The organism is uncultured Psychrobacter sp., assembly GCF_947488565.1.
In the GTDB taxonomy this organism is placed as follows: domain Bacteria; phylum Pseudomonadota; class Gammaproteobacteria; order Pseudomonadales; family Moraxellaceae; genus Psychrobacter; species Psychrobacter saeujeotis.
Genome location: NZ_CANKZC010000003.1, coordinates 346,030 through 514,700, shown reverse-complemented (window position 1 = coordinate 514,700; position 168,671 = coordinate 346,030). Strand labels below are relative to the sequence as shown.

Annotated in this window: 131 protein-coding genes and 3 pseudogenes (1 of these 134 running past the window's edge); 47 read left to right on the top strand and 87 right to left on the bottom strand. The window is 41.5% G+C overall.

The annotated features are described in order from the left end of the window. The 5 genes from Q0890_RS09275 to zorA all read right to left on the bottom strand — a co-directional run. Nucleotides 1-1,194 (bottom strand): HNH endonuclease (locus tag Q0890_RS09275; RefSeq protein ID WP_299219836.1); only part of this gene is annotated, 1,194 nt, incomplete at its 3' end. A gap of 516 nt (nucleotides 1,195-1,710) precedes the next feature. Beyond that, nucleotides 1,711-4,950: a DEAD/DEAH box helicase gene (locus tag Q0890_RS09270; RefSeq protein WP_299219833.1), complete on the bottom strand. Its 3,240-nt coding sequence runs from the start codon at nucleotides 4,948-4,950 to the stop codon at nucleotides 1,711-1,713. Nucleotides 4,951-4,959: 9 nt separating this feature from the next. Next, nucleotides 4,960-6,381: an EH signature domain-containing protein gene (locus tag Q0890_RS09265; RefSeq protein WP_299219830.1), complete on the bottom strand. Its 1,422-nt coding sequence runs from the start codon at nucleotides 6,379-6,381 to the stop codon at nucleotides 4,960-4,962. 5 nt (nucleotides 6,382-6,386) lie between these two features. Next, nucleotides 6,387-7,121, bottom strand: coding sequence for a type I Zorya anti-phage system protein ZorB1 (gene zorB1, locus Q0890_RS09260; RefSeq protein ID WP_299219827.1), 735 nt, complete (start codon nucleotides 7,119-7,121; stop codon nucleotides 6,387-6,389). An 18-nt stretch (nucleotides 7,122-7,139) separates the two neighbouring features. After that, nucleotides 7,140-9,209 carry an anti-phage ZorAB system protein ZorA gene (gene zorA, locus Q0890_RS09255; RefSeq protein WP_299219824.1) on the bottom strand — a complete coding sequence of 690 codons (2,070 nt, stop codon included), beginning with the start codon at nucleotides 9,207-9,209 and terminating at the stop codon, nucleotides 7,140-7,142. 505 nt (nucleotides 9,210-9,714) lie between these two features. On the opposite strand from zorA, the gene Q0890_RS09250 reads away from it, so the two are divergent. The 7 genes from Q0890_RS09250 (at nucleotide 9,715) to Q0890_RS09220 (ending at nucleotide 22,843) form a co-directional block, all read left to right on the top strand. Further along, nucleotides 9,715-12,135 carry a type I restriction-modification system subunit M gene (locus tag Q0890_RS09250; RefSeq protein ID WP_299219822.1) on the top strand — a complete coding sequence of 807 codons (2,421 nt, stop codon included), beginning with the start codon at nucleotides 9,715-9,717 and terminating at the stop codon, nucleotides 12,133-12,135. Continuing rightward, nucleotides 12,135-13,325 (top strand): restriction endonuclease subunit S, encoded by a 1,191-nt coding sequence (locus Q0890_RS09245; protein ID WP_299219819.1) that lies wholly within the window; start codon nucleotides 12,135-12,137, stop codon nucleotides 13,323-13,325. The genes Q0890_RS09250 and Q0890_RS09245 overlap by 1 nt, the downstream gene beginning before the upstream one ends. Before the next feature lie 69 nt (nucleotides 13,326-13,394). Next, nucleotides 13,395-15,221 carry a DUF262 domain-containing protein gene (locus Q0890_RS09240; RefSeq protein ID WP_299219817.1) on the top strand — a complete coding sequence of 609 codons (1,827 nt, stop codon included), beginning with the start codon at nucleotides 13,395-13,397 and terminating at the stop codon, nucleotides 15,219-15,221. After that, entirely contained in the window at nucleotides 15,214-16,749 is a 1,536-nt protein-coding gene (locus Q0890_RS09235; RefSeq protein WP_299219814.1) for a DUF262 domain-containing protein, read from the top strand. The genes Q0890_RS09240 and Q0890_RS09235 overlap by 8 nt, the downstream gene beginning before the upstream one ends. 1 nt (nucleotide 16,750) lies before the next feature. Next, nucleotides 16,751-18,946, top strand: coding sequence for a DUF262 domain-containing HNH endonuclease family protein (locus tag Q0890_RS09230; RefSeq protein WP_299219812.1), 2,196 nt, complete (start codon nucleotides 16,751-16,753; stop codon nucleotides 18,944-18,946). After that, nucleotides 18,939-22,109, top strand: a complete 3,171-nt coding sequence (locus Q0890_RS09225; RefSeq protein WP_299219809.1) for a type I restriction endonuclease subunit R — start codon at nucleotides 18,939-18,941, stop codon at nucleotides 22,107-22,109. The genes Q0890_RS09230 and Q0890_RS09225 overlap by 8 nt, the downstream gene beginning before the upstream one ends. Then, nucleotides 22,106-22,843, top strand: a complete 738-nt coding sequence (locus tag Q0890_RS09220; protein WP_299219807.1) for a M48 family metallopeptidase — start codon at nucleotides 22,106-22,108, stop codon at nucleotides 22,841-22,843. Before Q0890_RS09225 ends, Q0890_RS09220 begins: the two co-directional genes overlap by 4 nt. A gap of 40 nt (nucleotides 22,844-22,883) precedes the next feature. Here Q0890_RS09220 and Q0890_RS09215 read toward each other — a convergent pair whose 3' ends face one another. From Q0890_RS09215 to Q0890_RS09200, 4 genes are all read right to left on the bottom strand, one after another. Next, on the bottom strand, nucleotides 22,884-23,510 hold the full coding sequence (locus tag Q0890_RS09215) for a hypothetical protein (protein WP_299219804.1): 627 nt from the start codon (nucleotides 23,508-23,510) through the stop codon (nucleotides 22,884-22,886). A 43-nt stretch (nucleotides 23,511-23,553) separates the two neighbouring features. Next, nucleotides 23,554-24,576 carry a PD-(D/E)XK nuclease family protein gene (locus tag Q0890_RS09210; protein ID WP_299219801.1) on the bottom strand — a complete coding sequence of 341 codons (1,023 nt, stop codon included), beginning with the start codon at nucleotides 24,574-24,576 and terminating at the stop codon, nucleotides 23,554-23,556. A 67-nt stretch (nucleotides 24,577-24,643) separates the two neighbouring features. After that, a complete protein-coding gene (locus Q0890_RS09205) occupies nucleotides 24,644-25,732 on the bottom strand; it encodes a WYL domain-containing protein (RefSeq protein WP_299219798.1) in 1,089 nt (362 codons plus the stop codon). A gap of 67 nt (nucleotides 25,733-25,799) precedes the next feature. Next, nucleotides 25,800-26,669 (bottom strand): protein phosphatase 2C domain-containing protein, encoded by an 870-nt coding sequence (locus tag Q0890_RS09200; RefSeq protein WP_299219795.1) that lies wholly within the window; start codon nucleotides 26,667-26,669, stop codon nucleotides 25,800-25,802. Between the two features lie 503 nt (nucleotides 26,670-27,172). Between Q0890_RS09200 and Q0890_RS09195 the strand changes: the two genes are divergently transcribed. The 5 genes from Q0890_RS09195 to Q0890_RS09175 all read left to right on the top strand — a co-directional run bounded on the left by Q0890_RS09195 (nucleotide 27,173) and on the right by Q0890_RS09175 (nucleotide 34,659). After that, nucleotides 27,173-27,511 carry a DUF262 domain-containing protein gene (locus tag Q0890_RS09195; RefSeq protein WP_299219793.1) on the top strand — a complete coding sequence of 113 codons (339 nt, stop codon included), beginning with the start codon at nucleotides 27,173-27,175 and terminating at the stop codon, nucleotides 27,509-27,511. Further along, nucleotides 27,474-27,821 carry a hypothetical protein gene (locus Q0890_RS09190; protein WP_299219789.1) on the top strand — a complete coding sequence of 116 codons (348 nt, stop codon included), beginning with the start codon at nucleotides 27,474-27,476 and terminating at the stop codon, nucleotides 27,819-27,821. The genes Q0890_RS09195 and Q0890_RS09190 overlap by 38 nt, the downstream gene beginning before the upstream one ends. 84 nt (nucleotides 27,822-27,905) lie before the next feature. Beyond that, the gene (locus tag Q0890_RS09185; RefSeq protein WP_299219787.1) at nucleotides 27,906-29,039 is read left to right on the top strand and encodes a hypothetical protein; all 1,134 of its coding nucleotides are present in this window, start codon (nucleotides 27,906-27,908) and stop codon (nucleotides 29,037-29,039) included. A gap of 326 nt (nucleotides 29,040-29,365) precedes the next feature. Further along, nucleotides 29,366-32,299 carry an NERD domain-containing protein gene (locus Q0890_RS09180; RefSeq protein WP_299219784.1) on the top strand — a complete coding sequence of 978 codons (2,934 nt, stop codon included), beginning with the start codon at nucleotides 29,366-29,368 and terminating at the stop codon, nucleotides 32,297-32,299. Between the two features lie 8 nt (nucleotides 32,300-32,307). Then, a complete protein-coding gene (locus Q0890_RS09175; protein WP_299219781.1) occupies nucleotides 32,308-34,659 on the top strand; it encodes a hypothetical protein in 2,352 nt (783 codons plus the stop codon). 290 nt (nucleotides 34,660-34,949) lie between these two features. Here Q0890_RS09175 and Q0890_RS09170 read toward each other — a convergent pair. The 6 genes and pseudogenes from Q0890_RS09170 to Q0890_RS09145 all read right to left on the bottom strand — a co-directional run bounded on the left by Q0890_RS09170 (nucleotide 34,950) and on the right by Q0890_RS09145 (nucleotide 37,794). Further along, a pseudogene (locus Q0890_RS09170) lies at nucleotides 34,950-35,403 on the bottom strand (transposase). A gap of 5 nt (nucleotides 35,404-35,408) precedes the next feature. Further along, a pseudogene (locus tag Q0890_RS09165) lies at nucleotides 35,409-35,651 on the bottom strand (transposase); the annotation flags it as partial. Between the two features lie 60 nt (nucleotides 35,652-35,711). Further along, nucleotides 35,712-35,846, bottom strand: coding sequence for a hypothetical protein (locus tag Q0890_RS09160; protein ID WP_299219778.1), 135 nt, complete (start codon nucleotides 35,844-35,846; stop codon nucleotides 35,712-35,714). 141 nt (nucleotides 35,847-35,987) lie between these two features. After that, on the bottom strand, nucleotides 35,988-36,413 hold the full coding sequence (locus Q0890_RS09155; RefSeq protein ID WP_299219775.1) for a LexA family transcriptional regulator: 426 nt from the start codon (nucleotides 36,411-36,413) through the stop codon (nucleotides 35,988-35,990). 16 nt (nucleotides 36,414-36,429) lie between these two features. After that, on the bottom strand, nucleotides 36,430-37,188 hold the full coding sequence (locus Q0890_RS09150; protein ID WP_299219773.1) for a DUF4113 domain-containing protein: 759 nt from the start codon (nucleotides 37,186-37,188) through the stop codon (nucleotides 36,430-36,432). 3 nt (nucleotides 37,189-37,191) lie between these two features. After that, a complete protein-coding gene (locus Q0890_RS09145; protein WP_299219769.1) occupies nucleotides 37,192-37,794 on the bottom strand; it encodes a hypothetical protein in 603 nt (200 codons plus the stop codon). A gap of 380 nt (nucleotides 37,795-38,174) precedes the next feature. Between Q0890_RS09145 and Q0890_RS09140 the strand changes: the two genes are divergently transcribed. From Q0890_RS09140 to Q0890_RS09130, 3 genes are all read left to right on the top strand, one after another. Continuing rightward, nucleotides 38,175-38,858, top strand: coding sequence for a hypothetical protein (locus Q0890_RS09140; protein ID WP_299219766.1), 684 nt, complete (start codon nucleotides 38,175-38,177; stop codon nucleotides 38,856-38,858). Nucleotides 38,859-39,146: 288 nt separating this feature from the next. Beyond that, the gene (locus tag Q0890_RS09135; RefSeq protein ID WP_299219764.1) at nucleotides 39,147-39,737 is read left to right on the top strand and encodes a GTP-binding protein; all 591 of its coding nucleotides are present in this window, start codon (nucleotides 39,147-39,149) and stop codon (nucleotides 39,735-39,737) included. A gap of 300 nt (nucleotides 39,738-40,037) precedes the next feature. Next, nucleotides 40,038-40,946, top strand: coding sequence for a viperin family antiviral radical SAM protein (locus Q0890_RS09130; protein WP_299219761.1), 909 nt, complete (start codon nucleotides 40,038-40,040; stop codon nucleotides 40,944-40,946). A gap of 395 nt (nucleotides 40,947-41,341) precedes the next feature. On the opposite strand, the pseudogene Q0890_RS09125 reads toward Q0890_RS09130, so the two are convergent. From Q0890_RS09125 to Q0890_RS09115, 3 genes and pseudogenes are all read right to left on the bottom strand, one after another. Then, a pseudogene (locus Q0890_RS09125) lies at nucleotides 41,342-41,586 on the bottom strand (DDE-type integrase/transposase/recombinase); the annotation flags it as partial. Between the two features lie 14 nt (nucleotides 41,587-41,600). Continuing rightward, entirely contained in the window at nucleotides 41,601-42,248 is a 648-nt protein-coding gene (locus tag Q0890_RS09120) for a hypothetical protein (protein WP_299219759.1), read from the bottom strand. A gap of 279 nt (nucleotides 42,249-42,527) precedes the next feature. Continuing rightward, nucleotides 42,528-43,214: a HEPN domain-containing protein gene (locus Q0890_RS09115; protein ID WP_299219757.1), complete on the bottom strand. Its 687-nt coding sequence runs from the start codon at nucleotides 43,212-43,214 to the stop codon at nucleotides 42,528-42,530. 214 nt (nucleotides 43,215-43,428) lie between these two features. Here Q0890_RS09115 and Q0890_RS09110 point away from each other — a divergent pair, with 214 nt between their 5' ends. Continuing rightward, nucleotides 43,429-44,127, top strand: a complete 699-nt coding sequence (locus Q0890_RS09110; RefSeq protein WP_299219754.1) for a hypothetical protein — start codon at nucleotides 43,429-43,431, stop codon at nucleotides 44,125-44,127. A 9-nt stretch (nucleotides 44,128-44,136) separates the two neighbouring features. Here Q0890_RS09110 and Q0890_RS09105 read toward each other — a convergent pair whose 3' ends face one another. The 14 genes from Q0890_RS09105 to Q0890_RS09040 form a co-directional block, all read right to left on the bottom strand. Further along, nucleotides 44,137-44,655: a helix-turn-helix domain-containing protein gene (locus tag Q0890_RS09105; RefSeq protein ID WP_299219751.1), complete on the bottom strand. Its 519-nt coding sequence runs from the start codon at nucleotides 44,653-44,655 to the stop codon at nucleotides 44,137-44,139. A 296-nt stretch (nucleotides 44,656-44,951) separates the two neighbouring features. Next, entirely contained in the window at nucleotides 44,952-45,683 is a 732-nt protein-coding gene (locus Q0890_RS09100) for a YaaW family protein (RefSeq protein ID WP_299219748.1), read from the bottom strand. Nucleotides 45,684-45,772: 89 nt separating this feature from the next. Next, nucleotides 45,773-46,771, bottom strand: coding sequence for a hypothetical protein (locus Q0890_RS09095; RefSeq protein WP_299219745.1), 999 nt, complete (start codon nucleotides 46,769-46,771; stop codon nucleotides 45,773-45,775). Next, complete coding sequence (locus Q0890_RS09090; RefSeq protein WP_299219742.1) at nucleotides 46,755-48,668, bottom strand: dynamin family protein; 1,914 nt, start codon at nucleotides 48,666-48,668, stop codon at nucleotides 46,755-46,757. Before Q0890_RS09090 ends, Q0890_RS09095 begins: the two co-directional genes overlap by 17 nt. Then, a complete protein-coding gene (locus Q0890_RS09085; RefSeq protein WP_299219740.1) occupies nucleotides 48,646-50,742 on the bottom strand; it encodes a hypothetical protein in 2,097 nt (698 codons plus the stop codon). The genes Q0890_RS09090 and Q0890_RS09085 overlap by 23 nt, the downstream gene beginning before the upstream one ends. Nucleotides 50,743-51,039: 297 nt before the next feature. Continuing rightward, a complete protein-coding gene (locus Q0890_RS09080; protein ID WP_299219737.1) occupies nucleotides 51,040-51,660 on the bottom strand; it encodes a WYL domain-containing protein in 621 nt (206 codons plus the stop codon). A 784-nt stretch (nucleotides 51,661-52,444) separates the two neighbouring features. Next, nucleotides 52,445-52,714, bottom strand: a complete 270-nt coding sequence (locus Q0890_RS09075) for a type II toxin-antitoxin system HicB family antitoxin (protein ID WP_299219734.1) — start codon at nucleotides 52,712-52,714, stop codon at nucleotides 52,445-52,447. A gap of 129 nt (nucleotides 52,715-52,843) precedes the next feature. Continuing rightward, nucleotides 52,844-56,038, bottom strand: a complete 3,195-nt coding sequence (locus Q0890_RS09070; RefSeq protein ID WP_299219732.1) for a site-specific integrase — start codon at nucleotides 56,036-56,038, stop codon at nucleotides 52,844-52,846. Then, on the bottom strand, nucleotides 56,035-58,269 hold the full coding sequence (locus Q0890_RS09065; RefSeq protein ID WP_299219729.1) for a hypothetical protein: 2,235 nt from the start codon (nucleotides 58,267-58,269) through the stop codon (nucleotides 56,035-56,037). Before Q0890_RS09065 ends, Q0890_RS09070 begins: the two co-directional genes overlap by 4 nt. After that, nucleotides 58,259-58,810 carry a hypothetical protein gene (locus Q0890_RS09060; RefSeq protein WP_299219726.1) on the bottom strand — a complete coding sequence of 184 codons (552 nt, stop codon included), beginning with the start codon at nucleotides 58,808-58,810 and terminating at the stop codon, nucleotides 58,259-58,261. The genes Q0890_RS09065 and Q0890_RS09060 overlap by 11 nt, the downstream gene beginning before the upstream one ends. 683 nt (nucleotides 58,811-59,493) lie before the next feature. Next, nucleotides 59,494-59,772 carry a peptidylprolyl isomerase PpiC gene (ppiC, locus tag Q0890_RS09055; RefSeq protein ID WP_058369164.1) on the bottom strand — a complete coding sequence of 93 codons (279 nt, stop codon included), beginning with the start codon at nucleotides 59,770-59,772 and terminating at the stop codon, nucleotides 59,494-59,496. A 121-nt stretch (nucleotides 59,773-59,893) separates the two neighbouring features. Further along, nucleotides 59,894-60,886 carry a 23S rRNA pseudouridine(2604) synthase RluF gene (gene rluF, locus Q0890_RS09050; protein WP_299219715.1) on the bottom strand — a complete coding sequence of 331 codons (993 nt, stop codon included), beginning with the start codon at nucleotides 60,884-60,886 and terminating at the stop codon, nucleotides 59,894-59,896. 262 nt (nucleotides 60,887-61,148) lie between these two features. Continuing rightward, nucleotides 61,149-61,862 carry a hypothetical protein gene (locus Q0890_RS09045; RefSeq protein WP_299219712.1) on the bottom strand — a complete coding sequence of 238 codons (714 nt, stop codon included), beginning with the start codon at nucleotides 61,860-61,862 and terminating at the stop codon, nucleotides 61,149-61,151. Between the two features lie 103 nt (nucleotides 61,863-61,965). Continuing rightward, nucleotides 61,966-62,610 (bottom strand): glutathione S-transferase, encoded by a 645-nt coding sequence (locus tag Q0890_RS09040; protein ID WP_299219709.1) that lies wholly within the window; start codon nucleotides 62,608-62,610, stop codon nucleotides 61,966-61,968. A gap of 315 nt (nucleotides 62,611-62,925) precedes the next feature. Between Q0890_RS09040 and otsB the strand changes: the two genes are divergently transcribed. The 6 genes from otsB (at nucleotide 62,926) to Q0890_RS09010 (ending at nucleotide 69,019) form a co-directional block, all read left to right on the top strand. After that, nucleotides 62,926-63,867: a trehalose-phosphatase gene (gene otsB, locus Q0890_RS09035; protein WP_299219706.1), complete on the top strand. Its 942-nt coding sequence runs from the start codon at nucleotides 62,926-62,928 to the stop codon at nucleotides 63,865-63,867. After that, nucleotides 63,864-65,507 carry a trehalose-6-phosphate synthase gene (locus tag Q0890_RS09030; protein ID WP_299219703.1) on the top strand — a complete coding sequence of 548 codons (1,644 nt, stop codon included), beginning with the start codon at nucleotides 63,864-63,866 and terminating at the stop codon, nucleotides 65,505-65,507. The genes otsB and Q0890_RS09030 overlap by 4 nt, the downstream gene beginning before the upstream one ends. Before the next feature lie 98 nt (nucleotides 65,508-65,605). After that, nucleotides 65,606-66,703 carry an acyl-CoA dehydrogenase family protein gene (locus tag Q0890_RS09025; protein ID WP_299219700.1) on the top strand — a complete coding sequence of 366 codons (1,098 nt, stop codon included), beginning with the start codon at nucleotides 65,606-65,608 and terminating at the stop codon, nucleotides 66,701-66,703. After that, nucleotides 66,691-67,509, top strand: coding sequence for a PIG-L deacetylase family protein (locus tag Q0890_RS09020; RefSeq protein WP_299219697.1), 819 nt, complete (start codon nucleotides 66,691-66,693; stop codon nucleotides 67,507-67,509). Before Q0890_RS09025 ends, Q0890_RS09020 begins: the two co-directional genes overlap by 13 nt. Further along, nucleotides 67,493-68,284 (top strand): SAM-dependent methyltransferase, encoded by a 792-nt coding sequence (locus tag Q0890_RS09015; protein ID WP_299219694.1) that lies wholly within the window; start codon nucleotides 67,493-67,495, stop codon nucleotides 68,282-68,284. The genes Q0890_RS09020 and Q0890_RS09015 overlap by 17 nt, the downstream gene beginning before the upstream one ends. A gap of 63 nt (nucleotides 68,285-68,347) precedes the next feature. Beyond that, nucleotides 68,348-69,019 (top strand): glycosyltransferase family 2 protein, encoded by a 672-nt coding sequence (locus Q0890_RS09010; RefSeq protein ID WP_299219874.1) that lies wholly within the window; start codon nucleotides 68,348-68,350, stop codon nucleotides 69,017-69,019. Between the two features lie 109 nt (nucleotides 69,020-69,128). Here Q0890_RS09010 and Q0890_RS09005 read toward each other — a convergent pair whose 3' ends face one another. After that, the gene (locus Q0890_RS09005; RefSeq protein ID WP_299219692.1) at nucleotides 69,129-69,644 is read right to left on the bottom strand and encodes a hypothetical protein; all 516 of its coding nucleotides are present in this window, start codon (nucleotides 69,642-69,644) and stop codon (nucleotides 69,129-69,131) included. Between the two features lie 392 nt (nucleotides 69,645-70,036). Between Q0890_RS09005 and Q0890_RS09000 the strand changes: the two genes are divergently transcribed. The 5 genes from Q0890_RS09000 (at nucleotide 70,037) to Q0890_RS08980 (ending at nucleotide 75,457) form a co-directional block, all read left to right on the top strand. Beyond that, nucleotides 70,037-71,236 carry a sugar transporter gene (locus tag Q0890_RS09000; RefSeq protein WP_299219689.1) on the top strand — a complete coding sequence of 400 codons (1,200 nt, stop codon included), beginning with the start codon at nucleotides 70,037-70,039 and terminating at the stop codon, nucleotides 71,234-71,236. A 494-nt stretch (nucleotides 71,237-71,730) separates the two neighbouring features. After that, nucleotides 71,731-72,990, top strand: coding sequence for an MFS transporter (locus Q0890_RS08995; RefSeq protein WP_299219687.1), 1,260 nt, complete (start codon nucleotides 71,731-71,733; stop codon nucleotides 72,988-72,990). Between the two features lie 139 nt (nucleotides 72,991-73,129). After that, nucleotides 73,130-73,813, top strand: coding sequence for a glutathione S-transferase N-terminal domain-containing protein (locus Q0890_RS08990; protein WP_299219684.1), 684 nt, complete (start codon nucleotides 73,130-73,132; stop codon nucleotides 73,811-73,813). A gap of 181 nt (nucleotides 73,814-73,994) precedes the next feature. Further along, nucleotides 73,995-74,855, top strand: coding sequence for a glutathione-dependent disulfide-bond oxidoreductase (gene yghU, locus Q0890_RS08985; RefSeq protein WP_299219871.1), 861 nt, complete (start codon nucleotides 73,995-73,997; stop codon nucleotides 74,853-74,855). Between the two features lie 17 nt (nucleotides 74,856-74,872). Beyond that, entirely contained in the window at nucleotides 74,873-75,457 is a 585-nt protein-coding gene (locus tag Q0890_RS08980; RefSeq protein ID WP_299219682.1) for a TetR/AcrR family transcriptional regulator, read from the top strand. 32 nt (nucleotides 75,458-75,489) lie between these two features. Here Q0890_RS08980 and Q0890_RS08975 read toward each other — a convergent pair whose 3' ends face one another. From Q0890_RS08975 to maiA, 10 genes are all read right to left on the bottom strand, one after another. Beyond that, nucleotides 75,490-76,230 (bottom strand): ABC transporter ATP-binding protein, encoded by a 741-nt coding sequence (locus Q0890_RS08975; protein ID WP_299219677.1) that lies wholly within the window; start codon nucleotides 76,228-76,230, stop codon nucleotides 75,490-75,492. Between the two features lie 28 nt (nucleotides 76,231-76,258). Continuing rightward, nucleotides 76,259-77,482: an FtsX-like permease family protein gene (locus Q0890_RS08970; protein ID WP_299219674.1), complete on the bottom strand. Its 1,224-nt coding sequence runs from the start codon at nucleotides 77,480-77,482 to the stop codon at nucleotides 76,259-76,261. Further along, nucleotides 77,479-78,741 carry an efflux RND transporter periplasmic adaptor subunit gene (locus Q0890_RS08965; RefSeq protein ID WP_299219672.1) on the bottom strand — a complete coding sequence of 421 codons (1,263 nt, stop codon included), beginning with the start codon at nucleotides 78,739-78,741 and terminating at the stop codon, nucleotides 77,479-77,481. The genes Q0890_RS08970 and Q0890_RS08965 overlap by 4 nt, the downstream gene beginning before the upstream one ends. A 122-nt stretch (nucleotides 78,742-78,863) precedes the next feature. Then, entirely contained in the window at nucleotides 78,864-79,715 is an 852-nt protein-coding gene (locus Q0890_RS08960; protein WP_299219669.1) for a CoA ester lyase, read from the bottom strand. 159 nt (nucleotides 79,716-79,874) lie between these two features. Then, entirely contained in the window at nucleotides 79,875-81,161 is a 1,287-nt protein-coding gene (locus tag Q0890_RS08955; protein ID WP_299219666.1) for an FAD-binding oxidoreductase, read from the bottom strand. A gap of 17 nt (nucleotides 81,162-81,178) precedes the next feature. Beyond that, nucleotides 81,179-82,642 (bottom strand): Na+/H+ antiporter NhaC, encoded by a 1,464-nt coding sequence (gene nhaC / locus Q0890_RS08950; protein WP_299219663.1) that lies wholly within the window; start codon nucleotides 82,640-82,642, stop codon nucleotides 81,179-81,181. A gap of 217 nt (nucleotides 82,643-82,859) precedes the next feature. Then, the gene (locus tag Q0890_RS08945; RefSeq protein WP_299219660.1) at nucleotides 82,860-84,350 is read right to left on the bottom strand and encodes an aldehyde dehydrogenase family protein; all 1,491 of its coding nucleotides are present in this window, start codon (nucleotides 84,348-84,350) and stop codon (nucleotides 82,860-82,862) included. A gap of 192 nt (nucleotides 84,351-84,542) precedes the next feature. Further along, nucleotides 84,543-85,970 carry a VOC family protein gene (locus tag Q0890_RS08940; RefSeq protein ID WP_299219657.1) on the bottom strand — a complete coding sequence of 476 codons (1,428 nt, stop codon included), beginning with the start codon at nucleotides 85,968-85,970 and terminating at the stop codon, nucleotides 84,543-84,545. Between the two features lie 325 nt (nucleotides 85,971-86,295). Beyond that, entirely contained in the window at nucleotides 86,296-87,258 is a 963-nt protein-coding gene (locus tag Q0890_RS08935) for a LysR substrate-binding domain-containing protein (protein WP_299219654.1), read from the bottom strand. Nucleotides 87,259-87,646: 388 nt separating this feature from the next. Beyond that, entirely contained in the window at nucleotides 87,647-88,288 is a 642-nt protein-coding gene (gene maiA / locus Q0890_RS08930) for a maleylacetoacetate isomerase (protein ID WP_299219869.1), read from the bottom strand. A gap of 221 nt (nucleotides 88,289-88,509) precedes the next feature. Here maiA and Q0890_RS08925 point away from each other — a divergent pair, with 221 nt between their 5' ends. Beyond that, the gene (locus Q0890_RS08925) at nucleotides 88,510-89,355 is read left to right on the top strand and encodes a helix-turn-helix domain-containing protein (RefSeq protein WP_299219651.1); all 846 of its coding nucleotides are present in this window, start codon (nucleotides 88,510-88,512) and stop codon (nucleotides 89,353-89,355) included. A 63-nt stretch (nucleotides 89,356-89,418) separates the two neighbouring features. On the opposite strand, the gene Q0890_RS08920 is transcribed toward Q0890_RS08925, so the two are convergent. The 3 genes from Q0890_RS08920 to fahA all read right to left on the bottom strand — a co-directional run bounded on the left by Q0890_RS08920 (nucleotide 89,419) and on the right by fahA (nucleotide 92,585). Continuing rightward, a complete protein-coding gene (locus Q0890_RS08920; protein ID WP_299219648.1) occupies nucleotides 89,419-90,483 on the bottom strand; it encodes a TRAP transporter substrate-binding protein in 1,065 nt (354 codons plus the stop codon). Between the two features lie 69 nt (nucleotides 90,484-90,552). Beyond that, the gene (locus tag Q0890_RS08915; RefSeq protein WP_299219646.1) at nucleotides 90,553-91,128 is read right to left on the bottom strand and encodes a VOC family protein; all 576 of its coding nucleotides are present in this window, start codon (nucleotides 91,126-91,128) and stop codon (nucleotides 90,553-90,555) included. 164 nt (nucleotides 91,129-91,292) lie between these two features. Beyond that, nucleotides 91,293-92,585, bottom strand: a complete 1,293-nt coding sequence (fahA, locus tag Q0890_RS08910) for a fumarylacetoacetase (protein ID WP_299219644.1) — start codon at nucleotides 92,583-92,585, stop codon at nucleotides 91,293-91,295. 488 nt (nucleotides 92,586-93,073) lie between these two features. Here fahA and Q0890_RS08905 point away from each other — a divergent pair, with 488 nt between their 5' ends. Continuing rightward, nucleotides 93,074-93,751, top strand: a complete 678-nt coding sequence (locus Q0890_RS08905; RefSeq protein WP_299219643.1) for a DUF421 domain-containing protein — start codon at nucleotides 93,074-93,076, stop codon at nucleotides 93,749-93,751. Between the two features lie 147 nt (nucleotides 93,752-93,898). On the opposite strand, the gene Q0890_RS08900 is transcribed toward Q0890_RS08905, so the two are convergent. From Q0890_RS08900 to hppD, 4 genes are all read right to left on the bottom strand, one after another. After that, nucleotides 93,899-95,302, bottom strand: a complete 1,404-nt coding sequence (locus tag Q0890_RS08900; protein WP_299219640.1) for a Na+/H+ antiporter NhaC family protein — start codon at nucleotides 95,300-95,302, stop codon at nucleotides 93,899-93,901. A gap of 91 nt (nucleotides 95,303-95,393) precedes the next feature. Further along, the gene (locus Q0890_RS08895; protein WP_299219637.1) at nucleotides 95,394-95,735 is read right to left on the bottom strand and encodes a 4a-hydroxytetrahydrobiopterin dehydratase; all 342 of its coding nucleotides are present in this window, start codon (nucleotides 95,733-95,735) and stop codon (nucleotides 95,394-95,396) included. A gap of 137 nt (nucleotides 95,736-95,872) precedes the next feature. Continuing rightward, entirely contained in the window at nucleotides 95,873-96,718 is an 846-nt protein-coding gene (gene phhA, locus Q0890_RS08890) for a phenylalanine 4-monooxygenase (RefSeq protein ID WP_299219636.1), read from the bottom strand. A 134-nt stretch (nucleotides 96,719-96,852) separates the two neighbouring features. Continuing rightward, nucleotides 96,853-97,959, bottom strand: coding sequence for a 4-hydroxyphenylpyruvate dioxygenase (gene hppD / locus Q0890_RS08885; protein ID WP_299219633.1), 1,107 nt, complete (start codon nucleotides 97,957-97,959; stop codon nucleotides 96,853-96,855). A gap of 146 nt (nucleotides 97,960-98,105) precedes the next feature. Here hppD and Q0890_RS08880 point away from each other — a divergent pair, with 146 nt between their 5' ends. From Q0890_RS08880 to Q0890_RS08840, 9 genes are all read left to right on the top strand, one after another. Beyond that, complete coding sequence (locus Q0890_RS08880; RefSeq protein ID WP_299219630.1) at nucleotides 98,106-99,035, top strand: LysR family transcriptional regulator; 930 nt, start codon at nucleotides 98,106-98,108, stop codon at nucleotides 99,033-99,035. Nucleotides 99,036-99,235: 200 nt separating this feature from the next. Continuing rightward, the gene (locus tag Q0890_RS08875) at nucleotides 99,236-100,432 is read left to right on the top strand and encodes an amino acid aminotransferase (protein ID WP_299219627.1); all 1,197 of its coding nucleotides are present in this window, start codon (nucleotides 99,236-99,238) and stop codon (nucleotides 100,430-100,432) included. Nucleotides 100,433-100,892: 460 nt separating this feature from the next. Further along, a complete protein-coding gene (locus Q0890_RS08870) occupies nucleotides 100,893-101,333 on the top strand; it encodes a hypothetical protein (protein ID WP_299219624.1) in 441 nt (146 codons plus the stop codon). Nucleotides 101,334-101,633: 300 nt separating this feature from the next. Further along, nucleotides 101,634-103,787: an FAD-dependent oxidoreductase gene (locus tag Q0890_RS08865; RefSeq protein WP_299219622.1), complete on the top strand. Its 2,154-nt coding sequence runs from the start codon at nucleotides 101,634-101,636 to the stop codon at nucleotides 103,785-103,787. Between the two features lie 218 nt (nucleotides 103,788-104,005). Beyond that, complete coding sequence (locus Q0890_RS08860; RefSeq protein WP_299219619.1) at nucleotides 104,006-105,325, top strand: ABC transporter substrate-binding protein; 1,320 nt, start codon at nucleotides 104,006-104,008, stop codon at nucleotides 105,323-105,325. Next, nucleotides 105,322-107,094, top strand: coding sequence for an ABC transporter permease (locus Q0890_RS08855; RefSeq protein ID WP_299219616.1), 1,773 nt, complete (start codon nucleotides 105,322-105,324; stop codon nucleotides 107,092-107,094). Before Q0890_RS08860 ends, Q0890_RS08855 begins: the two co-directional genes overlap by 4 nt. Before the next feature lie 51 nt (nucleotides 107,095-107,145). Continuing rightward, nucleotides 107,146-107,790 carry an ATP-binding cassette domain-containing protein gene (locus Q0890_RS08850; protein ID WP_299219613.1) on the top strand — a complete coding sequence of 215 codons (645 nt, stop codon included), beginning with the start codon at nucleotides 107,146-107,148 and terminating at the stop codon, nucleotides 107,788-107,790. Between the two features lie 145 nt (nucleotides 107,791-107,935). Continuing rightward, nucleotides 107,936-108,574 carry a CDP-alcohol phosphatidyltransferase family protein gene (locus Q0890_RS08845; RefSeq protein ID WP_299219610.1) on the top strand — a complete coding sequence of 213 codons (639 nt, stop codon included), beginning with the start codon at nucleotides 107,936-107,938 and terminating at the stop codon, nucleotides 108,572-108,574. A gap of 24 nt (nucleotides 108,575-108,598) precedes the next feature. Continuing rightward, nucleotides 108,599-109,390 (top strand): sterol desaturase family protein, encoded by a 792-nt coding sequence (locus tag Q0890_RS08840; RefSeq protein WP_299219607.1) that lies wholly within the window; start codon nucleotides 108,599-108,601, stop codon nucleotides 109,388-109,390. A 7-nt stretch (nucleotides 109,391-109,397) separates the two neighbouring features. On the opposite strand, the gene Q0890_RS08835 is transcribed toward Q0890_RS08840, so the two are convergent. The 3 genes from Q0890_RS08835 to cobT form a co-directional block, all read right to left on the bottom strand. After that, the gene (locus tag Q0890_RS08835; RefSeq protein WP_299219604.1) at nucleotides 109,398-109,958 is read right to left on the bottom strand and encodes a histidine phosphatase family protein; all 561 of its coding nucleotides are present in this window, start codon (nucleotides 109,956-109,958) and stop codon (nucleotides 109,398-109,400) included. A gap of 206 nt (nucleotides 109,959-110,164) precedes the next feature. Continuing rightward, nucleotides 110,165-111,061 (bottom strand): adenosylcobinamide-GDP ribazoletransferase, encoded by an 897-nt coding sequence (gene cobS / locus Q0890_RS08830; protein WP_299219601.1) that lies wholly within the window; start codon nucleotides 111,059-111,061, stop codon nucleotides 110,165-110,167. Next, nucleotides 111,061-112,128 (bottom strand): nicotinate-nucleotide--dimethylbenzimidazole phosphoribosyltransferase, encoded by a 1,068-nt coding sequence (gene cobT, locus Q0890_RS08825; protein WP_299219599.1) that lies wholly within the window; start codon nucleotides 112,126-112,128, stop codon nucleotides 111,061-111,063. The genes cobS and cobT overlap by 1 nt, the downstream gene beginning before the upstream one ends. 246 nt (nucleotides 112,129-112,374) lie before the next feature. Between cobT and Q0890_RS08820 the strand changes: the two genes are divergently transcribed. Next, nucleotides 112,375-113,733: a GntP family permease gene (locus Q0890_RS08820; RefSeq protein ID WP_299219597.1), complete on the top strand. Its 1,359-nt coding sequence runs from the start codon at nucleotides 112,375-112,377 to the stop codon at nucleotides 113,731-113,733. Nucleotides 113,734-113,793: 60 nt separating this feature from the next. Then, nucleotides 113,794-114,930 carry a glycerate kinase gene (locus Q0890_RS08815; RefSeq protein ID WP_299219594.1) on the top strand — a complete coding sequence of 379 codons (1,137 nt, stop codon included), beginning with the start codon at nucleotides 113,794-113,796 and terminating at the stop codon, nucleotides 114,928-114,930. Between the two features lie 63 nt (nucleotides 114,931-114,993). On the opposite strand, the gene Q0890_RS08810 is transcribed toward Q0890_RS08815, so the two are convergent. Next, entirely contained in the window at nucleotides 114,994-115,863 is an 870-nt protein-coding gene (locus tag Q0890_RS08810) for a LysR family transcriptional regulator (protein WP_299219591.1), read from the bottom strand. A gap of 90 nt (nucleotides 115,864-115,953) precedes the next feature. Here Q0890_RS08810 and Q0890_RS08805 point away from each other — a divergent pair, with 90 nt between their 5' ends. Then, nucleotides 115,954-116,457 (top strand): lactoylglutathione lyase family protein, encoded by a 504-nt coding sequence (locus Q0890_RS08805; RefSeq protein WP_299219588.1) that lies wholly within the window; start codon nucleotides 115,954-115,956, stop codon nucleotides 116,455-116,457. A 254-nt stretch (nucleotides 116,458-116,711) separates the two neighbouring features. Continuing rightward, the gene (locus tag Q0890_RS08800) at nucleotides 116,712-117,536 is read left to right on the top strand and encodes an enoyl-CoA hydratase (RefSeq protein WP_299219586.1); all 825 of its coding nucleotides are present in this window, start codon (nucleotides 116,712-116,714) and stop codon (nucleotides 117,534-117,536) included. A gap of 30 nt (nucleotides 117,537-117,566) precedes the next feature. On the opposite strand, the gene Q0890_RS08795 is transcribed toward Q0890_RS08800, so the two are convergent. The 3 genes from Q0890_RS08795 to Q0890_RS08785 all read right to left on the bottom strand — a co-directional run bounded on the left by Q0890_RS08795 (nucleotide 117,567) and on the right by Q0890_RS08785 (nucleotide 119,151). After that, nucleotides 117,567-118,283: a cupin domain-containing protein gene (locus Q0890_RS08795; protein ID WP_299219584.1), complete on the bottom strand. Its 717-nt coding sequence runs from the start codon at nucleotides 118,281-118,283 to the stop codon at nucleotides 117,567-117,569. 111 nt (nucleotides 118,284-118,394) lie between these two features. Further along, on the bottom strand, nucleotides 118,395-118,808 hold the full coding sequence (gene arfB / locus Q0890_RS08790; protein WP_299219583.1) for an alternative ribosome rescue aminoacyl-tRNA hydrolase ArfB: 414 nt from the start codon (nucleotides 118,806-118,808) through the stop codon (nucleotides 118,395-118,397). 100 nt (nucleotides 118,809-118,908) lie between these two features. Further along, complete coding sequence (locus tag Q0890_RS08785) at nucleotides 118,909-119,151, bottom strand: hypothetical protein (protein WP_299219581.1); 243 nt, start codon at nucleotides 119,149-119,151, stop codon at nucleotides 118,909-118,911. A 241-nt stretch (nucleotides 119,152-119,392) separates the two neighbouring features. On the opposite strand from Q0890_RS08785, the gene Q0890_RS08780 reads away from it, so the two are divergent. Next, nucleotides 119,393-120,334, top strand: a complete 942-nt coding sequence (locus Q0890_RS08780) for an acyltransferase (protein WP_299219579.1) — start codon at nucleotides 119,393-119,395, stop codon at nucleotides 120,332-120,334. Between the two features lie 306 nt (nucleotides 120,335-120,640). On the opposite strand, the gene Q0890_RS08775 is transcribed toward Q0890_RS08780, so the two are convergent. The 9 genes from Q0890_RS08775 to Q0890_RS08735 all read right to left on the bottom strand — a co-directional run bounded on the left by Q0890_RS08775 (nucleotide 120,641) and on the right by Q0890_RS08735 (nucleotide 132,915). Next, nucleotides 120,641-122,185, bottom strand: a complete 1,545-nt coding sequence (locus Q0890_RS08775; RefSeq protein ID WP_299219578.1) for an acetyl-CoA hydrolase/transferase family protein — start codon at nucleotides 122,183-122,185, stop codon at nucleotides 120,641-120,643. Nucleotides 122,186-122,397: 212 nt separating this feature from the next. Then, nucleotides 122,398-122,820, bottom strand: coding sequence for a tetratricopeptide repeat protein (locus Q0890_RS08770; RefSeq protein ID WP_299219576.1), 423 nt, complete (start codon nucleotides 122,818-122,820; stop codon nucleotides 122,398-122,400). Between the two features lie 220 nt (nucleotides 122,821-123,040). Continuing rightward, nucleotides 123,041-123,526 carry a hypothetical protein gene (locus tag Q0890_RS08765; protein WP_299219574.1) on the bottom strand — a complete coding sequence of 162 codons (486 nt, stop codon included), beginning with the start codon at nucleotides 123,524-123,526 and terminating at the stop codon, nucleotides 123,041-123,043. A gap of 192 nt (nucleotides 123,527-123,718) precedes the next feature. Then, nucleotides 123,719-124,765 (bottom strand): histone deacetylase family protein, encoded by a 1,047-nt coding sequence (locus tag Q0890_RS08760; RefSeq protein WP_299219572.1) that lies wholly within the window; start codon nucleotides 124,763-124,765, stop codon nucleotides 123,719-123,721. 210 nt (nucleotides 124,766-124,975) lie between these two features. Continuing rightward, nucleotides 124,976-126,400 carry an aldehyde dehydrogenase family protein gene (locus Q0890_RS08755; protein ID WP_299219570.1) on the bottom strand — a complete coding sequence of 475 codons (1,425 nt, stop codon included), beginning with the start codon at nucleotides 126,398-126,400 and terminating at the stop codon, nucleotides 124,976-124,978. A 63-nt stretch (nucleotides 126,401-126,463) separates the two neighbouring features. Beyond that, nucleotides 126,464-128,806, bottom strand: a complete 2,343-nt coding sequence (gene tynA / locus Q0890_RS08750) for a primary-amine oxidase (RefSeq protein WP_299219569.1) — start codon at nucleotides 128,804-128,806, stop codon at nucleotides 126,464-126,466. 358 nt (nucleotides 128,807-129,164) lie between these two features. Beyond that, a complete protein-coding gene (locus Q0890_RS08745) occupies nucleotides 129,165-129,929 on the bottom strand; it encodes an SDR family oxidoreductase (RefSeq protein ID WP_299219567.1) in 765 nt (254 codons plus the stop codon). A 307-nt stretch (nucleotides 129,930-130,236) separates the two neighbouring features. Continuing rightward, nucleotides 130,237-131,019 (bottom strand): SDR family NAD(P)-dependent oxidoreductase, encoded by a 783-nt coding sequence (locus Q0890_RS08740; RefSeq protein WP_299219565.1) that lies wholly within the window; start codon nucleotides 131,017-131,019, stop codon nucleotides 130,237-130,239. Between the two features lie 75 nt (nucleotides 131,020-131,094). Further along, entirely contained in the window at nucleotides 131,095-132,915 is a 1,821-nt protein-coding gene (locus Q0890_RS08735; protein WP_299219563.1) for an acyl-CoA dehydrogenase, read from the bottom strand. A gap of 176 nt (nucleotides 132,916-133,091) precedes the next feature. Between Q0890_RS08735 and Q0890_RS08730 the strand changes: the two genes are divergently transcribed. Beyond that, nucleotides 133,092-134,126, top strand: a complete 1,035-nt coding sequence (locus tag Q0890_RS08730; RefSeq protein ID WP_299219561.1) for a GlxA family transcriptional regulator — start codon at nucleotides 133,092-133,094, stop codon at nucleotides 134,124-134,126. Between the two features lie 81 nt (nucleotides 134,127-134,207). Here the strand turns inward: Q0890_RS08730 and Q0890_RS08725 are convergent, their stop codons facing one another. The 4 genes from Q0890_RS08725 to speB form a co-directional block, all read right to left on the bottom strand. Next, entirely contained in the window at nucleotides 134,208-135,614 is a 1,407-nt protein-coding gene (locus Q0890_RS08725) for a YjiH family protein (RefSeq protein ID WP_299219559.1), read from the bottom strand. Next, nucleotides 135,604-137,388 carry a D-lactate dehydrogenase gene (gene dld / locus Q0890_RS08720; RefSeq protein ID WP_299219557.1) on the bottom strand — a complete coding sequence of 595 codons (1,785 nt, stop codon included), beginning with the start codon at nucleotides 137,386-137,388 and terminating at the stop codon, nucleotides 135,604-135,606. The genes Q0890_RS08725 and dld overlap by 11 nt, the downstream gene beginning before the upstream one ends. Before the next feature lie 211 nt (nucleotides 137,389-137,599). Beyond that, the gene (locus Q0890_RS08715) at nucleotides 137,600-139,318 is read right to left on the bottom strand and encodes a 5-guanidino-2-oxopentanoate decarboxylase (RefSeq protein WP_299219555.1); all 1,719 of its coding nucleotides are present in this window, start codon (nucleotides 139,316-139,318) and stop codon (nucleotides 137,600-137,602) included. Nucleotides 139,319-139,489: 171 nt separating this feature from the next. Next, entirely contained in the window at nucleotides 139,490-140,461 is a 972-nt protein-coding gene (gene speB / locus Q0890_RS08710; RefSeq protein ID WP_299219554.1) for an agmatinase, read from the bottom strand. Between the two features lie 217 nt (nucleotides 140,462-140,678). Between speB and Q0890_RS08705 the strand changes: the two genes are divergently transcribed. Then, complete coding sequence (locus Q0890_RS08705; protein ID WP_299219552.1) at nucleotides 140,679-141,584, top strand: LysR family transcriptional regulator; 906 nt, start codon at nucleotides 140,679-140,681, stop codon at nucleotides 141,582-141,584. Between the two features lie 143 nt (nucleotides 141,585-141,727). On the opposite strand, the gene Q0890_RS08700 is transcribed toward Q0890_RS08705, so the two are convergent. The 9 genes from Q0890_RS08700 to surE form a co-directional block, all read right to left on the bottom strand. After that, nucleotides 141,728-142,066, bottom strand: coding sequence for a RidA family protein (locus tag Q0890_RS08700; RefSeq protein ID WP_299219550.1), 339 nt, complete (start codon nucleotides 142,064-142,066; stop codon nucleotides 141,728-141,730). 72 nt (nucleotides 142,067-142,138) lie between these two features. Then, nucleotides 142,139-143,386 carry an FAD-binding oxidoreductase gene (locus tag Q0890_RS08695; RefSeq protein ID WP_299219548.1) on the bottom strand — a complete coding sequence of 416 codons (1,248 nt, stop codon included), beginning with the start codon at nucleotides 143,384-143,386 and terminating at the stop codon, nucleotides 142,139-142,141. A 466-nt stretch (nucleotides 143,387-143,852) separates the two neighbouring features. Next, nucleotides 143,853-144,503 (bottom strand): hypothetical protein, encoded by a 651-nt coding sequence (locus tag Q0890_RS08690; RefSeq protein ID WP_299219546.1) that lies wholly within the window; start codon nucleotides 144,501-144,503, stop codon nucleotides 143,853-143,855. After that, nucleotides 144,445-147,036 (bottom strand): hypothetical protein, encoded by a 2,592-nt coding sequence (locus tag Q0890_RS08685; protein WP_299219544.1) that lies wholly within the window; start codon nucleotides 147,034-147,036, stop codon nucleotides 144,445-144,447. The genes Q0890_RS08690 and Q0890_RS08685 overlap by 59 nt, the downstream gene beginning before the upstream one ends. A 1-nt stretch (nucleotide 147,037) precedes the next feature. Next, the gene (locus Q0890_RS08680) at nucleotides 147,038-147,784 is read right to left on the bottom strand and encodes a hypothetical protein (RefSeq protein WP_299219542.1); all 747 of its coding nucleotides are present in this window, start codon (nucleotides 147,782-147,784) and stop codon (nucleotides 147,038-147,040) included. Nucleotides 147,785-147,816: 32 nt separating this feature from the next. Continuing rightward, on the bottom strand, nucleotides 147,817-150,804 hold the full coding sequence (locus tag Q0890_RS08675) for a contractile injection system protein, VgrG/Pvc8 family (protein WP_299219540.1): 2,988 nt from the start codon (nucleotides 150,802-150,804) through the stop codon (nucleotides 147,817-147,819). A 180-nt stretch (nucleotides 150,805-150,984) separates the two neighbouring features. Then, nucleotides 150,985-153,171: an ATP-dependent helicase gene (locus tag Q0890_RS08670; protein ID WP_299219539.1), complete on the bottom strand. Its 2,187-nt coding sequence runs from the start codon at nucleotides 153,169-153,171 to the stop codon at nucleotides 150,985-150,987. Nucleotides 153,172-153,408: 237 nt separating this feature from the next. Next, nucleotides 153,409-154,188, bottom strand: coding sequence for a M23 family metallopeptidase (locus tag Q0890_RS08665; protein WP_299219537.1), 780 nt, complete (start codon nucleotides 154,186-154,188; stop codon nucleotides 153,409-153,411). 201 nt (nucleotides 154,189-154,389) lie between these two features. Then, nucleotides 154,390-155,283: a 5'/3'-nucleotidase SurE gene (gene surE / locus Q0890_RS08660; protein WP_299219535.1), complete on the bottom strand. Its 894-nt coding sequence runs from the start codon at nucleotides 155,281-155,283 to the stop codon at nucleotides 154,390-154,392. Between the two features lie 684 nt (nucleotides 155,284-155,967). On the opposite strand from surE, the gene Q0890_RS08655 reads away from it, so the two are divergent. Both Q0890_RS08655 and Q0890_RS08650 read left to right on the top strand, forming a co-directional pair. Next, complete coding sequence (locus Q0890_RS08655; protein WP_299219533.1) at nucleotides 155,968-156,414, top strand: hypothetical protein; 447 nt, start codon at nucleotides 155,968-155,970, stop codon at nucleotides 156,412-156,414. A gap of 459 nt (nucleotides 156,415-156,873) precedes the next feature. Beyond that, nucleotides 156,874-158,040 (top strand): D-alanyl-D-alanine carboxypeptidase family protein, encoded by a 1,167-nt coding sequence (locus tag Q0890_RS08650; RefSeq protein WP_299219531.1) that lies wholly within the window; start codon nucleotides 156,874-156,876, stop codon nucleotides 158,038-158,040. A gap of 161 nt (nucleotides 158,041-158,201) precedes the next feature. Here the strand turns inward: Q0890_RS08650 and Q0890_RS08645 are convergent, their stop codons facing one another. The 8 genes from Q0890_RS08645 to pilW all read right to left on the bottom strand — a co-directional run. After that, nucleotides 158,202-160,148: a HAMP domain-containing sensor histidine kinase gene (locus Q0890_RS08645; protein ID WP_299219529.1), complete on the bottom strand. Its 1,947-nt coding sequence runs from the start codon at nucleotides 160,146-160,148 to the stop codon at nucleotides 158,202-158,204. A gap of 163 nt (nucleotides 160,149-160,311) precedes the next feature. Beyond that, entirely contained in the window at nucleotides 160,312-161,742 is a 1,431-nt protein-coding gene (gene der / locus Q0890_RS08640; RefSeq protein WP_299219527.1) for a ribosome biogenesis GTPase Der, read from the bottom strand. A gap of 349 nt (nucleotides 161,743-162,091) precedes the next feature. Further along, a complete protein-coding gene (gene bamB / locus Q0890_RS08635) occupies nucleotides 162,092-163,300 on the bottom strand; it encodes an outer membrane protein assembly factor BamB (protein ID WP_299219525.1) in 1,209 nt (402 codons plus the stop codon). Between the two features lie 123 nt (nucleotides 163,301-163,423). Beyond that, complete coding sequence (locus Q0890_RS08630; protein WP_299219524.1) at nucleotides 163,424-164,245, bottom strand: tetratricopeptide repeat protein; 822 nt, start codon at nucleotides 164,243-164,245, stop codon at nucleotides 163,424-163,426. Nucleotides 164,246-164,338: 93 nt separating this feature from the next. Then, entirely contained in the window at nucleotides 164,339-165,628 is a 1,290-nt protein-coding gene (gene hisS, locus Q0890_RS08625) for a histidine--tRNA ligase (RefSeq protein WP_299219522.1), read from the bottom strand. Nucleotides 165,629-165,752: 124 nt separating this feature from the next. Continuing rightward, nucleotides 165,753-166,868, bottom strand: coding sequence for a flavodoxin-dependent (E)-4-hydroxy-3-methylbut-2-enyl-diphosphate synthase (gene ispG / locus Q0890_RS08620; protein ID WP_299219520.1), 1,116 nt, complete (start codon nucleotides 166,866-166,868; stop codon nucleotides 165,753-165,755). Between the two features lie 101 nt (nucleotides 166,869-166,969). Next, entirely contained in the window at nucleotides 166,970-167,806 is an 837-nt protein-coding gene (locus tag Q0890_RS08615; RefSeq protein ID WP_299219518.1) for a helix-turn-helix domain-containing protein, read from the bottom strand. Further along, nucleotides 167,797-168,671 carry the 3' portion of a type IV pilus biogenesis/stability protein PilW gene (gene pilW / locus Q0890_RS08610; protein ID WP_299219516.1) on the bottom strand. 55 nt of this gene lie beyond the right edge of the window, so 875 of the gene's 930 nt are visible here — the last part of the coding sequence; the start codon falls outside the window, past its right edge — the gene reads right to left on this strand; its stop codon occupies nucleotides 167,797-167,799. The genes Q0890_RS08615 and pilW overlap by 10 nt, the downstream gene beginning before the upstream one ends.

The window sequence follows — 168,671 nt, the reverse complement described above, 5'->3', positions numbered from 1 at the left end:
AGCCTGCTTAATCCAGTTCATATCTAAACTATCTACTGCTGTGGTCGCGTCACTGCCTGTATAACCGTCATACTCTAATTGTTCAATCAGACCATCACGCGAAAAACCCGAGCTTTCAAGATAGCTGTGAGCAGTTCTAACCGCATTTTTTTGAGCATTGGTTATGTTTGTAGGGTTACTTGGTGTTGCTTGTGCAGCTTCTGCTGCCACTGAATCAGAAAAGCAAGTCAAGAAAAAATCGTTTGTAGGTGGTGGCGCAGTATTGGCTGACGTGATTATATCAGGTGTAGCTTTTAATGAATGCGAATGAGGAATAGGTGGCAGCGTAGTTGTATTTGGACGAACCATGCTTACTGACGACTTTGGTGTAACTGCCCCAGGTTTTTCATTAAGTGACTCAGCGATAGAGACAGGCATATTTTGTGGCAGTGGTGGTGGCATAACAGGACGTGCCGCAACTTCTGGTTTTGGTATATTATTAACCAATTGGTCATGCTTTAAGCTTGGGACATGATCTGTTATTGATCCTTTAGAGCGATTACAACGCCAACACAGTACTTGCAAGTTATCTTCTGTTGATTTACCACCTTTTGATAAAGGAATAATATGATCAATCTCAAGTAAAAGATTTTTTTTATCCGAAGTGGAAAGAGAGCATATTTTGCAAGTAAAGTTATCTCGTACTTTAATTCTTTCTCTCAACTTGGCTGTCATTAATGCCCGTTGACCTGCTACACTATTCTTAAACTTCACCGATTCAGCTAAGTAACCGATAAATCGTTCTAGCTGGTCTAAGTCTAATCTGAAATCAAACCTTGATGAGCTGTTACCACTAGCTAAAACATACTGAAAGGTATAAACAGGAAAATACAACTGAGATAAGTTGACAAGCATAAAGCCTAATTCTTGCTTTATTCTTTCTTCACTAGAGCGCATTACAAATGGCGGTATGGATTCCATTACACTGGCTATCGTAGCATCTCTTTCCTGTACCAACAAAACCTTACCTTGTTCGGCAGCAGAAAAATCATTTAGTGCATTCTCAAACTTCTCTAAAGTTTCTTCAGTCGGTTTGATGTTAAAGTACTTACATAGATACTTGAATGGCTGATCGTTAGCGTTTTTCACAATAGATAGAGAGCATGGATGCGTCCATCGGTTGTTTGTGCTTTCAGACCAGTTCTTTCTTTTCATGTTATATCTACTGGTGTCAGACAGATTTCCTTTACCGTAGTCGAAGGATTCTATATCAGCATATGAAAGCTTTAGGTCTTGGATATGTTGATTTAAGTCATTACAGTCTTGTACATGCTGAGAGATACTTTCTTTTATGGCAAGAAATTCTTCACTCTTGAAATAACGATCTACAGCATACGGGTAAGCGACATTCTTTATAAAAAGATAAGTAATAACTGCAAAAATGATTGTATAAACGAAAAATAAGATTTTTCTCCATGCATATTTACGAGATAGCTACTAATAACCTTGTTAATCTCAAGGACTATCACATTAAAAAATGTTCCTAAAATAAGCAGATAGAGCAAAGCTAGCTATGCTTAGGCTCATTGTAGTCAACTTATGAAAATTTCTACTGCTATAAAATTTCTGCTAGATTGTTAGGGCATCATACCTTTATTTGTATCACTAATAATTAACGGCAGTAGTAGATAAAGATTAAAGATAACCGCCATCCTTTGTTAAAAGTCTTACTCAATAAACCGACTGAATCAGCTCTTGTGTGATCTCAGTGTTTGGTTCTAACATATCGTCAGCAAGACGACGCTTACTAGATAACAGCTTGTCCAGTTTGATTTCAAAGGTTTCAAAGTCTTGTGCTGAGATAGACGGATAGTACACATAGACCTCTTTATCTTGTCCAATGCGATACGCCCTATCTGTCGCCTGGTCTTCTTTAGCGGGGTTCCAGCTCCTTGTATAGTGAATCACATGATTTGCCTTTTGGATATTCACCCCGAAGCCAACAGCTACCGTAGATAAGATAATCGCATTAAACCCTTCTATTTCTTGAAACTTATCAATAGTCGCCTGCCGAGTTAACCCTTTTTTACTGTCGGTATTTGTGTCGCCGTTTACAGTCGTCACATTTAAACCATATCGCTCAAGTAAAAGACGCTTTATAAATACTTGAATGTCTCTAAACTCAGTAAAAATAATAACCCTCTCATTTTTTTGTTTTATGAGCTCTAAAGTATCTATTAGCCATTTAGCTTTAGGCGAGTCATTGATCGTTGCTTGTTGATGTAGCTTTAAGGGATGAGCACAAATCATCCGCATGTCATGTAACGCCTTTAACATAACGCCTTGAGCGCCTTGTTCAGACAAACTTTGAGTGTCATTAGATACTTGCTTATATAACGTGCGTTGTAACTGTGAAATTGTAATATCCTTACAATCATCAACCTCATGCTTCGCGGGCAACTCAGCGACATCGTGTTTCATACGTCTTAATACTTGCGGCTCAATCAATTGACGAAGATGATTTATTATTGCACCATTCTCATCCTCTTTTCTCTCAATAGGTCGACGGTACTCTTTGTTAAACTCGGTTAAAGAGCCGAGCAAGTTTTCTTGTATGAAGTCAAACAAACACCATAGATCTACTAGTGAGTTTTCTACAGGTGTACCGGTACAAGCAATCTTAAAGTCAGCTTTTTGGGCTTTAGCGGCTTTTGTCACCATAGCGGTGGGCACTTTAATTTTTTGTGCCTCATCGCAGACCATAACGCTCCAGTCCACTCTGCCTAAGGAGAACTCAAGATCTCGCATGGTTTCATAAGTGGTGAGCACAATATCTGCGCCGCCCAACCAATTATCTTCAAGTAGCTTTGTAATGCCATAATCATCTCTCAATTGAGAAGATATTAGGTGCTTAGGTATTTTTCGCTGTTTTAAATTATCCCCATATAGACTCAGCACTTTGCCAAACTTGGCACTAAAAAATCGATTGATTTCAGATTCCCAGTTTTCTAGCAACGACACGGGTGCGACCACTAACGCAGGTTTTTTATCTTCTGCTGTTTCTAGGATCTCTCCGATAAAACAAAGTAACTGCAGCGTTTTTCCTAGTCCCATGTCATCGGCTAACAAGCAGCCACTCACCTGCACTGGCGCATACTGATATAGGTTTTGTAGCCAAGCAACACCATACTCTTGGTGCTTTTTTAAACTGAATTCTTGATCTCTAAAGCTTGATGGTAGTCTCGCGTCTAGGCGATTTTTTTCACAAAGACTTAGAACTTCAGCTCTCTGTTTGGTAAAATCAGCCTCATCAATATTGTTGGCAATCAATAAGGTGGACTTTTTCTTTTTTTCAGCGGCATCTGGTTGCTCTTGTTCGGTATTACTCTCAGCTGTATTCTCATTTTTTGAATCACAAAGCTCATCTAACAAGCGCTTTGCTTCGTCTAATGGAATAGATACATTGCTCTCTGGGTGACGTACAAAGTTTGATCTTTCTAATTCTGCCTGCTCAATCTGCTGCTTAAGTCGTTCAGTAGTAGTCCCGATATCATTATCAGCAGTCAGCTGAGATAAAGTAGCGGACTCTTCAATAAGGTTCTGTGGCAACCATTGTGACTCGCCGCTATCTTTTTGAATGGCTTCAGAACTTAACTTTTCAGCCTCACCAATCCCTATTACTCGAGCGCTGTAATTATTTAAATCCAGTACGCTTTTAGCTTGTAAATCATCTTCATACTGCTGAATATTTTCTAGGTCGTTTTTAAGCGCGGCTACTTGATCATCTAAATAGCTGGTTCTATCGATGTTATAGCCTGCCCATAGAAAAACGGGAGATGGCTTCTCATAAGCAGCTATAAAGTGCTCAGCCTGTACTACATTCGAGAGCGCTAATAAAATAGGGTCTTTTTCTCGACCTGAGTTTTCATGCAGTGTCAGCTGAGCTGAAATAAAATATGATGATTCATCGTAAGCTTTATCTATACTCATACGATAGCTATAGATTTCTGCCTCTTCTTTTGATTGCTCGAAACCCTCTGAAGATATGACTTCAACTGCGTCATCACCTAACTGAGAAAAAGGGTTATGCAAAAAAGTCTGTGCACGCTCGCCAGCGATGCGCCGATTGGGCATTTTTTTGATTTCACTAAGTACGCTTTTGACTTGTGGCTCGATGATGACATGCGCAAGGCCGCCTTCTGGCAAGCTGATTGTATATTCACTTTGAACGTCATTATAGCTATCGAAAGTTTGCAGCCAGTTTGCAGGCGCGTCTTTAAAGTCGGGCTGTACTTCAACTATCGATTCTGTGCTCACTAAGTTTTTACGAAGATTAAGTTGCAGCTCTTCTGGGGCGAGTACGATAGTTTTACGTAAAAACTCATCTAAATTGGCTTCACTTTTATTAGCCAAACTACGTATCTGTGCCCAATATTTTTGATTTAATGCTTTGTCTTTATCCGTAATACGAGAGAATGCTTTAATCTTTTCAACCAGTTTCCAGACCGACTCATTTAATAAATACTCCTCGCCAGCAATACTAACAATAGCGCCTTCTCGTTTGACCGATCCTTTAAACTTAACCTTATTTTTATCACACCAGCCATCAAGAATGATTTGGAAGTCTTTGTCACTTATTCCATTTTCGCTACGGATGACCGGATATAAGTCACTTGATGGTGGCAAGTTAAGCCATTCAATGGCATTACTGTCTATAGTATGTTCAGGGTCTTGCTGTATCTCAAAAAGCGCTTCCCATGGCAGTACATAGCCATCATCTGACTGATAAGCGAGCTCTTCATCTGCCAAACTCTCCCAATAAAAGTCGGCATCTGTTTTAGACTCTGAGCTATAGCTATGCTTTAAACCAATGTCATCATATTGTAGTGGCGCAGGCTCGACACTATTGACTACAGTTTCTGATGTTGCGGTCTGCTTGTTTTTATTTTTTTTCCAAAATGCTAGTTTCATAACTGCTCTCTAATGGCGCCTTTTATATTTTGGACTAGCAGGTTGATTAGAAAAAACTCCCAATTCAGAGAGTTTTTCATCAAATCTTGCCTCCCAATTTCCTGAATGACTCAAACTCATGCCCCGACCAGAATCACTTTTAAAGATTGAATGCTGTTTACTTTTTAATTCATGAACCGTGATGTTTTTCTTACTAAGATTGAAAGGTAAGTCACTATATCCATAGCAGGCATTCCCAGTATCTGAAAAATCAACAATATGGACGTTATCAATTTTTAATAAAAAAGCATTGTTACTAGGGGTAGAGCCTATAAGGTTCTTGAGCCTGCCACGGTTAAGTTCTATAAACTTTTTATGTGCCGGATTCCGAGATTGCAGAGCTGCTGTTCCTAAAAATATCTGAGAAAAAGAGATTTTATCAATAAACTTAATCCAGTAGTCAAAGCGATCCCTATCGGCTGTATGACTAAATAATCTAAAGAACGCTTCTAAATCTGCTCTGACGAACCACTGAATCACCATTTTTTTGGTATCTAAGCTGATATTACGCCAGCCTGCCGATGACTCAAATTGAGGATTACCCCACTGCGTCAAAGAGATGTTCTTTAAGACTTCATGTACTATCGTACGTCTTGAGGTTGTTGCATAACGTTCAAGTAACGCTGTTAAGATATCTTTAGTATAAATTGGGTTTTGTTCTAATAAGCGCAGAAAGCGAGGGATGGCTTCTAGGTAATCGTCCTCTTTCATCGTTTTAACCGACTTGATAGATGAACTTACTAAGCTATCCCAAAACCAACTATTCGGTGCGATACTTAGGCTTTCTAGCTGATTACTTACTCTGTCCTCATCGCTATTATGTAAAAAATTACGAATAAACTTTTTGGAAGGGTCTGCTGATAGTAGTTCAGGATGGTCGGTTAACGTCGTCAGCCATTTCTTTGGGCGTGTGGTAGTTTGAAATAGAGAGGAGCGGTTGTTACTCAAGATGTTTTTGAGCCCAAGCCAATTGTTAGGACGTTTATTGATCTCCTCTTGCTCTACCGCGAAATAACTATAAAGTAGCGGGAAATAAACGGCCTTAAGCAGTTCAGGCTGCATGCTATTAAACTGCTCGATCAGCTTACCACCTATAAAGGTAAATAAAATTTTATCCTCATAATGCGGCAGTTTTTTGCTTAGTGACCATGCAATATTCTTCCAGTCACGTTTGGTCAGATAGTCGGTGCCATGTTTTTCTAACTTCTTAATAGAATTGATAATCTTTTCTTCAACAGGCTGAGCATTTTCCATATCATCAAACTTACGCTCAATGATATCTAAGGTTTTTATTAATTTATGCGGTCTAGCAAATTTGTTTTGTGCTTGAGCAGGCTCAGAGAACTTCTCGACGCTCACGTTTAGTCTTTGCTTTAAATCAGCGATACTCATCACATCTACCTTGGTAACTGACAGCTTTCAACAGAAACGGCATCAAAGGTGGGTTGATCCTCGATATCCTCTTGTTCTTTTAAGCCGTAAAACTGCATCCGTAACTCGACCCGACGTGAAGCTTCTTTACTGTCTTTTGCAGCATTAAATGAAACCCCTCCAGCTAGGAACAACTGTTTAATTTGATTTTTTTGTGCAGCAGTTAGATTAAGCTCTGGGTTGAATTTTGGGTCAAGCAAACTGCACATAACCCATTCTGAGCGTCGCAAGCTTAAGTTTAGATTGTATAAATACGAGCCATCCGTATCGGTAAAGCCTTCAATCACAATTTGCTTGAACCATTTTTTACCATTTTCACTATTGGCAGCATCTAAGACTACAGGTACTAGGGCGCTTAACGCCTTGATACCTTCTGGATTAAGCCTATAATCGTTATGACCAAAGCGGCCTGCTTCACCAAAGTTAATACGGTTTTCTTTACAGTCGACGGTAACCAGTTGATCTTTTAAAGTAGGGTCATCTTTGATACTGGTACAAATATCTAAAATCTCTGAGCTGCGCTCTTTCTCTGCTTGTGTGGCTTCATTAATCTTTTTGGTCACTACCATTAAAGACACTGCCATCACCACCAAAAACAAGGTCATAAGCGCGGTCATCAAGTCAGCAAATGATATCCAAAAAGGTTTCTCACCCTCATCTTTTGAACGGTGCTTTTTTGCGTACCTATTATTACCAAACATTAGCGATACACTCCAAAATTACACTCTGACTTTTTGGGTCAGATCTTCAAGATCTTCTACCACATTCCCTAGACCCTCAACGCCCGTTGCAAGACGTTTGACCGCTTGATCAAGTGTGTTATCAAAGGATACTAGTGACTGGTTTAGGCTACTTTCAACAGAGCTGCCAAAACTATCAAAGCTTTTCACTAACACATTGCTGACCTCTGTTAAGTACTCTTGCATCTCTGCCTTCACTTGATTAAGCGCAGTTGTCATGCCTTGCATATCACTTAGCAGTTGGCTGCTCATCCCGGCCTCAGATTTTGATTGCTGAATGAGGCCCTCGAGCGTTTCGATGGCAAGATTGACGCTGTTTTGAGAGTTTTTATAGTCTCTAACCAATTCAATCAAGTTACTACTTGCGTTTGTCATATTGGTTGAGGTGGTATTAACCTGAGCGATAAGTTCTGAGGATTTTTCAGTCACTGTACTCAGCGAGCTACCTGCTGTCATAAACTGCTCGGACGCTCGGCGCATTTTTTCTGCGCCCTCGTTCATACCAGTGATACTATCGGTGGTGACTTGAGATAGTTTTTGAATGTTCTCTTTATGCGTCTGAACGGCATCTTGGCTGTGCGCTATCAGCTCTTTAATCTCGCCGCCTAAGTTATCAATGAGTGTTGATGACTGCTCATGAAGTTTTTGTTGATTATCTGATATCAGGCGATCTTGCTCGATGCGCTGTTCGGCAACATTTTTTAGCAGACCTGACATGGAGGCGCCCAAATCTGAGACGAGCTCTGACATCTTAGTATTTAGCTGTTCTGCAGCGCGTAGTCCTTGCTCACTCATCTTGGCAGAGCCTGCAGATAGGTTTTCTACCATATCATTCATTTGAGCTGCCATCTCATTTTGCTTTTGATGGATATCTTCCATCATATTTGTCATTTGCGTCTCTAGCGTCTTCGTTGATGTTTCACTATTGACTTGCATGTCTGTGATGAGCTGAGAAAATCCTGACTGCATCTCACGCATAGCGGTGACAGACTGTGTCATCATCTCACTCATACCTGTCATTTGGCTGCCAAATGTCGTTTCAAGCTTGCTCATAAAGGCGGTTAATACATCAGTCATTAGTTCCTGTACTGCTGAGCCTTGATCACCACTCACTTGCTGCACGCTCGAGGCAATCTTATCTAATGGGCCTTGTAAGTTGTCAGTAATAGACTCGCCTATTTGAGTTGCCATCGACTGACTGGTTTGTGCATAAGACTCACTCAAATGAGTCGCAAAAGCTGTCTGATTCTTTTTATTCTCTTCAACCAGATTGGTCATCATGGCTTTTAAATCATTAACGAGACTGTCTTTGAGCTGGCGGGCATTGGCTTCGTTTGCTTGCGAGGATTTTAATAGTTTGGCTAGATATTCTTCACCGCTGTCATCGGGAATAAAGGCATTGTCAATGGTAGTATTTAGCTTTTGCAGTTGTGCATAGCACTGTCTCAGCCACGACTTTTCACGCCATGTGATAACCATAGCGACCAGAATAGCCATTCCAGACGCCATGAATGCTTCAGCAACGCCAGTGAGTAGCAGGTTCAAGCTATCTTGAACCGTGTCAGGACTTCCAGCAGGGTCAAAGGCTAGTAGACCAATGAGCAGACCTGCAAAGGTAACAATAATACCGACGCCCGTAATCATGCCGGGTAAATGTTTATAAAACTCTACTTTTAAGGGTACATCTACGACGATGGACTCTGTAAAAAATGCTTCACTTGGCACGGTTGCATGTGAATGAACAACCCTGCTCTCCCCATCTACAGTCTCATAAGTATCATGAAAGGTTTTTTTGTAATTCAACCACGCTTGTCTTAACGACGTATGACTACTAAACTTCTCATCTAATAAGTCTTTATTGACCCCAGATGTGTCATCAACCGCTTCTAGCTCCTTAGTTAACTGCAACAGCTTGTTATTTAGCGCTTTAGCCGGTTTGGTATAATTTAAACGAAAGATTATGCTGACTATTGCAACAAAAACCGAAATCAATGCTGGGAATACAAAATACTCCTGCGAGACTTGCGCCACTTTTAACCAAAAATCCATCTATATCACCCATCTTATTACGAAAGAACTGAACGCTTGTGTTGACAGTCTGTTATATCTAACTATCGTTAAACTAAAACTGGTTCAATAAAAAGACCACCATCAAAATTTTATGACAGCGACCTATGTTTTTTTAATTACAAGCTGTAACTCATAAAAATACAATGGTAACATAAACAAATAGCTAGAGAACTGTTGACATTAAATATCTATAAAAAAACTAGACGATTTTCGGTACTTATAATGATCTATTATGAGTCAACATAGTTGCTAAAATGCGACTGCCTTTAGAGCACTCTTATATCCTTACGTCATTAGATGACGTATAGCATTCGTTTCTATCTAAACACCCTTCTCATTTAGTCACACTGAATCTACACTAGACTCGATGACTATAAACCCTTTAAGTCAACCTATACAACAGGCAAATAAACGGTTGTGTGTTACTATTCTGCAATGCTTTTTTATTCAATATTAATATACTTTACTAATAAGATTTATAACTATGGCACTTAAGAAAACCGAGATTTATTCTACCCTTTGGGCAAGCTGTGATGAGCTACGTGGCGGCATGGATGCCAGTCAATACAAAGACTACGTATTGACCATGCTATTTATGAAGTACGTCTCTGATAAATATAAAGACGACGTTTTTGGCGATATCGTAGTACCAGAAGGCGGTAGCTTCGAGGATATGGTAGCGCTGAAAGGCGATAAAGAGATCGGCGAAAAGGTCGATAAGATCATCGCTAAGCTGGCTGAAGCAAACGGTCTGCGCGGTGTCATCGATGTGGCAGATTTCAACGACGAAGAAAAACTGGGCAAAGGCAAAGAGCACGTTGACCGCTTGTCTAAGCTCATTGGTATCTTTGAAGGTTTGGACTTGTCAGGCAACCGTGCTGATGGTGATGACCTGCTGGGCGATGCTTACGAGTATCTGATGCGTCATTTCGCCACCGAATCGGGTAAATCAAAGGGTCAGTTTTATACGCCATCAGAAGTGTCACGTATTCTAGCGAAGATTATCGGCGTTGATGACGATACGCCACTAGATGCGACAGTGTACGATCCGGCCTGTGGTTCAGGTTCTCTACTGCTAAAGGTTAGTGATGAAGCACCAAACGGCTTGACGATCTATGGTCAAGAGATGGACTTTGCGACTACCGCACTTGCAAAAATGAACATGATATTGCATGGGGCGACGGGTGCAGATATCTACAAGGGCAATACCCTATCCTCTCCGCACTTTGTAGAAGGCAGTCAGCTCAAGACTTTTGATTTCATCGTGGCAAACCCGCCTTTTAGTAATAAAAACTGGACCAGTGGCTTAAATCCAGAGTCGGATGAGTTTGACCGCTTTACTTGGGGTATCCCGCCTGAGAAGAACGGTGATTATGCGTTCCTGCTGCACATCATCAAAAGCTTAAAAAGCACGGGCGTTGGTGCAGTGATCTTGCCACATGGCGTGCTGTTCCGAGGCAATGCCGAAGCGCATATCCGCCAGAACCTCATCAAGCAAGGCTACATCAAGGGCATCATTGGCTTGCCAGCCAACCTGTTCTACGGTACGGGCATCCCTGCTTGTGTCATCGTGATAGATAAAAATACTGCTGAGAGCCGAGCAAAAGGGGATGCGGGTCTATTTATGATCGATGCCAGCCGCGGCTACATGAAAGACGGTAATAAAAACCGCCTACGTAGCCAAGACATTCACAAAATCGTCGATGTTTTTAATTCTCAAATCGCTCTGACAGGCTATAGCCGAATGGTAGGCTTGGATGAGATCATTGAAAACGATTATAACTTAAACATTCCACGCTATATCGATGCCAGTATCGATGAAGATCAGCATGATCTGACCGCACATTTAAAAGGCGGTATCCCTGTTGCCGATATCGACTCTCTAGAGTCTTATTGGCAAGTACTACCTACCTTACGCCAGACGCTATTTTCTGATTTGCGTGATGGGTATCGTGAGTGTCTTGTGGCATCGACCGAGGTCAAAGCAGCAGTATTGGCTCATCCTGAGTTTATTGCCTTTGCTGAGCAAAGCTTAACGCCATTCAATGACTGGTGGCAAGCTAACCAGCTGAGTGACATCACCAAAGGCGATAGACCTAAAGCGCTTATTCACAAAATTAGTGAAGATCTGCTAGCACGCTATGCTCATGCACCACTACTCGATAAATACGATATCTATCAAATCTTGATGGACTACTGGAGTGAGAGCTTGCAGGACGACATCTATGCTATCAGCCAAGATGGCTGGAGTATCGGCAGTCAGCTACGCAAGCTGGTCGTGGCTAAAGGTGAAAAGCTAAAAGAAGAGCCTGATCTGATTATTAATAAGGTCAAATATAAAGCCGAGCTGATCCCGCCTACGCTTATCATTGCGCGCTACTATAGCGATGAGCAAGCCCATATCGATGACTTGCAAGCTGAGCTAGACACCGCCTCAAGCACCATAGCCGACTATACGGAAGATCATGGCGATGAAGACGGCTTGCTCGCTGACGCGGCTACGGACAAAGGCAGTTTTACTAAGTCGAGTGTCAACGCGCGTCTAAAACTCGCCAGCGATAGTGATGAAAAAGACGTGCTCCATCAGTTGCTTTCTTATTTCGATATTGAGACCAAAGCCAAGAAATCATTAAAAGAAGCGCAAGATGCGTTAGATAAAGCCGTATTTGAGCATTACCCGACTTTGGATGAAGCGGCTATCAAGACGCTACTCATTGAGGATAAATGGCACGCCACGCTACAAGGGGGTATCGAAGATGAGATTGAGCGTATCACTGCTCAGCTTGCCAATCGTATCAAAGAGCTGGATGAGCGCTATGCTGAGCCTTTATCGCAAATCGTCGATGAGGTAGAGACATTAAGCCAAAAGGTGACAGCGCATCTGCAAGCGATGGGAGTGGCGTAATGAGCAACGTTATGATACCTGAGGGTTATAAACAGACTGAGGTTGGTGTTATTCCTGAGAATTGGGAGGTTAAAAAATTAGGTGAACTTTTAGATTATGAGCAACCGACTAAGTATATTATTAATGGTAAAGAGTTTCTTAAAAGTGGCACTACTCCTGTCTTAACAGCTGGTAAGTCTTTTATTTTAGGTTATACAGAGGAAACTCATGGTATTAATACAAAGCTTCCAGTCATAATTTTTGACGACTTTACAACTGCAACTCAGTTCGTAAGCTTTCCATTTAAAGTTAAATCATCAGCTATGAAGATTTTAAGACCAAAGTCTGATGAAGCCCCTATTTCTTTAATACATTCATTATTAGTTAATATTGATTTTGAAGTGGGCGATCATAAGCGACATTGGATTGGTGAGTTTAGTAAATTAAAAGTTGGAATTCCCAATAGCCTGAAAGAACAAACCGCCATCGCCACTGCCCTATCCGATATCGATAACCTTATCCAATCGTTAGAAAAGCTAATTGACAAAAAAGAAGCGATCAAAACGGGCACGATGCAACAGCTCCTCACAGGCAAAACTCGCTTACCTGAGTTTGCCACTCGTGAGGATGGTAATCCAAAAGAATTTAAACAAACTGAGTTGGGGCGGATTCCTGAGGATTGGGATTTAGTAGAGCTTAGGGATTTATTATCTTATGAGCAGCCTACTAAATATATTATTGATGGCAATGAATTTCTTGAAGATGGTACTACACCTGTATTAACAGCTGGAAAGTCTTTCATCCTTGGTTACACTGAAGAAACACATGGAATCTATAGAAATCTTCCTACAATCATATTTGATGATTTTACAACTGCCACACAGTTTGTAAACTTTCCGTTCAAAGTTAAATCCTCTGCAATGAAAATCCTAAAGCCAAAGTCTACTTCTATACCAATTCAGTTAATTTATTTATTATTATCGAATATTGACTATAAAGTAGGTGATCATAAACGACACTGGATCAGTGAATTTAGTTCTTTGAAAGTTAGTTTACCTAATAGCTCAATTGAACAAACCGCCATCGCTACCATCCTTTCGGATATGGATGCAGAAATTCAGACACTGCAGCAGCGCTTGGAGAAAACCCGTGACATCAAGCAAGGCATGATGCAGCAGTTGTTGACTGGCAAGGTGCGGTTGGTGGATTAAATCACGTCGAACCTCATGCCGATTGGATGAATAAAGAAAATACAATGAATAAAAAGGACTTTTAAATTAATGACTACTTTTGACTCCACCAAAATACTCCTTAGCCAACTACTCAACGATATCAAGCTTGGAAAAGTTCAACTCCCAGACTTTCAGCGTGGCTGGGTATGGGATGATGATCATGTAAAAGACTTGCTAGTGAGTATTGCCCGCTCCTTCCCAGTAGGTGCCGTCATGCTCTTAGAGACTGGTGGTGAGGTCAGATTTCAAACTCGTCCTGTCGAAGGTGTCGAAAACTTAATAGATAAAAGCATAGAGCCGCAAAAGCTCATACTCGACGGCCAACAGCGCCTCACCACTCTGACCCAAGCGATAGGGCTAACGACGCCAGTGCAGACCCGCACCAGTAAAGGTAAAAAAATTCAACGCCATTATTACTTTGATATTCGTAAGGCTATCGAGTCCGAGGACTATATCGAGGACGCCATCGTCGCCGTTGATGAAAACAAACAAATCAAAAGCAACTTTGGACGTGATATCGATATAGATTTATCCACTATCGAAAAAGAATGCGAGCACATGATGTTCCCTTGTGATCAGATATTCAACTCCAATGTATGGCAGATTGAGCTAAGTAAATACTTGACTACGAATACTGACAAGCAAAGCGATATGTTTGTATTTATGGAGTTTTTGACCAAGATTATTCACCCATTTACTACCTACCAGTTGCCCGTTATTGAGCTAAAAAAAGAATCCTCAAAAGAAGCGGTATGCTTAGTTTTTGAAAAAGTAAATACAGGCGGCGTTCAGCTGTCGGTGTTTGAGCTGATCACCGCAAGCTATGCCGCTGAGGGTTATAACCTGCGTGATGACTGGCTTGGATCAAAAGATCGCAATGTAGAGTCGCGTAAAGCTCGCATTGGCACGCAGTTATTGCTAAAGGGCACTGAGGCCACTGAAGTACTACAAGCTGTGACTATCTTGCATACCTTTGATTTGCGAAATGCTGACATCGACGCAGGTAAAACGGGCAAGCAACTACGCCCTGTGAGTGCCAAGCGCACCGATATGCTTAAGCTACCATTATCTGCATGGCAGCAGTACGCCGATAGTGTCGAGCAAGGTTTTAAACAAGCAGCGCAGTTTTTACGCAAAGAGTATTTTTATGCCCGTAGTGAGCTACCATATAGCACGCAAGTCGTTCCTCTAGCAGCAGTGATGACCAAGCTAGGTAATCGCTGGCTTGAGCCGAGAATCTATGAAAAGCTAGCCCGCTGGTATTGGTCAGGTGTACTTGGTGAGCTATACGGGGGCGCTGTAGAGACACGTATCGCTAATGACTTTGAAGAACTGCTACAGTGGTTTGAGGATGATAGCAAACTACCACGCACAGTGAGCGATGCTTTTTTTCAACCAGAGCGGTTACTTAGCTTGCGCTCGCGTAATAGCGCAGCCTATAAAGCCATCAACATCCTGATACTACGTGAAGGTGCCAAAGACTGGTTCTGGAATGCCACGATCCAAGAGCTAGATGCCGAGCAAGAACTGGCGCTCGATATTCATCATATTTTCCCGCGAAAATGGTGTGATGAACGAGGGCTAGATTACAAGGTTTACGACAGCATTCTTAATAAAACCAGCATCTCGTACAAAGCCAATCGTAAAATAGGTGGCGATGCGCCCTCTATTTATTTATCTAAGATTCAAAATGAAAAGCAAGTTGGCTTAGCAGATGAAGAGATGGATAAGCTACTTGCCAGCCACTCATTATCACCTGAGCTTCTACGTGCGGATGATTTTGGCGGTTTTATAGCAGATAGACGCAATCAGCTGATTGGACTGATCACCAAAGCGATGGGCAAAGAAGTTGAAGAGCAAGGTGAGTATGAGTAATTCTGACAACAATATGCAAGCACTACAAAGTCAGAATAAGACTAAAAGCACTAAGTCGCACAAGCTACACGAGAAAATTATCACTGTATCTGAGCTACTCAGTGAGACAGAGCTAAGCATTCCTGATTACCAGCGTCCTTATAAGTGGAATCAGCAAAATATTGCCAATCTATTCAACGATATCAAAACCCAAAGTGACAAGTCCGCCTATCGACTGGGTACTATTGTACTTCATCGCCCTAAAGACGATGAAGACAATTTAAAGAATATTTTGAATATAGTAGACGGGCAACAGCGTACTTTAACGCTGATGCTGACGGTCATGGCGATTATCAAATATTATAATCTTGATGACTCAACTCAGCCTGAATCTGAGCAAACGATTCGCGAGGTATTAGGTAATCTTACTCAGAGCGTGCCAAAGCTGGCTGAACGGCAAAATTTTGCTAGTGATATATCTGTCTATAATCTGCATACAAACTTTCAAGAGATACTACGCATTATCAGCCGTGGCGAGCTTAACATCGAACATATCGACTTTTTACTGCATAAATGTGAAGTTGTTATCTTTGTATTAGAAAATGAATCGGAAGCTTTTCAGTTTTTTGACTCACAAAACTCTCGTGGTAAAGACCTTTACCCTCATGATCTATTAAAAGCGTTTCATTTACGCGAGTTTAAGACTGGTGATGAAGCATTAAGAATAAAGACTGTCAATTACTGGGAAAATCTAGATGATGACAGACTGGACAAATTATTCTCAAATCATTTATATCGTATTAGACGCTGGTCGCGGGGTCAGTCAGCGCAGACATTTACTAAAGATGATGTCGTAGAGTTCAAAGGCATTACTTTAGAGTCCAAGACACTTCCACCTTATACCAGACGCTTAGCCATCACTCACCACTATATTGATGACTATAACAACAGCGTTCATTGCAAGATCGCAGGCTCACCCACTGCTTATCCCTTTTCAATTGACCAAACCATCATTAACGGAAGACGGTTTTTTGAAATGGTGGCACATTATGATGCTCTGATAACCAAGTACAAAGCCATTAATAATGGTCAAGCATCAAGTTCTGAGCACATCGTTACCCTGTTTGATCACGCCTTAAACAAGCGCGCCTCCAAAATAATAAATACTTTAGATTCTTATAATAACTATCAACGAAGGCGTAAAGGCGACAAGCTGACCCGTAACGTCTTTGATAATGCATTAATTTATTATATTGACAAATTTGGCGCAGAAGAGCTGCCACAGGCGGTGGAGCTGCTATTTGCGTGGGCTTATATTATTAGATTAACAAGCTATAGTGTCGGCCTAACTACAATCGATAAGCATGCCACAAAGAGTACAGGTATGTTCATGCGTATCAACGAGGCAATATTACCAAAGAACGTGGTTATCACTTCTATACCGTCTCTTAAAATTATTGAATTAGCCACTAATCAGAAGCCTGAAAGTGGTAGCGATATTTATATGTTATTTGATAGTCTCAACTATATAGATACGTCAGGAGCATAATATGACATTGAATAACTCAAGTGTGAAAGTAAGCTCTTTGAATATCAAAGACTTGCTGACAGACGGCGATCAATACGTTATACCGATGTATCAGCGTAACTATGCATGGGGCACTGTTGAGATTGAAACATTAATTAAAGATATTATTGATGCGTATAATCGTGACCAAAGCTTAACTTACTACTTAGGCACCTTGGTTGTCTTTGATAAATCCAATACCAGTCAAGCGTTGTTTGAAGTGATAGATGGTCAGCAACGCTTAACTACTCTAACTCTACTGGCAGTATATTTACATCACCATCATCGTCAGTATTGCGACTCTTATTTAAAAAGCTTTAACCAGCCAAATTTACATTTTGAAAGTCGCCCACATTCGGCTTACACCTTATCTTTGCTTTATAACGATGATTCAGCCCGCTTTACCAAAGACACGTCTATCAATCAGTCTATTATCGATGGTTATGACATTTTAACCAAAACAATGAAGCATATTTTTGATGGAAATAATGAAGTTATATCCATTAATGAGTTTTGTACCTTTTTATTCGATAAGATAGAGATAGCAAGGGTTCCTGTTCCTCAAGAAACAGACCTTAATCACTACTTTGAAGTCATGAACAACCGCGGAGAGCAGTTAGAAAAGCACGAAATCATTAAGGCCAGACTGCTATCAGCGATTAGCAGTGACACTTCTGCCGATACAAAGCAAACACAACACTGCAAAAGCCTATTGAGTCTAATTTGGGATACTTGCAGTCGTATGGATAAATACGTGCAGTATGGCTTTACAACCGATCTGCGTAAAAAGGTTTTTTCATCAGACTGGGCACATTTTGAGCCAAAAGACTTTTCTGATTTGCTTAAACTTTATATTCGTGACTGCAACGAGCAAGCTGCTAAAAAGAGTAAAGATAGCTCTAAAACAACCTCAGAAGTGAAGGCTCAAAATATCATTAGCTTAAATGACATTTTATTTAAGGATGACATCACTATACCCGCTAATCCAGCCAAAAAGAATAAGGGCGAAGAAGATGATGAAACCTATTATAGTTTGATAGATTTTCCCAACTTTCTATTGCAGGTGTTGAGAGTACATGTCACTCAAAATCTAACTGACAACCAGAATGAGAATCAGAATGAAAAACCCCAAAATGACATCGTATCGCTTGATGATAAGCAGTTATTGATCGAATTTGATAATCATTTGATTGGTTCTAAGGTGAGCAACAAGGTAACTAAAATAGAGCATTTCCTTTACACCCTGTTGAAAACAAAGTTTTTATTTGATCAATATATTATCAAGCGTAATACAGAGTCTAAGAAAGGCTATTGGACACTTGAGCAGCTAATCAACGAGGCGTCAGGTCCTTCTTATAAACAAAATATGCCAAAGGGCTCAACTGGACCAGACTTAAATGCCAGTTTGGTTACTCTCCAAAGTGCCTTTCATGTTTCTGCACCTACTCTTAATTCTAAATACTGGTTAAATGCCTGCTTGCAGTATCTCTATTTGATGTTTGTTAAGCGTGAACAAGGTATCGATGGCAAACAATTTCTGAGCTATCTTGATGGGCTGGCTAGAGCATATATGCTTAGAAGGTATATCGCTCAATCTGATCGAACCAAGCCTAATAATATCGTCAATGACTACTTTCAAGAGTTTCGTCAACATATTAATGATAATAGCGAGACGACTTTGTCCAGTCCGTCGCTATCGCCTCGAACGATTGAACTTGAGAAACTATCACAGCAATTAAGATACCCTCACGTCAATATCTTTGTATTCAATTATTTAGATTATTTGATTTGGTTGAAGGGTAATATTAAATCAGATGATAAAAAGAAATTCAGACCCTCTACACAAGGTTCTATTGAACACTTTATTCCTCAGACCCCTATCCACAAAGATGAAAAAGTTGACGATAGAAGATATATTCATCGTTTTGGTAATCTTTGCCTTATAAACAGAGGCTTAAACTCCCGTGTTAGTAATCATAAGCCTTTAGCTAAAAAAGAACATTATGATGAATCATTTAAAAACCATATTGATTCTTTAAAGCTTTATAAGATGATTGAGACGCTGGAACAGCACAATGACGAATGGAATATAGACGCAATTACTGAGCATGAAACTGAAATGTTTAGCCTTCTTGAGGATGCGCTAGATATAAAAATTAGGGATAATAATAATGAGTAACGTCACCGACATAGAAAGACTCACGCAAAACCGTGTCGTACGCTTTTTCACCGACATACTCGGCTACCGCTATCTTGGCGACTTTAAAGACCGACCTAATAACAGAAACATTGAGTCCGAGATTTTAGCGGCGTGGCTAAGCTCACGTAATGTTAGCCGTACATTGCGAAATAGAACCATTAACGCTCTAGAAAAAGCAGCCGCTCTAGGCAGTGGCGTTAAACTATACGATGCCAACAAAGAGGTCTATAGACTACTCCGTTATGGCATCAAAGAAAAAGAAGGCACAGGGGATCATAAAGAGACCGTCTGGTTGATTGATTGGGACAACATAAAGGCCAATGACTTTGCCATTGCCGAAGAAGTCTCCATCAATGGCGAAAATAAAAAACGTCCTGACATCGTTCTTTATGTCAACGGCATTGCACTAGGCGTTATTGAACTTAAACGCTCTAGCATCAACGTCACCGAAGGTATTCATCAAAACTTAGATAATCAAAAGAAAGAATTTATTCGTAGCTTCTTTAGCACCATACAATTGGTTATGGCAGGTAACGATACCCAAGGCATGCGCTATGGCACGATCGAAACGCCTGAGAAGTATTACCTAGAATGGAAAGAAGCCAACCCCAGTCATACACCCCAGTCTGATACTAGCATACCGACGCATCTTACCTTAGCAAACGCTAACTTCACCGATCAGCCCTTAGACTTCCATCTGTATCATATGTGCAATAAGCACCGATTCTTAGACATCATTAATAACTTCATTGTTTTTGATTCGGGTGTCAAAAAGACTTGCCGACACAATCAGTATTTCGGTATACAAGCGGCAAAAAAACACATTGCACAGCGCAAGGATGGGATTGTTTGGCATACCCAAGGCTCAGGCAAAAGCTTGACCATGGTTTGGCTAGCTAAATGGATACGAGAGAATGTTACCAATAGCCGTGTACTCATTATTACTGACCGTACCGAGCTTGATGAACAGATTGAGAAAGTCTTTTTTGGTATCGATGAATCAATATATCGCACCAAGAGCGGCGCTGATCTTATTAGCCAGCTAAGTCAGCCTAACCCTTGGTTGCTCTGCTCCCTAGTTCATAAATTTGGGCGCAGCGGTGATGATGATAGTCATGAAAGTAAAGACACAGACGACTTTATAAAGGACATTCAAGCCAGCTTACCGTCAGACTTTAGCCCTAAGGGCGATTTATTTGTCTTCGTTGATGAGTGCCACCGTACTCAGTCTGGCAAGCTGCACAGCGCTATGAAGGCATTATTGCCAGAAGCGATGTTTGTCGGTTTTACCGGGACGCCACTGCTTAAAAAAGATAAGAAGAAATCTATCGAAGTATTTGGACCCTTTATTCACACCTATAAGTTTGATGAAGCAGTTGCTGACGGTGTGGTATTGGACCTTCTGTATGAAGCACGTGATATCGATCAACAGCTTACTTCCTCTAAGAAAGTCGATGAATGGTTCGATGCTCATACTCGTGGCTTAACCAATATTGCCAAGAGCCAGCTTAAGCAAAAATGGGGAACCATGCAGCGGGTTCTGTCTAGCCAGTCGCGCATAGAGTGCATCGTCAATGACATCTTGCTCGATATGCAGAAAAAGCCAAGACTTATGGATGGTCATGGTAATGCCATGCTGGTCTGTAGCAGTATTTATCAAGCCTGTAAATCTTATGAGGCCTTTGAGAACTCTTTCTTAAAAGGCAAAGTAGCAATTGTGACCAGCTACTTACCAACTGCAGATAGCATCAAAGGGGAAGAAACTGGCGAAGGCATGACAGAGAAGCTTTTTAAATATCGAATCTATCGCAGAATGATTGCTGATTATTATGATATTAGCGAACAAGAAGCAAGCCCTAAGGCCGAGGACTTTGAAAAGTCAGTTAAAAAACGCTTCATCGAAGAACCAGGTCAAATGCGCCTACTAATCGTCGTCGATAAACTGCTAACAGGCTTTGATGCCCCTTCTGCTACCTATTTATATATTGATAAAAAGATGGCTGATCATAATCTGTTTCAGGCCATTTGCCGTGTTAATAGACTCGATGGTGCAGAAAAAGACTATGGCTATATCATTGATTATCAGGATCTATTTCAGTCTTTAAACAGTACTATTTCTGACTATACGCAAGGCGCGTTCTCAAGATACGAAGATGAAGATATTGATGGGCTGTTAAAGAACCGCTTAACTGCGGCAAAACAAAACCTAGATGATGCCCTAGAGATGGTCAGAGGACTGTGTGAGCCTGTTAAATACCCTAGAAATACACAAGATTATGGCGCTTACTTTTGTCCTAGTGATGGCACGACTGAGGCTGAAAAAATAGAAAAGGAACAACTTAGACTGACCCTGTACAAAAGCGTCTCCAAACTGATACGTGCTTATGGCAATATTGCCAATGAAATGGCGGAAGCGGGATATAGCGATCAGGAGATAACACGCATCAAAGACGATGTAAAGCACTTTAAGTCCGTGCGTAATAACATCAAGCTTATGAGTGGCGACCATATCGATATGAAAAGCTATGAGCCGACCATGCGTAGGATGCTAGACACTTATATTCATGCCACACCTAGTGAGACGGTTATCGACTTTGAAGATTTAGGACTCATTGAGCTAATTGTCAATCAAGGGCCAGAAGCTTTAATCAAAGCCATACCTGAGGATATAGCGAGCAACCCTGAAAACGTCGCAGAGACCATCGAAAACAACGTTCGCAAAACGATTGTGGATGAAAACCCTGTCAACCCAAAGTACTACGAGCATATGTCTGCCCTACTCGATGAGCTCATTGAGCTACGCCGACAAAAAGCCATTGCCTACGCTGAATACTTGCAAAAGATACGCCAGCTAGCCTCTAAAGTAATCAATCCAACTGGCACAGCAAGTGGTGACGCATATCCTGAGGCTATTAACACCCCTGCTAAGCGCGCACTATATGATAACTTGGATCAAAATGAGGACTTGGCAGATAAAGTAGACGCTGCTATTAGGCTCAATAAACAAGCTGATTGGCAAGGTCATCTGATCAAAGAGCGAAAAATTCAGCGTGCCGTCCATCAAACTGTTTCTCAGTATCAGGTCGATGTCGATATAGAGGCGTTAATTAATTTGATTAAGGCACAACAGGAATATCAGTGATTGTTAAGTCAGCGCTTATTAAGATTGGCGAGTTAGATATACATTTAACTCGCAAGGATATTAAAAACCTACATATCAGCGTGATGCCACCTGATGGACAGGTCAGAGTATCTGCGCCTGATGCTATGACCGATACGGCCATTCGGATGGCTGTCATTCACCGTATACCTTGGATTCGGCGTCAGCAGGCTGCCTTTGCCAAGCAAGAGCGTCAATCTACAAGGGAGATGGTAAATGGAGAGACGCACTATCTATGGGGCAAGCGTTACCGGCTCGAAGTGATTGAGCTTGATGACCTAAAGTCTCAAACCGTAAAACTAAAAAGCGGTAAGCTTATTCTAACCGTAAATAAAGGACTGTCTGATGAAGTAAAGATAAAGCTATTGTCTGAATACTATCGTGGCCGACTAAAAGCCAGAGCACCTGACCTTATCGATAAATGGTCGAAGAAAACTGGTGTCACTATCAGCGATTGTCAGATCCAAAAAATGAAAACCAAATGGGGCAGCTGTAATATAGAAGAAGGAAACATACGGCTTAACTTAGACTTGGCCAAAAAGCCACTGCCCTGTTTGGAATATATCATCTTGCATGAATTGCTACATTTTAAAGAACGGCAGCACAATGATAGATTCAAGGCTCTACTAGCCACTTATATGCCTGACTGGCGATCTAGACGCGACTTGCTCAACCAGATGCCATTAGGTCAAGAAAACTGGAAACATCAAGAGTAATGCTTTAGTTATAGACTAACACTTAGGTTTGAGTCTTTACCTACTCCTCAGCATATATCGCCTTCAACCCAAAAGTATTTAGCTCATCAGTACTACTTGAACTATAGTATATAGATGCTTTATCACCATACAATAATTCTTCAACAGCTTCTGTTACATAAGTCATGGATTCCAGTGGTAAAGATTGCACACTCTGCATCCCAACAAGCGCCCCTTTAGTATTATGAGCGTTTGTAAGTAGACCGATCAGCTTATATGTAGCTGTTTTTATCATATGGAATTCAGACTCACCTGTAGCACTGGCTTGAACGAACTGGAATGAATTGCCACACTCAAACAGACTTATAACATCTGCTACATCTATACCAATCATAGTACTTGCAGACCTTACATCTAGCAGTTCAATGACGTCATTTACTTCATCAGGCTGACATCTAATAACCCCCTCTACGATATCTAAGCTTTCATACTTATGATCATCTGTCTGTAAGCCTACTAAAATGTCAGCCTCTGCTTTCTCTTTTAGCTCTAGTAGTGCCTGCTTACCCCAATCATCACTGACGATAAAACAGGCGATAACAGAAGGCGAATAATGGTCTTTATTTGGTCGGTATAAGGCGACACATGGAATGTCATCTATTTTCGATTTGTCGAGCTGATATTTCATGAGTAGACCTTCTGTTACTCTAAGTGTTATGACATTACAACTATCACTCGTTTTTATTTTTATACTGACTTACCGTATGATCAATGAATTTTTGCACTTCATCCATCAAGCTATCAACCTGTTGCAGGTCTATTGAATCTTCACTCTCAAAGACATCTGTGTCTAGTATAGCAAAGGTCATATCCTCGCCTGAACCAAAGCGCTTTGGCTTAGTCACGTTTAAATCAAACTTAGATGCTTCTGTCTTAAATAATTTATAAAGCTCATTTCTAATCTTGCTACGCCCTTCGCTACTGGGAACAAAAACTTTAAAGCAAACCTTATCTTGTTCTAGTAGTAAATAGACAGCGACATCACCTACCACTTGCTTGAATGCCCAAAAACCCATAAACCCTCCTGACTTATTGGCTACATACTTCCAACTACCTTCTCCCAGATAAGACTGTAAATATTGAAAGAAGCCAATCCAAGCGCGTTTTTTCCACTCTCTAACGGGTTTCGATTTAAAGCTTTGCACTGCTTCTTCAATAGACTGCAGGTAGTTAAGATAATCGATATATATATCACTCTCTTGCAATGCTGCATCTTGTTCACTATTAAATATGTCTAATAAATCTCTTCTAGTTACTGGATAAAAGCCGTCCTTTAACACAGCTTTATAGTTGCTTTGATCATGCGTTTGCAAATAAATAGGAATGATTTTATCTTCCGTAAAAGTTTGAGCATGTCCATTAAGCATAAACTGCTTGTATCGAACCAATTGATCGGAATGCTGCACACTGCCTACTTTATCTTCGATTAATACACAGTAAGTGTCGTTAATAATACAAAGAGCATCAATATTACTCACCTGACGTTTCACTACTATTTTATCGATACGACTTGGTAGCGAGTTACCCGCTTTTTTAAAGAATAACGCTAACATACTGGTTGCTAATCTATTTAACGCTTTATGTTTATCGCTTCCTGTCTGATAATCTTGGTCTGCCCATGACAGAAGCCAGCAGATAAAAGCGTCTTGTGATAACTCAGAGGTGGCAAATTTAAATAAGTTAGGTGTGGTCATTCTAGCTCCTTGATTACATTAAAAAATTTATTTTTCTTTTAGTGCTTTTGGCAAAATTTTTGATCAATTATTTTGTATATAATTTCATTCCACTTTGCAAACGCTCATAAATTACCGCTTTTAACTCGGCGGGTTCAACCACCACTGCCAACTGCGACATACCTACCAGCCAATCTTGTAGGCGCTGCGTATTAGTAACCGTTGCGCGCACCTCATTCCAAGTCTCATTGATAACCGTAATCGTTTGATTAGACGATAACGGACGCTCATAAAGATGCTGGCAGGCATACTTTTGTACCTTTAAAACCAGCTTAATATTCAAGCATTCATTTATTTCAAGCTTACCCAGTTGACGCAGGTTTTCTAAGCTAAAAACATTGCGCCCTACCCAGTCAGGGATCGACTTGACTATTACTTTAGCTGTTGTAATCCGATTCACCGCAAAGTTTCGATGTGACTCTAGCAAAACCTCATTATCAATGTGATCATCAACGGGATTAAACCCAGTGAGGTAGACCATGTTATCGATAAAGATTAAACCTTTAGGGTAAACCATCCTAACGTCCGCATGTTCATCCCACTTTTTTCTATAAGTGATTTTTAGTTGTTTATTCTCCAACAACGCTTGATGAATGCTAGCCAACACATCACTATCAAGCTTTGGTGCTTGTACGATACTCGGCAGGGTAATGAGATGATCTTGCCACTGCCCTAGCTTGCTTTGATTGAAGTTGGTCTTCTCTTGTCGGTGTAATTGACTAAGCTTATCGGTGATACTTTGCTTAAAAGGTGCTGGCAGATAGTTTGCTGTGTAATTAGCGAGCATCTGCCAAAAAAATACCGTTTGCTCATTAATGACATCGATACTAAAGTTTGACTCAATATAAAACCTTGCCGTTTGTCCGCTGATATTTTGCCCCCACACTGGCAGACGCATTAGAGCATCGCTGTAAAAGACGTCGTTGAATATTTGATTCAGACTCGTTAGGTCGTTCTCTAAATTTTTACGCTCGTTTGTGTAATGGTCAGGATTATCGCCATAAACGTTCATTAGCTCGGTTAAAGAGACGGCTTTATCTTTATGACGTGGTAAGCGCTGATAAAGAATAAATAAACGTGCTGATTTGTTATAGCTTGCAATTGGGTGTGTGGACATATTGGCTGCTCTATAGGCTATCGAATCTATCAAACTGTCATTTTAAAAGTAAGCTCTCACAAGAAGGTTAATCAAACCGCATCACAATGGCTGTGCCGTTATCATATGCATTGCCATCTGCATCGTATACTTGATGCCTAAGCGTCTGTAACCACTCTTGTAAATCGGTTTGGCTATCGATAAGTGACCACTCATTACTCGGCACTAAATCGTGAATACCATCAGTACAAATGACAAGACTGTCACCCGACTGCGCTGTAATTGTCCGCTTGGCGCTCTTTGGTGGCTCGCTGCTCGGATCATCACTATCTACTGCTAGCGCAAAGCACTCGGTAATACTATACAAGCTGCCTGCCATCCCTGTGCGATTGTACTCTTCAAAACTGGCTTGGCGACCTTCATCGTGCGCCTTCTCATCTATCAGCTCGTTGAGTAAACTATGATCACGAGTTAGGCACTGCCACTCTTTCGCCTCTTTGCCTAGCTTGTATACACGGCTATCACCGACATGGGTAATGTCTATGTTGATTGATTTATTGTCGTCTAGTGTCCCGACGATCATAGCGAGGGTTGCTGCAGCGCCATAGCGTTTAGGCGCGTGCTTTGTTTGACTTAATTGCGTATGGATACGATCTGATGTCATATTCTGAACGCTTTCTTGATTGCTGTCCCATAGTTTTTTAATTGCTTTGACCACTGCCTTTGAGCAATACTGTGACTGGTTAGAGCTGGCAACGCCATCTGATACTGCTAAGCAAAAAGGCACTTGCACTGATGTCACGGGCATTACCCCTAAATCTTCTTGATACCAGTGATCTAAAAAGAAAAATGCATCTTGTTGTAGTCCATTACTAGCATTACCTAGAAAGGTAATGGCGCAGGCGTGAGCTATCATTTCAGTAAGAAGTTCATATTCATCACTTAAAGTCGCTGTCATATTCATTCGTTCATTAATTATTATCGTTAAGACAAGTATAGTAGATTACCTAGTAAATTAATTTCTAGGTCGTAAACTCTTATAAAACTCATAGATTCTCTCAAAACAATAATTAGCTCTGACTGGGTTTAGATTTAAGGGTCAATCTCTAGTAAAGATACATGAATTTATATACTATAGTCTAACCTTTCACCTCTACCTATAAGCCATCGACAAGATAGATTTACCATAAGAAAAAATTTTTACTTTTGCTGATTATCATAGATTGATCAAAACCTACTATTTAGGTGAAGATACTAAAGTTCTTCAAAGTCGATTATTTAATACATCCTACTACTAAAAACTGATAATAAACATCGTCTTATGTGGACTAACAAACGTTTTATTGTTCAAAGAAATATTCACTTGTCTAAGGCAGTTTTAGGGTTTGATAGAAAAACGGAGTATGGTAAACCCCCTGAAACCACTACTTTATTTACATTTTTTATTGAGAGAAGTTATTGATGAAGATGCCATCAAGCTCAGCGAAAGATAGGCCAATTTCTGTCTGGTTTCGAAAGATACAAAGTGGCGAGATCAAACTGCCCCGCTTTCAAAGACATCAGGCTTGGGACAAAAACCGAATTTGTAGCCTACTAGATACTGTCACTAAGAACTTACCGTTGGGTGTTACTTTACTGCTAGATGTCGACAAAGAGCAGTTTGTTTCTCGGTACTTGGTAACGGCACCACAAACGGGCGGGCGTGTCACAGAGCACCTATTAGACGGTCAACAGCGTCTGACCTCACTCTGGCGAACATTGCATGATAACTACGGACATGAAATACTTCTTATACCTTAATGCCTATGATGAGAGTGTGCCTGATCATGAAAAAACAGATGACTCAGAAGTTTGGTACAAAAGTCGTTGGACTAATAAAGACGGTAAAACCATGCCTTTGTGGGTAGACGAGCCCAAATCGTGTCTAAAACGCAGGGTTATACCCATGAGTCTATTTAGACCCGGTGACATTGCAATCGAAATCGACACTTGGATTGATGATGCTTTGGGAGCATTGAAACCTACCGCAACTGACACTGATTATGAAACGCGATTAATGGAGTGGATGCATAAAAAAGCCAAATTGAAGGATCAGATAAGAGATTTTTGAGAAACTATCACTCACTTCAATCTACCCTATTTAGCCTTACCGTCACAGACCAGTAAAGAGACCGCCTTACAAGTATTTATCAATATGAATACCAATAGTAAGCCTTTATCTAAGTACGATATCATCCGTGCAGAAATTGAGGGTGTTAGAGGCGTATCGTTAGATGACTATCAACATGAGCTAGACGAAAATCATCCAGCTATCAAACATTATTTTGAATTACCTTTTTTAATACTGGCCACCTCTGCTCTCATGCAAGGCAAACTGCCCAATCAGCGCGGCATGTGGAATATGAGTAAAGAGGACATGGTCGATAACTGGGATAAAATGGCTAAAGGCTTATCTAAAATGGCGACGTTTATGGAAAGCCAAGCTATTTATGATCGCAACCGATTACCGACTAATGCGGTGCTCGCGGTTATAGCTGCCTTGTATATTGATATTCCCGAAAATTTAGATTCAAGAGGTAATTTTGAGATATTACTCAAAAAATACCTTTGGTCGAGCTTTTTTACTGACCGCTACGAAAACTCTGCGGCTACTCATGCCTTCAATGATTTTGTTATATTAAAAAATATTATCACCTCAGCCACTAAAGCAGACGGATCTCACTATACTGAAAACGATGTCCCTATTTTAAATCGTGAGTTATATGCGCTGGCAACTGATGATGAGCTAAAACGTGTAGGTTGGCCTAAACGCGAGAATATTCGCGCTCGTGACATTATGGACGTATTTAGTAAGCTAGGCGCTTATGATTTTGCTGATGGATCACCGCTCACTCGACAACAACTTATCGATGGGCGCAGACACTATCACCATGTTTTCCCTGACGCTCTGTTAAAAGAAATTGAAGCTGATAGTTATTTTGCATTGAACTGTGCTTTGATCACAGACAAAACCAATTTAAATATCAGTAATAAAGATCCGCTTAAGTACCTAAAAGATCGCTACAACTCGACCAGTGAAGACATTGTCAACTCTCGCCTTCAATCTCATCTCATTCCACTAGATGAGTTAAAGTCTGGCGACTACACTGGATTATCGGGCGACGAAAAAACATACAAAGTCAAAAGTGACTTTGCACGATTCATCGCTAAACGAGCCGCCTGTGTGGCGAAGGCTGTAGACATCTTAGCTGATGGACGAGATATTAATGCCTTTGAAATTATTAAAGACGTTGAGGAACACGCCAGCTTGATACAAGATGTAGTGTAATGGCCAACCAAGAATCCAAGCAGAAGACCTTGGTTATATCGATACTATTGTGAGAATTGTGCGCTTTCCTGGCTGGCAAGACACTAGCTCTGGTGAGCGTGAAGTATAATGATCATTATGCAAAGCACTTTTCAAAAATCAGCAATACAAAGACCAAGAATTGTTTGATCGGGCTTATGCGTATATTAAAGACTACTGTTAGATGCATATGTCTGCATGTTTTATGAGGTCAGAAACCTATATTTTAACAGGGACTATAGTATTGATAAGAATTTTAAGATACAAATAACATATAAACGTAACTGATTGTTAAATTAGGAAGTAGTATGCTTGAAGTCAGACGCGGTTCAGCAGTCCGAAGCTATGAAAACACTTTTTTCAGAGAGTTTGCCAAAAACTTATCTGAGCTATTTAATAAGTATAACCTTGAAGGCGTACTTTTAGGCAACTCTCAGTGTATACATTCTGAAAACCTACAAATTGATGCACTCTTAGTCGTAAAAAATACAGTTTGTATCATAGATTTTAAAAACTTTGAAGGTACTATAGAACTTCCGCTATCTGAATCGTTTGCAACAGAAATCTGGACTAACGAATCAAATGATATGATTAAAGGTGGTAGTCATATCAATCCATATAAGCAACTATTTCAACAAAAAAAAGCGCTCACTTGGGTTTATCATAACAGCAAACTAAAGACCGACTTAGGTAAACGCTTCAATCCTTCACATACCAAAAAAATTGTCTGCTTTCATAATCCTATCACTCTTAATGGCAACATCCCTCCTAAAGATGAGATCGATTTTTTCATTGCCCACAAAGAAAACTACCTAGAAATCATTAAAGATGTTATCGACGTAATTGATGAAGAAATAGATCTTAATAAAGAAGCATTTGAAATTTTTAAAGATATATTCGAAGCTGAGCCTTTTTCTCTAACAGAGTCCTATGATAAGCCTACTTCAGAACCTCCTATCACAGAACAAACTGAAAATGATAGCTCTACGCTTTTACCTAGTCAGATCAAAGCTTTAGATATAGCAGAACAGTTTTTAAATAATAAGGAGGAGAATGTACTAATACTTCAAGGGCCTGTATCCAGTGGAAAGTCTTATCTAACCGATTTTATAAAAGAACTAGCATTTAAATTCGGTTTCCTTCAAGTTGAATATCTAGCCCCTACCTATAAGGTTATCAAAAATCTACTTGGGGACTGTGAAGACTTTAATAGCTTATATAGCTACATATACGGCGGAAAATGTAAGAAGGTTACAAATGATTCTGACAATACAGATGACAGTGACACTACAACCCTAGAAATCGTACCTATTAAAGAGTGTCATGATGATGATAATACTCTTTACATAGTAGAAGAGGCACACTTAGTTTCAAATGGCTTTTCTCAATCTTTTAATAAACAGTTTGGTTCGGGTAGATTGTTAGCAGATTTTATAGAGTTTCTTAAACTCAGCGAATCAAATCGTAAAGTAATATTTATTGGTGATACATATCATATTAGCTCAGGTAGTAAAGATGAGTCCTCTCTCAATGTAGATTTCTATGAACCTCACTATGGCTTTAGACCTAAAATATTTAAGATACCATTATCTCAAGATATTTATGCGGAAAATCTTATTATTAAAGACTTAGTATCAAGCATAGACTCACAAAGTTTTAATAACCTGACTATTGATAATTCTTATGGTGTAAGTCTTTTAAATAAAAAAGAGGTTTCATACAAGGATAAGCTTGTTGGACTCATTAAGGAAAACCTCGATAGTAACTTTAAAATATTAAGTTATAGTAATAAAGCTTGCCATCAAGTTAATGGTTGGATCAAAAAATCAATTTTAAACAATGGTTCTGATCTTGCTATTGATGACCTGCTACTTATTAATAATAACTTTAACGCGCCAATATTGGGTGAGACTCCAAATCGCAACAAAAGAGTTTTTAATGGAGATTTTGCTTGGGTTGATTATATAGACAGCGTTAAAACAGAAATTGTACCTATTCAAAATAAGACACCAGTCACGCTAAAATTCAGAGAGCTTCACCTCAGACACTGCGACTCATGGCAAATATTTAGCGTTTATTCTCTTGAAAACTATCGTGAAGATGAGCTGCTCGATGAAGAGAAACTAGCGCTTACTATCTTAGTGAATATCAAATTAAACGAGTATATGAAGCAATACCCATTCAATGGTTCAGAAGCTGAGCTTAAAATGTTTGTTTCAGAAGAATATCGTACGCAGAAAAATAGTGTAGCGAAACTAGAGACAGCTTTAGAAAATAAGGAACGTGTCAAAACCAAACTTGAGAAAGAAAAGACTGAGCTAAGAAAAATAGAAAGGAAATACAAGAATATCCATAAGGAGAATATCTCAAAAGAGTTAGCCTCAAATAGCTCAAGTGATTATTTTAAATATCTGAATTGCGTATTTTTAAGATTTGGCTGGTGTATGACTGTACATAAATCATTACCTTATAAATGGCAACATATCTTATTTGATGCTAATCCAGCTAATCGAGGAATAGTAAATGAAGCATATTTTAGTTGGCTATATTCTGGTCTAACTCGTTCAACTAATAAAATAACCTTAATCAACTTCACTACTATTACGCCTTTTTATAAAGCAGATATAGTAGATAGATCCGACGCACAAACTCATGCTCTGCCCTATCTAATTATTGATAATTCAATTGAGATGGCTGAATCTGATGAGTTACCCCTGAATGATAATGATTTTAAATCAACAATAGTTCAACTATATAGATTTGTCGAAAAACTAGTAAACTCTGAGAACTTAGATATTACTTCAGTAACTCATAACAACTATCAAGAAGTGTTTCAAATTACAGATGGTATTAATAGTTCAAAAATAGTCTTTTGGTACAACAAAAAAGGAATAATTAAATACCAAGATCCTGCTGGCAACTCAGCAGACTTAAATAAAACCATTAGTGATCTTTTATTAAATTACGAAGGTCTGAAGGATTTTGATAGTCTCAATCTAGATTGGAGAGCTGATTGCTATAAACTATTAAATAACAAGCTCAGTAAGTGTGGATACTTCATGCACTGGATAAATTCAACTAACTTTAAAGACATTGTAAAAATTGCTAACACCGAGTCTTTCGTTGGTGTCGAGTTTAATTACGATAGCGATGGTCTCTTTTCCAAAATAAATATAACAACTAGCTCTGATCAATATATTAAAAATACAATTGTCACAGTATTACACTCGTTTAAAATTTAGGATTTAAAATGGCCCGTATGAGAAGATCATCATTCAACCAATCAAGACACCAATCGGACGCAATGGACAGTAAGAAGGTATTTGCTCTGAGAAAAGAAGGTAAGCTACAAGATGCTTACAATCTTGCAGTCTCTTTACTAAACTCTGATAAAGATGATGAGTGGAATAAAAGAGCCATGGCTTGGGTGTTAGTAGATATCATTAAAATAGAAATTAATAACAATCTACAAAATGCGATATCTTGTTTTAATCAATTAATATCTCTAAAAATTAAAGATGACATCCTTGAAAAGCAGATTAAATACTTACAACCTAGACTAGCACCAGTAAATAGTGAGATTGAAAAAGCGAGTACATTAAGTAAAAACGGCAGTTATTTAAATGCCCTAAATCAATTTCGTCAAATATTTAAAAACAATACCAACCTTTTTCAGACGCAGCATGATGCATATGGATGGGCTATCTACCGCTACCTAAAGAATGAATTCGAATCCATCTCATCTATTGAAGTTAAAAGAATACTATTTGAATATAACAACCTTCAGTCTGAAAGACCAAGTATGCTGCACTCTCAGATTCTCAGGTTTGTTATAAACTATGTTAGATACAACCAAAATATTGATATTTATAAATACTTTTTAAATTGGGATCCTTCAAACCTTATGGATGAGGATACTGAGAAAAATAGCTATGATGGTAAGGTTTATGACTCCCTCTTGGAAAATTTAGTCAAAGCCTTTGTTTACTCTCCATCACGTATTGACTTTGACTTATTAGATCAAAAAATTGTGGTTTGGCATAACCTACCCCTTATTGATATCTATCGAGAAAGTATATTTTGGCAAATTTTTAATGCGCATAAAGAGAATCAACTTTCTAGGCTGTGGCAGTTATTTGATAACTATGCAGCAACTTACTCTAAGTATGGAGCAAGTCATTGGCACTCTGAGATACTCAACCTTGCTCAAAGATTCATGACTGAAAATAATTTATGGCGTTTCCCTCAGTTTTTACAAAGCTGGGATGTAACAAACTTTCAAAATGCTGACTGGAGAGGTGAGATCTATAATGATAAGCCTACTAAGTCTTTAGTAGCCAAAGCTCTTTCTCATATCCATGAATACTCTAAAACTGCTAATAATCCAAAGAATTTGGAGTGGATCTTACCCTTCTATAGAGAGGCTACTGAACGTCTAAGTGACGACATATGGTTACTTAGAGGATACTCTAACTTATTGAGTCTAACGGGTAGACAAGAACAGGCTATTGAGGTCTACAACAAAGTTTTATTAAACCTAAACAATCAGGCTTATGCTTGGCATGAGCTATATAAACTTATCAAAAGTCAGGACACTGACTTGGCCCATTCTATGCTGTGTATGGCGATTAGTAAACAGCCTAAAGAGGACTTCCTAGGCGATATTAGACTCGATCTTTCTGAGCTTCTTATTAATAAAAGAATGCTAGCTGAAGCAAAAAGAGAACTTCTAACTTATAAAAGCTTTAGGGAATCAAAGGAGTGGAAACTATCTGACAGATATAGTCAGTTATACCAAGCAGCTGAGAGTGCTAACTCTTTGGACTACGACAAAAGTTATTATAGAAGCCATTCTAATATTGCCGAAGAATATTTATATAAAGATATAGAGTGGCAACCGTTTTTAATTTATCGTTCTTGGATTAGTAAAAAGAATAACGAAGAAATGATTGCAATAACAGACTTAAAAGATACTGAATTAGCTTTCAAAAAAAGCAAGTTCCCTACACTCAAGCAATCTCAAGTAAATGAGGTTATATCATGCAAAGTACATTTTGATAAAGCTAAAGACAGATACAACGTACTACTAGCTAATAAATCTGATATAGCTTATGAAGAATTTATTAACGAAGCCTCTACAGCTCTTGCTGTAGTCGATCATATAAATCAAGAGAAAAAGCTATTCCACTACTACTTTAATGAAGCAGTAGAAGGTATTATTAGGTTCAATGATACCGACTTGAGACCAAATGTAGGTGAATGCCTATCTATAAAATACTTCATGTCATTTAATAGTAAGTCTAACAAGAAAGAAACTCAAATTGTAAAGGTATCAGCCACGTCAGAAACGAACCCCTCTTTGATTAAAACAGTCGAAGGAACAATGAACCTAAAGTATAAACACAGTGGAAGAACCTTAGAGTTTGATGAAGCTTTGGACTCAGGCCTAAATGTAGCTAAACCGGACTTTGCCTTTATTGAAGATTATTATGTACATCGCAAGATACTAAATAAACATAAAATAAACTCTAATAGAGATATAAAAGCTAAAGTAATTAACGAGAGAGGGAAATGGTCTGTAATAGACTTAAGCCCCTTCTAGAAAGTGGGGAATTCCATAAATTAAAGCTTATCGAGACCATCCCGAATTCTGTGTAATTGCCATTCAGATTAGATGCCTGCTGGGTTACTCAATACACTACTTTGAATGCCGCCTGACCAGATGAGAACATCTTACACTTATTTATCGCCATACGAATCACGATTTTTAATGATTCTATAGCATTTGTAATATAATTGACATTCTCTAATGTCTTTAGGATACTCGGAGAACACCGTTAAGCCCTCCCAGTGGTTATGCTAATACTTGACCACATGCGGATACTCATCACCCTACACCTCATCAAAGTGCTCAAGATTAGCCTCTGCTATCTCAAGCGTATCAGCGCCGTAGATGGCCTTTAAATCAGCCGCTACGGCCTTTTTATCCGTCCATGGTATAAACTTCATGGAGTAACGCACCATATGCACGATACACAGCTGAACCTGAGCGTTGGGATAAACGGTGTTGATAGCATCAGGGACTTTTAAACCATCGACACAGGCAATGAGGATATCTTGTACCCCGCGGTTTTGTAGTTCAGTGAGTACGCCAAGCCAGAACTTAGCGCCCTCATTCTCTGATAACCACATACCAAGCAGCTCTTTTTTACCATTAAGACCGACGCCTAGCGCCAGATAGATAGCCTTGTTGATGATCTGCTTGTCTTGACGTATCTTCACGACGATGCAGTCTAAGTAGACGATAGGGTAAACAACTCAGTGGCCGGTTCTGCCATGCGGTGATGTCCTCTAAGATATTATCCGTGACTCTTGAGATAAGAGAGCTTGAGATGTCGACATCTCAAGCTCTTTAATGCTCTCTACAATCTCGGTGGTGGTTTGACCTTTGGCGTAAAGGAATATGATCTTGTCATCAAGGCCACTAATACGGGTTTGATGCTTACGCACGAGTGTAGGCTCAAAGTCACTATCACGGTCTCTTGGGGTGGATATCTCAAGATCGCCTGTGCCACTGCAGACGGTTTTTTTAGTGTGACCATTACGCTTATTGGGCTTATCGGCTTTTTCATGCTTAGGGTAGCCGAGATGGTCTCACATCTCAGCCTCTAAAGCAGTATCGATAAAGGACTGCATGAACTGCTTTTGGAAGTCTTTGATGTCATTAAAGCTGTTCATGCTATTAGCCATTTGCTCGGCCAGTTTTTTAATGTCAGTTTGCTTAGTCATTGCTTATTCTCCTGTTAGGGGATTATAAGCAGTTATACAGTTTTTAGGAAACTCCCCTGCTATTCGTATAAACTCATAGCCAAATTTCTAGATACGGCACTTTTAACTGCCTAACCTATAAATCGTACTAACCTATTACACTCACCTCTTAAACCGCCTAACACTACTCACCACCACCCCAAACAGCTCAAGCGACCCTTTCACCACGATATCTGCATAGTTCTCATTATGGGCTCGTAAGATAATATGCTCACCAAGTATCAGCTGCTTGGCGGTAAAGCCGTCATCGACCAGTGCAATGACAATGTCTTTATTCCTAGCACTTAGTGAGCGATCTACAATCAAGATATCATTAGGATAGATACCAATATCGATCATGCTGTCGCCTTCAACTTCCACTAAGTAGGTTGTCGTTGGGCTATGAATAAGCAGTGTGTTTAGATCAATACGGTTTTGCACATAGTCCGTCGCTGGGCTTGGAAAGCCTGCTTTGACTCTATCGTTATAAAGCGAGAGCAATACTGTCTCACCTTCATCGGTGAGCCTACCTATTATCTTAACCGTCATTGAGTCCACCTCTGGTTTAATCTACTTTGGGTATTTGCTTAATATTCGTGGTATAGCAAGGCGATAGCATATCCCGGCTCATCTGCCATGACTGCTTATCCTTTATTCCCTCACTAGCGATAAACACAGCAGCTTGCTGACTACTGTTTTGGCCATACCTTTTATTGAGCTTATCCACCACTGCAATGACCTCTGCACTTTTAGCACTTTGAGTGCATTGTTCGCTAGTTCTATAGCCACTATCACTTTGTGCAAACAAATCAGGCTGTACCTCATCATGCGAGCAGATATCAAAGAGCATAACGCCCGCTTTCGCGTAGCGAACATCTTTTTTAAATATCTGCGTCAGTATTTGCCGAGCTGCCGCTACCATCACTCTGGTATCAGCGGTAGGCGTTATAAACTGACATTGACCAGATATGAAGGTATAGCTCTCGGTCTTACTAAACGGACTATTCTTAGCAAAGACGCTTAAATAGTGACAAACGCTGTCTTGTTTACGTAGTTTGCTTGCCGCTTTTGCTGCATGACTACAGACTGCTTGGCTCAGCTCATCAGGGCAAGTAATACAAGTGGAGAAAGAACGAGAGGAGATGATCTGCTTTTTAGCTTCTAGTGCTTCGATACCAAGACAGCTTTGACCATTTAGCTCTAAGCAAGTGCGCTCTAGCACTACCCCAAAGTGTTGTCTTATTTTCGCAGGCTCACAGATGGCGAGTTGATAAACCGTATGAATACCCATCTTATTAAGTCTGACCTTGTAACGACGACCCACGCCTTAGACCTCACCAACATCGGTGATCTGCATGATGCGTCTTATCCATCGAAGGTTATCTAGCACGCAAACGCCTTTAGTGGCGGGGTGCTTTTTAGCGGCATAGTTGGCAAGCTTTGCCATGGTTTTAGTACTACCCATACCCACACATACCGGAATACCGGTGTACTGCTCAACGATGCTTTTGAGCTTACGCTCATAGCTATCAAGATCCGTCATAGCAGTCGGATAATCGGCTAAGTATAAAAAGGCTTCATCGATAGAGTAGACTTCAACGGTAAGACACAGTTTCTCAAGGGTGCTCATGACTCTGTGAGACATATCGGCATAGAGGGTGTAGTTAGAGCTAAAGACGGTAACATCGTTTTGCGCGCAGAAGTATTTAACCTGAAAGTATGGTACGCCCATCTTGATACCAAGTCGCTTTGCCTCGCTTGAACGCGCTACCACGCAGCCGTCATTATTAGAGAGAACAACCACCGCCTTACCTCTTAGGTCAGGACGAAAGAGCTTCTCACAGTTGGCATAAAAGCTATTGCAATCAACGAGCGCATACATGGTGGTCTCAGTAGGTGGATGGCATATAAAAAAGGCATAACCAATCACGAGTATTTACGTGATCAGAGATGCCTTTGATTGTAGAGATAGCGTACTTGAAAACTCAAGAGCGAATAAAAGGTAGACGACGATGGTTGTCGTGAGGGTTTTGAATAATACTATGAAACTGTAAATTTCCAACCAATAATTATACTTAACATTGAATGGGATCTATATTCACAAACACCTTACTCTTTTTACTAAGTAACAATGCCTGTTTGATAATGGCTGTAGAATCAAAATTTTGCAAAAATACAGTTATCTATTATTCATAGGCTAGCCTAACTATTACTCATTAAAAGATTCAAAAAACTGACAACTGTTTAACAATTTATAGTATCCTTTAATCAACATCAATCCAAAGCTCAACATATTTAACAGGTATTTTTATGAGTATCCATTCTTCACTGCTAGTTACTTCTCTTTTTAGTGCAACTTTTATTTTGGTCGGTTGCGCCCAAACTAATGCGGTCACGCAATCTGTAAGTAATGCTGCTACTGAAACTGTCGGTGGCTTTAAAACTGCTTTTGAAGATTATGCTAAATCTAACAAATCAAAAAATCGACAAGAGCTAGCAAATGCCTATCATATGTTTGGTTGGATGGAAGACGGTTGTATTGGAGATAGCTCTGCTGACTATCAGAAAATTGGACTTCTAAATCAACAGATGGTTGCTAATATTAAAGCCGTTCGAGATCTGCCAGTCGCGGATTCTGTCACAGGTGACACCTATGAGTTTTATGTTACACCTAGGTCACAATGGCATCCTGGCTTTGATCGTCTTCTTGACAGTGTCAACATGGACACAAATTACGAATATACTGAGTATCATTTTAAGTTTAGAGACAATGTTTTCTACCGTGGTCAACCTTTGGCAGAATATCATTATAAATTTAGACCTGAGTCTGAAGGCGGCAAAGAAGTTTTAAAGTTTGCAGGAGACGCTGATATAAATAGTATTTGGCCTAACTTCAAAGGTCGTCAAGTTGAAGATTGGATGGATGGTAGCCTATATGAATCTAAGGCTGAATACGACAGACAGAACAAGACAATCACTTGTTATTTTGATTAGATCATGAAGTCATTAATTATCTACAAACAAAGAGAGTAATCATAATGAATTGCAAAACCTTTCCTCTGAGTATGCAACTGTACCAATAATGACATATTCAATATTTTCTTCTCTAAAACATTGATCAGCCGTTTAAACGAGTCGTGGAATTTATTCATTCAGTCATCTGATTCGAATAACCTTAAAAATTCCATTGACTCACTCACATCTACCTACCCAGTTATATGTCAGTTATTGTCAATGGTTACTCATCGTCTTGCAGAGCTTCTAATATAATTATTTTCTCGTTTGATCAATACATTAAACGCTCTTTTCGGCGGGAAAATAGCTAAAGTTGGAGAAGGTGTCGATCCTGAGACTATGCAAGTCGGTCACTATGAGTTAAATGACTCATTAAGAATATGGGATAGCCCAGGTTTGGGAGATGGCGTAGCGAGCGACAAGAGTCATGCTAAAAGGATTACAGATAACCTCTGTCAAACTTATACTCATGACAATGGTCAATGGGGTTTTATAGATTTAGTACTAGTTATACTCGACGGCTCCTCTAGGGATATGGGTACATCCTATCGACTATTAGAACAGGTTATTCTTAAAAACATACAACCAAAGCGTGTCATTGTAGCAATTAATAAAGCCGATATGGCGATGAGTGGAAGATCTTGGAATAGAACTACTAACAAGCCTGAAAAAAAGCTATTGCACTTTCTTAAGGATAAAGCAGCTTCCACACAAAATCGACTTTATGAAGCGACCTCTCTCAAAATTAAAAAACCCGTCTATTATTCAGCTGATAAAGGCTACAATCTAAATGCTCTTATGGATACTATAATAGCTCATATTCCTAATGGAAAAAGACGTTTAAAGCTGGTCTCTTAGATGTGATGACAATCAATATTATTAATATTAGCTTCAAACAATCAAAAATGCTCTTCTTCACTTGATTGTTTTCGTCCTTAAATCTTATAAATATCTGCAATTATAGCAGTCAAGTACCAGCAAGACTATTCTCAAACTATAAGGGTGTAAGTTGGCGCTAATATATCTATAAGCAGAATCTCATGTGATTTTCTGATTAACCTACTAAGATACATATTCTATTATTTGATGAATGCGTTGTAATATTCGATCATTCACGTTCAAGAAAAAAATGAATGTTGATATAAAACAAGGACAGTTATGGACAACGAAACTAAATACCAGAAGGAATTGATAGTAAATTGGCACATTACGGAGGCTTGCAATCATCGTTGCAACTACTGCTTCGCTAAATGGGACAAACAAAACAACGAGCTGATGAATAACGAAGAATCGGTTAGTAAGTTAATGGATGAAATTCAAAAACTTCCCTCAATCTTAAATAATAAATATTTAACTAAGTTTGAGAGCATTCGACTGAATCTGGTCGGTGGCGAAACATTTTTGAACCTTAGAAAGGTTACAAAAATTATTCATCAGGCAAAACAACGCCAATTTAACTTATCTGCAATCACAAATGGTAGTCGATTGAATGATGAGTTAATCGAGCTCATAGCAGATAGCTTCGGTAGTATTGGTTTTAGTGTCGACTCTCTGGAAAATGCTACTAATATAGAAATCGGTAGGACAGAAAAAAATAGCGTAATGAATACTAACAAAGTACTTACAAATATCAATCATATTAAAAAACTTAATCCCAGCATAGACATTAAAATTAACACTGTAGTCAGTAGCCTGAATCGATTAGAAAATTTATCAACATTCATTGACAAGGCTTCACCTAACAAATGGAAAGTGTTTAAAGTATTACCAGTTGTTACTCGAGAAAATGAGATATCTCAATATGACTTTATTCAGTTTGTACAACGTCATAGTAAGTTCGAGGATATCATTTCTTCTGAAAATAATGACGAGATGACTGATTCTTATCTAATGATTGATCCTATAGGAAGGTTCTTTCAGAACTCTATTCTTGGTAATGGATATAGCTACAGCCGCCCAATCATAAACATTGGAATTGATAAAGCTCTCGATGAGACAAAGTTTGATGCTAACAAGTTCCATAATCGCTATAGAAATAATTTGATTTCCTCACATCAAGTTTCTTAAATTACTTTATATGACACTCTGTATAAAAGACTAAATCATTTTTTACCAACCATTCGAAGAAAAAGTAATCAGCAACTTTCATGAAAAATGCAGTTAGTAAATTAAGCAGATAAACCGTATTGAACCGCCCCGACTTTAACGGAGGCTGATTTACTTAAGTCAAGCTGCAATGACTGACTTAAGTAAATTATCATAACACCGTTTTTCAGACTCAAAAGGTGACACATAACCGATTTTGTTATGAGGTCGTGTTTTATTGAATCAATCCACTCATTCAAGCATGACTAATTCAATATCGCTAACATGGTAATCATCCTAAGTCTAAGATATCTAATTAAGCTGCATAGTTTAGTCTCTTTATCGGAGCGTTATAAAAGCAGCTACCCTGCCAGAGATGAGCCTTTAAACTTATGCTGCTTGATAATAATATTCATTGCTATAATACTGACGCACTTTATCAGAATACATAATTAGCTCATGACTGGGTCGTTTGTTCTTGATATATCATACTGAGTGCACAGCAAACTAAGTTTGTTGTCATACGCTCGTTCATTGCATAACATACAAGCTATTTAGTATAAAACTCTTTGACTCCAACAAAATACAGCCAACCCTCACTTTTCTGAATATAAGTAATATTACCACACGATCAGCCTATGCAACTCCATATATACCTTCTATCCAACAACAGTCAGGCTCATCAATACGAATAGGAGCGCACCAAAAACTTATATTATCTTCAAACTGATTGTATATAGCACTTTCTATAACACTGAACTTATTAAGCGATAACACACTATCAGCTTTGATTCTAAGTATTAGTAAATTAATACTAATATTTTCAGGAATTTGACTAAGTGTTTCAGTAATTGCCTGCTCCACCCTATCTAATCGATCATTACCCATCCTAATAGACTGTATAAACTGAGCAGGTTCAGTATGTTGCAATGTCTCTTTTATGATATTAAAGTCTATAGTTGCTAGATCATTGCGTCTATTTGAGAGAACTTCAAATACTTTCATCACTTGTTGCACCTCATCAGGCTTACAACGGATGATACTATCCGCCACATCAAGATTGCCAATACAATAGTTAGTAGTTTGTAAGCCAATTAACAATAATGCTCCTGTCTTATCTTTTAAACTGATGAGAGATTGTTGATCCCAATCATCGCTGACAATAAAAAATGCAAATTCGGTTAAACTGTAGTTATCTTTTTCTAATGCATATAAAGTACTAATAGCAATACTATCTAACCAGCGCCTTTCTTTATTTAAACGCTCACTTTTCGCTTGAGACATTGTATTTGCAGAGATGTCAAATACATCAGCCTATGCACTTAGCTCACTTATCCACGGGTCAATAGTTGAGTTATTATTATCTCCTGGGTTATTTTCCAACTTAAAACTCCTTGATGTTAATTAAAGCGCTTAGCAACTGTTAAAGCCTAATCTGTATAAAGCTATAAAATATTGGGCAAGCAAATTTTGCTAATATTTTTGAAGTTATTCACTCTATTAAATCATCACGATGAAATGAGTAAGCTATTTATTTATAGCATATAGGCTTGCCAATACAGACTATTCAAATGACGCCTCATCAACAGGCGGGTAAAATGGCCTACCCCAATCCTGTTCAGGATGGTTCATCATAATATCTATAATTAAAGGCAAAAAGTCTCCTAAAATATTAACCGCGTCCTTAACTTGTTTACGATTAACTGAGCTCGCATAAGTTGCTCCGCCATGAACTATTTGATTGCGTATGGTATAGAGACGTTCGAATACTATTGTCAATAGTAAATCAGTGTTGTTTTTATCACTCAAATACTTTAATGCTTGCTTTTTGTCTTTGTCAAAATCTTCTTCCCATGCTTTTTTACTAAATGTGCCGTTTTGATATTGCCAGAATGCAGTAAAAGCATACTGATTATTCAACAACGTGCGAATAGACTGCGGATAACGATTCCAAATTAAATCATAAAGTCTTTCTTGTTTATCATGTTTACCTATTTTTCTAATAAAATCCTTAAATGAAGACTTATCAGATACACCTCTACTTTGATTTAACGGTAACTCATCAGCATACAAGGCATTAAAGCTAATCCAAAGCGTAACAAAAGCCAAGTCACTCTCTTCAGTTTTTGCTAAGTCATTGGCTTTAGCCAGCCAGCTTATAGCCCTATAAATGCGTAATGAGAAGCCATCTCCAACATTATGCTTGTTATATGCATGCTTTTTTTTGAGAGCGTTTACTATTACATCCATGGTTAGTCCTTGCTAATGGTTAAGTAAAAAATGATCAGGCTTATCAATTTAAATAAGTAAATTAAAGATAGCACATCTAATATGATTATTAGATAATTGTTAGGGTTTGATGCGTCACTATAAGACGTATCATGACTGTTTTATATTTCTAATACACACTTATTTTGCTAGCCTATTACTTTAATCGAGTTTATTAATAATAAGGTTAGATAGCGTGAACAATAACTCTACCGATATCATTAAGCGACAGTTACTGATTATTCAGTTGTTATTAGAAGGTAAGTACGTCTCTACTAGACAAATACAAGAGCATTTAGCGACACAGGGTATCGATACTAAGCTGCGATCAATTCAACGAGACTTAACAATGCTCGAAGATATATTACCCGTGGAATGCTGTAAGGATGACAAGCCTTATAGTTGGCGATGGCAAAAACTGAGTAATACCAAATCAAATCAATTAAGCCTGTCACAAGCTATTGCACTAAGGCTCGTTGAAACTGAGCTGAAGGGCGTGATACCCAATGACCTATATGAAAGGCTTGAGCCGTTATTTGTGAAATCAAATTTTGTCACTGGGTTATCACAAATAGGTAGTTGGGATAAACTTGTTTCTCAAGATGGACCAAATTCAGAATCAACAATACACACTGAGCAAGGCGATAATAATTTTCGTGCTTTTCCAAAAAAATATATCTTCCCTACATCACCGTTTAAGAGCCTCATGGTGAGTCTAAGAATTAAATACGAACAGCGTAAGAATCTGGAGAAGACTAATAATTCCAAGCTCGGAATTAGGGATGCTAAAGATCTTAAAATTGTATTTGATGAGGAAAAACAACTTTTAGACGACCTTGCATCAAATCTGCAAGAAAATGATTTGGACTCACTAGCTAGATTATTGAATGAGTAAGTCAAGTTTTTAAACTATGATGATAGTTCTTATAGCGGTAAGCCTTTGACGATAGGGTTTGGCTTTGCGTCTTAAATATTGCCATAACGTGCCGCCTTGCCTCTTATCAGTCCGTAAGTAACGATAGATACTCATGTGACTGACTCCACTATGAATGCCTGCTATTTGCTCAGGACTCCATTGCAGTTTAAGCTTAGTCACTACCCAGTCCCAGACGTTAAAAATGATGGTGAAGGCGTTATTTGCTCGCCTCGCTTTAGCTGTGTTGTCTGCATGCTTTGCTCGGTAACCTCGTAGGCTTTTATTGCGCCTAAGCTCTCTTGATATGGTGCTTGAACTTCTGTCTAACGCCCCTGCTATAAATTTAATACTATGTCGTGCCCCTCTAAGGGCATGAATCTGATATCGTTCCCCTAAGCTTAGATGTGTATAGCTCATGGTTGCAATCTCACTTTGGCGGTGGATAGTAGCTTTGATGCTAGCGCATATAGGCCTCTTTTTCACCTGCTCTTTGATATTGCACTTCATGTGTTCATCTAAGATGTAAAAAAACCTAAATTATAAAGATTATACAGCTCGGCTTGATTAGTTTACTTCTTTTGTAGTAAATATTTCTTTGAAAATATGTTATGAGTCCTGAATATAGACTTGTCTAATAGTGTGAATCAGTAGTGTAGCTGTAGGAACTTAAAAGTGCTTCACCTAAAATAATACTAGTGATAGGAGTAGCCCTCCAGGCATTAGTCATTTAGACGTTCCGAAAACAACTCTACTATTAGATAGTTACCATCGTAAATACTCGAAGTTAAATATTCTGCTTTTTATTACCAAAACTTAAATCGTTTTCGATTAACTTTTTTTCTGAGCATGGCAACATGTATAACGCATGGTATAGTTACTTTGTAAGCAGGTCCAGACATATCTATAGCAGTCCATACGCCAGTTACTGCCAAAGCAAAAGGACCTGTAAGTAATGATGCTGACTTAACCAAAGCGGTATTAGTTGCAAACATAAGCCCTCTGCCTAGTAACATCTTAGACATTTGGTTAGCAATGATTAGCGTCATCTTATATGACCCAAAACCTCCGGATCTAAATAGTTGAATAAAACTTTTCGTAGAGAGAAGTGCTATATTAACATTGGACTTCCCTCCCATTTCCTTTAACAATAATCGTTTTTCTTCATCTGTCATTTTTTCCAGAGCTTTAGCTAGAATAACTTCAAATATCGCGTCTTCAATACTTTCTATACTATCATTTTTATTATAATTAGCTTTTAACTTAGAGGCTACGTCACATACAATTTCATGGTATGACGGCCCTTCGAAGCCACGAAACATATTCATGAATGAATTCCCTCCCATATCCCTTATTTCTTTTGCAATTAAATCTGCATATTTTGAATGATTAGGGGAGTTCTCTTTGTAGACTGTATCTACTACTAGATCACAAGAAAATTTCTTACTGAGATATTCAACTAATGGCTCAAGATCTTCGTTAGATGCTTTATCCAAAACAGTATTAAGGTTACTGTCATAAATATCAGTATTTTTCATAATTAGGTTCCAAGTCTGTATAGAGCTTTATAAGGTACTTTCAGAACATTTAAGCAGCGATAAAAATATATTTAGTTAAAATTTACGTTTTAAGAACTATACATTAAAAAGATAACGACTATAATTGCTATTAAACAAAAGCAGTTTAAAGTAATTAAAATTTTATTTGATAAGGATATTTTATTCAGTTTATTCTGTGCAATGTCATAATTACTATTTGACTTAATAAGTGCTTTATCCACGGTAGACTTTAGATCAAAGGTTAATTGCTCATATTCAGCTTCAATAGTCTTGTTAATTGAAGTGGTTTTTTCATCTATTATTTGACTGTTTTTATCTATTTGATGTAGCAAAGAGTCATATTTACTATAAACCAATTTATTGATAATGGAAATTTCTTCTAATAACTTACTAATATTATAATTATTTTTTTCAGAAAATAATTTTTCTAAATTAGAAGAGTGTTCTAGTAATATTTCTTTCTCTGTCTGGAAAACCTCTATAAATTTCTGATATGTATCATCAGTAAACTGACGGTTCTCATCTATATTACTTAATAAAGTATTAAGATTATTGTTTAGTAACTGACTGACATCAGAAATAGCCTGCAATATTTCTTTAGCTGTTTTCTTATGGCTCGAATCTGAAGATCGTAACAAGTGAATCAATAGCTCATTATTTTTGGTTAATTCTTGGTTGTGTTTTACTAAGGCCTCGGTAATGTCATTAGTTTTTTCACTATTACTAGCTTCTACGAAAGACCTTAAGTCTGTGAGATTGGTTTTTGTATCATTACTATGCTCATTAATAACATCTAATAAAATTTCAGATTTATTATCAATTTTTTTTATGGTTTTTACTGTATCCTCTAAGCCTACATCATTTTTTACAAAATCCTCAAGCTCAACTATTTTATTAATTAGCAAAATACTATTATTTTTAATTTCTTGTTTAGTATTATTTATATGAATACTGATATCGCCAACTATATCATCTTTTTGGTCAGAGTTTTTTTCTTCAATCATCGTACCGAATATATCTTGGACTAAAATATCAAAAGACTCTTCGGATTCATTTCTTTCTCTCATTTTTTCCCTCTACTACTTTAAAGTCAATATTCAATTGTCTGATTAGCATTATCCAATATAGCATTGTTATATTATCTGTTTCTTTTTTGGCATAACCTGATAATTTTTTAAGTGCTACTTTAAATTCGTTATTAACGAATACTGAGAATTTTTCGCTATGTTCTATTTCCAAATCACGACTATAATTAAAAATTTTGAGCTTATCTTCTAGACTTGATTTATCTTGTATTAAAATATATTTTGTTTTTACTAAATAAATTTTTCTTTTTTCCAACTTTGCAATAAAATTTCTATATTTACTAACCCTTAAGTTTATTTCTATTTTAATTTTATCAAGATACCCTGAAAAATGTTCTTTTAATGAATCTCTAATAGTTAACAATTGATTACCTAGAATCGCTTTTATTTTATTTAAATCATTATTGAATTTATCATTAAAAAAATATGTTTTAAAATTATAGTTCTTTAAGTGAGAATTCACATCATCAATATCATTCAAATATGGAAACTGACTAATATCAATACTACCTATACATTCTCGCTTTATTTCGTCCCATTTAATTTTAAATTTTTCAATATTTTGCAGTAAATATCCTGCTAATACAGTAGTATTTTTTTGTTCAGATTCTTTTACTGTTTCATATAACTCTTCGATGCTTGCTTCTGAAAACACGTTATTACATTTGTGATATAAGTTTTGTATTTCTTTTATTTGGCTATTAGTAGTCTCAATCTCTTCGTTAATAGATTTTCGGTAGTTATCGATAATATTATTATTTTCTCTTATTTCTTCATTTATGTTTGAAATCTCTTTTTCTAAATTAGCTAAAGTGATATTAACTTCTTGATTTTTCTCTAGCTTAAAATTTTTAGAAATTTCACCAATTTGATATCCATGACAAAGTCTAATGATAGGATTACTAGCAGAGTAAATAACCTCCTTTAGCTCATCGAAAAAGACTTTTCTAGTGTCTATTAGAGGTTGTTGCTCTTCTTTATTATCTGTTAGAAGCTTGTACCAACTATCTCCTACTTCTAATGCGTAAAGCTGACTTTTTACATCCGATCGAAAATCACTATCCAAAGTATGTATTTGCTTTTGGATATGAGTACGAACATCGTCTATATCTATAGACCCTCTGCTATCATAAAGTTGAGTACAGAGTTTTAGACTTGAATCATCTGAATAAAATCTAGTAAAAATAATCTTAAATCTTTGAGGGTTGACCTTCCATTTTTGTAAATTATCTATTTCTAAGTTTTCAGGTTGTACTACTAAACCCATATTATCAATAGTAGTGACTAATAGTACTAAATCAGATTTTTCGATTTTATCCTTGATTACTTTAGAGACGAACTCACGCTCGTTATCATTTTCTGCTTTAACGCCAGGTAAATCTCGAATGACAATATCTTTATTTTTAATTCTACTATTACTTATATATACTTCAGGAATACTAATATCAATTTCTTCTATTTTATACCGACCTCCCATATCTTCCATTTTGGAACGAATTTCTGCTAGCTCTTTCTTTGCTTCATCATTATTTAATTTTTTTCTATTTTTACTACTACTGTTAACTTCATTTATATACCAATAGTTGTTAATAGACGTTCGATATCGAACTACTGTCGCTGTAGCAGACTTTCCATAGTCTCTGTTCGCTCTAAGAACATTTTGAACCTTACCATGGTGTTCTGGAAGTACACCTATTAGCTCAAGAATTAAGGATGTTTTGCCCACTTGTGAAGGACCATAAACGGCTACAAATATCTGATCTTTAATTTCCTGTGTTGAATATAGGTCGTTATCAAAATTGAGCATAAACTTTGAGTGAGCTGATTTAGCCCACTCAAATCTATGTTGATAAACTTCAGACCAAGTTAATTTGTTCATTATTCAACACTCTCCGGACGTCTTTATGAGCATTTTTTAAATATTTAAGTGCAACCATTAGATGATGTTGAGTGTCTGTTGAACCTATACCATACATTTGCTCTAAATTTGAACGTAGGTATTGAGATATCTTTTGCATGTGCTCATCATATTCACTAATCACCATAGCGTTGTTTTTACGTCCTAAATCTTGTGCATATAATTCAATAAAGTTCTTATTAGATTTATCTGTTAGATTAACGGAGTTAGACACTTGATATGCAGTAAATGCTACAGCACCAACTGCCACTGCTAAACCAGCTACTCTAGTAGCTAACAAAGCAGCAGTTTGTAAACCATCAGTACTATTTGATGAGCTATCTGAAAAGTTAATTTTTCCATCAAGTTTACCATCCACCATGTCTAAACCTGTTAATGACCCAACGATACCCATAACTGTTTTGACACCTTCAGCAGTCGTATCAGTATCTCTAATCACATTTGTCATCAATGCTTGTAAGTCTTTTGTGTCGAGATTTCTACTTTCAAGCTTGTTCTTAAAACCATCAATATCTTCAGTTGACGCTAAATAAGCTATTTGAACAATGCGAGAGTACTCCATTGCTACAGCAGGTAATACTTCTAAGGCTTTTTCAATAATTTCTTTTTGATTTTTATTGCTACTACTTTGAGATGGCTCTTCTTTCCTTAATAATATACTAAGTCCCGCGTTAACTGATTCATGATAGTCTTTAGGAGACTCTTCATACTTATCCATTTTTTTATCAGAGTAACCTAATAGGTTGTTAGATGTATGCTCACTTAACTTCAAGTTCAACTTATTTTGAGCAGTATCATTAATAGCCCTTAAGTTCGAACCCATAATTTTTTCAGAAGTGAACTTACCTCTAACTCTTTCTATACGTTTGTCTTCAACCTTTGTACCGTTAAGTGTAAGTCGCTTAATCCCTATTTTGGTATTATTTATAAAACCTACTTCTTCATCACTGTATTCTTTCTTAGCTTGGTTGACCGCTATAGTAACTAAATTAGCAGTTTTCCTATTAAGCTCACTTGATAATTCTTGTTTGTATCTATTAGCAGATTTATCAAACTTATCTATAAGCTTGTTTACTAAGCTGTTTTGAGAGCTATCGCTAATCTCAGCATTTAGGGCTAATCCTTCAAGATCGTTTATGACTTCTGATAGGTCATTATTAATAACCTCTAGTAAAGTATGAATTTTTTTATTTTCAACAGCAGAGTTTTTATCTAATAAAGGTATCACAGCTTTTTCAAAATTATCTTTCCAGTTATGCAGATCTGTTCCTGTAAATATGACTCTATCGTCTGAAACCTTAAACACTTCTCTCGCTCGTTCAGTGAGCTGACTTACCTTTTCTTCATTATCACGATAGTTTTCTGAACGAGAAATAGCAATAACGGGTTGACGTAATTCTAAGCTTTCTGCTAAGTCATCAGTAATATCGGTTTGCACATGTGCTAGTCTTTCTTCACTAGTCACAAGGATAACGCCTAGAGCATGGGTCATAACATAGCGCATAAGCTGTTGCCAAGCATAGTTTTTATGTGTTTCCACCTCATAACCTGGTAATAACACCCAACCAAAGGGGATATCAAATACTATAGGTACAAATAACTTTACGTAAACGACACGCTCATCATCTTTACTATCGCATTCCCACTGAGAGATAGTCTTTTTAAACTCTTCTTTGGTACACTCAATCTCGGATTCTTTTTTTGTTTTTGTGTTAAAAACAATCTTACTAGCCGTTATTTCTGTAATGCCTTGCTTCTCATAAACAAATACAGGAACTTGCTCCCCTCGTCCACTATTAGAAGTAAGCCAATCCTCAGCATTGTAGATGGTGCTTAGCAAAGTGGTTTTTCCTGCTCCTTGTGTACCTCCAATGGCTACGAAGTATTCATTAGCTAACAATCGACTCAGACGAATTTTTCGATAAGTTTCAACAATTTTACTCAGAGTGTCTTTGCTACAACTATCAAGATCACAAGCAATGTTCATAACCTGTCTCAAGTTACTTTCTAATAAATTTAAATATTCAGCATTCATTTTTTACGCTCCATTTTACAATTCAAAAAATTGTTCTTACTCATTGAATAAATATACGTTTTAGTCTATAAACAATAAAAATTTTAATTATATGTATTTAATTATATAAATAAGTAATTCTTTAAGACTTTTGTCATCTGCTCCTGAACTTCACTCGGACTAATGATATGAATATGTGGTAACCAATACTGGACGATAGGCATAACTTCTCTTGGGTGCACATTTTTACAGGCTAATAGCAAATTACCACTATCCAGTTTGCGTATTAGTTCTTGATTGGGTAGTAGATCACGACGCTCAAAATAAATAACCAGCTACCTCAGCATTAACTTGTAATACGATCTCATTGATATGATTATCAAAGAACAAGCTGTCAGTGCTGATTAAGTCAGCCTTAATTTGTTCGTCACATTCGAAGCACTCATTAGTGATTACTAGATTGCTGATTTGCGTGAAGCAAAAAGTGCGTGTTTGGTATTTACGTCTACCCACTACATACCAAATACCATTTTTATTGAGTAAGTGATAAGGCTCTAAATAATGGTTCTTGCTATAATTAGCAGAATTCTGTTTGCCAATTTTTTGATAGTCAAAATTAATATATTGACTATTGGCAATAGCCTCGCTGATAGCTTCAAAGTCTTTACTTCGACTGCTAATATCTTCATATGCAAACCCTTTAACTAAAACACTTTGATTAAGTTTTTGCTGAAAGCACTGACGATCAATTTGTGGTAGTAGGTCTTGAATACTGGCAAAGCTAGCAAAACGTTTGATGTCAACTAGCTTAAAACAGCCGATATTTCTGGTGGCAAGACGATAAAATTGTGGGCCTGATTCGCTGAAATCTAAAAATGTCAGACGATTCTGAAAATCTCGTTTCAATGTGCGAGTAGAAACCTTATAAGTATCTGCCAACTCAAAAATATCTAAGCGCTCACCAGCGTTTAGTCGGATGATAATGTCAGATAAACGATACGCGAGACGTTTATGTTTTTTTATTTCCATTAACCTTACTCTGTTAGCACTGTATAAAAGAATTATAATAATCTTACATGAAACATACAGAAATGTAATTATGCACTTTTATCTAGATTTCTCAACCGATATTTAATGCTCTCATGTCAGTTTTTATCTAAGTTATTGATGTTTATGTTATTTACATGGCAAAGCTGATTCAGACTAGTAACACAATATTGAATTTGCCAATTATGATAATCCCTTTCATAAAAAACAATAGGAGCATGAATATGCGGTACCGGTACAAACCTAGAACTCACATCGACTTGTTTAGCAATAGTACGTTGTCCACAATGTCGCAAAAACTGGTATTTGACCAATTCGTTCGCACCCATCAGTTTGAAACACTCCCTGATTTATAAGGTGAGAAGCGTATAAAAATTCCACTGAGGTTTTAGCTTCGCAAGGAAAAATCCTTTTAATAGGATTTTTCGAAGACTGGCTATAATGATCTAAACAGAAAAGCACAGATTTCTATCAGTATTTACAGAAAAGCCGTCTACCAGTGTTACCTGGCAGACGGCTTTTTTTAGCCCCATTGATGGATACAACGAATTCGCTTTTTAATTTTCTAACAATTCTAACTTTAAAGCCTACACAATTTTGGTTAATTGAGCTGTAATGGAAATATTGAATCGCTTAATTCTCATCCATTGCACTCATTGGTTATTATTCAACTTCATCAATAAAGTTCATCTATTTGAACATCGACCGTTGCCCAAGACACTCCCTCAAAATCTGGATCATCTTTATAATTATCACTATCAGTAGGCATAGGAATTGGTTCGCCATCTTTCATCATGCCACTTATATGAAGCACAATAGCTTCTTTAGCATTTTTCAAAATATTTTCATATTCATCACTAGCTGAATAGCAGCCTGCTATATCTGGGATAATGATGCCATACGCAGTATTGTCATCACCTTGTTGAATTGCTATGGGATACTTCATCCTCAACTCCTAATAATTTCAAGTTTATGTATAAAAAACAAATAGTTCAGATGGTCAACCCAGCCCCTTTTAAAGCAATTTGAACGGTACATTTCAGTAGGTATTAACTTAAAGGGCTTTCTAGTCTTTTTAACTAACTAATTCAAAATTTATGTCCACAATCAGCAGTAAATGCATCACATACTTCATCAGTGATGACGATGCACGGCTAGCTTTATTATTAGTAGAGTTCACTATCTCATTCTCTTTAGGGTTAATTACTGACAATGAATAACCACTATAATAATCGTCATTAGTGAGATTTTTTGATAATTGACGATAGTCAGCTTTGAACTCTTTCGTTATTTCTAGCTGTTTTTCTTCATTCATTATTTTCTGATATTTTAACTCCCCTTTCTTAGGCTTTGTTGTTCGCTTCATTTGATAGGAACTAATATTTATACGCCAGTATCTAGCAGGTAGTATTTTTATGACAATATTTAAATAGTCATAAAATATCTTTTTTTCCTTGAATGTAAAACGAAGGTCGCTATGTGATGAGTTAGATTTTTTATAGAATATTGAAAGCATACGTTGAACATGCTCTTTCATCGGCTGTTTGAGATATAGATTTTCTAATTTAATAAAACATTCCTGCACGAGTTGCTGCTCTTTAGCGATGGTTGGTAGTGTTGGTGCTACCAATAAATGCCCTGACTTTGGCTGTTTGTACTTAGATATTAATTTATAATGAGCCTTGCTATTCTTATCAGCTGCTAGAAGCAGCGCTCGATTGTATAACGCAACTGCATCTTCATAGATAAAATGATGTTGGGCGGCTTCAGAAACTGTCTTACCTGCCTCAATCTCACTCAAAAACTCTTCAATCTGCCAGCGTGCATACTTCCCAAAAATAACGGAAGTATTAATATAATCCTCTTCTTTATTTGATGTAAAAGAATGCTGCTTACTATTATCAATTTTTTTGATATTCAACTCACGATTGATAAACTTACGGATTTTTGTCAAATCCACGCTATTCTTTTCGAAATCTAAAGCTTGTGGATTATGTTGATTAAAACTTCGTCGTGCTTTATTCGTAAGTTTCGTAACCACATCAACAGGTAGCTCCATATATGCCTGATCCAATAGATGTGCTGCGATTATATCTACCGTATGTATATAAGAGCTAAAAGTAGTATCTAGGTCGGCATGCCCTGCAAATTCCATTAAGGCATCCCAATGATGACCAGAATTAATACGCACTTTTCCTAATAAGTCCTCTTTAATACACTGCGCTTCTTCCTCGTTATAATCAGTAAAAATGTCCAAAACTTCTTGACGACATCTAAGTATTACTGCCATATTAGATAAAGCATTATGGCGAAAGCTATGCAATACTAAATGCTGGTATTGAGGGCCAATAACCTCTTTAAACACTCTATCTACACTACCTCGATCTAATGGAGTCGACAGTCCTTCAAGTGCGAATAAGTATTTGCCTTCTTTTTTATGACGATTTCGTTCTATAAAATAAGACTGAAACCCTTTGAACTCATCTGGTTTTAACAATACTGATAAAGTAATTCTGCGAGTGCCATCATCTGATTTTAGGGCTCTATAGCTATTTGAACGAATAATAAGATTGATCTCATTATAAGTATATGGGTCATATTCACTATCTGTTAACCGAATACCTAACAGCTCATTGATTCTTAAGCCAGTGCGATAGAGCAAAGTAAAGATCACTTTCATCATGCTTTTATTGTATGAAGATAATGCGATCTGATTACTGACACTTCGTAGAATATGTTTATATAAGTCAGCTGATATTAAACTGCTAGAAACTATTTTCGGATCATTTTCACGCTGAAGATGCACATGCGGTGCACCAAAATGTTTTTTTAAGCTTTGATGTAGTGAGTTCAATACCGTCTGGGTATAACCTATATTGAGAGTATTTTTCTTGGCGATGATACTATCGTATAAAAACTCATATTGATACACTTGATAATCTGTAATATCTTCATCACGAGTACCATATAAAAATGCTTCACCCACTTCTGTCAAATATCTTAATAAAGTAGAGGTAGCTTTATTAATAGCATTTAAATCAAGCATCCAGAGAATTAAACTTTGCTCATTATAACCTTCGTGAATTTTAATCAACGCCTCGAGCTGCTCTTTAACTTTTTTCCTACTGCCCATAAGGGCGCGGCGAATATCTTTTAATACGTTTTTATGAGCCTTATCTTTACTTACACTATCCTCTATATCGGCAACTTCATCCTGCAAAGTTTGAGTAGGCTTATTAAGCCTATCAAACGTGATGTACTCATTATTGATAGTAGTGCTATCTGATTGCTGAGGAGCCCCTAAGTAAGCTTGCAAGTCGTTTGAACTAATCGCGGTATGGGTATCATGGTGGACAAGCAATTCAACTAGCTGCTGATCTATGTGTACATTCGACAATGTCTGCCAGTAAATATTCAAATATCTAAAAAAATCTGTTTTCTCTAAGGTATCCAGTTTAAACTTTTCTTCGGTCAGCTTACCCAACTGCCTGATACAGCTATGAAAGCTTGGTAACTTCGATGTCTTGTCTTCTAATAGCTGATTAACTTTAACTAACCACAAGCGACTGATATCGTCTATGAATACCCACTTTGAATAAGAAATAATTTTTTCATCAGAACCGTCAATATCGACTATCTGATTACCATAAGTTTTAGACACGATATCTAATGGAATATAGACCATGTTATCAGCCAATATATGTAACTTCTTTTTAGTGGTGATATGCACATAAACAGCATTTAATACATCAACAGAATGTATGCGTCCATGCATCAACAATGAAAACATTAACCAAGCTAGTCCATCAATAAGGGTAAAACTGTTCTTTGTTTGCCATGTTTGCACAGCTTCCTTCATTATACTTTGCAGTTTAGGCAGATAAAAAAAAGCATCCCTTACAGCTGTGTTTTTTGGGCGTTGAGGCTGATAAGCAACCGTTGGAGCTGGCAGTGGCTCTAGCCCCTTACGTTTACGCTCACGGTTAATATTATTAAAAAAGAAAAGACGCTTGGTTAATGCTATTGGCATTAGACCCGCAGAAATATATTGGCTTTCTTCAAACTCTTTGTAAATATCTTCATAGAGTTGGTAAATAGATGTCTCATTAACCGTAGAATGTTCTGATTCAATATTTTTAAGAAAGCTCTCCCAAAACTTTTGACATATAAATTCAGCTTCTACTAAAATATCTTTTTTTTGCTCTTTACGTCTCTGCTCACGACGTTTATAGCCGAACAATTCATCATCTGACTGTTTTTTAACACTCATACTTGCACCTGTCTTATCTCAAGCTTATCTGCAAGTGCTTGATAAGTTGGACGCAAGTCCAAAATGTCACCGATGCTTATCGATGAATTCTTTCGCCAAGACTCCTGCCCCATCATCTCATGACCAAATACAGAGAGTATCATCGACTCATTTACGTTCTGCTCATGCAGATAACGCTGCCCAACATGCCTTGTCCAATCCTCTTTGAACTTAAAGTTTTTATGAATTTCATTTCTCACCAGTACTGGACGAATTGATTCTAGCTCACCTTTTTTATTAAACACGTTAATCAGTGGTCGCTCAGATTTCATTACCTCGTCAACCCAATGTTGAATGCGCATGTCTAAACGACAAAAAAGAGACGAGAAGCTTTTTAAAAAATCTATATATCGGTTGATTGCCTCAATTAAGAATGGACATAGAGGCACATATCTTTGACTCGACGCCGTTGCTCGCTCTTCTTTGTCAGAGATCCAAATAAGCCCTAGTTCTAAATTAAATTGATCAAAATAACCTGGTGCACCCTCAACTGCCCGCACTGAAGTTAAAAGTAAGCTGATATGCCAAAGCCAAATGCTATACGCATTAAATTTTTCAATATAATCAGTCGTTGCCTCTACTTTTTGGTGTAATAGGTCAATAAAATTAATGACGATTGCATAATCAGGGCAATTTTGACTACCGATTTTATAATTAAAAATATTGGAAACTAGATTTAGGTAGTCATTGTCATATGTCGTTTTTTGACTGATAAGTGTAATGGCTCGTTGATAAACAGCTCGAATGTTATCAATACTGTTAGAGCTATACCATATATCGGCTCGTTTACGTTCATTTCGACCTGTAATGATACTAGCAATCTGACTATTAGAGACATGATGAATAAGAATACTGTATAAGCCTTTCTCAATACGGGCCAGTGACAGATATGGTAGCTTTAGGGCATCACGAGTTTCGTTTATAACTTCATACAAAATCTCTTTATTAATATCGCCTTTATAGGCTAAAAACACACCCAGTTGCTCAGGAAGACTTATGTCACATTCAAGCAAACGATTGGCTAATACTTTCTGGATACCTTGAGTACGCAGTCTAAGAGGTGTGATGTCTAGGATGATATTTAAATGATAGCTATTGTTCCGACGATTTAAATTAATATACTGCTTATTGTTACCTGTTACATCCTCAATTAACTGGACAACTGACCTCCCAGTTAACATTGACAGTAGTAAATAACTAACCACTCTCTTTTTATCTCTATCATGACTAGATGATAATCCCTCAAAAAGCTGCCATAGATACGCAAAAATATTTTGTAACGCGAATAAAGGTAGAATCCTGACATTACTGCCTATAAGACGTTCGTTCTTATTGGCATGCTGCAGCTTTGAGCGCGTACGATGGTACATCTGTTGCGGAGAATACTTTTCATGCGCTTGTAGTGATGTTTGCTTGAGTAACGTAAAATCTGGTAATCCAATATCTAATTTCTCGCGCACGACATCAATATCATTATCAGTTTTTAAAAACTCGGTGACACTAATTAACTCATCGCTATCATCGTCGACATCATTAAACACAACGTACTCAATTTTTTCCTCATCAACCCGCCGCGTAACCCTACTTTTACGACCATTTGTGGAAGTCCGCTCGATACGATTTTTGTTATGCAGCACAAATTTTAATGCTCTATGCACTTTAGCAAACTGATTAAGATCAGGACTATTAATCTCGTCGAGATGTTGCTTATATGCATCAATATTTTCGAATGTAGTAGCTATATCTTTAGATTGTAGCTCTACACACTCTTGCCATAAATTATGATAAGAACTACCTTGTACTATCCACAAACGTGCAAAAGTAGTTATTTCAGTAATTCTGTTCATTAATTTACGATCTGAACAGTATAGTAGTAATTGACATAGTTTGGATATCCAAAGCCACTCTGGTGCTGGATTGCTGATATCTAAATCTTCAAGATGATACGTTGAACCTATAAATGTTGTTACTCTGAAATGATCGTTTGTTAATCTACCAGTACAACTCTTATAAATGGCTTTAAGTTCTATTTTTGATAAAACAAAATCCTTCTCTGTCTCTGGTAAAGATAAACTCATAAAACCCTGGCCTGACAATGCAGCCACAGTTAGAAAGTATTTCCTAACGCTTTGGTGGTTATCGAGTACATTAGGAATGAGTCCATCAGTAGCATGCTCAATATCAATCTCCATTTACATTCCTTTGTATCAACTCGTCAAAGCTAGGCATCTTGAAGACTGAGCATTTTTGTTTTGCCTGTTGATAATCAAAATGATGTCTAGAGATACCTTTTCTTCGGCAAACATCTTCAATCGTCATCAGCTTACCAAATAGCTTGCGCTGAATACCTTCTGGCATCTGAACCTTTAATTGGTTATAGATATCAATATTTACAGGATTAAGGTTTAAAAACTCTTCCAAAACATATTTCCATGACTCTAGGTTTATTGAGCTTATAGTCGGCTGCAACTTCTTAACATAGACATCAGTACTATTCGCCATTACCAATTGTGCTGAAAAATTATTATAAAAATAGAAGTTCATTCGATCGTAGAAAACATCAAAGTGTATTGTCTGATTCTCAGTTAAAACTATGTAGTCTATTGGAAAATATTCTACATAGAGTTTATATGCTGTTTTAGCTTCAGGGTGTATATACAAACTTAGTAAATCTTTAGAGGATAGACGGGCGTATTGAGTACTAGACTTGGGTAGGTTGTTACTTGTTTTCATAATGCACCTTTAGCTTGTAACTCATATAAAGTAGCTTGCTTTAGAATCCGAAATATCACGTATAGACATTGGATAATTCTGCTAGGGGAGAGTAAAATATGATTTAACAAGTTTTTAGTCGGTGTCAAAATACCATAAATTCATGGTGACTATAAACGTGTGGTATAAGTAATATTGTTCTTTTTTACACTATACATTGAGATAATAAAAAAAGCTACACCGTATGTATATCATATGGTGTAGCCTATAATCTATTAAAATACATTTCTATAATTTTAGTCCGCGAGCCTTGCCAAGGTTGGGGTATCTCTTATCCCGCTCCAAATATTAAGAAAGCCTCACTACTCTTTATACGAGCAGTGAGGCTTTTTTTGTCTGTTTTTCGGGGGATGTAGCGGAATTATCAAAATAGGTTATTGGATATAGTTAAGTTTGTCTACTCAACTAAAAGCTCGTTCCAACCGTTAAAGTTATAGTACTATTAGAGTCAACTATCACCATAGTCCATTCTAAATATAGAAAACCCAGTTTGAGACGATTTCTAAATGCTTTGCCTATTTAGACAATGTTATATGTGAGCACAACTTTTGGCAGGTAGATAAGTATTCACCATAAGAAAAGCCAGACAACTCAAGTTATCTGGCTTTTCTTATACATCGTCTATTAAATACAGAATCTAACGCTTACGTCCTATAAAGCACTTTAACCACATGCCAACCAAATTTGGTTTTTACTAAATGCGGAGTAAATAGTTCGCCGTTGAAGCAGACTTTATCGAATGCTGGCACCATTTGACCTTTTTTAAACTCGCCTAAGTTACCGCCTTTTTTAGCTGACGGGCAGGTTGAGTGTTTTTTAGCGAGCACATCAAAATGCGCACCTTTTTTAAGCTTGGCGATAATATCCTCCGCCAACTCTTTATCTTTTACTAAAATATGTAATGCGCTAGCGGTACGAGCCATAATGTAAAGCCTTTATAAAATATTCATTATCGGGGAATTATATCACTACTTACCTTGGTCGCTAAACTCACTTGTAGGCGCTACTTTATCAAAAATTATTATCTGACCATTACACATTGAGCTATCGTTTTGAAGACCGCTTAGACCCTCGGCCTTTTGCAGGACGCTTACCGTTTGTAGCAGGTTTACCATTGCCTCCAGCCTTCTTATCATGACCAGAATGACGCCCACCTTTAGAACCCCTTGGTTTTCTAGCACCGTCTTTAGGGTGTTTACTACTCCCCTTTGCCGCGCTTGCTGATTTAGAAGACGCTTTTGATTTTGACGAGCTATTAGTACGAGCGTTTTTTCTTGGTGTATTGCGAGATTTCTTAGCCGCATTCTTGTCTTGCGAAGAAGAATCTTCTATAGAGTTAAGTAAAACAGACATCTCCTTTGGGGTTAAATCTCGCCAATCTCCAACTGGAAGACCCTTAAGGGTCACGTTCATAATCCGTGTACGTTCAAGCTTCACGACTTCATAACCAAAATGCTCACACATCCGGCGAATTTGACGGTTTAACCCCTGTACTAGCGTAATGTTAAATACGGTGGGTGCCACCTTAGTTACCGGGCATTTTTTGGTCATCGTGCCCAAAATAGGCACACCGCCTGCTAAACCCTCAATAAAACTATCGGTGATCGGTTTATTAACCGTCACCAAATACTCTTTTTCATGATTATTACCCGCACGTAATACCTTGTTCACTAGGTCGCCATTGTTGGTCAAAAAGATTAAACCTTGAGAATCTTTATCCAAACGACCAATCGGAAAAATACGTACTCCATGTCTGACAAAATCGACAATGTTACTTTTCTCCGAGCTTTCAGTAGTGCTCACAATGCCCACTGGCTTATTCAATACAATAAAGACAAAATCATCTGCCTCCCGCGGCTCGATGAGCTGTCCGTTAACTTTTACCGTATCTCCAGTAACCACCTGATCGCCTACTTGAGCACGCTTACCATTGAGGTAGACATTACCTTGTTCAATAAAGCGGTCAGCGTCTCGCCTGGAGCAAATACCGCTTTCGCTGATGTATTTATTTAAACGAGTCGAGGATGTATTAAACATAAAGTACCACTTTCACCTAGTAAAAAGCCTTTTTTGCTAAGAAAAAGACTAAATTGAATGGATTATCGTCAGCGAGATGGCTCACATTATATAGGAAGTTCAGCACCCAATTTAAAGGAGAGGGCAATCTAAAAATAGATGCATAATCGTCCAAATCGAAGTTGTGTCAAAACAGCTTTTTAAGGATGCCAAAAGTGCAAAAAAACTATACGAGTTGAAAGGCATGGGACGGACAAACGAAGCCAATCTCTAGTCAAACCATTCAAAACCACCCCTCTTCTAACAGATGGGCTGTATTACTCAATTTAAACTCAGTATGTAAGTCATAAAACGTTCCTGGGTCTTCAATATTATCAAGTAAATCGCGTTTATTAAGCGCTACAAACATCGCCAGCGAATAAGCCGGACAATGAATAGACTTCTTGGGGTTAAATTCAAGGTCTGTAAAGGCTTGATATTGCATAACCTCTTCGTGTAACTGAGTGTTCTGCTTTAGTGCGTTAATATACAGCCAATCATAAAACGCAGTTAGCGGCTCTAGATTCCACTCCATACCAAAATCATTGTAACCAATGAGCTCACCAGAGGATTGTAAGCGCTCGTCTTTTTTGGCTTGTCTTGGTGGCACTGCTAGCAAATCAGTATAAGGACCGCCATGTTCAAACACCTTACTCGCCTGAAAGATGTTTTCGACACTATACTGCGCGCCGTTATGCTCGTCAGTGAGCTTTAAACTAAGTGGACTGAGTAAAAAGCTGAGCTTATTGCCAGATTTACTAGACAGCTCTAAAACGTGATTGAATCCATATTTTTTACGAATGACTTGATGCATATCATTGATGGATTTTTTCTTTTGCCGACTGGCAAACCCCACATGTCGCTCAAACCTAACCATATCTGTTTTTACCAGATTATCACTGTTGACTCTAGGCATAAATACGGGTTTGTGTTCTACAGCGTCTTGTCTTTGTTCCATAATTTGATTTCTTTATTTCATAACAATGAGCATTATATCAATAGTTCTGTATCAATGTTCCTTCATAACGCTAGTGTTTGCCTTTATGACAGAATATTACTGGTCATGGAAAGACCACTACATCATCCCCTTCCTGCCAAGGCTGATACTTCGTCATTATTTGTGTAAATAGCGGATGCGTCAACCAGTCTTGTAGCCAGCGCTGCAGATTTGGATAAGGCAGACTATAAAAAGTATCACGATCCACATGAGCAAACTGCCGAACAAAAGGCACAATCCCAATGTCAGCAATGGTTATGCCCTCCCCTAAAAGATAAGTATGCTTGGTTAGCAGTTCTTCTAAAACCTGCAAAAACGCCTCACCTCGTTGCCGATACGTTTCTTGGGTCATCTCAGGGTGACGATCGGCATATTTGTAACGATCCAGCCAATATTTAAATTCATTGTCGTTTTTGTCAATCAACGCATTTGCCTGGTGCATAACTTCTACATCAAGTAGCTCTTGCGGATCGTTTTGTGCAAGCGCCCATGTCATGATCTCTCGGCTCTCTTCAATTACTTCACCGCCCAAAAGCTGTAAAACAGGTACCGTACCTTTTGGGCTAATCGCTAGCATCTGTAGCGGTTTATTTTTTAGTATTATCTCCCGCAGCTCCACTTGCAACTCGGCAAATAAGATGCCAAGCCTAGCGCGCATGGCATAAGGACAGCGACGAAAAGAGTATAAGCGATGAAGTGAGAAAGTCATAAGTATCATTCTTAGTTTAATCTAGATGAATGGGCTTAAAAGTGCAGGCTATTATCTTATCATCAACCACATTGTCTGATAAATTAAAAGTTTTACACTAAAAAAATTCATACTAAATGACACAGTCATCATGTCGCAGTGTGAGTCGGTTTGTGGCAAACTTATTATCAGACTTTACCAGTTATTATTGCTTTATAAACAAATACTTAAAGATATATTCACTTTAAGCAATTAAAGCCTGTTTTATATTAAGACTGAATAAAGTCAAACCATGACGAGCTAATGTGATGACCTATCGATTAAGAGGAAAAAGATGTGCCTACAGCGAAAGACTCTCATCTGAATATATCACCGATGTATATCAAACCAAGAAGTTTTGCTGATTGTCTGTCTATTCAGCAGGATTATTGCTTGTTTTTAGATATCGATGGCACACTTGCTGATTTTACGCTCAATCCAAAAGATAGCATCATCCCAGCTGCAACACTGTCCCTCATAAAAGACATACAAAGTTGCGGCGTTGATATAGGTGTCGTAACGGGACGTAGCTTGGCAGAAGCAAAGCAAATGCTATCTTCGATACAAGTACCGATTGCAGCCACTCATGGTCTCGAAATAGAATTTGATCGTAATGAAGCCCAAGGTACAAACTACGACAATTCAGATACTTTGCAATTTGATAACACTGAACTTAGCGCTATTAAACTGGCCATTATCCAATCCTGCAAACCTTATAAAGACTTTACCATAGAAGATAAGCCTTACTCTGTCGCTCTGCACTATCGCCAAAACCCTGATTTAGCTGATACGGCGTATGCCATTATGGCAAAAAGGGTAAAAAGTTATGTCAATTGGACGTTGCAACAAGGCAAATATGTTTGGGAGGCGGTGCCAAAAGGGGCGGATAAAGGTGCCGCTATTCTAACTTTATTAAAAAAAATGCAAACCGATCACAAACTTTGTCCTATCTTTATCGGTGATGATATCACTGATGAGGCAGGATTTAGAGCCATACAACAAGAAGATGCCCTAAGCGATAATACATCTATGGCGCAGCTTGGTCAGCCTATAAAAGGTATGGGCATTAAAGTAGGTAGTGGAGCCACTTGTGCTCATTACTACGTACATGACATTACTGAGGTAACGGTTTTACTGCGTAGCTTTTTGGACTTTTGTCAAAACCGAGCCACTCTTTTATCTGAATCATCCGCTCCTAATGACTTTATTACTAAAAAAACAACGAGATGTCTTATATGAGCCGCTTAATCGTTTTATCCAATCGGGTAAAAATGCCCGATAACAACCCAATGGCAGGCGGACTTGCCGTCGCCCTGCATGACATGCTAATAGGAAACTCAGGCATTTGGATGGGCTGGAATGGTGATATTGTAGACGCTTGTGACGACGGCGTTGACAATGAGTTTAACTGTAATGGACAAGATGCTGCAACCGATGCCGATGTACAAGTGGCGAATAAGAATATCACTTATATGACCACTGCCCTCACGTCTAAACAATATCAGCATTTTTATTGCGGATTTGCTAATAATGTATTGTGGTTACTCTTGCACGAGCAAGCTCATCTGATTAGCCAAGCGCCAGAAGATTATGCAGGCTATCAAGCGGTCAACCAACTTTTTGCCAAACAATTAAAAAAGATTATTCGACCCGATGATGTCATTTGGGTACATGATTACCACTTTTTAAGTGTGGCATATTATTGTAGGCAGCTGGGCTTAAATAACCGTATTGGCTTGTTTTTGCACATCCCGTTTGCCCCCCTCGCATTTTGGCAAAAGCTTGATCAAAGTCCTGAATTGATTAAGCACCTTGCTCATTACGATGTATTCGGTATGCAAACTGAGCAAGACAAAGCCAATTGTCTGGCGGTTTTTAACCATTATTTAAAAGACAGCTATCTAGACACCCGCCACTTAACCGATAGTATGTCAAAAACCGGCAGCATATTAAAAACTGATAATAAGCTAAAAGAGTGTTCAAATAAATCTGCACATACAGCACAAGATTTTGCTAAATCCAATCGATCATCTGGTGCGCAGTTGGTACTCAACCTCGACTTAGATGCCCCGCACCGCATCATGATTGATGCTTATCCAATCGGTATAGATGTCGCCAAAATACAACAGCAAGTCATTAATTCATCTTCATATTTATCTTCGCAATACAAAAGACAAATGCCAGAAAAGACTGATATAAAATCAGCCGTTCAGCAGATAATCGCGGTAGATAGGATTGATTATTCCAAAGGATTGTTAGAGCGTTTTTCGGCCTATCGCCAATTTTTGCAGCAATATCCAGCTTATCAAAATCAGCTAAAATTGATACAAATTGCTTGTCCTAGTCGCTTAGATCTTCCCGTTTATCAGCGGCTTTATGACGATGTTAGACAGACTGTCAATGAGGTAAATCAGCAATTCTCACCGATTGAGGCGCACTCAGATGCTTTTAAAATTGACGATGTAAAGACGTGTAAGCTTGATACTTTCGACTCTACAAACAATTGGCAGGCGATTACCTATAGTGAAAACGTGTTAAGTCATGGAGAATTGATGGCAGCGTTTTGGTATAGCGATATTGGCTGGGTAAATTCGCTCAAAGACGGTATGAATCTAGTCGCTAAAGAATACATTGCTGCACAAAACCCAGACAATCCTGGGGTGCTGCTACTCTCTGATTATGCAGGAGCAGCCGAGCAAATGCAGGCAGCTGTTATCATCGACCCGCACAATCCAAAGAGCATCATACAAGGTCTAAACACTGCTCTAACGATGCCACTAAAAGAGCGTAAGTCGCGCTATCAGACGTTACTGCAAGGTCTTTGGCAGTATGACTTACAAGCTTGGCAGCAAGACTTCTTAGAGGATTTATACCGATGACGTCTTGTCGTCGATTTATGATTAACGATGTTTAACCCATAGCTAGTCCTTGAGCGTAGTCTCAATAACTTATTTATAAAAATAATTAGGGAACCCTTATGCTGGACGCAAAAGTTAATTTATTGCAGGATATTAAAGCCGCTATAAAAGACGTGATAAGTACTGATTTAACAGGTACTGACCCAACAGGTACTGACTTGCCTGTCATGACGGACGAATTGCGCCGTGACCTATTAAATATCTTAATCACATATAGTGACAAAATCCCGCATCCTGCCAGCGGTACAGCCGATAATGATGGAACAGACTCACGCACATTAGTTCGTTGGCAAGTGCTGGCGTATGTTGCCAGTATCGACTTAACGATTATAAAGTGGTTTGAGTCGCACCTAGATGCACTAAGCATCTTGCACGAATTGGGTTATGACAAAGCAGTAAAAGGGCTATGCGCAGTTTGGGCGTCAGAGGGTCACCCTGATCCCATACGCTATCAGCAAGGCAAAATAAGCGGCACAAAAGCATGGTGTTCAGGCGCGAATATTGTCAATTATGGGGTAATAACTTATCGAGATGAGCATGGTCGCTCACAACTACTGGTCGTGGATATGCAGCAAGATGGCATTGCGATTGATAATAGTGGATGGCAAGCAGTAGGTATGCAAGCCACTGATACTGCCACTATAACGTTCGATCAGGTAACGGCTGATACTGCTGGGGAAGCCGATGCGTACCTAGAGCGCGTAGGATTTTGGCATGGAGCGGCAGGTGTTGCTGCTTGCTGGTATGGGGCAGCCTCATATATAGCCACTTATTTAATACAGTCTTATCAAAAAAAGCCAAATGACTACAAAGCCATGTATTTAGGACAAGTCGGTACAGCATTGAGTGTTACTCAGCAGTATTTTCATCATGTGGCTCAACTCATAGACACCCAGCCCACGCTGTCCCATGAGCTGGCTATTCGCGAGTTAAGGGCGCATGTCGAGCAAGTCGCTCGGCAAGTAATAGAGAGTGCTGGACAAGCATTGGGCGCGGCACCATTTTGTGGTAACGCGCATTTTGCAAGATTATCAGCAGATCTAAGCGTATTTATCCGCCAAAGTCATGGCGCGTTTGATTTACAAAAAATTGGCGAGCTATCTAGCACCGCAACCAGTGATTTAACAGACGGGCAGGTAAATATATGGCAACTGTAACTCCCAATATGGCTACGTCTGAGAGTCATCATCCAATCGTTGGCGATCGTATAATAGCAGGCGATGGCACCAGTATAGATAGCTGGCAAAACTGGCAAGGGCTACAAAACCTCCCTCGATTGGATATAGCCAAGCGTTTTTCACCAAACCAGCGGGTGTGCATTTTTGCCCCGCATCCTGATGATGAAATATTGGGCTCTAGTGGCTTGCTACAGCAAGTGGCTATTAATGGTAATCCTATTATACTTATTCACGTGACCAATGGCACTCAAAGCCATCCAGACTCACAGATTTATCCTCCGCAGCAGCTTGATATTATCCGTCCAAAAGAAAGCCTAGCGGCGTTAGAAGTATTGGGCATCGCTCATCAAGTGACCATCGTTGCGCTAAATTTGACGGATGGCAATGTGTTTGCCGAGCAAGAGCAGTTTTGGCAAAAACTGACCGCTATTATCCAGCCTGACGATATTTTAGTGACGCCTTTTATGCACGATGGTCACCCTGATCATGAGGCGACAGGGCGTGTGGTCACTGCATTTGCTAAACAGCAGCAGATAGCGTGTTATCAGGTATTGATTTGGGCATGGCACTGGGCAAAGCCTGCCGACACTCGCATTCCTTGGCATCATGCTGTTAGAGTCGATTTGAACGCTGAGCAATTGCAGCGTAAAAGCCAAGCAATTGCCTGTTTTGACAGTCAAATTACCGTTGATGAAAGTACGGGCAACCCGCCTATTTTATCTGCTCAAACCATTGCTAGAATTAGCCAACCTTGGGAAGTTTATCTATATGAGTCACTCACCTAAATCGACAACATCAGCTGATCTTGTTGATAGTTTCGCTAAAACAACTTTGGACAGTTTTAGTCATATTGACAATCGCACTGATGCCTACTCAGAAACGTATTTTGATGCCTTATATAACGACAACACTGATCCATGGGAGTATCAGACCCGCTGGTATGAAAAAAGAAAACGTGATATCTGTCTAGCGATACTACCACAGGAGAAATACAGCAACGCCATTGAGCTGGGCTCTGGCAATGGCGTATTTAGCGAATTATTGGCCCACCGTTGCCAGACTTTGACATGCGTAGATGGTAATCATCAAGCGGTAGCACTTGCCAAACAACGCTTGGCAAATTACGCTCATGCTAAGGTGATTCAAGGGGTCATTCCTAATACGTTATTGAACTTACAGGATGCGCTGTTAAAAGCCTATCCTTTATCAGAATCAGAGGTCTTAGACACGCATAATCCTCCTTTTGATTTAATTGTTATTAGTGAAATTTTATATTATTTATCGCCCACTGATCTCGATAAGGTTATCGCTTGGTCTCAGCAAAACCTTGCAATAGGTGGCACTATACTGTTCTGCCATTGGCGATATAGTATTGATGGCTTTGTGATGACGGGCGAGACAGTACATCAACGTCTGCACCAGACCTTTCATACTATAAATGACAAAGAGACGCCGCAAGCAACGTTTAATCATCAAAGCCAAATTGTAGATTGTGATTTTTTATTAGACGTTTGGCAACGCTCTCCGCGCTCGGTCGCCATGCAGGAAAACCTGATATGACGAATATAATGAAGTATGATGGAGTAAGACCAGTCGCCAAACAATGAGAGACTTATGGACGATATAAAAATCGGTATAGTGATTCCCGCTCACAACGAAGCATCGACTATTAGCGCTTGCCTAGAATCTGTGCAAACTGCCATTGAACGACTCCCCTCGACCATTACCGCATATCCGCTTGTCGTGCTTGATAGCTGCACCGATGACACGCTCTCTCATTTCAGACACCTAGCAGTCAATCATATAAGCTGTGAGTATCGCTGTGTGGGACGGGCACGAGATATGGGTATTCGACATACGATTACACAGGGGGCGACGTGGATTGCTTGCACAGATGCTGACACGGTTGTGACTACAGATTGGCTGGTGCAGCAAGTCGCTCATATAACTCAGCAGTCGACTGATATGATTTGCGGTGTGGTAAGTATCGATGACTGGACAAACTTGTCACCGCAAACGCGGCGCGATTATGTTGCTCACTATCAAGACAAGATGGGACATCGACACATCCATGGAGCAAATTTAAGTTTTAGTAGTCGAGCTTACCTTGCTGTTGGAGGCTTTAGTCTCCTACCATGTCATGAAGATGTGAATTTGGTCAAAAAATTTGAGACCCAAGGTTATGCTATTACTTGGAGTAATCGTGTGCGAGTCATCACCAGTAGCCGTGTAGACGGCCGAGTAAATGACGGTTTTGCCGCGTTTTTGTCAAATTTGGAACAAAACAATTTATAGTCATCATTAGGGCATGACAACTTATACTCTATATTATCGACCTCTTTATTCTCTTACTTAATAGTCAGTACCACTTGATAATATCGCCTTAAAGCAGATCACCATCGTACTACTGATAATACTCGCAAATACGTTCTTGAATAATTGTCTGTCGCTCAGTTTTATCCAATGTGACAAACGCTGATGGCAACTGTAACTGAGCCAAACGTGAGGCTGCGTCACAAGATACCCGACTTGTATTGACACAGTCAAAACCTACCTCTGCTTGTAAGTGATACTTTGGTAGAGAATTAGGGCCATGTGCTAACTCATATTTAATCTGTGCGATATCTTCTGCGAATGGCTCATAAGGCAACTCAAGTACCATGAATAGCTTTGCTAAAAACTCATCAGCTGTAAAATATTTGTCCATATAGCTACCATCAAGCCCAAGATAGCGATGACACAATACGTGACGTAAGCGCTCGCAAGCAGGTATAGTGTGCTTTAAAGGATACCCCATGGCTTTGATAATATTCTGCGCACGCAGCTCAAGCGTCTCTATTTGAATAATCGCATACTGAGCCAGTGGATGACGCGGATGATAGCGGCAGGTATATTTGGATGGATTGGTTGAGTGGCTCATGATATTGAACACCTTAGATTCCTATAACTCCGACAAAAATTATAATATCAGGCACAAATGAGGACGTCGGAGTACAGGCTCATGCGCTTTACCAGGATTGTTTTATATCGCGCTGGAAGTTGCAAGGTTTGTACGCCACCATTTATTATAAATATGGTTAGCGATGTCAAAACTGTTAAACCCACGATAGTTTGTTAAATGATGATAGCACATCAACTGCTAAGAAATAAATACTGATATGTGTGCTTCTTTTTTAGAATTATTGTTAGTCCGTAACATATAACGCCAAACCACCTATTAACAATCATTAGCAAAAAAGCCCTTTCACTAATGCCTTTGACTTGGTATCTTGCCTCGCTACCTCTATCTCATCAAATATTTGCTCCCATTCTATGAAACGAAACCTTGAGGCGAGCCCAGATGCTCGCCGGACTCAGTATTTTCAAGTATTTTTGATGGGCGTCAGTGCTTTTATCATGAATACCACAGAATTTGTCCCCGTCGCCCTACTCAGTGACATTGCCCAAGATTTTTCTATTACCACTGCCGAGACTGGTTGGATGTTGACGCTCTATGCGTGGATCGTCGCGGCTATGTCATTGCCGCTGATGCTATTGACCAGTCGCTTTGAGCGTAAACGTTTGTTATTGGCATTGTTTGCGGTATTTATTGCCAGTCATGTGTTATCAGTATTTGCATGGAGCTTTGATGTGCTGCTGATCAGCCGAGTGGGGATCGCGCTATCGCATGCGATATTTTGGTCCATCACCGCCGCTATCGCCATACGCGTGGCACCAGAAGGCAAAAAGGCACTGGCACTTAGCGTACTTGCGACGGGCACTTCATTAGCGATGGTGCTAGGTGTGCCTTTAGGGCGCTTGGTTGGTCAATGGTTTGGCTGGCGTGCGACGTTTGGTGGGATTGGGATAATTGCTTTTGTGGTATTTGCGCTGCAAGCCAAGCTGTTACCGACCCTGCCCAGTATGTTTCAAGGCTCTTTTAGAAAAATTCCCGAGCTATTAAAAAATCCCTTATTGGTCTGTCTTTACCTGCTTATTCTACTGGTTTTTACTGCGCACTATACCGCCTACTCTTATATTGAGCCCTTTATGCGACAGGTCGGCTCAGTCAGTGAGAACTCAGCCACTTTTGTACTATTATTATTCGGTGTCGCAGGGATTGTAGGCAGTGTGATATTTAGTCGCTGGGGTGATCGATTTAACACACGGTTGATGCTGATATCGACGATCCTGATGCTTTTTTCTATGCTGGTGCTATTATTCGTCGTGACCTCCATTTGGGCACTCAGCCTAATTGCCTTGTTATGGGGCGCGGCACTGATGCTGCTGATTATTTCCATGCAAGCGAAAGTCATTATGGTCGACGTCAACGCCCAAGACATGCTGATGTCAATGTTTTCAGGTATTATCAACTTAGGGATTGGGACAGGCGCGCTCTTTGGTGGATACGCGGTGACGCATCTGTCTTTATCAAGCGTGGGCTATGTTGGGGCCGCTATTGCTAGTGTGGCTCTGCTACTCATAATCTATATGATAAAGCGCTTTTCTGAATTGAGTAGAAGACTTGGCTAACAAACACTCAAATCGTTACTACTGTTAACTGTAAGTATAATCGTTACGTTACTAAATAAAAGAGACACACTGCGTAAATTCGCTAGACTGGTACAAATTTTTCTTGCGTGCTGTGCCTGCGCCGACAGATGCGGCAAAAAATTTACCCCAGTCTCACTGTAACCTTTTTATAATGAACTGACTATAATCAAAATTAACGCAATCAGATAAAAACCAGCCACATGCCAGCCACTTAAATGGGTTGGCATTTTTTTATGCTACTCGCCACTATATCTTAGCAATTTACATAAACTTCTATAACTTCTATTGAACGAGTGTTCAGGCAAAGCTATACTCATTGCTATCGGACTCGTTTGTACTGCATCAAACACACAAGGATAAGTGTAAAATGGGCAACCTTTCAAGAAAAATAGCTACGTCATTCGGTTTATCTCTATCTACCCTTCGTATTGTGAACGTGACATTCACCTTCTTCGTCCACTCGGAGAATCACAATGCCTGAGGACATCATTCAACAAGATAAAGCTCGTACACCTCCCATCAGACTAGGCAGGTTACATTATGCTTGGATCGTGGCTGCGACTGGCTCTATAGCGATGTTCTGTGGCCTTGGATTAGGGCGATTTGCATTTGGTATGTTGCTACCGTCGATGTCGGCTTCTTTGGGACTCAATTACACCCAAAGCGGAATATTGGGATTTACCAACTTGATTGGCTATCTTGTCGCCGTGCTTTTAAGTCCGCTTATTTTGCCTCGATTTGGTACTCGAATCACTGGTACTGCCAGCCTTCTCTTAATCGCAGTCTCTATGCTTGCTATGGCTTTTACCACAAGCTTTCCCCTACTTTGCGCGCTCTACGTATTGACTGGCATTGGTAGTGGCGGCGTGGTCTTACCCATGATGAGCGTCATGTCACATTGGTTTTTCCCATCGCATCGTGGGCTCGCCTTAGGACTGGTAATGGCTGGCCCTGGATTTGGCATTATTCTATCGGGCTTCGTCGTACCAAAACTCTTACCTATCTCTGGTCTACTGTCTTGGCAAACGGGTTGGCTAATTTTTGCCCTTATCAATATTGTAGTGGCTTGGATTACCTTTACCTTAATCCGCAATCATCCAGACGATATCAGGCTCACACCTTTTGGCCGTGTGCCTACTTTGCCAGTAAAAAATAAGAAAAAGTTAGAGCGCAGTAACGTCAAACTGCTCGTACATTTGGGTGTTATCTTTGCCATTTATGGTGCTACTTATATGGTTTACGTGACCTTTATTGTGACCAGTATGGTTGGATCATATCAACTGAGTGAAGCGACTGCAGGCGGTATTTGGGCGTGGATTGGACTGCTGAGTGTCTTTTCAGGCATGCTCTTTGGCTGGATCTCTGACCACATTGGCCGTCGTCTTGGTCTCGCGCTGGCTTTTTTCTTCCTTGCCATCGCTTATCTTTTGGTTGGCTTGACTGATTGGACTTTAGGGCTGTACTTGTCCATTATCTTGTTTGGCTTAGTGGTTTGGAGCGTTCCTGTCATTATGGCAGCCTGTGCTGGCGATTATTTTGGCCCTGCGGCGGCGGCAAGTGCACTCGCGGCGCTGACGTTTGCGTTTTCAGGCGGACAGGCTCTTGGGCCAGTGGCAGCGGGTTATCTTGCAGAAATTACGGGCGACTTTAGCATTAGCTATATGGTGTCTGGCATTGCAGCCTTTATAGCGATTGGACTTGCTTTGCTGTTACGATCACAACAATCAGCTTAGTCTGCTTAGTAAAAGACGTTTTTATGATTAATTTCAATGAAATGAATGATTGCTAAAGATAACTTGAACGGTCGTTCATTTTTCTTTATAGTGGCTTAAGACTCAACCTCAAACCCTTTATACTGTTTAGGACACTACTATGCTTAAGTTTTATTTTCACCAAACACCTAACCCTATGAAAGTGGCTCTCTATCTGATGGAGACAGGCCTATCGTACGAGCTAATGCCCATAGATACGATGAAGGGTGAGCAGCACACGCCTGAGTACCGCGCGATTAACCCAAATGGTAAAACGCCTGCTATCGAAGATGATGGCAACCGTGTTTTTGATTCGACGGCTATCTTGATGTACTTGGCTGAAAAAACCGGCAAGTTGGCGGGTCAGCCAGAAGATAGAGGCGAGATGCTGTCATGGCTGATGTTTATCGCGACAGGCTTGGGCCCGTTTTCTGGTCAATCTGTGCATTTTAGACATAAAGCGCCCGAAAAAGTGCCTTATGCGATTAATCGCTACCTCCGTGAAGCAGATCGTCATTACGAAGTGCTAGATAAGCATATGGAAGGCCGTGAATATGTGGTTGGTGACGACTACTCTATTGCCGATATCTCCGCTTGGGGCTGGGTTGATAAGGCCACGTTTGTCTTGGGCGAAGAAGGATTAAACAATTATCCTAACCTCAAACGCTGGTTTGCTCGTATAAACGCTCGTCCTGCAGTAGATAAAGCGCGCAATATCGCTAAGGACGTTCAGTTCAAATCTGATTTTGATAACGCCGCTGCTCGTGCGCTGTATCCACAAAACTTTGCCAAAAGCGCTGAATAATACTGACGAAAGTCGTTACTACGTAAAATGAATACCCCGTAACATACGCGATACTGGTACAAATTTTTCTTGCGTGCTGTGCCTATGCCGACAGAGGCTACGAAAATTTATTCCAGTCTCGCTGCATATCTTTTATAGAGACCTAACTACAGCAATAACCCCGAACATAAGAATAGGAATAATAATGGAAAACCAATATGTACCCCCAAAAGTCTGGACGCATGATACAGAGAGTGGCGGTAAATGGGCCAGTGTGAATCGTCCCGTTTCAGGTGCTACCCATGAAAAAGCATTACCAGTAGGTGAACATGCTTTGCAGCTCTACTCAATGGGCACACCTAACGGTCAAAAAGTCACTATCATGCTAGAAGAGCTGCTAGCACTGGGCAAAGACGCAGAGTATGACGCTCATATGATTAATATTGGTGACGGCGATCAGTTTTCATCAGGCTTTGTAGACATCAATCCTAACTCTAAAATTCCAGCTTTCGTTGATTACTCTGGCACTGAGCCTGAAACGGTATTTGAATCGGCTTCTATTTTGCTTTATCTTGCTGAAAAGTTTGACGCACTACTACCTAAAAAAGGCAGCAAACGTACCCAAGTCTTTAACTGGTTATTTTGGTTACATGGTTCCGCGCCCTACTTAGGCGGCGGTTTTGGGCATTTTTATGCTTATGCGCCCGAAAAGTTTGAATATGCCATCAATCGCTTTACGATGGAAACCAAACGCCAGTTAGATGTACTCGATAAGCAATTAGCAAAAAATGAATTTATCGCCGGTGATGAGTATAGTATCGCTGATATTGCCACGTGGCCTTGGTATGGCAATTTGGTGTTGGGTAATCAGTATGAGGCCAAGGACTTTTTGCAAGTCGATGATTACACCCATGTGCAGCGCTGGGCAAAAGCCGTATTAGCACGTCCAGCCGTACAACGTGGTCGTATCGTTAACCGTACATCGGGTGAAGTCTGGGAACAATTAAAAAACCGTCATAATGCAACAGATATCGATAAAGTGTTACTATTAAAACCTAAATGAGCGGTAAGGTGAAAATTATGAGTGCACAAGCGAAGTTTAATCGTGATGACGTCATCGAAAAAGCCAAAAACCTCTATTGGGAAAAGGGCTATCACGCCACCTCTATGAGAAATCTGCAAGATGTCGTCGATATGCGCCCTGGTAGTATCTATGCCGCTTTTGGTAATAAAGACAATTTGTTTAAAGAAGCATTAAATCGCTATGCTAAAGAAGGTGCTACAAATCTTGCTAATAGTATTGCGCAAGAAAAGACAGTACTTGCTGGCCTAAAGCGATTTATTCATAGCGTCACTGTTTGTAGTAAAGGCACTGCACCCAGCGGCATGTGTATGGTGGTTAAAACCGTCGGTGAGCTCACGCAAAACGACAGTCCAGATTTGCTTGCTCATGCAACCAGCATTTTAGAACGTGTTGAAGCCTCTTTTGTTAAGACCTTTCAGCAAGCCATCGATAACGGTGAAATTAGCGATAATAAAGATCCAGCTGAACTGGCCCGCTACTTTCAAATTCAAGTCATGGGTTTAAGAACTTATGCGCAAGTCAGTAATGATACGGATGCGGTAGAAAAGTACATCGATGGTATATTCGAAGGTATTCTTTAATAAGGTATTTTCTAATAAGATAAGCACCAGTCTTATTTTATATTTAACGTGTCACTTTCGATCAGCCCATCTACCAAATTGATCGTGCGATCACAAGTCGCTGATAGACGAGGATCATGCGTGACTAAAAGTACGCCGCAATCACGTTCGCGGTTGACCTTGCGAAACAGCTCAAACACCTCAGCAGCCGTGACTGTATCGAGATTACCGGTTGGTTCATCAGCCAATAATAGCGCAGGTTCGGTGATAAGTGCTCTTGCAATAGCGACTCGCTGCTGTTGACCACCTGAGAGCTCGTTTGGCTTGGTATCAGCAAACTTCTCAAGCCCAACTGCAGCCAGCAAGTCACGTGCTTTTTGTATCGCCAACTTATCTGGCCGACCTTGAGTTAACATTAGTGGCATCAATACATTGTCTAATGCTGTAAATGCCTGAATGAGGTGGTGAAACTGAAAGACAAAGCCAATACTATGGCCTCGCAAGGCAGTACGTCCAGCATCATCCATATTACTAGTGGCCTGACCTAACAGATAGAGCTCACCACTGGTCGGCTTATCGAGCAAACCAAGCACGTTTAGCAACGTACTTTTCCCAGAGCCAGAAGGGCCAATCAGCGCAGCAAAGTCGTGTTTGTCAATGCGTAAGTCAATACCATGTAATACCTCAATCTCGTTAGGCTGACCAATGTTATAAGATTTCTTCAACGCCTCTAAACGTAGGACTTCATGAGAGGTATGAAAGTTATAAGGGTTACTAGAGTTATTGTCAGACATAGTATTAGACTCATGATTGGGCATCTGATTAAACGTAACGAATAGCCACTACTGGATCCAGAGCAGCGGCTCGGCGTGATGGTATCGCAGCAGCCAGAATACCAGTGAGCGTCGCTAGTAACATTGCCAGCATGATTAAGTTTGCAGACACTGGAATATAGAATAAACCTGGCCCAAAAGTATTAAACACCCATACTAGAGCGTAACTGGCCACGCTACCTAGCATTGATCCAAGTAAACCAAAGACTGCACCCTGAATCAGAAAAATTCGTAGAATTTGCTGACGGGTAGCGCCAGTTGCACGTAAAATACCAATCTCTCGAGTGCGCTGCACAACGCTGACGGACAGCACACTCGCAATGCCAAAGGCCACCGAGATAGCCACAAAGACAATAATCATATTGGTAGATAGGCTTTGCGCGGAAAGCGCATTCATCAGTTGCGAGTTGGTCTCAATCCAGCTCTCTGCTTGCAACGAAGTCAAGCGACCTACCTGTGCGGCGATATCTTCTGCCGCAAAGATATCTGCGATAGTTAAATCAATGACGGTGACCCCGCCTGGAAGACTGAGTAGCGACTGTGCCTGCTTTAAATCCAAGTAGACATAGCGTGCATCTAACTCACGTACACCTAAGTCAAATATACCGACGATATTTACCACTGCATTATTCTGCTGCCCAGTTTCTATGCGCAGCTTACTGCCTACTTGTACCCCTAGGTTTTTTGCCAGTTCGCTACCAATCAGCACATCATCAGCGCCTACTCGCAGCTCGCCACTGATGAGATACTCTTCCAGCGGAATGATCTTCTGGTAACGTTCAAGGTCGGTACCAACAAGTGCTACCGACTCTAATGCATCACCGCGACGGACAAATGCTGGCCCTGATACCGTCGGTGATACTGCCGTCAACAATGGCAACTGATCCAAAGTCGTCGTTACCTGTTGCCAGTTATTGATTGATCGTAGTCGCTGTGGGCGTTTATCTTCTTGTACCAATTGTACAGTACCAGCTTTAGGCGGAATCACCCGATTGACTTCATCCGGTGATAACAAACGAATATGCGCCTGAGTGCCCAAAGTGTTTTCGATAAGATTAGACTGCAACCCCTGAACCAGAGCCGTAATAAAGATAATAACAGCCACACCCACTGCTACGCCTACGGTAATCATGAGCGACTGCGCACGCCCCTCGCGCAGAAAACTCATCGCAATGGTTGCTTCAATCCATAGTCGCCCGAAGAAATTTTTCAATTTAATTTCACCGCTGGTTCATTACGGGTAGCTGAATTATTATTGTTAGTTGAAACGTTGTTAGTTGGAACGTTGTTATTTTTAGAGAATGGCAACGCTTGTATTTCAGTGCGTACTCGCGCGCCATCAGCCAATAATGAAGTGGCATCAACTAATACTTGATCGCCAACGTTCAGCCCTTTGATAACTTCAGACATTGCCAAGCCACGCAGGCCTAAAGTTACCTTCTGCCGTTGTACTTTGCCATTATGCAATAGCAGTACTTGGGCATTATTCTCTTGGACATTCGCTAAAGCATCATTTGGAATCACTAGCGTCTGCTCGCGACGGCCCGTTTCAATATTTACCGATACCGTCATATCTTGGCGCAAAAATTGGGGCACTGGATCAACGCTTAATCTAACCTCAATTGTACCGCGCTGTGAATCAATACTTGGTGCAATGAAGTTGATACGAGCAGGAAAAGGGTTTTTTGGATAAGCATCAGCAATGGCTATGGCACTTTGCTGCAGTGCTAGCCGCGATAAGTTACGCTCATCAAGCGGCACCTCAATCTCTGTACTACCATCGAGCGCAATGGTAAATAAAGTTCGACCAGGCTGCACCAAATCTCCAGGCTCTACATTACGGGTTAATACCGTCCCTGATACCTCACTACGTACTTTAGTTTTATCAAGCTGCGCCTGCAAGGCTGCGATACGCTCACGTAATAAAACTTCCTCAACACCGCCAGATGCCAATGCTTCTGCTCGCAAGCGTGCTGCTTTGAGATCATTACGAGCCTGATCTTCCGCCTGCTCTGCTTGCTCCAACTCTTCATCTGAGATTGCCGAAATCGCTGCCAGCTCGCGGCGACGTGCTACGTTACGACGTGCTTGTGCTAGCTGCACTTCCGCTTTGGACAGATCCACTACGGCTTGTGGTCGTGTACTAGTGACAAGTTCAGCCAACTCAGCCTCAGCTTGACGCACTTGAGCAGCAACGCCATCTGAACTTAGTACCAGTAATAAATCACCTTTCGCAACTTGGTCACCTTCTTGTACCAAGCGCTCAAGTACCACACCAGTTACTTCACTGCCCACTTGAGTGCGTGACGTCGTCACTACACGTCCTGTCGCTACCACCGTCTGTACCAGTGGCATGGATGAGACGCTGTAACTAGGCAAAAGCGGCCCTTGCCACCAACGGAATATCACAAAACCAATGGCAAGCAGCAGTAGTACGATAACAATCACATACTTATAGTTGACAGCGCGCAATAGGTTTCTCCATTTCAAATTTAAAGCGGATATATCGATGGACAACATGGCTTGTATGTAAAAATTGTAAATTTAACTGTGTCCATAACAAGCGTGATAAAACATGGATTTTGCTTCTCAACCTACTTAGCTAACAGCTGCATACAACGCTCAATCACAGGCGCATCAACCATTTCACCCTCTACTTTAAACACCGCTTGTCCGCTGCGCTCATACTCTGCCACCACACGCCTAGCAAACTCAACCTCAGCATCTGTCGGTTGCAGCGCGTTTTGCACAACAGCTACTTGTTTAGGATGAATACAGAGCATGCCGGACATGCCCATCTGCGACCACAGTTGTACGCGCGCGCTTAACCCTTTGGCATCATTAAAATCGGGATACACCGTATCAATAGGTGGTGATAGCTGATTGATTTTGGAAGTAAGAATGAGTTGATAGCGAATCTGATTGGCGACGATATCTGCCGCAGGCGTCCCTACTTGGACTCCCAGATCATTGCATAAGTCTAGAAAGCCATAACTGAATGCGAGCAGTCCTGATGCTTTTGCCATAGCATCGACTTGATGCAAACCGATGGCATTTTCTATTAATGCAATGACAGACAGTCCAGTTAAATGATGAATGTATTCGATATCTGCGGGCTGTTCAGCTTTAGGCAGTATGACGCCAGCGAGATTGGGCATCTGCTCGCATGCTGTTATATCTTTGGCAAAATCAGTACTACTAGCCTGATTAATGCGCACCCAAACGGGCTGATAGTCTGCACTCTCATAATACTCTTGTAATGCGTTGCGCGCTTGTGCCTTATCCTCTAAAGCTACCGCATCTTCTAAATCTACAATCACTGCATCTGCACTGCTAGCAAAGGCTTTGTTTACTCTATCTATTCGAGTCGCTGGGACAAATAACCACGTTTTATTATTCGCTACATTAGCCATATGATTGCTATTTTTATTGCTAGGTGCTTGCATGTGAGTGTCCATTTTTTTAATATAACTGTCTTATGAATGATAAAAAGAGAAGAAAAAAAGCCAGACAACATAAATGCTGTCTGGCTTTAACCATAATGCTAATACAGTTATTAATCAATACTTTACTGATTTATATAGCTTGCAAGAATGCTCATCAATCTATCTGATAATTTTTAGACACTGTCCTGCATGATAGAGCGTCAACCCTACTTCCGTAAATCCAGACTTGAGTCCTACAAAAGAGATTTTTGCCTCTTCTAAGCTTTTAAATGGTAGTGGAATACTGTCTCTATTACCCGTCAATATATAGTCTGCAAAGCATTTACCCATCATGGTTCCAGTAGTAATACCGCGTCCGTTATAAGCCGTCGCTGTCAATAAGCCTTCATCAGGCTCCATTACTCGAAAGATATGATCTTGGGTGAAGCCAAAGCTGCCCGTCCACTCATACTGCCACTTAAATGCTGGCAAATCTGGATAATAGCTCTTTTGCACAGCATTGGCCCATGACTGGTAAAAGGATTTTGGTTTAAGCTGCGTACCACCGACCGTTCCCAATAATAAGCGATCATCGTCATCACGGCGAAAGCTAGATAACGCTAGTCGCGTATCCCATGCCCCTGTTCTATATGGCAAAATACGATCCGCAGCTTCTCCGCTAAGCGGTTCAGACGCAATCTGATAATAATAAACCAGATAAAATGTCTTAGTAATTTCTGTCCATTCACCTTCGGTATAGGCATTCGTCGCAATAATGACGCGCTCAGACTTTACGCGAGCTTTAGCAGTCCTTGTATACCAATGGCCATCTACTTTTTCCAATGCTTCAACGGCTGAATGCTCGTAGATAGTCACGCCAAGATCTGTCGCTACTTTTGCCAGTCCTCTGACATAGGCCAGCGGATTTATGGTACCGGCGCGGTGATCTAACAGTGCTTTATTGATACTTTTGGTACCACAATACTCATGGCATTTGCTGCCAGTTAACACCTCAACATTTGCACCGCGTCGGCTGAGCTGCTCGTATCTGATATCGACATCGATTTCACCTTTAGCGTTGTGTGCCATGTGAATATTACCAGCTTGCGTGGCTTGCGCATCGATATCATAACGCTTGATTAAATCAAATACTAAGCTTGGCGCTTGTCCAAGAGCTTTTGTCAGACGCTCACCTGCCGCTTCGCCTAGTGCAATGTTCAAATCATCGGGACGCGCCCAAGTACCTGCATTGACCAGTCCTACGCTTTTTCCTGAGCCGCCACTACCGATCGTTTGGCTCTCAAGCAAAATAACTTTAACACCTTTTTCGGCCAAATGAATCGCAGCCGATAACCCGGTATAACCGCCTCCAATAATACAAATAGTCGCTTGAGTATCGCTACTCAACTGGCGGTAGGTGTCAATATTGGGCGCAGTCATGTTCCATAAACATTGCTCTTGCAACATCTCATACTCCCTTTGTATCAGACCTCATTTGCTGAGGCTGAAGTAGTCGTGTCAAGCTTTTCTACAGTTGGCTCTTCACGCGGTATAAACTTATCAAGGAACGCCCATAACAAGCCAAATAACGGCGACAACCAACAGGCAAATGCAAAAGGTGCATAGGTTAGTGTCGCAATTCCAAGTGTCGCTGCGACAAAGCTACCACCCATATTCCAAGGGATAAGCGGTGACAATAGCGTACCACTGTCTTCGATAGAGCGTGTTAGCGTTGTGCGCTTATAGCCCATCTCTTTATACTTCTCTTTTAATAAACGTCCTGGTAATACCAAAGTCGTATAAACGTCTCCGATAAGTGTCCCTACGCTCAAAACACTACCGTAAGTCGTAAAAATCAAGCCTAAGCGCGACTTCACGAAATGGTTGATTTTTGCCATGATGGCTTTTAGTGTACCGTAATGCTCAAGCGAGCCGACAAAAGCGAGGGCGAAAATGGTCAAGGTAATGACCCATGTCATTGACATCACTCCGCCTTTTGATAGCAGTTGATCTACTACATCAAAGCCCGTCTCACTGACATAACCATTCTGTAAAACATTAAAAATCTCACTAACGCCAACACCTTGCAGAAAAAACGCAATAAATGATGCTACGACGACACCGCCTAACACCGTCGGTATCGCGGGCATTTTCATGACCGCTGCGATGACGACCACCAGCGCAGGCAACAAGGTAATAATGCTTAAGTTATAATTATTAGCCAAGCTTGTTTGCAAGGCTTGAATAGAGGACAGGTCGATACTGTCATCACCATAGCCCATACCAATCCATGCATAAATCGCTAAAGCAGTAACCATCGCTGGCACGGTCGTCGGCAGCATACCTCTAATATGATCCCAAAGCTCAACGCCTGCAGCGGCTGGAGTTAAGTTGGTGGTGTCTGACAATGGTGACATTTTGTCGCCAAAAAAGGCACCAGAGACGATAGCGCCGCCTGTAAAATGCGCTGGAATACCAAGACCCATACCGATACCCATCATCGCGAGACCAACTGTACCGACTGTGCCCCATGACGTACCAGTGGCAACAGAAATAATGGCGCAAATAATACAGACTGAGAATAAAAAAGAGGAAGGAGAAAAAATACTAAAACCGTAATAAAGGATGGTCGGAACTGTCCCTGCAATAATCCATGAGCCAATGAGCATACCGACACCCATGAGAATAATCATTGCCGGTAAGCCTATCTTAATTACCTTTAAAAACCGCTCTTCCATACCCTGCCAGTCACGGCCACGCATTTTCATAAACAAGCCAGTGATCAAAATGCCGCAAGCCAGCGGTATATGCGGGGTAAAGTCTTTAAATACGAAAAACTGCACCATAAGAATCATGGCAGTCAATACTAGAGGGGCAATATCAAGCAAGAAACTAGAAGACGGACCATAGCCGTCGTTCGCGGGGTCGTGCGGTTTGTCATCTATCATAATAGATCTACCTTCCTTAGTAGTCGTCAATAAGTCTTGCAACCAATCCTTAGTTGCTTATTATTTTTAGTCTGCCAAGCCTACGTAGAGTATACTTGGCAGTTGGTGTCCAGTGATTTGTACGTAATGTTTTGTGCTGAGCAATATATATTCAATCAATCTATATAGAAGCTATAAACCAAATCGAAACCTTAATTACTGACTGCACACACTTGTATTAACCGAAGCTAATACCTTGGGCAAGTGGTAACTCTGTCGAATAGTTGATGGTGTTGGTTTGACGACGCATATAAGCTTTCCATGCATCAGAGCCTGACTCACGTCCACCGCCAGTTTCTTTTTCACCGCCAAACGCACCGCCAATCTCAGCCCCGCTAGTACCGATATTGACGTTAGCGATGCCGCAATCACTACCACGATCGCTGAGGAAAGTTTCAGCTTCACGCAAATCATTGGTAAAGATACATGACGAGAGCCCTTGCGGAACATCGTTTTGCATCTCAATAGCATCATCAAAGTCTTTATAGGTCATGACATATAAAATCGGCGCAAAGGTCTCGCTTCTAGCAACGTCGTTTTGCTCATCAAACTCTACAATGGCAGGCGTGACATAATAAGCATCAGGGTATTTGTCTGCTAAGACACGCTCACCGCCTGTGACTGTGCCGCCCGCTTCTCGAGCCTTTTCTAGCGCGGCTTGCATATTATTAAAACTGTCTTCATCAATCAGTGGACCGACCAAATTGCCTTCTAGTGGATGACCAATACTGACAGTCTCATAAGCTGATTTTACGCGTGATAAAATATCGTCTTTGATAGATTCGTGGACGAAGAGACGGCGCAATGTCGTGCAACGCTGACCCGCTGTACCAACTGCTGAGAATATAATACCCCGTAACGCAAGATCTAAGTCAGCTGTTGGCGCCAAGATCATCGCGTTATTACCACCAAGCTCAAGTAAGCATTTACCGAAACGATCGGCAACTTTTGGCCCAACAGCTCTGCCCATGCGCGTGCTACCAGTTGCGCTCACCAAAGCCACGTCTTTGTTTTCAACTAAAGCATTACCGATATCCGTCTTACCCAGTATTACTTGAGATAGATGCTCTGGTGCCTCACCAAACTTTGCCAACGCTTTTTCAAACATGGCTTGACAGGCCATCGCTACTAGCGGCGCTTTTTCTGATGGTTTCCAAATCACAGGATTACCGCAGACGATGGCCAGCGCAGTATTCCAAGACCATACTGCCACCGGGAAGTTAAACGCAGAGATGACACCGATAACACCAAGCGGATGCCACGTCTCACGCATATGGTGACCTGGACGCTCAGAGGCAATGGTCAAGCCATAGAGCTGACGTGAAACGCCGACAGCGAAGTCGCAGATATCGATCATCTCTTGTACTTCACCTAGGCCTTCTTCTTTGATCTTGCCAGCTTCAAACGATACCAGCATGCCCAAATCTTCTTTATGCTCGCGCAGCACTTCACCGAGCAGACGAATCAATTCGCCACGCTTGGGCGCAGGAATGACCCGCCACTCTTTAAACGCTTTTTTGGCATTTTGGATTTTATTATTGACCTCATCGACGCTATCTAAGGTTATTTTGCCAATAACCGTACCGTCTATAGGCGTATTGACTTCAAAATCGCCATGTTGATATTGCTCTTCTTTGACACCCATGGCAGACATGTATTGCTCAATCATATTCAATCCCTTGTATAGTTATTTGTAATATCCTTAATAGATATTTAAGCTACCTTGCAACGCGATAACTTGCAAAATAATAAATTTCTTACAGTCATTCCATTTTGGAATAGCGAATAAATAAAACCGCTATGTATATTTGTTATACATATCAGCCCTTTGGCCATAACTGTTTTATATACACCCGTACTCTTATGCAAAACTGCTTAAAGCATTTATGCAGTCTTTTAAGCTTTGAGCTTGTATCTCTTCATATAACGCCAGCTCATCATAGATACTAGCGCCAAGCGCTTGCTCAAACTCATGCTGATTTGAATTGCCATCATAGTTGCTTTGCTTGTCTTGCTGAAGATTAGATTGAAAAATACCAGCGGCACTAACAGGCAGAAAGTCTTCATAAACGATAGGTTCAATCCGGATAGTGCCTTTCTCAATCAAAGCATTTACTATTTGTTTTGAGTCGACCGTTTGTGCATCAACGGTTTCTAAATGAAGCATAGCACTGTCTACATCTGCAGCATTATCGACTGCTTGATAATAAAAGTAAGCGAGCGCCTCATTATGCATGGCTTGATAATCATCAGGGAACGCGTCGAACGCCTTCTCTAAAATTTGATAATACTCCGAGGCATTGTCTGCGTTCGGAGTCGCGCCTAATCGACTGCGTGCTTGGCTAAGCAGCTCGTCATATAGCGCTTTACCCTTTGGTGTTAATGCCACACCGCGCTGCTCAATCTCACCAAAGCGTGCGGTATGATGACCCTGTTCGTACTCGCCGTTTGGGTTTTTAAAAAGAACGGCTTCCTCTAATGCTTTAAAGCTCGTCTGTCTTAATAAAATCGGACACTCTCGTTTTGGCGGCCCCTCGATAATCGCTTTTGGCGGGATGCCCTTTGCCTGCATGCCTTGCTGTACGGTATCTATATCCAGCGTTCTAGGAGTCAAATGGTTGATATGTGGGCCTTTAAAACCGACCACATCAGCTATGAGACCGTGCTGCGCTAATAAGCGTTGATATAGCTCTTTTGAAATCGGTGTTTTATCATGCCAGCGAAAGGTTTCTAAAGCCTCTTTTATAAATTGCTCGCCTTCCTCAGCCGTCAAACCGCCCTGCGCTTCAAAGCGCTCAATCAGGCTAACGACATTATCGGTAAAGATTTGACGGTTGGCTAACGCAGTTATGGCGTCTTGTTTTAATGCTTCATCATTAATCAAGTCAAGGCGCAGTAAAGAGGTAAATACACGAAACGGGCTTTGATTTAATGCTTGCGCATCAATGGCTCGAAAAGCCGTAGAATGAACAGGCACGCCAGCAGGTGCCAAATCATAATAGCCCACAGGGTGCATACCCATGACAGCAAAGAGACGACGCATTATGCTAAGCTCGTCCGCTGTGCCCAATCTAATCGCACCGTGGCGCTCCATACTGAGTCTATCAAGCTCTCCGGTGTGCGCCAATTGCTCTTTAATCTCAGGGTTTTGGTTTAGCACCTGAGTATTCACTTCAGCAACCAAATCAAGCAAATCACCATATAGTGGGACTTCGGTTTGGTACATGGTCGACATCGCCATAGAAAACTCGTGGCGAATATCATCGCGACTTATAAACGTATGATTCACAGATAGACATCCTTGTTAAAATCTCAGAAATTTTATTTGACGCTTGTCACTGATTTGAGCAAAACCCTGCCTGCTCAGCAAACGAATAATAGTTATGCGCTCATTCCTTTTTGTCATTGCCAAACGATAGATTTAATAAATGTCCTAGCAGAATAGAAGATAGCTCTATCTGCTAAGACATATATGTTTACATATTGATTTTCAGTTCAGCGATAAGTTTTAGGAGGCTCTTGAGATAAAGAGTAGATTTTGAATAAAGAAGGGTCTTTGGAAGAAGTCCGGCACAAGCTTGCAAATGAAGATAAATATAAAACCGTTTTAGCGGTCAAAATACAAAATCTATCGCATTCTCATGCTGGTTAGAGGTTTCAAGATACGCTGAGATCCATTCTAAAATGACTTTTACCTTGTGGGAACGTCCCAAAGATAAAGGATAAGTTATATAGTAAGAGCCACGTCCTTTTGATGCATAACTCCATGCTGTCACTAGCGCTCCTGATTGCAGCTCAGGGGCAACCAACCGCAGGGGTACGAGTGCGATACCATAACCAAGCAGGGCAGCAGCAATACACGCGTGAAAAGTATCAAAACGCGGACCGACAAACGTCCCATCGATACTAATGTCTTGTTGTTTAAAATACTCATACCAAGCACTTGGACGTGAGCTCAACTGTAGCAAGGTACAATTGTCTACATTGCTCGTACAAAATTTTTTATCTTGATTTTTATCATACAAATATTCTGGTTGGCAGACCGCCACACAATATTCATCAAACAGCTTAATCGCCTCCATACCGCCCCAAATGCCATCACCATATAAAAAGGCAATATCGACGTTTTGATCCTCAGAAAAAAAGGGTTCAGCCAGCTCTTTAATATCTATATTAATCAACGGATGCTCTTGGCTGAACCCTTTTAGCGCAGGTATCAGCCAGCGTGAACAAAACGTTGGATGTGAGACAATTTTGAGCACTTCTGTATTATCACTATGTGACATCAAACTGGTGGTCGCCACCTCGATATGCTTGAGAATCTCTAGCACTTCAAGGTAATAAGTCTTGCCGGCTGGCGTCAACGAAATCCGGTGCGGCGTACGATAAAAGAGCGAAATGTTTAACATCTCCTCTAACTGCGCAACTTGCTTACTGATGGCGCTTTGCGTCATATGCATCTCTTGCGCGGCATGGGTAAAGCTCAGATGCCGCGCAGCCGTCTCAAAACACTGCAGCGCAGTCGTCGATGGATATCTTCTAAACGCAAGGGGCTTACTGGTTTCGGTTTTCATCATTTATAATTTTTATCTCATGTAAATACAAAAGCAGCAAAAGCTGATTCACTATTGCTTTCATTTAATTATACAAACTGCATAAGCCTATCTAAACTGGCAAACGGTTTAGGCATCATTAGAGCGACGCTGATCGTCTTATTAAATAAAAGCTCTTGTTCAAGTATTAAGATTATATCTCAAATTGAGACATTGGATTGAAGGATTGGACATTAGGTACTGATATTAAGCCTAATAATTCACGCTCTTTGATAGTCTAATCACAAGCATTACCTAAAAAAGACATTCTATCAATTATAAAACGACAGCAAAAAGCCGATAACAAAATAGCTATCGGCTTAATGGAATAATCAATAGTTAAATCAGTGGTGAACGCAATTAAGCGTTATTCTTAATGCGGTGCATCAGGCTGATTCATAGGATCTGCATCAAAAAACGCTTGGAGCGTACGGCAGTGCTCATCAATGGCCATGATATGTGGATAAGGTGTCAAATCTACTTTAAAGCGGCGAGCTGAATAGACTTGCGGGATTAGATAGCAATCTGCAAACGTTGGACTGTTACCGTAACAGAATTTGCCGCGCGCCTCATCTTTTGCCAGTAACGTCTCTAACGCAGCAAAACCCTCCGCTATCCAGCGCTGACACCATGCCAACACTTCATCCTCGTCAACTGACAACTCATTGCGTAGATATTGCAAGATACGGCGGTTATTAATCGGGTGAATGTCACAGCCAATCATCGCACTTAGCGCTCGTACTTGCATACGGCCAGCAGCGTCTTTGGGCAATAACGGATTGTGCGGATAAACCTCTTCTAACCACTCTAAGATAGCTGGGCTTTGATAAAGCAATAAGTCGTCCGTCTGTAAGGCTGGTACTAGGCCTTGCGGATTAATAGCTTTAAATAATGGCTCAGACTGCTCATCCTTTGCCAAATTAATCGAGATTGCATCGTAATCTAAACCCTTTAGGTTCAACGCGATACGTGTACGGTGTGAAGTGCCACTACGAAAGTAGCCATAAAGTGTCATCATAGTTATTCTCCTGCCTATGTTATTGTAAGTGCTGAGCTGTAGATATTGAGCAACACGTGATTCCATTCAAAAAATTCGGCCAAACTGTTCACTGTATTATCAGTAATGGGCGTTTTTCTATATATACCAAATGCTCTTTATTACCTATATAATTAGCCATGGTAGTAAACCTGACAAACCTAACCATCAAATCGTTTTTTTATTCAACTGAGTCATCGATGTCATCAACAGAAACAGCAGTAAATAAGAATCAAGGCGGTATACAGTCACTTGAGATTGGTCTCTCTGTACTAGATGTGCTTATAGATTACCATAAACCTATGATGCTAAAAGACATTGCTGAAGCGATGCAAATGCACCCTGCAAAAGTACATCGTTATTTGGTCAGTCTCATTCGTAAAGACTATGCACGCAAGCTGAGCGATGGACGCTACGGGCTCGGTAACCGAGTCAATGCACTGGGACACAATAGCTTCGATCAAAACAATATTTTGCAGCGCCTAACCCATGCAGCGACTGAAATCAAAGATACCATTAACTGCGGAGTGCAAATCGCTAAGTGGTTTAGTGAAGGCCCTATTGTCATCCATTCTTTTGAGCCGGACAGTCCGATCAGTATCATTACTCGTATAGGCTCACGTATGCCGCTGGCGTCTTCTGCGACAGGTAGACTGTTTGCCAGCTATCAGCCTGAGACTATTATCAAACCTTTGGTGCTTGCAGAGTGGCAAGGAGATATTGATATTTTGGCCGCCGTTCCCACTACCAAGCCTGACAACGCTGAGCTATCTGCTAAATGGCAAGCGTTTACTGAACTGCAAACCGATATCCGTACGCAAGGGTATGCCACGGTTGCTGGAGATATGCTAATGGGGATTAATGCCATTAGCATACCCGTCATTTTACCGCAGCCTAAAGATATTAACGATATCGACCCGCCTGCTAACGATATGCTATTAGAATATGCGCTCACCATTATCGGTACTGCTGAACAGCTTCCATTAGATAATCAGCAGGTCAGGGATAGAATATTAGCAATAGCTAAGCGTTATCAAATTACTTAGCTATTTTGCTAATTAGTGTGTCTGCAAAAATCGCTTATTTAATCTATTAGAGATAGTTAAACTTTACAGACAGGCTGTGCTGGCCACTTTGGTTTTTTCATAAACGGTTTGACCATCCAAGCCTTTGGCCGCTAATTCATCTAAATATCTCTGCGTACCCTCGAGTAACGGACCTTGCCACTCAGGATCATTTAGAGGATCTGGAATATCGATCATCGTATCCCCCTTGGCACGAGCGGCTGCCATTGCTTCCTCGTTACTTTTATCAAATATTTTGGCGATACGATCTGACATGACTAGTCCTGAATTATCATCAATCACCTTTTTGAGATCATCAGGCAGACTATTGTATTTATCCTTGTTCATAGTGACTACAAAGGTAGAGTTATAAAAAGGTATATTGGTGTGCGCGTTAAGTAGTTCATCGAGACGAAACGCTTGTATAGGTTGCCAAGTAAAAGCTAGACCATCAATGACGCTGCGCTGTAGCGAAGTGTAGGTATCACTGGCGGGCATCCCAACGGGCGCTGCACCAGTAGCTTCGATAATGTGACTGGCAACCACAGAGGGTTGACGAATGCGCATACCCTTCATATCTGCTGGCGTACGAATAGGCTTATCAACAGTATGCAGCGCTCCCTGTCCTGAACCCATTAAAGCAAGCAGATGAGTGTCCTCATATTCATCTGAAATAATTCCATCGTCGTAGAGTTTATATAGAATGCAGGTCTGTTGCTCTGCTGTATTGGATATGCCTGGTAGCTCTACGACTTGAGTCAAAGGAAAGCGCCCAGCGGTATAGCCTTGCACTTGCATACCAATATCTACGGTGCCTTTTGCCGCAGCATCGTAGGTGGCGCCCGGCTTGCTCAAGGTAGCGGAAGGATAAATTTCAATCTTGAGACGACCATTTGACTCTTCTTCAATCTTTTTGGCCCATGGCTCAAAGCCTTCAGTGTTCATATTATCATTAGCTGTCATAAAATGTGAGAACCTAAGTGTCGTCACATCATCTGGGGCACCATTAGCTGATGTAGCTTGATTATTATCAGAACATCCAGATAATGATAGTCCAGACATAGTAATTACGGTAGCCAGAGCGATTCTAGTAGATAGTTTGGTTTTCATCGTAGAGTCCTTTCTTGATGATTGAGTGCTCACTATTAATATCTATTAAAGCTTAGCAAGAAGCGATACCTACTCCCCTACAGGTACTTGCTCTTTAGCTTCTTTTAACTCTTCGGCATGCAAAAAATGCGTATGAGCGGGTGCACGTTTGGTCCGTGTCCATTCGTCAAGCATTTCTTGCTTGATCTCTTTGGTAATCATTGAAACTTTCTCTTCTGAAGTAATATCATCATAAGTCAGCTCCATACGATGGCCATTAGGATCAAAGAAGTAGATAGAATGGAAAATACCATGATTGGTCACACCAATGACGTCAATCCCACCATCCTCTAAATGCTTTTTTGCAGCCATTAAAGCATCGCGGTCTTTTACTTTCATTGCTAGATGCTGTACCCAGTCCGGCGTGTTAGGGTCAGATCCCATTTCAGGTTGATTGGGTAATTCAAAAAACGCCAATACATTGCCGTTACCAGCATCTAAAAAGATATGCATGTAGGGATCAAAGGCTTTGGTAGAAGGCACATGGTCTTCAGCGAACGCTAAAATAAAGTCCATGTTTAAGTGTTTTTTGTACCACTCTACGGTTTCTTTAGCATCTTTGCAGCGATAGGCTACGTGGTGAATTTTTTCTATTTTAAAACTCATATCAATATCCTTTTGATAAGGCGCAAAACCTAAGAAGAATGCTTTCACTAGTGTTTTTGGCATACAACCTAAGCCAAGTAGCTGTTTATATTAACGATGACGCTATTGCTAACATTCATATTAATAACAGCTATTGACTGTTTTGCGCTTATACTGTGTAAATTTTATGCGTCAAAATCAAAGTTTAAAGCTGGTAGCACCTTTCCGCGCACTTCACCAAAGCCGACTCGAATACCATCCTTTTCACTATAGCCTTTCATAATGACCGTATCGCCATCTTCGATAAAGGTACGTGTGCTCCCGCCTTTGAGCTCAACAGGTTTGGTCGCGTTCCAAGCAATCTCAAGCATTGAGCCGTACGAATCTGGCGTTGGTCCTGAGATAGTACCTGACCCCATCATATCGCCGACCTCAACTTTACAGCCAGTAATGGTGTGATGCGTCAATTGCTGCGCCATCGACCAATACATGTATTTAAAATTGGTTTCAGAGATGACGGTAGCGCTCTCCGCATTTTCTGGAAGCAACTCTACTGACAAATTGATATCAAAGCTGTTATCAGATTTTGTTTCTTGTAGATAAGCCAATGGCTTGGGATCTTGGTTTGGAATTGACGTTTTAAAAGGTTCTAGCGCATCTAAAGTGACAATCCAAGGAGATATCTCTGAAGCAAAAGTCTTGGCATTAAAAGGACCTAATGGCACATACTCCCATTTTTGAATATCACGGGCTGACCAATCGTTAAACAGAACCATACCAAAGATATGATCCCACGCGTTTTTGATAGAGATGGGCTCACCGATTTTGTTGGGTTGTCCCACGATAAAGGCGGTTTCAAGCTCAAAATCAAGGCGCTTACATGGCGCGAAAATAGGACGCTCGTCTGGATTGGGTTTGAGCTGACCTGACGGACGAATGATATCTGTAGCACCTGTCACAAAGACCGTACTGGCGCGACCGTTGTAGCCGACTGGCATCTCTGTCCAGTTAGGCAATAGCGCATTAGCAGGATCACGGAACAGCGTACCAACGTTAGTAGCATGCTCTTTGGACGAATAAAAATCAGTGTAACCAGGCACATGAACAGGCAGATGCATCGTGACATCGGCTTGCTTAAATAACGCCTTACTTTGCAAGTCTTGGTTATCACGTAGCGTGTCCGTGTCAGCAGATAGCAGGGTCTGAATGGTACTACGCGCGCTAGTCCAATTATCCCGACCAGAATCAATAAAAGCGTTCAATGTCGGCTGATCAAAATAGCTACCGCCTTCTAATTTAAGTAAGCCTTCGGCTTCAAGTACCGCTAAGTCTAAAACGTGTTCGCCAATAGCGACACCAGCACGGCGCTTACCATCGGCAGTGTCACTAAAGATACCATAAGGTAAGTTGTGAATAGAAAAATCAGAATCGCTTGCAATATCGAGAAATGAGGAAAGGTTTTTGTCACTCGTTGACATAGGTGGCTCCTTGCTAGCTAATTGGTTTGAAAACTATTTTTGTAAAAATCACTGGGATAAAAGACAAATCTTATCAAATAACGATAGATAAATCACAAATATAAAATTACGTATAGATTAACTACTTACGTATAAGGTAATTTAAATTCATCAATATTGCAAGCGATTCCTAGGCTTTTGAGTAAGTTAGGAAAACTTATCTATGTTCGAACGTTTTGTTTTTTTTAGTAGCTATGTTTTTAATATTTATGTTTTTAGTCCCTGTTTTTTAATCCTTGTTTTTCAGCTTTTATATTGATTTACGTTATAAGGTATAAAGATATTGATTTATAATGCGGCAGGCATTCAAACACGCTGTAGCGGTTTGTCATAAGCTCTATTTGTGACGTAAAACCATGGCAGCAAAGCATGACTTTAATTGAAGGCAGTAGTAATAACGATGGCATGATCAATCACAATAACCGATCACTAAGAAAGGATAAACATACATGGATCTGGCAAGCATCTTTATTCATGACACTACTTGGGCATTTGCCGCCGAAATCGTGATACGCGTAGTAGTAATGTTTAGCATGATTATTATATTTTTACGTTTTACTGGTAAACGCGGTGTCCGGCAGCTGTCTATTTTTGAGCTGACGATTATTTTGTCACTAGGTTCTATCGCTGGTGATCCGATGTTTACCGAGGACTTACCCATCATTCAAGCACTGCTCATCATGAGTATTGTGATTATCATGTATCGACTCTGCACTTGGATGATGATGAAATATCAGCCTTTTGAAGATCTTTTGGAAGGACAGTCGCTTTATATCGTCGAAGATGGCACGTTAGTACTGGATAAGATTAAAAGAGGCAAAATGTCACACGACGAATTTTTTGCTGAAATGCGCCAGCAAGGGGTTGAACACTTAGGCCAAGTACGTGTCGGCTTATTAGAAACGGATGGCTCATTTAGTTTGTTGCTATTTGCGCCTAATGAAACACAGTATGGTTTGCCACTTTTTCCTAAGCAGTACCAAGCAGCTGACGATATAGACCCAAAGCATTGCTATGCTTGCATGCATTGTGGGTATGTCGATTATATTACTAAACCAGATCAGCGGTGCGTGCGCTGTGAATGTAAAAGTTGGGCGAAGGCCTTAGATAGTGGCATTGTAAGATAGTAGCATTGTTAGATAGCAAAACTGTTAGATAGCCTAAAATCAGCCTTTGATTGACTCAAAACCAATAAAGCCGTCACCAAAAATTTGGGACGGCTTTATTGGTTTAAGTAAGCATTGGCAAAATATAGAATCGTCACTAAAACTTAACTATCGAGCGGATACTTTGGTGCCATCCTTACGACTAATGGTAAGCCCCGTAAAACCAAATAACAACGTCAACAGTAGCGATAAATAACAGAAAAACGCATAAGGCAGATAATCCAGTACTGGCACGCCTAATGCTTGACTGATAAATACCCCGCACACACTCCAAGGTACGAGTGGATTGATGACTGTACCTGCATCCTCGATGGTACGAGATAAGTTCTTTGGATGTAAGTTTAAGCGCTCAAATATCGGACGAAACGCGGTCCCTGAGAGTAAGATACTCAAATACTGCTCACCGATCAGCACGTTGATACTGAGTGCTGACATGGCCGCGGCAAATATTGCCCGCCCCGAGCTGGTCAAAGTATCCTTGATGCCTGATAACAGGGCTGGCAAGATACCTAATGCGCTTAGCAAGCCACCAAGGCTCAGCGCCAATATTACAATCATTTGAGTAAAGAACATGCTTTGTACGCCGCCACGTGAGAGCATACCGCCAACTTCTCCAAGCTCCAATGTCTCAGCGGGCGCATAGCCTGCAAAGAAGTATCCTCCTAGTTGTCCAAGGCTCGGTGAACTGTGCAAATAGGTGACAATCAATGCCGCAACAATGGTACAAATAATGGTATAGATGGCATTAACCCGAAACAAGGCCAACCCTACAAGTACCACAAACGGTAATACTGCATAACCATGTACCAAACCACTTTCGATCAGCTGTCCTTGCAAAACTGTCACTTGACTTAAATCACCACTGACCGTCTGTCCTGAGAAGAACCAGAAAAGTATGACCGTCAGTATCCAAGCAGGCACCGTGGTGTACATCATATTGCGAATGTGCTCGAATAAATCAATACCCACGACTGATGAAGCGATGGTACAGGTATCAGATAATGGCGACATTTTATCACCGAAAAACGCCCCTGATACCACAGCGCCAGCAGCGATAGCGACATTGGCATCGAACGCATTACTCATTCCAATAAACGCCACGCCCAAGGTCGCCGCAGTGGTCAAACTGCTGCCCAGTGCAATGCCGATAATCGAGGTAAGTACAAAGGCTGAGATGTAATAAAACTCTGGTGATATCAGCTCAAAGCCAAAATACATCAGTGTCGGTATGGCGCCAGACATCATAAGTGCAGCAACCATCAAACCAATAAAGAAAAACAGATAAATAGCACCGATACCGCGCATTACGCCCGAGGCCATTTGTCCTTGCATGTCATCAAAGCTTAGACCTTTGAATAGTCCAATAGCCAATAGCACACAGATAGCAAGTATCAACGACAAATGAGGCACCCAGCCAAAGCCTATCATGGTGATACCCATAATAGCGATGACAGTGATGGCGATAGTAAATGCAAGTCTAGGTGAAAACTGAGTAAGTATTTGTGGCGGCATCACACATCCTTAAATGACCAATTAAAATTGGTTTGGGGTTGGATTTTAATGTGGTAAGTTTACTAAGTCGCTTTGATTATTACTATACTCATTATTGACCATATAGACTATCTGTCTTGGCTGCCATGATAAAATCATTGCGATGCAGACCTTTAATACTGTGTGACCACCATGTAACTGTTGCTTTGCCCCACTCTACCAATATCCCAGGATGATGACCTTCAGCTTCTGCAATATCTGCAAGCTGATTGGCAAACGCCATAGCAGTGACAAAGTTTTTGAATTTATATTGACGCTGTAGCTGGTTGATACCATTGTCTTCAATGAGTGACCAATCAGGTATTTGTTGCAGCAGCTCGCGTGCTTCACCTTCCTCGACTGTTGGGGCACCGATACGGCAGGCTTCGCAGCTGGCTTGAGATAATGTTGTCATAGTAAATTCCTTTTATTTTAACTATTAAGTTTTTATTAAATGCACATCTATGTTGACATGATTGTTTACTTAAACAATCTATGTTGCAGTACTTTTGGTAAAGTCGTTCGTTGATTAAGTAATCGATTATTAAATGATCAGCTGGTTTCAACCTGATATGTTGGCTCAAACATGCCAAGCGACATCGCTTGCTTGACCACTCCCATGATATCGCTATTCACGATATCAAACAGCGTATCTAAATCATCAATAACATAGTAGATAGGCTGAATGTGGTCAATACGATAAGGGGTACGTAACACATCTAGCAAATCGAAGGCTCGGTGCTCAGGTTGAGGATGGGATTGAGGGTTTGATTGATAATCTGATTGGTTTTGAGTCTCGTTGCTGAGCGCATAAATGGTTTCAGATGGTGAGCTCAAAATACCGCCACCATAAATTCGGCGGGTATCCTGCGTTTGCCCGACCAAACCAAACTCAATGGTAAACCAATAAAGACGTGCCAAAAACAGCCTTTCTTCTTTACTGGCATTAAGACCAAGCTTGCCATAAGTTTCATTAAAGGTAGCAAAAGCAGGATGAGTCAGTAGCGGACAGTGTCCGACAATCTCATGAAAGATATCCGGCTCTTCGATGTAATCCATGTCATCAAAGCGGCGGATAAAGGTCGCAACAGGGAAGGATTTATTCGCCAACAGCTTAAAGAACTTACCAAAGCTGATCAACGCAGGTACTGCGGCTGTTTGCCAACCTGTCGTCGCTTGTAGCACTTCATCGATATCGTGCAATTGCGGGATACGATCTGACGGTAGATTGAGCTTTTTAAGTCCCTCTAGATATGCTGAGCAAGCGCGGTTGGGTGTCTGTTTGGCTTGACGCTCGAGCAGCGCTTGCCACATGGCATGCTCATCATTACTGTAGTGAATGTGACCATTGGCATCAGGTTGATGCGAGAGATAGGGTTGTTTGTTTTGGCGTTCCATGCCGATGCTCCTGTTTCCATATATCCGTTTTATTTGTGTCAGTACTTTGGTAACGCTATATGTTCGATACTACAGCGTGAACGATGGCAAGACAAATCGCCTTTTGCCTTGCCATGTTTGTTTGGTGGGTAAGTTTACTCTGTCTCGGTTTCTGTCTCAGACTGACCGATGGCGCCGCGGCGCACTTGATCGCGCTCTATTGATTCAAATAGCGCTTTAAAGTTACCTTCACCAAAGCCTTCATCATAGTCACCTTTACGTTGGATAAATTCAAAGAACACTGGGCTACCTAAGATAGTTTCAGAGAAAATCTGTAATAGCAGACGCGGTGTGCCGCCCTCGGTAGTACCATCGAGTAAGATGCCGCGCGTTTGCAATTCAGAGACGTCTTCACCATGGTTCGGTAAGCGCTCGCTCAGCATTTCATAGTAGGCAGCCGTTGGCGCAGTCATAAGCGGTATACCCGCCGCTTTTAGTTTATCGATACTGGCAAACAAGTCATCACTGGCTAAAGCAATATGCTGAATACCCTCGCCATTAAAGTGCATCAAATACTCTTCGATTTGTCCGCCGCCCTGCTTTGATTCTTCGTTTAACGGAATGCGGATTTTGCCATCAGGCGCCGTCATGGCTTTACTGGTCAGGCCAGTATATTCGCCTTTAATATCGAAATAGCGGATTTCACGGAAGTTAAAGATACGCTCATAAAAGTTTGCCCAATAAGCCATGCGCCCACGGTAAACGTTATGGGTCAGATGATCAATCACCTTAAAACCATGACCAACCGGATACTTATCTACATCTGGGAAGAACTCAAAATCGACGTCATAGATAGACTCACCATCTTTAAAACGATCAATCAGATAAATCAGTGAGCCGCCGATACCTTTGATAGCAGGAAGTCTTAATTCCATCACCCCTGTCGGTACCTCTACTGGCTGGGCACCATTTTTAATTGCCAGCTCGTAAGCTTTTTTGGAGTCTTTCACGCGAAAACCCATGCTACAAGCCCCTGCCCCATGCTCTTCTACAAAGTAACTGGCTTGGCTTCTTGGCTCACGGTTTAATATAAGATTGATGTCACCTTGACGGTATAAAGAGACATCTTTAGATCGGTGATTGGCGACATGGGTAAAACCAAGCTGCTCAAAAAGCGCTTCTACTGCTTCAGGTTGTGGTGAGGCGAATTCGACAAAATCAAACCCTTGTAAGCCTACTGGGTTTTCAAATAAATCTGCCATTGTAATCATCCTTAACGTTAATCGGTGGTATGAAATCCATATAAAAGTTGTATATATCAATGCAATGTATTGACGATGTGTCCATCTTAGAGTAGCTTTATTTATAAGACTAATTGTTTTTTTTAATTTATTTATCAGGTTTACTTATGAATATCAGTATTCGCCAATTGACCGCTTTTATTAAAGTCGCTGATAGTGGCAGCTTTACCCGTGCTAGTGATCAGATGTATTTGACTCAATCAGCTGTGAGCGGATTAATTAAAGAGCTGGAGACCAGTCTTGGCATCGTGTTGTTTGATCGCACCACGCGCCAGCTATCTTTGTCGGTCGTAGGCAGACATTTACTGCCACAAGCTCGGCGAGTCCTTAATGAGATGCAATTGTTTGAAAACGAAGCGAGCAGTCTGATGAGTCTTGCGCAAGGTCAAGTCCGGCTAGCGGTGTCACAATTTGCGGCTTCCTCTATGCCTGCGGTTATCGCTCAGTTTGCTAAAAAATATCCCGATATCAGCGTGTCTTTAATAGATTGCTCAGCAGAGAACGTTTTGCAACATATTCAAGATATTGAAGTCGATTTGGGCGTTGGTACGGAGCTTGGTTTTATGGAAAGTGAAGACGACATCAGAGCCGATTTGTTATATGAGTTGCCATTTTGCGTGGTGATGCCAGATAATCATCCACTGGCTAAGCAAAGCGAGGTGATCTGGCAGGATTTGATAGATATTCCGCTTATTACTTTACAAGGGCCTTTTATTGAACAAGTGACCGCCGAGCTGGATGAGACCATTGCTTCTCATATTCAGCAAGCACGCTATAAAGTCAACTTTATGTCGACTGCACTTGAAATGACGCGTCAGGGCTTTGGTATTACTTTATGCTTGCCTTATATGCCAGAAGTCATTGATTGGGTAAGTGCCAATGGTCTACAAATGCGCCCACTTGCACAGCCTGTTAAAGTGCGTAGGTTCTTTATATATCAGCGTTCATCGCGAGCGCTATCGCCTGCCAGTATTGCCTTTAAAGAGTTTTTGCAGACTTATTTTGCAAGCCATTTTAACGATTATAAAGGGAGCTAGCGTAAGTAGACGCTATTTTTAAATGGATATTAGCCATTTAATTGGCTAAAAATATATTTAGATGATCAAATAGCTCATCTAATCAGTTAATTAATCAATATGGTTGAATCTATCGTTGAGTTAATTGTCAATCTGGTTTATGCTTTTTGGCGGCTTCGTGTCTATTCTTGTGCTTTATTTTATTCTTGTAAGGAAAAAAAATGTTTGAACGTATCGACTACTACGCGGGTGATCCAATCTTGGGGCTGATGGACAAGTTTGCAAAAGACAGCAATCCCGATAAAGTAAACTTGGGCGTGGGTGTGTACTACGACGAAGACGGTAAAATGCCGGTACTTGAATGTGTAAAAACTGCCGAACAGCGCATTGCAGACCCTGTTTCTCCGCGTCCTTATTTACCGATGGCAGGGCTACCAGGTCACCGTAAAGGTTGTCAGGAACTGTTATTCGGTAAAGACGCTCAAGTATTAAAAGACGGTCTTGTCGCTACCATCGCTACTATTGGCGGCTCTGGCGCATTGAAAGTAGGTGCTGAATTTATTCATGAATGGTTCCCGCAATCTAAATGCTATGTGAGCGACCCAACATGGGGCAACCACATTGCTATCTTTGAGGGCAGTGATGTTGAAGTTGGCAAATACCCCTACTACGATAAAACCACTGGCGGCATCAAATTCGATGAGATGATTGCGTTCTTTGAGACGTTAAACAAAGACGATGTTCTTTTACTTCATCCTTGCTGCCACAACCCAACGGGCGTGGATTTGACCAAAGAGCAGTGGGATCAAGTGCTAAACGTCATTCAGGAGCGCGAGCTGATTCCATTCATGGATATCGCTTATCAAGGTTTTGGCGAAGATATGGACAGCGATGCTTATGCTATTCGTAGAGCAGTCGATATGGGTCTGCCGCTGTTTGTCAGCAACTCATTTTCCAAAAACTTATCGCTATATGGCGAGCGTGTCGGTGGTCTATCAGTCGTTTGTCCAACTACCGATGAAGCCGAGCGCGTCTTTGGTCAGCTGACCTCTATGGTACGCCGTATCTACTCAAGCCCGCCGTCACACGGTGGACGCGTGGTCGATATCATCATGAATGATGAAGCCTTGCACGAGCAATGGATCGGTGAAGTTTATGGCATGCGTGACCGTATCAAAGCCATGCGTATGAAACTAAAATCGGTGCTAGAGGCCAAAATCTCTGATCGTAACTTTGATTACCTGACCAATCAAAACGGCATGTTTAGCTTTACAGGATTGACGCCTGAGCAAGTTGAGCGTATGCAAAGCGAGTTTGGTATTTATATGGTTTCCAATTCGCGTATGTGCGTCGCTGGTTTAAATGTCGATAATATCGATTATGTCGCCAATGCCATGGCAAAAGTATTAAAGGATTAATGCTTTAACCCAATGTTGTAAATAGATTTAAAAGCTGGGCGCTTGCTCAGCTTTTTTTATTTCTTTTAAATTCTCCTATCTAAAAACGCGTTTTACTGAAGGTAATCAGGAAGCGTATTTCCTATTATGATAAGTACAGTTCAAGAAACTGATCATAGTCAACATCAATTGTCTATAAAATAACCACCTTTAAGCTAGCATTGCTAATATAGTAAAAGAGTGTAACGAACTCTTATAACCCTAATGTACCAGACAATACGAACTTGAACAATCATTCAAGAACAACTACAATAACTTTCTTTATAGCGTTTAGCAGCAATATTGCATTCATTTTTGAGCAATCACTCAATATAATCAGTATTTGACTTATGCCTATTTTATGATAATAAAAAGTATCGGTACTCATGTCATTTATTGATTGTTAGAACCCACTTTCAAAACTTCTTAAAAGCGAAAACTTATGCAAAAAGTTATGCCAAAATATTTGCCACTTTCATTATTATTGCTTCGACTTGGTATTTTCATTGTTTTTTTAGTTTGGACGCTCGACAAGCTTATTCATCCCGAACACGCTGCAGGTGTTTTCTCAAAATTTTATGGTCTTGAGGCCATGGGTGAGATGATATTCCTCGCTATAGGTATCGCTCAATTGATTCTTATTCTGACATTCGCTGTCGGTTTATTTAAAACTTGGACTTATGGCGCGGTCTTATTGCTCCATGCTATCTCGACTTTCTCAACCTTTGGCTTATACCTCAAACCTTTTGATAACTTGCTATTTTTCGCTGCGTGGCCGATGCTGGCTGCCTGTGTCGCGTTATTCTTAATGCGAGATTGGGACACGTTAACATTGGGCAAAAGAACCTCTTTAACGCAAACTCATACAGTGCCTATTAAATAGAGCTTATAGTGCCTATTAAATAGAGCTTATTCAGTAGAGTTTATTAGATCGTGCCTATTATTAGACTACAGCCTGTCCTCATTTTGATAATGGTAATATAAATACCAGTTAGCAGAACACAGGCTATATACTGTTAAGACTGATAAGTTGGCTGTTTTATGGTTAATAAACCAATAGGCCGTTCAAACCATTCAATGTAATGGCTGCTACTCTTAAAACGATGCAGATGCTTAACCGAAAAAACCATTGTAATTTTAACTGTATCTTTAACCTTTGCCCCACTATTTAGCCGGACCTTTCATGATTAAAAGAATATTTTTAATACTGTTAATATTGATATTAGCGGCCAGCTTTTTTTATTTTGACCTCAATCAATTATTGACGCTAGATGGCTTAAAAGGGTCAATGGCACAATTTAACGACTACAAAGCGCAATCGCCACTACTCGTTATCGGTGGGTTCTTTTTACTCTATGTCGTCGTCACCGCCCTATCCCTACCGGGCGCCGCTATTTTAACCTTGGCAGCTGGGGCGTTGTTTGGCTTATGGCAAGGCTTGTTGGTGGCCTCATTCGCCTCTAGTATTGGCGCAACCTTAGCGTTTTTGGCTTCACGTTATTTACTGCGTGATACCATTCAGCAGCGCTTTCCTGAGCGCTTAGCGGCCATTGATGCTGGCGTAGAAAAAGAAGGTGGGTTTTACTTATTTACCCTGCGCCTCGTGCCAATATTTCCGTTCTTTTTGATCAATTTACTCATGGGTGTCACCGCTATTAGAGCGTGGACTTATTATTGGGTCAGCCAAATCGGCATGCTCGCGGGCACCTTCGTGTACGTCAATGCCGGTACGCAACTGGCGCAAATTGACAGTTTGTCAGGGATTTTATCGTTTAATTTAATTGTCTCATTTGCACTGTTAGGTTTCTTCCCACTCATCGCAAAAGGGTTACTAAATATGCTAAAAAAACGCCGTGTCTATAAAAGCTATAACAAACCCAAAAAGTTTGACCGTAATATGATTGTGATTGGCGCTGGTGCTGGCGGATTGGTCACCAGCTATATTGCAGCCACCGTCCGTGCAAAAGTGACTTTAATTGAAGCGGGTGAAATGGGCGGCGACTGTTTAAATTATGGCTGCGTACCCAGTAAAGCTTTGATTAAAAGCGCGAAAGTCGCCGAACAGATGCGCCATGCTGAGCGTTATGGTTTAGACAATACGCCACCAGAGTTCTCATTTAAAAACGTCATGAGCCGTATTCATCAAGTCATCGCTGATATCGCGCCAAATGACAGCGTCGAGCGCTATACGGACTTAGGCGTCGAAGTGTTAAAAGGCTATGCCAAATTCATCGACCCGTGGACGGTAGAGATTGCGCTAAACGGTGGCGGCACGCAAACACTTACCGCACGCTCCATCGTTATCGCCACTGGCGCGCGGCCGTTTATCCCAGACTTACCAGGTTTGGAAGAAACTGGCTATGTGACCAGCGATACTATATGGAATAAATTTACTGAGCTTGAAGAAGCACCGAAAAAGCTGGTCGTCCTTGGTGGCGGGCCTATTGGCTCAGAGCTGGCACAAGCTTTTGCCCGTTTAGGCTCCAACGTGACCCAGATTGAAAGAGGCGCGTGTCTGATGAAAAAAGAAGATGTGGAAGTCTCTGAATTTGCGCAAAAAGCACTCACTGAGAGTGGCGTAAACGTCTTAACCTCACATCAAGCGATACGCTGTGAGATACGTGACGACAAAAAATATATTGTGGTGAAACACAATGAGACAGAAATCGCGATTGAGTATGACGAATTAATTTGTGCCGTTGGACGTCGTGCGCGCTTAGAAGGTTATGGTCTCGAAGCATTAGGTGTTGAAACTGAGCGTACTATCGAGACGGATGACTATCTAGAGACTCTCTATCCCAATATTTATGCGGCTGGTGATGTCGTTGGCCCTTATCAGTTTACTCATGTGGCCTCCCATCAGGCATGGTACGCTGCCGTCAACGGTTTGTTTGGCCATCTAAAGAAGTTTAAAGTCGATTATCGCGTGATTCCGTGGACGACTTTTATAGACCCAGAAGTCGCACGCGTGGGCCTAAATGAGCAAGAGGCTATTGAAAAAGGCATCGACTTTGAGATTACCTGCTACGACTTTAAAGACTTAGATCGTGCGGTGACGGAAAGCGCCAACGATGGCTTTATCAAAGTGATTACCCCTAAAGGCAAAGATAAAATACTCGGCGTGACCATCGTCGCTGAGCATGCTGGGGATATCATGCCGGAATTTATATTAGCGATGAAGCACGGCTTAGGACTGAATAAAATACTTGGCACCATTCATATGTACCCGACATGGGCAGAGGGTAATAAATACGCGGCTGGTGAATGGAAACGCAATCATGCGCCTGAAACGGTATTAAACTTACTTGAGAAATACCATACATGGCGTCGAGGTTGATCAGTTTTCCAGTGAAACTCAATGCTGTTGGCATTCATTAGTTTTATCGACTTATAGAAGACGATCGATTTGCTTTAGAAATAAGTGCTGCTGGGATGAATTTTTTGAAGCCTCTGGAGTGATGAAGTCACACAGCAAGCGAAGAAAATTTGTACCAACAGCACGCTTCAAAATATATGACTGAATGACATTTAATACAGGTTATAACGAGAACATAAATGTACGTTATTAAATCTTTACCAGCTTTGCCAATGCTAAAAAACCTAAGTCGCTATAGCGTCTATGCTATGGCGCTTAGCGTTTGTACGGTTATTTCTTCAAGCATATCCGCCAGCACTGCCTCACCCACTACCGTTGACCTTGATCAAAATTTATCATCTTGGCAGCAGATAGAGACACAAGGTAAAAACCAAGACGTTTACTTTTATGCATGGGGCGGTGACCCGCAAATCAATGCCTATCTACAGTGGGCTGCCAAGCAAGTCGATGACAAATATAGTATCAACCTAGTCCATGTCAAATTGAGCGACACTAGCGAAGCCGTCAGCCGCGTACTTGCAGAAAAGTCTGCCAATAACAATGATGAAGGCAGCGTGGATCTCATCTGGATAAACGGCGCAAACTTTGCCACCATGAGTGAGAATTCATTATTACGTAAACAATGGGCAAACAAACTACCGAATTTTGCGTTGACCGACCCAGACAATAATCCTGCGGTTAACTTCGACTTTGGTGTGCCGACCAATGGTATGGAAGCACCATGGGGACAAGCTTCGCTGACTTTCTATTACGACAGCTTATCGACGAATAAGCCACCAACCACTTTACATGAGCTCGTCAATTGGACAGCGCAAAACCCCGGGCGTTTCAGCTATCCAAAGCCGCCTGACTTTTTAGGCATGAGCTTCTTAAAATACGCGTTAGTCATGCTGCACGAAAATCAAGATGCGAACACAGGCGAAAACATCAAAGCACAGCTCAACCTACCAGCCACAGAGCAAAATATAGACATGGTATTAGACCCGCTATGGACGTTTCTCGATGATTTGCATCCTACTCTCTGGCGTAAGGGTGAGCAATTTGTGCAGACAGGCGCGCATATGCGGCGCTTGGTCGATGATACCGAGCTGAGCTTAGCCTTTACCTTTTCTGCGCCAGAAGTGCCAGCGGCGGTGCAGCGTTATGACTTACCCCAGAGTATTCGTAGCTATGCCATGAGCGATGGCAGCTTAAGTAACACCCATTTTGTGGCCATTCCCTATAACGCCAGTCACCCACAAGCTGCGCAACTGGTGGCAAACTTCTTGATGAGTCCAGAAGCGCAGGCCAAAAAGCAAACGCCTGCTGTATGGGGTGATAAAACCGTACTCGTACAATCGACGCTTAGTCCTGAGCAACAAGCGCTATTCAAGACTAACAAACCGCATCCGAGCGCCCTACCAGTTGACGCGATAAAACGTACCGTAAGTGAACCACATCCAAGCTGGGTTGATGCCATTATGCAAGGCTGGCAGACACGTTATGGAGTCAGCCCATGAGTAAAGATTCTAACAACAAAAAGGCTGATGCAAATACGAAAACGAAAGCACCTTATCAAATAGACCTATTTACGCGCATCTTTACGGGCGTTGTATCCTTGAGTCCGAAATTTTTACTGCTACTGCTGACATTACCCGTACTCGGTGGTTTACTCAGCGTGCTATTACCTGCCTTTAGCTGGGTCCCTGCACTTGAGAAAACGACCATTAGTCTACAGGGATTTAACGATCTGTGGCAGACGCCCGGTCTTAGCCAAATGGTAGCGCTCAGCATCGCTACTGGATTGATAAGTACGCTACTCGCTTTCGTCATATCTTTAAAGATATTGGCAGCATTTTTTAATAGCGTTTGGCTGACCCGTATCGAGCGTTTGCTGAGTCCAATCTTGGTCATTCCTCATGCAGCAGCAGCCATCGCGGTTGGCTTTTTAATTGCGCCTTCTGGTATGTTTTCACGCCTTATCTCACCGTGGCTAAGTGGCTGGGAGTTGGCGCCAAGCGGTATGTTTCCACATGACCCATACGGCATCAGTATTATTTTAGGTTTGACGTTAAAAGAGCTGCCGTTTTTATTACTCATGGCACTAGGCGCATTGGCACAGCCAGAGCTTGGTAAAAAGCTGCGTCAACAATATAAAGTGGCGCTAAATCTCGGCTATTATCCCATCACTGCCTTTTTTAAAGCCGTCCTCCCTATCCTCTATCCTTTTTTACGTTTGCCTATCTTAGCTGTGCTCGCCTATGCCAGTGCCAGTGTCGAGATGCCATTGATACTCGGTCCAAATACGCCGCCAACACTGGCGGTTACTATCATGCAATGGTTTAACGATGTGGATTTAAACTTACGTATAAAAGCCTCGGCGGGCGCGTTATTACAGCTGGCGTTGACGGGTGGCTTAATCGCCTTGTGGCTTGGTGGTGAGAGAGCAATAAAAGCTTGCTTTAATGGCGCGTTGCTCAATGGCAAGCGCCACTATGCCGATGCACTCTGGCAAAAAATCACTGCCACGCTTACCACTGTGGTGATTGGCTTTATTTTGCTGGCGCTCATTGGTCTGGTATTGTGGTCAGTGGCTGGTTTTTGGCGCTTTCCCGCCGTATTGCCAGAGCAGTTGGTATTGTTACATTTTCAAAGTGCCTTTACGCAAATGGGTACGCCATTATTTAATACCATCACAATCGGTATCGTGAGCACCGTATTTGCCATTGTGCTGACTTTATTATGTTTAGAAGCTGAGCAATTAAGTCAAAAACCACTTTCAAAATTTACCAGTTTTATTATCTATTTACCGCTGTTAGTGCCCAGTATTGCCTTTTTATTTGGTTTGGTGTGGCTACAGCAGTTGGTGAATAACCAAACGGCGTTTTTTAATGTGGCGTTTACCCATCTGCTCTTTGTGCTGCCTTATGTGTTTTTATCGCTTGCCAGCAGCTACAGGCGTCTAGACCCGCGTTTTGCTCATGTAGCCGCGAGCCTTGGTGCAACTCCTACTAAAGTATTTTTGCAGGTGAAATTACCGCAATTATTTGCGCCACTATTAATTGCTATCGCTCTTGGTCTGGCAATCAGCTTTGGTCAGTATCTGCCGACGCTACTCGCAGGCGGCGGACGTATTGCCACCATCACCACAGAAGCGGTGACCCTCGCCAATGGTGCCAGTAGGCGCACCAGTGCGGTGTACGCCATCATCCAAATGGCACTGCCGTTAATTGGCTTTATATTGGCATGGGTATTGCCGAAGTATTTCTTTAAAAGTGGCACTCGTTAGAAATCCAGACGTTAAAAACTCAGTCGTTGAAAACACAAAAAAGGGCCCTTGATGCAATCCTCTTTACAGATAAAAGACTTACATTTATATCGACAAGACGAGCTATTACTCAGCCTAGATGAGCAGATTACTGGTGGTGAGATACTGACCGTCATGGGCCCATCTGGCAGTGGTAAATCGAGCTTATTGAACTGGCTAACAGGTACCTTACCGAATAATTTTGCCGCTACTGGTGAGGTCTGGTTAAATGATAAAAACGTAAGTCATTTGCCGACGCATCTACGGCATATTGGGGTACTGTATCAAGATGCTCTACTGTTTTCGCATTTATCGGTCGCAGGTAATATTGCTTTTGCGATGCCTAAAGGCAATAAAGTAGGCAATAAAAAACAGCGCCGTGAAAAAATAGCACAGGCTCTGGCACAAGTAGGTTTAGCAGGCATGGGAGATCGTCATCCTGATAATTTATCGGGCGGGCAACAAGCACGAGTGGCGCTACTTAGAACGCTATTGAGCGAGCCAAAAGCGATACTGCTAGACGAGCCTTTTAGCAAGCTCGATACCCAGCTGCGAGTAGATACACGGCAATTGGTATTTGAGCAAATCCGCACTCATAAGTTACCCGCTATCATGGTCACGCACGATCATAGCGATGCTGAGGCCGCAAAGGGTAAAGTGATTCATTTAGACCTATAACTTTAGGCCTATGCTTTTAGTTTCGAAACTTAGACATCAAAACAAAATATCGCTGATTCACTTTAAAACCGGTAATTCATTCCAGTAGCTTGCAGTTATTAGCGTATCGATTTTATTTAGAACCTACCATATAAAAGGCAAGTGCATGCTAGACAAGTTTCTCACGCCCATGATTAAACCGATACTCGCCCCTGTGGTCGTTGTATTGCACAAGCGCGGTATTACAGCTGACCAACTCACGTTAGCAGGTTTTTTAATCGGCATGTTAGCCTTTCCATTACTGGCGTTTGAGCTATGGTATGGCGCACTGGCAGCCATTGCATTGAATCGCGTTTTTGATGGTCTTGATGGCGCGCTCGCTCGTCATGCCAATCAAAGCTCAAGCGCAGGCGGCTACTTAGATATTACGCTTGATTTTCTCTTTTATGCAGCAGTCCCGCTTGGGTTTATCTTGGCAAACCCTGAACAAAACGCCATTGCAGGTGCGTTATTACTCGCCGCATTTATCGGCACAGGCTCTAGCTTTTTAGCCTTTGCGATTGCCGCAGAAAAGTTTAAACTGGATAGACCACAGTTCAAATATAAAAGTTTTTATTATTTAAACGGCTTGACGGAAGGCACCGAGACCATTGCGCTGTTTGTTGCCTTTTGCATTTGGCCGCAGCACTTTGTGCTACTCGCTGGCATCTTTGCCACGGCCTGCGCGATTACGATTTTTACCCGTATCCATGGCGGTTATCATACCCTTAAACAACTAGAAGCAGATGCTCATCAAAATATGTAGTTTGTACAAATCAAGAGGTAAGCAATGACTAACGAAGTATGGTGGCGGCTTGGATTCTTTTTGAGCATTTTAGTGATTATGATGCTGATTGAATGGCGCATGCCTGCCCGCACCGCGCCCATCAAAAACCGTAAACGCTGGTTTGCTAACTTTGGTTTGGTGTTTGCGTCATCTGTTATTGCTCGCCTAGCCGTGCCAGTTGGGCTAACAGCGGTGGCACTTTATAATCAGCAGCATGGAATTGGTCTATTCAATATAATTGATTTGCCAAGCTTCCTAGTCATCGTATTAAGCTTAATATTGCTCGACATTATTATTTACTGGCAGCACCGATTATTCCATCGTGTGCCTATTCTTTGGCGTTTGCATAAAGTCCATCATGCTGATGCGCATATCGACGCTAGCACAGGCTTAAGGTTTCATCCTATTGAGATTGTCTTAAGCATTTTAGTGAAGCTCGTTGCCGTCAGCTTATTGGGCGTTCCTGCCATTGCAGTGCTGATATTTGAGATTGCGCTAAATGGCTTGGCAATGTTTAATCATGCCAATATTCGTCTGCCACCTGCCATTGAAAAACCTGCGCGCCTCATATTGATGACGCAGATCTTGCACCGTATTCATCATAGCCAACGTGGCAGTGAGACCAATTCAAACTATGGTTTTAGCGTCATTTGGTGGGATTGGATTTTTGGTAGTTATAAAGGCGCTGCGCAGAAGCCTGATAATGAGCTCGATATTGGGCTAAAAGAGTATCCATCAGCCAAGCAAAATGCCTCACTATGGGGATTATTGGTTATGCCGTTTAGAAATAAGTGAGCCATAGCTAAATGCCAGAAAGCGTCAAATAACTGCACTCCCTATAAGCAACTGAAGCTGGCCAATCTGCTGCTATTTTGGGTACCTCGTGACCAGCGGCGAGTATTTTTGCAGCATTAATCCAGCCCGCATGACCAACAGCTAGTATTGGAGTGTGATCGGATTCAGTCGAAACTTTATTCAACCACTCTTTAACACGGTCAAATAGCTGCTGCAGACTTTCCCCATTATCGGGCGCGAAGTGCGCAAAGTTATTGCACCAATCATCAATCTCTTGCTTAGCGATTTGCTCCCAAGGGCGACCGTCCCATTCGCCAAAATCAATCTCAGCAAGCTCAGGGGCGACATGACAGGCAAAACCGCGCTGCGCCAATATCTTCCCGACCTTTAAAGAACGCTGTAACGGGCTTACCCAAATTACCTTTGGCAGCTGATGCCGCCGCACAAAACGCTCGATACGATGCGCCAGACGTTTTAATTTACGCCTATCTACTCCTACGTCTGTTTGCCCAATACAGATACCCTCAACAGCAATGGGTTTCGGGTGACGCCAGATATAAAGCCTCATTGATCAATTAGCCTTCTTTTTTGTAGCCAATCCGCTATAAAACGCACACAGTGCTACTGGGATAAATTTTTCGTAGCATCGAAACTGCGCAGGCACAGCAAGCAAGCAAGCAAGCAAGCAAGCAAGGAAAATTTACCCAGTAGCGCGTTATGATACTTGTACTCATTTCATTTAGGACTGATTATATACTTTAGATTTCTTTTGAATTATAAAAAAGGTATAGTCGCTGCCAAACCTGCATAAATGGCAACTTCACTCAGCTGTTGTGTCGCCCCTAGTCCATCACCTGTATAGCCATCCAGACGCCTACGTAATAAGCGTCGCATATAATTAGTGGCAACTAGCGCCAATACCAAGGCTAATAACCATTGACCAAGGCTAATCTGTTGTATGGCATTAGGAAATATAACCATTACTAAAACCCCTGCCATTAGCAACCAACCACTACTGAAAAACCCTTGTAGCGCTGTCAGCTGCTGCGCCATCGGTTTGGCTTTAGCATGCTCGACCTCACCGCCATACGGCAGCAGCGCAAGCAAGCTAACGCATAACAAACGCGACGCGGTATGACCAATAATCAGTGCAACGATAGCCACCGATAATGGCATAGCGGCTAATAAGGAGATTTTTAGCAATAATGCTGACACCAGACCTAACACGCCGTATGTGCCCAAACGTGAGTCTTTCATGATGGTTAAAGTACGCTCACGAGTCAGACCGCCGCCCAAACCATCACAGCTATCGGCAAGACCGTCTTCGTGAAAAGCGCCCGTGAGCTTAACCCCGAATACCGTACTTAGCACCGCAGCAACTAAGGGCGTAAATAGCACACTGCCGAGCCAAAATACGCCAGCGCAAAGTAGCCCAACCAGCAAACCGACTGCGGGAAAATGACGGCTGCTCTGGTGTAACCACTGCGGATTATAATTTTTGAATGGCGGCACGGGCAATCGCGTTAAAAACTGCATGGCAACCAGTAACAGTGTCCATTCATGTTTTATGAATTGACCAACGCTTTTAGGCGAAGACTGCTGTAACGGCTCTGGCTGATTTAACGCCTGTTTTGATGATTGCTTTGATGGCTTTTTTAATAATTGTGACATTAACTGTTTTGCTCACTAATACCCGCGTCACTAAAGCTTGCCATCTCATTGATAATGGCACAAGCGGACTGCAATAGCGGATAAGCAAGCGCCGCTCCGCTACCCTCGCCCAAACGCATACCCATATCGAGTAATGGCTCAGCGTTTAATAGTTTTAATAAATGCGCATGGCCTGGCTCGACTGAATGATGGGCAAATATGGCGTATTGAGCGACACCCGGCGCTAAGCGCTCTGCAGCCAATAACGCGCTACTGGCAATAAAGCCATCGATTAATAAAATACGGCGTTCACTGGCGGCCTGAATCAGCGCCCCTGCCATCATGGCGATCTCTAGCCCGCCCAATGCAGCAAGCGCGTCCAACGGAGACTGTGCCTCATTATGACGCGCCAATACTTGCGTTAAAATATCCGTCTTATGCTGTAATCCCGCATCGTCAAGTCCTGTACCGCGGCCGATACAATCAGCAATTGGCACATCGCCTAAACGTGCCAGCAAAAGACTCGCCGCTGAAGTATTGCCAATACCCATTTCACCAACGATGAGCAAATTACCCGCCAAGCCTTTAACCACTTTCATACCGTTTTCTAGTGTAGCTAAGCACTCCTCTTCTGTCATGGCGGGTTCTGTGAGCGCGTCTCGGCTACCACAGCGGACCTTATAATCGAGCAGTTGCGGATGGTCTTTAAAAGGAGAATTGGCAAAGTCTGCATCGACCCCAGCATCGACGACTTTTAGCTCGATATTATGCTGACGCGCCAAGACATTGATAGCAGCGCCGCCCTGCAAGAAGTTATAAACCATTTGCGCAGTGACGGCACTTGGATAGGCTGAGGTGCCATGCTTGGTTAAGCCATGATCGGCAGCAAATACTCGAATCTGTGGCTGATTAATATGCGGGGTTGTCGTCCCTTGAATCATGCCCAATTGCAGTGCCAGTGTCTCTAAGCGACCAAGTGCGCCAAGTGGTTTAGTTTTTGAGTCTATAATTTGTTGTAGCTGCTGACGTAGTTCATTATTTTCTATATTAGCAATGATCGGCGCGGTAAAGGTGGTCAAGGGAAGCATCCTAAAGTTTATAAATAAAACGTGGGTCTATGGTAGCAGATTATGCTTATTTTCTTGAGCTACCTATCTTATTCTCTAACAAATACACCAAGTAGCCATTTAAATTATTAAAAACGCTAGCCTTAAACAAATCATTAAACAAACTCTCTTATCTAGCTTATAACATTTGCTATAGAATGATGTCTTGAACATTCCTTAAGAAACACGTCTTAAAATAACAAATACTACAGCCCCATAGAGGTTACGATGATTGTATTTTGGCTTGTATTAACCATTCTTTTTATTATTTTTGCCACCGCAAAATTAAAATGGCATCCTTTTTTAGTATTGATACTATCGGCATTTTTGGTAGCGCTATTTTACCAGGTGCCCCTTGATACCGTTGCTAAGACTATCTCTGACGGCTTTGGTGGCATCTTAGGTTACATTGGTCTGGTGATTGTATTCGGTACTATTATCGGGTTAATTCTTGAAAAGACGGGCGCAGCAATTGTAATGGCCGAAACGGTTATTGACTTTTTAGGGCCACGCTTTCCTACACTAACCATGTCTATTGTCGGCGCCGTCGTCTCGATTCCTGTATTCTGTGATTCAGGATTTATCATTCTAAACTCGTTAAAAGAATCTTTAGCCGAGCGCTTAAAAGTATCAAGCGTGGCCATGAGTATTGCTTTGGCAACTGGCCTATACGCCACCCATACCTTTGTGCCGCCGACCCCAGGACCCATTGCTGCAGCTGGGAACTTAGGATTAGAGTCAAATTTAGGTTTGGTCATTATGGTTGGTGTTGTCGTCACGGCCGTCGCCGTATTGGCGGGCTGGTTGTGGTCAAACCGTTTCCTTAATGTCGAACCAGACAATATAGATGCCGAAAACGCCCCTGCAGCGACATTGCCTGATAATCTCAAAACACGCGATGATTATGGCAGTATGCCATCAGCGACCAAGGCGTTTTTACCGATTATCGTGCCTATCGTTTTAATATGCTTATCCTCTTTTGCCAATTTCCCTACCGCTCCTTTAGGCGAAGGCTTATTGGCTGACATACTCATATTTATTGGTAATCCACTTACTGCGCTGCTTATTGGTCTGTTTTTATCATTTTTATTGATAAATGGTAAAGAAAAAACGCAACAAGTTAGTGAGGCTATCTCTCAAGGTCTAGTCGTAGCAGCACCAATCCTATTGATTACTGGGGCTGGCGGCGCATTTGGTGCGATGCTAAAAGTCACACCTATTGGCGATTATCTAGGCACCACACTATCGGCATTGGGGCTCGGAATTTTTATGCCATTTATTGTGTCTGCTGCGCTAAAAACTGCGCAAGGCTCAACCACCGTCGCATTGGTCACCACCTCAGCGATGGTCGCACCGTTATTAGGTCAAATTGGTCTCGACAGTGAGCTTGGACGGGTGTTTTGTGTGATGGCAATTGGTGCAGGCGCAATGACCATCTCGCACGCTAATGACAGCTTCTTTTGGATCGTTAGCCAGTTTAGCCGCATGAGTGTGGCACAAGCTTACAAAGCTCATTCAATGGCGACTGGCATTCAAGGTATTACCAGCATATTGTTTATCTGGCTATTAACTTTGGTATTTATCTAATCATTGGGTTGTAAAAAACAAGTAATACTATAAGCAAAAACCACAAGCAAAGAGAAGCGCATGAAAATTTTAATCGCCCCTGACTCGTTTAAAGAAAGCTTAGCAGCGCTAGAAGTTTGCCGCGCTATTCAATCTGGGTTTCGTCAGATTTTCCCTGATGCAGACTATACGTTATTGCCCATGGCAGATGGCGGCGAAGGTACCTCAGCCGTATTATCTTATGTGCTAGGCGGACGCTGGAAAAACGTGGTTGTGAACGATCCGTTAATGCGACCGATTACTGCCAAGTATCTGCTACTAGAAAACAAGACAGCTGTGATTGAAATCGCTCACGCCTGCGGTCTGCATTTATTGACGACGGATGAGCGCAACCCGCTAGTCACGAGCACTTACGGGGTTGGCGAACTTATTGCTGATGCTTTGAGTGAGGGCGTCAAACGTATCATTATTGGTCTGGGCGGTAGCGCCACCAACGATGCTGGTCTTGGTATGCTCATGGCATTGGGAATGAATTTCTATGACCATGATGGCAAGTCTGTAGCGCAAGGCGGTAGCGAGCTTGCCAACTTAAAGCAGATAGACGGTACAAAGCTTCATCCAAAGCTGCAAGATACCGTCTTTGAGGTCGCCTGCGATGTCACCAATCCATTATGCGGATCCTCAGGCGCCAGTGCTATTTTTGGACCACAAAAAGGCGCCATTCCAGAGCAAGTGGCACGATTAGATAAAGCCTTAAGTCACTTTGCAATGGTATCTGGACAGCACGGCTATCAGGATTACCAAAATATCGCAGGCGCAGGTGCAGCAGGCGGTCTTGGCTTTGCCTTAATGACCTTTTGCGGCGCTAATCTTAAATCAGGCTTTGATACCGTCGCTGAGGCTGTCAGTCTAGAAGAGCATATTGCTAATGCAGATCTGGTCATCACTGGCGAAGGCAAGCTTGATGCACAAACTTTAATGGGTAAAGTCGCTGGCGGTATCAGTCAACTTGCCAAAGCCAGCCACAAGCCTGTGATCGCTATTTGCGGTAGCGTTGACGGCTTAAATCCTGATCAGACTACTCAATTTGACGTCGTCATGCCGAGTATCCAAAAGCTGGACACTCTTGATAAGGTATTAGGCAGTGCTTATGGCAGTATCGAAACTACCGCAGCCAATCTTGCGGCGGCTATGAAGTTAGGGCAAAGTATGAAATAAAAACAGCCTGCAAGCTAATTGATTGACTCACATTAAATCTAAATATCGCTATTTTTTATAATTTTACAGCCATTTTTTTATCTCGTTAATGACGGTTTGCATTCTGTTAGGTAGGGCTTGCTGGCGCCGTACGGCAAGATATAGTGTTTCACTCACTGGCACGGGCAAACGATGACTGCTAATAAGCTCAGGATTTGGATATGCTGCAACCGCGTGTGCTGGCAGCACGGTAAAGCCAAGCCCCCTACTAACAGGCTCTAAAATCAAACCAATTTGATTAGAAAAGCCCTTTTTCTTAAAGTCATTAATATGCTGGAACTCTCTATAATTGGCACTCAGCAGCATGCTGGCATGATGAGTACCGTCAGGATGATCGATAAACCCAAGCGCTATGAGTGTCTCCCAGCTTGGCTCATGAGTCATCACAAGCGTCACTAGTATGAGCGCTTCCTGAGCTATTGACTGGCAACTTATTCCTTCGTCATCTGAGATCTCCGTCATAAACCCAATATCAATGTCATGATTCGCAAGCGCTCGCTCTATATCGCTATTTGGCGCAAAGCGATAATCAATCACCAACTGCGGATACTGTTGTTGTAAGGTCAAAAGCTGCGGATACAGCTTTAAGCCCACGCTGCCAGGAGACATGAGTCTCACTATCCCTGCATAGGCGGGGTCGTCACCGATACGCTGTTCTAGATTTGCTAAGCGCTGCAAGATATCACCCGCCTCCCTATACAGCTCCTCGCCGGCATCCGTCAATGAAAACTGCTTCCCTTGGCGGATGAGCAAGTCGACATCTAACTGACTTTCAAGCTTACGTATGTGTTGGCTCACGCCTGACTGGGTCATATATAGGCGCTCGGCAGTGCGGGTAAAATGTCCCACTTCAATAAGGGTACAGAACGTACGTAGCCACGTGATATTCATCATTACGATAGATACTTATCTTTATAATAAATGATAATTTTACGTAATGGATATAGCTTTGTAAACTACTCTCATATCAAAACAGGAGTATGAATGATGAATAACGTTTATCCAAGAAGCTTTTCGCACATTGGCCTTTCCGTCCCTGATCTAGAGGCGGCAGTAAAATTCTATACCGAGGTGATGGGTTGGTACACCATCATGGAGCCGACTGAAATCATTGAAGATGACAGTCCTATCGGTGAGATGTGTACGGAAGTCTTTGGCTCAGGCTGGGGCAGTTTCCGTATCGCTCATCTCTCAACTGGTGACTGTATCGGCGTTGAAATCTTTGAATTTAAAAATCAAGAAAACCCTGAAAACAACTTTGAATACTGGAAGACAGGTGTTTTTCACTTCTGTGTTCAAGATCCAAACGTGGAAGAGCTCGCTGAACGTATCGTCGCAGCTGGCGGTAAAAAGCGTATGGAAAAACCGCGTTATTACTACCCCGGCGAAAAACCTTACCGTATGATTTATATGGAAGACCCGTTTGGCAATATCGTTGAAATATACAGCCACAGCTATGAGCTGATTTATAGCGAAGGCGCATATTAAATTATAGCGCTTAAGAGTAAAGTAACGGCTCATAATGAACGCTAAAAAAATCGGACTTATCTCTACATGTCGATTTATTTTTAATGAAGATACGTATAGCGCATTCATAATATGAGTGCGCTATTTTCATATGTGCAACTTCAATATCAGCAGCCTATTGTATAACTTATAAGTCATGCTACTATTTAGAGTATTATTCAGATGCCTTTTTAGATCTTTCCTTACGTTTACACACCAATTATCAAGGATGATAAATGAATACTACAAATACAGACGCCCCTACTACTGACACCAGCGAGCCATTAGTTATAAGAGAAGACAGTAAAGATGCAAGCGGCGTCGTCACTCTTACTTTAAACCGCCCCAAGCAATTCAATGCGCTATCAGTAGATATGTTATCCGCCATGCAAGCAGAGCTGGACAGCATCGCCCAAGATAGTAGTATCCGCGTGGTCGTGATCGCCGCGAATGGCAAAGCGTTTTGTGCAGGTCATAACCTAAAAGAGATGCGCGCACACTCAGATGAAGCATTTCACAGCGCATTATTTAAGCAGTGTAGTCAGATGATGCTGACCATCAATCAAATGCCGCAGGTTGTAATTGCCAAAGTACAAGGCATCGCTACCGCCGCAGGCTGTCAACTGGTGGCAGCGTGTGACTTAGCGGTGGCCTCTAATGATGCTAAGTTTGCGACTTCTGGAATAAATGTCGGACTGTTTTGTTCAACCCCTGCCGTTGCCGTCAGCCGTAACCTATCTCGCAAGCAAGCCTTTGAGATGCTAATCACAGGTGAGTTTATCGATGCAAATACGGCCTTGCAGCAAGGACTGATTAACCGTGTCGCGCCAGCGGATCAGTTGGATGGAACATTGCAGTCTCTAACCGATGCCATTACTGCCAAATCCTCTGTCGCGGTCAAAACGGGCAAAGATATGTTCTATAAACAGTTGGACATGGATTTAGCAGATGCTTATGAATATGCTGGCAAAGTGATGACTTGTAATATGATGGCAGACGATGTGACGGAAGGAATTGACGCCTTTATCGAAAAGCGCCACGCAGTATGGACGGGACGTTAATTACTTTACTAGCGTTTAGATGTCCTTATACTATCTATGCTTTTCTCCTACGCGATCTTGGACATCCGCGCCAATGACATGAGCGAGATGTCCGGTTTTAAGATAAACGGTAGCGCCTTCCTCGCCTGCTTTTATCTGTGGCTGCGCACCTGCGGGCAAGCGTAGCCAGCTACCTTGTTTATAGGTTTTATCGCCTTCTAGCAGCGTACCTTTGACCACCAGCAGTTCTGCACCACCCTCAATCGCTTGAGTCATGAGGTCTTGTGTAAACAACGTGTCACTTGCGCTCAACCGCTGCAAGCTCACCTGTTCGCTATCGTTTGAAAATAAAGCACATATCTCGCGGTTGCCGACTCGTTGCCAGTTTACGCTATCGTGCGTATCGATAGTGACATGGCGCTCTTCAGATGGTGACATCTGTCGCAGCTTTACAAAGATCACCGCACCTTCATCGCTATAAGGCGTATGGCCTGATGCTGGCGGATTGCGTAGATACCAGCCCGCTGGATAATGCTTATCATCAGCAGAAAACGTACCTGACAATACCAAAATCTCCTCGCCGCCCGGATGCTGATGATGCGGAAAATACGAGTTAGGCGCATAACGCACAAGGCTAGTCGCCCGCGCCTTTTCTGCACCCACGCGATCAAGCATGACGCGCTCGACACCATTCTGCGGTGATTTAATCCATTGATGCCCTTCAGCGCGTAATTCAGCGCGACGTGAAAAATCTGCATTAATTAGCATAGGATAGTGTCCAAATTCAATTTTATATAGCTGAGCGACTTAAAAATTTATACCAGTAGCACGTTTTAGTCGTTGTAACTTTTTTATTTAATACTAACTATAATAGCCCGCTTAATAATCAACCTTACCGCGCAATGCCTTGGTTTTGCCGCGCTGCGTCTTTTGATCGACACGTTTGCGCTTAGCGTTCATGCTCGGCTTAGTAGGTCTGCGAGCTTTAGCGACTTGGGTAGATTGCACGATAAAGGCTTTAAGACGTTCAAACGCGTCAATCTTATTGCGCTCTTGGGTACGGAATTGCTGAGCTTTGAGGACGAATACCCCCTCTTTAGTGACACGGCTGTCTTTGCTGTCTAATAAACGCTGTTTTTGTGTGTCATTCAGACTTGAGGCATTGATATCGAAGCGTAGATGGATAGCGGATGAGACTTTATTGACGTTTTGCCCGCCTGCCCCTTGCGCGCGGATGGCGCTAATCTCGACCTCACTATCGCTTAGGCTAATGTTATTGCTTATAAAAATCATAGTTGTCTTTTATTTCTTTTAAATTATTGGTTTTTTAATTGGTTTTCTCCTATATGGGGTGTGGTTGAGGATTTATAAATAGGGCGTTACTTCTAACATCTTATTGCATTGAACCAAGCATAGCGCCTATCACTAAAAACGGAATTGACAGCAGTATTTTAAAAACGGACGCTTTGCACTTTTCCCAGCGCGTAATAATAAAATATAAGTTGGCAAATGGAAGAAATAGATATAACAGACCCCAAAGTATGGATTCTTGAAAGGCAATAATAATCAGCTTAATCCCGTAGATAAAAGAGATGATGACACCAATAATAAATAAAACAATTCCTATGATCTCCATAGTTGCGCTCCAAAATAGTATTTCACTCAAAATGAATTTTTACTTCTTACAATAACTCAAACACTCGATTATGATAGCAGTTGAAATGCACCTACAATGCGCTCTCATTCACTCTCTACTGCTATATTCATTATTTGTAACGGCCAGTCACACCGCCATTGCTGCACAAGTATGTATATCTGCTAAAATTATGCCATGATGCTTATAATAACCAACAATAGACAAATAGAAAGGATTTGATATGCGCTTGGCATCCGTTTTTCAAAAAATGCACGACCGCACGCCCAAACTTGCCAAAGCAGTATCGCTAGCGACGGCGACGGGTGTCATCGCAGGAAATAGCTTCGCTGGCAGCATCCCCGTGTGGTTTATGGGTGCGACCAAAATGATTACTGGCGCAGCTATCGCTGACAAGGCGGTGATTAAAATCGCCAATCATTGGATTAATAGTAATAACGCGGTGATCGACATGGTGTTACCACAAAAAGACTGGCGCATCAGCCTACCTGATGACGTACATATAGACGGCAAATACCTACTGATTAGCAATCATCAATCATGGGTTGATACCAGTATTGTCCAGTATATTAGCCAAGATCGCCTGCCTTTGACGCGGTTTTTTACTAAGTTTGAATTGATATACATTCCTATCGTCGGTCAGACCTTTTACTTTTTAGATTTCCCCATGATGCGTCGGCATTCTAAAGCGGATATCGCAAAGAACCCTGCCTTAAAAGGTCAAGATCTCAAAGAAGCAAAACGTGCCTGCGCGCTGCTCAAAGACAAGCCTTTCACCTTGCTCAATTATCTAGAAGGAACGCGCTTTACGCCTGTTAAGCATGAAAAACAGCAGTCGCCCTACACGCACCTGCTCAAGCCACGAGCGGGCGGTTTGGCGCTGGCTATCAATGCCTTGGGCGCCGAGGTAGACGGTATATTGGATATGACGATTGTCTATCCTGATGGCGTACCGACTTATAGTGACTTGTGGAAAGGAAATATCAAGCGCTTGGGCGTCGATGTCCGCTATATCGACATACCAGATGGTTTATCTGTAGCTGTTCAAAATGGCGGTTACGAAGATGATGATGCCGTCAAAGCCAGAATGTTTGAATGGGTTGAACATATATGGCGTCAAAAAGATGCGCGCATCACCAAGATGCTGACTGACTTTGAAACATAGGATCTTGAAGCATAGGAGCCTGAAAGCTAGTTTCAATAAATAAAAAACGCCTCTTAAAAACAGCATAGTGCTGCTGGGATAAATTTTTTGAAGCCTCTGGAGTGCAAAGCGCACAGCAAGCAAGGAAAACTTATACCAGCAGAACGCTATTTTAAGCGTATCTCTTTTATTGTGAACTGACTATATTGTGAACTGACTACAGCGATTTAGAAGCTATTTTTAGATATAAAAAAACGCCTCCTACCTGATGACAGATAAGAGACGTTGATACTATTTTACTGCTATAAATTTAGAACGATAAATCACTTATACCGCGAGGCGCATTTTATTGATACGCATATCACCCGTCTCAACGAAACGTTGATGCCATGACAAAGCTTCATTTAAAAGGTGCGGGGTTTGTAAGCCACTGGCCTTAGCAGCACGGTCATAGTAATCTTGTAGCATTGGGCGATAGTCTGGGTGCGCACAGTTATCGATGATAAGCTTGGCGCGTTGACGCGGTGACTTACCACGCAAATCAGCAAATCCTTGCTCAGTCACCAAGAACATCACATCATGCTCAGTGTGGTCGTGATGCGATACCATCGGCACGATAGTAGAGATAGCGCCACCTTTAGCCGTAGATGGACTCACAAAGAATGAGAAATGCGAGTTACGAGTAAAGTCACCCGAACCGCCGATACCATTCATCATCTTGGTACCCATGATATGGGTTGAGTTGACGTTACCGTAAATATCCGCTTCGATCATCGCATTCATAGCAATGATACCTAGACGACGAATCACCTCTGGATGGTTGGTAAACTCTTGCGGGCGCAGTACGAGCTTATCACTCAAAAACTCAATATTGTCATTGAAACGCTTTAGCGCATCTGGGCTAAACGACAATGCCGTGGCCGACGCTGACTTCATTTTACCGCTAAGTACTAGGTCCAGCATACCGTCTTGCAGTACTTCGGTGTATCCCATCAGATCATCAAACGGACTGTCTTGTAGACCCATCAATACAGCGTTTGCCACATTACCCACACCAGACTGTAGTGGTAATAGGTTTTTTGGCAAGCGGCCTTTTTTGACTTCATGATCTAAGAATTCGATGATTTGTGACGCAATCGTTTTTGAGTTTTCATCTGGATCAGCAAACTTGCTATTACGATCTGGTGCATCGGTCATGACGATACCGATGATCTTATCAAGATCACACTCTAGATACGGCGTACCGATGCGATCATCTGGCTTGACAATAGGAATAGGCTGACGGAACGGCGGCTCACCAAGGTCTGCTGGGATATCATGCATGCCATCTAACATCATGCTTTGACGCGAGTTGACTTCGATGATGACTTTTTTGGCAGTTTTGAGCCACTGGTTATTAGTACCAATGCCCATTGAAGGAATGATTTTGCCTTCTGGGGTAATGCCTGTTGCTTCGATCAAGGCAATGTCCATATCGCCATAGAAGCCAAAACGAACTTGCTGCTCAAAGTGTGATAAATGCATATCAACATAGTGTGTGTTACCAGCGTTAATGTGGTTACGCATGGCAGGATCAGATTGGAATGGTGCACGAAAATTAATACAATTGGCTTCTGCCAATACCCCGTCACAGTCATGAGAGGTGGACGCACCCGTTAGCATACCGATACCGAATGCTTCGCCACGAGCATGAGCGTCTTTGGCACGATTGGCGATAGCAGTTGGTACAAATTTTGGGTAGCCTGCCCCTGTAAATCCTGCAACCCCAAGCGTCATACCATTTTGTACAAATGAAGCGGCCTGTTCAGCGGACATGATTTTTTCACGCAAACCTTCATGACGGACGCGCTCTTCGTGATTGATTGAACCCATAGCAATATTCCTATTAACTTCCTTATTAAAAAAACCTCAAAATAATGAATACTAAAACAGACATGACAATGAGGTAAATCTGCAACGAACCCGCTAACACGTTTTCGTTGTCGCATTTTGGACAATTTTTCGACAAAAGGCAAGCAGGTGCGCTTAAGTATAGACGTTTAACTTTAAAATTAAAGCGGTTCAAACGCCCTTTTATATGACAGTTACTCTGCCGATAGCGTGGCAAGTAGCTTATTTATCTCAGTCTTAAATTCTTTATCTTCAATTTTATTGGCACTGGTTTTGGCGTTTTTTAGATTGGCGAGAGCCGCGTCTTTTTGGCCCAACTCGATCTGTAACTCAGCCATAGAAAACGCAATTGATGCCATATGATCTTTTGAATTAATAGCAGTGGCTTTTTTGAGTGCTTTTTCATAAATGATGAGCGCAGCTTCTAAGTCTTCAGTGAAGTCAGCGAGTGTCTCCCATTGCTCTGGGTGGTCTTTATCGCTCTTCTCATTTTCGATGCAAAGATCTTTTAGCTGCCCGTATAGTGCGTCAAATGTCTCTTGATCGTTTTTGCTATCGGCTTCTAGTAGTTTTTCGGCTAGCACATAAATGGACTTATATATTTTGGTATTAATCATGACTGGTACCTTGTTGCTCTTAACTCACTGTTATCAATAAAGACGCGCTTGGTTTAGAGAAACTTCAATGTTAGTGGTTTTTAGAATTGGTAATTATAGCTTATATTGAACGTCTAAATGAGCGTTAAAAAAACAATGGTATTAGATAGTGTCTCACTAAAAAAGACACAATATTGATATCGTGTCTCTGATCATTTTATCTTTCTGATTGACCTTTGTTTTAAAAGCTCACCACTTGGGTTTTACCATCAACCATCAGTGCACCAATCTCAGCAGGGTCAGCTACGGTCACGCCGTCTATCAATACAGATTGATCGACCCCTTTACCTGGTAAATAAATGGCGCATACTTCAACTTTGGTATCAGTATTCTTCATGACCATTTTCATTAATCCTTGCGGACTCATATTTTTTGGCGGCTGTCCTGTCGTTGCGCTTGCAGGCGCATCACGTAAAGCCATATCGCCTGCTGGACCACATAGTAACACACGAGTATCAGCGCCTTGTTGAGCTGACTGCATGGTGAGTACCATCGACATCAGCTGTACTTGAGCATTATCTGAGGTAACATTGAGCAATACCGATGGAGTGGATGTTTTGTTCTCAGGCGTGACTTGACTTTTCTGCGACATCGCGTTGGTTGCGGTACAGCCAACCATCAGTGAAGTAGCACCTATCGCTAGTGCAGTGGCGAGGACTTTTTTCATGGTTTTCTCCAATCATTAGCTATTGTTTAAAAAGTTATCAACTTACTTTATAGTCTACCTTTTAATAACCATTTAATCTATAATATATTTAATTGTATAGCGTATATTGGAATGATGGGTAAACGGTAAGATAACTTTAGGACGTATTAAACATTCAACACGCTCTAAAGTTATTCGTTTAAGAAATGCGTACTAACTCTTTTTTTCTATCAACCCTGATAAAAACGCCTGTAAATTATCGTTGAGCTTTTGGATATAGTAGCCGCCTTCTACCAGTACAATCAAAGGCTTATTTAACGCTTTCATCTTTTGCGCCAATATTTTAAAGCCTTCTGTGCTGACTTTACATCTCGCTTCTGGATCATCTTTGTAGACATCAAACCCTAAGACGTGGACGATGACATCAGGATCAAAGGTTTTTATAGTATCGATGGATTTATCGACATACTCAAAGAAGCCTTCCTCATCAGTACCATGCGGCATTGGAAAGTTGACGTTATAACCCTCACCCTCACCCGTCCCTCTTTCAAACTCATGACCAGTGACGCCTGGATAAAAATTAACGGTGTCGCCATGTACCGAGGTATATAGGACATCACTGCGATCGTAGAATATCTCTTGAATACCCTGACCGTGATGCATATCGGTATCGATGATGGCTATTTTGGCGTATTTTTGTCGTAAGTGTTCTGCGATGATGGCGGCATTGTTTAGATAACAAAATCCACCTGCTGCGCTCTTGCGTGCATGGTGACCGGGCGGCCGTGAAAAGCAAAGTTGTACATCGGTGTCATTGCTTGAGTCGCTATCATCGTTAAGCAAAGCCTCAGCTGCATTAAGCGCCGTTTGCGCTGACCAATAGATAGATATCCATGAATGCTCACTGATTGGCGCGCTATCATCGGCCTGATATTTGGCCGCTTTTGCCATGATGCCCAGTCCAGGATTGTCATACGGCACAAAAATCCCTGTCTGTACTTGGTCTCCTAAGTCCTCTTCTACCGCCATCCATTCGTCATAGCCATGCTTTAAAAACTCAACATAACCAAAGTCATGCACCGCTAAGATCGGTCCCATCCCGACCTCTTTGGCATTTGTCACCTCGAGTCCCAATGCCGCTGGTGCTTTTAACATCTCAACCATACGCTCTGGTATCTCTAGCGGCTCATGCATTTTTCCATACGAAAAGTAAGGCAGTGGTCTATGCAGACTTAAGTTTTCATGACTGTATATTTTCACTCTGTACACTCCATTGTTTATGACGCAGTCCATTTTGTATGATGCCGTCATGGCCTTTTTTTATATGGCTAAAAGTCATCATATTATTATCACCAACCATTGAATATATGCCAGTGCCTAATCAGAGTCAAATACAAATAAAGATTCTATGCTGCAAACGTGACTACAGCATAGAATCTTTAATGACCCTTGTTATCAGTAAAAGTGGTTTTAAGATTTAAACGTCTGTACGGTTTGGATGAAGGTGAATTCTTTTAGGCCAGCTTCTCCAAACTCCACCCCAAACCCTGAATCTTTCACACCGCCAAATGGCGCATCAGGCTGAATCATGGCATGATTATTGATCCAAACCGTACCGCACTCTAAGCGAGAAGCAATTTTTTGTGCCTTTTCGATATTCTGCGACCACACTGAGCCGCCAAGCCCAACTTGCAAGCGATTGGCACTATCTATCGCCTCTTCCACATCGCTAAATTTAATGATAGGTAAAATGGGCCCAAATTGTTCTTCATCGACCAGCCTTGCCCCATCATTAATATTGCTCACGAGCGTGATTGGATAAAAATAGCCGCTCTCATCCGTGACGTCACCGCCGCATAAGAAGTTGGCGCCGCGTTCTTTGGCATCTTTGGCAAGTGCTTTGACGATATTAAGCTGCTCTTGATTCTGTAGCGGTCCAAAGTCAGTATCTTCATCAAAGCCATTGCCCGTTTTCATGCTATTGGCCATGTTCGTTAAAGCTTCACATAGCTCGTCGTGCACAGATTCATGGACATAAAGGCGCTTTAGGGCAGCACAAGTTTGGCCATTATTAATAAAAGAGGTCGCAAATATCTTTGGCGCACAAGCGGCAATATCGGCATCTGCTAAGACAATACCTGCATCGTTGCCACCAAGCTCTAGTGTCAAGCGGGTAAGATTGTCAGCTGCACTTTTCATAATGGCTTTGCCCGTGGGCGTCGAGCCTGTAAATACAATTTTTTGAATCTCTTGATGTGACGTCATCGCAGCCCCAATCTCCCCTTCGCCAGTCACTATATTTAACACACCAGCGGGCAAAATGTCTTTAGCGATTTCACCGAATCGTAACACGGTCAATGGGGTCATCTCAGAGGGCTTCATGACGACGGTATTACCTGTCAATAGTGCAGGGATAATGTGCCAGATACCTATCAGCAATGGGTAGTTCCACGGCGTAATCGAACCTACTACTCCAAGCGGCTTGCGATGTAGCTCTATATGTGCAGTATCATTATCCTGAATGACCTGCGGCTCCAATGTCATACTGGCGGTCGCGCGTATCCAAGCGAGTGTCCCACCAAACTCAAAGCCTGCACCCAGATCTGCAAAGCCTTTGGTCGGCTTACCCTGCTCTTTGGTCAGTAGCGTCATCAGCTCCTCAGCGTTATCTTCGATAGCATCAGCAAGCTGCATCAAACGATCTCGGCGCTCCTCATAAGTCAGCGCCGACCAAGTAGGGAACGCTGATTTGGCCGCTGCCACCGCCTCATTTAACTGCACAGTGGTAGCCTTTGGGCAGCGAGCAATGACAGATTTGTCCGCTGGATTGATAACGTCAAAATAGTCAGTGGTGCCAACACTTTCACCGTTGATAATTAAATTAAATTCTTTCATTTTTTTACTCTTATGGTTAAGGTTATGGCCTAATACTCTAAAGGTGTTTATTTACTTAAGTATTTATTTGCTTTCGCTCTCACCTTTATCTTGATTCAAATGCAGCGATGGCGTTTCATCAAAGAAATTCCACGGTTTTAGTAGCACGTTTACCCATTCTGTCGGCATGATAGGCCACTCTTCAGCACGGGCAATATGGGTAGTACCTGTCGTTAGCCACACCACCAAGTCTTTGTTATGGATGTTTTCATCGTCTTTCGTAAACTGCCCTAAGCCAGTATCTTTGTCAGAGCGATTGGGATATTTGCCTTCTGGATATTGCTCATCTGCATCATAGTTGGTCACCCAAATTTGTTTATCCATAAAATTAAGACGATTGTATATCCACTCATCATCAGCGAAGTTGGCGCCTTTTGCGATAGGATGAGTCCCGCCTGCAAACGGAATCATTTGATACGATACCGGATTTCCCATACGGTTCTCTTTGCTTGCATTACTGATTAGGCGCACAGAAGCAGGATCGAAGTTTTCTTTGGCGGCAGTCTCGGTCACCACTGTGGTTTCGCGAGTCTCCATAGCACTGGTACGCGGCCCTCCGCGTGTATTGTCAGCGACGATGGGATCTATACGTTTAATATGATTGGTCTCGCCATCGACATCCATATCTAAGCGGAAGTTATAGATATGCTGGTGCGTGGGACCGACGATATTATGATCAATCAACGTACCATAGCGAGTGTCTTCTTTGGCCGTTGGATCATGCATGGTTTTTGCAAGTACACCTTTAGCAGCCTCGATACCAGTGGCTCCAGCGTCGATACCGATCGTACCGTTTGGCTCAAACACCCAGTCAAAAATATAATCATAGTTACCTATCGTACTTATCCAGCGTACGACCAGCTCTCGGCGCTCAGTACTGACGTTTTTTTGCCCCATTTCTTGATGCTTAAACTCAGGACCTGCATAACGCTCAAACACTGCAATGGCATTCGGAATGGTATAAGGATTGCCTTGATAGTCTGGTAGCACAGCGTCAAGGAGTACGGCGTTTTCTGGTGCATCGACATTCTTTTCTAGTGGCGAGGTCAGAGTTCCCATGCCGTATTCACCAGCATCAAGATAAGACTTAAAGTACCAGCCCATATCTGGATCGCCATAAGGCACGACCATACCGCCCAAGTTGCCTTGATACATGATTTTGCGATCAACGCCTTTATCATTAAAAGTGACCGTACTAAGCTGTAGGCCTGTTCGACTGTCTAAACCAATATGAAACTTCCAGTTGTGCCATTCAACGTCTCGGCCGGTGATGGTATAGTTTTTGCCCTCTGGTTCGATGATATTTAACGGCTTACTGGTGACAATATCTTGGTCACGACCATCGATTGGACGCGGGGTCATCGGCACTGGAATGACACTACCTTCCTCTATTTTAATGATTTTTTTCTCATCCAAATCTACCACTGCTACTAAGTTTTCGATAGGGTGCGCCCAGTAGTTGCCATCGCCCACATCTAGATAAGAGACGATTTTAAGGACGCGCAGCTGCTGATCTAAATTGTCCTGATCACCGAAATATCCAACGGTCAGCGGCGTTCCGACAACCTTAGTCACATCATCTATACCATGTTTTTTTAACGCCACTTTGTATTCAGGGCTATTTTGGATAATGTCTTGTATGGCATAAAAATCATCTACCAGCACCATACCAAAGGTATCTTCTATCGCATTCCAACTGGTTAAGGCGTTTTTGTTTAAGTTTGCTTCACCTTCAATGACCGTATTGCCTTTCAAAATACTAAAGGTTGCCACGCGATCGCCCTTATAAGGCCTGTCTTCAGTGACATTACGCCATACTGCATCTTTATCAGGCTGTTTTAGGCGGATATCAGAAAACCGTAGATTGGTCTCAGTAGGCTTGGCTTTTTTGATAATAGCCAATGTTTGCTCAATCTCCTCAGCACTTAACACATTGAGTGGGTGCGGGCTTTGCTCTATTTTAAAGGTTTGATCCAAACCTGATTGCAAGATTTCATTTGCCAATGAATCAGGTACTAAAGCTTGTCCATCTTTTATAATAAGCGGATTGGTAATGGTTAGAGACTGGCCGTTCACCATGGCAGTTTTGCTGTTGGGTTTGATCTGTACGCGGGTAGAGTTCTTGGTGATGGTATACATCTCGGCATAACTATCATATTCAACGTCTGCACCCGCGGTACTCATCGCCTCCTCGATCGGAACCATATTGACTTTGCCGCCATGAGCAAATGCTTGCGCGCTATATGCAAGCGCCAGACTGGCCACCAATGCAGTAAAAGTTGATTTTAACGCCCTAGTAGTGAGATTTTTATTGGTTTTATTATTGAGTTTTTGCTTATTATAGATGGAGTTATGAGCATGTATCATTGACGACTTCCTTATCGTATTGAGGTATAGAGATAGCATCTACTAACTCTGAGACGAATTCCATTTCGTACTTGGTAGTGACCGGTAGACAATAAAAAAGCTTAGTAAATACGCTATAGGCGACTCATTTTACGATCAAACCGTTATTTACTATAGCAACAGTTATATTGCAGGACAATAACTCATCTCTATTTTTTATTAACGCAGCTTCACAGTTAATTTGTTCCTATGTTTAGATCATATAAATTGCATATAGAGTATAAATACAAAAAACCGCATGATATTAGCATCATACGGTTTTGCTATTTTAAGCGCTGTCGCTATTATTTCACACTACTTATTTGCTACCCATTTACTACTAAGCAAGCATACCGCCATCGACAACGACCGTCGCGCCTGTCGTATAGCTTGACGCATCAGACACTAAGTACAACACCGTACCTGCCATCTCGTCTGGATCGGCTACGCGTCCTAACGGTATTGAATGTAGCGCCATTTTTAAGACTTTATCATTGGTGGTCAATGCTGAGGCAAATTTGGTATCGGTCAGACCTGGCAGCAGTGCATTGACGCGAATATTTAATGGGCCACATTCTTTAGCAAAAGCTTTAGTCATGCTAATCACTGCTGCTTTAGTAATTGAATAGATGCCTTGCTTATCACCCGCGACCAAGCCATTGACCGAGGCGGTGTTCAAAATCACCCCGCCGCCCTGCTCGCGCATCATCTTGCCCGCAGCTGTCGACATAAAGAAATAACCACGAATGTTAACTTCCACAGTCTTATCAAACGCTGCCAAATCCGTATCTAAGATATGCCCATAATAAGGATTGGCGGCGGCGTTATTGACTAAGATATCAATTTGACCAAATTCGCTCTTGATATGCTCAAAAACCGCCTCAATCTGATCCATCTCACCCACGTGACAGGCAAAGGCGCTGGCTTTGTGGCCGTCGGCGACAATGCTATCAGCGACGGCTTGGCAAGCATCAATCTTACGGCTAGAGACAATGACATGTGCGCCTCTAGATGCTAATAGACGGGCGATAGATTCACCAATACCACGGCTCGCGCCAGTGACTAAAGCAATCTTACCCGTTAAATCAAATAAATCTTTCATCACTATTCCTTATATTTTTGTAAAGTATTAAAAGTAAATCTCATTTTCAACTATTTTAGTTTTTTGGCGTAGGCTGGGTTTTTAACCCAGCTGTGAAAATTTATAAAAGTAAAATGCTGGGTTCAAAACCCAGCCTACAACTATTCCTTATATTTTGAATTAGCTATTCATTTTTCAATTTTTTATCGGAAATACTTAATAAGTTATAATCGAAAAACTGCAAACTCATTACAAGGCAGCCGAGCGTAGATAGTACAAATAGTACATCGAGCGAGGCTAACGCCGTAATGGTTTAGCAGTTATTTGATTATTAAGCCAACATGCCACCATCGAGGGTAAACGCATGCCCATTCATAAAACTGCTTTCATCACTCGCCAGCCAAGCAATCGCACCAGACACTTCATCGACATCTCCTAAACGGCGCATTGGGCTGGCTTTGATGGTTGCTTGCTGGGCGCGCTCGTCCATATTTGCCATGGTATTACGCACCATCGGCGTATCGATAAAGCTCGGACATACCGCATTAAAGCGGATATTGACGCGCGCATATTCGTGAGCAGCAGACTTGGTTAGCCCCATGACACCATGCTTTGCAGCGCTATAAGCTGATAACAGCGGCGCAGAACGCAAACCCGCGATAGACGCCACATTGATCACATGGCCGCCGCCATTGGTCGCCATACAAGCGACAGCAGCGCGCATACAATGCCAGACGCCTTTGAGATTAACAGCGATATTACGATCAAAATCATCATCGCTTAGCTCGTGCATCGGTGCTGGCTTGTGATCGATGCCAGCATTGTTTATCACCACATCGAGGCCACCGAGCGTTTCCATCGCAAAGGCAAATAGCGCACGTACATCATCGCCGCTGGTGACATCGACTTTTTGAAACATGATACTATTGCCCGCATCTTGTCCTTGCTTAGCAACGGCTGTGCCCATCTCTTCGGCTAAATCGCCAATCACGACTTTGGCCCCGCGACTGGCAAGCAGTAGCGCACTTGCGGCGCCGATACCAGAGGCCCCGCCGGTGATTAAAATACGTTTACCAGTTACGTCTGAGGCAGCTCCATTTGTATTTAACGTCATATAACATTCCTTTAAAAGAGTTTTATTTTATCTGGTGCAAGTTTCTACAAAATGATACTACTAACCTCTCATTGGTTAGAACCATTCTGCTTGCATATCGGTACATACCGCATTGTCGTTATTCAACAGTTCAATATCGCGATTGATTAATGGCAGCTCCCAATCGATAAAATATTTGGCTGCTTGTAGTTTGCCATGATAAAAGTTTTGTTTTTCAGTATTTTGTGTGCCGCTGTCGTTAATTTCGCTTAGCAACTGCTCCGCTTTACTCGCTTGGCGAATCCAAATCCAACTGACCACGATAGAGGCAAAGATATTCATCAATGCTTGCGCGTTACCCGTCAACGTGATGACTTTTTCTGTCTGCAAAACCTTACTTAGATGTACCAATACCTCATGCAGATGATCCATATAGGGCATCAATTTACCCGCAAGTTTTGCGGTTTCTGGCGTACTAATACTTTCTAGATCTTGGGTGATTTCACGTTTTAAAACTTGAATACCAAGTCCTTTGTTTTGCCATAACTTACGAAACGACAAATCTAACGCCTGCACACCATTTGTGCCTTCATGAATGGGATTGAGACGGTTGTCACGCCAAAACTGCTCGGCCTGGTATTCACGCGTGTAGCCTGCACCGCCCAGCACTTGAATACCTAAATCATTGGCCTTTGGCCCATATTCCGATGGCCATGCTTTAAGCACTGGCGTGAGTAAATCCAATAATTCTGATAGCTCGTTTTTGAGTGTGGCGTCTTCACAGGTATTGATACGATCAATCAGGTTTGAGCCGTATAAGCACAGTGAAATACCGCCCTCGCTGTAAGCTTTTTGCGCAAGGAGCATGCGTTTAACATCACCATGCTGAATAATCGCCGTTGCTGCATCTTCAGGCTTATTATTCGGTGCAATTCTGCCTTGGGTCCTATCTTTGGCATAATCGAGCGAATACTGATAACCGCGATAGCCAATCATCGCCGCGCCAAAGCCAACCGCGATACGCGCCTCATTCATCATCTTAAACATATAACGCAGGCCGAAATGCTCTTCACCGATAAGGTAGCCATAGCATGCGCCTGCATCGCCAAAGCTCAATGCCGTAGACGTCGCGCCGCGATAACCAAGCTTATGAATGAGCCCGGTTAGATGGACATCATTACGCTCACCAACCGAGGCATCTTCATTTAAGCGATACTTGGGTACAGCAAATAACGAGATACCTTTGACACCACCAGGACCGCCCGGTACTTTGGCCAATACCAAATGCACGATATTGTCAGACAACTCATGATCGCCCGCTGAGATATAAATCTTGCTACCTTTGATTCGATAGCTGCCATCATCTTGCTTGACAGCGGTGGTTTTGATATCGGCCAGTGACGAGCCAGCATGCGGCTCGGTCAGTGCCATCGTTCCTGTGAACTCGCCTGTTAGCATACGCGGCATAAAGGCATCTTTAATCTCGTCGCTAGCGAAATGCGAGATGACGTTAATCGCGGCCGTGGTCAAAAACGGATAGGCAGTCGTCGATGGGTTGGCTGCCATAAAATAGCCTGCCACCGCTGTCATGACAGTTTCGGGTAATTGCATCCCACCATCATCAAAGCGATAACGACCCGCGATAAAACCTGACTCACGAAACGCATCAAAAGCTACTTTAACATCGTCTATCATACTGACTTGTTTGCCGTCAAACTGTGGTTCGTTTTTATCTGCCAAATGGTTGTGTGGCAAAAACAAATCGGTGGCGATTTTATTGGCGGTACCCAAAACCGCATCAAAGGTTTCGCGGCTGTGTTCTGCAAATTTAGGATGTTTGGTTAAGTCTTCAGTGCCCAATACATCATATAATTGGAACGGTAATTCAAAGTCATTGATAAGCGTATCTGCTGCCATAGTATTCTCGTTAACTGATTAAATTTGATAATTAATTGATAGTAATCTAATTTAACGCCGTACCGTATTGTCATTTATGACATAATTATGGTCAAATAAGACATACACAACATTGATTGTGAGAAATATTCAGTCGAAAATTTTATTTCTGATACGTATAAAGAAAGGAAACGCTTGTGCCCTACTCTAAACCCTTTAAAGTCATTATTGTTGGTTTCGATGGTGTACTCGGTAGCGTGCTCGCTGGGGCGCTAGATTTATTTTCGTTTACTGGGGTCAGCTGGCAACGATTCGCAGATGAGACGGTAGAGCCAAGATTTGATGTGCAAATAGCCAGTCTAGGCGGCGTCGTTATTAGATGTAGCAATCGCTTAATCATGCAAGCGCATTGCGATATTAAGGATGTGATGGAGTGCGACTTATTATTAATTCCAACCATTGGCGACTCGATCGATAAAGTACTGAATCAGAACAGTGAATTAATTGTGCATATAAAGCGGCTTGCAACGACCAAGGCGGATATCGCCAGTAACTGTAGCGGCGCGTTTTTTTTGGCAAAGGCAGGCTTACTTGATGGCAAAGTCGCGACCACTCATTGGGGCTATGCCAATAAGTTTAAGACAGATTTTCCATTGGTGGACTTGCAAGAAAACCAGTTTGTTACGCAATCAAAAATCCAGTCAAAAAGCGAGTCAGCAACCCAATCGGGACACATTTTTTGCGCCGCAGGCGGTAGCGCCTTTTATGACTTAGCCTTGTTATTGATAGAGCGTTACTGCGGCCGTGAGATTTCGACTCAAGTGGCCAAAACTCAGATCATCGATAGCAAACGTGGCAATCAAAACAGCTATACTAACGTGACTTTGCATAAGCCGCATGCAGACCAGCTGGTCAAGCAAGTACAAGTATTCATCGAAGAGAACTTTAAACAACCTATACAAGTGAGTGCTTTGGCCGCCATGGTCAGTGTTACCCCGCGCACCTTAAACAGACGTTTTCAATCTTGCGTCGCGATGCGCCCGATTGAATACATTCAAGCAGTCAGAATTGAGCAAGCAAAGCGGTTATTAGAATCAGGCGATGTGACGATAAAATCGCTGGCTCATCAAGTCGGCTACGATGACATCTCATCATTCACGCGACTTTTTAAGCGCGCAACCGAGCTGACACCAAAAGAATATCAAGAGAAGTTTTCACGCTTAGCGATTTAAGAGTTTTTTGACAATATATAAACAGCAAAAAGCCGATCTGACTGAAATCAAATCGGCTCTATGTTTGCTATAAATAAATTACTAGTACAGCAAATGTGCCACTGATGTAATAACCACCAAGCTAATAAGCGTACGAATAATAAAAATCATAAACAGCTCTAAAACATTAAGTTTAATGTTTGATTTCAAAATCAGCGCACCAACTTCAGACATGTAAATAATCTGCGTGATAGAGGCAGCGCCAACGACAAAGCGTGTCATTTCACTCTCAATACTCTTACCGACCAACGCTGGTAAGTACATATCAGCAAAACCCATAATCATAGCAGGAGCTGCTTTGGCAGCCTCTGGAATTTGTAACAAATCGAGCACAGGAACCAATGGCGCGGCGAGCCAATCAAACACAGGCGTATATTCAGCCAATCCTAAACCAATAGTACCGATTGCAAAAATAATTGGGATAAGTCCAAAATAGATATCAAACAAGTTTTTTACGCTGTTTTTAAATACACTACCCAAGCCTGGCATAGAGTGTGCGCGAGTCACTGCGCGGTTCAATGCCCACTGCGGCATACTATATTGCGCAGGAATGTCTTCATTCAACAAACATTTACCAGAATGGTAGGTGTCAGGCTTTAGTGACAATGGTGGTATGCGCGGCATGATAATCGCAGCAATAAAACCAGTCAAAGCGATGGTCAAATAAAAGAAGACAAAATTATTATCTACCCCAATGGTTTTGGCAACGACATAAGTAAAAGCAATAGAGGTTACCGAAAAAGTCGTGGCAATAATGGCTGCTTCACGCTGACTATAGTAACTCTTATCGTACTCTTGCATAGTCACTAGCAGACCGATAGAGGCTGCACCAAACCATGAGGACATTGCATCGACTGCTGAACGACCTGGCAGTTTGAACAGTTTAATAAATACTTTACTGGCCAAAGTTCCCAAAAACTCCATCAAGCCAAAGTCAGTCAAGAACGGTAAAGATAAAATGGCAAAGAAAAATAAAGGAACCAAAATGGGGACCAGATCTTCAAATATGACGCCACCAGTATTCCGATTAATAATAAATTCTGGACCTACTTGTAAAAAAATCATCCAAATAAACAGCGCACCTAAAAAACGTGCGACAAGCCATAACCAATCGACATCGAAGAGTTTTTTTAGTAAAGAGTCTGGGTGTAAATTAGGACGCAATACTTTGACTGCAAGCGCGCCAATAAAAGAGGTCGTGACTATCGCAAGGGTAATATAAGCGACATAACTACCTAAAGCCGCCTGCAAAGCATCGGTTAATACACCAAGTAAAATCGTAACTTTACCATCCCATTGAAACGGAATAATAAATAGCGCAATACCAAGCGCTGAAAACAATAAAAACTTCCACAATGACGCGCGCCATTGCTCTCCTTGCGGCGTTTTTGAGTCAACAGCATCATTACCTAAAACAGGCTGCTGCGACTTATTGATATTAACCGTCATTTGTTTCCTCCATGATAGGCGACACTCGCCAATTTTTCCATTTTGCTGTCCGACCAATTCCCGGATTAAGTGAATTGGTCGGATCTAGTTTTTTATAAAAAGAACGTAGTGCAGGTTTTGCAGTATAGACGTGGCCCACATTGTGCTCTGCAGGGTACTCGATATGGCGCTCATTGTAAAAATCTAGTAGCGCTTTTTTGAAATCTTTTACATCAACCGCAGGCTTTAATAGATAATCCTGATGCAAAACATGACAGAAGAAATGTCCCAAATAAAAAGTTCTACTTACTTGCTGTTGTAAATGAGTCGGCAAAGACTCATCCCAATCTGTCGCATTTCTAGGCAGAGCGATATCAGTGGATAATAGCTCACCGAACGCTGTGTGATTGAGGTTATGATAGCGAAACATAGCAGCGGTGGCGGCACTACGAAACACCAATAATGCTTGTGCTTCATCCTTTGTACACAGATGCAATTTGCCTTGTTGTCGCTGTAAATACTCGCGTAAAAATGCTGTCGCAGCAGCAATGTCATTACTCTTATCATCATCATCCGCCACTTTTATGATTAAGTGATAGCGGTACGAAAGTGACTGCTCAGCTAAGTTTTTTGGTAACGAGGCGGGCATAAAGATGGCTGCCATCTGTAGCACGCGATCAGGCAACGTTTTTGGCAGTCGCCATTTATCTAGACAATAGCTGATCTTTGCTTGTAATCGGTATAGCACCCCTATTTTGCTGGCTGGCAATTTGCGCATACTAAGACAAGTGTCGCGGCCATAGCGCAGGGTAATATCGTTGTAGTCTTTGTGCATATACTCTGCCAAGACAGGCAGATTGAGTGCGCTTTTTAGCCATTGCTTACGCAATATGGTTAAGGTATCCGCGTTATCGGTCGAGATATAAAACGTTTGTTCTTGGGCCGGCTTAGCAAATGTGGCGACCCTAACAGCGAAGACAATGACCTTACCCGCTGAGCCAGCAGCTTCATACAGACCGTTAGGGTCATTATTAAAACGAGCAGGCGTACTGGCTTTGTAGTCACGGACTTTATGCTGATAGTGATGGTTTGCATTACTTTTATTGACGGATGTGTCACTTAAAGCGCTCAAGTTTTTGTCAAACTGTCCAGACTGTAAATTGCGCAGCTGCTGCTCTGGATGCTCGCCTAAATCAATACCTAAATGATTAATTAACTCAAACTCGCCATCATTATTACGCCTAGCAAACAATGCCATTTCAGTATAAGCAGGCCCACGTTGTACCAACATACCGCCTGAGCTGTTACAAATACCGCCAATCACTGACGCGCCAACACAACTAGAGCCCAATACCGAATGCGGTTCACGCCCTAATGGCGAAAGCTGCATCTCTAACTGCTGAAGCGTGGTGGCTGGTAACGCAATCACTTCTTTAGCATCGTCAAGCAAGTAGCTACCGTTCAATAACTGCATCGAAACCAAGACGACTGGTCGATCATAGTCACCGTACGGGGTTGAGCCGCCAGTCAGTCCCGTATTAGCCGCTTGAGCAATAATAATCACATCCGCTGCCGCACAAATATTAATCACGCGCCAAAGCGCTACTAAGGTATCTGGCGTTACTACTGCTTTGACGGCATCTGCGATGTCTCCAGTCGCGCCGTGTAGATAAGACTGTTGCTGATTGGGTTTGGTTAGTACATTAGCCGCACCGACGGTAGCAATTAGATCCGTTAACAAACCCATTGACTGCTCAGTTCCTTCGTCTGACGCTTTTTTAATGTTTGATAGCATGGGCGTTCTTCCCTGAGCGACCAGTTTTTTATATAGTTAATACACTTTAAAACCGATACAGTGCTACTGGGACAAATTTTCTTTGCTTGCTGTGCGCTTCGCACTCCAGAGGCTGCACAAAATTTGTCCCAGTAGCACGACAATATAAATGTATCGATTTTATTTCAAATTGACTATATGCCCGTTTCTTATATGCATAGTGACCTTTTGATTAGCTAAAACAAGTAAAAGTCTTACCCATATTGATAAGAAATTCATCAGCTTCATCCACTTCATAAACGATAGGCTGGCTACCTTTAGTGTCTGTTTGTAAAGCATCTAGCAGTTGTTGCTTATCATTAATTCTGCGATAGCCTGCGCCAAATCCAGCGGCTAAATGCTCAAAATTAGGTGTTTTGATATTGACCCCAATCAATGGCAAACCTCCCTCTTCCATATAACGACGAATCTCACCATAACCTTGGTTATTCCAAAGTAAGACAATCAATGGCAGCTCAAGCTCAGCAGCGCAAATAAGCTCAGCAATGGTAAACTGAATACCACCGTCACCAATAAGACTAATGACAGGCGCTTTCGAGCCAATCATTGCGCCAATTGCGGCAGGCAAACCATAACCCAACGTGCCAAATCCGGTTGATGAGTTAAACCATTTACGGGTTGATAACGCCTCAAAGCCAAGATTGCCACTATAGACAGGCTGCGTTGAATCACCAACGAAGATGACATCCTTTACTTCATCACGAATGAGCTTAAGTAGTGCATTTTGACCAGCAAAGTCTGGGGTCATCGCTTCTATTAACGTCTGCTTCACCTCGGCTACGCGCGCTGCTGCCTTATGATCGAGATTGTGATTTCCTAAACGTGTACATAGCCCACTAATCGCCATCTGTGCATCAGACAATACGGCGATATCCGCTCTAAAAGGACGCTGCAACTGCTGAGCATCGCAGTCAATACGAATGAGCGTGCCGTTAATTTGGAACTCACCATTAAAGAATACATCGTAATCGGTCTCACCAAGCTCAGTACCGATCGCTAGTACCAAATCTGCCTCGCTAATCACGGCGCGACCAGCGTCTAATGACTGATTGCTACCCAAACTGAGTGCGTGACCAGGTGGCAGCAAACCTTTGGCATTGATGGTCAAAAATGTCGGCGCATCGATAAGCTCAGCCAGTTTTTGCGCATCGTGATCGACATCGACGCAGCCACCGCCGTACAATACAACTGGGTTTTTTGCGCTTTTTAACTGCTGGGCGATTAAATCAAGCTGCGCAGGATTGGGCAGCGGTCTTGTAACCTGCGGTAGAGCTAAACTCGCATCAGCTTGGTTTTTTGCACTTTGATTCATTCTAGGTGGCTTAGCAGCATGACTGGCATCGGCGGTGATTACATCGATAGGCAGCTGAATATGGACAGGGCCTGGACGAGCGCCGTTAAACATGGCAAATGCTTCAGCAATGACTTTGGGTAGCGCCTCAGGTTGCCAGATGGTTTTACTCATAAGCGCAACCTTGCTGACCATACCTTGCTGATCGTGCAACTCATGCAAATGCCCTTCACCGCTTCCTGTGTCCTCAACTTTATTGACACTAGATATCACCAACATCGGGATAGAATCTGCTAACGCTTGTGCCATCGCAGTCATGATATTGGTCATGCCAGGGCCGGTGATAATAAAGCAAACACCAACTTTACCAGATGCACGGTAATAGCCGTCCGCCATAAATCCAGCGCCTTGCTCGTGACGCGGGGTCACATGGCGAATATCGGTATTGGGCAAACCACGATATAGCTCTACCGTATGGACACCTGGAATACCAAATACGGTTTCAACTCCGTAATACTCTAACCATTGTACCAACAGCTCACCGCATGTCAGAGGTGAGGTTGTTGGCAATGAAGAAGGCGCTTGCATTGATTGCGTCATGGGTCGATCATCCTAAAAAGGTTCGCTGAATATTCAGGCAATTATCAAAATTATCAAATCTGTATCTTGAAACAACCCTTATATTATTTATATATAAAGGCTGCTTATTATAGAGACTATTTTGTCCAAACTGTTCTTTGCAGGACAGTTCAATCGAGATAAACGCTGCGATTAGTAGACTGCTTTGACTTTATCGTCATAGCGCACACCTGGTAAGATACATAGCATCTCGAACAGCAAGTTCGCTGCTAACACAGAAGTATTACCAAACGGATCATATGGTGGTGATACTTCTACTAAATCGCCACCAACCACGTCAAGGCCACGCATACCGCGGATAATCTCGATACCTTGCGTAGATGTCAAACCACCAATTTCAGCCGTGCCTGTACCAGGCGCAAACGCCGGATCAATGCCGTCGATATCGAAACTTAAGTAAACAGGACCATCGCCAAGCTTTTCACGTACTTCTGCCATGAGCGGTGCAAGCGACTTGTACCAGCACTCCTCCGCTGGCACCACGCGAAAGCCTTGCTGAGTTGACCAATCAAACTCTTCAGCGCTATAGCCAGTACCACGCAAGCCAATTTGTACCACACGATTGCCATCGATTAAGTTTTCTTCAACAGCGCGGCGAAACGGAGTACCATGAGCGATTTTTTCGCCAAACATATCATCATTGATATCCGCATGAGCATCGATATGCACCATGCCGACAGGACCATGTTTTTTAGCAAGCGCGCGTAAGATAGGCAGTGCAATGGTATGATCGCCGCCTAACGTTAATGGGATAGCATCGTGTTTAACGATTTTATCGGTATAGAATTGTTCGATAATATCGATGCTTTTTAGTAGGTTAAAAGTATTGATAGGTACATCGCCAATGTCAGCGACTTGCAGGGACTCAAAGGGTGCTGCACGAGTGGCAACGTTATAAGGGCGAATCATGCGAGATTCATCGCGAATCTGTCTTGGGCCAAGTCTGGCACCGCTGCGGTTTGACGCCCCAATATCTAACGGTACGCCAACAAAAGCAACGTCTAATCCTTGAGCATCAGCTTGAGTAGGCAGACGCATCATCGAAGCAAAACCGCCAAATCTTGGCATCTCGTTGCCGCTTAATGGTTGATTGAATTTCATCATTCACATCCTTGTTTTATCTTATTTACGGTAGGCAATTTGTTATATGCTTTGACAATACCTAAATATCAGAGTACAGACCATGGTAAAATTTAGAAGTAAACTTCTAAATTTCCGTAGTAATCCTGATTTGTTCGTCATTATTAGAAGTTTATTAAAAGTCAAAAACCGTATTTCACATTAAAAAATGAAAGAAATAGGCACTGGAGCATAATTCTTAATGTTAGATGAGCTGATAAAAATAGACATCAAAACCTTACGTAGCTTTATGGCTATTGTAGAGTGTCAAGGCGTGACAGCCGCACAAACTCGCTTAAATGTTACCCCTTCTGTCATTAGCGGTCACTTGACTCATTTAGAAGATCGTTTGGGTATGACGCTCTGTCATCGCGGCCGAGCTGGCTTTAAGCTTACAGAAGATGGAGCAGCAGTCTATGAAGCCTGTTTGAGCTTTACCGAAGCGGTTGCCAGCTTCCAACATCAATTGCATTATATTCGTCAATTGGACTCTGTTCATGGAGGTCACATTCGTTTGTGTCTCATCGATCAGATGCCCGCGTTTTTTTATGACGCGTTACAGCAATGCTTGTCCGCAAGCTATAGTAAAAATCCACTGATCCACTTCTCTATCGATGTGCAAAGCCCAGAGAGCATGTTAGACAAGCTTTTGAGCAACGAAAGCGACATTGGTGTGGGTTATTTTGGTAGCTTTCCTCCTCTATTAACTTTTCAACATGCCTTTGTTGAAAAACAAGTGGTTTGCTGTGGACGCAAACACGTCTTATTTAATGACTCGAAAGGCCTGACTTTTCATGAACTAGAACAAAACTACTCATGGATCAAACGGGGTTACATTACTGAGCACAGCATTAACCATATCCAGCCTAAGACGTTGAGTGCTACCACTTATCATATGGAGGCGACAGCGCAGCTGATTCTTGCAGGTCATCACGTCGGTTACCTACCAAATGATTTGGCAAAGCGTTATGAGGGCATGGGGCTGATGAAAGTTTTATTACCTGATGAGGCAAGCTATGAGGTGAGTCATCACTGGGCTTATCGACAAAACCTACACAAACAAGTCAGTACTTTTTTGCAACAGATGCTTAGGCTATTGGATAAGTAAACACCTTAGTTTTGTAAACTTGTATTTATCAAAATTTTGCTGGTAAACCGTTTTTTATAAATATGTAGCGTATAAAAACCAAAAAAAAAGGAGACAATATCAATATTATCTCCTTGTTCTATACAATTTTTATAAACAGACAGTTACTCAGCAGCGATGGCAGTCATCTCAACCAATAGCTCAGGACGTGCCAATGCAGACTCACCACAAGCACGAGCTGGTGGCTGTATACCGTCAAACCACTTATCCCATACTTCATTCATCGCGGCAAAGTCTGCCATATCTTTTACCCAGACCGTCACTGTTAGCAGTTTCGATTTATCACTGCCCACTTCCTCTAACAATGCTTGTATCTTCTCCAAACAAGTCAATGTCTGCGCTTTGATATCGTCATCGCTATTACCTACTTGACCACATAAATATACCGTTTGGTTATGCACAACGATCTTACTCATACGCTGACTGCTATGTAACTTTTTCATCGTAACTAATCCTTAATGATAGAACTGAATTTATTCAAATATTTGCAACAATCATCATTCAAAAAATAATGTTTAGCTAGAAAAACGCTGGGCGCTAAATGGTGCTACATCAACCAGTACCGGCTTATCATGAATCATCTCTTCCACAATGCGTCCTGTCATTGGCCCTAGTGTAAAGCCTTGATGACTGTGACCAAAAGCAAACCATAATTTGTTGTGCTTAGGCGCAGGACCAATCACCGGCTTCATATCAGGCATACAAGGACGTGAGCCGGCCCATGCCTCACTCTCTACCGCATCTTCTAATGGTAGGATTTTACGAGCGAATTTCAATACCGTTTGTAATTGACCGAAGTTTTTTGGCGCGTTCATGGTAGTCATCTCAGCACCGGTCGTGATGCGGATGCCCTGCTGCATTGGCCCCATAACAAAGCCTTTATCCATATCAAACATACTATGATGAATGGTGTTTTTGTCCGTTACTTTGAAATGCTGATGATAACCACGCATCGGGAACAACGGCAAGTTGTAGCCAAGCGGTCTGATCAGATCATTTGACCAAGGGCCAGCTGCGATGACCAATTTATCACTATAATAAGTGTCGTTATCAGTAACAATTTTCCAGCCTTCCCCCTCTTGTACGATCTCTTTTACATCGCTCTCTTTGATCGTACCTTGCATCTCTTGGAAATTTTTGGCATACGCCTTTACCAAAGCGCTTGGGTTGGATACTTGCCATGAGTTGAGCCAATGGATTGCCCCGACAAAACCCTCAAAATTAGCGCTTGGCTCCATCGCTTTTAATTCTTCAAGGTTTAGTACGTCATGCTCAACGCCTTGCGCGCGAGCATCAACAGCTGAGGCAATCGCTTCTTTAAAGGTGTCTTCAGAACGATGCAGCTGTAACCAACCATCACGAGTAATCAGCTCATCAGCGCCAGACGCTGTAATCATAGTCTGATGCTCACTGGTACAATGCTCAATCAATGTCTGCCATTCAGCTTCGATTTTTTTGACTGATGCAGGTGTAGAGTATTTCCAATACTGCAATAGCGCTTGATGATAACGCAAAATAGCTGGTATACGATAACGAATGTCAGTACCTTGGTTAGGCAATACTCTAATCATTTCAGTGATCTGACGCGGGAAAGGATGCGTATGAATCGCTTCGCGCTGGATCAAACCAGCATTGCCATATGAAGTCTCTGACCCTGGCAATTTTTTGTCTAACAATAATACCTGCGAACCATTATTTTGCAGGTGCCACGCAATCGATGTGCCAACCATACCAGCACCAATAACAATAACCTCATAGCGCATAGAACATCCTTTCTTGATAGGTAGTAGAGTCTTGCAAATTAGGGGTGATAATAACGCGAACCTGATAATTAATAAACCCATATTTGACGGATTTTTTTGCTATTGAACACTTTTGGTTATGAGCGTCTAAAGAGAGGTAAATTGGTAGGAATGATAGGGTTATTAGATATATATTTGATGCAGAAGCCAGTTCGCGTGGCTCATGATGAAACTAAACAGCGCTACAGCTGTGAGCGATTGCACACTCATCCTGCAGAGCAAGGCCATCATATCAGTCAATACATGGTCAGACAGGTTTGGGCTATAAGACGCCAAGACAGATGAGGTTTGATTATTATTGTCAAGCTGCGTAATTAAAATCTTCCAATTTTAGTTGTACGGGTTTGACAGCATAGGTCACTAGTAATTTTGCCTATTTTGAAGTAATTTTCTCAAATGCATATTCTTAATTCTAAGTCTATTTTATCTACTTGGTTTCTAAATACTTTCTATCAACTTTAGTACACTTAGGCTCAGCATCAGGATCTAAGTCGAAATGCGTAAATATTTCAACACTGATTAAATTTCGATCTTTGATAGGGTCGCCTGACCATATACCAAATATATAACTTTCATGTTCATAACAAATTCTAACTTCATCAGTTATGCTATCTTTATCTAAATCAAAAGACGAAGTTAAAGAAATTTTCTTAGCTGATTCTGGCTCTAATAAAACGAAAGCACTTTGTGGATTAACCTTTATAGGATTAGTAAAAGAGTATTTGTAATCAAAATCTCTTACATCATATGTATCACATACTTTTATCGCATCGATAGTAGCAACTTCTTCGACCATAGGATCTACTGACGTTTCAGTAAGATATACTGTTTGTTTGTTTTTCAACTTGCTATCAGTAACAAAACAGTCATTATTTATACCAATCACTCCATATTGAACTTCCGCTTCATCTAATTCTTCTACTATTACTTCTGTTCCTTCAGCCTTGTAAGGTTGAGAGCATGATAATAAAGATTCGAGCAAAATAATGCTAATTGTTAATTTGAATAGTTTTTTCATATTATCTTCCAGTTTTAGACCAATGTGGATCATCTTTTTTGCCAGTTGCTTTTTCTCCATATCGACTCCAATGTTTCACACCGTAGGATTCTCCAACTATTGCGATATCTGCTCTACTTTTTATAGTTTTGCTCTGACCATTAGCATCCTTAATGGTTTTACCAATACCCCAGTTAGATATGCGGCAATCGAATGCTTCGCCACCATTATGATTTGATCTATAAGGTTTACCCACAGGGTTATTTCCAATGCCATACCTATTAAAAAGCGCGGTACCGCCCTTTATAGAAGCAGCTATATCTATGATACCTTTAGGATTATAATGTATCCAACTAATATTAACTGGTTCATCACCACCTCTAGGTTCGAATGATGGTACATTTTTTGGATTAATCTTACCTCGAGCAATCATAGCGGAATAATACATAAGATATTGGCGTTGAGGGGGGCGATATGCATTCGTATAACTAACTTGTATTCCTGCAGCTTTCATTGCTTTATCAAAGGCTATAGCTTTACTTCTGAAAGGCTCTTTTAAAGAACTTAATTGTGTACTAGGCATAAACTTACTGTGCCATTTAGGGCCACTAGGCTCAAGCTTAGGCTTCTTAATCTTATAGACATAAACAGTACCGTTGTTATCACTATTGGCGATAATAACGTCTTTTTCGATTTCTTTACCATCCTCATTGACCAATACTTTAATGCGGATACCGACATCTGAATCATGTGTTCTACCTCTCGTACCATCATTTCCTGTCACAGAAGTGTTCTTACCATATTTAGTAGACTGCGTAATATAGGAAAGCCCCGATAGTGGCTTATTTGTTGCTTCGTCAACGAACTTTATAGTGATTTTAGCTTCATCTGAGGCAACCTCAAGCGTCGGCCCTGTCTCTGTCTTTCTTTCGACCTCTGTTACCTTTGGCTTTTCTACTTTGATGACAGGGTTTTGCTCTGTTTGAGGTTTTGGCTTGTCCTCTTGTTCGCTTGTCTCTGGAGTAGTCGATGCTTCTTGACTCAAGGTATCTGATATATTGCTGATATCTTCTTCGGTGATGTCTGTGCCTATGATCATAGTCCATTGTTTGGAGCCGTAGGTAACAATAGCGGTTGTTTGAGCTCTACCTTGTCCATCAATAAGAATAAGCTTCTGCCCAGCAAGGGCTTTTATAGTGCTAATACCTTGGCGGTTTGCTCTTTTTAGAGCAGAGTGTCTGCCACGATATAGAGTTTTAAACTCGTAATGCGGTATGGGTTGATTGTTGTTATCGACAAATCTGATACTAAAGGAGACAACAGGGACTTTAAGTACTTTGGTCTGTCCGTTTAAGTCGCCAGTGACCGGGAATGCCATGCTGTAAATAGATTGCTTTTTGCCCTCATCGTCATCAAGGTAGACGCTGATAGATTGGCTGACATCAGCTTTTATACCTGATTCGATACCTGAGTCATCCGTTTTATGGGGTTTAATATTGTTTTTGTACTCAAGATGATAGGTTGTGTTTGGTAGTGGTTTGCCTGTGTCGCTTTCGACTAGTTTGATGTTGAAAGTGACTTCATCAACTATATTGCTATCAGTAGTGCTTTTATTTGGTTGATCTGAACTAGTAGACTCATCATTACTGTTACTATCAGTACTTTCCTGAGTAGCTTCCAATTTTTCATGTTCTGATAGTACGGACGAATAGGTGTGTTTACCTAGGTAGACTATTTCATACCCTTGAGTCTGATCTGATTTTTGGACTATAGCTTCAACTAGTTTACCGTCTATTTTTAACTGAATTTTTGCATTTGGATGTCTGACTATTATTGGTAAATTGCCTTTTTTATCTGTTTTATGCGTAACTGCTATTTTACCTACATTAAATTTACCTTTGTACTCAGAGCTGATTTCGACCTCTTTGTTAGGAATACCAACTTTCTTAGCATCTACGATCTTTACGTATACCTTTCTTTTACAACAAGTTTGAATGTTGTAGTGAGCGAACATATTCATATATTTTGCTATGCTAGTACCGTTAGCATCGGATTCATTTGTTTTACCATTCGTAGTTAAAAAACTTTTAACAGCTCCTGAACCTTTTAAATGTATAGCAGCTATCACGCCTGATTCGGTTACTTCAAAATCTTCATAACCCTTTGCTTCTGTAATAGTTGAACCATAGAATTCGTTTAAATTCTTACTCCTCGAATATCTACATAAGCGATTAATCCATTCATTGATCGCCTTCATCTGGATAGAACCGCTGTTTCTAAAGACATTAAGTGAAATAGCACCAAACTTACCAGTCCAATAGTTCCCAGTCCTTCCCCAATCTTGGGTTTTTGAATTTTTAGTTCCATCAAAGCGATAACAACCTACATCCTGTAATGCTTCTTCAGAAAACTGAAACAGCCCCACATAATTCCAAGGGTTTAATATACTAACAGCGGTTAGATTATCAACTTTAATGGCTTCTTTGTTATCTCCAGTATAGGTATAAGAATAACGTAAATCAGATCCTGATTCCTTTCTAGAAACAGCTCTAATATATCCTACCCTATCAGGAGTATAAGTAACTCCTTGAACTGGTTTTATTAGTGAGCTCATATTATTTTTCCTTCGCTATTGACAACTGCTTTTTACAAACATCAGGAGCATAGCTATAGTCTAGAGGGTTCTGTACATCGATATATTTTTGTAATAGTTCTTTAGTACGTTGATCATTACCTGTTATGTCATTTGTAATAAACGAACAACCATCATAAAGCATGCCTGTCATTTCATAGCTTTCTGGGTCGAAAATATAGAAGACTTGACCTATAGCACATTTATTATCAAAGCAGATTTTATTAAACACATACTTTTTATCAGTGTTTATGTCTTGTATGTATATTCCTTCTCGCTGTGATCCCATAGCATAAAGCTCTTTGTCAGCTAAATTGATAGGGCTAACGAGTTTATAAATCATTTTTTGGAAGGCTTTGTCATATCTACTATTGTAATTAGGATTACTACCTTCTATCGTTGGTAATTTCTCGTTCACTAGTTCAAATGGATAAGTAGTAAATTCCCCATCCTCATACTCATAATCTATATACCGAAAAGGAACTCCATTGATTGCCAGTTCTTCATTTAGTTTATCGATATAGCTCATTGAGTCTGGTTCATCAGTTTGGTTGGAAAATTCGTTTACTTCTTCTTTTGAGTTAGGAATCATCTTGAGCTGAACACGTGGTATGCTATCTATATAGCTTTGATAATCTTCTTCGTCTGTGGCGTGAGCTACACCGATGAACGGTGTTATAAAGAGGAATATTGAAAAAAAGCATAAATTTTTATTATTAAAAAAGTACATAGATTATCCTATAAATTTACTCTGTAAGAGGTTTAACAGTCAAAGTCGTCTTCATCATGTGCATGATTATCACCACAATCTTCAAATAGGTTTTCAATAGAGCAATTATCGCACTCTATCTGATCTGATACATCAGTGACCTTAATCTCTCCTTTGCGGTTCACGTTGCCAAGAAGCTCTAACTCAACCTTCTCAGTCTTATCACCGAATACTCTTAATGTCTGACCATCCTCATCAAGCTTACCTTCAATCTCTGTACCTCTTGAGTGATTAATAAGCTTATAGCTGATACCTTGATCTATTAAATCTTGCGGTAACAGCTTTTTAAGATCAAATGCTTTACTAAACAACCCAGATGTTGGTAAAGCAATCACAGGCGCATTGACTTTAGCCCCACCTACCAAACTCTTCTTCACCGCCTGAACCTTAATCTCCCCCGGACACACCAGCTTCACCCCACTCTCATCAATCGTCAGTGATGCCCCGGCGCTGGTTTGCAGCTTAATCTGTCTGGGACTGGAGATATTGACCTGTCCTGACTCACTACCGATGGTCATGGATTGTTGGCAGTGCAGTTGCAGCTCACCGCCTTGTGCTTGTATCGCTAGCGGCTTGGTGTTGGCACTGATATGTAAACCCGATAGCTGAGCTTGACCACCCACCCCTGCTAATGACTCAATACTATCTGCTGTAAGCGTATAGTTTCCTGCCACCACATCCGAATGCGTGCTGCCTGATTGGCGTACGATGGTCTTTGCGGTGCTTAGGGTATTGCTTGCTGATGCGAGGATGCTGTCTTTACTGACTAGCATCACATCGGGTGCACCGAGTACTTCGGTTTGTAGCGTGTCGTCTATTATTTGAGCCGTTTCTTGAAAGGCCTCTATCGATTGATTAGCGGTCTTCATGGCTTTCGTCGATTGCAAGTGTGCTTGCTTGGCATCGAGAAAGGTCTCGGTGAGTTCTTTGCCCAGTTTCAACTGTCGTTGTCCCGCGTCATTGACCCACGCCGACTCGTGTTCGGATTGACTGTGCTGGATACCAAAGGTAGAGAGCAAGACACCACTTTCTGCTGTCGCTTGTAGTCCATGATCGGTGGCAAGGTTTATACCCTGTCCACTACTTGTCGATTGATGGTTGCTGTAGCGATGGCGTAGGACGCCAAGCTCTAACACGTGCTCATTAGAGGCAAAGGTGGCGCTAGAAGTGCTGATAGGTTGCATGGCGTTAGCACGATCTTTGGTATTTACCGTCCATTCAAGGCCAATACTCTTAGGGGTGTCATCAAAGAGAAGCGTGACCTCGCTGTCGCTGGTCAGTCCATACTGAGCAATCCCTGTGATCCAGCCACTATGAGTATCATCCTCACAGATTTGCGAATGTCCCAGTCCTGAGCCATGCCATCTTGGTGAAGACCCATTTTGTAGGTTATGCCGATTGGAGAGTCCGGCATCACGACGGGTCACGTCTTTATAATCATTGTCACCCATACCGATCCCGTCATATAGGCTGCGGCTGATCATGGGGCTGTCGATGTCGCCGTACCAGTGATTGAGAAGGACGGATTGTCCCAGCCTTGGGGCGAACTGCCACCCATGAGTCGCGCCTGACGAGAGTTGTAGCGCTCTAAGTGGCGGGGTGACCCCATCATCGTGCGGGCTGATACCAGCAGATACTGGAGTGGTAATCGTACGCTGTAAGCCGTCATCGGTCACCTGTGAGGCGTAGCTTGGCGAGGATGAAGTGCTGGTATCGCCGGTACGTGCTTGGGTGACACCGCTATAGCGACTACTGACAAAGGACTGCTTGCTTGGGTAGGGACAGTAAGGAATAACAGAGTCTAATAGCGTGGCGGTTACCCAGATGCCAGTGTCACGAGCAATGTCGTAGCCGTGCTCGGGTATGGCGCTAAGTGCTGTTTGTGCTGTTTGCGCTGTTTGTTTAGTGGTACGCGTAAGCCAGTCTCTTATTAGCACTTGGTTGTGGTAGGAGACGCTGTCACTGCTCGGTTCAATACCGACGATGATCATAGCTGTACAGTATGTAGATAAACGACCAATAGAAGGTAGGTTGTTAATGCTAACTTGGCTACCGATGCTTAGGCCACGCATGGCGCCTGTGGCACTATAATATTCTCTATTGCAGCCATTGGCGCGTACCCATTGCTCAGCTAAGCGGGTAGCAGACGCATCGCTATATACCCGAGACGGCGCCCCAAATAGCACCGCGGTGTCATCAAATGTTAAGGGTGAGTCGTCCTCTGCCACACCTTCATAGATAGTATCAGCGGCAAGTCCATCGGCGCGTACCAGCACGGTGCGAGTGCCTAATTGCTTGGCGCTCATCTGTAGCGTATCGACACTGTCTTGACCAGACTGTACTGAGGACTTCTCGTAGCTATAATTAAGTGATGATAACGCATTCTCGTCTAGCGCACTAACTAAAGACCAATAACCAAGCTCATCCACTGAGTCACCTGATACCCAATAGGTGGTTACCCCAATATCGGCAAGCAAGCCGCTAATAAAGTCATAATCGCTAACATCTGACTGACTACGCATCTCTAGCGGACGAGTTAAAGTATCTGATGAGAGTAGTTGCTCTGAGAGCTGCCATTCAAAGTCATAATCATTCAAGATAGCGGTGATGATATCGAGGGTGGATTGATGGGTAAAGCTGCGAGTATGGATGGACTGGGTCAGTTGCCAGTCAGGAGTGACGATATCAAGAGTGTAAAAGTGCATGGCGCCGTCTGAGTGCTGGTAGCGGACGGTTTGAATGAGTCCACAACGGCAAGTAGGCTCTCGAGCTGCAGATAACGTGGTTAAACATATAGGTTTACTAATTAAGGACAAACAAGCGTTTGAATCTAAAAAGTCATAACTGAACACGAGTATATGACTAAGGGAGCTTTGATTGAGGCTACTTGTCCAAAAAAAGGCACTTGGATAAAGGGAGGTGGTTGCTAAAATATCACTGCCAACCTTAAGCTGGTGCAGACGTGCAGTTTGTGAGGGCATAAGTAAAGTCTCATCATTGCTACAGTAAGAGCAAAACTAACAGTTTATCAACAAAAGTTATTAAACCGTCCAATGAGAAAAGTATAGAGTTTACTGAAATATTGTCAAGTATTAGTATTGAAGGGATACTTGTATATTTTATTTTTAGAATAGAACTAAATGTCTTAAAACTTTTAACAATCACCACCACACGGGATCATCACTCGCCAGCATCTCTAACGACTTCCTTGAGCGCTTAACCTCCACCTCATCTGCAGACAACTCAGCGATAAATCGTGATGGCTTGTCAAAATACCCTGAATAACTGGCAAAGTAATCAGGCGCAGTCAGATACAATCTGGTCTTGGCACGGCTACAGGCCACATAAAACAATTTACGCTCCTCTTCTAATTCCTCAAAGTCAGCCAAAGAGCGATGATGCGGGGTAATTCCATCGACCAATGAATTGACAAACACCACTGGCCACTCTAGCCCTTTAGCACTATGAATGGTGGAAATCGTCACTTTATCTTTGTCATCCTGTGCTGGCTGACTGGTCGTCGCCACTGAGTCATTAGGTGGGTCGAGCGCCAGATTTTCTAAGAAATTATCAAGGCTGCTGTACTCTGTTGCTAAATTTTTGAGCACTCGAAAATCCTCATTGCGCTCACGCCAGTTTTCCTCTAGCGTTTTTAGAATAGGAACATAAAACTCTAAAACATGCTCAATAATACTCTCGACTGATTCTGCTTGACTGGCCTTTGTCAGAGTGTGATACAAAGGCTCAAGTTGCTCACTTTTTTTAGCAAACTTTGGCGTGAGTAATGGCTCAAAAGAATTATTATCGTCATTAATCGCTTGGGTTAACCGAGTCGCGGTGACTGCCCCTACTCCTTGAAACAAGGTTAAAATGCGATGCCACGCAATGGTGTCATTTGGGTTATAGAGTATTTTGACAAATGCCAAGACATCTTTAATATGCCGTCTCTCAATGAACTTAATACCACCTACCACGATAAATGGAATGCTACGCTCCATAAATTCCAACTGTACATAGTTGGACTGAAAGGACGTGCGGCACAGTACCGCAAAATCGCTGTAGTCGTGATCTGGTTTTAGCTCTATGATTTTATCAGCGATATATTTGGCCTCGCGGGTTTCATCATTTAAATGGCTAAAGACGGGTTTGCAGCCCTCTATCGATACGCTAGAGTACAGCTGCTTTTGATAGCCCAAGGTGATATGCGCTGACAAAGCATTGATATAATTTAGAACAGCAGGCGTACTGCGATAGTTTTGTTCCAGCTTGATGAGCTTGGCTTCGGGATAGGTCTCACCGAACAGTAGAATATTTTCATAGTTTGCGCCGCGAAACGCATAAATACTTTGATTATCATCACCGACTACCATCAGTGATACCGATTTAGGCTCACAAATCAAATCTATCAGCTGCTTTTGCGGAATATTGGTATCCTGATACTCATCGACCATGATATAGCGATATTGATTTTGTAGCATCTGGCGAAAGATATCATTGGTCTTTAAATGGCGTACGACTTGGCTAATGATGTCATCAAAATCATAAAGATGATTGGCGCGCTTATACTCATGAAAATCAATTGCCAACTGCTCGATAATGGGAATGTGTACAGCGATATCAGGATAATTACTTTCGATTAAGTCGCGGATATGAATGCGTCTATTTCTAGAAGTAGAGATAATGTTTTGCAAGGTCTTTTTACGCGGAAAGGCTTGGCTTTTGGCTTGCGCAGGATACTTTTTTTCCTTATGAATTAAATCGATGGCGTCTTCACTATCACCTGTATCCAAGATAGTAAAGCGCGGATTAATACCAAGTAGCCCTGAGTACTGACGTAGCAGCATATTACAAAACGAGTGAAAAGTGCCACTGGTAACATCATTTAGCATCTTACTAGTCGGTAGGGTGTCTTTTGCCAGGTCATCGTCTGATAACGTATCAGCCAATAAAACTTTGGCACGACTTTTTATCTCATTTGCCGCTTTACGAGTAAAAGTCAGTAGCAAGATACTTTTGGGTGTGACTCCATTTTCTAACAGGTAGCTGGTGCGATAGGTCAAGGTTTTGGTCTTACCAGAGCCAGCACCAGCGATGACCAATACTTTTCCTTCAATAGTAGTGGCTGCTAGCAATTGATCGGGGTTTAGCTCACTGGCATAGTCTACTTTCAACCCTAACTCACCACCCAATCTTTGCTTCAGTAGCTCAATATTTGCATCGTTATCGGCATCAATTAGGTTTGCCTCTAGCTTTTTAATCGCCTTTTTCAAGCGCGTAAGCTTAGGTTGTATCTCCGCAAAATTCTGCGGATAGTTATAGCTTTGCGTGTCAAAAATCGTAGTAGTCATTATACAATATGGCCTTAAATTTCAGTCAAAAGCTGTCTAAACAAAAAAATTTAATTAACAGGTTAACTCTAAATCATCTCGACACTCTATAAAAAAACCTATCACCACTTTTCATAAGGCTTTGCAACGATATGAAAAATAGTAACAGGTTATGAGTATATGATAGCTCTTATGTTGTACCTTGTTAGCTTAAGTCAAATAAGACTTAAGCCAAACGACATTTATTTGAGCAATGATTTAACGTCCTAGTACAGCACGCGGATCAATAGGGTTACCATTTAGACGTACTTGAAACTGCAGGGCTACTTGATTGGTCTGGCCACTACTACCCATACTGGCAATACGTTGGCCACGCTGTACCGCTTCGCCTTCTTTAACCAGTAATTGGCTATTATGCGCATAAGCGGTAATGTAATCACCGCTATGACGAATCATAATAAGATTGCCATACTCGGTTAACCCATCACCCGCGTATAGTACCGTTCCACTTTGACTGGCGAGCACTGGATCACCTTCTCTACCGGCAAACCACATGCCCATATTGCCAGATGCAGCATCAAAATTACGAAGGACTTGATTGCGGCTAGGATACTCGTAGCCAGCTGTCGAATTGGCCGTCACTTCATAAACAGGTGCCGATCCAGTCGTGGGCGGCGGTGTTGTAGGCGTAGTGGCAACATTGTAATTGTTGTTACTAGCAGGACGTGTGGGTGCGCTTTGTTCACCGTGCCAAAGCTTGAGCCATTGACCACTATAGATAGTATACTTGCTATCAAGGCCGTTCAGCGCTCCAATTTGACGGTAATTTAAGCGATAACGTGAAGCAATCTGGCTAACCGTATCGCCACGTTTTACAAGGTGATAGTTGGGGACACCTTGACTATTGGTAATAATCTTAGGGGCTGGTCGTGCAGAATTTTGATAGGTCGGCTTAGTTGCACAGCCTGTCATCGCAACCGCTAGTGTTCCGACTAAGGCTACAGTCGCTAGCTGCGACCCAGAAATAAGCTTTTTCATACAAGGTTTCCTATTCTTTATAGTGCTCACGTTCTTTGTAGTACTCACAATTATATAGTGCTCACGATTATCGTGTTGTTATCTTTACTGTTTATAAAATTATGCCGCCGCTATTATAACCATAATACGACCCTATTTATAGAACATGACTTTAATTATAAAAATAGCGTCTGTTTCATCACCTTCAATTACAAGGATGAATTACAATGCCAAAGTCGAAAACCTACTGAGGGTAGACGCTGGTGTATGATGTAAGCGAACTGGAGATAAACTAATATAACCTGCTGCTACCGCCAGCTCATCTGTATCAATCACCAAATTATCGTTGTTATCGTTGTTATCGGCTCTAGGCTGACATAGTCGCTCAGGACTGCCACTTATAGAGTCATCAATAGGCGTATTGATATTGGTGTCCATATGCTCTGTGGTTGGCACATTCTGGCATTTTTTTAAACATAACCAATAAGCATCGCGGCCGCGTGGATCAACCATATGATGTACAGGTTTTTCTATTAGGCTATGAGCTAAGCGTGTGATTTTGCGTCCCATAATACCCTCAGCTGTATCTACGTTAGGAATATTAATATTAAGTACGTGATAAGGCAAACGTTTGAGCTCCTCCAATATAGGCGTTTTGGTCAATACTTTAACAATTTCGGTTGCTGCCATTTCATAATGGCTGGTTTGATCCTGTCCATTGCCTTTAATCCTATGACCCACCAATGAAGTTGCAATCGCCGGTATACCAAAAAGCTGAGCGGTCAAAGCCGCACCAAAAGTACCCGAAAACAAGACGTCTTGCCCTAAGTTTGCGCCTGAATTAATACCCGTGATGACGCAATCAAATTGAGTATCAGGATAAAGCTCGTGTAGCGCAAGGTAGACACAGTCTGCAGGTGAGCCATTAACCGCAACGAACCCTGATGGTAATATATGAGGATACAAGGGCTGAGATATATGAAGCGAGCTGGCACTACCGCTCTGCTCTTCATGGGGTGCAACGACCACAACGTCTCCAATCTGGCAGAGGGCTTGGTATAACGCCAATAATCCTGGCGCATGTACCCCATCATCATTACTTATTAAAAACTTCATGGTAGCTCAATATAGTGATATCTCATTTTCTGGCAACAGACTTAAATATCGTAGCCGACTGCTAGTGACCTATAGTCAGCTATCTCATAGATAGTAGCGTTTAAGAATAAGCATCTTAAAGCAGCATTTTGAGGAAAAAGATAACTTTTGTATGCCTTTATTTAGCAGATAAATGAAATATAGAAGGTAAAAAACGAAAACCTAGCGGTAATAAAATATGGTTTAAAATATATTTATAAGCGTATTAGTAGTTGCATAGAGTAAGTCTACATTCATCGAACTACTATACGATATAGAAGGAGATTATACCCTAACTAAGCATCGGCACAAATAAACCTTTCACTCATTGTCTTAAAATCAAGTATAATCAAACAGTTGTGGCTACATTTGCAAAAGCTTATTAATATTTTCAACCTTATAAAATTCGCTTTTGCGGATGTGTATATCAACACTAGTTGGTCACCTCTTCACCTATTTTTTTCGTTACAATAGGCAACAACGAACAACAATAGACTGTTATCTATTAAGGCTTATGTAACTTAGGGACAGATGCTACTGATATGTTGCTAACGATCGACTCTAGGTCACAATATATCTACACATAAGTCAATATTTTATGTGACTTTTATTTTTTTTCCCATTACCATAACACCATTAAATAACGTAAAGCGAGTGTGATACCGAATGAAGAATCAATCGATATTATCTATAATTTCTATAACGACAAGAATAGTTTCAAGAACAGCTTCAAGGATTGGCATTATCGGCTTGATAGCTTCTGCTTCATTGTTAGCTCAAACATCCAACGCAGCTAGTAATAATGTGTCTACCATTCCTCTAGATATGTCTGGCGTCAGTATTACTAAACATGAAATTGCTGTCATGCAGGTACTGTCTGAAATTTGCCCACCGATGTTAAATAAAAGACAAAGACAACGTTTTTATAAATCTTACAATATACAACTGCATGAGCTTATGCCGTCTTTAGAAGATCCGAAGGCTGCAATACAGTATTTGTCAACGCAGCAAGATTATCGTCAAATCTTACAAAGTATACGTAGCTGGACACTGGGGTTCTCAAAGCAAGAAAATAAAGCCTTGTGTGAAGATTTAGCAAACGCGCAATACTAACGGCTGACTTGTCACAACATACTCTGACTAAGCGGTTAACCATATAAATATAAAAGCATCAGTCAGTATCCCACACCTCCTGCCCAAACAATTTCTATATCCTAAGTTTGCTCCTTTCATCCTAAAAACGAAGCGTGAAAGGAGCAAACTATTTGCGTACTATAATAGATACCAAATAAAAGAACACCTTTTACTATGAGGCAAAACTGCTTAAATAGACTCTTTTTTTTGTTATAAACAAAACCTGTAGCATGGCCTTGATGGCGACTAGGGCAAACCTTTTTTAGACTGCCTCCCTCAGTATTGTCAATGTCTTTTTTATCGTATTTATTGTTTCCCCATTGGTAAGCATTTTGCTAATATAAGGCCTTAATTTTATGTCAATCGTCATCTGTAGATGCTTTTATGAGTATAGCTGGCGGTAGACGCATTGGGTTTCATGATGTGGTGTAACAATCTATGACAGTAAAGCATGTAAAAAAACAGCTGGTACAACTAATCGTTGGCGTCAGCTTATCGTTGAGTACAGTAATTGCCAATGCTGCTATTCAATCTCCAGAGATGGACAATACCGCCTATGTATTGATGGACTATAATACTGGTGAGATATTAGCGCAAAAAAATGCCAACCAGCCTCTTCCGCCAGCCTCACTAACCAAAATGATGACCAGCTATATCATTGAGCAACGTCTAAGCTCAGGTGACTTGACCGAAGATGAACAAGTGCTAATGAGCAAAAATGCATGGTGCCGTGGTAGTAGCAGTCAGTCTTGTATGTATGTGCCAGTAAATAAAACTGCCAGTGTCATTGATATGCTACGCGGTATCATTATTCAATCAGGCAACGATGCCTCAAAAGCAATGGCTGAGCATATTGCAGGTAGCGAAACTTCATTTGCAATATTGATGAATGAGCAAGCTAAAAAGCTTGGTATGGATAACACAAATTTTGTGAATGCAACAGGTATGCCTGATGAGGGGCACCAAGCCTCAGCACTTGATTTGGCAAAGCTTGCTCGCGCTATTGTAAAAAACAGTGGTGAATACTATGATATCTATGCTGAAAAAGAGTTTACCTATAACGGTATTACTCAAGGCAATCGTAACGCGCTACTGGCCACAGATCCTACAGTAGATGGTCTAAAAACTGGACATACTGATGCAGCAGGCTACTGCTTGGTCGCCTCAAGTAATCGTGATGATATGCGTCTGATTTCTGTCATTATGGGGACTGAAAGTCCACAAGCACGGGCTGACCAATCGCGAGAGCTTCTTAACTGGGGCTTTGGTCATTTTACTACAGTGACAAAAGCGCCGTCTAATCAGTTTGTCAGTAAGTTACCAGTATGGTTTGGAGAGGCAGATGAGATAGAGCTGACAACAGGTGACACTCTACAAGTCTTAACCAGTAAAACACAAAAGAATAAGATTACTACAGTCGTTGATATCCCTGAAAGTATAGAAGCGCCTGTCAAAAAAGGTCAACAGATTGGTAAAATGTTGGCAGTCATTGATGGCAAGGCAGTGGCCTCAGTGCCTATTGTAGCCACTACTGATATCGAACAGTCAGGCTTTGTGAGCCGGATGTGGCAGCATGTTGTACGCTGGGCACAGAACCTATTTTAAACTTACTAAAATAGTCATTGCTCCCTCATCTTAGATGAGCAGTAAATAAAAAAAGACGCTCTTATCTGGCGTCTTTTTTTATTTATGTGATATCTATTGGTTTAACATTTCACACCAAATACCTATTAAACTGTGTTAATTAACATTCTCATAGTAGTAGGTTATACCACCCACTTCTTTAAAAGAGCAGTCAGCAGTTTGGCATCTTGTACAGCGCTATGACAATAGTCTATACCCGCAGCTTTTAGATCATATTCAAAGCTTTCTACGTATTGCTCTTTGTGGAGTGGATACCAGTAAACCAATAGCGAGCGATAAGTCGTTTCTCGCTCTCGAATGTGCTTGGTCAACTGAACGACTTGTTCAGGCAATACCTCTTCTGCAAACATGATGACGTTTACTTTCACTTTTGAGATATAATCCATCATTGATTGTCCATTACGCTGAGAGCTGACATTGGCGCCAAGTCGTCCCAGCATCTCTACCATTGAGCTGATCTCATCGTGATGATAGTACACAACGTTAACGTCCTTTAAGAGGTATTCATACTGTGTCTGACTCTTATAACGCAGTGGCATTGTAACGATGAATTTACTGCCTACACCAATCTCACTATCCACCTCGATTGATGCACCCAAAAGCTGACCAATTTGCTTGATGACTGACAGTCCTATTCCCACGCCTTCGTTCTCGCGAGTAACTGACGAATCAACTTGAAAGAATGGGGTAAATATATCTTCTAGATGACTTGTACTAATGCCAATACCTGTATCAATCACTTTAACTTGCCAGCGAATACTTTCATTAAAATGCGTCAGCTGAGAGTCAATAATAACTCGTCCGGTATGAGTAAATTTTATCGCATTGTCTATTAATGTGGTCAAGATCTGTTGAATCTTACTTGTGTCTCCTTCTAGAGTATACTCAACATGATGAACACGGCTAATAAGCTCTAGGTTTTTTTGTCTAGCAGCCGGCTCGAACTTTTCTATCAGATCAGCAATCATCTTTAATGGGTTAAATTCACTTAAACTGACCACCATTTGACCTTTTTCTATTCTATTTAACTGTATGATTTGCTCAAGAGTCAGCTCTAAATGATGACTACCCTTATGAATAATAGCCAACGTATCTTTTTGTTCATCATTAAGATACTGATTATCCAACAGCTGTAACCCCCCTGTAATGGCATTAAGGGAGGTTTTTAGCTCATGAGTAATCATGTTTTGAAAGTTTGATCGCTGCATGTCAAGGGACAAGTCTTTGTTATGAAGCTGCTGCTCAAAATCTGCTAAATCGAGGTAATCTTGCTGTGCCACCCTTAAGCGCTCAAATAGAATGATAAAAGATTTTTTTATACGTATAAGCTCTTCAAACTCAAAACGCTGTTGAATGGTGGGTAGCTGTTTAAGCTCATGGTCATTAGCTGCTATCTCGCATACCTTTGCAAGCTCGACAATATCTTTGGTTGGCCAGTTGAGTTTACGTAGAATATACCAAACAATAAAAACACCTAAAATGGTCGTTGCAAACCATGACAATAGGTTAATTCGTACCCAGTACCAACGTAGTTGGTTCATATCTAACGTAATATTAATATAGCCGACCAATGTATTGCGCGCGGCTAACGGAGTGGTCATTTTTGGAGTATCTCTAACACTAATAAGTGAGGTGTTAGCGATACGTTGAGAAGAATTGGCGCGCTGGATACTACTGCCGGTAAGGTAACGACTGGTAACAGGATAGTTGAAGCTAACTGTATCAGCAAACCAAGCATTATACCAATTATTACCTACGCTATTGATATTGCCTTGACTCAAGGAATCAATAGGTTGATCGGTTGAATAAAATAAGATGCTTTGTAAGCTAGGATCATTGTCCAGCAATAGACTCACTTGCCGAGCAACCAAATTAGCGCCATCAGGGGTTGAGGCACTATTTGACAACATTTCGCCCAACTGCTGAACATGTAAACGTTTTTGTTGATAGTTATGGACAAAGGTATAAACAAAAGACAATAAAAATCCTGCAAAAACTGCCACGACGATAGCTTGTAAGATAGAATAACGAATAATCGTGGGTATGTTTCTAGAAGAACTTATACTCATGTCAATCAATTCATGATGGCTTTGACTTATAATACCTCATAAGTATATATTTTGTTTATTTTACGATAAACGGCAACCTTATAAAAAAACCAACAGCGTTTACTATTGGTTTTTTTATATTTAATTTAAAGACTTCCATTGTAGAAATCTTTAAAGGTCTCAACTATCGTTTTTTATCCGTTTTTCTATGACTTTTTGAATATTTTGGCTTACGATTGCGTTGACGCTGTAGCAACTGCTGAGCTTTGGCTTTAGTTGGCGTGTCACTCTTATTAGCATAAGGGTTTTCATTGAGCTTAAAGACGACATTAAGCGGCGTACCTTCAAGCTTAAACACTTGGCGAAACTGGTTTTCAAGATAACGCTGGTAGCTTTTAGGCAACGACCCTGTTTGATTACCATGAACGACAATAACGGGCGGGTTATGACCACCAATGTGAGCGTAACGCAGTTTGATACGGCGACCACCAACAGTTGGCGGCGGGTTTGCAATGACTGCATCTTGCAATATTTGTGTTAAGCGGTTGGTAGATACCTCAAACATCGAGGACTGATAGGCGCGTAAAATAGAAGGATACAGATTCCCGACACCAGTACCATGCAGCGCAGATATTAGATGCACTTTTACGTAGGGTATAAAGTTAAAACGACGCTCCATCTCAATTTTGATATAGTCTTTTTGCTCGTGAGTCAGCCCATCCCATTTATTAATCGCAACGACTAATGCTCGACCTGCATCAAGTGCATAACCGATCATATGAAGGTCTTGATCGACGATACCTTCTTGTGCATCGATCACGATGACAGTAACATTAGAGTCTTCAATCGCTTGCAAAGTTTTGATGACGGAGAATTTTTCTACTTTTTCGTCGATACGGCCGCGGCGGCGTACACCAGCAGTATCAATCAATACATAATTTTTGCCATCACGTTTATAAGGAATATAGATACTATCACGTGTGGTACCAGGCATATCAAAGACGACGACTCGGTCTTCACCCAATAGACGGTTAACCAAAGTCGATTTACCTACGTTTGGACGCCCAATGATAGCCAGTTTAAGACCATCCGGCTCTCCTGTATCGACATCTTCTGGCATATCGGCAGTGATAACTTCTAGTAAGTTACCGACACCGCGACCATGACTGGCAGCCATTGGGTAAGGCTCGCCTAACCCTAATGCATAAAATTCTGCAGAGGCCGAATCATGGGTCCCATCGACTTTGTTGGCGACAACATATACAGGCTTACCTAGAGTATGTAAAAACTTACCAATTTCTGCATCAGCGCCGATCATACCAGCACGTGCATCAACCACAAATACGATGATGTCAGCTTCATGAATTGCCGTATGCGACTGCTCAGACATATAATCATCAATATCGCCTCTACCATCATCGGCCTCACCAATACCGCCAGTATCTACTACGATAAACGATTTGCCCTCATAGGTAGCATCACCGTATTGACGATCACGAGTCAAACCGGACAGATCCGCAACCAAAGCCTGTCGACTTTTAGTAAACTGATTAAATAAAGTAGATTTACCTACATTGGGGCGACCAATTAGCGCGACCACGGGCTTGATACTCATGCGTTACTCTCAATAATGGTCAGTAATAACAACAAATAGGTGTCATATGACCGCAAACTTAAATGAATGATGAAGACAAAGAACCTATTATAAAAGATAATAGTCTTTTAATGGGATAGATGATGGATTAATAGAAAAAACAGCACATTAACTGTAAATAATTGCCCTTATCATAAAGGCGCATAGAGTACGCTAAACGCGCTATTTGTACAAGGCATTAAACGCTGACAAAGCAGCGTTTAAACGTCATAGCATAGCCTTATTGCTTAATATCTTTATCAAAGATTATTATTTAATAAGGCCTTTTAATGGCATAAAAGTCAGCCAAAGTAGCACCATATATTGCTACTTAACGAGCCAATTGCCATATGGCTACTTGCCCAGAAGTACTTTGCGTCATTAAGCGATTGCCCTGCACTTGTAGATCGGTCAACGCACCTTTAGTTTGCACTCGGCTTACAATATCGCCGTTTGCAGGATTAAACAAATGCACGACGCCCTCAAGATCACCAACAGCGATGTAATTACCAATCATCACAGGATTCGTCAGGTCACGATAAGCAAGCGCTTCACTCTCCCACAACACATTACCATTATTACGGTCGTAAGCGACAACTCTACCTTCTAAACTGGTGGCAATGATTTGCTGATCATTTACGGCAAGTGATTTTAAGCTGGCCAATTCATTCACGAACATGACTTGGCGTGATGCTAAATCAATCCCTAGCAATTGACCGCTATAACTGATAGCATATAGCTGATTATTGTCAACAACAGGCATACCGTCAACATCGCTCATGCGCTCAACTTCGCTGCTGCCAGCACCGACACCAACACGTCTTGACCACTGCGGCAAGCCATTATCAATCGTAATAGCATGAAGGCGACCATCAGCAGTAGCAAGTAATGCTGTTTTGTCATCTAATAGTGTTGGCGCTGCACTACCGCGTACGCTAATAGCTGGTACTTGAGTGGCAAATTGCCAGATTGACTGACCTGTTTGTAAAGATAAACCGTGTAAGAAACCATCATTGGCAGATAAAATGACTCGATTGTTGCTGACCAGCGCAGGCGTCAGCACTGAACCTGACAGCTGTTTTTGCCAACGCTTAGCACCAGTTGTGCTATCAAAAGCCATTACCAAACCACTGCGTGTACTCACAATAGCAGTCTGACTTAATGAATCTATTGTTACGCCACCAGTAATTTGCTCATCAACGTTGATAGACCATAAACGCTGACCTGCATTATCAAAACCTGTCAACTCACCACCACGTGATGCTGTAACAGTTTGCCCATTACTATAACCAACTTGTAAGGCAAGCGGGTCTTTTTTACTGGCTTTCTTGTTACCAACGTCGACGCTAAATATTGGCTGCAGAACGCTAACAGGTTGTGCAATTTGTACCAATTCGACTGGATCGTTTACCACCGGCTTAATACCGCGATTACAACCAACAACAGCAGTCGTCATCAGCGCCAAAGCCGCCACGTTCATGACAGTCGACTTCATGGTCTTATTTTTGGTTTTTTTGCTGAAGCGATTAGATAGGGTCATTGTCTGCTCTCATTACGAATAAATTAACTATCGGTCAACGGACTATGCTACTGGCTTAAAAAGCTGTCATAGGTAGCATTATCATTGTCTACGATATACATTATTGTTGATTATAATACGGATTTACTGCGCTGCTTGGTCAGAATCGTTACTATTGTTAACGCTACTCTGAATATCTGCACTGGCATTTTGCGCTGCTGTTGGTTCTGGTATGGCAGCTGCTTGAATAAGACTAGCAGGTTCATCGATGGGTTCAGGTACAATACCCAGACTCTCCATTTTTAATGCCAATACTGCTCTAGTTTCTTGACGTTTACCAATCAGGCTCCAAGCATTAGTATAGGCTTTAATAGCAGCATCTTCATCATTTTTTGCTAAATAAATATCACCTAGTAACTCTTGTTGGCTTGCCTCAAATGAGCTTGGCATATCATTATTGGCTTCTGATAGTGCAGCATCTGTGTCCCCTGCTGACAACAATGTCTCAGCGTAGCGTAAACGCGTGATCGCATTTAAACCTGCGTCTCCTAGATCTATGGCCAATGCCTTTTCTAAGGTCTCAGTCGCACCCGTAAAGTCATCACTATCGACTTGTTGACGAGCTTTGATCATCAAAGCTTGCCACGCATAAACCGATTTGCCATGTGTACTGACTAACGCATCGATATCATCATTTAGCTGAGCGCGACTGGCAGCGAGTGCTGCCGCCGCTTCAGTCTCTAGATCTGGATTCTGTGCTGCCAGACTTACCTCTTCGTTAAGTCTTTGGATATCTGCATATTGATCAGCCGCCACGGTATCTACCCGTGCGTGATTCTCTTGCCAATATGTCCAGCCAAAATAACCGGCTAAAGCCAATAAAATAGCTGTCAGAATGTAGCTACCATACTGCTTTAGCGCTTGCATAGAGTTGTCTGTATTAGGCGACTGGGTATTTTGAGCCATGTTTATTTACCTGATAAAATCTAGTTGCTAAAATCTAATTGCTGAGCAGCGAGTGAGCGTTGGTCATTCTACCAGACGCTACTACTAACATAACTACAGACGTGTAAAGTTCTTTGTGCTCGCTAGCCAATCTTGGGCAACTGACTGCTGTTCGCCCGTCTGCATATCTTTAATACTAATTGTATTATCGTCAAGCTCTTGTTGTGCAATTATAACTGTCAAAGCTGCACCAGATTTATCTGCTTTTTTCATTTGTGCTTTCATACTGGTTGCACTCGCCATCTTAATTCGCAAATCTGGACGGCTATAACGTAACTTTTGCGCATAATTGATACCAAACCCGTAGACTTCTGGCTGCGCAACGACAAAGACGTCACAGACTGACATATCTGGCATAGGAGCTACCGCTTCAATAAGCAGTAATAAGCGCTCAAGACCCATTGCAAAACCAACAGCAGGCTCAGACTTAACTGGTTTGTCGTCACGTGCCCCGACAGACTTTAGCTGTCCAATCAGACCATCATAGCGCCCACCAGCACAGACTGTTGCTTGACTACCCAGCTTATCAGTGACCCACTCAAAAACCGTTTTGTTATAATAATCAAGACCGCGAACCAAGTGCGGATTGATTTCGTAATCTATACCAAGCATCGTTAAGTACGCTTGAACTTGCTCAAAATGGACCTTACTTTCTGTCCCTAAGAAGTCAGCAAGCTTGGGTGCATGAGTAAGCAGTGCTTGGGTACTTGGCTCTTTACTGTCCAAAATCCGTAGCGGATTGGTAGTCAAACGGCGCTTACTGTCTTCATCAAGCTGATCTTGCTTGTCCGTTAAGTAAGTAACTAGAGCATCTCGATAGGCACGGCGCTCATCGATTTCACCCAAGCTGTTTAATTGTAAACGCATCTCATCTTTGAGACCCAGCTCTTGCCACATCAGGTGAGTCATCGCAATCAGCTCAGCATCAGCATCTGGCAACGCGCTACCAAAACTCTCTACCCCTATCTGATGAAACTGACGGTAGCGTCCTTTTTGCGGGCGCTCATAACGAAACATAGGGCCGATATACCAAAGTTTTGGCGTGTCACCGCGTAGCAAGTTATGCTCAAGCACTGCACGCACTGCCCCTGCTGTACCTTCAGGACGCAAGGTCAGAGGTGTTGGTGGTTCAGACTTATCAGCGAAGCTATACATCTCTTTTTCAACGATATCAGTCGCACCGCCAATAGCACGAGCAAACAGATCAGTCTGCTCAACGATGGGCAGGCGAATATTTTCGTAACCGTAACGAGCCAATACATCTGCCAATACAGCTTCTAGTTGTAGCCACTTTGCTGCCTGTTCTGGCAGAATATCGTTAAACCCTTTAATAGCTTTGATCATGATTCGGTTATATCCTCAAATATTATAACGACTGTCTCTATTGTTATTATCGTTACTACTAGCGCTTAGATGCTTACTAATGATTTACTACTCACAGATTCAGGTCGATGAGGAGTTGCATCATCTATTTAACTCTAATAATTTCATTTTCACGTGACTTTTCCAGCTCGCTTGCATGAGCACGTACCATACTCTCAATCTCATCAACCAGATTATTGGTATCGATAAGATGACTTTTTTCACCCATACGGTATACCAGGGATTTGGGAGCTGCACCTACGATACCGATGTCGGACTCTTTTGCCTCTCCTGGACCATTCACTTTACAACCAATCACCGATAGATTCATGGGCTCACGCACATCTTCTAAACGAGCTTCTAACGCAGTCATTACCTTAATCACGTCAAACTCTTGACGAGAGCAGCTTGGACATGCGATGAAGTTTACACCATTAGAACGAATATTGAGTGATTTTAAAATATCAAAACCGATTTTGATCTCTTCTTCTGGTTCTGCTGCCAAAGAGATACGAATGGTATCACCGATACCATCTAATAATAAACCGCCAAGCGCGATTGCAGACTTGACGGCGCCAGTACGATATACCCCAGCTTCAGTGACACCAAGATGTAGCGGATTATCAATTTGTGCCGATATTAAGCGATACGCATCCAACGTCAAAAACACATTACTCGCTTTGACGGATACTTTATATTGATCGAAGTTTAAACGTTCCAATATATCGATATGACGCATCGCTGACTCAAGCATCGCCTCGCCCGTCGGCTCAGTATATTTACGCTGAATGTCCTTTTCTAAAGATCCGGCGTTCACCCCAATGCGAATTGGAATATTATGATGTTTAGCGCAGGCCACAACTTCACGCACTTTAGCATCGCTACCGATGTTGCCTGGATTAATTCGCAGACAGTCTGCACCTGCTTCAGCAACTGCCAAGGCAATCTTGTGATCAAAATGCACATCAGCAACCAAAGGTACGCTCACCTGTTTACGAATCTTACCAAACGCTTCAACTGTCTCCATCGTCGGAGTCGAGACGCGCATGAAGTCAGCACCAGCATCAACGCAGCGCTCAATCTGAGCGACTGTTGCAGCTACATCACAAGTGTCTGTATTGGTCATGCTTTGCACACTAATCGGTGCATCGCCGCCAATCGCGACATCACCGACATAGATCTTTTTGGTAGGACGGCGAGTAATAGGCGATGACGTGGACATAAAGAATCCTTTAATAAGAACAAAAGATAAAAAATATAAGCAATCTTAAAGTGGTCATAACATTACTATGACAAGCTGTTAAGCCTGTAACGATCAAATGACTATGGCGCCAACGCAAAGCTTGCTTGTTTATCGGCTGCATACTCATTTAACGCAACCGACTCTTGATTAAGTAATAATTTTACATTGTCGATATTATCAATTTGGATGTTAAATGGCGGCGCACCAAGCAGTTTATAGTTACCACTGGTTTGGCTACCTGACATCAGACTGTTACCAGACGCATCCGTAATATCTACGTTGGTAGTGTCTATGATTTCAACGTCCAATGTGACCGCACTGATATCATTAGTACTATCCAAATTAAGTGCTGAACCGGATGCACCCACACCATCTAAACCAGTACTATCATACTGAGTATCAACCGCTGCCCCTTGAGCTTGCTCTGATGCTGACAAGTCTTCGACGGCTGTGGTAGATGTAGCATTATCTTGACTGGCATTAGTGACCATACGGAATAAAAATACCGCCAATACAATAAGACCTACAATTGCAAGAATCAACAACGGGTTAAAGCGGATGCGGCTACGACTATCACGTTGTAAGGTTCCCATCGGGCGCAGCGGTGTATCAATGTTACTCACCGACTGCGCTCTCATCTCATCTGGATACGCTGCATCGAAGCTTGTCGCGATTTTTGTGGGATCCAATTGCAAAAATTTTGCATAATTAATGACAAAACCACGCGCAAAGGTAACTTGCGGTAAAGCGGCAAAATCCTCTTCTTCTAATGCTTGTAAGTGACGCTCTAAGATGAATAATTCACTGGCAGCTTCTTTTAAACTGATCTGTTTACTTTTACGGGCTTGCTGCAGCGTGGCACCAAATGATCCCTGAGCGTTAGACTGATGATTTGATGATGGGTTGTTCATTTCCATGATGCCTCTGGATTGTTAAGCCAAGTCTTAAGTTGTTTTGCTTCATCACTTAATGGATAAGCAGATAATAGCTGCTGTGCTAATTGTTGACGCGTGGTTCTATCGTTTTGAACGGCGGCAAGCTTAATACCTTGCAAAAGCAGTCGCGGACTAATACCCTGACCTTGTACAAGCAATAAAGTCTCATCATAAAGCCGTTGTGCTTGCTGTACACGCTGCTGCTCAAGCAACAAATCAACCAGCTCAATATGAGCAATCAAGCTATTACGATTACCATCTAACGCTCGCAAAAATGCTTTGGCTGCCGCGGGATGGTTATTCAACTGTAGGTAAGTGCGCCCTAGGTTCTCAAGTGCACTAATACGTCCTTCATATCCAAGTGCTGCACCTGCAATCTCAAACTGCTCTGCCGCCTCGCTATAACGCTTCATCTGTGATAAATACACACCGTAGTTATTACGCACTTGATCAAAATCCTTGTCAAGCGAGATGGCTTTTTTAAAGTATTGATCGGCCTTTTCAAGATTGAGGCGGCTACCCTCTTGCTGCAACAAAACGCCCATCATATCATAGGCTGGCGCGTATCGGCTATCGGCAGCAAAAGCTTTTTCGAGTTGACGCTGCGCGGTATCAAGCTCGTTTTTACGAATGTACTGCGCGGCAAGCGATGTACGTACGCGAGCGATCTCTTGCTTATCAAGGTTACGAATATCGCTTGGCTGAGTAGACGTTTGATAACGCGTACTTCCAGTTAAGCCATCTGTTGGTGTACTTTGGCAACCCGCTAGTAATAAGGTAGCGATTGCACTAGCTATCAGCCGGTTTTTTAGGCTTCCAGACCTTAGGTTACTAGACTCAAAATTAC

Bases quoted from the DNA above. Each gene is read 5' to 3' on its own strand.
- Q0890_RS09270 (WP_299219833.1), bottom strand. From the start codon at position 4,950: ATGAAACTAGCATTTTGGAAAAAAAATAAAAACAAGCAGACCGCAACA.
- Q0890_RS09265 (WP_299219830.1), bottom strand. From the start codon at position 6,381: ATGAGTATCGCTGATTTAAAGCAAAGACTAAACGTGAGCGTCGAGAAG.
- zorB1 (WP_299219827.1), bottom strand. From the start codon at position 7,121: ATGTTTGGTAATAATAGGTACGCAAAAAAGCACCGTTCAAAAGATGAG.
- zorA (WP_299219824.1), bottom strand. From the start codon at position 9,209: ATGGATTTTTGGTTAAAAGTGGCGCAAGTCTCGCAGGAGTATTTTGTA.
- Q0890_RS09250 (WP_299219822.1), top strand. From the start codon at position 9,715: ATGGCACTTAAGAAAACCGAGATTTATTCTACCCTTTGGGCAAGCTGT.
- Q0890_RS09245 (WP_299219819.1), top strand. From the start codon at position 12,135: ATGAGCAACGTTATGATACCTGAGGGTTATAAACAGACTGAGGTTGGT.
- Q0890_RS09240 (WP_299219817.1), top strand. From the start codon at position 13,395: ATGACTACTTTTGACTCCACCAAAATACTCCTTAGCCAACTACTCAAC.
- Q0890_RS09235 (WP_299219814.1), top strand. From the start codon at position 15,214: ATGAGTAATTCTGACAACAATATGCAAGCACTACAAAGTCAGAATAAG.
- Q0890_RS09230 (WP_299219812.1), top strand. From the start codon at position 16,751: ATGACATTGAATAACTCAAGTGTGAAAGTAAGCTCTTTGAATATCAAA.
- Q0890_RS09225 (WP_299219809.1), top strand. From the start codon at position 18,939: ATGAGTAACGTCACCGACATAGAAAGACTCACGCAAAACCGTGTCGTA.
- Q0890_RS09215 (WP_299219804.1), bottom strand. From the start codon at position 23,510: ATGAAATATCAGCTCGACAAATCGAAAATAGATGACATTCCATGTGTC.
- Q0890_RS09210 (WP_299219801.1), bottom strand. From the start codon at position 24,576: ATGACCACACCTAACTTATTTAAATTTGCCACCTCTGAGTTATCACAA.
- Q0890_RS09205 (WP_299219798.1), bottom strand. From the start codon at position 25,732: ATGTCCACACACCCAATTGCAAGCTATAACAAATCAGCACGTTTATTT.
- Q0890_RS09200 (WP_299219795.1), bottom strand. From the start codon at position 26,669: ATGACAGCGACTTTAAGTGATGAATATGAACTTCTTACTGAAATGATA.
- Q0890_RS09195 (WP_299219793.1), top strand. From the start codon at position 27,173: ATGAAGATGCCATCAAGCTCAGCGAAAGATAGGCCAATTTCTGTCTGG.
- Q0890_RS09190 (WP_299219789.1), top strand. From the start codon at position 27,474: ATGATAACTACGGACATGAAATACTTCTTATACCTTAATGCCTATGAT.
- Q0890_RS09185 (WP_299219787.1), top strand. From the start codon at position 27,906: ATGAATACCAATAGTAAGCCTTTATCTAAGTACGATATCATCCGTGCA.
- Q0890_RS09180 (WP_299219784.1), top strand. From the start codon at position 29,366: ATGCTTGAAGTCAGACGCGGTTCAGCAGTCCGAAGCTATGAAAACACT.
- Q0890_RS09175 (WP_299219781.1), top strand. From the start codon at position 32,308: ATGGCCCGTATGAGAAGATCATCATTCAACCAATCAAGACACCAATCG.
- Q0890_RS09160 (WP_299219778.1), bottom strand. From the start codon at position 35,846: ATGACTAAGCAAACTGACATTAAAAAACTGGCCGAGCAAATGGCTAAT.
- Q0890_RS09155 (WP_299219775.1), bottom strand. From the start codon at position 36,413: ATGACGGTTAAGATAATAGGTAGGCTCACCGATGAAGGTGAGACAGTA.
- Q0890_RS09140 (WP_299219766.1), top strand. From the start codon at position 38,175: ATGAGTATCCATTCTTCACTGCTAGTTACTTCTCTTTTTAGTGCAACT.
- Q0890_RS09130 (WP_299219761.1), top strand. From the start codon at position 40,038: ATGGACAACGAAACTAAATACCAGAAGGAATTGATAGTAAATTGGCAC.
- Q0890_RS09120 (WP_299219759.1), bottom strand. From the start codon at position 42,248: ATGTCTCAAGCGAAAAGTGAGCGTTTAAATAAAGAAAGGCGCTGGTTA.
- Q0890_RS09115 (WP_299219757.1), bottom strand. From the start codon at position 43,214: ATGGATGTAATAGTAAACGCTCTCAAAAAAAAGCATGCATATAACAAG.
- Q0890_RS09105 (WP_299219751.1), bottom strand. From the start codon at position 44,655: ATGAAGTGCAATATCAAAGAGCAGGTGAAAAAGAGGCCTATATGCGCT.
- Q0890_RS09100 (WP_299219748.1), bottom strand. From the start codon at position 45,683: ATGAAAAATACTGATATTTATGACAGTAACCTTAATACTGTTTTGGAT.
- Q0890_RS09095 (WP_299219745.1), bottom strand. From the start codon at position 46,771: ATGAGAGAAAGAAATGAATCCGAAGAGTCTTTTGATATTTTAGTCCAA.
- Q0890_RS09090 (WP_299219742.1), bottom strand. From the start codon at position 48,668: ATGAACAAATTAACTTGGTCTGAAGTTTATCAACATAGATTTGAGTGG.
- Q0890_RS09085 (WP_299219740.1), bottom strand. From the start codon at position 50,742: ATGAATGCTGAATATTTAAATTTATTAGAAAGTAACTTGAGACAGGTT.
- Q0890_RS09075 (WP_299219734.1), bottom strand. From the start codon at position 52,714: ATGAAGTATCCCATAGCAATTCAACAAGGTGATGACAATACTGCGTAT.
- Q0890_RS09070 (WP_299219732.1), bottom strand. From the start codon at position 56,038: ATGAGTGTTAAAAAACAGTCAGATGATGAATTGTTCGGCTATAAACGT.
- Q0890_RS09065 (WP_299219729.1), bottom strand. From the start codon at position 58,269: ATGGAGATTGATATTGAGCATGCTACTGATGGACTCATTCCTAATGTA.
- Q0890_RS09060 (WP_299219726.1), bottom strand. From the start codon at position 58,810: ATGAAAACAAGTAACAACCTACCCAAGTCTAGTACTCAATACGCCCGT.
- ppiC (WP_058369164.1), bottom strand. From the start codon at position 59,772: ATGGCTCGTACCGCTAGCGCATTACATATTTTAGTAAAAGATAAAGAG.
- rluF (WP_299219715.1), bottom strand. From the start codon at position 60,886: ATGTTTAATACATCCTCGACTCGTTTAAATAAATACATCAGCGAAAGC.
- Q0890_RS09045 (WP_299219712.1), bottom strand. From the start codon at position 61,862: ATGGAACAAAGACAAGACGCTGTAGAACACAAACCCGTATTTATGCCT.
- Q0890_RS09040 (WP_299219709.1), bottom strand. From the start codon at position 62,610: ATGACTTTCTCACTTCATCGCTTATACTCTTTTCGTCGCTGTCCTTAT.
- Q0890_RS09030 (WP_299219703.1), top strand. From the start codon at position 63,864: ATGAGCCGCTTAATCGTTTTATCCAATCGGGTAAAAATGCCCGATAAC.
- Q0890_RS09025 (WP_299219700.1), top strand. From the start codon at position 65,606: ATGCTGGACGCAAAAGTTAATTTATTGCAGGATATTAAAGCCGCTATA.
- Q0890_RS09020 (WP_299219697.1), top strand. From the start codon at position 66,691: ATGGCAACTGTAACTCCCAATATGGCTACGTCTGAGAGTCATCATCCA.
- Q0890_RS09015 (WP_299219694.1), top strand. From the start codon at position 67,493: ATGAGTCACTCACCTAAATCGACAACATCAGCTGATCTTGTTGATAGT.
- Q0890_RS09005 (WP_299219692.1), bottom strand. From the start codon at position 69,644: ATGAGCCACTCAACCAATCCATCCAAATATACCTGCCGCTATCATCCG.
- Q0890_RS09000 (WP_299219689.1), top strand. From the start codon at position 70,037: ATGAAACGAAACCTTGAGGCGAGCCCAGATGCTCGCCGGACTCAGTAT.
- Q0890_RS08995 (WP_299219687.1), top strand. From the start codon at position 71,731: ATGCCTGAGGACATCATTCAACAAGATAAAGCTCGTACACCTCCCATC.
- Q0890_RS08990 (WP_299219684.1), top strand. From the start codon at position 73,130: ATGCTTAAGTTTTATTTTCACCAAACACCTAACCCTATGAAAGTGGCT.
- Q0890_RS08980 (WP_299219682.1), top strand. From the start codon at position 74,873: ATGAGTGCACAAGCGAAGTTTAATCGTGATGACGTCATCGAAAAAGCC.
- Q0890_RS08975 (WP_299219677.1), bottom strand. From the start codon at position 76,230: ATGTCTGACAATAACTCTAGTAACCCTTATAACTTTCATACCTCTCAT.
- Q0890_RS08960 (WP_299219669.1), bottom strand. From the start codon at position 79,715: ATGCAAGCACCTAGCAATAAAAATAGCAATCATATGGCTAATGTAGCG.
- Q0890_RS08955 (WP_299219666.1), bottom strand. From the start codon at position 81,161: ATGTTGCAAGAGCAATGTTTATGGAACATGACTGCGCCCAATATTGAC.
- nhaC (WP_299219663.1), bottom strand. From the start codon at position 82,642: ATGATAGATGACAAACCGCACGACCCCGCGAACGACGGCTATGGTCCG.
- Q0890_RS08945 (WP_299219660.1), bottom strand. From the start codon at position 84,350: ATGATTGAGCAATACATGTCTGCCATGGGTGTCAAAGAAGAGCAATAT.
- Q0890_RS08935 (WP_299219654.1), bottom strand. From the start codon at position 87,258: ATGATGAAAACCGAAACCAGTAAGCCCCTTGCGTTTAGAAGATATCCA.
- maiA (WP_299219869.1), bottom strand. From the start codon at position 88,288: ATGACACTTTATGGCTACTTTCGTAGTGGCACTTCACACCGTACACGT.
- Q0890_RS08925 (WP_299219651.1), top strand. From the start codon at position 88,510: ATGTCATCAACAGAAACAGCAGTAAATAAGAATCAAGGCGGTATACAG.
- Q0890_RS08920 (WP_299219648.1), bottom strand. From the start codon at position 90,483: ATGAAAACCAAACTATCTACTAGAATCGCTCTGGCTACCGTAATTACT.
- Q0890_RS08915 (WP_299219646.1), bottom strand. From the start codon at position 91,128: ATGAGTTTTAAAATAGAAAAAATTCACCACGTAGCCTATCGCTGCAAA.
- fahA (WP_299219644.1), bottom strand. From the start codon at position 92,585: ATGTCAACGAGTGACAAAAACCTTTCCTCATTTCTCGATATTGCAAGC.
- Q0890_RS08905 (WP_299219643.1), top strand. From the start codon at position 93,074: ATGGATCTGGCAAGCATCTTTATTCATGACACTACTTGGGCATTTGCC.
- Q0890_RS08900 (WP_299219640.1), bottom strand. From the start codon at position 95,302: ATGCCGCCACAAATACTTACTCAGTTTTCACCTAGACTTGCATTTACT.
- Q0890_RS08895 (WP_299219637.1), bottom strand. From the start codon at position 95,735: ATGACAACATTATCTCAAGCCAGCTGCGAAGCCTGCCGTATCGGTGCC.
- phhA (WP_299219636.1), bottom strand. From the start codon at position 96,718: ATGGAACGCCAAAACAAACAACCCTATCTCTCGCATCAACCTGATGCC.
- hppD (WP_299219633.1), bottom strand. From the start codon at position 97,959: ATGGCAGATTTATTTGAAAACCCAGTAGGCTTACAAGGGTTTGATTTT.
- Q0890_RS08880 (WP_299219630.1), top strand. From the start codon at position 98,106: ATGAATATCAGTATTCGCCAATTGACCGCTTTTATTAAAGTCGCTGAT.
- Q0890_RS08875 (WP_299219627.1), top strand. From the start codon at position 99,236: ATGTTTGAACGTATCGACTACTACGCGGGTGATCCAATCTTGGGGCTG.
- Q0890_RS08870 (WP_299219624.1), top strand. From the start codon at position 100,893: ATGCAAAAAGTTATGCCAAAATATTTGCCACTTTCATTATTATTGCTT.
- Q0890_RS08865 (WP_299219622.1), top strand. From the start codon at position 101,634: ATGATTAAAAGAATATTTTTAATACTGTTAATATTGATATTAGCGGCC.
- Q0890_RS08860 (WP_299219619.1), top strand. From the start codon at position 104,006: ATGTACGTTATTAAATCTTTACCAGCTTTGCCAATGCTAAAAAACCTA.
- Q0890_RS08855 (WP_299219616.1), top strand. From the start codon at position 105,322: ATGAGTAAAGATTCTAACAACAAAAAGGCTGATGCAAATACGAAAACG.
- Q0890_RS08850 (WP_299219613.1), top strand. From the start codon at position 107,146: ATGCAATCCTCTTTACAGATAAAAGACTTACATTTATATCGACAAGAC.
- Q0890_RS08845 (WP_299219610.1), top strand. From the start codon at position 107,936: ATGCTAGACAAGTTTCTCACGCCCATGATTAAACCGATACTCGCCCCT.
- Q0890_RS08840 (WP_299219607.1), top strand. From the start codon at position 108,599: ATGACTAACGAAGTATGGTGGCGGCTTGGATTCTTTTTGAGCATTTTA.
- Q0890_RS08835 (WP_299219604.1), bottom strand. From the start codon at position 109,958: ATGAGGCTTTATATCTGGCGTCACCCGAAACCCATTGCTGTTGAGGGT.
- cobS (WP_299219601.1), bottom strand. From the start codon at position 111,061: ATGTCACAATTATTAAAAAAGCCATCAAAGCAATCATCAAAACAGGCG.
- cobT (WP_299219599.1), bottom strand. From the start codon at position 112,128: ATGCTTCCCTTGACCACCTTTACCGCGCCGATCATTGCTAATATAGAA.
- Q0890_RS08820 (WP_299219597.1), top strand. From the start codon at position 112,375: ATGATTGTATTTTGGCTTGTATTAACCATTCTTTTTATTATTTTTGCC.
- Q0890_RS08815 (WP_299219594.1), top strand. From the start codon at position 113,794: ATGAAAATTTTAATCGCCCCTGACTCGTTTAAAGAAAGCTTAGCAGCG.
- Q0890_RS08810 (WP_299219591.1), bottom strand. From the start codon at position 115,863: ATGATGAATATCACGTGGCTACGTACGTTCTGTACCCTTATTGAAGTG.
- Q0890_RS08805 (WP_299219588.1), top strand. From the start codon at position 115,954: ATGATGAATAACGTTTATCCAAGAAGCTTTTCGCACATTGGCCTTTCC.
- Q0890_RS08800 (WP_299219586.1), top strand. From the start codon at position 116,712: ATGAATACTACAAATACAGACGCCCCTACTACTGACACCAGCGAGCCA.
- Q0890_RS08795 (WP_299219584.1), bottom strand. From the start codon at position 118,283: ATGCTAATTAATGCAGATTTTTCACGTCGCGCTGAATTACGCGCTGAA.
- arfB (WP_299219583.1), bottom strand. From the start codon at position 118,808: ATGATTTTTATAAGCAATAACATTAGCCTAAGCGATAGTGAGGTCGAG.
- Q0890_RS08785 (WP_299219581.1), bottom strand. From the start codon at position 119,151: ATGGAGATCATAGGAATTGTTTTATTTATTATTGGTGTCATCATCTCT.
- Q0890_RS08780 (WP_299219579.1), top strand. From the start codon at position 119,393: ATGCGCTTGGCATCCGTTTTTCAAAAAATGCACGACCGCACGCCCAAA.
- Q0890_RS08775 (WP_299219578.1), bottom strand. From the start codon at position 122,185: ATGGGTTCAATCAATCACGAAGAGCGCGTCCGTCATGAAGGTTTGCGT.
- Q0890_RS08770 (WP_299219576.1), bottom strand. From the start codon at position 122,820: ATGATTAATACCAAAATATATAAGTCCATTTATGTGCTAGCCGAAAAA.
- Q0890_RS08765 (WP_299219574.1), bottom strand. From the start codon at position 123,526: ATGAAAAAAGTCCTCGCCACTGCACTAGCGATAGGTGCTACTTCACTG.
- Q0890_RS08755 (WP_299219570.1), bottom strand. From the start codon at position 126,400: ATGAAAGAATTTAATTTAATTATCAACGGTGAAAGTGTTGGCACCACT.
- tynA (WP_299219569.1), bottom strand. From the start codon at position 128,806: ATGATACATGCTCATAACTCCATCTATAATAAGCAAAAACTCAATAAT.
- Q0890_RS08740 (WP_299219565.1), bottom strand. From the start codon at position 131,019: ATGACGTTAAATACAAATGGAGCTGCCTCAGACGTAACTGGTAAACGT.
- Q0890_RS08735 (WP_299219563.1), bottom strand. From the start codon at position 132,915: ATGGCAGCAGATACGCTTATCAATGACTTTGAATTACCGTTCCAATTA.
- Q0890_RS08725 (WP_299219559.1), bottom strand. From the start codon at position 135,614: ATGACGGTTAATATCAATAAGTCGCAGCAGCCTGTTTTAGGTAATGAT.
- dld (WP_299219557.1), bottom strand. From the start codon at position 137,388: ATGCTATCAAACATTAAAAAAGCGTCAGACGAAGGAACTGAGCAGTCA.
- Q0890_RS08715 (WP_299219555.1), bottom strand. From the start codon at position 139,318: ATGACGCAATCAATGCAAGCGCCTTCTTCATTGCCAACAACCTCACCT.
- speB (WP_299219554.1), bottom strand. From the start codon at position 140,461: ATGATGAAATTCAATCAACCATTAAGCGGCAACGAGATGCCAAGATTT.
- Q0890_RS08705 (WP_299219552.1), top strand. From the start codon at position 140,679: ATGTTAGATGAGCTGATAAAAATAGACATCAAAACCTTACGTAGCTTT.
- Q0890_RS08700 (WP_299219550.1), bottom strand. From the start codon at position 142,066: ATGAAAAAGTTACATAGCAGTCAGCGTATGAGTAAGATCGTTGTGCAT.
- Q0890_RS08695 (WP_299219548.1), bottom strand. From the start codon at position 143,386: ATGCGCTATGAGGTTATTGTTATTGGTGCTGGTATGGTTGGCACATCG.
- Q0890_RS08690 (WP_299219546.1), bottom strand. From the start codon at position 144,503: ATGGAGAAAAAGCAACTGGCAAAAAAGATGATCCACATTGGTCTAAAA.
- Q0890_RS08685 (WP_299219544.1), bottom strand. From the start codon at position 147,036: ATGAGCTCACTAATAAAACCAGTTCAAGGAGTTACTTATACTCCTGAT.
- Q0890_RS08680 (WP_299219542.1), bottom strand. From the start codon at position 147,784: ATGTACTTTTTTAATAATAAAAATTTATGCTTTTTTTCAATATTCCTC.
- Q0890_RS08675 (WP_299219540.1), bottom strand. From the start codon at position 150,804: ATGCCCTCACAAACTGCACGTCTGCACCAGCTTAAGGTTGGCAGTGAT.
- Q0890_RS08670 (WP_299219539.1), bottom strand. From the start codon at position 153,171: ATGACTACTACGATTTTTGACACGCAAAGCTATAACTATCCGCAGAAT.
- Q0890_RS08665 (WP_299219537.1), bottom strand. From the start codon at position 154,188: ATGAAAAAGCTTATTTCTGGGTCGCAGCTAGCGACTGTAGCCTTAGTC.
- surE (WP_299219535.1), bottom strand. From the start codon at position 155,283: ATGAAGTTTTTAATAAGTAATGATGATGGGGTACATGCGCCAGGATTA.
- Q0890_RS08655 (WP_299219533.1), top strand. From the start codon at position 155,968: ATGAAGAATCAATCGATATTATCTATAATTTCTATAACGACAAGAATA.
- Q0890_RS08650 (WP_299219531.1), top strand. From the start codon at position 156,874: ATGACAGTAAAGCATGTAAAAAAACAGCTGGTACAACTAATCGTTGGC.
- Q0890_RS08645 (WP_299219529.1), bottom strand. From the start codon at position 160,148: ATGAGTATAAGTTCTTCTAGAAACATACCCACGATTATTCGTTATTCT.
- der (WP_299219527.1), bottom strand. From the start codon at position 161,742: ATGAGTATCAAGCCCGTGGTCGCGCTAATTGGTCGCCCCAATGTAGGT.
- bamB (WP_299219525.1), bottom strand. From the start codon at position 163,300: ATGACCCTATCTAATCGCTTCAGCAAAAAAACCAAAAATAAGACCATG.
- Q0890_RS08630 (WP_299219524.1), bottom strand. From the start codon at position 164,245: ATGGCTCAAAATACCCAGTCGCCTAATACAGACAACTCTATGCAAGCG.
- hisS (WP_299219522.1), bottom strand. From the start codon at position 165,628: ATGATCAAAGCTATTAAAGGGTTTAACGATATTCTGCCAGAACAGGCA.
- ispG (WP_299219520.1), bottom strand. From the start codon at position 166,868: ATGTCCACGTCATCGCCTATTACTCGCCGTCCTACCAAAAAGATCTAT.
- Q0890_RS08615 (WP_299219518.1), bottom strand. From the start codon at position 167,806: ATGGAAATGAACAACCCATCATCAAATCATCAGTCTAACGCTCAGGGA.